A 230,686-nucleotide genomic window follows, 5' to 3' on the forward strand; every position below is an offset into this window, starting at 1 on the left:
ACGCGGCGACGCGCCTGCCTTCAGCGCCGCCGCCGCATTGTTCGACCTGATCCTGGCGGAAGCGGGCGGCGACCCGGAACAGCCGTCGCCGCTGATCGCGCGCCTGGTCGAACTGCTGTTCTTTTACCTGATCCGCCACGTGGCGCAGGGTGAACAGATGGCCGCCGGCCTGCTATCGCTGCTGCACCGCACGGAATTTGCGCCCCTGCTCGAACGCATGCTCGACGCACCTGCCGACGACTGGTCGATCGAAAACATGGCCAAGGCCGCGTGCATGTCGCGCGCCAGTTTTTGCAAGCATTTTTCCAGCGCCAGCGGCCATACGCCGGCCCAGTTCCTGCTCCTGCTGCGCATGAAACTGGCCGCCCGCCGCCTGCACGACGGCGCCTCCGTCGAACGCGCCGCAGAACTGGTCGGCTACCGCTCCCACGCCGCCTTCACCCGCGCCTTCAAAAGAGTCACCGGCGAACAGCCAGGCGCCTACCGCCGCGACCAGCGCCTGCGCCAGCTACCAAATTAATAGTAATTAACAGTAAAGCAACGCCTGTCAAAACCGTAGCGAGCGGCGATGATTTGCGGCCGAGAAGCGCAACCGTACTTTAGTACGGTGAGCATCGCAGGCCGCAAAGCACGCCGCGCAGCCGGTTTGGGCAGGCGTTGAGACGAATGAGCACAAAATGGCGACGTGCGCGGCTGTTACAGGCAAACTGACGCCGATATAATGGGACATCACTTACCAAGCTAGCAAGGTGTTACCATGTCCCGTTTGACGCTGCAGACCCTCGATACCGCTCCCCTTGACAGCCGCCCCTTCGTGGAAAAGGCCATCGCCAATAATGGCTACCTGCCCAACCTGATCGGCGTGCTGGCCAACGCCCCGGTGGCGCTGGAAACCTATCTGACTGTTTCCGGCATCAACGCCCGTACCAGCCTGTCGCTGATGGAACGCGAAGTGGTGCAGATCACGGCAGCCCGCATCCATGGCTGCGATTTTTGCATCGCCGGCCATAGCGCCATCTCCCTGAAAAAAGCGGGACAAACGCCGGAAGTGGTGCGCGCCCTGCAGCATGGCCAACTGACCGGCGACACCAAACTGGACGCCGTCGCCGCATTTGCCGCCGCCGTCATCGCCACGCGCGGCGCCGTCACCGACGCTGATTACCAAACCTTCCTGGACGCTGGCTACAATCAGCAGCAGGCGCTGGAAGTGGTGCTCGGCATCAGCCTGGCCACCCTGTGCAATTTCAGTAACAGCCTGGCCGGCACGCCCGTCAATCCGCAATTGACCCCTTATCTGCCCGGCGCCGTCTGATATGGCACAGCTCAAGGAATGGCTGCACACGCATGCCGACCAGCTGGACCAATCACAGGCACTGGCTGAAAACGTCTTGCCTGCCCTGGCGGGCGACGACCTGCTGCGCACCGGCGTACCGCAGGAACACGGTGGCGCAGGCGGCGACGTGCGCGACGCCATCCACGCGATTGCCACAGTGGCCGAACAATCGGTCACGGCCGCCTTTGTCTTCTGGGGCCAGCGCTGCTTCATCGAATTCATGCTGCAAAGCCCGAACCGCGCGCTGGCCGAACGGCGCTTGCCAGATCTCCTGGCGGGCAAACAGGCAGGCGCCAGCGGCTTGTCGAACGCCATGAAATTCTTGTCCGGCATCGAACAACTGCAAATCACGGCGACGCGCCAGGATGGCGGCTTGCTGCTCGATGGCGGCCTGGCCTGGGTCACGAATCTGCGCAAGGCGGGCTTTGTCGCCGCCGCCGCGGTAGCGCCAAATGACGGCGCGCCGCCCGCCATCGTCGCTTTCGACAGCCGCTGGGCTGGCGTACAGCGCAGTGATGACCTGGACCTGATCGCCCTGCGTGGCAGTAACACGGCCTCCGTCAAGCTGGCGCAAGTGCACGTCCCTGCTGCCGACATCATCAGTGACAATGCCACGGCCTGGCTGCCGCAAGTGCGCCCGGCTTTTCTGGGCATGCAATGCGGCCTGTCGATCGGCCTGGCGCGTGCCAGCCTGGCGCAAGCGGCACACATTTCGGCGGGTTCCCGCAACCAGCTCACGCCACGCATCAGCAGTCTGCAAGAAACGCTGGAGACGACCGTCGCTACCCTGCTGGCCGGCGTGCACGATGGACGCTTCCAGACCCAGGCGCCCGCCATGTTCCGCCTGCGCATACAGCTGGCGGAATTGCTGCAGCAAGCACTGATGCTGGAATTGCAGGCCATGGGCGGACGCGCCTACCTGAACGCCGAACAGCAGGGCTTTGCCCGCCGTTGGCGCGAATCGTCGTTCATCCCCATCGTGACGCCCAGCCTGACGCAATTACAGGCGGCGCTGCAGCAGTTCGACAGCCAGCAGGCGGCCAAGGCATGACGGTAAGCGCTGAACCTCAAGACTGGGCCCTGCAGGCGCAGGGCCTGCGCTACGCTTACCCTGGCAGCGAGCCGGTTTTTCAGGACGTGTCGATCAGTGTGCGCAAGCGCGAAATCGTTTGCCTGCTCGGTGGCAGCGGCTGCGGCAAATCGAGTTTGCTGCGCGTGCTGGCCGGCTTGCAGCCGCCATCGGCAGGCAATATCGAGTTCCTCGGTAAAGCCATGCTGGAACCCGACCCACGCAGCGCCCTGGTCTTCCAGCAAGCGAGCCTGCTGCCCTGGCTGAATGTCACGGGCAACGCCGGCTTCGGCCTCGATTTCAAGCACCAGCCCAAATTGACGCGCGAAGCCCACGCCGCACGCGTGGCGCAAGCCATCGAAGCGGTGGGACTCAAGGGACGCGAAAAACTGTATCCGTCAGCCCTGTCGGGCGGCATGGCGCAGCGCGTGGCGCTGGCCCGCGCCCTGGCGCGTGAACCGGAACTGCTGTTTGCCGACGAACCGTTTTCCGCGCTCGACGCCATCACGCGCGCCGAAATGCAGGCGCTGCTGGTCGAAGTGGTGCATCGCTGGCACACGGCCGTGCTGCTGGTCACACACGATATCGACGAAGCGATCCTGGTGGCCGACCGCATCGTGCTGATGGGCGGCAAGCCGGGTAATATCGTGCGCGAATGGACTGTCGATATCGCCCAGCCGAGGATAGGCCACAATAGCGACGTGATCGCGCTCAAACTCGATATCCTCGACGCCCTGCACACGCTACAAAAACCCACTACCAATAACTGATCACCGGGAGCCACGCATGACGTTCCAGAACGAGAATACACCGCTGCACATCTGCGCTTCGTCCGACTGCGATTGCGGCCTGACGCGGCGCGACTTCCTGCGCATGTCGGCCCTGGCCACGGCCAGCGTCGCTTCGCCGCTGCTGTTCGCAGGCGACGCCATGGCGCAGCAAGGCCCCAAGGGCGACGACCAGCCCGTCAAGATCGGCTACCTGCCCATCACCGACGCCACGCCATTGCTCGTCGCGCACGGGCGCAAGCTGTTCGAGGCGGAAGGCTTGCAGGCGGAAGCGCCGCGCCTGTTCCGCAGCTGGGCGCAAATCATCGAAGCGTTCGTGGCCGGCCAGGTCAACGTGATTCACTTGCTGTCGCCGGCCACCTTATGGGTGCGCTACGGTGCCAAATTCCCTGCCAAGGTGGTCGCCTGGAATCACGTCAATGGCTCCGCGCTGACGGTGGCCAACGAGATCAACAAGGTGTCCGACCTGGGCGGACGCACCGTCGCCATCCCGTTCTGGTATTCGATCCATAACATCCTGCTGCAGCAAATCCTAGCCGCCAATGGCTTGACGCCCGTCACGCGCGCGCGCAACGCCGCCATCAAATCGAATGAAGTCAATCTGATCGTCATGGCGCCGGCAGAAATGGTGTCGGCATTGGCCGGCAAATCTATCGCCGGCTACATCGTGGCCGAACCGTTCAACGCCGCGGCTGAAAACGCCGGCATCGGCAAGATCCTGCGCTTCTCGGGCGACGTGTGGAAAAACCATGCCTGCTGCGTTACGTTCCTGTCCGAGCGCGACATCAGCACCCGCCCCGAATGGGCGCAAAAAGTCACCAACGCCATCGTCAAGGCGCAGCTGTGGACACGTTCGAACCAGGTCGAAACGGCCAAGCTGCTGTCGAACACGGACGAACACCGCTATACGCCGCATCCGCTGCAAGTGCTGACCAAGGTACTGGCCACCACCGATTACGCCAGCTATGAAAAACAGGGCCTGATCGTGCACAAGAACTGGCAGCAGCGCCGCATCGACTTCCAGCCTTACCCGTTTGCCTCGTACACGGAAGAACTGGTGCGCGCCATCGGCCGCACCAAGGTGGAGGGCGACACACGCTTCCTGGCCAACCTCGATCCCAAGTTCGCCGCGCGCGACCTGGTCGATGACCGCTTCGTGCGCAAGGCCATCACGGCAGTCGGCGGCCCGGCCGCCTTCGGCTTGCCAGCCAATTTGCTGCGCAGCGAGATCGTGGCGGTCTGAGAATGGCAAGCAAGATATTGACGAAGCTGGGCCTGCCCCTGCTGGGGCTGGCCTGTGCCTTGTTGCTGTGGTCACTGGGGGTGACGGCGCTGGAAAAAAGCACGCCAATTGCAGCCGCTTTTTCACCGCTGCATACGGCGGTGGCCTTCGAAGAACTGCTGCGCGGGAGCGACATCTGGCTGCACGTCTGGCTTAGTCTGCAAAGGGTGGCCGTGGGCCTGGGACTGGCGATCGTCATCGGCGTGCCGCTGGGCGTGCTGGTGGCCATGTCGAAGAGTTTTTCCGGTGCCACCATGCCGCTATTCCAGCTGCTGCGCATGATTTCGCCGCTGTCGTGGATGCCGATTGCCGTGATGGTGCTGGGCGTGGGCGACGCCCCGGTGTATTTTCTGCTGGCGTTTGCGGCTGTCTGGCCGATTTTGCTCAATACCGCCGCCGGCGTGGCACGGCTTGATCCGAACTGGCTGCTGCTGGCGCGCAGCCTGTCAGCCACGCGCAGCGAAATCGTCTTCAAGGTGATTTTGCCAGGCATCACGGCCGATATATTGACCGGTGTGCGACTGGCCATCGGCATTATCTGGATCGTGCTGGTGCCCGCTGAAATGCTGGGTGTATCCGCTGGCCTGGGCTACTTCATCCTCGACACGCGCGACCGTCTCGCGTATTCGGAACTGATGGCCGCCATCGTCCTGATCGGCATCCTCGGTTTCATCCTCGACTACCTGGCCCGCGCCGCGCATGCGCGCTGGCTGCACGTCAAGAACTAGATGCTTCCAGCGGCAACGCAGCCGCCACCAAGGCTTGCGTTGCCGCCGCCAGGTCGCGCCGGTGGGCGCCGACCGTGTCTATCGGCGCCAGGCAAGTCAGGCGCGCCGTGATCGGCGGGCTCGATAAAATCGCCAGCATGCTTTGTCCAAAGTTCATATCGCCGATATAGTCGACCGCATGGTGCAACTGTCCTGCACTATTCACATACGCCACTGCCATTGCCTGCACCGGCACTTGCGCATCGATGGCTGCCTCGAACAGGTTCGCATGAAACGGCAGGATGCCGCCCTGCGCACCGGTGGTCCCTTCCGGGAAAAACGCCACCCTTTCGCCGGCCTGCAATTTATCCACCAGTCCCTGGAAGATCAGCCGCAGATCGCGCTTGCTACCACGCGAAATGAAGATGGTGCCCGCCCGCCCGGCCAGCCAACCCAGCAGCGGCCAGGCGCGGATCTCGGCCTTGGCCACGAAACGGCAGGGATGCACGGCATTGATGACAAAGATATCGAGCCACGACACGTGGTTGGCCACCACCATCGCACGGTCGAGCACCGGCACACTGCCGGCCGGCAGCTCCACCTGCACACCGCAGATGGCAAGCAGCTGCGTCGACCAGCGGCGGATGCGCTGGTTGCGTCCCTCTACATCGAGCCAGGGGAACAGCACGGCACTCTTGGCCATGCCGTAGAAAATGTGAAAGGCGATACGCGCGAAGCGGTAGGTAAGCAGAAGTTTCAAATCACACCAAATCCATGCCGGGACCAGTCATTGGAACTGCTCCCGGCAGTCACTACACACAATCAGCGCTGAAACGCCACCTGTCCAGCCACGATCGTCGCCTTAACGATACCGCTCAGTTCATAGCCGAGGAAAGGCGTGTGCTTCCCCTGGCTGGCCAGCGACGAAGACGACACCGTCCAGCGGGCCGCAGGATCGAATACACAGATGTCGGCTTCAGCACCAACGCCCAGGCTGCCGGCCGGGATGCCGGCCACGCGGGCCGCGTCGGATGTGACCTTGGCCACGGCGCGCGCTAAAGAACGGGGGCCCGCTTGCGGCTGCGAGTCGGCGTAAACAGCGGCGTAGTCATCGGCCCATTTCAAGGCCAGCGACAGCAGCAATTCCAGGCCGGTGGCGCCAGGCGACGCTTCGCCGAACGGCAGCAGTTTTTCATCATCGTCGACCGGCGTGTGGTCGGAGCACATGGCGTCCACGGTGCCGTCCAGCAGGGCGGCGCGGATCGCATCGCGGTCGCGCTGGCTGCGGAATGGCGGCGTAACGCGGGCGTTCGGATCGAAGAAGCCGATGTCGGCGTCCGTCAGGTGCACATGATGCACGCCCACGTCGCAGGTAACCGGCAAGCCTTCGGTTTTTGCAGCGCGGATCAGGTCCAGGCCAGCCGCCGAGGAAATGCGGCACAGATGGACTTTGGCGCGGCTGGCGCGCATCAGTTCAAAGATCGTGTGCAGGGCGATGGTTTCCGACATCACGGGCACGCCCGACAAGCCCAGGCGCGAAGCCAGCGGGCCGCTGTGGGCGATGCCGCCACGGCCGATATGCGGGTCTTGCGGACGCAGCCAGACAGTGTAGCCAAAGGTGTTCGCGTACTGCATCGCGCGCAGCAGCACGGTGGTGTCTTCGATCGGTTCTTCCGCCTGCGCGAAGCCGATGCAGCCCGCTTCCGTCAGTTCCGCCATTTCCGTCAGCGACTTGCCCTTCAAGCCCATGGTCAGCGCGCCCAGCGGGTGCACGTGCGCCTGGTTCAAGGTCTTGGCGCGGTATTTCAGCATTTCCACCAGGCCCGGCTCGTCAAGCACAGGGTCGGTGTCGGGCGGGCAGACCAGGCTGGTCACGCCACCCTGCATCGCCGCCTGCAATTCCGATTCCAGCGTGGCCTTGTATTCATAACCCGGTTCGCGCAGGCGGGCCGACAGGTCGACCAGGCCGGGCGCCACCACCAGGCCGGCGGCGTCAAAAATGGTGTCGGCTGTGAAGCCGGCCGGGGCACTGCCCACGGCAGCCACTTTGCCGTCCACGATAAACAGGTCTTGCAAACCATCGATGCCGTTGGCGGGATCGATCAGATGGCCGTTCTTGATGTGTAGTGTCGTCATGCTTGCTTACTCGTCCTTGGGCTATCAGCCCTGATTACCAGCCAAAATACTCATCACCGCCATGCGCACGGCGATACCGAAGGTCACCTGCGGCAGGATCACCGCCTGCGGACCGTCGGCCACGGCAGAATCGATTTCCACGCCGCGGTTCATCGGGCCCGGATGCATGACGATGGCGTCCGGCTTTGCCAGCGCCAGGCGCTCGGGCGTCAAGCCGTAGCTCTTGAAGTATTCCTGCGCCGATGGCAGCAGCGCGCCGCTCATGCGCTCGTTTTGCAGGCGCAGCATGATGATCACGTCGACGCCTTTCAAGCCTTCTTCCATATTGGTGAAGGTGCGCACGCCCAGTTGTTCCAGGCCACCCGGCAGCAAGGTATGCGGGCCGATGGCGCGCACTTCCGGCACGCCCAAAGTGGTCAGGGCGTGGATGTCGGAACGGGCCACGCGGCTATGCAGGATGTCGCCCACGATAGCTACCGTCAGGTTGGTGAAATCCTTCTTGTAGTGGCGGATCGTGTACATGTCGAGCAAGCCCTGGGTCGGATGCGCGTGGCGGCCGTCGCCGGCATTGACCACGTGGACATGCGGCTGCCTGGTGTCGATCAGGTGCTTGGCGATCAGGTAGGGCGCGCCCGACTGCGCATGGCGCACCACGAACATATCGGCGTGCATGGCCGACAGATTGTCGATGGTGTCGAGCAGGGACTCGCCCTTGCTGGCCGACGAGGCCTGGATGTTCAGGTTGATGACGTCGGCCGACAGGCGCTTCGAAGCGATCTCGAAGGTGGTGCGGGTGCGCGTGGAGTTTTCAAAGAACAGGTTGAAAACGCTTTTGCCGCGCATCAGCGGCACCTTTTTCACATCGCGGTCGGAGATGCCGACGAACGAGGAAGCGGTGTCGAGGATGTGGTTGACGATAGACTTCGGCAAGCCTTCAATCGTCAACAGATGCTGCAATTCGCCGTGTTTGTTCAGTTGCGGGTTAAGCATGGTGGGTGTCTATGGTGAGCGTGAATTTTCCATCGTCGGCTTGCTTCAGGACCAGGGCCTGGCCAGGCGGCACCGCCGTATGCGCAGCCACGAAATCGGCGGCCACTGGCAACTGGCGCTCGCCCCGGTCAACCAGGGCGGCCAGCATGATCTTGGCCGGACGGCCATAGTCGAACAACTCGTTAATGGCCGCGCGCGTGGTGCGGCCCGTGTACAGCACATCGTCGACCAGCAGGATGGTGGCGCCAGCCACGTCGAAGGCGATCTGGGTCGGCTTCACGTCGGCATGCAAGCCTTTCTGGGCAAAGTCGTCGCGGTAGAAAGACACATCGAGCACGCCCAGGCGGTCGAGCAGGTTCAGGTCGCGCGCCAGGCGTTCAGCCAGCCAGGCGCCACCCGAATGGATGCCGACGATGGCAACGTTATTGACGCCCGACAGACCGCTCTGCACCTGCTGCAGCAAGACCGCGTACAGGGCCTCGGCGTCGAGTTGGGAAGGATTCGTTGGATACGGCATAGGGTTCTTGGTGGGTCAGAAAATCGATGGAAGGGAAGCTCAATAGTTTGCGTCGAAATACTGCTGCAGGATGACGGCGGCGGCCTTGTCGTCGATGACTTCACCGCGCCTGGCCGCGATCACGGCCGAGGAATAGCGTTCATCGACCAGCTCCACCGGCAAATTGAAGCGGCCATGCACCTGGTTGGCGAAACGCCGGCAGCGTGCGCTCATCTCGTGTTCCGTACCGTCCGGGTGGCTGGGCAAGCCCACCACGATGCGGCTGGGGCCCCACTCCTTGAGTAGCGCGGCGATGGCGGCAAACTTCGGTTCATTCGCCGTGGCCGTGATCACGCTGAGCGGTTTGGCCTGGCAAATCATGCTATTGCCGATGGCCACACCGATACGTTTCAAGCCGAAATCGAAGGCGAGGATGGTGTCGATGGCGCCATCGCTCATGCGTGTCCGGCCTCCGATGCGAGCATGAGGGGATCAATGCCCAGCAATTTGATGGCGGCCACGTAGCGGTCTTCGATCGGGAAGTCGAACAAAATGTCGGCCGAAGCGCCCACCGTCAGCCAGCCGTTGCGGCCGATCTCGTCTTCCAGCTGGCCCGGGCTCCAGCCCGAATAGCCGATGGAGACCAGCATGCGCTCGGGACCATCGCCCTTGGCGACAGCTTCGAGCACATCGATGGAGGTGGTAAACGCCACTTCATCGGTCACCGTCAGCGACGAAGAATAACGTGCGCCTGGCGTGTGCAGTACGAAGCCGCGGTCATCCTGCACCGGGCCGCCAAACATGATCGGTTCGTTGACGATAGGCGCTTCGCTGCCGCCGGCCAGTTTCAGGTCGATGCGGTCGAACAGCACTTCCATCGTCATGTCGGTGGGTTTGTTGATGACGACGCCCAGCACGCCGTTTTCATTGTGTTCGCACACGTAGACGACGGTGCCGCCGAAGACCGGGTCTTGCATCGCAGGCATCGCGATCAGGAAGTGATTCGCCAAATTCAGGGTCGATGCGCCGGTCGCAGCCGGTTCGCTGACTCCCTGCATCAATCGATGTCCTGGAAGAGTGTGGTCAATTTTACTCTTTTTCATACGCGATACTCTCTCTGTGGGCTTGCTGGCAAGTCTCACTTACCCCTGCTGTATAGGCTGACGCTGCTGGCCGCGCGGAACTTTCCCCGCTTTCCAGTGTCAGCCATTATTATGGTTGTTTGTTTTTGGCTACCGGCTATAGATTATCCATACAATAATAATATGAATAACAAAACCGTTATCGCGCGCAGAACGCTGCGAAACTAGCTGCTAGTTTACACTGAATTGCCGCCACAGCGACGCCAAAGGCGCGGCGCGAACGGCCATAAAAGACCGTCTGCGGCGAAAATAAACCTTTCTTTGACCCGAAACACGCTAAATAATGACAATCAAGACTGCCCTGGTCTGGTTCCGGCGCGATTTGCGCGCCTTTGACCATGCTGCACTGCACCACGCCCTGCGCCTCGGCCAGGCCGTGCATTGTGTGTTTGTGTACGATACCGCCATCCTGAACAGCTTGCCGCGCCGCGACCGGAGGGTCGATTTCATCCATGCCAGCGTGGCCGAACTGGCGACCGAACTGCGCTCACTGGGCGGCGACCTGATCGTGCTGCATGCCGATGCGGCGCAAGCGATACCGCGCCTGGCCGCCGAACTGAACGCCGACGCCGTCTTCACCAACCACGACTATGAACCACAGGCGATGACCCGCGACGAGACAGTCGCGGCCCAATTGACGGCCGATGCGCGGCTGTGGTTCAGTTTCAAGGACCAGGTGATCTTTGAAAAAGATGAAGTGCTGACACTCTCGGGCAAACCGTACACGGTGTACACACCGTATAAAAACGCTTGGCTGAAAAAAATGCGCGCCGAACCCGCTTGCCTGGCTTCCTACGATATCGAACCGCATGCCAGCCATTTTGCGCCGCCACGCGCAGCAGCGCAGGCGCTGCCGACCCTGGCCGAACTGGGTTTCGAGCCCAGCAACCTGCACGCACTGGCGATCCCCACCGGCATGTCGGGCGCCAGCAAACTGTTCGACGATTTCCTGGGCCGTGTGGGCAAATACGATGTGGCGCGCGATTTTCCCGCCCTGAAAGGACCGTCTTATCTGTCGATGCATCTGCGCTTTGGCACTGTCTCGCTGCGCTACCTGGTGCGCACGGTGGTCGACCTGATGGACCGCGGCGGCGGTGGCGACGGCGCACCCGTGTGGCTGGCCGAACTGATCTGGCGCGACTTCTACTCCATGATTTTGTACCAGAATCCGCATGTGGAAGGCGGCGCGTTCAAACCGGCCTACGACGCCATTGCATGGGAAACGGGCGAGCAAGCCGATGAGGCGTTTGCCGCCTGGTGCGAAGGGCGCACTGGCTACCCGCTGGTGGACGCGGCCATGGCGCAGCTGAATCAGAGCGGTTATATGCACAACCGCCTGCGCATGGTCACCGCCTGCTTCCTGATCAAGGACCTGGGCATCGACTGGCGCCGTGGCGAAGCGTACTTTGCGCTGCACCTGAACGACTTCGACCTGGCGTCGAACAATGGCGGCTGGCAGTGGGCTTCCTCATCGGGCTGCGACGCCCAGCCCTATTTCCGCATCTTCAACCCGATCACGCAGTCGGAAAAATTCGATGGCTCGGGGCGCTTCATCCGCCGCTATTTACCGCAGCTGAAAGCCCTGGGCGACAAGGAAATCCACGCACCCTGGCTGGTGCCCCGCATGCTGCTCGAGCAAAAAAACATCGTGCTGGGACGCGACTACCCGGCGCCCATCGTGCAGCATGATGAGGCGCGCAAGGAGACGCTGGAGCGTTATGCGGTGGTGAAAGCGGCGGCGTAAATCAGCCGCCTGCCAGCAGGCGCTCCACTTCGGCCAGCAATTCCTGTTCCTGGAAAGGCTTGCCGAAGTAGGCGTTTACACCGAGTTCCAGCGCGTGCTGGCGGTGCTTGTCGGCGCTGCGCGAGGTGATCATGACGACGGGGATGGCCTGCGTTTTCGCATCGCTGCGCACATTGCGCGTCAAGTCAAAACCGTCCATGCGCGGCATCTCGATATCGACCAGCAGCAGCGCCGGCAGCGCGGCAGCTGGCAACTCATGCAACTGTTCCAGCGCATCGACGCCATCTTTCGCCAGCAGCACCTGGTAGCCTTCGCGCTCGAACAGACGCTGCATCACGCGGCGCACCGTCAGCGAATCGTCGACCACCATCACACAGGCGTGCGGCGCAGCCTGCACGGCCGATACGGCCCGGTGCTCGCCTGCGGCCAGCGCATACTGCGACAGCAGCTCTGGGTGGTGTTCGAGGTGCTGCGCCAGCGCCACCGGGTTCAAAATCAACACGATATCACCCGTACCCAGCACCGTGGCGCCGGCGATGCCCGGCATGCGCGCCAGCTGCGGGCCCACGTTTTTCACCACCACTTCGCGGTTGCCCAGCACCTCATCGACTTCCAGCGCCAGCCTGTCATTGCCATTGCGTAGCAACAGTACGGGCACATAACGCTGCCCTTCGGCGGTCATTGGCGTCTCGCCCAGCATGGCCGACAGATGGTGCAGGGCCAGCGACTGTTCATGCGAGTCGATGCGGCCACTAGCCCGTACCAGCGCCAGCTGCTCTCCCTTCAGGTGCAGCACCTGCTCCACCAGCACGGAGGGCAAGGCATAGGTTTTCCCGTGCGCCACCAGCAGCACGACCTGGGTCACCGCCAGGCTTAACGGCAGATGTATGGTGAAGCGCAAGCCCTGGCCCGGCGTGGACAGTGTCTCCACGCGCCCGCCCAGCGCCAGCACTTCGGAACGCACGATGTCCATGCCGAAGCCGCGCCCCGCCAGTTCCGTCAGGCTGTCGGCGGTGGAAAAGCCGGGTGCAAAAATCAGGTCGGCCGCCTGCGCATCGCTCAGCGGTGCGTCTGGCGCCACCAGGCCGGCGCTGTGCGCCTTGGCGCGGATGCGTTCCAGATCCAGACCGGCGCCATCGTCGGAAAAAGCAATCGCCACTTCATTGCCCTGCTGGCTGACCTGCAACAGCAATTCACCCGTTTCGGTCTTGCCATCCTGCAGACGCGCCTGGCGCGCCTCGATGCCATGTACGATGGCGTTGCGCAGCAAGTGTTCAAATGGCGCAGCCATGCGCTCCAGTACGCTGCGGTCGATCTCCACGCTGCCGCCACGGATATCGAGGTTGACACGCTTGTCGACTTCCTTGGCGCTTTGCCGCGCCACCCGGAACAGGCGTTCGGCAATACTGGCAAACGGCACCATGCGAACTTGCATCAGGTCGCGCTGCAGCTCGCGCGTCAAGCGCGCCTGCAGCACCAGGTCATCGCCCACGGCATCGACGCCATGGCGCAGATTTTCATGGAAGGAAGCCACATCGTTGACGCTTTCAGCCATCATGCGCGTGAGTTCCTGCAAGCGCGTAAAACGGTCGAATTCCAGCGGATCGAAATCGCGTTCGCTACCCACCGCCATGCGCGAGGCAATCTGCGATTCAGCCTGCATTTCCACTTCGCGCAACTGGCGCCGCAAGCGCGCCAGGTTATCGGAAAATTCCGCCATCGAGGCACCGAGCAAACCTATTTCATTTTCCATCTTGGAGCGCGTGATCGATACTTCGCCCGCCTGGTTCACCAGACGGTCGAGGATATCGGCGCGCACGCGTACCAAGGCGGCCTTGGGCTCTGCAGCAGGTGTCTCTTCCATGCCCGGCAGCGGCAGCAGCGGTTGCTGCAATTGTTCGAACAGGTGCAGCGCATGGTCGTAATGGGCCAGCAATTCGTCGAACGCTTGCGGCGTGGCGGTGCCCGCATGCAGCATGTTCTCGATATGCGTCTCGATTTCATGCGCATGCTGGCCCAGGCGCATCGCCCCGGCCATGCGCGCGCTGCCCTTGACCGTGTGCAGGGTACGCAGCAGCATCTGCGCCTGGCCACTGTCGTGCGGCTGCTGCTGCCAGCTGCGCAGTGCTTCACCGATGCGCGGCAGCAGGTCGGCCCCTTCTTCCAGGAAGACGGACAACAGTTCAGGATCGAGTTCGTCGCTGATACCGGCGCTGGCGGCCAGCAGCGCAATGGCATCGGCCGACACGGAAACGGGCATCTGCTCCTGTGTCTCGGGGTCCACGTGTTCCAGCATGGCCGCGTGATCGAAGCCACTGTCGAACAAGTCATCGCTGCCGACGATACTGGCATACGCTGCTTCAAACAGCGCATCGAGTTGCGGCACTTCCACTGCAGAGGCGCTCACCGGCGCTTCCTGCGCAGGCGCGCCGACGATGCTGGCGTACATGTCCGCAAACAGGGTATCGAGCTTTTGTGCGGCGCTGTCGGACGGCGGTGCCGTGAGTTCTCGCCACAATGCATTGAGCGCTGCTATCGTGTCCGGCTGCGCTGGCGCCAGATCACCCAGCGCAAACGCCTGCAGCATGTGCGCTATGACTTGCGTGGCGCGCTCCAGCACATCGTGCTGCGCATCGAGCAAACCCGTAATGGGTGGCACCGCTGTCTCGATGGCCACTTCCAGCGCATGCGCCAGATCGCGCAAGGCAGTGAAACCGACCGTACCCGAGGAACCGGCCAGGGTATGCACGGCTTGCAGCGCCTCAAAGCTGACGGCGCGCTGTTCATGGCGCCATTCGCCGAAATCACGCGTCAGCACGCGCAGCAGTTCGTCCGTCTCGGCCAGGTAAATGTTATACAGCGGCAGGCCGATGCGCAGCTCGCCCACATGCTTGAGATTATCTTCGATCGCCTGGTGCGGCGCGGGTGCGGTGGCCAAGGGCAAACCGATCACATTGCCATTGCTGACCAGCGGCACGGGCGACTTGGCAGGCGGCGTTTCCACGCTGGCCGCACGCGGTTTGCGCAATTCAAATGACCCGCCTTCGCGCACGCGGTCGGCGGCGTCCAGCAGCATGCCTGCCTCGCGCCCCTGGCCACTGCCGCCTTCCAGTTCGGCCACCCATTCGCTGAGCTGGTACCAGCCGTAATTCAAGAGGGTAAACAAATCGTCGCTGGCCGGGCGCGACTCGGCCAGCCAGGTATTCAAGACTCTTTCGATGGCGCCCGCCGCTACAGCAAACTGCGCCAGGCCTATCATGCGGCTGCTGCCCTTCAAGGTATGGAACGAGCGGCGCAGCATGGCCAGGTGCTCGCCGCTGGCAGCCTGCTCGCGCGGCAAGGCCAGGGTGGTGTCGATAAAAGCCAGCACTTCGCGCGCTTCGGCCAAAAAGATATCGAGCATCTCGGCATCGATACCATCAGGAACCGCAGGCACAGCGGACGATGATGGCGAGGCCGCCGGCAATTCCTGGTCCAGCAATGGCACCGGCACGGCACTGGCCGCCGCCACTTTCTCGAACGGCAGTGCGCGGAAGGTATTTGCAGCGGCGTCAAAATGAAAACGCCCTTTGGCGGCGGCGGCATTGCGGCCCAGCATATCGACAAAAAATCCCAGCGCACTGACGTTTTGCGCGATATCGTCCAGGACTTCGGCCTCTGTGCCCGGCGCCAGCTGGCTCACTGCAAGTGCCACCTGGCGCACGGCGTCCACGGCGTCCTCCTGCGACAAGCTGGCCAGCGTTTCCTGCATCTGCTGCAGCACGGGTTCCACGTCAGCCAGGGCTGGCAGACGCGATGCATCGGCATAGTAGTCGTTGAGCTTTTTTTCGACCTGGCGCAAGCCAGTTTTCATCGCTTCGGCTAGCGCGGCAATGCTTTGTCCCTGCTCGATCTGGCGCGTCAGTTCACCCGCGACAAAGGACGGTGGCGCCTCTCCAGCCTGCAGCGCCCGCAAGCGCGCAGCGATGGTTTCGGCATTGCCAGCAAAATCGTCGGGCAGGCGGCGCAGTTGCTCCAGGCCCGTTTCGGCGAACAGCAGCGCCGTGCCGATTTCCTGCTCCAGCGCCGCGCTGCGCCCGCTGCTGACTGCCAAACGCGCAACCGATGCACATTGGCGCAGCAGGCTGGCCAGGGCAGGTACTTTCAAGGTCTCGGCATGCTGCGCCGCCTGCTGCAGCGAAGCGTCGAACGCCGTCACCAGGGCGGGATCGAGATCAGCCTGCGCCAACCGCGTCCAGCTGGCCCGCGCCCGGGCCAGCGCCGCGCGCGCGCCCAACAAGGCTTCCTGGTCGACCTGGCCATAACGGCGCGCCTCCACATCATCTGGCAGCAAGCCATCGAGTGTGAACACGGTGCGCAACTGCGCCGCCGCAGGAGTGGGCGCATCGGCCCTGGCAATGAAGAACAGGGCTTCGCGCAGCAGCGCCTCGGGCAAAGTGCCCGTGCCTTGCGCCAGGCGTCGCAATTGCTGGTTCATCGCGCCAAACAGCTGCTTCAGGTACAGGCTGCCTGCACCCTGCCCGCTGGCTGCCAGTTCGGCGCACGCTTGCATGGCGAACCAGAAGGTGCGCGCGGGTCCATCGTGCTGCGCATCGGCCACCAGGATCAAGGTCTCATGCAGGGCGGCCGCATGCTGGCGCTGTGCCTGCGGTTCTTGCGCCTTCAGAAACGGCAACAAGGATTTTTCAAAGCGCGTGCGCCAGGCCGGGTAATCGGCGGCAATCACGGGTTCGGCCAGCGCGATGGATAAACCGGGCGGCGGTGCGGGTGGAAAAAACAGCTCGGCCGGGTGGATGCGTTGCGCACCCAGCATGGCTTGCAGCGCGCGGTAATACGGGAACAAACGCGTCGCCTGCGCCGGCGCGCCAGCCAGCAAGTCTTCCAGGTATTCAATGATGGCTTGATACAGCTCGCTCACGATGAGCGCATGATCGACCGTGTATTCCAGACTGCCGTCGCGAAAACGCGCCAGCGCCTGTTCCGCGCCCTCCGTCAGCATGCTGGCCCCAAGCACATCGACCATCACCAGCGCGCCATGCGCCTGGTGCAAGTGCGAACGGGCATGCTGCAGGGCCGTGGCGCGTTCCTCGCGTTCGCGCCCGCCCGCCTCGAACAAAGCCGTTCTGGAGCGGCCCAGCGCTTCGCGGATTTCCGCCATCACCCATGACAAGGGCTCGCTATCGAACTGCCTGGATTGTTGCGGACTATCAGCTGTGCTCATGCATGCCTCGGTTAATCAATCGTACGCGAAATCGCAACACCCTATCTTGACGGCGTCTGTCAGGCCTTACGCGGCGACGCGGAAACGCGACACCGAATTTTTCAGTTCCTGCGCCAGCATCGACAGCTTATGAATCGACTGCGCCGTTTGCTGCGTGCCATCCTGGGTCTGTTCCGTCACGCTCAGGATGTGCTGGATATTCAAGGCCACGCCGCTGGCCGAACCGGCCTGCGCGCCGGTAGCGAACGAGATACCCTGAATCAGTTCCGCCAGATGCTTCGATACCTGGCTGATGTCGCTCAAGGCCGCACCGGCCGCGTCGGACAGGCGCGCGCCTTCGACCACGCCCTGCGTCGATTTTTCCATCGCCCGGGTAGCGTCCTGGGTGTCGGCCTGGATGGTGCGCACCAGCGCGCCGATCTGCTTGGCGGCGGCGGCCGAGCGTTCGGCCAGGCGTTGCACCTCTTCGGCCACCACGGAAAAACCGCGCCCCGCCTCGCCGGCCGATGCGGCCTGGATGGCGGCGTTCAGCGCCAGTACGTTGGTCTGTTCGGTGATGTCGGAAATGAGTTCGGTGATTTCGCCGATTTCCTGCGACGATTCGCCCAGGCGCTTGATGCGCTTGGAGGTATCCTGAATCTGCTCGCGGATTTCATGCATGCCCTTGATGGCGTTTTCCACCGCCGTCGACCCCTGCAGCGCCGCCGCCACCGACTGGCGCGCCACGTCGGCCGATTCGCTGGCCGACTTCGACACGTCGGTAATCGCATTGGCCATATTGACCACGGTGGCGCTGGCGTCGAGGATTTCGCGCGACTGCTGCTGCGAGGCGATCAGCAATTTGCTCGAGATGCTTTGTGCCTGCGTCGAGGCGCGGTTCACCTGTTCGGCGGTGGCCGTCACCCTACCGACCAGGCCGCGCAATTCTTCCACCGTGTAGTTGACGGAATCGGCGATGGCGCCCGTAATGTCTTCCGATACCGTCGCTTGCACCGTCAGGTCGCCATCGGCCACCTTCTGCAATTCATTCATCAATCGCAGGATGGCGGCCTGGCTTTGCTCATTCTTGGCCTTGGCTTCTTCCTCTTTTTCCTGCGACAGCAGGCGTTGAATTTCCGCTTCATGGCGGCGCCGCTCGGCCTCGTGTGCACGGTTGACTGAGTCTTGCAGCAGCACCCGGCCAATCCCGGCTGCACCGATCAAGGTCACCAGCACGCCGGCCACCATCAGCCAGAATTCCAGGCCCAGGGTTTCCTGGTTTGCGTGGTACATCTGCTGCAGTAAAGTCAGGCGCTGGCGCAAGTCTTCATTTTCATTGAAAATCAGCTGTTCGGCGCCTTTCGCCGCACTGAATTTGTCGAGCCGGTCGAGGATGGACGACACCAGCTTTTGATAGTTGTCGAAATTGGCTTTCAGCGCCACCAGGCGGTCGCGCAATTCCGGGTCGCGCGTGGGCGCCAGCTGCAAAGAGACACTGCCATTGAGCAGGCCATCGACGGCGGAACGGAAATAGGTCGTGTCGCGGCCCAGTGAAAAAGCCGTTTCCGAACTGATGCTGCCGGAAGCGAGAAACTCGCTGGCGCTGCGGCTCATGCGCTGGGTCAGCATCATCAAGCGGCCGATAACGGCCAGGTCGTGGCCATTGCCGCCCCGTTGCAGCTTGAGCGCGGCAATTTCCTCGGTCTGGGCCAGCAAGGCAGGCGACAGCGCGTTCAACTGCTGCAAGGCCTTGTCGAAGTCGCCCAATTCGGCCTTCAGGCGCAAGATGGTGCTGGCCGCACGGTCGCTGCTGGCCCATTTTTTACGCGCGTCCGCCACCGCCGCCAGCAGGGTGGAGCGCGATTCACCGATGTCGCGGCCGTGATACGTGCCGCCGCGCGCCATCAGGCGAAAATCCTGGTTCAGCTCATTGCGGCTTTCTTCCAGCTGGCGAAACGCATCCTGGTTGCCCTGCACGGCGTTGGGGGCCGCCTTGCCGATGCGTTGCGAGTGCATCAACGCATCGCTGGCCAGCTGTGTCTGCGCCGAAGCGATATTGCCGCTGCGCGTATTCAAGCCCACGAACAGCAGGCTGGCCGCCAGGCTCAAGGCCATCACGGTCGACAGGATGCTCAACTGTTTTTGCAGCGGCAAATGGCCGATCAGGGGCAGCTTCAAATCCCTGGCCGGCGCGCTGGCCAGCGACTTGCGCCGTCCCAGCGCATCGCGCAAGCGCAGCGGCAAATCGCCGGGCAAGATCACGCCATCGGCATGCTCTGCACTGCCTGCGGCCAGGATAGGGGAATTAGCGGCCATCAGCGATGCTCTCCATACAAGCTGGTGCTGCCAAAGCCGGCGTCCAGGAAACGCGCTTCCTGCGCCAGCTGCGCCAGGTCCAGGCGCAGCCACTGCTGTCCGCCATCGCGCAGGGAATAAGGCCGGGCCCACGGCGCTGCATCAACTGCGGCGCTGCCGGCGACCATGCCGTGTTGCTGGCGTAAACCCAGCACGCGCTCGACCAGCAGCGCGCAATTGAGTCCCAGGCGCGGCGCAAACGTGATGATGCGGCTGTCGGCATGCAGCGCGCAGGCGGCGCCGCCGCGATAACGGGACAAGTCAATGATGGCCGTCAGGCGGCCGCGCATGGCGGCCAGGCCCAGATACCAGTCCTGCGCCAGCGGCACGCCCTGGATCTGCATGCCGGCCGGGATGACGATCTCGCCCAACTGCGTCAAATCGAGCAGGCAGTGCTGGCCACCCACGATCACGCCCAGCTCCTTGCGGGCCGCCACGGCGCCGGAACGCGCCGCCTGCACGCGCGCCAGCAATTGCATCTGGTACTGGCGCAAGCGTCCCCGCCGTCCGCCGGTTTCACTGGCAGGCAGATCGGAAAGCGCATGCGCGGGAACGCGAACAGCATGGGGCGTGGCATTGCCAGGCATCGTGCTCATTGTTCAGGAAAGCGCTGCGATCTTGGCCAGCAGGTCCGCTTCGACCACCGGCTTGACCAAGTAATCGCGCGCGCCCTGGCGCAAGCCCCAGATGCGGTCCGTTTCCTGGCTCTTGCTGGAACAGATAATCACCGGCACGTCCTGCAGATCAGGGTCGCGCGCGATGGCGCGGGTAATCTGAAAACCATTCGCACCCGGCATCACCACGTCCATCAGGATCAGGTCCGGCCTGGCCGTCTTCAGTTGCGCCAGCGCGTCGGCGCCATCCTGCGCCGTGCTCACGGCATAACCGGCGCGCACCAGCATTTCGCTCAGGTAGTAGCGCTCTGTCGGCGAGTCATCGACGATCAGAATTGTATGTATGGCCATCTATCTGCTTCCTTGCTGCGTTGGGTCATTCAAAAATACGGTCCGTCTACACGCTGGCGGCCAGGTGCTGCCAGGTGTTGGCCTACGGCCGCCAGCAAATCCTCGCGCACCAAAGGCTTTGCCAGGCAATCGCTGGCGCCAGCCAGGGCGCCGCGCGCGCGGTCGAACAAGCCCGCCTTCGCCGACAGCATCAGCACCGGCGTGGCGTGAAACGCGGCGCTGGCCTTGATCAGCGCACAGGTACGGTAGCCATCAAGGCGCGGCATCAGGATGTCGCACACGATCAGCGCCGGCTGGCAATCGCCGATCTTGGCCAGGGCATCGAAGCCATCCTCGGCCACCACCACCCGATAACCGGCCCCACTCAAAATTCTCTCGACCGAACTGCGTATGGTGGCGCTGTCGTCGATCACCAGAATCGTCGGGCCAGCAGACGCAGTATCGGACAATGGTGGACTCGTCATTTGATTATTCGGCAAGCTTGTATACTCTCTTGTACACCATATCATAGGCCGCCATCAAGCGCGTGGCGGAGAGTACGGTTTGCCGATCGGTTAAAATTGCTTAAATCGCCACCATTTCAAAATCATCCTTGCGCGCACCGCATTCCGGGCAGGTCCAGTTCATCGGAACATCGGCCCAACGCGTGCCGGGAGCGATGTCTTCATCGGGCAGGCCGGCCTCTTCATCATAAACCCAGCCGCAAATAAGACACATCCACGTTTGGAATTGCTGCGTTGTTTCGTTGCTACTCACGTTCTGCCACCCTTCAATCAAGTAAAATGCTGAATTAGGTATCTTAATCTACCCGCCGTGCAAAACCAAACTTCTCCCCTCATATTAAGCTTCGGCGTGTCCGATCCCGTCGGCGCGATCGGCATCCAGGCCGACCTGTTGACCTTCTCGGCCTTTGGCTGCCATGGACTGTCGGTCACCACCGGCCTCTTGATCAGCGATACGGCGCGCGTGGAAGACATGCAAGCCGTCGATCCCGACTGGGTTTCCGACCAGGCGCGCGTGCTGCTGGAAGACATGACCGTCTCCGCCATCAAGGTCGGCGCCCTGGGCAGCGTGGAAAACGTCACGGCGATCGCCGAAATCGTCTCCGACTACCCCAACGTGCCGCTGATACTCGACCCGTTCATCTCGGCGCTGCCGGAACAGGGCATGGACGATGAAGATATCCTCACCGCCGTGCGCCAGTTGCTGATCCCGCAAACCACCTTGCTGGTACTGTCGCCGGTGGAACTGGAACGCCTGGCCGAAACCTGGCGCGATGCAGATCCGGCCGACACCCTGCAAAACGATGTCGACTACCTGGTGGCGCTGGGCTGCGAATATGTGCTGGTCACCGGCATGCCGGCCGACCCGGCCAAGTCGGGCATGGGCGACGGCAAGCTGCGCGCCAATACCCTGTTTGGCGAAGACGGCGTGGTGCGCCACGATGAATGGCAGCACCTGCCCGGCATTTTCAACGGCGCGGGCAGCACCCTGTCAGCAGCGGCCACGGCCCTGCTGGCACTGGCGAACGAAGAAGACGACGTGCCGCAAGCCGTGGTAGCGGCGCAGGAATTCACGGCCGGTGCGCTGGCGCATGCGCGGCGCTACGGCATGGGCAAGCTGGTGCCCAACCGTTTGTTCCAGCGCGCCCGCTGAGCAAAACAACACATCGACAACGACATCATTCAAGGTTACCTCATGACGACGACTTCACAGAACGACATCCTGTTCGCCCGCGCGCAAAAAACCACGCCCGGCGGCGTCAACTCGCCCGTGCGCGCTTTCCGCTCGGTAGGCGGTACACCGCGCTTCATCACCCGCGCCGAAGGCCCGTATTTCTGGGACGCCGACGGCAAGCGCTATATCGACTACATCGGTTCCTGGGGCCCGGCCATCGTCGGCCACGCCCACCCGGACGTGATCAAGGCGGTGCAGGATGCGGCGGCGCTGGGCCTGTCGTTCGGTGCGCCGACCGAAGGCGAAGTGCTGATGGCCGAGGAAATCACGCGCCTGGTGCCATCGATTGAGCAGGTGCGCCTGGTCTCGTCGGGCACGGAAGCGACCATGAGCGCACTGCGCCTGGCGCGCGGCGCCACCGGCCGCGACAAGATCGTCAAGTTTGAAGGCTGCTACCACGGCCACGCCGATTCGCTGCTGGTCAAGGCGGGCAGCGGCTTGCTCACCTTCGGTAACCCGACCTCGGCCGGCGTGCCGGAAGACTTCGTCAAGCACACGCTGGTGCTTGACTATAACAACGTGGAACAGCTGAAAGACGCCTTCGACAGCTTCGGCGCGGAAATCGCCTGCGTGATCGTCGAACCGGTGGCTGGCAATATGAACCTGGTGAAAGCCACGCCGGAATTCCTGCAAGCGATGCGCGAACTGTGCACGCAGCACGGCGCCCTCTTGATTTTCGATGAAGTCATGTGCGGCTTCCGCGTGGCCCTGGGCGGCGCGCAAGCGCTATATGGCATCAAGCCCGACCTGACGGCGCTGGGCAAGGTGATCGGCGGCGGCATGCCGGTGGCGGCTTTCGGCGGCAGCGCTGCACTGATGCACAATATGGCGCCGCTGGGCGGCGTCTACCAGGCCGGCACCCTGTCGGGCAATCCGGTCGCCGTGGCAGCCGGCATGACCACATTAAAACTGATCCAGCAGCCAGGCTTTTACGAGCAGCTGGGCGCCACGGCCAAGCGCCTGGCGGAAGGCTTGACGGCAGCAGCCAAGGAAGCGGGCGTAGTCTTCTGCGCCGATTACATCGGCGGCATGTTCGGCATTTATTTCAGCGCTACCCCGCCGGCCAGCTACGCGGAAATGATGGCCGGCGACCGCAGCAAGTTCAACACCTTCTTCCACGCCATGCTCGATGAAGGCGTGTATTTTGCACCGGCCGCCTTCGAAGCAGGCTTCGTCTCGGCCCAGCATGATGACACCGTGATCGACGCCACCATCGCGGCGGCGCGCAAGGTGTTTGCCACCCTGGCGTAAAGCGTCAGACGGTCGCGCTTTCTAGCAGCGCGGCCACCAGCGCCGGCAGCTTGTCCATGTCGTTGAACACGGCAAACGCGCCGGCCGCTTTCAAGCGCGCTTCCTGGCCGGGAGCGATATGGCCGCCGCCGATAAAACCGAGCACCGTCATGCCGGCCGCTGCGGCAGCCGTCACGCCCGTGACGCTATCTTCCAATACCAGGCATTGGGCCGGCGGCACGCCAAACGCGGCGGCCGCCGCCAGGTACAGTCCCGGATGCGGCTTGGCGTGGCCCACCAAGTCAGGCGTAAACACACGTTCATCAAACAGCGGCGCCATGCCGGTGCGTTGCAGGGCAGACAAGACGCGCGCGCTGACGCTATTCGACGCCACCGCTTTTGGCAGCGGGATCGCGGCCAGCGCCTGCGCCACGCCGGGCACGGCGCGCAATTGTGTATCGCAAGCCACATCGACGGCGTGGCCTATCGCATGCACCTCATCATCTGGCAACTGTGGCAAACCCAGTTCGCTATAAATATCATGCATCAGTGGCGTGAGGCGCAAACCCAGGCGCGGTTCGATCAAGCCTTGCAGGGTTTTCCCTTCGGGCAGATGGGGCAAACGCGGCGCCAGCAAGGACAGCAGCGCTTGCAGGGCCACGGCTTCGCTGTCGATCAGCACGCCATCGCAGTCGCTGATCAGATGGGTAAAACGCGGGTGGGGTGTAGCAGTGTCAGGCATGAATTCTCCAATGGGGGCACAAACAGGGCCGAAGTCCAGCATAAAACAGCGGGGAGCGCTGCGCCACGCCTGGCCGGCCATGTTTCGATACTTTGTGGTGGCTAGCGATGGTGATAACGAGATTGTTGCTTTTTGATAAATTTCAATGCGATACTATATTGACCCTGATCGCTTGAATCGGGCACAACCGGATCGATACCATGACAAGCTACCGTTCTCTGCAATGCCGATTATCCCTGATTTCCACTATTGCCGCGTTTGCCTTCACCCTGGCTGCACCTGCTACCGCGCTGGCGGCAGACGAAGATGCCACACTCATCAGCCTGGTCCAGCAGCATGTGAAGGCGCAGGCAGATTTTAACGTCCCTGCCCTGACAGCCTTGACGACAGACAATTATGTGGAAGTCTCGCCACTGGGTGGTGTCGATACGCGCGAGAAAGTGCTGGCCTTTTATGCCCCCGACAAAAAGACTGCCGCACCTGTCATCACGGTAGAAGAACCGCTGGTGCGCGTGTCTGGCGATACGGCCGTTTTGATCGCCAAACTGTCCATGACGGTCACGGCCGGCGGCCAGCAGCGACCGGTAGCGCTGCGCGCCAGCTATGTGGCGAAAAAAGATGGCGGCGCGTGGAAACTGCTGTCGGCGCATTATTCAGGCATCGCACCGAAGAAACCGGCGCAATAGTCTGTATAGACTCAAAACAAAACGGGCCTGCACGGCCCGTTTTTATCTTGTATGTTGCCTTATTTTAACCATCCCCGGTGGCGGAAATACAGAAACGGCGCGATGGCGCTGCTGATCATCAAGCCCCAGGCCCACGGGTAGCCGAAAGTCCATTCCAGTTCGGGCATCAGCTTGAAGTTCATGCCGTACACGCTGGCGATCAGGGTTGGCGGCAGGAAAGCCACGCTGGCCACCGAGAAGATCTTGATAATCTTGTTCTGGTTAATGTTGATGAAACCCACAGTGGCATCCATCAGGAAGTTGATCTTGTCGAACAGGAACGATGTGTGGCCATCGAGCGATTCGATATCGCGCAAAATCTGGCGCGCTTCCTCGAATTGATCGCCATTGAGCAAGCGCCCACGCATCAAAAAACTGACGGCGCGGCGCGTATCCATCATATTGCGGCGGATACGGCCATTCAAATCTTCCTCATGGGCAATTGCGTTCAGCGCTTCGGCTGCGTGCGCATCGGTAAATTCCTTTTGCAGCACGCGCGTGCTGACTTCTTCCAGGTTCTGGTAGATGCCTTCGAGCACGTCGGCCGAGTATTCGGCATCGGTAGCGTACAGGTCCAGCAGCACATCCATGTAGTCGGCGATCGAACCTGGCCGCGAACGGGCGCGCATGCGCACCAGGCGGAACACGGGCAAGTCGTCCGTATGCATGGAAAACAGGATTTTACGGGCAAGAATAAAGGCGACCGTGATCACGCGCGAGGGGCCATCGTCTTCTTCGCGCAAGAAGTCTGTGCGCAAATGCAAGTCGCCGTTTTCCGCTTCGTAATAGCGGGCCGATGCTTCGATATCCTTGACTTCGTCTTCGCCAGGCAAGGTGACATTGTAGATGGCCTTGACCCAGGCCCGTTCATCATCGCTGGGATCGGTCAGGTCTACCCATACCGGTTCGGCGTTTTCGAGGTCTGCGCGGCTGTCGATCGGCACCTGGTTGAGCCGGCCATTCTGTAATATAAAGACATTGATCATGCGCGCTCTCAGCCGGATGTTGGGTTATCGATAGGTGCTGGCGCTGGCGCCAAAAATCAAAACAGCGCAAGTGTACCCGCAAGCCCTTTTCACGACCACCCCTGAACGGTGCTTTTTTGGCTAAAAAGTGCACTATCACAGTGCAACAGCCTGGAAGATGTTGCACCGAAACAATGCCATTTAGGAATGCTTAATTATTCACCACCATCAGCGTTCAAGGCAGCTCCGCCGAACCCATGCGTCGCAAGATCACGCCGGTACGGCGGGTGAGATAACCGGTGTCGCGGTGGCGGTCATAAAAACGGGGATTGGGCAGCATCACGGCCAGCTTTGCCGCCTGGCTTGCATTCAGGCTGGCGGCGCTGACCCGGTAATAATGCTGGGAAGCCGCTTCAGCGCCAAAGATGCCAGTGCCAAACTCCACCACGTTCAGATAGATTTCAAAAATGCGCTGCTTGTCCAGCAAGCTTTCCAGCATATACGTAATGATCAGCTCCTGGCCCTTGCGCACATAGCTGCGCGAACCGGACAGGAACAAATTCTTGGCCAGTTGCTGGGTGATGGTGGAACCGCCGGCCACCACCTTTTGTTTCTTGCTGTTTTTTTCATACGCCTTTTGCAAGGCATCCCAGTCGACACCATCATGTTCGGAAAAATTCGCGTCTTCCGACGCGATGATCGCGCGCTTCAGGTTATTCGAAATGCGGTTATACGGCACCCAGGTATGCTGCAAGGTCGCGTTTGGATTCTTTTCCTGCAAACTCGATAATTGCTCGCGCATGAAAGAGGTGCTGCCTGGATTGTGATCGATCCACCACCAGATTTGCAGGAAGAAATACAGCTGCACCACGATAAACGCCAGCACGGGCACAATGAACAGCCACTTGATCCAGCCCCTCCGGCTGGCCGGGCGGGCCGCTCCCTTGCGCCTGGCGTTCACAGTGCGCCCCGCAACTGGGCCAGCAAGTCTGCCGTTTGCGGGCGCACGCCACGCCACACATAAAACGCTTCGGCCGCCTGCTCCACCAGCATGCCCAGGCCATCGCGCACCTGCGCGCCATGTTGTGCGGCAAACTCCATGAAGACGGTCGGCGCCGGGCCATACATCATGTCCAGCACCAGGGTGTGGCTGCCAAAGATGCTCACCGGCACGGGCGGCAAGTCGCCTGCCAGGCTGGCCGAAGTGGCGTTGATGACGATATCGAACACACCGTCGGGTTCGCCAAAACCACCCGCACGCAACTGGCCGGGATGCGACAGGGCATCGGCAAACTGTTGCACCAGCGCTTCGGCCGTGGCCACGGTGCGGTTGGCAATGAAAATTTCCTGCGGCCCTTGCTCCAGCAAAGGCAGTACTACGCCACGCGCCGCGCCGCCCGCCCCCAGCAGCAGCACGCGTTTGCCAGCCAGCGGCACACCTGCATTGCGCACAATATCAGCCACCAGGCCCGCGCCATCGGTGTTGTCGCCGAGAATGGTTTCGCCATCGAAACGCAGGGTATTGACGGCGCCCGCCGCCTGCGCGCGCGGCGTCAGCTCGGTTGCCAAGGCGCAGGCATCGAGCTTGAAGGGCACGGTCACATTCGCACCCTTGCCTCCTTCGGCAGCAAACGTGCGCGCTGCCAGGGCAAAACCATCCAAGGGCGCCAGACGGCGCTCATACACGATGGACTCGCCCGTCTGCAGCGCAAAGGCGGCGTGGATCAGGGGCGATTTGCTATGGGCAATGGGATTGCCGAAGACACAATACTGATCAGCTTGCTTAGTATTATTTTCGTTCAATTCGTTTGCGTTCAATTGTTGCCGCCAGTCAGGTTAGCTTCCATTTTTTCTTCGCGGGTAAATTTGAATCGGGTGATGACAACCCACAGGTCGTCCTTGTCGCTCGACAACATATTCGGTGGGAAACGTCCAAACGGGGCCGCACGGCGCACGATGTTCAAGGCAGCAGCGTCCAGGGCTGGATTACCGGAGCTGCGCTCGACGCGGGCGCCGCCATCCTTCTGGTAAATCGTACCGTCCTGGAAGATCGGTATGTAGACCACCAGCTCGCCATACATCTTGCGGCCATTTTTTTGCGGGAAGTTCAAGGTGCCGATGTCCTCGATGCGCTTTTGCAGGGTCTTGTAATACATGGCATAGCCGACTTCCTGCGTGCTGGGCGTAATGAAGGTCTTGCGCGGACGCTTGTTTTGTTCTTCCACCGTCTGGCTGATCTCGGCCGCCATGCGAGCGATAGCCTTGCTGCTTTCCAGCAAATCCGAACCGGACGCCAGAGGATTGAGCTTGTCTTTTTCCGTGATCGGTGGCGCGCTGAACGTGCTTTTATTAGCCTGCGTCAGCAATTCCTTTTGCTGCTGTTCCAGCTCGGCAATGCGCCGCGCGCTGGCCTGGACGCTGTCGCCCTCTTCCACCTTGCGCATGTCGGGCAAGGGCGATTTGCTGCGGCCCTTGTCAGCCTGGCCGCCACCGTCGAGGTTAGCTTGCGCCAGCGCATCAGCCTTCAGTGGCTTGGCGGCATGCTTGGCATTGACGAGGATCACTTCCAGGCCCGGATCGGCCGCCACGGCCGACTGGGGCGCAGGGGCGACAAAATGCATCGCCAGCAAGGCGCCGTGCGCCAGCAGGGATGCCGCCACGGCAATGATCAGGAATCGGTTCTCTCGGAAAGACTTCACGCGCAACCCAGCATTGATTTCATTACATCACAGCAATGGCGCAATTCTACGACAAACCAGGACCGGGATTGCCCTCTGCGCACCCGGCCCCCGGTTTTTATTTCACCTCGGGTTCGCTAGCCACCTCATCGCTGGCCACTTCTGCTACCTCAGCTGACTCTTCCGGCGCGGCTTCAGCAGCGGTATCGCCGGCTTCTCTACCCTCTTCGACCTCTTCTTCATACTCAGGTTCGGTCTCGGCAGTGCCTTCCGGCACGGCGGCAATTTCCAGCAAGCGCGCTTCGATCGTCAAATCCACCTCATCCCAGCGCAGCAAGTCCAGTTTCACCTGTGCACCGCGCGCCACGGATGGCATGCCCGGCAACTTGATCACCAGCGGAATGTCGACCAGGCGCAAGATCTCGTCCTTGAGCACGACGGCATCGACCTGGCGCGCTTCTTCCTGGGCCAGCCAGCGCAAGCACCAGTAGCGTTCCATATTCGACTGGAAGTCGCCATACGCGGAATAAGCAGCATCAAAGGCCGAGACGATGGCGAACAAATTCGCATCGCGCGGCTTGAACGGGGCCACCAGCGGCGCCGTCACGCCATGTTCGGCGCAAGCAAGAATTTGCCACTGGTTGACCAGGTCGGTATAGCGGCGCAACGGCGAGGTGCTCCACGCATATTGATCCACGCCCAGGCCTTGATGGGGCGCTGCATGGGTGACCATGCGCACCTGCATCTTTGCCGCCCAGCTATTGCCACTGCCGCCGCCCTGGCTGCGGTAAATGCCCGGCACGCCATGGTCGTGCAGCATCTTGCCCCAGGTACTGTTGGCAAAAATCATCAGTTCGGCAACGATCTTGTCCAGCGGCGCGCCACGCTTGCGGCGGGCCACGGTGACGATATCATTTTCCACATAGAAATTGAAATCGACACGGTTGTTTTGCTCCGGCTTCAGGCCGAACGCTTCGCGTTTCTTCATGCGGCCCTGTTCCAGCTGCTGCGCCCATTGCCACAGCACCGCGAAATCGGCCTTGTGCGGATACTCGCCCTCGCCACTGGCCAGGGTTTCTTCATTGACCAGGTCGTCTAACTGGTTGTGGCGCAGATTGCTGGCGATCGGCACCAGCTCGGCGCGCGTTTCCGTGCTCACTACTTCCCACTGCGCTTGCGGATCGAGCGTGGCGTACAGCGACAGCGCCGGGCAAGTCGTGCCTTCGGCCAGCGTAAAGGCATTCACGACTTCGTCCGGCAACATGGTGATCTTGTCGCCCGGCATGTAGACGGTAGACATGCGCTGGCGCGCCATCTTGTCGATCACATCGTCCGGGCGAATGCCCAGGCCAGGCGCGGCAATGTGGATACCCACTTTGACCTTGCCGTCCGGCAAAGGCTGCACCGAGAAGGCGTCGTCGATCTCGGTGGTGGTCACATCATCGATGGAAAACGCGGCCACTTCGGCCAATGGCAGCTTGTTCGTCACCACCGGCACGGGCACGGCCGGGAAACCGGCGCCCTTGGGGAAGTTCTCGAACAGGAACTTGGACAGGTGCAAGTCTTTCGGCTTGGCAACGCCGCCCACGGCCAGCATCAAGCGGGCTGGCGTGGTGTGCAATTCCGTGCAAGCCGCTTCCAGCGCCTTGTATTCAACCGTATTCTTGTCGGGCTTGAACAGCAACTGCAGTACCATAGGCTGCATGGAAGCAGGCAAGCGGTTTTGCTTGAGTTCTTCCACATAGCCCGCTTGCACCAGCGCCTGCTGTTTTTTCTTTTCGATACCAGCCAGGGCCGCCTTCAACGACGCTTCCGGCGCAGCCTTGTAGCGGCCGCGGCCTTTCTTGTAGAAATACACGGGGGCAGAATGCAAGCTCAGCACCAGGCCGGCCGCTTCCGCTGGCAAGGGAGCATGGCCGAAATACTCGGCGCCCAGTTCGGCAAAACCAAACTCTTCTTCACCCGCCACTTCCCACAGGAAATCGAGATCGATGTCGGCGGCGATGCTTTTCGCCTGCTCCAGCAATTCGGCTGGCGCCGGTTTTTCATACTGCAGCAGCACATCCTTGGTTTTCACCTTGGTGCGCTTGCCGCTGGCCATTTCCACCTGGTACGCCTCGCCCGCTTGCGACAGGGCGGTGCCTACCTTGAAATCGCCGGATTCTTCAAAAAATAGATTCATTGTTATGCTTTGTTTATTAATGTTTCGGTTGCAACAGTACGAGTCAGCTCCAGCACTGCCGGCAAAAAAAGTTCTGTGACCAGCAGCAATCCCTGGTGGCGCTGATACAGGCAGCGCCGCGCAAAGATAAAGGCCTGGCCAGCGATGCTGCGCCCTTCCTGGGCCAGTGCTGCCTGCACGCGCTGCACCAGCGGGTGGCTGGCACGCAAGCGGGCAAACTCCAGTGTGCCACGCCGCACCATGCGGTCGCCAAACAGGGTGGTGCCCAGCGAGCGCTCGCCCAGCGCGGAAAACAAGGGCCAATCGGTGGCCGTCGCTTGCATGGGCACGACCGTGTGGCCAAACACGGCTGGCTGTCCATCGCAGCGCAACAGCACTTCGCGCTCCCAGACGCGCCCCGCGCGGTGTAGACCTATGCTGGCCGCTTCATCCGTCAAACAGCGTGACGTTTCCTGATGCAAACACTGCACACGGAAAGTGCTGCTATGCGCTTTCAGCTTGGCCGTCAGGGAACCTGGACTCAGCAGCCACTGGCGCAAGGCCGGAGGCGCATTGACGGCATTGACATGCCGGTGCCATTGGGCCTGGCGCAGCGAACCGGGCCTCACTGCGGACTGCTTTCAGCGTCAGGCGCAATGCCGCAAAAAGCCAGCACCGGCGCCAGGTAATCGGCAAACTCGCTGATGCCATGGTCGCTGCCGGCGATCACCGTCTGCTGCGCCCCCTGATAATGGGCCAGCATGTCGCGGTAGTCGAGCACTTCATCACCGGTGGCGGCGATCAGGAAATATCGTTGCGGCTGAGTAATGACCGGCACGGCAAAGCCGCGCAATTCCTCGATATATTCACGTTTGAACTCAAACGGCTTATCCGAATGGAACTCGGTCGTCACGCCCACGTGCTGTTCCAGGTCGATCAAGGGCACGATGGCGGGGTTCAGCAGCACGGCGCGGCAGCCCAGCTGTTCCGCCAGCCAGGTAGCATAATAACCGCCCAGCGATGAACCGATGATGGTCAAGTCCGCTGGCGCCACATTTTTTACCAGCTCCAGGGACAGTTCAATCGCCAGTTTCGGCGAGGCGGGCAGTTGCGGGCACAGCCATTCGCCTGCACGGCCCAGCACCTGCATTTGCGCAGCCAGCAGGCGCGACTTCATCGACAACGGCGACGAGCGGAATCCATGCAGGTACAAAATCATCGGGCCAGGGCCTCCAGCAACTTTTGGTGCACGCCGCCAAAACCGCCATTGCTCATGACGACGATCTGGTCGCCGGGACGGGCGCTTGACGCCACGCTTGCGACCAGCGCATCGATGTCGTCATAGGCGCTGGCGATATTGCCCAGCGGCGCCAGTGCGTCGCCCAGGCTCCAGCCCAGCGCCTTCTGGCTGCCGAAACCGAAGACCAGGTCGGCGTCTTTCAAGCTGCCAGGCAAGGCGTCTTTCATGGCGCCCAGTTTCATGGTGTTCGAGCGCGGTTCCAGCACGGCCAGGATGCGGGCGGTGGTGCTGATCTTTTGGCGCAAGCCGCCCACGGTGGTGGCAATCGCCGTCGGGTGGTGGGCAAAATCGTCATAGACGGTAATGCCATTGACGGTGCCGCGCACTTCCATGCGGCGCTTGACGCTCTCGAAGCTGGCCAGCGAGGCACATGCCTGGGCGATAGTCACGCCGACATGGCGCGCGGCGGCAATCGCGGCCAGCGCATTGCTGCGGTTATGCTTGCCCGTCAGCGCCCATGCCACATGGCCTTCCTTGTGGCCATTGAAATACACATCGAAGCTGCCATCGGCTTCCTCTTGCAGTTGCCAGTTGGCATCCTGGCCAAAACTTTCCTTCTCGCTCCAGCAGCCGCGTTCCAGCACGCGCTGCAAGGACGCTTCATCGCCGTTGACAATCAGGCGGCCGATGCCGGGCACGGTGCGCACCAGATGGTGGAATTGCGTTTCGATCGCATGCAGATCGGGGAAGATATCGGCGTGATCGTATTCCAGGTTATTCATGACGGCCGTCTTCGCATGGTAATGCACGAATTTGCTGCGCTTGTCGAAGAAAGCCGTGTCGTATTCGTCCGCTTCGATGACGAAGAAGTCCGAATCGGCGCTCTTGCCATCGATCTTGCCGCTGAGGCGGGCGGAAATGCCGAAGTTCATCGGCACGCCGCCGATCAAAAAGCCAGGTGCATACCCGGCGTCTTCCAGTATCCAGGCCAGCATGGCCGAGGTGGTGGTCTTGCCATGTGTGCCGGCCACGGCCAGTACCCACTTGTTGCGTAATATATGTTCACCCATCCATTGCGGGCCGGAAACATAAGGCAAGCTGCGGTTCAGGATTTCCTCGACCAGCGGATTGCCGCGCGACACAACATTACCGATCACATACAGATCCGGGTTCAATTTGGTCTGTTCAGGATCGAAACCCTGGATCAATTCGATGCCCTGCGCTTCCAGCTGGGTGCTCATCGGTGGATAAACGTTGGCATCGCAGCCCGTGACTTTATGGCCGGCTTCCTTGGCCAGGACAGCCAGGCCGCCCATGAAGGTACCGCAAATGCCGAGGATATGAATATGCATGTAATCAGTGCTTGTTAGCGTGTAATAAGCGCGTCGTTGGCGCAAAGTAAAAAGAATGAACTATGGGATTTTAACCGACACCATGACTTTTACCGCTTCAGAGTATGATCTCGTTCATGATGAACGATGCATTTGACGATAGCGCCCAGCTGCGCCTGGAAATCGCCTCCGCTGCCGCACGCCTGGTAGCGCAGGATGGCGCCGACTACGGCAGCGCCAAGCGCAAGGCGGCGCGGCAAATCCTGGGCGAGCAACAAGGGCGCCCCAATCTGCTGCCCGATGATGAACTGATCGAGCAACAGCTACGGCAATACAATGCCCTGTTCCTGGCCGACAGCCAGCCGGCGCGCTTGTTCCAGCTGCGCACGCTTGCCCTGCAAGTGATGGAAGCGCTGGAACAATTCCAACCCTTGCTCAGCGGTGCTGTGCTCAATGGTACGGCCGGGCCGCATGACGAAATCTATCTGCAACTTTTTGCCGAGAGCGCCAAGGATATCCACATCTTCCTGCTCAATAAAAATGTGCTGCTCGATATGTCGGAAAGCCCGCATTTCAAGGGAGCGCGGTATGATGCGGTCGAGACGGCCAGCTTTCTATGGAAAAATGAAGGCGTGCACGCGGCCATGTACGAGATCGACGACCGGCGCGGCGCCTTGAAAGTCCGGGCGGACGGCAAGCTCTTGCGTACCGATATCGCCGGCCTGCGCAGCCTGCTGGCCAGCGCCTCAACAGCGACCGAATAAACAAACGTACATATTAAACAACTATGACCAAAAAGAATCTGATTGCCTACACCATCGTGGCCTTGCTGTTTGGCGCGGTAGGCGCTTATGTGGGCGTCAACAAGAGCAAGCAACACGCCGATCCCATCACGACCACCGTGGCGCCCGAGGCTGCCGCCGCCAGTGCCGGCCCCGTGAACGAACTGTATGCGCTGTCCTTGCCCGACGCGGCGGGCGCCACGCAAGCGCTGGCGCAATGGAAAGGCAAGAATTTGCTGGTGAACTTCTGGGCGCCGTGGTGCCCGCCCTGCGTGGAAGAAATGCCGGAATTATCCGAATTACAAGGTGAGCATGTAGGCAAGAACCTGCAAATCATCGGTATCGGCATCGATTCGGCCAGCAATATCGCCACCTTTGCCGGCAAGTTCAAGATTGCCTACCCAGTGTATGTGTCGGGCATGAGCGGCACGGATTTATCGCGTCATTTTGGCAACACCACGGGCGGCCTGCCCTTCACGGTGCTGATTGGCGCCGATGGCCAGGTGAAGAAGACCTATCTGGGCCGCTTGAAATTTGATCAGTTGCGTGCTGATCTAGCCAATTTGTAAATTCGGAGCGTGCTTTTTTCTCTTGCCAATGCGTATCTTTGGCGGCAAAATGCGGAACTTTCGCTAAAACGGTCTTCCTTACATGGCAAAAAACCTCCTTCTGCTCAACGGCCCCAACCTGAATTTATTGGGGACGCGGGAGCCTGAGGTCTACGGCGCCAGCACCTTGGCCGATATCGAGCAGGCAGCAATGGCGCAAGCCATGGCGGCCGGCGCCGACCTGGTCTGCTTTCAGAGCAACCATGAAGGCGCGCTGATCGATCGTATCCATGCTGCGCGAGCGGAAGGGATAGACGCCATCGTCATCAATCCGGGCGGATTGACCCATACCAGCGTCGCCTTGCGCGATGCGCTGGCCGGGGTCGCCATCCCGTTTGTGGAAGTCCATATCTCGAATATTTATCAACGCGAAACGTTTCGTCATCACTCTTTTCTCAGCGCGATCGCGCAGGGGACGATCTGCGGCCTGGGTATCGACGGATATCGGTTTGCCATCGACTTTGCGCTTAAAACACGTTAATCTACGCGATCTGCATGCATTTAGCGCGGCGATAGCCTCTCGACATCACCGCATCACTCATAAAACAAACTACATTCCTAGGGGTTTTACATGGATCTACGAAAACTCAAGACCTTGATCGACCTGGTCGCCGAATCGGACATCGCAGAGCTGGAAGTTACCGAAGGCGAAAGCAAGGTACGCATCGTCAAATCGTCGGCCATGCCGCAAAACCAGATGGTCATGATGCAGCCGCAAGGCATGCAAGCCCAATACGCTCCTGCCGCGCCAGCCGCTGCAGCACCAGCCGCTGCCGTTGTCGTTGCCGCCGAGCCGACCGGCCATATCGTCAAATCGCCGATGGTTGGCACCTTCTACCGTTCCTCCGCTCCTGGCAGCGCTGCGTTCGTTGAAGTTGGTTCCACCGTCAAGGAAGGTGATACCCTGTGCATCATCGAAGCGATGAAGCTCCTGAATGAAATCGACTCGGATAAAGCCGGTGTCGTGACCCAGATCCTGGTTGAAAACGGCCAGCCGGTCGAATTCGGTCAACCCCTGTTTGTGATCGGCTAAAAGCCACTGTCCACACGGCCGGCAACGGCCGTTTGCAGTTTTAGCCCCTCATACTTGTTGTTTCGCCGGCTAGCCCGGCTCTCACAGACATACGCGAACCTACCATGTTTGAAAAAATCCTGATTGCCAACCGTGGTGAAATTGCCCTCCGTATTCAGCGCGCCTGCCGCGAAATGGGCATCAAAACGGTTGTAGTCCACTCCGAAGCCGACAAGGACGCGAAATACGTCAAGCTGGCCGACGAATCCGTTTGTATCGGGCCGGCGCCGTCGACCCTGAGCTATCTGAACATGCCGGCCATCATCAGCGCCGCTGAAGTGACGGATGCACAAGCGATCCACCCTGGCTATGGCTTCCTGTCGGAAAACGCGGACTTTGCCGAACGCGTCGAGAAATCGGGCTTCGTCTTCATCGGCCCACGCTCCGAATCGATCCGTTTGATGGGCGATAAAGTATCGGCCAAGCAAACCATGATCAAGGCTGGCGTACCGTGCGTACCCGGCTCGGAAGGCGCTTTGCCGGACGATCCGAAAGCGATCGTGCAAATTGCCCGCAAGATCGGCTACCCGGTTATCATCAAGGCCGCTGGCGGCGGCGGTGGCCGCGGCATGCGCGTGGTGCACACGGAAGCTGCCCTGATCAACGCCGTGGCGATGACCAAGACCGAAGCCGGTACGGCTTTCGGCAACCCTGAAGTGTATATGGAGAAGTACCTGGAAAATCCACGCCACGTGGAAATCCAGATTCTCGCCGATGAACACAAGAACGCCGTCTGGCTGGGCGAGCGCGACTGCTCGATGCAGCGCCGCCACCAGAAAGTGATCGAAGAAGCACCAGCGCCAGGCATCCCGCGCAAACTGATCGAAAAAATCGGCGACCGTTGCGCCGAAGCTTGCCGCAAGATCGGCTACCGCGGCGCCGGCACATTTGAATTCCTGTACGAAAACGGCGAGTTCTATTTCATTGAAATGAATACCCGCGTGCAAGTTGAACATCCGGTCACCGAGATGATCACCGGCATCGACATCGTGCAAGAACAGATCCGCATCGCCGCTGGCGAAAAACTGCGCTACCGTCAACGCGACGTGCTGCTGTCCGGCCACGCCGTCGAGTGCCGCATCAATGCAGAAGATCCGTTCAAATTTACGCCGTCGCCAGGCAAGATCGTTTCCTGGCATACACCAGGCGGCCCTGGCATCCGCGTCGATTCGCACGCTTACGCCGGCTACTATGTCCCGCCGCACTATGACTCGATGATCGGCAAAGTGATCGCTTACGGCGCCACGCGCGAGCAAGCGATCCGCCGCATGCAGATCGCCCTGTCCGAAATGGTGGTCGAAGGCATCAGCACCAATATCGCCCTGCACCGCGAATTGATGATCGACGCCCGCTTCATCGAAGGCGGCACCAATATTCACTATCTGGAACAGAAGCTGGCCGACATGCCGGACCTGGGCAAGAACCTGAATAGCGGCGCACCGAGCATCGCCAAGAAATCTGAAATCAAGGCTGACGCATGAGCTGGACTGAAATCGTCATCGAAATTGCGCGTGACAACGCCGAGGCCATGTCCGACGCCTTGATGGAAGCGGGCGCCCTGTCGGTGTCGGTGGAAGATGCCGATGAAGGCACGGATGCCGAGCAGCCATTGTTCGGCGAGCCGGGTATGGAACCGAAGGAAGCGGCGTGGGAACGCAGCCGCGTGGTGGCCCTGACCGACGTCGACGCCGACCAGGCCGCCATCGTGGCCGCAGCATCGGCAGCCATCGGCCAATCCGTTGCGCCGGCATTTACCGTGCGCGCCGTGGAAGAGCAGGACTGGGTGCGCTTGACCCAGTCGCAATTTTCGCCCATCCACATCGGCAAGAATATCTGGGTCGTGCCGAGCTGGCACGAAGCACCGGATCCTGACGGCCTGATCCTGGAACTGGACCCTGGCCTGGCCTTCGGCACGGGTAGCCACCCGACCACGCGCCTGTGCATGGAATGGCTGGAGGCCAATCCCGCGCCTGGGAAAACCGTGCTGGACTACGGTTGCGGTTCCGGCATCCTGGCCATGGTAGCCAAGAAATTGGGCGCGCAAACGGTGGCTGGCGTCGATATCGACCCGCAAGCCATCGAATCGGCGCGCGACAATGCCGAACGCAACCAGTGCGAGATCGAATATTTCTTGCCAGATACGTTTGCGACCTCGGCCCACGCCGATGCCCGCTTCGACATCGTGGTCGCCAACATCCTGTCTAGCCCATTGAAACTGATGGCGCCTATGCTCTCGGGCCGTGTTGCCGAAGGCGGCGCACTGATACTGTCGGGCGTGCTGGCACGCCAGGCCGAAGAAGTGGCGGCCGCTTACGCACCGTTCATTCAGTTGGGTGTGTGGGCTGAGCAAGACGGCTGGGTGGCCTTGCATGGCCGCCTGGGCGCCAGCGCCGCCCCTGCGCCACGCGCATCAGCCGCATAAGGAGCATCAGCACAGCAATGGCCCTCGCCACCAAATGCCCCCACTGCAACACGATATTTCGGGTCGCTGCTGACCAATTGAAATTACGTGGGGGCATCGTGCGCTGTGGCACATGCAGGGAAGTCTTTGACGGCAATGCCGCGCTGGTCGATCCAGCGGCGGCATTGCCGTTTTTACCTTCTGCTCCGGTTTCCCTGGCGCCTGCCGCGCCAGTGGTCCATGACGAACCCATCTACTCCCTCGATTTCGACACGTCGTTCGACCCGTTCGGCATTTTGCCCGATGCGGCGCAGATCGAGGACGAAGCTGAAAAGATCGAGCTGGACCTCGATATCGGCGACGAACCGCCAGTGAGTCAGCCTGTGCCGGTGGCCGAGCTCAACGCCGCAGCAGCGCCCGAACCCGAGCCACTGCCCGTGCCGATGGCGCCCTTCAAGCGCCGCCAGGTCGACGAGGCGCCCGCCTTTGCCACGTATCTGCGCAGCAGCCGTCCGCAAGTTGAGGCGGACCAGGCCGTTCCAGTGCCGTCTATCGTGGAAAGCAAGCTTGCGCTGGAAAAGCCGGTGGAAACGATAACGGCGCCAGCGGAGCCGCAGCCGGAATCAGAACCAGAGCCGGAACCGGCCCAAGAGCCTGAATCAGAACCAGAACCCATTTTCATTCCTGCCGCCAGTGCGCGCCAGGAGCCTGTCCTGGGCGAACACGCGCCGCTGGTGCTACCAGCCGAGCCTGTATTTGAGACTATCAGCATAGCGCCGATAGACACCGCCGCTGACGAGCCCGCTTTTGTCATCCAGGGACGGCGCCGCGAACAAAGCGGCAAGGCCATGCGCGTGGCGATGGCCTCGGGTAGCGTGCTGCTGTTGCTGTTGTTGCTGCTACAAGGCATGACCACCTTCCGCAATCCGCTGGCAGCGCAATTTCCTGAATTAAAACCGGTGCTGGTCGCCGTCTGCTCGCTGAGCGGCTGCAAGGTCGACTTGCCCGCGCAAATCGAAGCGCTGGCCATCGAGCAGGGCGAATTGCAAACCCTGGCGCCGAATACGTTTTCCTATGTGTCCCTGCTGCGCAACCAGAGCCGCAACGTGCAGGCCTGGCCCAGCATCGAGCTGATCCTCAATGATGGCAATGACAAGCCCGTGGTACGCCGCGTGATCGGGCCGCGCGATTATCTTCCCAATGGCAGCGATATGGCCAAGGGCTTTGCAGCGCGTTCGGAACAAACCATCAAACTGTATTTTTCATTAGACCAGCTCACGGCGGCTGGCTACCATATCGCCATCTTCTACCCCTAACAGACACTATCATGACTAAAACATCGTTGATCTGCGGCTCCCTCGCCACCGACACCATCATGCAATTCCCAGGCCGCTTCAGCGAATCCCTGCTGGCCGACCAGCTGCATAAAGTCAACGTTTCCTTCCTCGTGCCCACCATGCGCACCGAGTTCGGCGGCTGTTCGGGCAATATCGCCTACAGCCTGAAAATGCTGGGCGGCGACCCGCGCATCGTCGGCGTCATGGGCCAGGACAGCGCAGCCTACCTGGAACGCCTGCAAAAGCTGGGCATTTCCACTGCCAACATCATGATCAAGGCCGACAGCTACAATGCGCAGTGCTTCGTTACGGCCGATGCGGACAATAACCAGATCAACGCCTTCCACCCAGGCGCCATGTCCTTCGCGCATGAAAACCCGATTGCCAATGCTGGTCCCGCCAAGATCGCCATCATCTCGCCAGACGGCGACCAGGGCATGCTCAAGCACGCCGCCGACCTGGCCGAGCTGGGCATTCCCTTCATGTTTGATCCGGGCCAGCAATTGCCACGCTTCAATGGTGAGCAATTGATCGACTTCATCAACAAGGCCACTTATGTGTCGGCCAACGATTATGAAATCGAAATGATGATCGAACGCACGGGCTTGAGCCTGGAAGAGATCGCCAGCCGCCTGGAAGCGCTGATCGTCACGCGCGGTGAAAAAGGTTCTGAAATCTATACGGGCGGCAAGCGCATCGACATTCCTGCCGTGCCTGCCAAGGAAGTACTCGATCCAACCGGCTGCGGCGACGCCTACCGCGCCGGCTTGTTGTTCGGCATCACCAATGACTTGGGCTGGGAAACCAGCGGCCGCCTGGCCAGCCTGGTGGGATCCATCAAGATCGCCACCCAGGGCGCGCAAAACCATGTATTTACGCCGGACAGCATCGCCGACCAGTTTGAAGCGGCGTTTGGCTACCGCTATTAAGTAATGCCGGGGTCAGGCGGGGATGAAAAGTCCCGCGCGCCTGGCCCCATTCAGGCAAACTTGCCCGTCTTACCTCCCGCCGAAAATCATCCCCACCAGAATTTGCGCGATCTGCAACAGGATCAGCGCCACCAGCAGCGACAAATCCAGATTACCCACCAGCGGCACCACGCGGCGCAGCGGACGCAGCAGTGGCTCGTTCAGGGCCCGCACGAATGGCGCCAGCGGCGCATGCGGGTTCACCCAGCTGAAAATGGCTTCGATGATCAGCAGCGCCATGAAACCATACAAGATCCATTGCAGGAAGCGCTGCAAGGCCTTCAGCAGCACGGCCTCGAAAGGGTAGCCAGCGATAAACCAGACCGAGGTGGCCAGCAAGACGATCAAAAAGGCGCCAATCAGGCTAGCCCAGTCATATCCGCCCACGCCAGGCACGATGCGGCGCAAAGGGCGCACCAGCCAGTCGGACAATTGAAACGTGAATTGGGCCACCGACGAGGGCGGCCGCACGCGCACAGCCTGCATCCAGAAGCGCAGCAGTAAAACCCCGCCCAACAGAGTGGCAATGGTATCAACGATCAATGTAAGGATAGTGAGCACGAATAATTCTCCAAAAAAAAACCGCTGTGTGATTACGTCACACAGCGGCGTGTTGCCTCATCCAGGCACCCGAAAGACTCGAATTACGATGGGCGGGTGCTGGTTGGGAATGGCCAGGCGGCAGCCGGAGCCAACACGGTTTTTGCTACAGGTGCGATAGGCGCCGATGGCTTGGCCGCTTCTACCTTCTTCGGCGCGGCTTTTTTAGGCGCGGCCTTCTTGACGGCAGGCTTGGCTGCAACAGCGGCTGGTGCTGCAGCAGGCGCTGCCACCGGTGCGGCAGCGGCGGCCACTGGGGCAGCTGCTGGCTTGACGGCAGGCTTAGCTGCAGGTTTAGCTGCTGCTTTCGCCGCTGGCTTGGCTGCAGGCTTGGCTACAGCTTTAGCCGCTGGCTTGGCCGCAGGTTTCGCTGCGACTTTTGCTGCCGGCTTGGCTGCCACTTTGGCCGCTGGCTTGGCTGCTGCTTTCGCTGCAGGTTTAGCTGCTGCTTTCGCTGCTGGCTTGGCCGCAGGTTTCGCTGCCGCTTTGGCCGCTGGCTTGGCTGCTGCTTTTGCTGCAGGTTTCGCTACCGCTTTTGCTGCTGGCTTGGCCGCTGCCTTTGCTGCAGGTTTGGCAGCTGGCTTGGCAACCGCTTTTTTCGCCGCTGGCTTGGCAGCTGCTTTCGCTACCGGTTTGGCTGCTGCTTTCGCTGCTGGCTTGGCGGCTGCCTTGGCTGCTGGCTTGGCAACGGCTTTTTTCGCCGCTGGCTTGGCTGCTACCTTGGCTGCTGCTTTCGCTACCGGTTTGGCGGCGGCTTTTGCGGCTGGCTTGGCAGCTGCTTTTTTCGCTGCTGGCTTGGCTGCTACCTTGGTCGCTGCTTTCGCTGCTGGCTTGGCTGCTGCCTTGGCGGCAGGTTTTGCCGCCGCTTTTTTCACGGCTGGCTTGGCGACAGCTTTTGCTGCAGGTTTAGCTGCTGCTTTCGCTGCTGGCTTGGCTGCCGCTTTGGCGACAGGTTTGGCCGTTGCCTTGGCTGCAGGTTTCGCTGCTGCTTTTTTCACGGCTGGCTTGGCAGCTGGTTTCGCTGCGGCTTTTGCCACAACCTTGGCAGCTGGCTTGGCGACAGCTTTGACAGCGGCTTTCGCTGCTGGCTTGGCTGCTGCTTTTGCTACTGGCTTGGCGGCAGGTTTTGCGACGGCTTTGGCGGCCGGCTTGGCTGCTGGTTTTGCTGCGGCTTTGGCAGCTGGTTTAGCGGCAGCCGTTTTTGCTGCGGCTGCCGGCTTCTTCGCGGCAGGAGCAGCCTTGGCGGCTGGTTTCTTTACTTCTGATTTCTTAGCGGCTGTTGCCATTTGTCTCTCCTTCATCTGAGATGAGAAATTTAAGCTACAAGATTTAAACCCGTCCAACCCACCACTGGGATAGGCCAGGCGAATTATTCATCGGCACAAACGGTCGTTTGCGCTAATGAATTCGGCACCAGCTGAACTGCTGCAACTCCTCACGTTTGCAGCACTTCAGCCATCGTCGGTGCCACCCTGCTTGATCTCGCAGCTGGTGGCAAAGTCTGAATTCGGTCATATCGTTTTCGATGCCGTGCGTTTTACGCTCCTCGCATCGCGCTCGCCACAACACCATTCGTCAAATAAAAAACCGCCATGCCTGAAAAAATTCGGGCACGGCGGCAGACGAAAACGGTGTGGTTTTGTGCATATCCGTGTAAATCTGTATCCCTGATTAGCGAGGTTTTATCGTCACCGCGCTGGTTAAAAAACCCCGCATTCTAACGCTCGCATTCGCAATCTCATAAAGTACACGAAAACCTTGTCGCTGCGCAACCGGCACGACATGTTTTCACGGGCTTTTTTGCACGATACGCGCGCTATCGCACGATCGCACCGCAAATGCTGTCTCCAGCATGCGTGGAAACGATATTTTCAGCGCGCGATGCGGCGACTCCCGGCCTCCAAAAAAACGCCTCACGACATCAACCATGCGGCGAAAAAAATCTCTGCACTTTTCAGTTTTGCCGCACACCTTGCGCACATCAGTTCGAACTCGCATCCTGATTTTTTCAGCATCGCTTCACCGCTATTTTCACTATCGGCGACCGCGGCCACAAGGTCAAGCCCACCATCTCTTGCCACCACAGCGCGGCCACACCTGGTGTAAAAACTCAGTATCCAAACGCCGCATGCGACATCCCGGTTGACCACGCAAGCGAGCCTCACGATCAAGCACACGGAGCGAGCGATGATGTCTATAGCCGGCAAGACCGGCGCTCATGAAATTCGCTGGGCCGACAACATGAATCGCATCGCACTTCCTGTATCGGCCATATCATGATGATAGCGGCAGACTCGAAAAATTCAAGCTGGCGTAATTTTTCGGCGGTGATGGAGCACGAGAGCAGCGATACGGCGTCGATGAAAACGCCGATGCATCGTGCAGAAAATAGGCCGTCCGATTTCGCACAGTCCCGACAAGGACGCATGACAAATGGCGAGGCCAGATAGCAAAAGGCCCCGCATCTGCGGGGCCCTCACATAACCATCGCCAGCTGGATGACCTGGCATTCGTCTATCCATTTATTCCCAGTTCAACGCGCCACCGGTCTGGTACTCGGTCACGCGCGTCTCGAAGAAGTTACGCTCTTTCTTCATGTCGATCATTTCGCTCATCCATGGGAAGGGGTTTTCTTCCTGGGCAAACAGTGGCTCGATGCCGATTTGCTGCGCGCGGCGGTTGGCGATGAAGCGCAGGTAGCCCTTGAACATCGGTGCGTTCAGGCCCAGCACGCCGCGTGGCATGGTGTCTTCGGCGTACGCGTATTCCAGGTCGACGGCTTTCAGGAACAGCTGCTTGATCTCTTCGCGGAATTCGGCGGTCCACAGCTGCGGGTTTTCCATTTTCACGGTGTTGATCAAGTCGATACCGAAATTGCAGTGCATCGATTCGTCGCGCAGGATGTATTGATACTGTTCTGCCGCGCCCATCATCTTGTTCTGGCGGCCCAGCGCCAGGATCTGGGTAAAGCCCACGTAGAAGAACAAGCCGGGCATCAGGCGGGTGAAATCGATCTGGGAGTTGAGCTGCTTCTGGCCGTTTGCAATCGTGCCGGTGATGAAAGCCGGGTCGGTCAGGGTGTTGATGAACGGGATCAGGAACGCGTCCTTGTCACGAATCGACTTGCTCATAGTCGGCGTAGAAAAGCAGCGCTTATAAAAAAATGCGCCGTCATGATGACGGCGCATATGGAGCCAGGCAGGATAGATGGCTGCCTTATTGCATTAATGCATTATTCCCAGTTCAACGCGCCACCGGTCTGGTACTCGGTCACGCGCGTCTCGAAGAAATTACGCTCTTTCTTCATGTCGATCATTTCGCTCATCCATGGGAAGGGGTTTTCTTCCTGGGCGAACAGTGGCTCGATGCCGATTTGCTGCGCGCGGCGGTTGGCGATGAAGCGCAGGTAGCCCTTGAACATCGGTGCGTTCAGGCCCAGCACGCCGCGTGGCATGGTGTCTTCGGCGTACGCGTATTCCAGGTCGACGGCTTTCAGGAACAGCTGCTTGATCTCTTCGCGGAATTCGGCGGTCCACAGCTGTGGATTTTCCATTTTCACGGTGTTGATCAAGTCGATACCGAAATTGCAGTGCATCGATTCGTCGCGCAGGATGTATTGATACTGTTCTGCCGCGCCCATCATCTTGTTCTGGCGGCCCAGCGCCAGGATCTGGGTGAAGCCCACGTAGAAGAACAAGCCCTCCATCAGGCAGGCGAAGACGATCAGGGACTTCAGCAGCTTCTGGTCGTTTTCAATCGTGCCGGTGGTGAAAGCCGGGTCGGTCAGGGTGTTGATGAACGGGATCAGGAACTCGTCCTTGTCACGGATCGACTTGACTTCATTGTAGGCGTTGAAGATTTCAGCTTCGTCCAGGCCCAGCGATTCAACGATGTATTGATATGCATGGGTGTGGATCGCTTCCTCGAACGCCTGGCGCAGCAGGTATTGGCGGCACTCAGGGGCCGTGATGTGGCGATAAGTGCCCAGTACGATATTGTTGGCGGCCAGCGAGTCGGCGGTGACGAAAAAGCCCAGGTTGCGCTTGACCAGGCGGCGTTCATCGTCGGTCAGGCCGTTCGGGTTCTTCCACAGCTCGATATCGCGCTGCATGTTCACTTCCTGCGGCATCCAGTGGTTGGCGCAACCGGCCAGGTATTTATCCCACGCCCATTTGTACTTGAACGGCACCAGCTGGTTGACGTCGGTCTTGCCATTGATGATGCGCTTGTCATCTGCATTGACGCGGCGCGCCACTTGTTCGGCATTCGCTTCGGACGGCTCGGCGCCCGCAGCCAGGTTCAAATCGGTATTTCCCAGCGGCGCTTGCTGCGCCGAACGCGGCACAGCGGCCGGCGTGGCTTCATCATCCCATGACAACGACATAATTATTCTTCCTTTCCATGCCGGCTAGCCGGCGTCTGCAACAGGCCCGTTGAATCGGACAATACAGACATTGACAACATTGAATCAGCCCGGCCGCGCCGGGCTGACAACTTAAATTCTTTAAAAACCGTAGGTTTTTACTGGCAGGCTTCGCACTCTTCAAAGCCATCATCTCCTGGGCGCAGGTAGCAGGCTTCGCCATCGGCGTCGTCCGCTGCCGCTGTCACGGCGACCACTGGCGCCACCGCTGGAGCGGCTGCTGCAACGGCAGCTGCCGCTGCGCTATGGGCGCTGGCCGACATGCCGCCATCGACTGCCACGGCGTTCAGTGCGCCCGTCTTGGAGGTCGATTTCTCCATGTGGGTGGCGGCGATGGTACGCAGGTAGTAGGTGGTTTTCAGGCCACGCAGCCATGCCAGCTTGTAGGTTTCGTCCAGTTTCTTGCCCGAAGCGCCAGCCATGTAGATATTCAGCGACTGTGCCTGGTCGATCCATTTCTGGCGGCGCGATGCAGCTTCCACCAGCCAGCTAGGCGACACTTCAAAGGCGGTAGCGTAGATGTCGCGCAGGTCTTGCGGGATGCGGTCGATCTTCACCAGCGAGCCGTCGAAGTATTTCAGGTCCGAGATCATGACTTCATCCCACAGGTCGCGTGCCTTCAGGTCGCGCACCAGGTAGCCGTTGATTTCGGTGAATTCGCCCGACAGGTTCGATTTCACATACAGGTTCTGGAATGTCGGCTCGATACAGGCCGATACGCCGATGATGTTCGAGATCGTTGCCGTTGGCGCAATCGCCACGCAGTTCGAGTTGCGCATGCCGAATTTGGCGATACGTTCGCGCACTGGGGTCCAGTCCATGGCCGACGAGGAATCGACTTCCAGGTAGCCGCCGCGCTCTTCCGCCAGCAGCTTGACCGAATCTTGCGGCAAGATGCCACGGTCCCACAACGAACCGGCGTAGGTTTCGTAACGGCCGCGCTCTTCGGCCAGTTCGGTCGACGCCAGGTAGGCGTAGTAGCACACCGCTTCCATCGAGGTATCGGCAAACGACACCGCTTCGTTCGAGGCGAACGGTACGCGCATCATGTGCAGGCAATCCTGGAAGCCCATGATGCCCATGCCGACCGGACGGTGGCGCATGTTCGAATTACGCGCTTTATCAACTGCGTAGTAATTGATGTCGATCACGTTGTCGAGCATGCGCATCGCGGTGCGGATGGTCTTGGCCAGCTTGACGTGATCGAGCTTGCCTTCTTTCATATGGGCTGGCAGGTTCACGGAACCCAGGTTGCAGACGGCGATTTCGTCGGCGCTGGTGTTCAGGGTGATTTCCGTGCACAGGTTCGAGCTGTGGACCACGCCGACGTGCGACTGCGGGCTGCGGATGTTGCAAGGATCTTTGAACGTGATCCATGGATGGCCGGTTTCAAACAGCATCGACAGCATCTTGCGCCACAGGTCCAGCGCGGCAATCTTCTTGAACGAACGGATTTCGCCGGCGGCGGCCTTGGCTTCGTAGCCCAGGTAAGCCGTTTCAAAGGCTTTGCCGACTTTATCGTGCAGGTCTGGCGTTTCGCTCGGCGAGAACAGGGTCCACTCGCCTTTTTCCATCACGCGCTTCATGAACATGTCTGGAATCCAGTTGGCCGTGTTCATGTCGTGGGTGCGGCGGCGGTCATCGCCCGTGTTCTTGCGCAGGTCGAGGAATTCCTCGATATCCATGTGCCAGGTTTCCAGGTAGGCGCAGACGGCGCCCTTGCGTTTACCGCCCTGGTTGACGGCCACGGCCGTGTCATTGACTACTTTCAAGAAAGGCACGACGCCTTGCGATTTGCCGTTGGTGCCCTTGATGTGGGCGCCCAAGGCGCGCACTGGCGTCCAGTCATTGCCCAGGCCGCCGGCGTACTTGGCCAGCAGCGCGTTATCCTTGATCGCGTCGTAGATGCCTTCCAGGTCATCCGAGACGGTGCTCAGGTAGCACGACGACAGTTGCGAACGCAGGGTGCCCGAGTTGAACAGGGTCGGCGTCGAGCTCATGAAGTCGAACGAGGACAGCAGGCTGTAGAACTCGATGGCGCGCGCTTCGCGGTCGGTTTCATTCAATGCCAGGCCCATCGCCACGCGCATATAGAACGCTTGCGGCATTTCGATGCGCACGTCGCTGATGTGCAGGAAGTAGCGGTCATACAGGGTTTGCAGGCCGATGTAGCCAAATTGCAAGTCGCGGTCGGCCACGATGGCTTTCGCCAGGCGCTCCAGGTCGAAGCTGGCCAGTACCGGGTTCAGCAGCTCGGCAGCGATACCCTTGGCGATGTAGGCCGGGAAATACGTCAGGTATTCGGCAGCAGCGGCCGCTTGTGGCACGTCCTTGCCGAACACTTCCTTGCGTACCGTGTGCAGCAGGATGCGGGCGGTGACCTGGCTGTAGGCAGGGTCTTTTTCCATCAGCGCGCGCGCTGCCAGGATGGCCGACTTGTGCAGTTCTTCGACTGGCACGCCGTCGTACAGGTTTTTCACTGTTTCCGCCAGGATGGCGTCGGCATCGACGTGCTTTTCCAGGCCGGCGCAGGCAGCGTTGATCAGGTCGCGCACTTCCTGCATGTCCAGCAAACGGCGGACGCCATTGTCCGTGACGTTCAATTGTGGTGCAGCAACTTGTGCAGAACCGCCTTGCGCTTCCTTCTGCAGGCGGCGCTCTTCCATGTGCTTGGCACGGTACAGCACGTAGGCACGCGCAACGTCGTGTTCGCCCGAACGCATCAGCGACAGTTCTACCTGGTCTTGCACATCTTCAATATGGAAAGTGCCGCCGCCTGGGTGGCGGCGCACCAGCGCGGAAACCACGGCAGTGGTCAACTGCTCGACCAGTTCACGGATGCGCGCCGACGCTGCGCCCTGGCCACCGTTGACGGCCAGAAACGCCTTGGTCATCGCGATGGCGATCTTCGACGGCTCAAATGCCACCACCGCACCATTGCGGCGGATGATGCGATAGTCGCCCAGGGCCGCGCCCGTACTCGCAACGCTATGAGCCGCGTCAGGCGCTGGCGATACTGGCGTTGGATGGATGGAAATATCTTGAGGTGATTGCATTGAAGCTCCCGTTGTCAGCTAAAGTCAGCCTGCAGTTTTGCTGCCGCGTGTGTTGTTGAATAGAAGGTCCGATGTTCCGGATTTCTTCAGATGATATTGTTACGAAAATGCAAATATGTAATGCACAAGGCCGTACAGGATTGATACCGCCAACACCAATGTCCCGGCTGGCGTACAACACGATCAAGGGTAATAAACCGCTAGTCCCCGCATGCCAAACCGGCAATCAGGGCAGCTTTGATAATAATTCTGAAAACGTCTGTGATGGCACTACATTTAGTGAAGAGCTCTAAGTTATGTACTAATTGTAGTGCCCATCGAAAGCAGGCGCAATAGTTTTCCGGCATCGATCAGGCTAAATTTTTGTACTTTTCAGCACGATTTCGATTGACTTTTCAGACCTTGGATGGGAAGCCCAGCACCCGCGTAGTAAGCACTAACGCAGGCTGCCCGCGCAAGGCCAGCTGCCAGCTTTGCTGGTACAGATCCCAGTCAAAAAACGGCCCCGGATCGGTCTTCCTTCCCGGTGCGATATGTTCGTGCCCGCGCACATGGGCCAGCCCGTAGCGCCGGGCCAGCGCGGCCGTCAGCGCCACCAGAACGCGGTATTGCACAGGCTGGAAAGGCACGAAGTCAGAGCCTTCCATTTCGATACCGATGGAATAGGCATTGCACTGCGGGCGTCCATCAAAGGTGGACTGGCCGGCATGCCAGGCACGTTGATCAGTCGAAACATATTGCACCAGCGCACCATCACGCCGCACAAAAAAGTGCGCCGACACCTGCAAACCGCGCAGGTCAGCGAAAGAAGGATCGGCATTATAATCCAAGCGGCCGGTAAACAAGTCCGACACATGCGGCCCGCCAAAATGGCCGCCAGGCAAGCTGATGTTATGGATGACCAGCAAGTCGATTTCCATGCCCTCGGGGCGCGCATCATAATAAGGCGAGTCGTAGCGCACGGCGCCATCGCACCAGCCGCTCTCATCTATCTTCATCTATCTTCCATGCCTGCATCAAGTTCACGGCTCCTGTAGATTCAATTTCTGCATCTTGTAGCGCAACTGGCGCACGCTGATGCCCAGCTGCTGCGCCGCCCGCGCGCGGTGATAGCGGCTTTGCCGCAGCGCCAGCACAATCATCTCGCGCTCGGCCTGGCATAAATACTGGGCCAGCGGCACCACTGGCGCTTCCAGCCTGGCTGCCATGCCAGGCTGGGAAAGTTGCGGTGCCAAAGGCGCCGGCTTTAAGGGCAGCACGGCCGCCGGTGACGGCAAGCCCAGGCCATCTGGCACAATCACGCCGCCGTCGGCAAAGGCCAGCGCCCGCTCCAGCAGGTTTTCCAGTTCGCGCACATTGCCGGGAAACCCATGGCGGGCCAGCACGGCCAGCACGCCGGGCGCCAGGATCACGGCTTGCCGCGGCGCCAGGCGCAGCAGTATCGTACGACATAATACCTCCAGATCACCCAGCCGTTCACGCAGCGGCGGCACGGCCAGTTCGATCACATTGAGACGGTAATACAAGTCCTGGCGAAACGTGCCGGCCGCCACGCCACGCGCCAATCCCTGCTGGCTGGCACACAGCATGCGCACATCGACCGCCTCGTCGCGGCTGCCGCCAAGCTTGCACACGCGACGTTCCTGCAAGACGCGCAACAGTTTGACTTGCATGGCCAGCGGCAAGTCATCTACTTCATCGAGCAGCAGGCTGCCGCCATCGGCTGCCTGGAACAAACCCTGGCGCTCATGCAGCGCGCCCGTGTAGGCGCCGGCGCGGCAGCCAAAGAACTCCGCTTCCATCAGTGCTTCCGGGATCGCGCCGCAATTGACGGCGATAAACGGCCCGCCGGCGCGCGCGCCCTGTGCATGGATGGCGCGCGCCGCCAATTCCTTGCCGCTGCCCGATTCGCCGCGGATCGCCACCGGCGCGGCGCAACGGGCGATACGGCTGATCTGCGCGCGCAGCGCCTGCATGGAGGCAGAATCTCCACACAGCTGCGGCGGCGCGGCGTGTTTGCCGGCGGCCAGGGTATGCGGCTTGGACATGGCTAGCCTTTCTGCAAAAACGCGTGGAACTCGCTGTCGACAGATGCTACGCCTATGGCGTGGAAGAGATCGTTACGGTACGGATGAGCAATGAAGAATGGGGCAATGCAGCCAGCTTAGACTGTAGCGTGTGCGTGGCTGCAATAATTGTGTCCCTTGGCAGGCACGTTTTCAGAGGCAGGGTAGTACACGCCGCAATGGGCGCAGCACAGCATCTGCTCGGCGTCGGGCAATTCCTCGACGCGGCGGCCGGCTTGCGCAAATGGATGGGTAGGCTGTTGCGGCTGTTGCTGCTGCGCGCGGCGCGCACGGTCCTGCAAGCCGCGCAGCTTGCTGCGGATCGCAAACAGCACCAGGAACGCCAGCGCCAGCCAAAACAAAAAACGGGTCATGTATATCCTCGGTGTAAAACCACTTCCAGTACAAAACGGCTGCCGACATAGGCCAGCAGCAAGGTGGCGAAACCTGCCAGGGTGAAACTCAGCGCGGTCTTGCCGCGCCAGCCACGCAGGCGGCGTCCGGCCAGCAGCGCGGCGAACAGCAGCCACGACATCATGGTAAACACAGACTTGTGATCCCAGCTCAAGACTGTGCCAAATAACTGTTCAGAAAAGACGATACCGGACAAGACCGTCAGGCTCAGTAAAACAAAACCCAGGCCGATCATGCGAAACAGCAGTTTTTCCATCGTCAGCAAGGCTGGCAACTGGTCCAGCGCGCTGGAAAAGAAACCGCGGCGTTCACTGCGCGTGTGCAGGCGCGACTCTTGCAGCGCCATCAGCACGGCGTGAAAGGCGGCGATCGTCAAGGTGCTGTAGGCCAGCACGGCGATGGCGATATGCCAGCCGAACACGGCCGACTTGCCTTCCAGGCTGACCTGGCTGCCGGGAAAAGCCCATGCCAGGCCAACGGCGAGCACGGCGCATGGCATCACCAGGCGGCGCAAGCCATCAAGGCTGAAATTACGGTTCTCTACCCAGTAGGCGCCCACCGATACCCACAGCGCGGCCGACAGCATGGCGGAAAAACCAAAGCGCAAGGCGCCTGGCGCCATCAAGTCCAACCATAGCGTGTAGCCATGCGCCAGCCAGGCGACACCAGTCAATGCGGCAATCAAGCGCCCGCGTGACGAGGGTAGCGCGGCGCACACTGTATACAAGAGCGCGGCGGTCAGAAAGAAATAAGTCTGCATTTTTTAAGTTTACACCATAGCCGGCAAGCGCGATTCAGGACAGGATACGCTGGCTGCATCAAGGGCGCATCATCATGCGCCAGGTTTTATCCACGTATAGCCTGCCATGATATCGCGCCTGACGCCCGACCGGGTAGCCTCGCTTGAAGAATTACACAATCTTTACTGATGGTAAGGCGGACAACACCGGTGGCAGAAATTTGCTTAAGCGACCGATTATCGTTAGTCTGGCGCCATCACCGTCTTTTGATTGCTTAGCCATGGCCTCTCCAAGCTCTCCGCCGCCCTCCGTGCTTGACGACAAGCTGTGTTTTCAGCTGTATGCCACCTCGCTGAAAATGACCCAGTTATACAAGCCGATGTTGAGCGCTCTCAAGCTGACCTATCCGCAATACCTGGTGATGCTGGTGCTGTGGGAACAGGAGGGCCTGGGCATCAAGGACCTGGCCGCCCGTTTGCAGCAGGATTCCGGCTCCATCACGCCGCTGGTCAAGCGACTGGAGGCGGAAGGTTATCTGCTGCGCAACCGCGATCCGCAAGACGAGCGCAACCGTGTGCTGACCCTGACCGACGCCGGCCGCCGGTTGCGCAGCGAATGCGCCAGCATCGATCCCACCATCGCCGCCAATTGCAGCAGCATCGCCGCAGAATTCTCGGTCATGATGGATGGCTTGCGCAAACTGAATCACCAGCTAGGCAGCTAAGCCCGCCGATATTGCCAAAAGCAAGGGCATCAAAAAATATATTGCGCACTAATGATTAGTGCGCTATTCTTCTTTGCACGCGCTACTCATCTTGATATTGCGCGATTTTTCTTGGTATTACTTAGCGCGCTAAGTAATACCCCACTACCCGATAACACAGGAGTCACACCATGCCACGTACGCCACTCAAATCCGCCCTGCTCGCTTCCGCCATCCTCTCGACCGCCATCCTGGCGCAAGCCCAAGCCGCCACCACCGCGCCTGCCGAAGACACTACCGTGGTACTGGTACACGGCGCGTTTGCCGACGGTTCCAGCTGGGACAAAGTCATCCCCTTGCTGCAAGCCAAAGGCTTGAAAGTGGTGGCCGTGCAAAATCCGCTCACCTCGCTGGCCGATGACGTAGCCGCCGCACAGCGCGTGATCGATGCCCAGACGGGCCGCGTGATCCTGGTCGGCCACTCCTGGGGCGGCACCGTGATCACGCAAGCGGGCACCAGCGACAAGGTCAAGGCGCTGGTCTACGTGGCGGCCTTCGCACCGTCCGAAGGCGAAGCGTCCGGCGACCTGGGCAAGGATTACCCGACACCGCCAGGTATCGCCACCCTGAAAGCAGACGCATCCGGTTTCCTGTATCTGCCTGAAGAATCGGTACGCCTCAATTTCGCCCAGGATTTGCCTGCCGCCACCACCCGCTTGATGGCAGTCACGCAAGGCCCGATCCAGGCCAAGGCCTTTGCCGACAAGACCACGGTTGCAGCCTGGAAAAATAAACCGAACTATTACATCGTCTCCGCCAAGGACCGCATGATCTCGCCTGAACTGGAACAGGCGTTTGCCAAGAAATTGCATGCCGTCACCACCGTCTTGCAAACCAGCCATGTAGCGATGCTGTCTCAGCCAAAACAGGTGGCCGAAGTCATCCTGGCGGCCGCTGCCCAACGCTAAGGCATAAATAACGACGTATATAAAAAAACCTCCGCAGCTGGTGAAGGTGCGGAGGTTTTTATCGTCAAAATTCTATCGTCAAAAACTTATTTGACGTTCAGACTCTTCTTGGCCTGATCCAGCAAATCGGTTTTCACCCAATCCTTGGCCACCGGGGGTTTGCTCATGCGGCCGACGCCCGTTTTCACCATCACGTCGGTGGTGATCTGGATATGTTCGGGCGTGATGTCATAGGAATACGGCGAATTGCTGATGGCGTCATCGAAGTCCTGCTTGCTGATCTGGCCGCGGAACACCACTTCGCGCACATATTTTTCCGCCGTCGCCTGATTGTCGATAAAGGTCTTGGTGGCTTCGACGAAACAGCGCATGAATTTCTCGGCCACCGGACGACGTTCCTTGTAGAACTTTTCCGTCATCACCATGGTGCGCACGGGCTCGCCAATCGGCGTTTCATACGGTTTCAATATTTCCACGCCGAAACCCTTGTTGATCGCCTGTGACGATTGTGGCTCCGACTGCATCATGGCGTCGATATTCTTGCCCATCAGCGCCTGGTTCAAATCCGCATAGGCCAGGAACACTAGTTGCACATCCTTGCCCTTGGTTTCGGAATACGTCAAGCCATTCTGCGACAGTTCGGCCAGCAGCAGCACTTCCTGGATGCCGCCACGCGTCACGCCCACGCGCTTGCCCTTCAAGTCTTTCACGTTGGCGATCTTTTGCCCCGCGCCCGCCACCAGGCGCGCGCCGCCCTTGGCGAAGCCGGCCACCACATAAATCGGCGCACCACCGGCACGGCCGGAAATGGCCGCCTCGGACGCCGTCGCGCCCACGTCCAGTTCACCGGCGATAATCGCCTGCATCACATCGAGGCCCTTGGCAAACACGTGCTCCTCCACCTTGATGCCGCACTTGGGGGCGATTTCCTTGATATACGACACGGCGCCGTAATGGGCGAATTTCAAGTTACCCAGGCGGACAACATCTTGCGCCTGGGCGGCGCCCAGGCTAAAGGTCAGCAAAAGTGCAGCGGCAATACCGGTTTTCAAGGACATGTTTTGGCGCATCAAGTTCTCCTGTGTGGTTAAGGTCTACCCGCGAGGGCACGGCAACGAAACACTGTTTTTTTGTTATGCAACGATAGTACCGCGTGTTGAGTCAGGAGCAACCTTTTTCTACCATAAATATGTTTGACACCTTTACTGCCCGGCCAGCGCCACCACCGGATCGAGTCCCGACGCCTTGCGCGCCGGCATGAAGCCGAACACCAGGCCCGTCACCACGGCGCAGCCGAAAGCGCCACCGATCGCGCTCAGTGAAAAGATCACCGGCACTTCCCATACCAGCAGCAAGCCGGCAAACGTGATACCGACGAGGATGCCGGCCACACCGCCCACCACCGACACCAGCACCGCCTCGGTGAGGAACTGGCGCAGGATGTCGCGCCGGCGCGCGCCCGTCGCCATGCGGATGCCGATTTCACGCGTGCGCTCGCGCACCGTCATCAGCATCACGTTCATCACGCCGATGCCGCCCACCACCAGCGAGACGGCGGCGATCAGGCTGAGCATCATGGTCATATTGTCTTGCGTGCGCGCTTCAGCGGCAATCGAGGCGGCCGCATTGCTGATGCCATAGTCGCGGATGCGGTGGCGCTCGAACATGGTTTCGTCGACGGCTTTCTCGGTTTGCGCAATGCGCTTCACGTCATCGGCCGCCAGCACGATATACGTCGGCTCGCGCTGGCCAAACACGCGGATGCCGGCCGTGGAAAACGGCAGCAGCAAGACATTGTCTTCATCCTTGTCGCCCGTCAGCGCGCCCTTCTCGCTCATCACGCCGATCACCTGGAACGGTACATTGCCGATCAGGATAGTCTCGCCCACCGGGTTCGGTATATCGGGCATCAGCTTGTGCGCCAGACGCCAGCCCAGCACAGCCACGGTGGCCATTTCGCGCTCGTCCTCTTCGGTGAAGAAGCCGCCATAAGCGACCGGCCAGGTCTGGATCTGCGGCAGCGCCGCGCCGGTGCCGCGCACATAGGTTTGCACATCGAGGTTGCCATGCCGGATCACCTTGTTGCCGGTGACGTTAGGCAGCACGTGCGCAATGCCCGGCACGTCGGCGAGCGCTTCCAGGTCGGCCAGGGTAATGCTGCGCCCCGGTATGCGCGAACTTTCGCCGATCGACGACATATATAAGAGGTTGGAGCCGAAAGCGCCCAGTTGCGCCATCACTTGCTGGCGCGTGCCCAGGCCGATGGCCAGCATCACGATCACGGACGCCACGCCGATGATGATGCCCAGCAGGGTCAAGCCCGTGCGGAAGCGGTTGATCCATAATACGCGCCAGGCGGCCCGCGCCGCGTCCAGCAATTCCGTTACCAGCGAGGCGCCCGTGTCATGCGCCGCGCCCGACATATCGAGCGGCGGCAGCGCAGTCGAGGTGGCAGGAATGGTCACGGCGCCCGAATCTTCGATGATCTCGCCATCGCGGATCTCGATCACGCGGCGCGCCTGGGCCGCCACCTTGCGGTCATGGGTAATCAGGATGATGGTGTGGCCTGCGTCCGCCAATTCCCCCAGCAAGGCCATGACTTCGGCGCCGCTGGTGCTGTCCAGCGCCCCTGTCGGTTCATCGGCCAGGATGATGCGCCCGCCATTCATCAGCGCGCGCGCAATCGATACGCGCTGCTGCTGCCCGCCCGATAATTGATTGGGACGGTGATCGAGACGTTCGCCCAGGCCCAGGCGTTTCAGCAGCGCTTCCGAGCGGGCATGGCGCTCAGTTGCCGGCATGCCTGCATACAGGGCCGGCACTTCCACGTTTTCACGCGCCGACTCGGTGGCAATCAAGTGGTAGCCCTGGAACACGAAGCCGAATGCTTCGCGCCGTAGCCACGCCAGTTCATCGGGGTTCAGGCTGGCCACGTCCTGGCCAGCAAAGTGATATGTGCCGTCGCTGGGCCGGTCCAGGCATCCCAGCAAATGCATCAGGGTCGACTTGCCCGAGCCAGACGCCCCCACGATGGCGACGAATTCGCCGGCCGCGATCGACAGGCTGACGCCGCGCAGCACTTCCACGGCCGGTGCGCCATCGTGGCCGCCGTAGCGCTTGCGCAAGCCTTGCAGCTCGATCAGGGGAGGCGGTTTTTCAATGTGACTCACCCCGCTCATAGCTGGAACCTGCTGGCGCCGTTACCGGCTGGCTGCTCTCCCGTCACCAGCAATTCGCCTTCGCGCAAGCCGTCCAGCACTTCCGCATTCAGGCGGTTGCGCACGCCCACTTTTACGGTGCGTGTATCAACCTTGCCATCGGCGCCCTGCACGCGCGCCGTGAATTCGCCGGCCTTCGCGCCTTCCTGCGTGGATGGTTTCAAGGCTGGCAAGGGTACGGCCAGCACATTCCTGGCCGACGCCGTGACGAACACCACTTGTGCCGTCATTTGCGGCATCAACTCGCCATCCGCATTATCGACGTCGAACAATACGGTATATAAAATCACCTTGCTGGTCGATGGCGCCAGCGCCGTGCCGCTGCTGCTACCGCCCGGCACTGGCGGCGCCGGCAGCACTTGCCGCACCTTGCCGCTCCAGCGCCGCTGGTCGCCGCCGAGGGTCGTGAAATATACGGGCATCTCGGGGCGCACACGGCGCACGTCCGCTTCCGACACTTCCGTCCACACCGTCATGGCCGACAGGTCGGCGATGCGCAAGATATTCGGCGTCTGGTAAGTGGCGTTCAAGGTTTGCCCTTCCTTCGCATCCAGGCCCACCACCTTGCCAGCCATCGGCGCATAGATGCGCGTGTAGCCCAGGCGCGCTTCATCGGCTTTCAGGCTGGCCTGGGTCTGGTCTATCTGCGCCTTCAAATGGTCGATCTTGGCGGCAGCCGAAGCCAGCGTGGCTTCGGCCGTTTCCACATCGGCCAGCGGGGTGGAATCGAACTTGGCCATCTGCTGCTGGCGCCCATGCTGCTGGCCTGCCAGGCGGTGCTGCGCCTGCTGGTCCGCCAGCTGCGCGCGCAAACCGGCCAGGGCAGCGCGTCCCGCGTCGACCGTGGCTTGCTGCACGCTGGGGTCGATCTCGGCCAGCAGCTGGCCTTTTTCCACGCTGCTGCCAGGCTGCACATGCAAACGTGTAATCTGGCCCGACACTTGCGCGCCTACGTCGACATAGGTTTGCGGCTGCAAAGTGCCGATGGCCGTGACACTGGCCTCGATATTGCCGCGCCTGACTGGCGCCGTGTCGAACACGGTTTTCGGCGCGCGCGTGGCCCAGACGGCACCGGCGCCCAGCAGGAGAAGCAAAACGATGCTGCCGATGATGCGCAGACGGCGCCGTGGCATACGGGCCGCCATCAGGAAACCGCCTTAATTAAAGTAAAAACGTCAATCGGTGTCGCCAAACGTGAAAAAAACATCTATTTATCCTTAAAAATAGCAATCAGAATTACTGCAGGAAGGTCACCAACCCTGCCAGCGCGGCGACGGCTGCCAGCAGGGAACTACGCAACAGCAGCTTGGGCGCGTACGGCAGCAGCAAGGCCACCAGCAACGCGCCGGCCGAAATAAACCCTACCCAGGCAACAAAGCCGACGGTGGCGCTCCAGCCAGCCACGCAGGGCCAGATGGCCAGCGCCAGCAAGACGGCGCCAATCAGTTGCAAGACGCGCCGCACGTTCACGGCCGCGTCGCGGCCCCAGACCTGGCCATGGTGGCGATCCATCGCCAGGCTCAGGCTAGCCATGCCCGCATACGACAGGCCCAGCGCACATAAAATCACGTTCATCCCTCAGCTTCCTTCCATCGTTGTTTGCAGGCTGGCCGGCGCCCCGCGCTCTTTCGTGGCGGCTTTCCTGGCCGGCTTTTCCTTGCGTTTATGGACTTTCCAGGCGCCCCAGGCGGCCAGCAAGCCGAAGGCCAGACTGCACAATTCGACGCCGGCGCTTTCCCAGTCGCTGCGCGCGATCTGCGCCGCCAGGTTGTCGCCCGTGCTCAACAGGTTCAAGATAGGCAGCAGCAGGCACAGCAGGGCCAGCAGCGACAGCTGCTCGATCCATCCGCGTTTTTCCGGACGCAGGCAGGCGTGCAGCAGCATCAAGAACCACACGCCAAAGAAGGCCCGCACTTCCCAGCCCGCACGCTGTTCGATGCCGACCGGGATCAGGCGGTTGGCCCACAGATAGCCGACACAGGCCACGGCCAGGCCGGCAATCGCGGCCACGTTCAGGCATTCGATCATGCGGTACACACGTTCGGTGGCGCTGCCGAATTCGCCGCCGGCCCGCTGGCGGCGCTTGACCATGAACAAAATGGCGCCCGTGCCCATCATGGCCGTGCCGGCCAGGCCGCAAAAGAAGTACAGCCAGCGTATGGGCGTGCCGCCAAAACCCGCCATGTGCAGATTCGACATTACGATGCGCGTCAGGCCCGCAGGACCCGAGTCGGCATGACCCGGCTGGCGCACGGCAATCTGCTCGCCGGTCGCCAGCGCATAGCAAGCCATGCCCGTATTGGCGCTGATACGCTTGAGCGTGTCGCCCTCTTCATTCCAGCCATACATGCAGACGCGCATGGAAGCGTCGTTCGGATTGTCCAGCACCACGGCGCGGATTTCCTGATGGATGGTTTGCTCGGCGCGCAGCGCGTACGATTCCAGGTCAGGGATCGCCATCGCCGATCCTGTGCGAGTGGGTTTACCCACATCATTCCAGTCGCTGAGAAAGGCCTTTTTGCCGTTTTCCATGCCGTATTGGGCTACCACGGGCGCCGGCACGTAGTCATCGCTGAAAAATGCGATACCCGTATAGGCGATCATGAACTGGAAGGGCAAGGTCAAGACGGCCACCGCATTGTGTGCATCGAGCCAGGAACGCTGGCCCTTGGCCGGGCGGAAGGTAAAGAAATCCTTGAAGATGCGTTTATGCGTGATCACGCCGCTGACCAGCGCCACCAGCATGATCATGGTGGTGATACCGACGATCCACACGCCGATGCGGCCCGCATGCAGCTCATAATGGAAATCGACGAAATGGTGGCCGCCGATGGTGTCGCGCTGGTTTTCTTCGCGCACATGCTCGACCAGTGCGCCTGTCAGCGGGTTCAGCTCGGCCGAACCATAACCGCCGCTGGGCTGGAACCAGTAGGCGGACAAGCCCTGGCCGGGGCGCTGCACGGGCCAGATTTCCCACATATCGGCCTTCGGATGCTCTTTTTCCATGAAGTCGAGCGCCAGCGCCAGGCGATTGGCGCGGTCCGTCACCTTGGGCGGTGGCGGATCATTCGCGTGCGCCGCTTCTTCCAGTGCGTGCTCGGGCGTCATCCAGTGGCCGATGGGATCATCGAAGACGGCCAGGGTACCGGTCAGGAAGATGGCGAACAGCAGCCAGGAAATCCACAGGCCGCACCAGGTATGCAGCCAGGCCATGGCTTGCCGCAAGCCCCCTTGCTGTGGCGTTTTCACCACTTTGTCTACTGTCGTGCTCATGCGCCACCCCGCGACAGCAGCAGGCCCAGGCCGCCGCAAACGATAGCCGGCAGCAGCATGCCCATCCAGACCCGGCGCAAGTCTTGCACGGAAAATACCCAGATCACCGCGCAGGTATAAATAACGAAGGCGCTCAGGGTAGCCGTCAGCACGGCTTCGGCGCGCGACATGGGCAACACGGCGGCCAGCAGCACGGCCACGCCGGAAGTGAGGGCGTAGCCGCCAAAAATGGCAGCCAGCACACGCGACAACAACAGCATATGGGCGGATTTCATCACCACGGCGCCCCCGTCTGTGGTCCCCGGCGGCAAAGCTTGTACGTCAGATGCATCACACTGCGTCCTTCCATCAAAATTGTTTATGGCTGCGCTGCCGGCCCTGTAGTCATCGGACGACGCGTACCAGATATGAAAAATGTGTCTCTTAACTACAGGTGGCGCGAGAATGAAAAACGGGCAGCCGAAATGAAAAATATTTTTTGAAGGTGGACTACTGGGCCGCTTCCAGCGTGACCCAGTAGCGGGTCCGGCTGCGCACCTGCACCGGCAGGGAGTTGGGCAGCATGTTCAGGATGCGCTGCGTATCGGCCAGCGGAAAGACGCCCGACAGCCGCAGTTGGGCCACCTCGGGCGCGCAATGCAGGATGCCGGGCCGGTAGCGCGACAGTTCGGCAATAAATGCACCGAGGGTCACGTCGTCGACGATCATCTGTCCGCGCGACCAGGCGTCGGCATAAGCATCGAGCGCGTGCGGCGCATCGGCCTGCAAGCGTGAAAAGCTCACGCTGCGACCGGCCGCCAGATGCAATGGCGCGCCGGCGCTGTCGCGCGGGCGAACCTCGACGGCGCTTTCAAACACGTCGACCGTACTTTTTCCTGCATCCTGGCGCACCGAAAAACGCGTGCCCAGTGCGCGCACCAGGCCTTCACGGGTGGCCACCACCAGCGGCGCGTCGCTGCCCGCGCCATGGCCGCTGACGACGAGAATCTCGCCGGCCAGCAGTTCGATCAAGCGGCGCCGGCCATCGAAAGACACATTCATGGCCGAGCCGGTATTGAGCGTGACCACGCTACCGTCATGCAGCGCCACCTCGCGCCGCTCGCCGGTAGCCGTGCGATAGTCGGCGCGCAAGCTGCGGGCGCCTTGCCAGGCATCGGTCTGCGCGGCCAGCAAACCGGTGCCACCCGCCACACCCAGCCACAGCAGCAACTGGCGCCGCTTGCGATTGGCTGGTGCACCTGCGCTCGCCAGCGCCTGCGCGGCCGCGCCACGGTGCAAACCGTTCAGGCGCTGCGTGACGGCTTCGATATGCTGCCAGGCCTGTTCATGTTCAGGATCCAGCTCGCGCCAGCGTTGCCACGCGGCACGTTCCTGCTCACCCGCCTCGTCCGACATCAGCACGGTCAGCCACTCGGCCGCCTGCTCTTCCACGGCCTCGCTGATGGCGGCCCGCGATACAGGTTCACACAGCATGTTCATGCCGGCAAGGCAAAAAAGACGTGGCGGTTGGCCCGCGTCAGATATTGCTTGACGGAACTACTGGACACGCCCAGGCGCGCGGCGATTTCGGCATAGCTGAGGCCATCGAGTTGCGCCAGCAAGAAAGCCTGGCGCACGGGCGGCGGCAAGCCATCGAGCGCGGCATCGATTTCCTGCAAGGCTTCCAGCGCCAGCAAGCGCTCTTCCGGCGCGGGCGCCACCTCGGGCGGCAAACACGCCAGTGCGGCCAGATACGCTTCTTCCAGCACTTGCCGGCGATAACGGTGCGCCACCAGGCGGCGCGCGATGGTGGCCAGGAAAGGACGCGCTTCGCGTATCTGCGGCGCCGTGCTCGCCGTCAAGATACTGATAAAAGTGTCTTGCGCCAGATCAGACGCTTCGAAGGCATTACCCAGCTTATGCCGCAGCCAGCCCTGCAGCCAGCCGAAATGGCTGCTGTAGAGTGTGTGCAGTTCTTGTTGCTGGGTAATTTCGGTGGCCGGCATGGCATCCCTTTCAACGCAGGCGCTGTTCGCCCGATACGCCCGATGTAAATAAGAATTATTCTCATTCTAACCTTGTCGTAGCTTTCATGCAATCGTGACATTGCCAAGGACACCAAGCCGCGTAAAAAAGAGACAGCTAACGCCCCTGCGCCAGCCAGGGCCGCCACCGCAGCGCGATGGGGTAAAATGGCGGCCATCGTCCGGCTAGCGCCGTCTACTCTCCAGCTTTCCATTGCAGGTTCATCATGCTAGATAATCTTACCCAGCGGCTTGCCAAAGTCGTCAAGACCATGCGCGGCGAGGCGCGCCTGACCGAATCGAACACCGCCGAGATGCTGCGCGAAGTGCGCCTGGCATTGCTCGAGGCCGACGTCGCCCTGCCCGCCGTGCGCGAATTCATCGCCAAAGTCAAAGAAAAAGCCATGGGCGAGGATGTCATTTCCTCGCTGACCCCAGGCCAAGCCCTGGTTGGCGTGGTACAGCGCGAGCTGGCCGCCATCATGGGCGCCGACCTGGGTCCGGAAGCGTCGCAAATCAGCTTTGCCCAGCAACCGCCCGCCATCATCCTGATGGCCGGTCTGCAGGGTGTCGGTAAAACTACCACCGTCGGCAAGCTGGCGAAATACCTGAAAGAAGAAAAGAAAAAGAAAGTACTGACCGTATCGGCCGACGTGTACCGTCCAGCCGCTATTGCCCAGCTGCAATCGGTGACCGCCCAGGTTGGCGCCGACTTCTTCCCGTCCACCAGCACCGACAAGCCGGTCGATATCGCCCTGGCCGCGCTGGACTGGGCCAAGAAGCATTACCACGATGTGCTGATTATCGATACGGCCGGCCGTCTGGGTATCGATGAAGAGATGATGCGTGAAATCGCCGCCGTGCACGGCGCCGTGAAACCGATCGAAACCCTGTTCGTGGTCGACGCCATGCTGGGCCAGGACGCCATCAACACGGCCAAGGCCTTTAATGATGCGCTGCCGCTGACCGGTATCGTGCTGACCAAGCTGGACGGCGACGCGCGCGGCGGTGCGGCCCTGTCGGTACGCCATATCACGGGCAAACCGATCAAGTTTGCCGGTGTCTCGGAAAAACTCGATGGCCTGGAAGCGTTCGATCCTACCCGCATGGCCAACCGTATTCTGGGCATGGGCGACATCCTGGCGCTGGTCGAGGAAGCGCGCAAGGGCGTCGATAGCAAGGCGGCGGCCGACCTGGCGCAAAAGATCAAGGTCGGCGGCAAGTTCGACATGAACGACTTCAAGGCGCAGCTGGGCCAGATGAAGAAAATGGGCGGCATGGCCAATCTGATGGACAAGCTGCCAGCCCAGTTCCAGCAGGCGGCAGGCGGCAAGAACATGGATCAGGCCGACAAGCAGGTGCGCCGCATGTGCGGCATCATCGATTCGATGACGCCACAGGAGCGCGCCAAGCCTGAACTGATCAAGGCCACCCGCAAGCGCCGCATCGCTGCCGGCGCCGGCGTGCAAGTGCAGGAAGTGAACCGCATGCTGACGCAATTCGAGCAAATGCAGACGATGATGAAGAAATTGTCGGGCGGCGGCATGATGAAGATGATGCGATCCATGAAGGGCATGATGCCCGGCATGCGTTAAGACCTCACCCTGCTTTAAAGTAATGCCGGACTGCACTTTTTTGTGTCCGGCATCACGCCTCCCCCGCTTTTCCCTCCCCCTCCCCGCATAGCCAGCAACCATGCCATTTCACGGCAAAAACGGCCTTCAGCGCGCCCAAGCGGTGCGCCCGGGAGACAGGCGCGTCTTTTCGTTACTTTTTCCTCGTGAAAACGTGAAAAACACTTGCATACTGTCTAAATCCCCACCAATATTAGCCGTGCGATCAATTGCGCAATTTCCCATGTGTTTGTTAAGGAGGCTCGAAGATGGCAACAGCCAAAAAAACCCCAGTAGCAGCGCCAGCCAAAGCAGCAGCAGCCAAGCCTGCCGCAGCGAAAAAAGCAGCACCCGCAGCCAAAGCAGCAGCTAAACCAGCAGCGGCGAAGAAAGCGGCAGCACCGGCAACACCACGCAAACCAAACGCAGCATTCATGAAAGCCATGACGCCATCGAAAGACCTAGCGGCCGTCGTTGGCGCAGCACCGCTGCCGCGCACTGAAGTGACCAAAAAGGTATGGGATTACATTAAAAAACACGATCTGCAAGATCCGGCCAACCGCCGCATGATCAATGCAGACGACAAGCTCAAAGCCGTTTTCAGCGGCAAAGCCCAGGTCTCCATGTTTGAAATGACGAAACTCATCTCCGATCATTTGAAATAATAAGAACGACGCAGGGCTAGCAAGCCATGTGAGTGCCCCGCCGCTAAATAAGCGAGCGGGGCATTTTTTTGGATGCTACCTTTAGCTGGCTGGCTTGAATTCCCACTGCTGCCACGCCGCTCGTACCGCATTCGGATACTCGGGCCGGCCACGGCTGCCGTTGTAGCGGCCCAAGGCCAGGTAGAGATCGCCTTTTTCCATATCCAGGTACATGCGCAGGATGGAACAGCCATAGCGCAGATTCGTCTGCATGTGGAACAGCTTGCTGCGGTCGTTATCGCCGATAACGCCCGTCCAGAACGGCATCACCTGCATATAGCCGCGCGCACCGGCCAGCGAGACCGCATACTTGCGGTAAGCGGACTCCACTTGTATCAAGCCCAGCACCAGGGCCGGCTCCAGGCCCGCGCGGCGCGATTCATACCAGACGGTTTCCAGAAATTCCGTGCGCAGCTGGGTATCGGGCAGCTTGCGCTGCAAACGCTGCGACATCTGCGCCAGCCATTGCTGGTAGCGCTGCAGTTCAATGGTGGAGCTAAATCTGGCTTGCGGCGGACGTCCATCCAGAATGGCTTGCGACAGGGCAAGCCGTACGGAATCGGCCAGCGCCTCTTCCTTCTGGTTGCCTGCCTGTGCAAGGGGAGCACAGGCCAGGCAGGCGGCCAGCGCGAGGGCGCCAGCCGTTTTACTTACTTGCATGCGCTTCACTGCGCCATTTTGCCCTGGATGAAGGCAACGATCTCGTCCGGCGCCACGCCGGTCGCTTCCGTATCGCGGCGGCCCTGGTATTCCAGCTTGCCTTCTTTCAGGCCGCGCTCACCGATGACAACGCGGTGCGGCACGCCAATCAGTTCCCAGTCAGCAAACATGGCGCCAGGACGCAGGCCACGGTCGTCGACGATGACATCCACGCCAGCGCCTTGCAGGGCGGCGTACAGCTTTTCCGTCTCTTCCTTGACCAGTTCGCTGCGGTCCATGCCCATCGGGCACAGCACCACTTCAAATGGCGCGATCGAGGCTGGCCAGATAATGCCCTTGTCATCGAAGTTCTGTTCGATGGCGGCGCCCAGGATGCGCGTGATGCCGATGCCGTAGCAACCCATCTGCAGTGGCGCCGGTTTGCCGTTTTCATCGAGGAAGGTGGCTTTCATGCTTTCCGAGTACGCCGTACCCAGCTGGAACACATGGCCCACTTCGATGCCGCGCTCGATGGCCAGCAGACCCTTGCCGTCTGGCGAAGCGTCGCCGGCGACCACATTGCGCAAGTCGGCCACGATGGCAGGCTCGGCCACGTCGCGGCCCCAGTTGGCGCCTGTGTAGTGGAAACCGCCTTCATTCGCGCCGCAAACGAAGTCATTCATGTGGGCAACTGTGCGGTCAGCTACGATGGTGACGGGCGCTTTGGTGCCGATCGGGCCCAGGTAGCCAGGGATGGAACCGTAGACTTCCAGGATTTCTGCTTCCGTCGAGAAACGATGACCAGCCAGGCCGGCAACCTTGCCCACCTTGATCTCGTTCAATTCATGGTCGCCGCGCAGCAGCAGCATGAAATACTGTTTAGCCACTTTGCTGTCTTTTTCCGTTTCCACCGTCAGGGCGATGGTTTTTACGGTTTGCGTCAGGTCCAGGCCCAGCAAGGCAGCCACGGTTTCGCACTTGACGGTGTCCGGCGTGGCCGTTTTCGTCAAGGCCTGGGTGGCAGCTGGACGCTCGCCCGCCAGCGGCAGCGCTTCAGCCGCTTCCATATTGGCGGCGTAGTCGGACGTAGGGCAATACACAAGTGCATCTTCGCCCGTATTGGCGATGACGTGGAATTCATGTGAACCGGAACCGCCGATGGCGCCGTTGTCGGCCGCCACGGCGCGGAATTTCAAGCCGAAGCGCGTAAAGATGCGCGTGTAGGCGTCAAACATGACTTTATACGATGCTTGCAGGCCCGCCAGGTCGCGGTCGAACGAATAGGCGTCCTTCATGGTGAATTCGCGGCCGCGCATCAGGCCGAAACGTGGACGGCGCTCGTCGCGGAACTTGGTCTGGATGTGATAGAAGTTCAGTGGCAGCTGGCGGTAGGATTTGATTTCCGTGCGCACGACGTCGGTGATGACTTCTTCCGAGGTCGGCTGGATCGCGTATTCGCGGCCATGGCGGTCTTTTACGCGCATCAGCTCGTCACCCATCTTGGTCCAGCGGCCCGTCTCTTGCCACAGTTCAGCAGGTTGTACGAGCGGCATCAGCAGTTCGATACCGGCGGCCTTGTTCATCTCGTCACGCACGATGGCTTCCACCTTGCGGATTACGCGCAAGCCCATCGGCATGTAGGTGTAAATGCCGGAACCGAGGCGTTTGATCATGCCTGCACGCATCATTAATTGGTGGCTGACGATTTCTGCGTCAGAAGGTGCATCTTTAAGTGTGGAAATAAAAAAACGGGAGGCGCGCATAACGGTGAATTCTTTTTAAAAAGAGAGGGTTATAATCAACCTAATTTTAAAGGATTAGCTGGCTGATGCGTCCATACTTTACACAAATGCGCTCAATTGGTGCGATTCCGGCGCTTTTCGCCCTCCGAAAAGGCGGCCGGCTTGCGCAGTTGTGGGTAATTATGTAAAAAAAGACGCTCTGTCGCAGAAAGTTTGAGGTGCATTATGCTCGACCGTGAAGGGTTTCGGCCCAACGTCGGCATCATCCTGCTAAACGCCCAGAACGAGGTGTGGTGGGGCAAGCGGGTGCGCGAGCACTCATGGCAGTTTCCACAAGGCGGTATCAAATATGGCGAAACACCGGAACAAGCCATGTTTCGCGAACTTGAAGAGGAAATCGGACTCAGACAGGAACACGTCAAAATTGTCGGACGCACCCGCGACTGGCTGCGCTATGAAGTGCCAGATCACTTCATCAAGCGCGAAATTCGCGGCCATTACCGTGGCCAGAAGCAGATTTGGTTTCTGCTGAGAATGTGCGCACGCGATAACGACGTCAATCTGCGCCTGACCGACCATCCTGAGTTCGACGCCTGGCGCTGGCATGAATATTGGGTCCCGCTCGATGTCGTGATTGAATTTAAACGCGATGTATACCAGCGCGCCTTGCAGGAGTTGTCACGCTTCCTGACCTGGCCAGCGCATGGCAACGGGCAACAACGCCATACCTCGCGCTACTTGCGCCAGCCGCATGCGCCACGCGCAGCAGAAGCGGCCACGTCAGCGGAACAAGGCTGCGAGCGGAGCAGCGATGAAAGTTGCACGCCGGAACTGATACTGCCAGGCAAGGAGTAAGACCGGTCCATCATGCACGCAGCGCACCATGCAAAAGGGGCAGCCTAAACAGGCTGCCCCTTTTTTCATGCCGGAAACTAATCTTGCCGGCTGCGTCAGGACAGGGATGGCAAGCCATCCCCTCTCCTTATCGCTTATTTTGCCGCTACTGCCACTGGTGCAGGTACAGATGCCGAAGCCGAAGCGCCAGCCGCTGCTGCTGCCGGTGCACCTGGCACGTCAAGCGTGAACGCTTTCAAGCCCAGCACGCCGCTGCTGTATTGGCGGATGCGGTTGGCCAGTGCAGGGTCGCTGTTCAGCTTTTGACCATACGATGGTACCATTTCCAGCATCTTCGCTTGCCACTCTGGCGTTGCCAGGCGGTCTTTAAACGCTTTTTGCAACACTTTGATCATGATCGGTGGCGCGGTCGATGCACCTGGCGAGGCGCCCAGCAGTGCCACGATGCTGCCATCGCCTGCACCGACAACTTCGGTGCCGAACTGCAGCAAGCCACCTTTTACCGGATCATCCTTGACGATCTGTACGCGTTGACCGGCGTTTTGCAGTTTCCAGTCTTCCATTTTCGCGTTTGGCAGGTACTCACGCAGCGTTGCCAGACGGTCTTCAGGCGAATTCATCACTTGCTGGACCAGGTATTTGGTCAGTGGGATATTGTCATAGCCAGCTTGCAGCATAGGACGCACATTGCCGGTACCGATCGAGGCTGGCAAGTCGATCCACGAACCGTTTTTCAGGAACTTGGTCGAGAAGGTAGCGAATGGGCCAAACAGCAGAGCGCGCTTGCCATCGATGATACGGGTATCGAGATGCGGCACGGACATCGGTGGCGAACCAACCGAAGCTTTGCCGTAGACTTTTGCGTAATGCTGGTTGATCAGTTCAGGATTGGTGGTCACCAGCCATTGGCCGCCGACTGGCACGCCGCCGTAGCCTTTGGCTTCAGGAATGCCGGTTTTTTCCAGCAACGGCAGTGCACCGCCGCCAGCGCCGACGAAGACGAACTTGGCGCGTACGTTCTGTTCCTTGCCGTCAGCCAGGTTTTTCACTTTCACGTTCCATACGCCATCGGCGCCACGCTTGATGTCTTCCACTTGGTTGCGCAGGTGCAATTCCATACCGTGTTTTTCGGTCAGGTTCTTCACCAGGCTGCGGGTCAGCGCGCCATAGTTGACGTCAGTACCGATTTCCATGCGGGTGGCGGCAACCTTCTGGTTCTTGTCGCGGCCATTCATGACCAGCGGCGCCCATTGCTGGATCTGCGAATAATCTTCGCTATACAGCATGCCCTTGAACAGATTTTCTTTTTGCAGGGCAGCGTAGCGCTTGCGCAGGAAATTGATATTGTCGTCGCCCCACACAAAGCTCATGTGCGGTACGTTGTTGATGAAGCTGCGTGGATCGCCCAGGTTTTTATGCGCCACTTCATAGGCCCAGAATTGCTTGGAAATCTCGAATTGCTCGTTGATCTCAACGGCTTTCTTGGTTTCCACGTGGCCGTCGGCCGCTTCTGGCGTGTAGTTCAGTTCCATGAACGCGGAGTGGCCGGTACCGGCGTTGTTCATCGCGTCCGAGCTTTCAGCCGCAACCGAATCGAGGCGCTCATACATGGCCATGGTCAGCGATGGATCCAGTTCCTTGAGCATGCTGCCCAGGGTGGCGCTCATGGTGCCGGCGCCAATCAGCAACACATCGACCGGTTTTTCCGACGACGCAGGTGGCGTCTTGTCACATGCCGCCAGGATCAGGCACGACATCAAAAGTAAAAGCGATTTACGCATACGTAACTCCGTTATTGAATACAGCAGAAGGTTGTTCTTGCACGCCACTACGGCAGCAGCACCAGCAGATAAAGCAAACACTCCGCCATCCGGTGCGCCAGGGGCGGCCGGACAGGCGGATTCTGGTAATAATGAGCATGCATGCTGCCATGCTCCCGGATGTTTCAAGAGCAAATCTGGTGGCAAGGGTGCGGACAATACAAACCACGGCGCGGCCTCTGCACAGCCCGCCGGGCGGCAAAAACTGGCAACAAAATCGCGGCCAAGTCCATAGCAAATGTCAAGAACAAGAATTTTATCACCGTTAATTGACGTTGCTCGTTCGAAAGGATTGGGGATAATACTTACTGGATGGTATTAAATTAAATTAACCAAAAGATCAGAAAAAACCCATAAATGCGCTGTAACCTCGGGAATTGGGGCAACAATCGGTATGTCATCAACGTACGCGGTACAATGCTGCTTGCTTCCATTTACGTACTAATACGATGTTTAATCCATCTTCCGATGATGTGCGCCGTTTCTTTTGCGATACCCTGCGCAAGCACCGCGCACATGAAATTCTCAGTCCCATGGAAGCGATCGCGCTCGACTGGATACTGGAACACCCCGAGTATGAAAACGAGCTGAGCGACGTCGAAGCGGCGCTGGCCCGCGATTACTCCGTCGAAGGGGGACAAGCCAATCCCTTTTTGCACCTGTCCATGCATCTGTCGATCACGGAGCAAGTGCAGGTGGACCAGCCGCGCGGCATCCGCCCGGCCGTGCAGCAACTGACGCAACGCCTCGATTCCATGCATGCGGCCCAGCATGAAGTGATGGAATGCCTGGGCCAGATGATCTGGGCCTCGCAGCGTTCAGGCTTGCCGCCGGACACGGACGCGTATATCGAGAGCGTGCGCCGGCGCTGATCAGGTAGTATCATCTTGCCAAGGAACTCATCAACTGAAGGATACCTTGGCCAATCACACGATTCTTGTATTAGGCGGTTACGGTTTTTTCGGCGCGCGCATTTGCAAGGTGCTGGCCGCCAACAAGGATATCCATTTGCTGGTGGCAGGGCGCGATGCTGGCAAGGCCAGGGCATTGACGGCGCAATTGGGCCTGCCGCCACAGCAGGCGCTGGCGCTCGACGCGCATGCCCCGGATCTGGCGCAGCGCCTGGCTGAACTGCAGGTAGACACACTGATCCATACCGCAGGCCCGTTCCAGGGCCAGGACTACCGCGTCGCGTGCGCCGCGATAGACGCTGGCGCCAACTATATCGACCTGGCAGACGGCCGCGATTTTGTCGCCGGCATTGCCAGCCTCAATGACCGGGCGCTTCAGCGCGGCGTCTTCGTCACCAGCGGCGCCAGCTCGCTGCCGGCGCTATCGTCGGCGGTGGTAGAACGCTACCTGCCACGCTTTGGCCAGCTCATGTCCATCCGCCACGGCATCGCGTCCGGCGCCCGCGCACCAGGCGTCGCCACCATGGCCGGCATCTTTTCGTATGGCGGCAAACCCTTCCAGCGTCTCGTCGCCGGCCGCCAGGAAACCACGCACGGCTGGCTCGACCTGCAACGCCACCGTTTTGCAGCGCCGATTGGATCGCGCTTGCTGGGCAGTTGCGACGTGCCCGACCTGACGCTATTCCCGCAGCGCTATCCTGGCCTTGAGACCGTCACGTTTCATGCCGGTTTTGCCAGCGCCCCCGGTCACCTGTTCGTCTGGGCCGCTGCACAACTCGTGCGGCTGGGCCTGTTACGCAGCCTGCTACCGCTGGTCAGGCCGCTGCACGCGATCAGCCAGTGGCTGGAACCGCTGGTCAGCGACAAGGGCGCCATGTTCGTGACGATGGACGGCGTGGGGCGCGATGACCAGCCTTTGTCATTGACATGGCAGTTGCTGGCAGCGCAAAACCACGGCCCGCATATCCCCTGCGGCGCCGCAATCGCCCTGGCAAACAAACTGGCCACCAGCACACGCGATGACGCACAAGTGCCACATGGTGCGATGCCATGCGTCGGCCTGCTCACGGTGGAGGACTACCTGGCCGCGCTGCAAGGCCATGACGTGACCGAGGTGCCGGCATGAGCTGGTACCTGTTTATCAAATGGCTGCACATCCTCAGCGCCACGATCCTGTTCGGCACCGGCATCGGCATCGCTTTCTTCAAGTGGATCACCGATCGGGGCGGCGAAGTGCGCGCAATTCGGCTGTCGGCCGAAAAGACCGTGCTGGCCGACTGGCTGTTCACGACGCCAGCCGTCATTATCCAGCCGCTGTCCGGACTGGCGCTGGCGCACCTGGCCGGCTATCCGATACTGTCCGGCTGGGTGCTGGTTTCGATGTTGCTGTATGCGCTGGCAGGCGCCTGCTGGCTGCCCGTGCTGTGGCTGCAAATCCGCATGCGCAGCCTGGCCCGTCTGGCGGACGACACCGCTACTGCGCTGCCGGGTCTGTACTGGGTTTATGCGCGCTGCTGGTTCTGGCTGGGCGTGCCCGCATTTGTCGCGTTCATGCTGGTCTATTGGCTGATGGTTGCCAAGCCCTCGCCATGACAGCAGCGAACCTGACCCGGCTATACTGGGCCATGCGCCTCGGCATGGCCTTCATCTGGCTATGGACCGCGTATGTCTCATGGTACCTGTATCCGCAGGCCGAGTCGATCGCATGGCTGCAACGCAGCGGTATCACATCCCATACCGGGCAAGTGTTTGCCGCCTCGTGCCTGGCCGACCTGCTCATGGGCATCGGGTCACTGGTCCATGCCAGGCCATGGCTGTGGTGGATGCAATGCGCGCTGGTGGCCGGCTATTCGCTGGTGATCGCCCTCTTCCTGCCGGAATTCCTGATCCACCCTTTCGGGCCGCTCACGAAAAACATCACACTGGCCATCGGCCTGGTGTTTCTGGCGCTATATGAGAAAAGCCGCGGCTAGCGCAGCCTCCGAATACGGCGCAGCAACGATCAGCGGTGGGTCACCAAGGTGGTGGGCAAGCTGTGGAAGTAAGCGGCCAGGTCCTTGATGTCCTGGTTAGTCAGCGGCTTGACCTGGCCCGTCATGATGGCATTGTTGCGTCCGTTAGGCGCGTCGCCCCGCTTGTAGGCGGTCAGCGCGTGCTCCAGATAATCGCGGTGCTGGCCCGCCAGTTTCGGGTAAGAGGGGTCGATGGGCGTGCCGTAATCCTTGCCATGGCAGGTGGCGCAATTGTATTTTTCCGCCAGCACCTTGCCCTTGCTGATATTGCCGGCAGCGCTGGCAGAGAAGGAAACGACTGAGAAGAGCAGGATGGCGTAGGTTTTTTTCATCTGGCTGGCCCTCAGTTCGGCTTGGCTTGTTGCGAGTAATAGGCGGCGACATCGGCAATGTCCTGGTCCGACAGGCTGGTGGCAATCCCCTTCATGCTGGGATGCTTGCGGTCACCTTTTTTATACGCCTGCAGCGCGTTCTCGATATATTTTGCCGGCTGCCCACCGATCATCGGCACCTGGAACACTTCCGGAAAGGTGGCCTTGTAACCTGGAATACCGTGACAACCGATACACATTTCCACCTTGGCTGTGGCGGCCTTGGCGTTTCCTACAATGTCAGCCGCTGTGACGGCATTTGCTATGCCGGCAAGCACGAGAAGTGCAAATATTTTTTTCATAGTGGCAAAGTGAACAAAGGTAATCGGAGAAACGCCAGGACTGTTTTTTTATTCCTAAATGTTGACAAATAAGCTGTTAATTGCCGATTCTAACCAAGATATTCTTGCAAGTCCACCTACAAAAAACACAGTGTGTGCAGGCGGGCACAGAGCGCTTGCGTGGCAGGCTGGCACAGTTCTGTTTATACTCAATTTCTTTCATCTTCAGGTAGACCGCTCATGCAAGCACAGCACCCCCAGCCAGGCCAGCGCTTCGAAGGCTCCGATCAGTATGTCGCCACCGCCGACCTGAAACTGGCCGTGAATGCGGCGCTGACCCTGCAACGCCCCTTGCTGATCAAGGGCGAACCGGGCACCGGCAAGACCATGCTGGCCGAGGAAGTGGCGGGGGCGCTGAACATGCCGCTGATGCAATGGCATATCAAGTCGACCACCAAGGCGCAGCAAGGGCTGTACGAATACGACGCCGTCTCGCGCCTGCGCGATTCGCAGCTGGGCGACGAGCGCGTGCGCGACATCCAGAACTACATCGTCAAGGGCGTGCTGTGGCAGGCGTTCACCGCGCCCGAGCCGGTGGTGCTGCTGATCGACGAGATCGACAAGGCCGACATCGAATTTCCGAACGACTTGCTGCGCGAACTGGACCGCATGGAGTTTTATGTCTATGAAACGCGCGAAATGGTCACGGCACGCCACCGTCCGCTGGTCATCATCACCTCCAACAATGAAAAGGAATTGCCGGACGCCTTTCTGCGCCGCTGCTTCTTTCATTACATCAAATTCCCCGACAAGGACACGATGGAGCAAATCGTCGCCGTCCACTATCCGCACCTGAAACAAGAATTGCTGGCACAGGCGCTGCAAACCTTTTATGCCGTGCGCGATGTGCCGGGCCTGAAGAAAAAGCCGTCGACTTCGGAGTTCCTGGACTGGCTCAAGCTGCTGCTGGCCGAAGATATTCCGGCCGAGGCGCTGCGCAGCAGCGACAATAAAACCATCGTGCCGCCCCTGCATGGCGCGCTGCTGAAAAATGAACAGGATGTGCACCTGTTCGAACGCCTGATGTTCATGTCGCGTACCAACCGTTAAGGACCGCCGATGAACGAGATAGCACCCGTCACGCTGGAACTGAACGGCATCCGCCTCGAACCCTTGGCGCCGCACCACGCGGCCGGCCTGCGGGCCGCCGCCATGGATGGCGAACTGTGGAAATTGCGCGTCACTTCCGTGCCCGAACCAGACCAGATCGACCAGTACATCTTCAAGGGCATCGAAATGCGCCCCTCGCGCTTCGCCTTCGCCGTCATCGATATGGACAGCGGCGAGGTGATCGGCACGACCAGCTACCACGACGTACTGCCCGCCATAGCACGCCTGGAAATCGGCTATACCTGGTATGCCAAACGCTGCCAGCGCAGCCACGTCAACACCACCGCCAAGCTGCTATTGCTGACGCACGCCTTCGAAACGCTGGACTGCGCGCTGGTGGGGCTACGCACCGACAATTTCAACCACGCCTCGCAAGCAGCCATCGAGCGCCTGGGCGCAAAAAAAGATGGCGTACTGCGCCACCATGCCCTGCGCCGCGACGGCACCGTGCGCGACACGGTCATGTACAGCATTACGCGTGGCGAGTGGCCAGAAATCGCCGCCCATCTGCGCTACAAGCTGGCGCAACGGCCCATCGTGGCACTGCCCCGGGCAATACAGGAAACGCCATGCTGATCGATTTTTTCTTCACGCTCAAGGATGCGAAGATTCCCGTATCGATCAAGGAATTCCTGACTTTACTGGAGGCGCTGCAAAAGAATGTCATCGGCGCTTCGATGGACGATTTTTATTATTTGTCGCGCCTGGCCCTGGTCAAGGATGAAGCCCATTTCGACAAGTTCGACCGCGCCTTCGCGCAGTATTTCAAGGGCGTCAACGCAGCCTTTGAATCGAATGCGGCGATCCCGCTGGACTGGCTGCTCAAACGCATGCAGCGCGAACTCTCGGACGAGCAAAAGGCGCAGCTGGAAAAATTCGGCTACGATAAATTGATGGACCGCCTGAACGAACTGCTAAAGGAGCAAAAAGAACGCCACGAAGGCGGCAGCAAGTGGATCGGCACCGGCGGTACTTCGCCATTCGGCAATGGCGGCACTAATCCCGAAGGCATACGCATAGGCGGCAAGGGTGGCAACCGCACGGCAGTCAAAGTGTGGGAAGCGCGCAGCTACCAGGATTATGACGGCGAGCGCGAACTGGGCACGCGCAACCTGAAGGTGGCGCTGCGCCGCCTGCGCAAGTTCGCGCGCGAGGGCGCGGAAGACGAACTGGCGCTGGACGCCACCATCGCCGCCACGGCCAATAACGCGGGTTATCTCGATATCCGCATGCGCCCCGAACGCAAGAACCGCATCAAGGTGCTGATGCTGTTCGACGTGGGCGGCAGCATGGATGACCATATCGAGCGCACCGAGGAATTGTTCTCGGCGGCGAAGACGGAATTCAAGAACATGGAATTCTTTTACTTCCATAACTGCGTCTACGACACCCTGTGGAAGAACAACCGGCGCCGTCAATCCGAGCGTTTTCCCACCTGGGACGTGCTGCGCAAATACCCGCCCGACACCAAGCTGATTTTTGTCGGTGACGCCACCATGAGCCCCTATGAAATCGTGCAGCCGGGTGGCTCGGTCGAGTACAACAACGAGGAAGCTGGCTCGGTCTGGCTGTCGCGCTTCACGGCAGCCTTCCCTAAATTCATCTGGCTCAATCCCGAGCAGGAAGGCTTGTGGCAGTACCGCCAATCGATAGGCATCATGCGGCAATTGATGAACAACCGCATGTTTCCGCTATCGGTCAATGGCCTGGAACAGGGCATGCGCCTGCTCAGTAAATAAAAAGACGCAACAAAGAATCCATGGCGGCATGGCGCCGCCATGCCGTACACTGCGGTACTGATTAACTCTGCGGATCTACTCCGCTACGGGTAGCGCGCATCGGCATGGCTTATCCTGCCCCTGCTGCATCTTGTGCACGGCCGCCATGGCCGTGGCACGGTTCGATTGTGTACGCCGTGCGCGGCTTCTGCTCCGGTAGAATCAGCGCATCGCGGCCTGCGCAAAAAATGCACCATCGCTGCACCACGATGTTGCCGCGCCAGCCTGGACGCTGCCGGCCGGTGCCAGCGCCAAATCAAAGGAGTGAGCATGCAAAGTATTCTCTCGATCGCCACCGATCTGTCCTGGCCGTTCGCCATTACCCTGGCCTGGGTCATCGGTGAATTCGGCCACCGCTGGACTGGCCTGCCGCGCATCAGCTTTTATGGCGTGATCGGTTTTATCCTGGCCCAGAGCCAGGTCGGCGTGTTGCCGCAAACGGACGCCGGCCCGATGCTGGTGCTGGCCGACGTGGCCTTCGGCCTGATCCTGTTCGAAGTCGGCTACCGCATCAATCTGCGCTGGCTGAAAAACAATCCCTGGATCGCCGTCACGGGTCTGGTCGAGTCCTTGTTTACCTTTATCGTGGTGTACTTCATCGGCATCGAATTTGGCGCCACCTCGATGACGGCGCTGCTGCTGGCGTCCCTGTCGATGTCGACTTCGCCAGCGACCATCATGCGCGTGATTAACGAAGAACGCAGCTCGGGCCAGGTCACGGAACGCATCGTCCACCTGACGGCGCTGAACTGCGTGCTGGCCGTATTCACCTTCAATATCATCGTCGGCTTCTGGATGTTCCAAAGCTCGACGGACCTGATCGAAGCGACCAGCAGCAGCGCCGCCGTACTGGCCGCGTCGGTCGCCGCCGGCACCGTATTCGGCATCATCGTGCCTGCCATGCTGCGCCGCCTGGGCAATATGGCGCAGGACGCCACCGTCGCCTTTGCGCTGTCGGTGATGCTGCTGGTCGCTTTGACCTACACCACCAGCCTGTCGCCGCTGCTGGCCACCCTCACCTTCGGCCTGGTGGCGCGCCACCGCAGGGTCGCTTTCAGCCAGGCGCAGCGCAATTTCGGCCCGCTCGGTGAATTGCTGACCGTGCTGCTGTTCGTCTACGCCGCCTCGACCCTGGAATGGAGCAGCGTGACGGCCGGCGCTACACTGGCACTTGCCATCATCGGCGGACGATTGCTGACCAAGGTCATCGGCGTGGCCGCGTTCTCGCATGTCAGCGGCATTTCCTGGCGCAAGGGCATGTTGACGGGCGCCGCCCTGACCCCGATTTCCGTGTTCGTCATCCTGCTGCTCGAACACGCGCGCCAGCACGGCGTCAATTTCGGCGATGAATTGAACGCCCTGGCCGCCGTCACCCTGATGCTGGAACTGTTCGGCCCTGTGCTGGTGCAAGGCGTGCTGAAACTGGCAAAAGAAACCCACGAAATCAAGGAGCGCTAAATGCCGCTGGAACCCTTTGGCCAATCGGCCGCGCTGACATTCGGCGTCGAACTCGAACTGCAACTGGTGAACCTGTCGGATTATGATTTGACGGCTGCCAGCCCCGACCTGCTGCACCTGCTGAACAAGAAGCCTTTCCCTGGCAACGTCACGCCGGAAATCACCGAGAGCATGATCGAGATTAATTCGAGCGTGCATACCCACCACGCACCGCTACTGGCGCAGTTGCAGGAAATCCGCGACACCCTGGTGACGGCGGGCGACAAGCTCAATATCGGCATTTCCGGTGGCGGCACGCACCCGTTCCAGCAATGGTCGTCGCAAAAGATCTTTTCCAAGCCCCGCTTCCAGGAGATTTCGGAACTGTATGGCTACCTGGCCAAGCAGTTCACCATCTTCGGCCAGCACGTGCACATCGGCTGCGCCTCGGGCGATGACGCCATGTTCTTGCTGCATTCGCTGAACCGCTACATCCCCCACTTCATTGCCCTGTCGGCGTCTTCGCCGTATGTGCAGGGGCGCGACACCCTGTTCGACTCGGCGCGCCTGAACTCCGTGTTCGCCTTCCCGATGAGCGGACGCGCGCCATTCACCCTGAGCTGGGACCAGTTCTCCAACGAGTATTTTTCCAAGATGGAGAACACGGGCATCATCAAGAGCATGAAGGATTTTTACTGGGATATCCGGCCCAAGCCGGAATTTGGCACCATCGAACTGCGCGTGTGCGACACGCCGCTGACGGTGGAGCGAGCCGCCGCGCTGGCCGCGTACCTGCAGGCGCTGTGCCGCTATCTGCTCGAACGCAAGGAGACGCCGCCGGTGGAAGACGATTACCTGGTGTATAACTACAACCGCTTCCAGGCTTGCCGTTTCGGCCTGGACGGCGCCATTACGCATCCGAAAACCTATGAAACCATGTCGCTGCGCGAAGACATCATGACCACCTTGCGCAAGATGGAACCGCACTGCGAAGCGCTGGGCAGCACGCCGGCGCTGAAGCATTTGTCGGACGTGGTCAAGCAGTGGAGCGATGCGCAATACCTGCGCAAGCAGCACAGCCTGCAAGGCAGCGCCGAAGGCATGGTTGATTCAGCGATCAGGTGTTTCCGTGGTGAGCCCATGAACTACTGATGACGCCAGACAAAGCCTGCTGCGCTTCGGCATAGGCTGCCTGCGATGCTCACCGCCTCGGCGGCCCCGTACTTAGTACGGCTGCGCTTCCCGGCCACCTCTGCCTTCCGCTCGCGACGATTTTGCCTGGCGTCGTGACTTTTACCGCTCAAGCTGAAATCTAAAAACCACACCCTATCTTTGCCAGCGTTTACAGCGAGCATGGTGCTTGTTACAATATTGAGAATGATTCTTATTATTGTTTAACACTAGCCATCCCGGAAGGGCCGGCCATGCAAAGGGACGCGATGCCGCTGGCAGAGCCGCTACGACGCCAGGAAATCGCGACACTGTATGCCGACCATCATGGCTGGCTGCAGGGATGGCTGCGCAAGAAAATGGGCAGCCCCGCCTGCGCGGCCGATCTGGCGCAAGATACCTTCGTGCGTTTGCTGGACCGCGAAGAAGCTGTTGCCGCGCGCGAACCGCGGGCGTTTCTGGCCACTGTTGCCCAGCGCGTGCTGTGCAATCACTACCGGCGCCAGAAACTCGAACTGGCTTACCTCGACCTGCTGGCGCAACTGCCGGCACAGCATGCACCTTCGCCTGAAGAACGGGCATTGCTGCTCTCTACTTTGTTTGACCTGGACCATATGCTGGACGGCCTGCCGCTACCCGTCAGGCGCGCCTTTTTGCTACGCCAACTGGACGAGCTGCCGCAGCAAGACATCGCGCGCCAGTTGGGTATTTCGCTGGCTACCGTCAAGCGCCATCTGCAGCGCGCAGACTACGCCGCGCAAGCATGGCAAAATCTGCAAACACAGCATGCACACCTGCCGCTGGAGATGTGCACGAAGCTGCTGCGCGCCTGCGCCCGCCAGCAGCCGAAGCGCCGCCAAGCCATCAAATCGCTATGCCTGCTGCTGTTTTCCGGCGCCTCGCTCTACGCGCTGGAGCGCCAGACACCATGGCGCAGCTGGACGGCCGACTACCGCACGGGCGTCAACCAGCGCCGCGTGGTGATGCTGGCCGATGGCACCGAGCTCACGCTCAATACGAATAGTGCTGTCAATATCGAATACAGCGGCGAGCAACGGCGCATCGCGCTGCTGGCCGGTGAAATCTTCATCGCCACCGGCAAGGATGCGGTACGCCGCCCCTTCTTCGTAAATACGCCCTATGGCAGTCTGCAGGCGCTGGGCACGCGTTTCACCGTGCGCCTGCACGACACCTACGCCAGCGCCGGTGTGCTGGAAGGCGCCGTCGCCGTTCTCGATGGCGACGATGGCCAGCGCGTGGTGCTGCATCCGGGCGAAGGCGCCCGCTACGACCGCGTCGATGTCCATCGCCAGGCACTGCCCGCCTATGGCGGCGCCTGGCTCAATGGCATGCTGGTGGTGCGCGACATGCGCCTGGCCGATTTCCTGGCCGAGCTGTCGCGCTACAGCGCGTATCCGCTGGCCTGTGCGCCTGGCCTGGCCAATCTGCGCGTCTCCGGCTCCTACCCGCTGGCCGATGTAGACGCCATCCTCGATACCCTGTGCGCCAGCTTGCAGCTGCGGCGCGACACCGTTACCCGCTTTTGGGGCCATCAGATGATGCGCATCGAACTGGCGCAGCGCTAAAAAATATTTTCTGCACAATGAGCTGTTTGGCCGTGCTCGCGTGACTTGGAGGATAGGCAGTCCCTATCTCGCGCATCCACGAAAGGTTTTATTTCATGCATCACGTTCCTCTCCGCTTATTGAAACGCAGCGTACTCGCCTGCGCCTTGTCCCGCATCGGCGTCAGCCTGGCGCTGGTGTTACCGGCCATATCCGCCCAGGCCCAGCAAGTACGCGTCTACAGCATCCCCGCAGGCTCCCTGGGCGATGTGCTGACGCGCTTCGGCAGCGACAGCGCCATCCTGCTGTCCTTTTCCAGCGAGGCCACGCAAGGCTTGCGCAGCCCCGGCCTGCAAGGCAGCTACAGCTTGCCGGATGGTTTCCGAACGCTGCTGGCCGGCAGCGGCCTGCAAGCCGTGCCGCAGCCAAATGGCGGCTACCTGCTGCAAAAAATCGCCGCTGACAGTAGCGCAGTCTCGCCAGAGAGCCGTGGCGTGGCCGTCATGAGCGGCGTCACCGTGGTGGCGGCAGCCGAACGCAGCGCCGTCACCGGCGGCACGGGCAGCTATACGGGCGGCCCCGCCAGCGGCGCCACCGGCCTGCTCCTGAGCCAGCGCGAAACGCCGCAGGCGCTGACCATCGTCACGCGCCAGCAGATGGATGACCAGAACAGCAATGCCGTCTCCGACGTGATGAAAAACGTCAATGGGGTCAATGTGCAAAACTATGACAGCGACCGCTGGAGCTTCTGGGCGCGCGGTTTCGCCGTCACCAATTTCCAGTACGACGGCGTCTCGGCCATCTATGACGGCGTGTATGACTGGGGCACGACCAATAGCGACATGGCCATCTACGACCGCATCGAAGTGCTGAAAGGCGCGACCGGCCTGATGAGCGGTTCGGGCGACCCATCGGCCACCGTCAACATGGTACGCAAGCGCCCTACCGCCGCATTCACCGGTTCGGCCAGCGTGGGCGCCGGCTCCTGGGACAACTACCGGGGCGAGATCGACCTTTCCGGCCCCCTCAACGCCAGCGGCTCGGTGCGCGGCCGCGTGGTGGGCGCCTACCAGGACAAGCATTCCTACCTGGACCGCTACAAGCAGCAGAAATCGGTCGCCTACGGCATCGTCGAAGCGGACCTGACACCGGTCACCCTGCTGACGGCCGGCCTCACGCACCAGGACTATAAGCCGCGCGGCTCCACCTGGACCGGTTTCCCGGTGCTGTTTTCCGATGGCACCCGTACGAACTTCCCCACCTCGTGGAATCCGGCCACCGACTGGAGCCGCCGCGACATGCAGAATACGACCCTGTTCACATCGCTGGAACACAGTTTCGCCAACGATTGGAAAATCAGATTCAATGCCAACCAGCTACGCAGCAAGCATGACAGCGTGCTCGGTTCGGCCAGCGGCGGCAATCCCGACCCCGCCACCGGAGCAGGCAGCTATTTCTTCATGGGCAAATACATGGGCGACCGCCGCCAGACCACGCTCAACGTCGACGCCAGCGGCCCATTCACCGCCTTTGGCCGCCAGCATGAAGCCATGTTTGGGTACTCATCATCGACGGCGAAACAGCATGGCCCCGTCTACGAATCGGTTTATCCACCGTTGGAAGGCAGTTATTTCGACTGGCGCGGCCAGTACGCGGAACCAGCCTTCACGCGCCTGGGCAATGACAATGACAGTACGCGCCAGAGCGGCCTGTACGGCGCCGTGCGCCTGCATCCGGCCGACGCCTTCTCGCTGATCCTCGGCGCGCGCATCAGCAATTACAAGCAGGACCAGGACCGTACTTTCTTCGACCGCAGCACCGCAGACATCCAGTCGCACATCGAGGAAAGCAAGGTCGTCACGCCCTATGCAGGCGCCGTGTATGACCTCGACCAGACCTATTCGGTATTCGGCAGCTATACCAGCATCTTCGCGCCGCAAAGCAACCGCGATATCAACCGTAACTTCCTCTCACCCGTGCGCGGCAAGGGCATCGAAGCGGGTGTGAAAGCAGAATATCTCGATGGCAAGGTCAATGCCAGCGCGTCCGTATTCCAGATCCGTCAAAGCAATGTGGCCAGCTATGTGGGCAGCGTCAATGGCGAGGAAGCCTACAAGGCCGTAGACGGCGTCGCCAGCCGCGGCCTGGAAATGGAAGTGACGGGCGAAGTGGCGAAAAATGTGAAACTGAGCGCCGGCTACACCTACTCGCATGTGCGCGACGCCGATGACAAGGATGTGTTTTCCACCATGCTGCAAACTACGCAGCCTGCTCACCTGGTACGCGTGCAAGGCAGCTGGCGCCTGCCTGCAAGCCTCGACAAGATCACCGTGGGCGGTGGTGTCAACTGGCAAAGCAGCTACTACGGCAAGCTATGGAACCCGGCCGCCGAAGACTATGCCCGCATCGCCCAGGGCAGTTATGCCCTGCTCAACCTGATGGTCCGCTACGACATCAGCAAAACCGTCACGGCTAGCCTCAATGTGAATAACCTGTTCAACAAGCAGTACCTGACGGGCCTGGGCTTGTTCGAGACGGGTTTTTACGGCGAGCCGCGCAATGCCATGTTCACTTTGCGCAGCAAGTTCTGAATCAGGCAGCAAACAGCGCCTGCACCCACGCCGGCGGATGCAGTTCGCCGGCCAGCGGCGCATAACGCATATCGAAGCGGGCCGCCAGCTGGTACACCGTGGCGGCGCCATTGCGCTGCCATTCCCCCACGAAGCCCGGCACGCCGGTTGCCGCGCGCTTGCGGTCGAACGACACCGAGCTGTGGACAAATTCCTCGTGCGTCTTGCTGCCCTTGGCATATGGCTCCAGCCAGGCCAGCGCCGCACCCAGGCGTTTATTCGCGCCATACCAGTCTTCACCGTGGACCTGCGCCATCAGGGCCGCCATCAATAGCGGCTCCAGGGTGTAGACCACATAGTGCAGCGCATCGCGCTGTTCAAAGTCAAGCGGCAAGCCGTCATCGTGGATATTGTGCGGTATGTGCTCGGCAAAACGCTGCTGCGCCGTCACGATCAGCGCCGGCTCGCCACTGACATAGGCGCCCGCCGTTCCCAGCTTGATGCGGTGGCTGTGCCAGTTATTGCGCGCCGTGCCAGGTCCGCCGTTGAGCACCCGCTGCGCCAGATAACCGGTGGCCAGGGTGCGGCCAAAGCGGCGTACCTGCTCGCGCTGGCCATCGCTCAGCGCATCGGCGATCAAGTCATACGCAAACAGCAGGCTGCTCAAGTCCGTTTCATCGATGGGATTGTAGGAGGGCTGGAAATTGGCCGTCCAGCCCAGCACATAGCGCCGCGCGCTATCGAGATGCTCCTGCTTGCCCGACAAGCGCCAGGCCAGCGCCTGCAAGCGCGCCTGGCGCCAGTCTTCCTGCGCTTGCTGGCTTTGTGCACGCGTGCCTTCGCCATCGAGCAAGCCGCTGGTGCGCACCAGCGACATCAGGTGCAGCGGCCGGTCCAGCGTTTTTTGCGCCGCCTTGATCAATTCGGCCTGGGCCTGCGGCGGCGTACGCTCGCGCAAACTGGCGGCACGCTGTGGCGATGTGAGGGCAAACAGCGGCACGCTGCCTGCCTGTGGCGCCGCATGGAGACCAGCAAACGGCAGCGCCAGCAAGCCTGTCAGCAGCAAACGCCGTTGCGGACACATTTTGTCCTGATTCAAAACCGTGTCTCCCGCGCCGCGCGCAAAAAGTTATCGAGGATGGGCGTGCAATCGAGCAGTTCGACGCCGCCGGCAGAATGAAATTCGGGATGCCACTGCAAGCCCATCACAAAACGCGCGCGCTGGTAGCGGATCGCCTCGACGATATTGTCGCCCTGCGACACCGCTTCGACCGTGATATCGCGTCCCAGGTCCTTGACGGACTGGTGGTGGATGGAATTGACCAGCGCTTCGCCCGTTTTCGGAAACAGGCCCGCCAAGGATGAGCCTTTCGGGAAGACGATGGTGTGGCGGTGGCGGTCATACAAATCGTTCACGTGCGAACTTGCGCCTTCCACGTCGGAGGCGATATCCTGGTACAGGGTGCCACCAAAGCCCACGTTGATCAACTGGCAGCCACGGCAGATACCCAGCACGGGTTTGCCGGCATCGACGAATTCATGCAGCAGTTCCAGTTCATACACATCGCGTGCGCGGTCGCCGCTCCACTCGGGGCGCGTGGCCGTCTCCGAATAGGTTTGCGGCGAAACGTCGGCGCCGCCCTGCAGCACCAGGCCATCGAGGTGGCGCGCATAGTGGCGCAAGGTGATGTTACTGGGATGTAGCAAGCCACCGGTATTGACGGTCGGGATCATGAATACCAGCACGTCGCGCGACATCACCCACTGGGCGATCGACTCTTCCAGGTATTGCAGGTTTTTGCTGCGCAAGCCGGTAGCGCCCGGCTCCGGATGGAAAATCCGCGCCGAAATGCCGATGCGCAGGGTACGCCGCATGAAATCGCGGCTGGCCTTGTCGCGCATGGCGCGGTAGCGCGAAGTGATCACGCGCCAGGCCAGAGCGAAGGGCGTATCGTTTTCTTTCAAATAGCGGGGAACGGCATCGCGCGCGCGGTGTTCACGGTCATCGCCAGAAGGCGCCTTGCCCACGGTTTCGGGGTGGCGCGGTGGATTCAAATCGGCTGGGTCGGGAGGGCTTTTTTCGTCGGGCATGGCATGGCTTGTTGTAAGCGGAGACGGTTTCAATATAAACCTCCAGCCCCGGATACACGATTCAATTTTGTAACAAAAGCACATAAGTGCCCCATAAAGAGCCGGTGCGCGGCGTATAAATGCAACAACGCCCGCCTTGCGGCGCTATCGCATATGCCGCGTTTACGCCGATGCCCGCGCTTTTTACAGTATCTTTACGGCGCCGCTGCTAACCTTGGCTACATCTCAACCACAGCTGCAAAGCCACCATGGAACCCCTTTCCCGTCTGCCAGCGCGCCAGCACCAAGTCAGTCACCATTCCCATGCACGCCATCATCAGTCCCGCCTGCCCACTTTCCTCATGCATATCACGGTCGACAAAGCCTGCCTGGCCGAGCTGCGCCAGCTGGTCGTGAAAACCTGCGGCAGCATGCTGTCGTTCATGCGCGTCGAGGCGATTGAACATGCCGAGCGCATGAAGGTATGGCTGTGCGTGACGGAGCCGGCGCTGCGCCTGACGATGGACGCCGTGATGCGTTTGCTGCCAGCGGCGGAATTTGGCCGCATCAGCGAAAGGAAAGGCGCATGAGCACCCATCTGCACCAGCTGCCTGAAAAAACCATGTCATCTTCGCGCATCACTACCCACTTCCAGGGCATCTGGGTACCGATGGTGACACCGTTCCGCGATGGCGAAATCGATATCGACGCCGCCCAGCAGCTGGCCGACGAACTGGCCGGCAGCGGCATCTCGGGCCTGGTGGTCTGCGGCACCACCGGTGAAGCAGCCATGCTCGATGCAACTGAGCAGACCATGCTGCTCGACGCCGTACTCGAAGCCGTCGGTCCCCACTTCCCGGTCGTGATGGGCGTGGGTGGCAGCGATACGCGCGCCGTCACGGCCACCGTGCAGCGCTATAACGACCATCCACTGGCCGGCCTGCTCATTTCCACACCCGCCTATGTGCGCCCTTCGCAGGAAGGCATCGTGCGCCATTTCCAGACCATCGCCGACGCCACCGACCAATCGATCGTGCTGTACAACGTACCAGCGCGCACCGGTGTCAACATGACGCCGCAAACCGTCGCCCAGCTGGCGCGCGACTCGCATTTCGTCGCCATCAAGGAAGCGGGCGGCAAGCTGCAGCAACTGGGCGAACTGCTGCTGGAAACCCGGCTGGACGTCTTGTGCGGCGACGACGCGCTACTGCTGGCCAGTCTGACCATGGGTGGGCACGGCGCCATGTCGGCCGCCGCGCAAGTGCGCCCCGACCTGTATGCGCAATTGTACGACCTCGTCAAGACCGGCCGCCATGGCGCTGCCAGCGTGCTGTTCAAGGCCCTGCTGCCGGTGATCCGCCTGCTGTTCTCCGAACCGAATCCCGCGCCTGTCAAGGCAGCGCTGGCCCTGCAAGGCAAGGTGCGTGACGAATTGCGCCTGCCGATGACGCCCATGTCCTCTGATGGCCAGGCCAAACTGGCCGAGGCACTGGAACAACTGATGGAATTGCCGCGCTGGAGCGCCTGCGGCAAGGAAGCACAGGAAACACCGCGCGAAGGCTGCTTGCTGCAGCTGGTGTCGACCTCCAACATCATTCCAGCGGTACGCCACGATGATCATCGCTATCACAGCTGAACAGGGCCGGATGGAGAAATCCATCCTGGCGGCAAGGCTGGCCAGCACCCTGGCCGCCTCGCGCGCGCAAGCGGGCCGCAAAGTGCTGCTGCTCGACGCCGACCCGCGCCACGGCGCACTCGATCAGGCCCAGGCCGCGGGCGAGCATGCATTGGCACACCTGACGGCGCGCCCCATCAGCGCCAAGGGTTTGCAGCCCGAACTCGAACACCTGGTCAACTGCTACCACGACATCGTGATCGATAGCGAAGCGCGCGATTCCCTCGGTAGCCGCTCGGCCATGATCGCCGCCCGCGTACTGGTGGTGTCCGTCGACGGCCTGGCCGACGAAGCGAACCTGGTGCGCCGCATCGCCCATGCACGTACCATCAATCCCGAACTGCGCGTGCTGCTGGTGGCAGATGCCGCACCGCTCGCAGCGCGTGCGCTGGCCGCGCAAATCCCGGCTGCCAGCACCATCGCCGCTGAACAGCTGTACCACGCCGTCTTCGACTCCATCCCATCCTGAAAACCTGAAAAAGCCGGCCAGGTGCAAAACACCCAGCCGCTTTTCCCACTCAATTAAAACGTCTTGCTGACCGTCAGTTGCAGCGCCGTCTTGCCCAGGAATTTGCCATTCGCCGGCGAAGCGTAAGCCTGTTTATCCGCGTTCGTACCGATCACGGCCAGCGCGCCCGTAACGAAACCGAAATCACGCGTGAGTCCCACCTTCCAGTCCGCGTAGCTCGATGCATCGCTGTTTTTCACGTTCTGGTAACCGGCATGCAGATTGGCGGTCCAGCCATCAGCCAGGCCAATATTCGCACCCACGTCCACATAGCTGCTATTTTTGCTGTTGGCGATGCCGAACAGGTTGGAGACCGCCTGCGAATACTTGATGTAGGCAGGGCCGTACGATAGCTGGCCATAGACTTCCTGGGTATTCGCATCGGCCAGGCCGATGATGTCTTTCAAGCCATTGTCGGCGTACACATACACCAGCCCCCCCACGTCATAGCCGATATCGCTGCCCAATTGTCCACGCTTGCCGGCAGACAGATCGAGTTCCACCCCGCCGCTGCCGCCGCTATCCTTGGTCCAGCTGATGGTCGAGGCCCAGGCGCTCGCGTACAGGCCGGTCGGGTTGTTGACATAGTCGGCGCCGCCCTGCAATGCCGGATTCAAGCGCGTTTGCGAAATGCCTCGGTAGCGGTAGTCCGATACGGCAGCGGCATTGAAGCTCAGTTCATTGTCCGGCCTGGCCTCGTCGGCGTGGGCCAGGCTGCCCACAAAGGTTGTGGCGACTGCAAGTGCAACTAGTAGTTTGTTCATGCGATTCTCTTTATTATTGGTATGGGCCTTTGCCAGATGGCGCAGCTGGCCCGAAGCTGCAAAAAATTGGGTAAAGCGTCCCCCTGGCGCGCGCAGCGCCTGTTTTCAAACCAGGGAACGGTGGGATTAGAGCGGCAGCAGCAAGCGGTAACCGACTGCGGTTTCCGTCAGCAGATACTGCGGCTGGGCCGGATCGGCTTCCAGCTTCTGGCGCAAATGGCCCATGTAGATGCGCAGGTAATGGCCATTTTCGCTATTCGACGGCCCCCACACTTCACGCAGCAGTTGCGGGTTGGTGACTACCCTGCCGGCGTTTTTCACCAGCACCGACAGCAAGCGGAATTCCGTTGGCGTCATGTGCACCAGCTGCTTGTTGCGCGTGACCAGGCGGTCTTTCAAGTCGACCCGCACGTCGCCAAACTGCACCACGCCATCTTCGTTGGCGCTGGGCTGGCGCTGGCGGCGCAAGGTGGCGCGCACGCGCGCCAGCAATTCGCCCACGCCAAACGGCTTGGTCAGGTAATCGTCGGCGCCCGCATCGAGCGCACGTATCTTGTCCTGTTCATCGACTCGTGCCGAAAGCACGATGATGGGCACGGCCGACCATTTGCGGATATCGGCAATGAAGTCGATGCCGTCGCCATCGGGCAAACCGAGGTCGAGCACGATCAGATCGGGCCGGCGCGTGCCGGCGTCGATCAAGCCGCGCTGCATGGTGGCCGACTCGAAAATCTGCCAGCCCTCTTCTTCCAGCGCCGAGCGCACGAAACGGCGGATTTGCGGTTCATCTTCGACCAGCAAGGCAGTAGCAGAAGGTTCATTCATGATCATTCTCTCGTTTGGTTTTATCAGTACCAGCACTTGTCTCTACTTCGTCGAGCTCCAGCTCGGGCAAGGCTGGCGGCGTCCCCAGCGGCAGCGTAAACACCAGGGCCGCGCCCTGTCCCGGCAATTGCGCCTGCGCCCGTATCGTGCCGCCATGCGCTTCGACGATGGCGCGGCAAATGGCCAGCCCCAGTCCCACGCCCGGTTTGTTCGATTCGCGTTCGCCGCGCGTGAATTTTTCAAAAATCGCTTCCTCGCGGCCAGGCGGCAAGCCGGGGCCGTCGTCGCTGACCGTCACCTGCAGGAACTGACCATGCACCCTGGCTGCAATCGTGATCGTGCTGCCCGGCGGCGTGTACTTGGCTGCATTTTCCAGCAGGTTGCACAGCACGCGCTCGACCAGCACGGCGTCATAGCGCACCAGTGGCAAGTCCGGCGCCAGCTGCGTCTGCACATGATGGGCCAGTAGCTGGGGACGGCTGGCGCGCAATGCACTGCCGACCACTTCTTCCAGCGCTTGCCATTGCAGGTTCAGGCGCACCTGGCCGCTTTCGATGCGCGCCATGTCGAGCAGGTTGGCCACCAGGGCGCTCATGCGCACGGTTTCCGACTGCAGCGAACGCGCCATGTCCAGCTGCGCACTCGACAAGGCAGGCCTGGACAGCGCCAGCGATTCGGCCAGTCCCACCAGTGACGTCAATGGCGTGCGCAAGTCGTGCGATAGCGCCGCCAGCAGGGAATTGCGCAAGCGCTCCGATTCCATCTGCACCAGCGCGCCCTGCGCCACGTCGATGTAGTGCACGCGCTCGAGAGCGATGGCTGCCAGCGCGGCAAAGGTATCGAGGTGCTGCCGCTGTTCTGGCACCAGCAGCCAGCGGCGGTGATTCGGTTCATCGAGCGGCAGCAGCGCCAGCAAGCCGCGCGTGCGCATCGGCGCGATCAGCGGCAAATAAAAGATATTCGAGCCGGGCAAGGTGTCGGTGCCCGTGCCGGCCGCTTCGGCGCGGTCGAAAGCCCATTGCGCGATACCCAGGTCCAGTTCTGCCGCATTCGCTGGCGCCTGCAGCCGTCCCTGGTCATCGGGCAGCAGCAAGGTAGCACGCGCCCGAAACGCCCGTTCGATGGCGCTTTTCGTGATGTCGAAAATCTGCTCGGTCTGCAGCACGCCCGACAATTCACGCGAAAATTCATATAGTGCGCGGGCCCGCGATTCGCGGTGCGACGACACTCTGGCCTGGAAGCGCAAACCAGCCGTCAGATGGCCGGTGATCAGGCCCACGGCCAGCATCACGCCAAACGTGATCACGTACTGGAAATCGCCGACCGCAAACGAAAAGCGGGGCGGCACGAAAATGAAATCAAAACAGGCCACGCCCACCAGGCTGGCCAGCGCTGCCGGTCCGCGGCCCAGGCGCACGGCCACCAGCACCACCGTCAGCAAGGACAGCATGGCGATATTGGCCAGGTCCAGATACGGCTGCAGCGGCTCGGAAGCGATGGCCGTCAGCAGGCTGGCGCCAGCGGCAAAAATATAGCGCCAATGGCGCGAAGGACGGCGCGGTGCATCGGCTTCCTCATCGCCTGCCGACCGCCGCAGCGGCGCATCGCTGGCCGGCAGGCCTACTTCGATCAGGTCGACATCGGGCGCCAGGCTGGCCATGCGCTGCGCCGGCGGCGCGTTCCACAGGCGCGCCAACAGGCCCGCACGGCTACGGCCGACGATGACTTTCGAGATATTGGCGCCGCGCGCATACTCGACGACGGAGGCTGCGATATCGGCTGAAGCGACGATGGCGGTGCGCGCGCCCAGGTTTTGCGCCAGTTTCAGGGTTTTCAGGATGCGTTCGCGCTCGCGCGCCGGCAATCGCTGCAAGTTGGGCGTTTCCACATACAGCGCGTGCCATTCGGCGTTCAGCTGGCTGGCCAGGCGCGCCGCGCTGCGGATCACATGTTCGCCACCGGCACGCGGGCCCACGCAAACCAGCAGCGCCGCCCCCGTCTTCCACACGGGATTGATGGATTTTTCAACGCGGTAGGCCTGCACGTCGTCCTGCACCCGGTCAGCCGTGCGGCGCAGGGCCAGTTCGCGCAAGGCGATCAGGTTACCCTTGCGGAAAAAATTCTGCGAGGCGCGCTCGGCCTGCTGCGGCTTGTATACCTTGCCCAACTTCAGGCGGTGCAGCAATTCATCGGCCGGAATATCGACCAGCACCACTTCATCGGCGCGGTCGAATACCGTGTCGGGCAGGGTTTCCGCCACGCGGATGCCGGTGATGCCGCCTACCACATCGTTGAGGCTTTCCAGGTGCTGCACATTGACGGTCGATAGCACATCGATACCGGCGGCCAGCAACTCCTCGACATCCTGCCAGCGCTTGGGATGACGCGAGCCGGCCACGTTCGAGTGGGCCAGTTCATCCATCAAGATCAAGGGCGGCGCGCGGCGCAGCGCCTCGTCGAGATCAAATTCCTGCAGGGTCTTGCCCCGGTATTCGACCGCTTTCAACGGCAGCAGGGGCAAGCCTTCCAGCTGGGCAGCCGTATCCTGGCGCCCATGCGTCTCCACCACGCCAACCAGCAGATCCTGGCCATCGGCCAGCAATTTACGGGCTGCAGCGAGCATGGCGTAGGTCTTGCCAACGCCGGCCGACGCGCCAAAATAAATGCGCAGCCTGCCGCGCGTGGCCTTTTTTTCCTGCGCCTGTACCTGTGCCAGCAGGGCGTCAGGATCGGGACGTTGGCTGTCGTTCGGGTGCATGGGTCTCTTTAACTGTTGATTCGCCCAAAAACAAGGGCTGGGGTCAGACCCGACGGGGGTATGCGTCCAATGGGGCGCATACCGATCACGGAGTGACTGACCCTAATACTAGCAATCTTACTTCTGCGCCGCATCGAGCGCCAGATTCAGTTCCAGCACATTCACTCGCGGTTCGCCAAAAAAGCCGATATACGCGGTTTTCTGTAGCTTGGCGATGGTGTTTTCCACCTGCGCCAGGTGCAGGCCGCGCACGCGGGCCACGCGGCGCGCCTGGTACACGGCGGCGGCCAGGCTGATTTCAGGGTCCAGGCCACTGCCCGAGGCCGTCACCAGGTCGACCGGAATGGCGGTGGTATTGTCAGGATCGGCTTCTTTCAGGGCAGCGATGCGTCCCTTGACGGCGTCCACCAGGGCTGGATTACTCGGCCCCAGGTTGGAGCCGCCCGAGCCGGCGCCGTTGTTTGCCATCGGCGAGGTAGCCGATGGACGGCCCCAGAAGTACTTGGGCGAGGTGAAGGACTGGCCGATCAGGGTCGAGCCGACCGGCTTGCCATCGCGCTCGATGATGCTGCCGTCGACTTCGTGGCTGAAGGCCAGCTTGCCAATGCCAGTGGTGGCGAGAGGATAAATCACGCCGCAAATCACGGTCAGCGCGGCGAACAGGACGACTGCGGGGCGAACGATAGTGCTCATGATATTACCTTTAAACGAAATTGAGGGCGGACAAAATCATGTCGATCAGCTTGATGCCGATAAAGGGCAGGATGATGCCGCCCACGCCATACACCAGCAGGTTGCGGCGCAACAGGCTGGCCGCGCCGATAGCGCGGTACTGCACGCCCTTCAATGCCAGTGGTATCAGCACGACGATGATCAGCGCATTGAAGATCACGGCCGACATGATGGCCGACGAGGGGCTGGCCAGGTGCATGATGTCGAGCGCCTTCAGTTGTGGATACGTGCCCACGAAAGCGGCCGGGATAATGGCGAAGTACTTGGCGATATCGTTCGAAATCGAGAACGTCGTCAATGAACCGCGCGTCATCAGCATCTGCTTGCCGATTTCAACGATTTCCAGCAGCTTGGTCGGATTCGAATCGAGGTCGACCATATTGCCTGCCTCTTTCGCTGCCTGCGTGCCCGAGTTCATGGCCACGGCTACGTCGGCCTGGGCCAGCGCAGGCGCATCGTTGGTGCCGTCGCCCGTCATCGCCACCAGACGGCCTTCGGACTGGTAGCTGCGTATCAGTTTCAGCTTGTCTTCCGGCGTGGCTTCGGCCAGGAAATCATCCACACCCGCTTCAGCGGCGATGGCGGCGGCCGTCAGCTTGTTGTCACCGGTGATCATGACCGTCTTGATGCCCATGCGGCGCAATTCGGCAAAGCGCTCCTTGATGCCGCCCTTGACGATATCCTTCAGTTCCACGGCGCCCATGATGCGGCCATCATCGACCACCACCAGCGGCGTGCTGCCACGTCGCGAGATGTCATCGACGGCGCGCGCCACTTCTTCCGGATACGGCTGGCCCAGCGCTTCCACATACTTGCGCACGGAATCGGCCGCACCCTTGCGCACTTCGCGCACGGTGTGTTCATCGGCGCCAGGAATATCGACGCCGCTCATGCGGGTCTGCGCCGTGAATGGCACGAAGGTGGCGTGCAGGCTGGCCATTTCGCGTTCGCGGATATTGAAACGCTGCTTGGCCAGCACCACGATGCTGCGCCCTTCCGGCGTTTCATCGGCCAAGGACGCCAATTGCGCCGCATCGGCCAGTTGCTGTTCCGTCACGCCCGGTGCAGGCACGAAGTTCGATGCCTGGCGGTTGCCCAGGGTGATGGTGCCAGTTTTATCGAGCAGCAGCACGTCCACGTCGCCAGCTGCTTCCACCGCACGGCCGGAAGTGGCGATCACATTGGCTTGCATCATGCGGCTCATGCCGGCCACGCCAATCGCCGACAGCAGGCCGCCGATGGTGGTCGGGATCAGACACACCAGCAGCGCGATCAGCACGGTGATGGTGACGGGCGTGCCGGACTTGGCGGCCGCCACGGCGAACAGCGAGTACGGCAGCAGTGTTACGGTGACGATCAGGAAGACGATGGACAGAGCCACCAGCAAGATCGTCAGGGCGATTTCATTTGGCGTCTTCTGGCGCTTGGCGCCTTCGACCATGGCGATCATGCGGTCGATGAACGCTTCGCCAGGATTGACGGATACGCGCACCAGCAGCCAGTCCGACAGCACGCGGGTACCGCCCGTCACAGCCGAAAAGTCGCCGCCCGATTCGCGGATCACGGGCGCCGATTCGCCCGTGATGGCGCTTTCGTCGACCGAAGCTACGCCGGCGGTGACTTCACCGTCGGCAGGGATCACGTCGCCCGCTTCGACCAGCACCGTCATGCCCTTGCGCAGGTCGGTGGCTGGTGTTGGCAGCCAGGCCGTGCCGTATTTCGGCGTTTGCATCTTCTTCGCCATCACGGTTTGCTTCAGGGCCCGCAGCGAGGCTGCCTGGGCCTTGCTGCGGCCTTCTGCCAGCGCTTCGGCGAAGTTCGCGAACAGCACGGTAAACCACAGCCACACGGCGACGGCGGCGATGAAGCCGAATGGCGCCTCTCCCTTGCCGGTCAAGGCCTGGATCGCCAGCATGCTGGTGATGATGCTGCCCACATAGACCACGAACATCACGGGGCTGCGCCACTGCGTGCGGGGGTCGAGTTTTTTAAACGCATCGATGATGGCGGGGCCTATCAATGCGGAATCGAATAACGTCAGGCTTTTGCGTGACATGGTAGCCTCTTATTGGGTGAAAAGTTGCAGGTGTTCGATGACGGGGCCCAGGGCCAGCGCCGGAACATAGTTCAACACGCCGACCAGCACCACGATGCCGATCAAGAGCATGATGAACATCGGGCCATGCGTGGGCATGGTGCCCGAGTTGGCTGTCAGGCGCTGCTTGTTGGCCAGCGAGCCGGCGACGGCCAGCACCGGCACAATCACGGCAAAACGGCCGAACCACATGGCAATGGCCAGCATCACGTTATAGAACGGCGTGTTGGCAGACAAGCCGGCAAACGCGCTGCCGTTGTTATTGGCGGCCGAGGTGAAGGCGTACAGGATTTCCGAGAAACCGTGTGCACCAGGATTGGCCACGCCCGCCGTACCAGCATCGACCATCACGGCGATCGCGGTACCGGTCAGCACCAGCGCTGGCGTTACCAGAATGGCCAGCGAGACCATCTTCATTTCATAAGCCTGGATTTTCTTGCCCAGGTATTCAGGCGTGCGGCCTATCATCAGGCCGGCGATAAAGACGGCCAGGATGGCGAACATCAGCATGCCGTACAAGCCTGTGCCCACGCCGCCGAAGATCACTTCGCCGAACTGCATCAGCAGCAGCGGCACCATGCCGCCCAGTGGCATATAGGAGTCGTGCATGGAGTTGACGGCGCCGCAGGAAGCCGCTGTGGTGATGGCAGCGAACAGGGTCGACGAGCTGATGCCGAAACGCGTTTCCTTGCCTTCCATATTGCCGCCCGATTGCAGGCTGCTTTGCTGTTGGTCCACGCCCAGGGTTTGTAGCGCAGGATTGGCTTGCTGTTCCGCGCCCATCACGCCCGCCGTCAGGGCAACGAAGATCAGGGTCATGGCCGCAATCACGGCCCAGCCCTGGCGCATGTCACCGACCATGCGGCCAAAGGTGAAGCACAGGCCGGCCGGGATCAGGAAGATCGCCAGCATCTGCAGGAAATTCGACATCACGGTCGGATTTTCATACGGGTGGGCGGAGTTGGCGTTGAAGAAGCCGCCACCGTTCGTGCCCAGCATCTTGATCGACTCTTGCGAGGCCACCGGGCCCATGGCAATCGTCTGCGTCTTGGCCACTTGCGCTTCCATCACCGGTTTGCCGGCGGCGTCGAGCACAGGCTGGCCATCGGCCGTGGTTTTTGGCGTTTCATACGCCACCTGGTCAAGCAGGGTCACTTCCTTGTACGGCGAAAAATTCTGGATCACGCCTTCGCCCATGAAGACCACGGACAAGGCCAGCGACAGCGGCAGCAGGATGTACAGGGTGGAGCGCACCAGGTCGACCCATAAATTACCGATCGATTTACTCGAACGCGAAGAAAAGCCACGGATCAAGGCAAAGATCACGGCGATGCCGGTGGCCGCCGAAAAGAAATTCTGGCAGGCCAGGCCCAGCATCTGGGTCAGATAGCTCATGGCTTGTTCGCCGCTGTAACCCTGCCAGTTGGTGTTGGCGACGAAGCTGACGGCGGTATTGAACGAGGAGTCGGGCGTAATCGCGGGCAAGCCCTGTGGATTGAATGGCAGGATGGCTTGCAGACGCTGCAGGCCATACACAAATAAGGCGCCCAGGGTATTGAAGACGATCAGGGCGATGGCATAGCCTTTCCAACCCATGGCCTTGTCGTTTGACAATCCCGCCCAGCGGTACAAGAGGTTTTCACATTTCTGCAGCCAGCCCAGGCCAGGCACGGGCGCGTCGCCGGCCACCTTGGCCATGTACAGGCCCAGCGGATAGGACAGGGCCAACAGCACCACCAGGAACAGCACCAACAACAGTATCGATTGGGTCGTCATTACAGTTCCTCCGCCTTCAGCAGCGCTACCAGCAGATACACGAGCAAGCCGGCCGACACCACGGCGCCCAGTACATAAAATGCGTTCATTTCACGCTCCCTAATTTGTCGCAGGCGATGGCGAAACCCGCCACCACCACGCAAAACACGGCAATCAAGCCGATATAGACGATATCCATTCCCACCCTCACTCAGGTTTGTGTTGATAAAAGCAGGTTAACAAAAAGGGTATAAAAAATTGGTAAAGACTGGGGAGCGCCATGTAAACAACATGTAAAAATCGGGGCGGCAGCGCGTAATTGGACTTACATTAGTCCTAAAACGCCGCCATGCGGCGCACCATTGTTGCCAAGGAGTAGCGCTATTGCTCGCCGATCAAGATAGAATGCGCAAGCGTCCGCACAAGGACGCCATGCCTGCCGCCTGCCCTCCCCCAGTGACGCTGGACGGGATATACTGTATATTTATACAGCTATCGCCGCCGCTGTCATTGCGCCTGCAGTGCGCTGGCCTGGCGTTCCAACCCTTGTTTTTATTTAGCTTGAACACGTATGGCCACTAAAAAACCAGCATCCGACTACAGCGAATCATCCATCCGTGTCCTGAAGGGACTGGAACCGGTCAAGCAGCGTCCGGGGATGTACACCCGCACTGAAAATCCGCTGCATATCATCCAGGAAGTGATCGACAACGCCTCCGATGAGGCGCTGGGCGGTCATTGCACCCATATCGCCGTCACGCAAAACACGGATGGCAGCATCACCGTCGAAGACAATGGCCGCGGCATTCCTGTCGGCCTGCACCCCGAAGAAGGCGTGCCGACGGTGGAAATCGTGTTTACGCGATTGCATGCGGGCGGCAAGTTCGACAAGGGCTCGGGCGGCGCCTACGCGTTCTCGGGCGGCTTGCATGGTGTCGGCGTGTCCGTCACCAACGCGCTGTCCTCACGCCTGGAAATCACGGTCTGGCGCAAGGAAAGCGACGGCAACGGCCTGCACCACATGGTGTTTGCCGATGGCGATGTGATCGAGCCATTACATTCGAAACCGGCGCCGCGCGATGGCAAGAAGTCGGGCACGCGCGTTACCGCCTGGCCGAATCCGAAATATTTTGACTCGCCGCAGATTTCGCAAGTTGAACTGCAACGCCTGCTGCGCTCGAAAGCGGTACTGCTGCCGGGCGTCACCGTCACGCTGACCAACGCCAGGACGGGCGACACGCAAACCTGGATGTATGCGGAAGGCTTGCGCGGCTACCTGACCGAAGCGCTGGCGCAAACCTCCAGCGGCGAAACCCTGATTCCCCTGTTCGAAGGCGCGCAATACGCCAACGGCGAGAATGACGGTTTCGCCGAAGGCGAAGGCGCGGCCTGGGTGGTGGCGTGGACGGAAGAAGGCGCCATCGTGCGCGAATCGTATGTCAACCTGATTCCCACCTCGAATGGCGGCACGCATGAATCGGGCTTGCGCGAAGGCTTGTTCGGCGCCGTGAAAAACTTCGTCGAGATGCACTCGCTGCTGCCCAAGGGCGTGAAACTGCTGCCCGAAGACGTATTCGCGCGCGCTTCTTTCGTGCTGTCGGCGAAAGTGCTGGACCCGCAATTCCAAGGCCAGATCAAGGAACGCCTCAATTCGCGCGACGCCGTGAAACTGGTCTCGACCTTCAGCAAACCGCCGCTGGAACTTTGGCTGAACCAGCACGTCGAATACGGCAAGAAGCTGGCCGAGCTGGTGATCAAGCAGGCGCAGTCGCGCCAGCGTTCACTGCAAAAGGTGGAAAAGAAAAAATCCTCAGGCGTGGCTGTGTTGCCGGGCAAGCTGACCGATTGCGAATCGTCTGACATTACGCGCAACGAACTGTTCCTGGTCGAAGGTGACTCGGCGGGCGGTTCGGCCAAGATGGGCCGCGACAAGGAATTCCAGGCCATCCTGCCACTGCGCGGCAAGGTACTGAACTCCTGGGAAACGGACCGTGACCGCCTGTTTGCCAATAACGAGATCCACGATATTGCCGTGGCCATCGGCGTCGATCCGCATATGCATGGCGACACGCCCGACCTGTCCGGCCTGCGCTACGGCAAAATCTGCATCCTGTCCGATGCGGACGTCGATGGCTCGCACATCCAGGTGCTGCTGCTGACCTTGTTCTTCAAGCATTTCCCCGCGCTGATCGCCAAGGGCCATATCTGTATCGCCCGTCCGCCGCTGTACCGCGTCGATGCGCCGGCGCGCGGCAAGAAACCGATCCAGAAAATCTATGCGCTCGACGATGGCGAACTGCTGGCCATCGAAGACAAGCTGCGCAAGGAAGGCGTGAAACAGGGCGCCTGGTCCATCTCGCGCTTCAAGGGCCTGGGCGAGATGAACGCCGAACAGCTGTGGGAAACCACGATGAACCCGGACACGCGCCGCTTGCTGCCCGTGACCCTGGGCGAAGTCGACCACATGGCCTCGGCCGCCCGTTTCAATATGCTGATGGGCAAAGGCGAAGCGGCCGGACGCCGCGCCTGGATCGAAGAACACGGCAATGAGGCAGAGGCAGATATTTAAATGATCATCGGCATCGACCTCGGCACCACCAACAGCCTGGCCGCCATCTGGCGCGATGGCAAGGCAAGCATCATTCCCAACGCGCTGGGAGAGCACCTGACCCCGTCCTGCGTAAGCATCGACGAAGACGGCAGCGTGCTGGTGGGGCGTGCCGCGCGCGAGCGCCTGCAGACGCACCCGCAGTTGACGGCGTCCGTCTTCAAGCGCTATATGGGCAGCGAAAAGAAAATCTCCCTCGGCACGCAGCAATTCCGTCCCGAGGAATTGTCGTCGATGGTGCTGCGCGTGCTGAAGGAAGATGCCGAAGCCTTTCTCGGCCACCCGGTCAAGGAAGCGATCATCACCGTGCCTGCGTATTTCAGCGATGCGCAGCGCAAGGCTACGCGCATTGCCGGCCAGCTGGCGGGCTTGCGCGTGGAGCGGCTGCTGAACGAACCGACGGCCGCCGCGCTGGCCTACGGCATCCGCGACAAGGAACAGGAAAGCAAATTTCTCGTCTTCGACCTGGGCGGCGGCACCTTCGACGTCTCGATCCTGGAACTGTTTGAAGGTGTGATGGAAGTACGCGCCTCGGCCGGCGATAATTTCCTCGGTGGCGAAGACTTCGTCACCGTGCTGGTCGAGGCCTTTCTGGACGAGAGCGGCTTGCGCAGCGCCGCCGGCAGCCGTCTGTTCGACACGCGCCAGCAGCAGTTGCTGCGCGACGAAGCCGAACGGGTCAAGCGCCTGCTGTCGGAGCAGCCGACGGCGCGCATGAGCACGCGTTATCAGGAAAAAGACTATCACTGGGAAGTCAGCGAAGACAAACTGGCGCAGCTGTGCGAACCGCTGCTGGCCCGCTTGCGCGTGCCGGTGGAGCGGGCACTGCGCGACGCCACCATCCGCGCCTCGGAACTCAATGAAGTTGTGCTGGCTGGCGGCGCCACGCGCATGCCGCTGGTGCGTAAACTGGTGTCGCGCATGTTTGGCCGCTTCCCCGCCATTCACCTGGACCCGGACGAAGCCGTGGCCCTGGGCGCCGCCGTGCAGGCGGGCCTGAAGATGCGCGACGCGGCCCTCGATGAAGTCGTGATGACGGACGTGGCGCCGTATTCGCTGGGCATCGGCATTTCACGCCAGGTGGGGCCGAACCAGTATGAAGGCGGCCACTACATGCCCATCATCGAGCGCAACTCGGTGGTGCCCGTCTCGCGCACGGAAAACATCACCACCATTCACGACAACCAGAAAGAGATCAATGTAACGATCTACCAGGGCGAATCGCGCCTGGTGGCCGACAACGTTTTCCTGGGAAAAATCACCTTCCCGATACCGGCAAAAAAGGCCGGCGAAGTGGGCATCGACGTGCGTTTTACCTATGACATCAGCGGCGTGCTGGAAGCGGAGGTGACGGTGCTAGCCACGCAGGAACGCCACAAGATGGTCATCAGCGACAACGCAGGCGTGATGACGCCGGAACAGATCGAACAGCGATTTCTTGAGCTGGCCGACCTGAAAATCCACCCGCGCGAACAGATGGAAAACCGCACCCTGATTTCACGCGCCGACCGCCTGTACGAACAGTCGCTGGGCGATGTACGCAATTATCTGGCGCATCATACGGCCGCGTTCCAGGCCGCGCTGGAGACACAGGACTCGAACACCATCCGCAAATCGCGACTGGCGCTCGATGAGGCACTGCGGCAAGTTGAAAGCGAAAGTTTCCTGTAAATGAACGACGGCATGCATCAAGGACAGCGCAGCCTGTGGGATATTCTCGGTACGGAACCCACAGGCGACGAGCGCGCCATCAAGCGCGCCTATGCGAAGCAACTGAAAGTCACGCGGCCCGACGACGATCCAGCCGCCTTCCAGCAGCTGCGCGATGCGTACGAGTATGCGCTGCGCAACGCGCCCATGTTTGCCGTGCAGTGGCAGGAGCAGGAACAACAGCAAGAGCCGCAGGAAGAAACCATAGCACCTGAAACACAAGCTGCACCTGCCGAACTGTGGGGTGTGGTGGCACAGGAAACGGTGCCCGCGAACATGCCATCGCCTGCGCCCGAACTATGGGGCATCGTCGCCATCGATCCGGCCGAACAGGCAGCCGGCTTGTGGCATGAACTGATGACGCTGGCGCAGCACCACAATGCGGCCGACATGCTGCCCGGTTTCATGCAAGGCGAAGAACTGCTTAATCTGGACGTGCGCGAAGAATTCGAGCTGTGTGCGCTCCATTACTGCGCCAGCGAAGGCTATGACCTGTCGCTGCGCCAGGCCCTGTTCGACATACTCGGTTGGAATGAAGACCATGCTTATCTGGCCCGCCGCCAGCCGGAGCTGATGCACAACGCCATGGCACGCTACCGGGCCGACCGGTCCTACGCCCTGTTCCTGGACAACCGCGACCAGCATCGCGGCATCGCCTGCCTGCTGTCGCAACAACCACCATCGGCTTACGGGCGGCAGTTGTTCGACCAGGCATTTACGGAAGAAGTCAAAGATCTGCTGCGTACAGTGCGCTGGCACCATCCGGAAATGCTGGTCTACAAACTCGATGAAGATCTGTTTCAACGCTGGGAACACGCTGTCCATAGCAAGCGCTATTTCAAGGACACGGCCCTCACCTCGATAGGTCTGGGTTGCGCGCTCAATTTCATGCTGGCGACCATTGCTGGCGTAGCGCGCCTGCAGCTGCTGCAGCCGCAATGGACCAATTTACTGCTCTGCCAGGCGCTGGCTTTTACGCTGATGGCGATGCATGCCTTCAGCTGGCCTGCTCCGCTATTCGCGCGCTGGCAATCACTGAAAGAGCGCAGTGTCGAAAGCCTGCCGGTCTTGCGCGAACGTCCAGCGCTGTTGTATCTGGCCTGGATAGTACCGTTCCTGGTCGTCGGCGTACTGTACTTCATACCGTCGCCAGGCAACGCCCTGCGCATTGCGACCACCAGCGGCTTATGCTTCGCTACCTTGATCGCCGGCGCCGCAAGCCGCTCGCTACTGACTGGCAGACAATTGCTGTACATGGTAGGACTGACCTTGTTTTCCACCCTGATCATCATGGGCAAGGGAACGTCTGCCGTGAACGGCAACGAAGGCATGATGCTGTCATTCTGCGCGCTGATGCTGGCCATCCGCGCCAAGGAAGGGTTGTATGCTGCATGTGGCGGCACCGTAGTCATGCTGCCACGGTTGCGCATGGCATGGATCATCGGCTGCATCACCTTGATACTGGAACTGTATCTGCATCTTTTACCCGCCGCCCTGCTCGGTGCAGCATTGTTTGCCTGGTCTTGCATCGGCATGCTGCTCGCGCCCTGTGAGTTCAACGTGAAGGCTGGCTGGCCGGTGGCGCTGGCGCCTGCCATCACTTCTTTCATACTGGTCCATCAGCAGGACGCCACGCAAATGCAACCGCTGCTGCGCCTGGCCGTCGTCCTGGCACTGGCAGTGCTGTACTTCACCGTACGCAGTATTTATCAGTCCTACCGCATGTCTTTGTCTAAACCCGGGCTGTCATAATCAGCGCCATACGTTCAACCGCAACCATTTAAATTACTGAAACTCGCACCATGTCCACACAAACCAATTTATTTGACGATGCCCAGCCTGAGCCCATCGAGCCGGATGAACCGGTATTCGACGGCGAAGCGCTGACCCTGTCCACCTTCGCCGAACGCGCCTATCTCGACTACGCCATCTCGGTGGTCAAGGGCCGCGCCCTGCCCGACGTCTGCGATGGCCAGAAGCCGGTGCAGCGCCGCATCCTGTACGCGATGAATGAGCTGGGATTGAATGCCACGGCCAAGCCGCGCAAATCGGCGGCCGTGGTCGGCGACGTGCTGGGCAAGCTGCATCCGCACGGCGACCAGTCCGTGTACGACGCGCTGGTGCGTATGGCGCAAGACTTTTCGCTGCGTTATCCGCTGATCGATGGACAAGGTAACTTCGGCTCACGCGACGGCGACGGCGCGGCGGCGATGCGCTACACGGAAGCGCGCCTGACCCCGATCGCCAAATTGCTGATGGATGAAATCGGCATGGGCACGGTGGATTTTCAGGCCAACTATGACGGCTCGACGGAAGAGCCAAAGCTGCTGCCGGCACGCCTGCCGATGGTGCTGCTCAATGGTGCTTCCGGTATCGCCGTGGGCCTGGCGACGGAAATCCCATCGCACAACCTGACGGAAGTGGCCAAGGCGGCCGTGGCCATGATACGTGATCCAAAGATCACGCACGCCGAGCTGATGGCCATCATTCCTGGCCCGGATTTCCCGGGCGGTGGCCAGATCATCACGCCGCCATCGCAAATCCAGGACATGTATGCGAGCGGCCGTGGCAGCATGAAGGTACGCGCGCGCTGGAAGATCGAAGAGCTGGCGCGCGGCCAGTGGCAAGCCGTGGTCTCGGAACTGCCACCGGGTACTTCGTCGCAAAAAGTACTCGAAGAAATCGAAGAGCTGACCAATCCGAAGATCAAGCTGGGCAAGAAAGCGCTGTCGCCGGAACAGGTCGCGCTGAAGGCGCTGATCCTCAATTCGCTCGACACCATCCGCGATGAATCGGGCCGCGCTGCACCGGTACGCCTGGTGTTCGAGCCAAAATCGAAAAACCAGGATCAGAACGAATTCATGCTGATGCTGCTGGCGCACACGTCGCTGGAATCGTCGACCTCGATCAACCTGGTGATGATAGGCGGCGATGGCCGTCCGCGCCAGAAGGGTTTGGGCGATATCCTGCGCGAGTGGATCGATTTCCGCTTCGCCACCGTGACGCGCCGCACGGGCTACAAACTGGGCAAGGTCAGGGACCGCATCCATATCCTGGAAGGCCGTGAAGCGATCCTGCTCAATATCGACAAGGTGATCCACATCATCCGCAATTCGGATGAGCCGAAAGCGGCGCTGATCGAAGCGTTCAATTTGTCCGAACGCCAGGCTGACGATATCCTGGAAATCCGTCTGCGCCAGCTGGCGCGCCTGGAAACCATCAAGATCCAGCAAGAGCTGGCGGAACTGCGCAAGGAAGAAAAATCCCTGCAAGACTTGCTCGATAACCCGGGCTCGATGAAGCGCGCCATCATCCGTGAAATCGAAGCAGATGCGAAACAGTTTGGCGATGTGCGTCGCACCCTGATCGAAGAAGCGCAAAAAGCAGTCGCCGAACAGAAGGTAGTCGATGAACCGGTGACCGTCATCATTTCGGAAAAAGGCTGGGTACGCGCGCGTACCGGCATCGGCCACGATGCGGCCCAATTCACCTTCAAGGCCGGCGACTCCCTGCACGGCGCCTTCGAATGCCGCACCGTCGATACCCTGCTGGGCTTCGGCAATAACGGCAAGATTTATTCGGTGCCGGTAGCTGCCCTGCCCAACGCGCGTGGCGACGGTGTGCCGATCACGACCCTGGTCGACCTGAGCGGCGGCACGCCTGGTAACGCCATCCGTATCCTGCATTACTTTGCAGGCAATGGCGCCACCAATCTGCTGCTGGCGTCCAACGCCGGCTATGGTTTCATCGCAAAAGCAGGCGATATGGCCAGCCGCTTGAAAGGCGGAAAATCGTTCATCACCCTGGACGATGGCGATGTGCCACTCGAACCAAAAGTGATTCCTGACGCGGCCAGCGCCCTGGCTTGCGTCACGGACGGCGCACGCCTGCTGGTATTCGGCCTCGATGAAATGAAAACCCTGTCCAAGGGTGGTACCGGCGTCAAGCTGATCGAACTGGAAGGCAAGGACAAATTGCTGGCCGTGCAGCCGATCACGCAGCGCGGCGTGGTGGTGTCGGGCATAGGCCGGGGCGCGAAGCCGCAAGATGTCTCGCTGGGGGCTACCGCGCTGGGTGAGCACTTCGGCAAACGCGCGAAGAAAGGCAAGCCATTGGCATCCAAGCTGAAACCGCAGAAGATGACGGCGATAGGCTAGACTAGTATCGTCACTGAAAAAAGACAGGCTCGCCTGTCTTTTTTTTTCGCCTGTTGCTATCAAGAGCAGCTACTGTCAATACCGCGCCAGCCTGAGGATATCTGCCGCCGCTTCGACAATTTCTATCACCTCTTGCGGCGCAGCCGACGTACCGCCTAGCGCATAACGGTTCATGCCCAAGGGGATCAGCGCGGTAGCTGGCCTCGCGCGGGGCCTGTCATCGGGACCGGGCGCCATGCTCGTCACCATACCGGCGCCGTTGGCGGCCACGTCGAAATCAAGCACCTTGCGCCCCTTGCGGCTGGGTGGAAAGGCAAACGTGGCCGTGGGCCGGTACACTTCGATACCGGCGGCATCTTCCTCGAACGAATGCGTCCAGCTACCGCTGGGCAGTGCGCTTGTCATGCCATGCATGCCATCTCCCTCCCTTAAAAACACGATATTACGCCGGCCAGGTTTTCATAGCCGCTCACGGAGGGCGACCAGGCCGTGCCATTCCACGCCTTGTGGAATAGCGCGCCGTTGCTTCCCCTGACGAACACGTCCAGGCGGTTCGCCGCCCAGGCCGTGGCGCGGGGGCGCGAAGTGCAAATGCCGCCCAGGTTTTCAAAACCTGTCAGCGACGGTGCCCAAGCCGTGCCATTCCATGCCTTGTGATACAGCGCGCTATCCGTACCGATAACGAACAGGTCTAGCCGGTTTTCCGCCCACGACACGGCTTCCACTTCACCGACACAAATACCGCCCAGGCGCTCGTAGCCATCGATGGACGGCCCCCACTTCGCGCCATCCCACCACTTGTGGTACAGCGCGCCATCGGTGCCGGTCACAAACACGTCGAGACGGTTAGTGCCCCAGGCCACGGCCTTCGGCGACGAGCTACAGATGCCGCCCAGCCGTTCATAGCCCGTCAGCGACGGTCCCCAGGCCGTGCCATCCCACCACTTGTGGTACAGGGCGCGGTCCGTGCCGATAACAAACACGTCAAGGCGGTTCGGCCCCCACGCCACCGCTTCCGGCTGTCCCAGGCAAATGCCGCCCATCGCTTCGTAACCGGTCACCGAGGGTCCCCAGGCCGAGCCATTCCACCATTTGTGATACAGCGCGCGGTCCGTGCCGACGACAAACACATCGAGCCGGTTCGGCCCCCAGGCCACGGCGCGCGGATCGCCTACGCATAAGCCTCCCAGCGCTTCATAGCCTGTCAGCGACGGTCCCCAGGCCGAGCCATTCCACCATTTGTGGTACAAGCCGCTGTCGCTGCCGGTAACAAACACATCGAGCCGGTTCGCTCCCCACGATACCACTTGCGGCGCACTGGTAACTATGCCGCCCTGCGCTTCATAAGCGGTGACGGACGGCGCCCACGCCGTCCCATTCCAGGCTTTGTGATACAGCGCACTATCGGTGCCCACAACGAAGACGTCGAGGCGATTGGCGCCCCAGGCCACCACGGGCGAAGAACTCTGGCGTGGTGTCGTCCCACCGCCACCACCCGCCGCCGTGCCGATGCTGGCGCGCGGACCATCGAGGCAAGCCTGCATGCGCGCCACCTGGCCAGCCGTGAACATGAACATGGCGGGGTCATCCACGTAATCCATATAATTCATGAACATGTCGCCATTCGGCCCGTTATTGCACGACACATGCGGGAACGAAGGCGTGCCCGTATTCGCGCCACCCTGGTTCGGCGTATCGGCCACGTTATCGGTACCCGTGCAGCCTGTGCCATCGTCGCCCCAGATATGATTCAGGTTTAGCCAGTGCCCCACTTCATGCGTGGCCGTGCGACCCAGGTGGAAAGGCGGCGCCGCCGTGCCGATGGTACCAAAGGCCGATTGCAGTATCACCACGCCGTCGGTAGCAGCCGGGCCACCTGGAAACTGCGCATAACCGAGCAAGCCGCCACCGAGCTGGCAGATCCAGATATTGAGATAGGTATCGGCCGGCCAGGCATTCATGCCACCGGTCGCTTGCGACTTGACGGCATCGTCGGCGCCAAACGAGGTGACGCTGGTCTGGCGCCGCTCAATGCCGCTGGTGGCCGCGCCATGGGGATCGAGCGTGGCCAGCGCAAATTCCACGCGCGCGTCGGCCGTCAACGGCAAAAAGGGGGCGGGTGTATTGGCCACGTCCGTGTTGGTATGCCGATAGTCGCGGTTCAGCACATCGATCTGGCTGGCCACTTGCGCGTCCGAGATATTCTGCGCCGCCGTATTCCACACCACGTGCACCACCACCGGTATGGTGGTCACGCCCGAGCGGGCAGCAAGCCCCTGGTCGCCCTCATACAGGCCAGCCAGGTTTTCGATCTCGTCGCGCACGCGTGCATAGGAGGGATCTTCATTCAGCAGGCGGCGATACACAGTCATCGTGGCACAGGTGCGTACCTGCGGCGTGCCGCCCCCCTCGCCATTGGCGCCGCCGTTAGCACCGCCATTTCCGCCATCCATGCCTGCCCCACCACCTGCGCCGCCCATGCCACTGCCAGTCCCCGCGTTCATGCAACTGGCACTGCCCATATCGTGCTCCGCGCCAGGCATACCACCGGCATGAATGGCCGCCTGGTCGGCGTACGATACGCCCAGGCGCTCATCCACGTCGCCTTTCACGTCGCCCTCGATGGGCATATCTGGCATCGTTTGCCGGTCGCCAGAACCGCTGCTTGCTACTTTTTTCGTTCTAGTGGTGTTCATGATGTATCCCTTTCAGTCTGCCTGCCAATTCACTATGGCATGCAGAAAACATGATGAATTGAGAAACATCAAGACTGAATAGGACGGCTGACGAAAGCGGCGGGCAAAAAAAAAAGACAGCCGTAGCTGTCTTTTGCGCTGCAGGACCAAGCCTGCAGGCACACAATTACTTGGCGGCGGCCGCCTTGATGTCGGCTTCTGCCTTGGCCTTGGCCGCTTCAGTTTTAGTAGCGGCGAGGGCCTTGTCGGCATTCGCGTCCACTTTTTCCTTGGCGACCTTGGCGTCCGCTTTCACGGAAGCCTTGCCAGCTTTGGCGTCTGCATTGGCAGCGGTTTTTTCGGCTTTGGCTTCTGCCTTGGCCTGATCTTCAGGATCGGCTTTCACGACCTTGTCGTGTGCCTTGGCCTTGGTTTTAGCAGCCTTGTGGTGGGCATCAGCTTTCTTTTGATCGGCTTTGGCTTGTGCCTTGGCGACGTCTGCGTCAGCATTGGCATCGACCTTGGCTTCCGAGGCAGCAGCCTTGTTCACGTCTTTTTGTGCGGACGCCTGGGCTTTCACGACAGCTTCGGTGGCCGGCGCCGTTTGTGCAAAAGCGGCGCTGGCAAACAGGGTAGCGATAAGGGCGGCGAGTAATTTGTTCATGATGTGACCTTTCAATGTCGTTAAAATTCTTATGATTCATTCTGATAAAGGCGGGCAAAATGTTCAAAGTTTGCCTGGCACCGCCGTCGTTTTCACGTCCGGCGATGGCATGACTTCATAGTAGAGCAAGAAGTAAAACCACACTGTGCGTTAGCCCACGCAAGGAGAAATATGTTCAGTTGAGCAATTTCCCAATGCGTGGCGAAGTCATAGCGCCAGCGCCGCATGGCGCGCAGCCACCCACTCTTCATTGGCCGGCTCCACGCCCACCACGATGCGGCTGTCTGCGCTGGAAATCACGCTGGCGTTGTCTGCATTGGCGGAGCTATCGAGCACGGGGCCGACAAAACCCAGCTGCGCGCAGATGCGCTGGCGCAGTTCTGCACTGTGCTCGCCTATGCCTGCTGTAAACACCAGCAGATCCAGGCCACCGAGCACCGCCGTCAGCGCGCCGATCTCGCGCACGATGCGGCGCACATACAGGGCCAGCGCCGCGCGTATGCGTTCACCCGTGGCATCCTGGCGGTCTTGCTGCGCCAGCAGCACGGGCGGGTCGGCCGACACGCCGGAGACGCCCAGCAAGCCCGATTCGTGGTACAGCACATGCGCTACTTTTTCCAGCGACAGCTTCTCGATCTCCATCAGGTAAATCACGGCGCCCGGATCGAGCGCGCCGCAGCGCGTGCCCATCATCAGGCCATCGAGCGCAGAAAACCCCATGGTCGTGCCCACGCTGCGCAAACCGTCCATCGCACATAGGCTGGCGCCGCTGCCCAGGTGGGCCACGATGACCTTGCCGCGCGCGACAGCACCGAAGCGCTGTTCCAGCACCAGCGACTGGTATTCGTAGGACAGGCCATGAAAGCCATAGCGGCGCAAGCCCCGCTCCCACGCATCGTAGGGCAAGGCCAGCATCTGCTCCACCTGTGGCACCGTGTGATGGAAGGCCGTATCGAAACACGCCACCTGGGCGATGTCGGGACGCGATGTCAGCAGCACTTCGATCGCTTCCAGCGCGAATGGCTGGTGCAGGGGCGCCAGCGGGATAAAACTTTTCAGGTCGGCCAGCACGTCGAAATCGATGCGCACGGGAGCAAAATACTTGCTGCCGCCATGTACCACCCTGTGCGCCACGGCCTTCAAGGTACGCCCTGCCAGCTGCGCCATTACCCGTTCGCGGATAGTTTCGAGCGCCGCGTGATGCGGCAGCTGCGGGTCCAGTTGCAAGGCTTGCGGCGGCTGGCCGCCAGCGCGGAAGGTCGCGCTTTCGCGGCCTATGCCTTCCACCTTGCCGCTCCATTCCGGCTGCTGCGGCACGGTCTCGCCACTGGCATCGAACAGGGCGAACTTGATACTGGACGAGCCGCAGTTGAGCACCAGGATCAGGGAATTTTCTGTGCTAGGACTCATGGTGGCGAACTCCGGTAGTGATTGGCCAGCATCACGGCCAGCGCGCACGAAGCGATGCGGCTGGCGCGCGAATCGGCGCGGCTGGTGAGAATGACGGGCACTTTCGCGCCCAGCACGATGCCGGCGCTGTCGGCGTCACCCATGTATTCGAGCTGCTTGGCCAGCATATTGCCGCTTTCCAGATCGGGCACCAGCAAGATATCGGCGCGCCCCGCCACTTCCGACACAATGCCCTTGACGGTGGCGGCCGTGATCGAGACGGCGTTATCAAACGCCAGCGGGCCATCCAGGATCGCGCCTGTAATTTGCCCACGGTCGGCCATCTTGCACAGGGCTGCCGCATCCACCGTGGCCGGCATGGTGGGGTTCACCGTTTCCACTGCCGCCAGGATGGCCACGCGCGGCTGCGCCACGCCGATCACATGCGCCAGGTCGATGGCGTTGCGCACGATGTCGGCCTTGATTTCCAGGGTCGGCGCGATATTGACGGCGGCGTCCGTGATGATGAAAGGACGCGGATAGGCGGGCGTCTGCATCAAAAAGCAGTGGCTGACCCGGCGCTTGGTGCGCAAGCCGGCGCTGGCCGTCAGGATAGCCGACATCAATTCATCGGTATGCAGGCTGCCTTTCATCAGCGCTTCCACTTCGCCCTTGCCCGCCAGTTCGGCCCCGCGCGCGGCGGCTGCGTGGCTATGCTCGACGTCTTCGATCTGTATGCCTTCCAGCGACAGTCCTGCTGCCGCTGCCACCGCTTCCAGGCGCGCGCGCGGCGCCACCAGCACGGGCGTGATCAAGCCTGCCGCATGGGCATCGAGCGCGCCCGACAAACTCAATTCATCGCAAGGGTGGACCACGGCCACCTTGATCGGCCCCAGGGTGCGCGCATGTTCGAGCAGGCGCCGCGTGCCATCGCCGTTATGCAACCGCACTTCAGGCAAGGTGGCGCGCGCCCGTTCGATCTGTTCGGCCGGCGCAATCACCTGCGCCTCGCCATCGAGCACCACGGCACCGTGCTGGTTGACGCAGCGGCAAGCCAGGGTCACATGGCGGTTCAAAGGTTCGAGCGCCGTCACGGTGACGCCGATATCGAGCGTGTCGCCCACGCGCACGGGCTGCAGGAAGCGCAGCGTCTGGCCCGCATACACGGTGCCGGCGCCGGGCAGGCGCGTACCCAGCACGGCTGAAATCAAGGCCGCGCCCCACATACCATGCGCGATTACGCCCTGGTAGCGGCTGGATGCGGCAAATTCCGGATCCAGGTGCTGTGGATTGTCATCGCCCGACATCACCGCGAACAGGGCAATGTCGTCGGCGCTCAGGGTGCGCGTGATGCTGGCGCTGTCGCCCAGGGCGATCTGTTCAAACGTGCGGTTGCGCACGACATGCAAATCATCGTCTTTACTGTTAATCATGTGAACCTTCTAGGCTGGACTGCTATTTTTGACAGGTTTGGTTTTGGACTTGGACGCGGCCGCAGGCGCTGATGCAGGCGCAGCATGCTTCGCTTGCGCACTGGCTGCCCGCTCGAATACGTCCAGCATCTGCTGCAGGCTGGCTTCCTCATCGGGCGTCGGTGCATCGGGCACCAGCAGCACTTGCTGCAGCCACTCGGCCAGCGCGCGGATGGCGTCCGGCTTGGCGCGCGACAGCAGCAGCGGCAGGGCCGCCATGGCGCCGTCGAAATCGTGCAGCATCAAGCGCGACTGCTGGCGCACTGTACGGCGGAAAGTCTCCATGCCCAAGCCGCCCGTGTACTGCGGCTGTATCAGTTTCAGGGCCAGATTGACGCGTCGTTCATCGGCAATCATGCGGAAACGGTAGATATAAAACAGCGCGCGCACGCCCGCTTCGGCCAGCGCGCCCTGATTCACGTCATCGTCCATATGCCGGGTTTCGCAGCGCACGTATTCGAGGTGTTCGGGCGAGACGCTGGGGTGCGGGCGCGGCGTGACATCGGGGCCCTGGCCTGCCAGCGCCTGCAGCAGCGGCGAGCCGTAGATCAGGTCGAAGGTCTGCTCCTGGACCGTGTCTCGCCAGTCGCGCCAGCTGTTCAAACCGGCCGTGACGGCGCCGGAAAACGCAGCCTGCATGGCCAGCAGCGGATTGTCGGGCGACGCCGGCTGCCGGTGCTCGCGTACTTTCTCCGCTTCTTTGGCCACCAGTGCGGCCAGCGGATTGCGGTCCGTCCAGCGCTCGTACGATATGCGCAGCGGATGCATCAGTTGCAGCCAGCGCGCCGATTGCGGCGTCACCACGGCGCGCACCCAGGGCTGCACGAAACTGCGGTACAGCGACAGATTCACTTCCGATATGCGGGCGGCAGTGGCGAACTTGCGGTCGTTTTCCACCGACGGCTGCACGATGGCACGCACATCATCGAGGTTGCGGCGTTCGACCGACAAGACATAGTCGCCGCTAGCCAGGTCGGCGTTCGGCGTATCGGGCGTCTTTTCAACGATCAGCGCTTCATAGATCCCGGCCGGCAGCAGGTTGATCAGGTCGATATTGCTGGCGAATTTCTGGTGCTCCTTATGCCCCACCTTGCCGGACACGAAAATGCCCAGATGGCCCACGCTGTCATGCACCGCATACACAATAGTCTGGTCATGCAGCAGTACGTCATGATCATCGCGGTACAGATCCGTGATCCAGCCCAGCGCCTGCGGTGGCGGCGTGATGTTGTCGCCTTTCGAGCAGAATACGACGATGGGCGAGCGGATATTGCGCAAGTCCAGGCGCACGCCTTCGGAGGTGATCAGTTCGGCAGTAGCCAGGCGGTTGCCGATAAACAGATTGTCGACGATGTACTGCATTTCGACGGCGTTCAGGAATACATGGCCGCCCCAGTATTTTTCAAATTCCAGGTAGCGCGGCGCTTCCGTGTCGATGTTTGCATACAGGTTGTATTGCTTGGTCCACAGGGTATTGGCCGGGTTGAGCTTCTCGAAATTCTGCACCAGGCTGGCGCCGTCGAACAATCCATTGCCCAGGTCCCCTGCCAGCGCCGTGGCCCAGCTGCCGCCCATCAGGCCACCCGAATAACGCATCGGGTTGCGGCCATGCCAGCCGGCCCAGTACGACACGGGCGCACCGGCCACGATGATGGGGCCAAACAGTTCCGGGCGCATGGCGGCCGTCATCAATATCTGCCAGCCCGCCTGGCAATTACCGATGACGACAGGCTTGCCTTCACTGTCAGGATGCAGGGCAATGACTTTTTCCAGGAAAATCGCTTCCGCATGCATCACGTCTTCCACCGTCTGGCCTGGCACCGGATTGGGCAGGAAGCCGATGAAATAGCATGGGTGGCCAGCGCGCAGGGCCACGCCGATCTCGCTCTCGGCCTTGAAGCCGCCGATGCCGGGGCCGTGACCCGCGCGCGGATCGACGACAACGAAAGGCCGCTTCGATGGCAGGGGATCGGGCGAGTCGGGCGTCAGAATGCGCACCAGGCCATAGTTGACGGGGCGCTCCAGCTCCAGGCCCGTCATCACCACTTCGGCGGGGAAGTCGAGCACGTTCGGCACTTTTTCAGCCATATGTTCCTGGTACTGATTGCCGCGCCGGCGCATCACGTCCGCGTACAGTACGATGCGCTGCCACGAATCGCGTGCATAGTCGCCCAGCATGCCCAGGGACGGCAAGCCGCCGGTGGAAAAAGGTGCTGCGGTTTTGTTCGTCATGGCTATCCTCTTTGCAGATGTCTACTTACAGATTGCTGCGCCAGTGGGATTCAGGCACAGGATTCGAAATTACGCCATCTGGCTGATGGTCTTCCTGAAACGGGCCAGTGCGAAAGAAAACAGGGCCGTGCCAATCACCAGCAGGGCCAGGAACGGTTTCCACACCACCGCAATGCCCGCGCCCCGGTACAAAATCGCCTGGCTCAATTCGACAAAGTGCGTGGTGGGCGCGATCAGCATGATGTTTTGCACCAGTTCCGGCATGCTTTCGCGTGGCGTGCTGCCACCCGAAAGCATCTGCAGCGGCAGCAGCACCAGAATCAGCAGCATGCCAAATTGCGGCATGCTGCGCGCCAGGGTGGCCAGGAAGATGCCCATCGAAGTAGTGGCAAACAGGTGCAAGGCAGCGCCGCACAGGAACAAGGCGATCGAGCCTTCGATCGGCACATGCAGCAAGCCACGCACCACCAGGTTCAGCGACAGCGCGGCGGCGATCAGCACCACCAATCCCATCGACCAGACCTTGGCCAGCATGATTTCAGCCGGCGTGACCGGCATCACCAGCAAATGCTCGATGGTGCCGTGTTCGCGCTCGCGTATCAGGGCCGCACCCGTCAGGATGATGGACAGCATCGTCACCTGGTTGATGATTTCCATCAGCGAGCCAAACCAGGCCTGGCTCAGCGACGGATTGAAGCGCGCACGCATCACCAGGTCCACTGGCAGCTTTGTCGCGGCCCGGTAGCGTTTTGAAAATTCTGCCACTTCGCCAGCGACGATCTGCTGGATGTAGCCGCTGCCGCTGAAAGCCTGGCTCATACGGGTAGCATCCACATTCAGCTGCAATGTCGCCGGGCGCCCGGCCAGCACGTCGGCCTGCAGTTTCGACGGTATCGTCAGCACGAAAGTGTAGCGGCCCGCATCGAGGCCCGCGTCCACCTCCCCCTGGTTGATCATGGCCGGCTGCGTGAACTGCGGTGGAAAGAAGGCCGAGGCAATGCGCGCCGACAGCGGCGAGCCATCTTCATCGACGATGGCAATCGCCGCCATGTGCAGGGTTTCCGGCTTGGCCGTGGCGGCCACGTAGATCGCCAGGGTAAAGGTGTAGGCGATCAGGATCAGCATCATGGGATCGCGGATCAGGCTCCAGATTTCCTTCACGCCCAGACGGTAGATATTTTCCAGATGTCGCATAGGGTTAACCATCAGCTCTCCTGTTTCTTCAGCAATGCGACCGTCACGCCGAGGATCACGGGAATGGCGATCAAGAGCGGCAGGAACGAGGCGTGCAGGTCTGAAAAACCCAGCGCCTTGTTGAAAATGCCGCGGCTGATATTGAGCATATGCGTGGCCGGATAAATCAGGCCGATGACCTTGCCCGTGCCTTCCATCGACGAGACGGGATTGAGCAGGCCGGAAAACTGGATGGCCGGGATCATGGTGCCTATCATGGTCACGAACAGGGCCGCGATCTGGCTGCGCGTAAAGGTCGAGGCGAACAGGCCGATGCCGGTGGCGCAGATATTGAAGATGAAAGTGGCAGCGATCAGGGTCAGCAAGCTGCCCTTGATCGGCACATCAAAAGCCGTCACCGCCAGCAACGCCATCAGCACGAAGTTCAGCATCGCCAACACCACATACGGCACCTGCTTGCCGAGCAAAAATTCCAGCCGCGTGACGGGTGTCACGTATAGATTGATGATGGAACCGAGCTCCTTTTCGCGCACCACGGACAACGCCGCCAGCATGGCCGGCAGCATCAAGAGCAGCATGGGGATCACGGCCGGCACCATGGCGGGCAGGCTTTTTACGTCAGGGTTGTAGCGGAAACGCGTCTCGACGGCGACAGGGCTGCTCATCGTCACGCCATAGCGGTGCAAGGCCTGATCGGCCAGCCAGCCCTGATGCATGCCCTGCACATAGCCTTGCACGGTTTCCGCGCGCATCGGCATGGCGCCATCGATCCAGGCTCCCACTTGCGCGGGCGCGCCACGCTGCACGTCACGCGCAAAACCGGGCGGGATTTCGATGGCCAGCGCCAGCTCGCCGCTGCGCATGCGTTTATCCAGATCGGCGTAATCGCGCAGCGGCGGCTTTTCCACGAAATAGCGCGAACCGGCCAGGTTGTTCGTGTAATTCTGGCTCAAGCTCGTCTGGTCGTGATCAAGCACCGCGTAACTCAAGTCCTCCACGTCCAGGCTGATGCCGAAACCGATCACGAACAGCAGCAGCACCGAGCCGCCCAGCGCCAGGGTCAGGCGCACGGGATCGCGGCGCAGTTCCAGCGTTTCGCGCCACATATAACTGAGCATGCGGGCCAGGCTAAAACTGCTGAACCGGCTGCGTCGCCGCGGGTGTTCAGCTTCTTCCTGCGTCACTACCGGCGCCGGGGTTTCTTCCTCCTGCGCTGGCGCCGTGCCGCCGCCCGCCTCTTCCAGGTAAGCGATAAAGGCCGCTTCCAGGGAAGGCGCCCCCTTCTTGCGTACCAGTTCGGCCGGCGCATCGCTGACCAGCACTTTCCCCGCGTGCATCAGCGAAATGCGGTCGCAGCGCTCGGCCTCGTTCATGAAGTGGGTGGAAATGAAAATCGTGACGTGGTCGCGCCGCGCCAGTTCTATCATCAGGCGCCAGAAATTATCGCGCGCGATCGGGTCGACGCCCGACGTCGGTTCGTCGAGGATCAGCATTTCCGGCTTGTGCACCATCGCCACGGCCAGCGACAAACGCTGGCGTATGCCCAGCGGCAGGCTGTCGGGCAGGTTATCGAGCACCTCGGCCAGGTCGAAGCGCTGCACCATTTCATCGACGCGGGCCGCTATCTGGCTTTCCGGCACGTGGAACAGGCGCGCATGCAGCACCAGGTTCTGGCGCACCGTCAGTTCGCCATACAGCGAAAACGCCTGCGACATATAGCCGACCCGGCGGCGCGTATCGATATCGCTGGAATCGACTTCATGGCCGAATAGCCAGGCCTTGCCTTCAGTAGCGGGCAGCAAACCGGTCAGCATCTTCATGGTGGTCGATTTGCCGCAGCCGTTAGAACCCAGGAAGCCGAAAATCTCGCCACGGCCGATGCGGAAATTCACATGATCGACGGCCGTGAAATCGCCGAAACGCATGGTCAGGTCTTGCGCTTCAATGGCGATATCGGCTGCGCTGGCTGCGTCCAGCGGCGTGATCACCACCGGCTGATGGCCGGCGCGCTTGGTTTCGGGCAGCAGCTTGATAAAGGCCGCTTCCAGGTTTTCACTGTCGGTGCGCGCCAGCAGTTCGGCCGGCGTGCCCGTGTCGAGCACCTTGCCGTCATCCATGGCGACCAGCCAATCGAAGCGCTGGGCTTCATCCATATAGGCGGTAGCCACCATCACGCTCATTTGCGGGCGCTGCACGCGGATGCCGGCGATCAGGTCCCAGAACTGGGCCCGCGCCAGCGGATCGACGCCGGTAGTCGGCTCGTCGAGGATCAGCAGGTCGGGATCGTGGATCAAAGCACAGCACAGTCCCAGCTTTTGCTTCATGCCGCCCGACAGCTTGCCGGCCGGGCGTTCCAGGAACGATTGCAAGCCCGTGCTGCGCGTGAGCTGGTCGATGCGGCGGCGGCGCTCGGCCGCGTCATGGCCGAACAGGCGCGCAAAGAACTGCAGGTTTTCTTCGACCGACAAAGTCGGATACAGATTCTTGCCCAGGCCTTGCGGCATGTAGGCGATACGCGGACAGACATCGTCGCGGTGGCGGCCATCGCGCATGTCGCCGCCCAGGGCCATCACGCTGCCTTCCTGTACTGCGCGCGCACCGGCCACCAGCGACAGCAGGCTCGATTTACCCACGCCGTCGGGGCCGATCAAGCCCACCATGCAGCCGGCCGGCACGTCGAGGTCGATGGCGTCCAGCGCCAGCGTCGCGCCATAGCGCTGGCTGACGCCCTTGATGCTGGCAACGAAGGTCTTGGCGTCAAGCGTGTTTGCGACCAACGTGTTCACGGCCACGCTCACTGCGGAACCTTGGCCGTCAATTCAGCGGGCCACTCCTGTTTCGGATCGAGGCGCACCCAGGCCACGCCGGGCAAACCCACTTTCACCAGCGCCAGGTGCTTGAGCAGCAATTCGCGGCTGATCTGCGCTTTCACGCGGAACATCAGTTTCTGTCGCTCGCTGGCCGTTTCCACCGTCTTCGGCGTGAACTGGGCGCTGGCCGCCACGAAGGAGATCGTGGCAGGAATCACATAGTTGGGCGCCGCGTCGAGGATGATGCGCACCTCGCCACCCAGCGCCACCTTGCCGGCGGCCGTTTCGGGCAGGAAGAAGGTCATGTAGACGTCGGACAGGTCGACCAGGTTCAAGACCTTGCCGCCTGCGCCCAGCACTTCGCCCTGCTGCGCCACCAGGTATTGCACGCGGCCGTCACGCGGCGCCTTCAGCTGGCCATCGGCCAGGTCGGCGTCGATACGGGCGGTGGTCGCTTCAGCAGCCGTCACGGCCGAACGCGAACCGACCACTTGCGCCCTGGCTGCATCGATGGCGGACTGCGCGGCCGTGACCTGGGCCTTGGCGGCATTCAGGGCAGCGGCCACGCTGCGTACGCGGGCGCGGTCATCATCGAGCTCCTGCACCGATGATGCGCCCTCTTTCGACAGGGTTTCGGAACGGGCCAGGCGGCGCTGGGCTGCATCGAGTTCGCTTTCGCGCTGCGCCACCACCGCTAACGCAGCAGCCTTGTCGCTTTCGCGCACGGCCACTTGTGCCTGTGCGCCCACCACCGCATCGGACGCCTGCTGCTGGCGCGCGCGCGCCTCGTCGCGCTGGGCCGACAGGGAATCGACCTGCATGGTGGCCAGCGGCTGGCCCGCCTTGACGAAATCGCCTTCGCGCACAGTGATACTGTTGACGCGGCCAGCCAGCTTGGTGGCCACGTCGATTTCCGTCGCCTCGATGCGGCCATTGCCGCTGACGAAACCTTCGCCAGGGCCGGTGGGTCGCATTTTTTGCCAGGCTACATAGCCCAGCACGAGGGCCGCCACGATCAGCGCGGCGGGGATGATTTTCTTCTTCAGTTGTGGGGTCATGGTATCGGCGCGATCAAATTAGTTGGTATAAGTAGCCACATTCGCGGCATCGGCGGCGGGAGCGCCACCGCCCAGGGCCGCATACAGGCTGACCTGGCTGGACAGCAGGGCGCGGCGCGTCTGCACCAGCTGCTGTTCCACCGTCAGCAAGTCGCGCTGGGCGTCGAGGACTTCCAGATAGGGGGCGGCGCCATTGTCGTAGCGCAGCTTGGCCAGGCGCGCGCGTTCCGTCTGCGCAGCCAGGGTGGTCTTGCCGATTTCGACCTGCAGTGCCAGCCAGCGCCGGTTAGAGAGCGCGTCCGCCACTTCGCGGAAGGCGCCCTGCACGCTTTTTTCATAATTGGCCACCGCCACGTCGCGGCGCACCTCGGCCAAATCCATATTGGCGCGCAGCCGGCCCGCGTCAAAAATCGGCAAGGCCAGCTGTGGCGAGAAACTCCAGGCGCCGCTGCCTGAATCAAACAGGCCGCTCAATTGCGCGCTGGCCGTACCGTAGGAGGCAGTCAGGCTGATGCGGGGAAAAAAGGCGGCACGCGCGGCGCCGATATTGGCTTGCGCCGCGCGCAGCTGGTGTTCGGCCGCCACCAGGTCGGGCCGCTGCGTCAGCAAGGACGATGGCAAGCCCGCATGCAGCGGCAACAGCACGCTGGCGTCGTCGAAACGGCTCGTGTCCGGCGTCAGATCAAGCGGCCCGCCCACCAGCTGGGCCAGCGCATGCGCTTGCGCTGCGCGCGACTGCTCCAGCTGGGCGGACAAGGCCAGCGCCTGGCTAAGCAGGGTTTCCACCTGGGTCAGGTCCAGCTTGGAAATCGAACCCACTTCAAAACGGCGCGTAAAGATGCGCAGCGATTCGGCGCGGCTGTCGACGGTGGCCCGCGCCAGCGACACGCGTTCATCGAGTTCGCGCAACACCAGGTAGCCATTGGCCACTTGCGCCACTAGCGCCAGACCGACGGCGCGGCGCGCCTCGTCGCTGGCCAGCAGGTTTTGCAGCGCGCTGTCTTTCAGGCTGCGCACCCTGCCCCAGAAATCAAGTTCCCAGGCGCTGACATTCAAGCCCGCCTGGTACTGCGCCGACGTCATGGGCTGGCCCGTCAGGCTCAAGTCACCCGGCACGCGTGTACGGCTGCCAGCAGCACCCAGGCCGATGGTGGGAAACTGGTCGGCGCGCTGTATGCCATACACGGCGCGCGCTTCTTCCACCCGCAGGGCGGCGATACGGATATCGCGGTTGTTGGCCAGCGCCAGTTCTATGGTCTGCTGCAAACGGGGATCGGCAAAATACGCGCGCCAGCCGATATCGACGGCGTTCGCGCCAGCAGGATCGGCTTCCGGGTACTGCGCCGGCACCGGCAACGGCGGCGGCGTGTAGGGCGGCGCCATCGAGGCGCAACCGGCCAGCGCCATGGCCGCAGCCAGCATGGCCGCTGGCTTGATATGGATGCGGAAGGGGAAATCAAACACTTGCTTGCTCATCGTCTTCCAGTCAATTCAGGATGTTGTAGCCGCCGTCGACATACAGGGTGCCGCCCGTGATGGAGCGCGCACCGTCGCCAGCAAGGAAAGCGCACAGCGCGCCCACATCATCGATGCTGGCCAGGCGGCGCATCGGCGAACGCGCTTCGGCGTCCGCCAGCAAGCGGTCGAAATGGGCGATGCCGGAGGCGGCCCGCGTGGCCAGCGGCCCCGGTGAAATCGCATTGACGCGGATGCCGGCCGGTCCCAGTTCGGCGGCCAGGTAGCGCACCGATGCTTCCAGCGCCGCCTTCACTGGCCCCATCACGCCGTAATCGTTGACCACCTCTGCGGCGCCCAGATAACTCATCGTCATCAAGCTGCCGCCACCCTGCATCAGCGGCTCGGCCAGCCGGGCCATGCGCATGAAGGAGTGGCAAGAGATATCCATCGCCTGCGCAAAACCGGCTGGCGAGGTGTCCACCACGCGGCCATGCAAATCCTGCTGCGGCGCGAAAGCGATGGAATGGATGAGAAAATCGAGCCGGCCCCACTGCTGCGCAATTTGTTCAAACAGCGCTTCGCCTTGTTCAGGCAGGCTAACATCGAGCGGCAGCGCAATGGCCGCCTGCACTTGCTGCGCCAGCGGTTCGACATGGGGACGGGCCTTGTCATTCAGCCATGTCACGGCCAGTTCCGCACCGGCGTCGCGCAAGGCGCGCGCGCAGCCCCAGGCGATACTCTGGTCATTGGCGATGCCGATCACCAAGCCTTTCTTGCCATGCAGACTAGTCAAATTGCTCATATTCCCATTACTCATCTTTTCTCCATCGTGTGTGCGCTGTCGCTCTGCCACAACAGGGCAAAGCGGAAAAGCGACCGGCCATAGGCCAAGCTGGCGTCGCTGCTCCTTGTGACATCGCAACTATACGAGTCATTGCGGCAGCGCAACATTGATCTATATCAAATTTTGCAATATGAATTGATATTTAACACTAATCGCTCACAGATGCAGCGCGATACGATGAAGATAGCGTTACATCATCCACCGCAGCTGCAACATAAGAAGAGAAAAAATTGCAAATGAGCAAGCTCAGAATATAAACCAGAGCCCGCTTTTGGTGTCACACGGGAGAGCATGCGGGGTAACTGTTTGAAAGCCGCAACGGTCGCCTGACTCTTACTCTTTTTCACTTTGACTGAAAATCATTCTCATTTAGAATTAATTTTCTTTGAGATTAATTCTCATTCACAACTTTATGTACAGCAAAGGTAAACATAAAAAATGCGTATCAAAGTGATGGTGTTGGGCTTGATGAGCGTATTGGCAAGTTGGCAGGCACACGCGGATGACACAGCAGCGACAGTCCCTGGTGCCACGGCCGATGGCAACACGCAGGTCGAGCAGGTGGTGATCAGCGGCGACAAATTGAAACGCACGGAAATCGACAGCAGCGCCAGCGTGGGTTCACGCAATGGCCGCCAGATCAGCGAATCCGGTAGTACCACCCTGGAAGACGTGGCCGGACAAATGGCCAACGTGGGGACGGCCAGCGGCCTGTCCATCCGCGGCATCAATTCCTATGGCCCGGCCGGCGGTGGCGGCGGGCGCACCATCACCATGGTCGTCGACGGCGTGCAGCAAGATGGCTTTGGCCAGGACATCAGCGCGCTCAGCGTGTGGGATGCAGACCGCGTGGAAGTGCTGCGCGGGCCACAGTCGACTAACCAGGGCCGCAATTCGCTGGCCGGCGCGGTGGTGATGAAAACGCGCGACCCATCCGACATTCCCGACTTCAGCTACCGCGTCAGCACCGGCAACGAGAATGCCCAGCGCATCGCGGTGGCAGGAGGCGGCACCATCATCGATCAGGTGCTGGCCGGCCGCATCACCTTCGAAGACCGCAAGCGCGACGGCGATGTGTTTGATCCTACCCGCAACGACAAACGTTTTAACCATGACGATGGCCACACCTTGCGCGCCAAGCTGCGCATCACGCCGATCGGTAATAACTACCAGGCACTCGTCACGCTGGTGGACGACAAGCAGCAATTGGGCAGCCCTGGCGTGGAAGCCGTGACCCGCCCCATCGCAGCGCGCCAGAACCTGTCGAACGATCCGCGCAATGCCGACAACCTCACCCGTTCGGCGGCGCTGGAACAAACCTTCAAGGCAGGCGGCGCCGATATCACCCTGCTGACCACGTATTCGCACAATCTGTACTCGCGCGTGCAGGACTACGACGGCACGGAACTCAATCAGGGCTACCGCACCGGCGAAAACATCGACCGCCAGTTTTCGCAGGAAGCACGCGCCAACTTCGAGACCACGCTGTTCGGCCATTCGTTGAAGGGCGTGGCGGGCATTTATTATCAGAACGCGCATTACAGCGAGAAGGATCTGTTCAGCGTGCCGGTGTCGTATGTGCTGGGCCTGACGGGTCAATGCCAGGTGCAGGCGGCCTGCGATGCGGCCTATGGCAGCGAATTCATCAACCGCGGCAATCTGGAAGCGGACGACACCAAAACGCACGCCGTCTTTGGCGAATTCGATTATGTGATCGGCAAGCTGACGGCGACGGCTGGCATGCGCTACGACAGCGAACGCCAGACCCGCGTGCTGACGACGGCCACCAGCGGCACTTCGCCGCTGGCGACCAGGATCGTGGGCCAGTTGATCGGCGGCGGCATTTTTGCGCCCGATGGTCTGCAGAATCTGCAGTCCGACAATACCGTCTGGCTGCCCAAGCTGGGGCTGCGCTACGCTCTGACGCCAGCGTGGATCGCCGGCCTGACGGCGCAGCGCGGCTACCGCACGGGTGGCGTCAATTACAGCTATGAACGGGGCTCGAATGCCTATGGCCCGGAATTCACCAAGAACTATGAAGCCTCGCTCAAGGGCGTGGTCGGCAATGGCATGGTGGTGGCGCTCAATGCCTACCGCATCGACTGGAGCAACCAGCAAGTCGATATCGGCCGCAATACGCTCGATACTTACCTCGTCAACGCGGGCAGCTCGCGCCTGCAGGGACTGGAAGCGGAAATACGCGGCAAGGTGATGCCGCATCTGGAATTATTTGGCGCACTGGGTTTGTCGAAATCGCGCTTCATCGATTTCGATACGCCGCAGGGTAATTATGCGGGCAAGGAGTTTGCCCGCTCGCCAAGGCAAACCCAGTCGGTCGGTTTCAGCTGGACACCGGACCACTGGCTGTTCAATGCGAACCTGGTGCATAGCGGTAGCAACTACACCAGCCCGGACAACACCGACCGCAATGACGGCTCCACCGTCCTGGGCGCCAAGGCTGCCTACACCTTGTCCAATGGCGTGTCGCTATTCGCCTTTGGCAGCAACCTGACCAACCGCACCTACATCACAGCCAATCATCTGGACTCGGTGACGGGCCGCTATCTGGTCAACCTGGGCAATGCACGCCAGATCGGCTTTGGCGTGCAAGGCCATATCTGACGCAGCTAGAAGTTCAAGGAGCGGCCGGGCGCGAATACAGGTCGATGATGGTGCTGATCGCGTCCTGGCACACCGAGCAGAATTGATCGCTGCGATCGAACATGATGCACTGCATCTCGGGCCGGTAATAGCCGCTGGCCTCGTAATTGGCGCCTTCGAAGGCCCCCACCTGGTGCTGGTGCGGGGCCTTCGAAAACAGCGCCTCGCTCTGTTTCAAGTCGCGGTGAAACAACGCGCTCATTTCCGATTCGGGACGGTTTTCCTTGCGCAGCTCGGCCCGCTCTTGCTGGTAAGCGCGTGAATCTGCTTCATATTCTTCCTTGGGCCAAGGCGTCGGCATGGGCGTGCCATCCTTGACGTGCTTCTTCCACTTCACGTTGGCCGGGTCATGCAAGGCCGTGACGTTCGGCTCCCACGGCTCGCGGCGCTCGCCGCTGGACTGGTAAGCCACGGGCGAGGTGTAGTACTCGTCGGCCAGGCCGGCAAAATGGTGGCCGAATTCATGCACGAACAAATAATTGGCCCAGTCGTTATTGGCCGCCGCCGTGCTGAACTGGCCAAAGATGCCGCCACCGCCATAGGTGTCGTTATTGACCAGGATTTCAATGAATTCATACGGCGCGTACTGAGCCAGGTCGCGCAGCGCCCGGTTATCCACCGCCAGCACATAGCGTTCGCTGCCGAAGATATCGTAGCGTGTACCCAGGGGCGAGGCGTGATACACGCCCGTCGATGGACGCGATACGCCCGATTCCTGGGTCGGTACGGCCATCGCCCACACATTGAAATCCTTGGCCCGCTCGCGGAACGGAGATACGCTGAACAGGTGATCGACCATGCGGCGCACCGTCGCTTCGAACTTGCCCATCTCGGCCGCCGTATAACCATCTCCCAGTACCAGCAGATCGACTTTCTCCGACGAAGGGCCGCTGATGCGAATGGGGATAGGCTTGACGGGCGCCGGCGGCTGCTTGCGGATCACATCCTGCGCGGCCGGGTCGACATCGGTGCTCCAGACAACCGAAAACAGGCCGCGCTCATCGCGCTTGAGGATGCGCACGCGTACCGGCTGCTGCGGCTGTGGAAACCGCACCGATTCCTGGAAGGCGCGAGTGGTGGTTTTCGCTTCATCGGTGCTGCTCCACTCGCCGAACACGGTGGAAAAGCCGCGCGAATACAACAGTTTTCCCGTCTTGATATCGACCACTTCCACCATATTGTTGCCACGATTGCTATCGTCGATGGTGCGCGCCATATTGCCCGGCCACGGCAAGGGCTCGACCAGCACCCTTTCAACCGCATAGTGTTCGCCCAGCGCATTGCCGCTATGCTGGTAATCGAGGCGCATGGTGGCCGGCTGCACGGGAGTGGCGCCAGGGCTGGCCGCCTGCGCGGCCGGCAGGATGCCGATGGCCAGCGCCAGCGCGCACAGGAAGGATCGTATCGGGGTGTGCTGCATGGCGTTCCTAAGACGGTAGAAGATGAAGCTTGATTGTAGCGGCAGGACCGGCGCTTTGAAAGCGCCGGCAAGCTACAGGGTGGTGTGCTTATTTATAGCGGTACAGCGGCTGGCGCAGCTGGATAGGGCGGATATCGAGGCGCAGCTTCAGCACCGAATACGCTTCCGCTTCGGTGGAGCTATAGCCCACGCTGTTGACGGTCTTGCTGAACCTGAACTCGAAACCCAGGTCAGGATACGGGTCGCGCGGATTGCCGAAGGCGATGCCGATGGCTTCCTGCTGGGCGTTGTCGATCAGATTGCCCATCAGGTCCAGCACGGCGTTATTACCGAGGATATCGTTGGTAAACACCGGTTCGCGCATGTCGGGCTGGTTCGGATCGAGCTTGTTGTCTGCCTTGTCCGGCGAGGGGGTAAAGGCGCGTGTCACGAGGTTAAACTTGTCTCCCCGGTCCAGATAGCTGATGGCGGCATTGCTGATGTTGAAATTTTTTACGCCCCGGTCGCTGATGGCGCCCGACAGGTCGATCAGCAGCGCACCGCTATAACCGATAATTTCCACGTCTCGCCTGGCGTCGACCACCATGGCGCTGTTTTCATCGATGCCCAGGCCCAGGTGATACCCCTTTTTCAGCATCACGGGGATCATGCGGGCGAAGCGGCCCCGCACCAGCAAATGCTGGTCGACGAAGACATCGCTGCCGATGAAGCCCAGGCCAGGCGCGATCTCCTTGCCATCGGTGACGCCCATCTTCAGCATGTCGAGTACCGGCTTGGCGTCATAAAACATGGTGGTGCTCATGATGGCCGCGCCGGCGCTGGAGCCGGCGATCACGCCGCCATTACGGTAGACCGACCAGATGGCTTCCAGCGCAGCCGTGCGGCTGCCGTCCGGGCGCAGCAAGGCTTGCGTGATGCGGCCCTGGTCGCCGCCGGCAAAATAAATGCCGCTGGCCGATTTGATTTGCGCGACGATGGCGGGATCTTCGGCCGCCTTGCGGTAATCGCTATTGCGCAGCTTGACGCCCAGCGGCACGAAAAAAGCGTCGGCGCCATACTGGTTCAATTTGGTGATGATGCTCTGGCCCGATTTTTCCGGGTTGATCGAAGCCGACGCCAGCACCGCGATGCGAGCTCCCTTGCCGCCAGAAAGGGTAACGATGCGTTGCCAGACTTCGGCATTGTCGGCCCGCAGGCCGCCGCCGATAATGACCAGGGTGCCTTGCGGCGCAGTGTTGGCAGCTGGCGCCGCGTTGGCCGGCATGCCGGACCATGCCAGCACACAGCCGAGAATAACGGTGATGCAGAACTTGTAAAGCGAGATAACGTTTGGTTTCATGGTGCCTTTCAGATGCATGGAAGGCGGCGCGCGATAGAAGACACACGCGCCGCTGACGACGAATACACACTGCTCTTGCCGTTTGAAACTGACTACGGGTCTTGCCGTTCTTATTGACTTTACTTGAAGCTGTAATTAGCCGAGGCATAAAAGCGCCGGCCACGCGGATCCGTGTAGCTGGGATCATAACCAGACAGGAAGAAATACGCCTGGTTCGAATACGGCGGGCTGGTATTGAACAGATTCTGTATGCCCGCGCGCAGCTTGAACTGCTTGCTGACGGCGTACGCGCCCGACATATCCCAGATGGTGTACGCCTTTACGCGGTTGGCCGCCACCACGCTGCCATCGTCGACATTGATGGCCGAGTTCTGGTCCTGGTAGCCGCTCGAATAGGTGTTCGACAGGCTGGCCGAATACGGGCCATTATCCCAATCAAGCGTAATCGTATGGCGCCAGCGCTGCACCACGCCTTCGGTCACGAAAGTATTCAGATTGCTGATGAAGGTATCGCCCGGGCTGGTCTGGATTTTCGAATCCAGCACATAGGTGCCGCTCAAGTGGCCTCCGAAACGTCCCCACGCCGTTTTCACGCCATGCAGGTCGGCCGTAAAGTCGATGCCCGATGCTTTTTGCGCACCGCGGTTTTCCTTGCGCAGTTCGATGTAGTCGATCAGGCCATCGGCATCGCGGTGTACCAGGCTGCCGTATTTGGAGAGATTGGCCAGGATGATATCGTCGCCGATTTCGCTGATCAGGTCCGTGCGCTTGATATTCCAGTAATCAGCACTGAGAGTCCAGCGCTCGCTCGGTTCCAGTACCAGGCCGGCCGAGAACTGCCGGCTGCGCTCCGGTTTCAGCTTGTCGTTGCTGTAGCGGCGCGTATCCCAGTTGTCGGCGCATACGGAATAGTCATTGTTCTCCGCAGCGCAATACACGGGATCAGGCAAGGTCGAGGTGCTGCTGTAGACCGTGGGACGGTGCAGGTCCGACATCGACGGCGCGCGGAAACCCTTGCCGGCCGATGCGCGCATCAGCACCTGCTTGCTGGGCATATAGGTCAGGCCGACCTTGGGACTAAGGGCGCCACCCACCTGCTGGTAATGGTCGTAACGTCCCGATAATTGCGCTTGCCACTGCTTGGTAAATGGCAGCAGCAATTCGCTGTAGATGGCCTGCACATTGCGGCTGTCGCTGGTGGCCTTGCCACCTTCTGGCGCCGCATCGTTATTGATGTTATCGCTCATCAGCAGCGCGGAGGGACGAAACTCCGTGCGTTCGCGGCGCACTTCACCACCGACTGCCAGCGCCAGGTCGCCGCCGCCCAGCGCCATCAATGCACGCGACACCTTGAAGTCCAGCGAGTCCATCGTGCCGCGCGCATGGCGTACTTCATCGTTGACCTGAATGCTGTCGAGCAGCGCCCTGCCCGCAGCACTCGATGGCCCGAACGGATTGATGCGGCCATCGGCGATCCCTGCCAGCAGCTGGTCGTACAAGACATAGCCGTGCGTATCCTTGTCCTTGACGGTGTTGACGCTGTGGTTCAGGCCCACGTCATAATCCCAGCCGCCCACGGTGCCGTTGGCGCCCACCACGATACGCTGGCTCTCGCTGGTCAGTTCGCTGGTGCGCATGCCTGCTTCGTTCAGGCGCATGCGCAGTTCCAGTTCGCGCCCCGTCGGATTGCCGTCGTCATCGACGATGTTATCGAGGCCGCTATTGGCCAGCTGCGGAACCTTGCTGTAATCGATATAGCCGATCACGCGCGCCGACGAACCCACGTAATAACTGCGCGAACGGCTCAGCGCCACCTCCGCATACAACTGGTTGTCGGCATTGAGTTTCAACACGCCGCGCGTGAGCAAATTCTGCTTGTCCGTCTTCGGATACAGCTCCGTGTCGCCCATGTAGTCGTAGGTACAGGCATCGACGCCACCCGTGCCCTTGGGCAGATACAGATTGGCCGGTGGCGCGCAATTCGGAATCGACAGGTTGATCTGGCGGTTGGTGATCGGCCGGCCATTAAGCAGGAAGCCGTTATCCTGCAAATAATCGCGCTGGTCGCCCGACAGCCGGATATTGGCCGGACTGGTAAAGCTCGACAGCAAATGCCCCAGGCGCTGCGGGATCTGCAAGTTGGGAATGAACTTGCGCTGCGAGGAACTCAGGCGGTCCGTCTTTTGCAGATCGACCACGGCAAAGATGTTGTAGCCATCCGTCTCCAGGTCGCCCTTGCCCGCCGTGATACTGGCCGTGCGCTTGCCGGCGCCGCCTTCCTGCGTGCCGCTGCCATACACATTCAGTTCCACGCCCTGGTAATCCTTGCGCGTGATGAAGTTGATCACGCCGCCAATGGCGTCCGTGCCATACAGGGCGGATGCGCCGTCGAGCAGAATTTCCACGCGCTGCAGTGCGGCGGCCGGGATGTTATTCAAGTCCACCCCCGCATCATCGCCAGGCGAGGCGAAGTTGGCCATGCGCCGGCCATTGAGCAGCACCAGGGTCGATGAGGTGCCCACGCCGCGCAAATTGGCGCTGTTAAAGCCGCGCTGGTCGCCGCCCACATTGATGCTGCCGCCATCGGTCAGGCCGCCCACGTTGGCCGACACGCGCGCCATCAATTCGGACGCCGTCGTCACGCCAGCCTTTTCTATGTCGGCGCGCGTGATGACTTGCACCGGCAGTGCCGTTTCCGATTCCAGCCGCTTGATGGCCGATCCCGTGATTTCCACGCGCTGCAGCTTGGAAGGCGGCACGACCGGCGCCGCCGGATCTATGGTCTGCTCCTGCGCCAGTGCGGCGCTACCCAGCATGATGCTGATGGCTCCCAGCGCCAAGTGCACAGAGTACGCCAATACCGACTTGCGCGGCGTATTGACGGATAGCCTGCCTTCTTGTTTTTCTTGTTGCATTCAAACTCTCCCGGATGATGTTTAACCCTGATTTTTATGTGGACTGCTTTTTTTCACTGCTTTGTGCTGCCTCACTGCTGTTTTTCGGGGGCCCTGCACGCCATGCTCGCCGCCATACAGATAGGCGGCGATGACATCGCTCAAACGCGCAGCTTTTTCAACGTTATCCTTGTTGGAGACCATCAGCGCCACGGCCAGCGCTTCTATCATGGCCAGCGCCGTACTGGCGCTGCTGGGCAAGACCGGATGCGTGCTTTGCGCATACAGGGTGTGGTCGGCCAGTTCAGCCAGCGGCGAGGCGGGGGAATCGGTCAGCGCCACGATACGGGCGCCACGGTCGCGCGCGAAGCTGGCCAGGCCGATGCAATCGAGCGTATAGCGGGGAAACGAGATCACCAGCAGCACATCGTGCGCCGTGAGGTTGACCAGGTGGCCGGCCGCCACTTCCGAGCCGCCTATGCCCACCACTTCCACCACGTGTGGGCAAAACGGCTGCAGATGCTGCACCAGCATGCCGGCCAGGTTGGCCGACAGGCCAAAGCCCATCACATAGACAACCTTGGCGCGCGTGAGCCGGCGCACCACGGCCTGCATGTCGGGCAGCGACAGGGCGCCAGCTGTGGCGGCGATATTCGCGGCCGCGTATTCCAGGCTTTCGGTGACGGGCGATGTGGCGCGGGCGCGACGTTCTATGGTGTGGCGCAGCTTGTCGACAGGCTGCAACAAAGCTTGCAGGGTTTCCGCCATGGCGCCGCGCATGGCCGAGTAATTTTTCTGGCCGATGTCGCGCGCAAAGCGGCTGATGGTGGCGGTCGAGACCTGGCAGCTTTCAGCCAGTTCCTCGATGCCCAGCGCCGTCACGCGCATCGGGTTACGCAGCAAATGGTCGGCGATCTGCCGCTGCGACGCCGAGCCAGTTCCCAGCACGTGCATCAGCATCTGTCCCAGCGCCGATTGCGCAAACGCGGCATCGGGAGCGGACATCGGCGCGGCAGGGCTGACAGAATGTTCAGGTGGCTTCATGACACGGCGGGCTCTTTTTATTTTGTCTTGCTGGCAGTGGGTCGATATGCAAAAAACATGCGTCGGAATCCACTCTACGCATATCAAAAAGAAAACTCAACAACTATTTGTAAAAGGATTTTCATTGATTTACTTAGTGAAAATAATGCTACATAATCGACCGAAATCCACCAACCATGCACCATTCCTGGGCACCAGACCATGCAAGCACACCAGCATCCGATCTCCACCGAACACGCCAGCGTTGCCTATCAATTGAGCAGCTTTCACTTCGGTGTGCCTGCCGCCGGCAGCCGCAGCGGCAAGAAGGTGTATATCCAGGCGGCCCTGCATGCAGACGAAGTACCAGGCATGCTGGTGTCGCAATGCCTGCGCCGTGAACTGCTGGCACTGGAAGCGGAGGGCAAGCTGTACGGCGAAGTGATCCTGGTACCGGCAGCCAATCCCATCGGCCTGTCGCAAGCCATCCACGGCGCGCCGTTCGGCCGCTTTGATCTGTCGACCGGCATCAACTTCAACCGCGCCTACCGCCACGTGGCCGATGAACTGAAAACCACGCTGGCAGGCAAGCTGGGGCAGGATGCGCAAACCAACGTGGCCCTGATACGCAACCATGCACGCGAGGCCATCGACGCCTGGCAGCCACGCACCGATGCGGAAACCCTGAAAAAGACCTTGCTGGCGATGGCCATCGACGCCGACATCGTGCTTGACCTGCATTGCGATAATGAAGCGGCCCTGCATATTTATACGGGCACGCCGCTGGCCGAGCGCATCGCCCCCCTGTCGGCGCTGCTGGGCGCGCGCGCCGTGCTGCTGGAACTGGCGGCCGGCGAAGAACCGTTCGATGAAGCGTGCAGCCGCCTGTGGTGGGATCTCGATGCGCACTTTGGCGGCAGCTACCCGATCCCGATGGCCTGTCTGTCGACGACGGTGGAACTGCGCGGCGAAGTGGAAGTGAGCTATGCGCTGGCCGAACGCGATGCGCAGGCGCTGCTGCGCTTCCTGGCCATCGAAGGCGTGCTGGAACTCGACGGCGCGAACGAGGCGCTGCCGGCGCCCTTATGTGTACCGACGCCGCTGGCCGGCGTGGAACCGATATTGGCGCCGCATGCGGGCGTGCTGGTGTATCTGCGCGAAATGGGCGATGTGCTGGCAGCCGGCGATGCATTGGCCGACCTGATCGACCCGGTCAGCGGCGCGACGACGACTTTGCGCTGCACGGTCGCTGGTGTATTCTTCGCGCGCAGCGCCCACCGCCACGTCTTGCGCGGCATGAATGTGGGCAAAGTCGCGGGCGCCATCGCCTACCGCGGCGGCAGCCTGCTCAGCCAATAAAAATACAAGAAAACTACCCGATCGACGACATGAAAAAATTCAAGCTGCCCAATACCTTCGTCCTGCTATGCGGCATCCTGGCCATGATCGCGCTGGCGACCTGGCTGGTGCCAGGCGGGAAATTCGATACACAGCTGGTCAACGGCAAGCACCTGATCATTCCCGGCACCTTCCATTACGTCACCAACCAGCCACAAGGATTGGCGGCACTGATGATGGCGCCGATCAAGGGCTTTGTCGACGCCAGCCTGATCATCGGTTTCATATTGATCGTCGGCGGCGCCTTCGCCGTGCTGCAAAAAACGGAAGCCTTCGACTCGCTGATCAAGGCCATCGCCAAGGCCCACACCAGTTCGCGCTTCGTGCGCGCCGCCATCATCCCCGTCTTCTTCACCATGTTTTCGCTGGGCGGCGCCACCTTCGGCATGAACGAGGAAGCGATTCCCTTCATCCTGATCTTCGTGCCGCTGGCGCTGGCCCTGGGCTACGACACCATCACCGGCGTGTCGATACCGTTCATCGGCTCGCAAGTGGGGTTTTCGGCCGCCTTCCTGAATCCGTTCAACGTGGGCATCGCGCAAGGCATCGCCGGCATTCCCATTTTTTCGGGCATAGGCTATCGTTTGATCGTGTGGGCCATCGCCACAGCGGTCAGCATCGTGTTCCTGATGTGGTACGCGGCGCGCATCAAGCGCCATCCTGAAAAAAGCCCTACCTACCTGCTAGACATCGAAAAACGCCGCGAGCATTCGATGGACCTGGACAGCTTTGCCGGCATGACGCGCACGCACAGCGCCGTGCTGTGGATCTTCCTGGCCACCTTGCTGACGATGGTGGTCGGCGTGGTCAAGTACGACTGGTTCATTGATGAAATCGCCGCCCTGTTCCTGGTGATGGCCATCGTCGTCGGCCTGGTCGGCCGGCTCGACATGGATAGTCTGGTGGCCGCCTTCGTGCAGGGCGCGCGCGACATGGTGAGTGTGGCGCTGGTGATCGCCCTGGCGCGCGGCACCATGATACTGGCGCGCGACGCGCAAATCATCGACACCATGCTGCATGCCCTGACGCCGCTGGTCGCTTCATCCAGCCCGGTTTTCGCCGCGCAAAAAATGTTTTTCATGCAGTCGGTGATCAACTTCTTCATCCACTCTGGCAGCGGCCAGGCCGCACTGACCATGCCCATCATGGCGCCGCTGGCAGACCTGGTGGGCGTGACGCGCCAGACCGCCATCCTGGCTTTCCAGTTCGGCGAATTTACTACGCCGATGATCCCCACGTCGGGCATCACCGTCGGCGTACTGGCACTGGCGCGCGTGCCCTGGATCACCTGGGCCAAGTGGATGATCCCGCTGCAGCTGATTTATCTGGTGCTGGCATTGCTGCTGCTGATACCACCCTGCTTGATGCACTGGCAATAGACAATAAACCATGGCGGCGCAGTGTCCCCATGGTTTTTTTACGTACTACAGCTAAACTAAACCATGGCCTGATAAAGGTCAGGCACATAGCGCTCCATCAGCGATGCCGGCCGTAGCGGTGGCGTAAATCCATACTGCGCATACAAGCCATGCGCCGTGCTGGTGGCCAGCATGAAACGGCGCAGGCCCTGCAAGTCGGGATGCGCCATGACGGCGTCCATCAGCCGCTTGCTGTAGCCATTTCCACGGTGCTCTTCCAGCACATATACATCAACCAGGTAGGCAAACGTGGCGTAGTCGCTGACCACGCGGGCGAACGCCACCTGGTCGCCGTCGATATAGGCGCCAAAGCAAAGGGAGTTGTCGATCGCGCGCTGCACGGTTGCCAGCGGAATGCCGATAGCCCATGTCGATTGCGTGCTGAGAAAATGGTGGATTGCGGGAACGTCGAGTTCCGCCTTGTCGCTGCTGATAGTCATATGAGACATGATGCCGGTCCGCCTGTCGTTGAAAACACGATCATCGGCTATTCTGGCTGTGCTGTCACCAGGGCTGGAAAGAACCGGGGGCGCCGCCCGTCCTGACTACCTGTGAGAGTGTGGTACTGCTGCGTACTGCGTTTGCTTCTGCTGCGATTGCCATCATCAATTACAGGGCTGCTTTTTCTGCTGGGCTCAAGCGTTTTGCGCTGACGTACACGACGTGCGTGGTAACGTTATCGGCACTGGCGACGAGGGTAGCGCTAGCTGGGGCAGCGTGGAACTTCGGTACGGCAGCGGTAGCCAGGGTGGTCGCGCCGGCGATGGCGATGATGGCGACGAAGATGGCTTCCATGTTTTTAGCGATGTTCATGATGTGTTCCTTTAAATGGTTGCGTGGTTGTGCTGCAATGATGGAACTTTACAGAGCTGCTTTTTCTGCTGGGCTCAAACGCTTGGCGCTGACATGCACGGTGTGCATGGTGACGTTATCAAGGCTGGCGACAACGGTAGCGGCGGCTGGCGCGGCGTGGAACTTCGGTACGGCGGCGGTAGCCAGGGTGGTGGCGCCGGCGATGGCGATAATGGCGACGAAGATGGCTTCCATGTTTTTAGCGATGTTCATGATGTTTTCCTTTAAGTGCCTGTTTAAGTGATTGTCTTGTTGTCCTGCGATGATTGAACTGTAGACCCAAGCCCCCATCCTCACCACCGGATTGCGACCAAACGCACAATTTGCGGGACAGAATACAAAAAGGCAGGATGGAATGCGCACACCACCCGCGCGGCCCCGGTTTGTCGCCTGCCAGCCCCGTTCCACCCCCTTCATCGCCCCGGAAAGCCCCTAAAAGCCCTACCGCAAGCCAACCTTGTTTATAATCGCCCTACACTAAAGGACCTCTTTCTCATGACTGATCAATTCTCCAAAAAGGGCGAAGCCTGGTCGGCCCGGTTTTCCGAACCGGTCTCGGACCTCGTCAAGCGTTACACCGCATCTGTATTTTTTGACAAGCGCCTGGCGCTGTTCGATATCGAAGGTTCGCTGGCCCATGCGGAAATGCTGCATGCGCAAGCCATCATCAGTGCCGCCGACTACGCTGAAATCAAGCGCGGCATGGCGCAAATTTCACAGGAAATCGCCAGCGGCCAGTTCGAATGGCTGCTGGACCTGGAAGATGTCCACCTGAATATTGAAAAACGCCTGACCGAACTGGTAGGCGACGCCGGCAAGCGCCTGCACACCGGCCGTTCGCGCAACGACCAGGTCGCCACCGACATCCGCCTGTACGTGCGTTCGGCCATCGACGACATCACTGCCCTGCTGGGCACACTGCGCGGCGCACTGACGGATCTGGCGGAACAGCACGCCGACACCATCATGCCGGGCTTCACCCACATGCAGGTGGCGCAGCCGATCACCTTCGGCCACCACATGCTGGCGTATGTAGAAATGTTCGGCCGCGATGCCGAGCGCATGGCGGACACCCGCAAGCGCGTCAACCGCCTGCCGCTGGGCGCCGCTGCACTGGCCGGCACCACCTTCCCGATCGACCGCCTGCGCGTGGCCAAGACGCTGGGCTTCGACGACGTCTGCCATAACTCGCTGGACGCTGTATCCGACCGCGATTTCGCCATCGAGTTTTGTGCCGCATCGGCCGTGCTGATGATGCACGTGTCGCGCATGGCTGAAGAACTGGTGATCTGGATGAGCCCGCGCATCGGCTTTATCGATATCGCCGACCGCTTCTGCACCGGCTCGTCGATCATGCCGCAAAAGAAAAACCCGGACGTGCCGGAACTGGCGCGCGGCAAGACCGGCCGCGTCTACGGTCACCTGACCGGTCTGCTGACCCTGATGAAAGGCCAGCCGCTGGCCTACAACAAGGACAACCAGGAAGACAAGGAACCGCTGTTCGACACCGTCGATACCGTCATCGACACCCTGCGCATCTTCGCCGACATGGCGGGCGGTATCACCGTCAAGCCGGAAGCGATGCGCGCGGCGGCCCTGCAAGGTTACGCCACGGCGACCGACCTGGCCGACTACCTGGTCAAGAAAGGCTTGCCGTTCCGCGACGCCCACGAAGCGGTGGCCCTGGCAGTGCGCGCCTGCGTCGATGCCGGTTGCGACCTGGCCGACCTGTCGCTGGAACAGTTGCGCGCCTTCTCGCCACTGACGGAGGCAGACGTGTTCGAGGTGCTGACCCTGGAAGGCTCCGTGGCCGCACGCGACCACGTGGGCGGCACCGCGCCACGCCAGGTACGCGCAGCGATTGCCCGCGTGCGTACGCAGCTCGAAAAGTAAGCGAAGTCCACCCGCGCAAACGCCCCGCCGCAGCCATGTGGCGGGGCGTTTTTCATTGTTACTGCGCGACGATTTTTGACAGCACAGAAAAAGCAGCCCCCGTCTGCGATGCTTCCAGCAGCAAGGTCAGCTCCGTGTAAGTACAAATGATGTTGATCAGGTTAATACGGTCCCAGGCCAGGCGCCGCAAGATGGCGTGATACACACCTGGCGTATAACAGGTATCTGGCGTCAGATGCAGCGTCACTGCCGTCACCCGCTCAAGACGCGCCAGTTCCTGCTCACCGCCAAATACTTCCTCCACCAGCGCATGCAAGGTCCGGCTGCAAATCACCATCACCTCGTTGACGCCGCGCGTCACGGTAATGAACGTACCCCGTTGCGGTGCGGCCAGCGCCAGCAACTGGCGTTGGCAAGCATACGTCTGGTCCGAATAACGGTAGGTAAAGATCATCAATTCACTGCGCGTGCTGAGTTCACCCGCGCGGTGCGCCAGCACGATCTCGCCATTTTTTTGCTGAGGCAGCCGCTCGGCCAGACGGCGCAGCGCCATCACCACCGCAGCCTGGCCTACCGGTTTCCATAAGTCGGCCTGCAGCTGCGGCTGCAACTGGCGCGCCAACTCTGACAGATTGAGCAATCCGCGTCCCAGCCCCTCGCTGAGAAACGCCGACTCCATCACGATTTGTTCCACTTTAGTCGCTATCGAAAGCATAGTTGATGGGGCCGCTATCATCGGCGCACGCGCCAGAAAACGACATCCCTTCCCGAAAAAAAAGACGCACTACGCCAACGGCCACGCCTGCAGGCATGGCCGCACATATTGAAAATCCCCCCTTGCGGGGAAAAGCTGGACGGTGGCGGCTACGAAGGAGGATGCAGCATTAATGCCGCTCCAGAGGGGAAATGGCTGAAATCAATAGCAAAAGACAAAACTGATGTCATGTAAAACTCCCGAATTTTCCCGATGCGCTGACGGATGCGGTCATTGCCGCATACGCTTTTTTTATATTGTATGTTACTCACAAGCAAGTAACACGAGTAACTAGTGTAGATCGCAACATTTAAAAAAGGCAATAGTGTTTTACGAAAACAATTTGCTAGTGTTGCAACTAATCCAAAACAAATGTGTTGTTTGCGGCAGATCAAACTTCTATCTATTCATCACAGAACAATGTTCAATTCTTAACATAAGTCTACTCCATGACCTATTTCTTGAAAATTTTGACATAGCCATCTTGACAAGTTTAGTGTGCGCTACCCGGCATCATTACGGTGGAGTGCCATCCGCACGCCGCCAAATACTCCGGGGGTGGCCATCAAAAAATTGCGGCCAGCTCATAGACCATTTTCTAACCGATACCATGGAGCAGAAATGAATTTACGTTTGACAATAGTTGCCGCATCCATCGCCGCCCTGCCGCTGATGGCTATCACCTCGGCCGGTGCCGCCACGCCCTTGCCACAACCTCTGATGGCTGCGCCCGTCACCCTGGTTTCACCACAGGAAAACACCAGCCTGGTCAACAAACTGACAACGCAAGCGCGCAACCAGGGCTTGAACACAGAGCATGGCTTTGTCATCGGCGCCCAGCATCCCGGCGTCAGCGGCACGCGCATCAGCCGCGTGCAGCACACCTACAAGGGCTTGCCAGTGTTCGGTTCGGAAACGGTTGTCGTCAGCAACGCTGCCGGCGACATCGTCAGCGAATCCGTGTCGGACCGCGCGTCCGGCCTCGGTAGCGGCAGCGTCAACTCCGTCACCCGCAGCGCGACCACCGATATCAACACCACGCCAGCCATCAGCGCTGCGGCGGCGATTTCCATCGCCGTGAAAAGCACCGGCGTGCAAGCCATCGATCATGTGCCACCACATGCGCAACTGCTGATCTACCCGGTCATCAAGACGGTGCGTGTAGCCGGCGCCGAAAACAAGCCGGAAGCTTCCCTGAACGCGCTCGACGTCCAGGACGTCGTCGATCACTATGAACTGGCCTACCTGGTAGAAACCCGCATGATCAGCGAGAACAAGCCGATCTACTACGACACCGTCGTCAGCGCCAAGGATGGCAGCATCCTGCGCCAGTGGAAAGCCCTGAAAACCGTGGTCGGCATCGGCAATAGCCAGTACAACGGCCAGGTGCCGATCAACACCACGCTCAGCGGCAGCACCTACACGCTGAAGGATTCGTCGCGCGGCACGGGCGGCAAATTCGGCGCGATGGCCATCACGAATGCCAACCATGGCACCACCGCAGGCAACGTGTACACCAACGCCAGCAATACCTGGGGCGACGGCCAGCAATACATCAGCGGCGGCAGCACCACCAACGCCAATGGCCAGACGGCGGCCGTCAACGCCATGTGGGGCCTGATGAATACCTATGACACGCACAAGAATGTGCTGGGCTGGTCCAGCCTGGATGGCAATAACACGGCCACCTATATTGCCGCCCACGTCAACACGGCCTACGACAACGCCTATTACGACAGCAGCTGCAAGTGCATGTATATCGGTGACGGCGGCAGTTCGTTCAACAACCTCGGCTCGATCGACGTGATCGGCCATGAAATGGGCCACGGCATCACGGACGCCACTTCCCGCCTGGTCTACTCGCAGGAATCGGGCGGCTTGAACGAATCGAACTCGGACATCGCCGGCGAAATGGTCGAAGCCTATGCACGCGCAGGCGGCACCGGCAGCGTCATCCCCAACACCGGCAACGATTGGGTGATGGGCAAGGAGATCGCCAAGAATGGCCAGCCGCTGCGTTGGATGTACAAACCCAGCAAGGACAGCCGCAGCCCGGACGCGTGGAGCACCACGCTGAAAAATCTCGATGTCCATTACAGCAGCGGCCCGAATAACCGCATGTTCTACTTCCTGTCGCAAGGCTCGAAATCGACTGCTGGCGACTACTACAGCTCTTACCTGACCAAGAGCCCGCTGGCCATGACCGGTATCGGCAGCGACAAGGCTTATCGCATCTGGTTCAAGGCAGCCACCACCAAGTTCACCTCGACCACGAACTACGCCGATGCACGCAACAAGGTCCTGGCGGCGGCGGAAGAACTGTATGGCGTGGGCAGCAAGGAAGCGACAGCTGTCAAGCGCGCGTATGCAGCGATTAACGTGGGCGCAGACGTCGCTGAACAATAAATGACGGTGCAGTAGGCAGTACCCTGTGCGGGTAGCCGGTTGACGCTGACCGGCTACCCGCATGAACGAACGCACGAACGGATTGATTTTCTTGCAATTGCAGTCTACTCTAGGGCAGCGCATGAAATTTTGCCTGCTGCCGGTACCCGCGACGAATCGAACTTTTTTGGATTGTTCTCACCGATGCCTATTTCGACCTTGACCGCACACGCTTTTCCCCATTCCAGACTATCGAATTTCGTGATCACCGCCATGCACGTCTGAGCCGGCCATGCAGTTCCACCTTCAGGTACAGGGCCCGGCCGGCAGCCAGGCGCTGGCCATCGACGCCGCCAGCGAAGCCGAAGCGATCCGCGCGGCCGTGCGTGGCGGCTGGCGCGTGCTGGCTGTGGACGACAACCTGGCGCACGATGCGGGCGCTCCGGCGCGGTCAGGCAAGCAAGGCTTGAACCTGCTGCAATTCAGCCAGGAGCTATTGGCCCTGCTGGAGGCAGGCCTGAACCTGGGCGAAGCCATGGCCACCTTGCACAACAAGGAAACGCGCAGCAGCGCCAGGGCCACCCTGGCAGCCATCGTCCTGACCCTGCAGCAAGGCCAGAGCTTTTCCGATACCCTGAGCGATTTCCCCGACATCTTCCCCGACATTTACATCGCCACCGTGCATGCGGCCGAACGCTCGGGCAACCTGCCCGAAGCGCTGGCCCGCTTCGTTTCTTACCAGCTGCAGTTCGACGCCATCCGCAAAAAGCTGATTTCGGCCGCCATTTATCCCTGCATGCTGCTGGTCGTGGGCGGCCTGGTGACCCTGTTCCTGCTCGGCTATGTGGTGCCGAAATTCAGCGTCGTCTATGAAAGCTCGGGCCGCGAAATTCCCTGGATGTCGCAAATGCTGCTGGGTTTTGGCCAGACCCTGGCCGCCCATCCGCTGCTGTGCGCGGGCGCCTTGGCTGCCGCTGTCGCCGCCGTGGTGTTCGGCCTGACCAACCGCGCCATGCGCATGGCGCTGGTGCTGTGGCTGCTGCGCCTGCCCGTGCTGGCAGAAAAGGCGGCGGAATTCCGCCTGGCGCGCTTCTACCGCGCCTTGAGCCTGCTGCTGCACGCCGGTATTCCGCTGCACAAGGCGCTGGCCATGGTAGCCCCCATGCTGCTGCCGGTGCAGCAGGAACAACTGGCACAGGCGCGCCGCGCGGTCCAGGAAGGCATGCCGTTTTCCAGCGCGCTGGAGCAGGCCAACATGGCCACGCCGGTGGCGCAGTCGCTACTGAAAGTGGGCGAAAACACGGGCCGCCTGGGCGACATGCTGGAACGCTCGGCGAAATTCCATGACGAGGAATTCGCCCGCTGGGTGGACTGGGCCTCGCGCCTGCTCGAACCGCTGTTGATGACCATCATCGGCGTGGTAATCGGCGGCGTGGTCGTGCTGATGTATATGCCGATCTTTGAACTGGCCGGGAGCCTGTCGTGAAAACTAATGTGAAAGTCTCACCATGAATGCGCGCGAACCTGAACGGCCAGTGCTCGACGCGGCCATGCTGCGCCAGGCGCACGCCAGCGCGCTGGCCCAGGGCCGGCCGCAAATGGCCGTGCTGCAGGAGACAAGCAGCCTGCCGCCCGAAGTCTTTTTGCACCAGCTGGCCACCCTGTTCCGCTATCCCGCCTGGACGATGGCCGAACTGCAAGCGGGCCAGCCCGCCTTTGTCCTGCTGCCCTATACCGATTGCGCCCAGCGCGACTGCGTGCTGATGCAGGCACCAGCCATCGGCGCGCCGCCCGTGCTCGTCATCGGCAATCCGTTTGCGGACGATCTGCTGCAATGGGCCGATTTCGCCCTGCGTACACCGTTTACAGTCGCCCTGGCGCACCCGGACGACCTGGCGGCCTATTTGCAGCAGCAGGAAAGCGTGCAGCAGGCGATGCAGGAAATGCAGCATGGAGATGATGTGCCAGGGCTGGACCAGAGCATCGAGGATATCTCGCTGATACGCATCAGCGAAGACAGCAGCCCGGTCGTGAAACTGGTCAATTCAACCATCTACGACGCGCTGAAATTCCAGGCCAGCGACATCCACCTCGAATGCGACGTGGCCAGCCTGGTCATCAAATACCGGGTCGATGGCGTGCTGGTACAGGCAGGCCAGGTGCAGGGACTGGCGATGGCCGAGCAGATCATCTCTCGCATCAAGGTGATGGCCGACCTGGACATCGCCGAGCGGCGCATTCCGCAAGATGGCCGCTTCAAGGTGCGCGTAAAGGGCGCGGAGATCGATTTTCGCGTCTCCATCATGCCCAATATCTTTGGCGAAGACGCCGTGCTGCGCCTGCTGGACCGCCGTGCTCTCACAGAAGCGGCGCAGGCGCTGCGCCTGGAAAGCCTGGGCCTGAACGAAGACGCCATCGAACAGATACGCCGCCTGGCCGCCAAGCCGCACGGCATGCTGCTGGTGACAGGGCCCACGGGTTCCGGCAAGACCACCACCCTGTACGCGGCCATCACGGAAATCAATACGGGACGCGACAAGATCGTCACCATCGAAGACCCCGTCGAGTACCGCCTGCCGCGCGTGCTGCAAATCCCCGTCAATGAAAAGAAGGGATTGACGTTTGCGCGGGGCCTGCGCTCCATCCTGCGCCACGACCCCGACAAGATCATGATCGGCGAGATCCGCGACGACGAAACGGCGCAGATCGCCGTGCAGGCGGCACTGACGGGCCACCTGGTGTTTACCACCGTGCATGCGAACAACGTATTCGACGTAGTGGGCCGCTTCCTGCACATGGGGGTGGACGCCTACAGCTTTGCAGCGGCCCTGAACGGTATCGTGGCACAACGCCTGCTGCGCCTTAACTGCGTCCATTGCGCCATCGAGAACAGCACCGAAGTGCTGGCCGATGCGCAGCAGCTGCGCGACAGCGGCCTGGCCGCGCACCAGGTGCAGGACTGGCATTTCATGGCCGGCAAGGGTTGCGGCCATTGCCGCGGCACCGGCTACAAGGGCCGCAAGGCGGTCGCCGAAGTACTGATACTCAGCGACGCCATGCGCGAAATGATTTGCACGCGCGCGCCCTTGAGCCAGATGAAGGAAGAAGCGGCACGCAACGGTTTCCGGCTGGCACGCGAAGCGGGCCTGGACCTGGTGCGGCGCGGCGAAACCACCTTGACGGAGCTTAACCGTGTCACTTATTGACCATACGCTGTGCCTGCACCTGGCGCCGCAGGAACTGCGCGGCGTGATGCGGCGCGCCGGACGCCCGCTGGCCGACAGCGCCTTCCAGCTACCCATCGCCAACCCCGACACCAGCTGGGAAGTGGCTCTGGCGAGCCTGCGCCACTGGCTGGAACAAAACAGCGACGCCGCAAAAAAACTGCCGCTGGCCGTCAGCCTGGCCAGCCGCTGGTGCGCCATGCAGGTAGTGCCATGGAGTGGCGCCCTGCTAGGCCAGGCCAGCGCACAGCGTTTTTTACATAGCCAGTTCGGCGCCGTCTACGGCGACAGCGCGCGCGCCTGGTCCATGACTGCAGACGACGCGCCTTACGGCCAGCCGCGCCTGGCCTGCGGCATCGACACGGCGCTGCTGCAAGGCGTGCAGGATGCCGCCGCCGCACACGGCCGGCGCTGCATCTCGATCGAACCCATCATCGGTCCCGCCTGGCGCAGCATCGCCGCTGGCAAACCGGCCGCCTTCGCCCTGGTGGAAGCGGGACGGCTGCTGCTGGCAACCAGTGGCAAAGGGCGCATCGCCGCTATCCACAGCCAGCCCTGTGCGAGCGCGTGGGGCGATGAGCTGGAACGGGCCTGGCGGCGCTGGAGCTTGCGCGCACCGCAGCTCGATGCGATCGAACAGGTCACGCTGATCGACTTGAGCGGCATGCCGCAAGACGGCATATCGGCACGCTTCCAGCCCATCGCCGTGGCCGGGGCCGCGCACCTGATGCGGGAGGCAGCATGGGCTTGAGCCGGCTCGAATTCCTGCCGCCCGGCGCGGCGCAGACATACAAGGGCTGGCGTTTGGTCCTGTGCCTGGCTGGCATCGCCATCCTGCTGCCGGCTGCCCTGGGCTGGCTGGTACAGTTCCAGGAAACGCGGCGGCTGGAAACGCAGCTGGTCCAGCTGCAGCCGGCACGGCCTGTGCGCGCGCCGCTGTCGGCCGCCCAGCAGCGTGAACGCGACATCGAATTGAAACAGGTGGCAGCCGCCGTGCGCCAGCTCAACCTGCCCGTCACGCGCCTGATCAAGACAGTGCAGGCGCCGCGCGACGTGCGCGTCGCCTTGCTGGGCCTGGACCTGAATGCGCAGCAGAGGCAGGATGGCGCCAGTGTGCTGAAGATCGCTGCCGAAGCGGAAACGCCGCAAGACATGCTCAATTACCTGGCCTTTCTGAACCAGCAGCCCATGTTCAGTTCCGTGTACCTGCTTAAACACGAAATGAACGCGAATGCACCGGAGCATCCGTACCGTTTTCAGCTGGAGGCGCAATGGCGGCAGTAAAACCCGTGCTCAAGGCCAGCGCACCGGCATCACGCCGGCCGCAGTTGCGCATACAGTTGCGCGTGCCGCCGCGCCTGGCCTGGGAAGCGGCCCGAGCTTGGCGCAAGCTGGGCTGGCCCGGCGCCATCGGCATCGCCTGCATGGCGCTGGCGGCATTCGCCATGCAGCAAGCTGGCGAACTGGCGGCACGCCAGCAGCAGTTGACGGCGCAACTGGCGGCGGCCGCAAAACAGGCGGCGCTGCCGCAAGCGGCTATCCGGCTCGATGCCGACGCCGACAGCCTGGCCGCCTTCCACGCCTACCTGCCCGCGCACGACACCATCCCCGAACAGTTGCAGCAATTGCTGGAAGTGGCACAGAAGAGCGGCGTCATCCTGGCCAAGGCTGACTACAAACCACAGGAAGACGGCAACACTGCCTTTTTCCGCTACCAGATTTCCCTGCCCGTGAAAGCGGAATACGCACAACTGCAAGCGTTCATCGTCGATGCCCTGCAGGCCCTGCCCACCCTGACCCTCGATTCCGTGCTGTTCAAGCGCGAACAGATCGAGGCGGGCGAGATCGATGCGCGCATACAGTTCATCCTGCTGGTGAAAAAGCCGGAGGTCCGGACATGAAAAAAATCGTGCTCGGTACAGCTGCCCTGGCGACACTGCTGGCCGCCATCTTCGCTCCCGAGGACGAAGGCAGCATCGTGGGTGCCGCCACCGCCAACACGCGCCAGGTGGAGCGGGCGCCTGCGCCGGTCCTACTGGCTGCGGCAGCTGTACCGGCGGTCAATCCCGCGCTCGCCATTCATCCGCGCCGCAATCTCGATGACGACGAGGACGCAGCCACCCTGTTTGCCAGGCAAAGCTGGCAGACAGGAACACCGCAAAAAATCATGCCCGGCCAGCAGGCGGCCCAGGCAGCCGCACCAGCAGTTGCCGATACAAACGCGCCGCCGCCCTTGCCCTTCCAGTTCCTCGGACGCTTTGTCGATGAAGGCAAGGCTGCCTACTTCCTGCAGGCGGGCGAGCGCAATGTGGTGGCGCGGCCTGGCGACCTGCTGGAAGAACGCTACCGCTTCGACGGCGTGGTGCAGGGCGCACTGCAATTTACCTATCTGCCGCTTAACCAGAAACAGACACTCGCCGTAGGGGACCACAATTGAAACGACGCACACCCGGCATGATCACCCTGCTGCCTTTGTTATCCTTGCTGGCCGCCTGCGCCAGCAACTCGGCCTATGATCAAGGCCAGGCCATGCTGGGGGCGGGCCACACGGAACAAGGGCTGGCCCTGCTGGAGCAGGCCGCGCAAGCCGAACCCACCAACGCCAAATACCGCATCGCCGCTACCAACGGCAAGATGCGCGCACTGAATAATCTGAATGGCCGCGCCGACGCGCTGCGCCAGCAAGGCTTGCTGCCGGAAGCGCAGGCACTGTACCGGCAGGCGCTGGCCATCGACGCCAGCAACGACGTGGCGCAACGGGGGCTGGATAGCGTGGCGCAGGATGAACGCCACCGCAAGCTCGTGCGCGATGCGGAAACCAGCTACAAGCGGGGCGGCGAAGCAAATATCGCGCAGGCGCAGGAAGCCTTGCGCCAGGTGCTGCAGGAACGCCCTACCCAGCGCGACGCCTTGAGCCTGCAAAACCGCATCAGCGACGAGCAGGCCAGGAACCGGCCAGCCGGCGGCAAGCTTGCGGCCGCCTACCGCAAACCGGTCACGCTCGAGTTTCGCGATGCGCCCCTGCGCTCCGTGTTCGATTTCATCAGCAAGGTGTCAGGCCTGAACTTCGTCTTCGACAAGGAGGTCGATCCCGGCCTGCGCGCCACCATTTCCGTACGCGATACCAGCATCGAGGAAGCCATCGCCATGCTGCTGGGCGCAAACCAGCTGGAGCAAAGCGTCACCAGCGACAAGTCGATCACCATCTATCCCAATACACCGCAAAAAGTGAAGGATTACCAGCAACTGGTGGTGCGTACTTTTTTCCTCACCAATGCCGACGTCAAGACGGTGGCGTTTTCCATCAAGACCCTGCTCAAGGCCAAGGATGTGATCACCGACGAACGCCTGGGCATCATCATGCTGCGCGATACGCCGGAAATGGTGCGCATGGCCGAACGCATCATCAACGTGCAAGACCTGGCAGACCCGGAAGTGATGCTGGAAGTGGAGGTGCTGGAAGTGAAACGCACGCGCCTGATGGAGCTGGGCGTACGCTGGCCGGACCAGGCCAACCTGACCCTGGCAGGCATCGGCAATGGATTGGGTGGCCTCAAAGTCTCCGATCTGCGCCATATCAATGGCGACAATATCAACCTGGGCGTCGGCGGTGTGACACTCAATGCCAACAAGACCGATAGCGACAGCAATATCCTGGCCAATCCGCGCATCCGCGTGCGCAACAAGGAAAAAGCCAAGATCCTGATCGGCGACAGGGTGCCCGTGATCACTGTCACCACCAACAATGGCGTCAGTTCGGACAGCGTCAATTACCTCGATGTGGGTTTAAAACTCGACGTGGAACCGAATGTCTACCTGGACGATGAAGTGGCCATCAAGGTCAATCTGGAAGTATCGAACGTGGTCAAGGAAGTGATCAGCAAGACAGGCACGCAGGCTTACCAGATCGGCACGCGCAGCGCCTCCACCGTGCTGCGCCTGCGCGATGGCGAAACGCAGGTGCTGGCGGGCCTGATCAGTGATGAAGACCGGGGCACCGCCAACAAGGTGCCCGGCGTGGGCGAACTGCCTGTGCTGAACCGCCTGTTCGGCAGCCAGAAAGATGACGCCATGCGCAGCGAAATCGTACTGTCGATCACGCCGCGCCTGCTGCGCAGCATACGCCGCCCGGACCTGACGACGGCCGAATTCAATTCGGGCACGGAGACGTCCGTAGGTGGCCGTGCCAGCGTTGGCGGTGGGACTGACGCCGCCTCCGTGACGGAGACCCCAGCGCGCGCTGCCTCGCCAATGACGGGCGGCGACGACACGCCAGCAGCAATCCAGACCGTCACGCCGGCAGCCAGCGTCAAGGGGGGACAGTGAAACAGCGGGGCTTTACTTTTATTGAACTGATGATCACCCTGGCGATCATGGCGACCCTGGCCACGGTCGCCGTCCCGATGGCGCAGGTGGCGCTGCAAAGGGCCAAGGAACATGAACTGCGCACGGCCCTGATCGAGATACGCGAGGCGATCGACGCCTACAAGCGGGCTTCGGACAATGGCCGCATCAAGCTGTCGCTGGGTGGTTCCGGTTATCCGAAAAAACTGGAAGAACTGGTCGAGGGGGTGCCCGACCAGCGCAGCGCCGCCAAGCAAAACATCTACTTTTTGCGCCGTCTGCCACGCGACCCGTTTCAAGCCAAAGAAAACGGTAATGCGGCTGACAGCTGGAGCCGCCGCGCCTATGCCTCGCCACCCGACAATCCCAGCGAAGGCGAAGACGTGTTCGATGTCGCTTCACGCTCCACCAGGGTGGGCCTGAACGGCGTGCCGCTCAATCAATGGTGACTTCCATGCCCCCCTCCTTTTCACGCCGCCATGGCGGCTTTACCCTGGTTGAACTGCTGGTGGTGCTGGCGATCATTTCGCTGCTGCTGACGATCGCCATCCCCCGCTATTTCGGCTCGGTGGAAAAATCAAAGGAAGTCGCATTGAAGGAAAACCTGCAGGTACTCAGGAGCGGCCTCGATAAATACTATGCCGACAAGGGAGAGTATCCTGCTGCGCTGGCCGACCTGGTGACCCACCATTATTTTCGCAGCGTACCGCTCGATCCGGTCACGGAGTCCGCCACCACCTGGCAGCTGGTGACCTCGCCGAATGGCGACATCAGCGGCGTGGCCGACGTGCGCAGCGGCGCCAAGGGCAAGACACGCGAAGGCATCCCGTTTGAACAGCTCTAGCATTGCGCGCCAACTCGTGCGCCGGCGGCATGCACAGGGCTTCGCCTATATCTGGACCCTGCTGCTGGTGGCCTTCATGGGCGTGGGCCTGGTGCTGGCCAGCGATCTGTATGCCACGGCCGCGCGGCGTGAAAAGGAACGCGAACTGCTGTTCATCGGCCACGAATTCCGCAATGCGCTGGAACGTTATTATGCAAGCACGCCGAACGATGGCCGTCCACGCTATCCATTGACCTTGCAGGAATTGCTGCAAGATCCACGCTCTGCCAACGCCAAACGCCATCTGCGCCGCCTGTATGCAGATCCCGTCACGGGAAAGGCGGAATGGGGCTTGCTGCTGCAGCAAGGACGTATCGTCGGCATCCATTCCCTGTCGCCGCAACTGCCGATCAAGCAGGATAACTTTCTCGATGAAGACGCCGGCCTGCGAATGAAAGCGCATTACGCCGACTGGGTATTTACCTACCCGGCCAATTTATTCATCGCACAGAAGGATGGCGAAAAAAAATCCGGGCTTTCCTTAGGAATGAAATAAATCATTAAAAATCAGCAACTTAAAAATATTTTTGGAAATACATCCACGGATGCGTCCAACAATGAATCTTTCAGCTTACCAATAAAAATCATACATCAGCAATCAAAATTAATTATATTCACAATCCTCACACATCAAAATAATTAACCGGTAAAATATACAAATCAGAAAAAATATTAATCTAAACTTATCAAAAATTAATTATTTAATAAAAACTATGAATATTTCAAACTTCCTAGGGATTTCCGAAAACGATGCATCCAGAAGAGTTGACAGCGGAGTGGCAGAAGTCTATGAACGCACCATTGAAATCGCTGGCGATATCATAGCGCTGGAGAACATCGGAACGATCAGGATGATCGATGGAAAAAAGAATCATACATTGACCGTAATCGGAATTGCAATTTCAATAATTGGTTTTTTTGCACTTTTCTCTTCATTCCTGTTTGGCTTGCTCGTACTAGCTGCAGGGATTGGATTGACACTATGGAGTCTTTCCCAAAAAATCGAGATTTATCTTTCACTAGGCACCTGTGATGGCAGATCCACCGTAATCATCTCGAAGAATAGGCAATTCCTTAAGAACATACGTGATTTTTTACGCAAAAAAATCGACACCAAAAACCAAAGCAGTGCCACCATCAACATTTCAAACAGTACATTAGAAGGTGCTTTTGCAATCGGCGATAAAAGTTCAACTACCGCACATTATCAATAAATTGCAATAAGGATACATCATGCCTAGCGACATCAATATCTCCGGTAGTACTTTGCAAGGCACATTCGCCGTAGGTCATCAGTCCGCCAGCGTCAATAACGGCAATCAGAATTTTCAAAAAAATAACTCCATCAATTCTTTCGAAGCTTTGTCGCAGGAACTGGCACGACATGGTGTGACAGAACCGGATATCGCAGCCCTGCGCGACGCCATAGAACAGGATAAGGGTGCGCCAGAACTCCTGCAAAAGAAGAATGGTCCGAAAGTGACCCAGTGGATGCAAAACATGTTCGGCAAGGCTATCAACACAATATGGCAAGTCGAAATTGGCATAGCCGGCAGTATCCTGGCTTCTGCCATTCAACGCTACTACGGCTGGACTTGAGAAAACAAAGAGGACAGCCCCAGTTGTAGCTTTATTCGCACTTCAACGCCAGTGCGATAAAAACGCCAGTCTGCGCCACAAGCAGCGCTACGCAGACTGGCAATTCTTCTATCCGCACGACCTGGTGCTGGCCCAGCCTGACGCCGCCGGCGGCGCGCCCGGACTCCAGCCGAAAACGCCAAACTGATATCATGCCCTCCTTTCGCATAGCGCATCAGGCATAAAGGAGCAGGCATGAACATAGGTGGCACTTCCATCGAACAGGCATTGGCGTCGCTGTCGGACATGACGGCTGGCATGGTCCCCATCGGCAAGGACGAACACGGACAACGCATCAATAAAGCACAGTCGTATATGCGCGAGCAGGGCATCGCCGCCATCTACCTGAACGCGGGCGCCAACCTCACCTACTTCACGGGCACCAAATGGTATGCCAGCGAACGCATGGTGGGCGCCATCCTGCCGGCCAGCGGCCCGCTCGAATATATCGCTCCCGCCTTTGAGGAAAGCACTCTGCAAGGCTTCATGCTGGTCGAAGGCAAAGTCAATTGCTGGGAAGAGCATGAAAGCCCGTACCAGTTATTTGTCGATGTGCTGGCCCGCATGGGGATACAGCAGGATGCCGCCCATCCGCCGCGCGTGGGTATCTGCGAAAGCGCCGCCTTCTTCATCTACGATGGCATCAAGCCGCTGGCAACCGGCTATGCGCTGGAAAACGCACGTAAGGTGACGGCGTACTGCCGCAGCCGCAAGTCGCCGGCGGAAATCGCCCTGATGCAGCGCGTGATGAACATGACACTGGCCGTGCACGTGGCCACGGCCAGCATGCTGTATGAAGGCATCACAACGACCGAAGTGGAAGAATTCATCGGCCGCGCGCATCGCAAGGTGGGCGCACCCCGCTCGTATTTCTGCATCGTGCTATTCGGCGAAGCGACCGCATACCCGCATGGCGTGAACTACGTGCATACCCTGAAACCGGGCGACATGGTGCTGATCGATACGGGCTGCCAGGTGATGAACTACATTTCCGACATCACGCGCACCTATGTGTACGGCGCCATCAGCGAGCGCCAGCGCAGCGTGTGGAACAGTGAAAAGAAAGCGCAGGCAGCAGCGTTTGCCGCCGCCCAGCTGGGCGTACCCTGCGGTGACGTGGACCACGCCGCCCGCACCTCTTTGGCGTCCGATGGTTTTGGTCCAGGCTACAAACTGCCTGGCCTGCCGCACCGCACGGGCCACGGCATCGGCCTGGACATCCACGAATGGCCGTACCTGGTCGGCAGCGACACAACGCCGCTGGACGTGGGCATGTGCTTCTCGAACGAACCGATGATCTGCATCCCCGGCGAATTCGGCATCCGCCACGAAGACCATTTTTATATGACGGAAAATGGTCCCCGCTGGTTTACCCAGCCAGCGCACAGCATCGACGATCCGTTCGGCTTGAATAAATAGTTACTGGTGTTTTGATACCAGCGTCAAGATGTCGTAGCTGGCCACCAGTTCATCATTCTGGTTGGTCACCTGCACATCCCATGCAACCACGCCCTGGCCGACACCGAAGACGTCCTTGCGGTTGCGGTCGACCTTGCGCTTGCAGGTGAGGCGCGCGCGGATGGTGTCGCCGATGGCAACCGGGGCGACAAAGCGCAGGTTATCGAGGCCATAATTGGCCAGCACGGGCCCCACGCCCGGCGAGACGAACAGGCCGGCCGCGGCCGATAGCACGAAGTAGCCGTGGGCGATACGCTTGCCGAACTGCGACTCTTTCGCGGCGATTTCATCGAAATGCATATAAAAGAAATCGCCCGAGATGCCGCCGAAGGCGACGATGTCCGCTTCGCTGACGGTGCGGCGGTGCGTCAGCAGCGAGTCGCCCGTCTTCAAGTCTTCGAAATGTTTGCGGAAGGGGTGGATCGGGCTTTCATTGACTTCCGCGCCACGCACATATTCGCCCGTGATTGCGGCCAGCATGGTCGGTGAACCCTGCACCGCTGCCCGCTGCAGATAATGGCGCACGGCGCGCACGCCGCCCAGTTCTTCACCGCCGCCCGCGCGGCCAGGGCCGCCGTGTTTCAATTGCGGCAAGGGCGAGCCATGGCCGGTAGAATCGACGGACGCTACGCGTTCGAGCACATGCACGCGGCCATGCGTGGCGGCGACCACCGGCACGGCGCGCGCGGCGATTTTCGGATCACGCGTGACCAGGGTGCTGACCAGGCTCCCCTTGCCGCGCGCGGCCAGGGCCAGCGCTTCATCGAAATCGCCATAACCCATCATAGTGCTGACGGGGCCGAACGCTTCAACGTCATGCACCACATCGTTGCTGTGGGCATCACGGCACATCAGCAAAGTCGGTGCAAAGAAGCTGCCCTCTTGCGCGCCATCGCCGAGCGGATTGAAACCGTCGGCCGCACCGAACACCACCTCATTGCCCTGCGAGAGCATGGCGACTCTTTCAGCCACATCGCTTTGCTGCTCTTTCGACGCCAGCGCACCCATGCGCACGCCTTCGATCGACGGGTCGCCCACCACTACCTTGGCCAGACGCTCGCGCAAGCGCGTGCCGACCGCGTCAAGCAAATGATCGGGCACGATGATGCGGCGGATAGCCGTGCACTTCTGGCCCGACTTGCCCGTCATTTCGCGCACGACTTCCTTGACGAAGAGGTCGAATTCCACGTCGTCTGGCGTCACGTCCGGCGCCAGGATGGCGCAGTTCAGCGAGTCCGCCTCGCCATTGAATGGCACGGACTGGGCGATCAGATTCGGGTTGGTGCGCAGCTTGGCGGCCGTGGCGGCCGATCCCGTGAAAGTGACAAAATCCTGGCCGTTCAGGCGGTCCAGCAAATCGCCCGTAGAGCCTATCACCAGCTGCAAGCTGCCTTCGGGCAGCAAGCCCGATTCATGCATCATGCGCACGACAGCTTGCGTCAGATAGCTGGTAGCCGTGGCCGGCTTGGCGATGCAGGGCATGGCGGCCAGGAAGCTGGGCGCGAATTTTTCCAGCAAGCCCCAGATAGGGAAGTTGAAGGCGTTGATATGCACGGCCAGGCCGCCGCGCGGCACCAGAATGTGGGTGCCGGCAAAACCGCCCTTCTTACCAAGCGCGATGGCCGGGCCTTCGTGCAGCACGTTCGACGATGGCAGTTCGTTGCTACCCATGCTGGCGTAGGCGAACAAAGTGCCCGTGCCGCCCTCGATATCGACCCAGCTATCGGCGCGCGTGGCGCCCGACAGGTGCGAGATCACATACAGTTCTTCCTTGCGTTCGACCAGGTACAGGGCCAGCGCCTTCAGGCGCGCGGCGCGCTGCTGGAAGTCGAGGGCCATCAAACCTGGCACGCCCGTCTTGCGCGCATAGGTCACGGCTTCGTCGAAATCGATTTTTTCCGCATGCGTATGATAAATCACGCGGTTGTTCAGGGCGCTGTGCAGTGGCACGGCGGCGCTTGCGCCCAGCCAGCGGCCGGCGATCAAGCTTTGCAGGGTGGATATTTGAGCCATGTGTATTACTCCTGTATTGGTTACTGCGCGCCAGCGTTTTTATGCAGATGCAGCGGCAGCGCCGATTCGAAATTGAGGCGCTGGCGATTGACCTCGACTTCCGTCAGGGCCTCCACCTCACGCATCGTGTGCATGGAGCGCACGGCCAGTTCGTGGTACTGGCGGGTGCCCGAGCTTTTCCATTGGATTTCATCGTCGGTCAAGGATCGCATCACCTTGGCCGGCGTGCCCACCACCATGCTGCGCGGCGCGACGATCATGCCAGCCTTCACGAAGCTCATGGCAGCAACGATCGATTCCTCGCCGATGATGGCGTTGTCCATCACCACGGCGTTCATGCCGACCAGCGCATTGCGGCCGATGCGGCAGCCGTGCAGCACGGCGCCATGGCCGATATGGCCATCGGTTTCCACTACAGTGTCGCAGCCGGGAAAGCCATGCATGACGCAGGTATCCTGCAAATTGGCGCCCTCTTCCAGGATCAGCCGGCCGAAGTCGCCGCGGATCGACGCCAAGGGGCCGATATAGCAGCGCGGACCGACGATCACGTCGCCGATCAGGACAGCCGTCGGATGCACATAGGCTGATGGATGGACGACGGGAGTGACGCCATTGATTTCATAGACTTTGACCATGCTGTTCTCCTGTTGCGACTTTTTATACGCGTTCAATCACCACCGCGATGCCCTGTCCCACGCCGATGCACATGGTGCACAGCGCATAGCGCCCGCCAGTGCGTTCGAGCTGGTTCAGGGCGGCGACCACCAGGCGCGCACCGGATGCGCCCAGCGGATGGCCGATGGCAATCGCGCCGCCATTCGGATTCACGTGGGCGGCATCGTCAGCCAGGCCCAGGTCGCGCGTGACGGCCAGCGCCTGTGCGGCGAATGCTTCATTGAGTTCGATCACATCCATCTGTTCGATGGTGAGTCCCGTTTGCGCCAGCACCTTGCGCGTGGCTGGCGACGGGCCAAAACCCATGATGCGCGGCGCCAGGCCGGCAGTGGCCATACCCAGCACCTTGGCGCGCGCCTTCAATTTATACTTGTCCACCGCGGCGGCGGACGCCAGCAAAATGGCGCAGGCGCCGTCATTAAGGCCAGAGGCATTGCCTGCCGTGACGGTTCCGTCCGCTTTTACTACCCCTTTGAGCTTCGCCAGCATCTCCAGCGAGGTGTCGGGGCGCGGGTGCTCATCCGTCGTCACCATCTTTGGATCGCCCTTCTTTTGCGGCACGGCGACCGGCGCGATTTCGCGCTCGAACACGCCGGCCGCGTGGGCAGCCGCCCAGCGCTGCTGGCTGCGCAAGGCCAGGGCATCCTGGTCGGCGCGGCTGATGCCAAATTCCGCAGCCACGTTTTCCGCCGTCTCCGGCATGGTGTCGATGCCGTACTGCGCCTTCATCTTGCCGTTCACGAAGCGCCAGCCCAGGGTGGTGTCTTCGATCTTTGCCGCGCGCGAAAATGCGCTGTCAGCCTTGCCCATCACGAAAGGCGCGCGCGTCATGCTTTCCACTCCGCCGGCGATGATCAGATGCGCTTCACCAGCCTTGATGGAGCGGGCAGCCAGACCGACCGCATCCAGGCTGGAACCGCACAGGCGGTTGATGGTGTTGGCTGGGACGTCGACAGGCAGACCCGCCAGCAGCGCGGCCATGCGGCCCACGTTGCGGTTGTCTTCGCCCGCCTGGTTGGCGCAACCGTAATACACATCATCGATGGCGGCCCAGTCGACGGAGGGATTGCGCGCGATCAGCGCGGCGATCGGCAGCGCACCCAGGTCGTCGGCGCGCACGCCGGACAAGGCGCCGCCATAGCGGCCAAATGGCGTACGCACGGCGTCACAGATAAAAGCTTCGTTCATGGTCTATCCTGCAAAATCGTTTAAGAAAAATTCTTCGGACGCTGGTCGATCACGCGCTTGGCCTTGCCCGTCAGGGTGCGTTCGATGCCGGAAGCGGCCACCAGGCGCACGCGCGTGCTCACGCCCACATGCGTCTTGATGCGGTGTTCCAGTTCACGCGCCAGGCCATCCGTCTCGCTGGCTGACAGGCTTGCCGTCAGGTCGAGGCGCAGTTCGGCGATCACTTCCAGCTTGTCCAGGTGGCCGTCGCGCGTAACGATGAGCTGGTATTGCGGCGCCAGCTTCGGCATTTTCAGGATCAGTTCTTCTATCTGCGTGGGAAAGACATTCACGCCACGGATAATCAGCATGTCGTCCGAGCGGCCCGTGATCTTGCCGATGCGGCGCATCGAGCGCGAGGTGGGCGGCAGCAAGCGCGTCAAATCGCGCGTGCGGTAGCGGATGATGGGCAACGCCTCTTTCGACAGCGAGGTAAACACCAGTTCGCCTTCTTCGCCGTCTGGCAGCACCTCGCCCGTATCCGGGTCGATGATCTCGGGGTAGAAATGGTCTTCCCAAATCACCGGTCCATCCTTGCTCTCGATGCATTCGGACGCTACACCTGGGCCCATCACTTCCGACAAGCCATAGATATCGACGGCGTCGATACCGGCCCGTGCCTCGATTTCGGCGCGCATGGCGTCGGTCCACGGTTCGGCGCCAAAGATGCCCACTTTCAGCGACGATTCTGCCGGGTCCAGGCCCTGGCGCGTGAATTCCTCGATGATGTTGAGCATGTACGAAGGCGTGACCATGATGATGGATGGCTTGAAATCCTGGATCAGCTGCACCTGTTTTTCCGTCTGCCCGCCGGACATGGGGATCACCGTGCAACCCAGGCGCTCGGCGCCATAGTGCGCGCCCAAACCACCCGTAAACAAGCCATAGCCGTAGGAGATATGCACCATGTCGCCCGCGCGGCCACCACCGGCGCGGATCGAGCGCGCCACCACATTGGCCCAGGTGTCGATATCGTTTTGTGTGTAACCGACCACCGTGGCCTTGCCCGTGGTACCGCTCGATGCATGGATGCGCACCACTTGTTCGCGCGGCACGGCAAACAGGCCAAACGGGTAATTGTCGCGCAAGACCTTTTTATCGGTGAATGGAAATTTGGCCAGGTCGGCCAGCGATTTCAAGTCGTCCGGATGCACGCCCGCCGCATCGAAGGCGGCGCGGTAATGGGGCACATTATCGTAAGCGTGTTTGAGCGACCATTGCATGCGTTCGAGCTGCAGCGCCTGCAATTCATCCTTGCTGGCGCGTTCGATCGCCTCCAGTTCATTCGGCTCTGGATTACGTTGGACCATGCTTGTCTCCTCAATGGTTCTTTAATTATTTTCTGGTATGACGCTGCCGGCCACACGGATCGACTTGCCACGGAACAGGGCAATCGCGCGGCCATCCTGGTTACTCACCTTGACGTCATAGATACCGCTCTTGCCAGCCAGCGACTGCTCTACCGCTTCCGCCGCCAGCACGTCGCCTTTGTGAGCTGGCGCAAGGTAATCGATGGTGCAGGCTGCGCCCACGGTATTCATGTTGTAGCTGTTGCAGGCAAAGGCGAAAGCGCTGTCGGCCAGCGCGAAAATAAAACCGCCATGGCAGCTCAGGTGACCGTTCAACATATCGGGGCGCACCGTCATCGTCATGCGTGCATAACCGGGGCGCACCTCAGCCAGGGCCATGCCCATGGCGAGGGTGGCGCTGTCGCGCGATAGCATGGAGGCGGCGGACGCTTCGGCCAGGGCTTGCGCGCCTTGCAGGGAATCTGCCTTATGCATGGAATGGCGCTCCGCTGGCGAGTTTGCGGCGCAGCAGCGGCGAGACCCGATAACGGTCCTCCCCATAACCTGACGCCAGATTCTGCAGCACAGTGACGATGTGGCTGATGCCCACGTCATCGGCCCAGGCCAGCGGTCCGCGCGGATAATTGACGCCTTTTTGCATGGCGATATCGACGGCGGCGGCTGTGCACACGCCTTGGTTGACGGCGTCGGCGGCCTCGTTGGCCAACATGGCCACGGTGCGCATGACCGCCATGCCCGCCACGTCGTCCAGGAGGGTGACGGTGAAACCGGCTGCCTGGAACAGGCCCACGACGGCGGCATAGGCGGCGTCGCTGCACTGGTCGGCACGGGCCAGGGCGATGCGTTTGGCACTGGCGTAGTCGAGCGCCAGGTCGAACAGCACCGTATCTGCATGTTGATTGTCGTGCGCGCGCTGGGTAGCGCTGCGGCCATCGGTCAGGTAGATCGCGGCGCCATTGCAATGCAGGGCCGGCGCCGCATCATGCGCCTGGCCTTCGAGCAGCACGCGGCTGCTGACGGTAAAACCCGCTTGCTCCAGCCGCTGCACCAGGCTGTGGACGATGCCGCTATGGCTACGGCCATCGCCACCGATGGCTGCGCTCAGGGTGACCACCTCAGGTTTCGGCTGCGCCGCTTCTGCCTGCGCTACGGGAGTGGTAGCGCCTTCGCCATAGGCATAAAAGCCACGGCCCGATTTGCGGCCCAGGAATCCGGCGTTGACCATTTCCTGCTGTAGCACGGAAGGCGTAAAGCGCGGATCGTTGAAATAGGCGCCAAACACGGATTGGGTGACGGAGAAATTGACATCATGGCCGATCAGGTCCATCAACTCGAATGGGCCCATGCGGAAACCGCCCGCCTCGCGCAGCACGGCGTCGATGGTGGCAGGGTCGCCCGCCTGTTCGCTGAGCAAACGCCAGCCTTCCGCATAGAATGGACGGGCCACGCGGTTGACGATAAAGCCAGGTGTCGATTTCGCGTGCACGGGTTTCTTGCCCCAGGTAGTAGCCGTGTCATAAACGATGGCGGCGACAGTCTCGCTGGTGGCCAGGCCACTGATTACTTCCACCAGCGCCATCAAGGGCACGGGATTAAAGAAGTGCATGCCGACCAGGCGTTCCGGGCGGCGCAGTTTGGCGGCAATCGCTGTCACGGAAATCGACGAGGTATTGGTGGCCAGGATGCAGTCGTCGGCCACCAGCGCTTCCAGTTCCGCAAAAACGCTGCGCTTGACGTCGAGGTTTTCCACGATGGCTTCCACCACCAGCATAGCATCTGCCACGTCGGCCAGGCTGCCCGCCGCCTGCAGGCGGGCCGTGGCGGCTAGCGCTTCGTCTGCCGTCATGCGGCCCTTTTCAGCCAGCTTGCCATACATCTTGCCGATATCGGCCAAGGCTTTGCTGACGGCTTCTGGGCGCGTGTCGTACAACTTGACGCGATAACCTGCGGCCGCCGCGACTTGCGCGATGCCCGCGCCCATGGCGCCACTGCCGATCACGGCGACGACTGAATTTTTTTGCAATGCTGCCATAGCGACTCCTTAATGTCCTTTGAATTGCGGTGCGCGCTTTTCCATGAAGGCGGCCACGCCTTCGCGGTAATCGTCGCTGTTACCGAGTTCGCTCATCATGCCGGCTTCCAGCGCCAGCTGCTGCGGCAAAGTATTGGCGCCGCTGGCGGCCAGCGCCTGCTTGGTAAAGGCCAGGCCCTTGGTAGGCGCGGTGGAAAAGTGCACGGCCAGCTTGCGGGTTTCCTCAGCCAGCTGCGCATCGTCGACGCATTTCCAGATCAGCCCCCAGTCTTCGGCTTTTTCCGCCGTCAGTTTTTCACCGAGCATGGCCAACCCCATGGCGCGCGCCGAACCGATCAGGCGCGGCAGGAAAAAGGTGCCGCCCGTATCCGGGATCAAGCCCAGTTTGCAGAATACTTCCACGAAGCTGGCCGATTTACCGGCGATGACGATATCGCAGGCCAGCGCCAGGTTGGCGCCCGCGCCGGCCGCCACGCCATTGACGGCGCAAATCACCGGCATGGCCAAGGCTTTCAGCGCCAGCACCAGCGGCGCATAGTTTTTTTCCACCGACTCGCCCAGGTCCACGCCTTTCGAACCTGGCTCCACGGCGCGGTCGGACAAATCCTGGCCCGCGCAAAAGCCGCGGCCCGCCCCCGTCAGCACGAAGACGCGCACGGATTTGTCTGCGTTGACGCGTCCAATCGCGTCGCGCACTTCTTCGTGCATCGCTTGCGTAAAGCTGTTGAGTTTATCGGGACGATTCAGGGTCAACGTGGCGATGCCCTGCTCGATGGTGAAGAGGATGTTTTGGTAGCTCATGGCGTGTCTCGCTAAGTTGTTTTATTCAGCCTGGTCGAAATCGACGACCACTTTATCGGTCAAAGGAAAACTCTGGCAGCTCAAAACGAAGCCGCGCGCCACTTCGTAGTCTTCCAGCGCGTAGTTGACGTCCATCTCGATCTTGCCTTGCGTGACCTTGCAGCGGCAGGTGGAGCACACTCCCCCCTTGCACGAATAGCGCATGTCTATGCCTTGACGCAGGCCGGCGTCGAGGATGGATTCCTTGTCGCGGTCCATGGTAAAGCTGGTGTGGTAACCATCCATGATGACGGTCACTTCCGTCTCCTGCCGCGCGGCCGTATCAAGCTGGGCACGCGGCTTGTGGGCCTTTTTCGGGATGCTGGCGGCGAACAGCTCGATCTTGATATTCTGCTTGGGCATGCCGGCCGCCTGCAGGGCATTCGATACGCCCAGCATCATGTCTTCCGGACCGCAGATGAAGGCGTGGTCGTAGTCTTCGACCTTGATCCAGTGCTGCAAAAACTGCTCGCATTTTTCCTGCGTGATGCGGCCATTGAACAATTCGATATCCTGCTGCTCGCGGCTCATCACGTAGACCAGGTTCAAGCGCTCCAGGTACACATCCTTCAAGTCCGTCAATTCTTCCTTGAAGATGACGGAAGACGATGCGCGGTTGCCGTAAAAGAGCGTGAAGCGGCTCAAGGGTTCGGCCAGCAAAGTGGTCTTGATGATGGAGAGGATGGGCGTGATGCCGCTGCCAGCCGCAAACGCCAGGTAGTGCTTGCGATTCACGCAATCGAGCGGCACGTTGAAGTGGCCCATGGGCGGCATCACGTCGATGCGGTCGCCCGCTTTCAGGGTGTCATTCGCCCAGGTTGAGAACGCACCACCCGGCGTGCGCTTGATGGCCACGCGCAGGGTACCGTCCTGCACCGCCGAACAGATGGAATAGGAGCGGCGCACATCTTCCGCATCGATGTGGGCGCGCAGGGTCAGGTGCTGGCCCTGCTGGAAGCGGAACTGTGGCTGCAATTCGGCCGGCACGGCAAACGTGACGGCGATGGTGTCGCGCGTTTCATGGCGCACCTCGGCCACGGACAGCGGATAAAATTTACTCATGCTTCATCTCCAGTTTCTGCGCAAGGCGTGCCTGTTTTTTAGTGGCACTTGAAGTAGTCAAACGGTTCGCGGCAATCGAGGCATTTATACAGGGCCTTGCACGGCGTGGAGCCGAACTGGCTGGTCAGCTGCGTGTGGGTCGAACCACAGTTCGGGCAGATCACGTCCAGCTTCGGTATGGCGTGGCGCTTGACTCCCGCCCCTGCACCACCTCGCAAGCCGCTGATATCGATCACCTGCTGCTGCGGCGGCGCGATGCCATAGCCTTTCAGTTTGGCCCTGCCAGTCTCGCTCATCCAGTCCGTGGTCCATGCAGGCGCCAGCTGGTTCACCAGCGTGACCTTGGCCACACCATGGCTGTGCAAGGCATCGGTGACGGCGTCGGCGATCACCTGCATGGCTGGGCAGCCAGAATACGTGGGCGTGATGGTCACGATGCACTCATCCCCATCCACCGCATTGACCACATCGACGGCGCGCACGATGCCCAGGTCCACCACTGAAATGACGGGGATTTCCGGGTCCGGCACTTCGCCCAGCCATGCCCAGACCTGGGCGGCGTCCAGCGCAGCTGCACCAGCGGCGGTATGCATTACCACTCCGCCCCGGGATAGGCACGCTGCAGGAACTGCATCTCGGCCAGGATAAAACCCAGGTGCTCCGTGTGGCGGCCCTGCTTGCCGCCCTTTTGCATCCAGGCGTCGGGCGCTGGCATGACCAGGGTGGCTTCGGCGAAAATCTCGGCCACGTGTTCCAGGAAAGCTGCACGCAATACCGCGCTCGAAGGCGCGATGCCGGCGTCAAACATCGCCTGGTCGACCGCGTCATAATTGAACATCTCGCCCGTGTACATCCATAGCGCGTCGGCCGCAGCCTGCGTTTTCGCATGGCTTTCCGCCGTGCCATCGCCCAGGCGCACGATCAAGTCGCCGCTGCGGCGCAAGTGATAAGTCACTTCCTTGATCGATTTTTGCGCCACTTCCACGATGCGCGGATCGCCGCACTTGAGCAGCTCGGCCAGCTGGAAGTAATGCCAGGTATCGAAGAAAAACTGGCGCATCAGGGTGTCGGCGTAATTGCCGTTCGGCTGCTCCAGCAGCAAACAGTTCTTGAAGTCGTGGGCATCGCGCAAAAAGGCGATATCGTCTTCGTCGCGGCCCGCGCCTTCCAGTTCGGCCGCATAGCTGAACCACAGGCGCGTCTGGCCCAGCAGATCGAGCGCCACATTGGTCAGCGCCATGTCTTCTTCCAGCGCCGGCCCCTTGCCGCACAGCTGCGACAGCTGCTGGCTGAGAATCAGCGCATTGTCGCCCAGGCGCAGCAGGTAGTTGACCTTATCGTCCATCACGATCTCCGCATCACAGGTTCTTGACTTCTTCCGGCATCGGGAAGAACGTGGGGTGGCGGTAGACCTTGCTGTTCGATGGTTCAAACAGGGCGCCCTTGTCGCCAGGGCTGCTGGCGACGATATCGGCCGCGCGCACCACCCAGATGCTCACACCTTCATTGCGGCGCGTGTAGACGTCGCGCGCGTGGTTGACCGCCATGGTGGCGTCGGATGCGTGCAGGCTACCCACATGCTTGTGTGCCAGGCCGTGCTGGCTGCGGATGAATACTTCCCACAATGGCCATTCTTTGCTCATCTTGTTCTCCTCTATTCTCTGTATCAGGCTGCCGCTTTTGTATTGGCGGCTTGCTTGTCGGCGTAGGCGACCAGCGCGTCGCGGAACCACTCGCCATCGTCATACGCCTTGACGCGCGTTTGCAAACGCTCGCGGTTGCACGGGCCATTGCCCTTCAATACATTGTTGAACTCAGCCCAGTCGATTTCGCCGAATTCGTAATGGCCTGTTTCGGGATTGAATTTCAGGTCGGGATCGGGCACGGTCAAGCCCAGGTATTCGATTTGCGGCACGGTCTGGTCAACCATGCGCTGGCGCAGTTCATCGTTCGAGAACAGCTTGATGCGCCATTGCGCCGATTGCGCGCTGTTGACGGAAGCGGCGTCGGACGGACCGAACATCATCAGCGATGGCCACCACCAGCGGTTCAAGGCATCTTGCGCCATGGCTTTCTGTTCGGGAGTGCCCTTGCACAGCGACATCATGATGTCGTAGCCCTGGCGCGCATGGAACGATTCCTCCTTGCAGACGCGAATCATGGCCCGCGCATACGGACCATAGGAGCAGCGGCACAGGGGAATCTGGTTGATGATGGCCGAACCATCGACCAGCCAGCCGATGGCGCCCATATCTGCCCACGACAAGGTGGGATAGTTAAAAATGCTGGAATATTTGGCTTTGCCCGAATGCAAGGCGGCCAGCAGCTCATCGCGCGAAACACCCAGGGTTTCCGCCGCGCTATACAAATACAGGCCATGGCCCGCTTCATCCTGGATCTTGGCCAGCAGGATCGATTTGCGCTTCAGGGTCGGTGCGCGCGTGACCCAGTTGCCTTCTGGTAACTGACCGACGATTTCCGAGTGCGCGTGCTGTGAAATCTGGCGTATCAGGGTCTTGCGATAGGCGTCCGGCATCCAGTCCTTGGCCTCGATCTTGATGCCTTCGTCGATGCGCGCCTGGAAAGCAAGTTCATCCTGCCCCATATCAGCTATGGAACGGACGTTTTTCAGGCCGGTTTCAACCATTTGTGCGTACATGATCTGTCTCCCATGTTCTATGCATGCGCAGCGGCGCATGGCGATAATCAGATAATACGATACAAAAATCAGTTTGCATACACTTGATTTGAATCATTTAAATATTTCGTATCCTGTGAATATTTTTGCAATGTATGATGTGAAAAATAATTACCGCCTTTCCGCACGGCAAACGCGCGGCAAAGTAAACTGTGCATCTCATACAAACACCGCAGCAGCCAGACCAGGATCACATGAAAAACCCCGCTTGTACCGCATGGATAGCCGATTTTCTCGCCAACGACCCGCCCCGCTCCAAGTCGCTGGTGATGACCATCTTCGGCGACGCCATCGTGCCGCGCGGCGGGACGCTCTGGCTGGGCAGCCTGATCGAATTGCTGGCGCCGTTTGGCGTGAATGACCGTTTGCTGCGCACCAGCGTGTTCCGCCTGGCGCAGGAAGGCTGGCTCAGCTCGCAACGCGATGGCCGCCGCAGCGCTTATACGATACGCCCGGAAGCATCGGCCCGCTTCGAGCGCGCCTATCGCCGCATCTACGCGCCGCTGGTGGCGCACTGGGATGGCAGCTGGACCCTGGTGATCGGCCCGGCAGGCAGCATCGACGCCGCCGAACGGGGCGCCGTGCGCAAGGAATTATTATGGGCAGGTTATGGCTTGATTGCGCCGGGCATCTTCGGCCATCCGGCGGCCGACCCGGACGTGCTGGAAGATATCCTCACCCGCAACGAGGTGCTGGGCAAGCTGTATGTGTGCCACGCCACGGAATTGCCGGGCGTGAGCACCCGTCCGCTGCGCCACATGGTCGGCGAGTGCTGGGACTTGTCGGAAGTGATGGCGGGCTATGAGCAATTCATTAGCCGTTTCCAGCCGCTGCTGCACTTGCTGCAAGCACAGGCAGACGGTGCCAATATCGATGCGGAACAGGCATTTGTCATCCGCTCTCTGCTGACGCACGCCTACCGCCGCGTACAACTGCACGACCCGCAACTGCCCGTCGAACTGCTGCCCGAACCGTGGCCCGGCACGCAAGCCTATGCCCTGGCGCGCGCCCTGTACCGCCGTACCTATGCATCTGCCGAAGACTATATCCTGGCCACCTTGCGGCGCGAGGATGAGCAAACGCCTGACGTCGAGCCGTGGTTCTTTGAACGCTTCGGCGGTCTGAACGTCTGAAAAATGCTCAGGGCAAGGCGCGCTGCCGCAGGCAGTACGACTAGTACGCCAAGGCAAAGCAACGCCGCCATGGGCTTTTTCTCAGGCGTTCACTGCTTGGCGACCACCAGTTTGGCCCCTGCTACCAGATCCTGCCCCAGTTTTTCCAGCGCATTGACCTGCACCAGCATGATGTCGAGGATGGCGACATTGAAGGCGAATTCGGCTGGCGTGGTATAGCCGGGGAAACGTATGATGCGCAGCAATTCCTTCAAGCTGGTGCCTTGCCCCAGATGCGCCAGCGCGTCGCTGAGGGCGCTGATTTTCTTGTCCAGTTCCCGGATATGGTTATCTTGTGTGCCATTGCTTGCCATGATGTTCTCCCTTGTTTGAACGTCCATGTGGACTTTTTACCTTAGCAAAGCAAGGGCATTGCTCTTTGCGCCAGCACAAGGTGGCAAGTAAAACAGGTATCATCGCGCCATTGCACGCGATGCAAACCTTATTTGTTTTTTATCAGGAAACATTCATGACCATTAAAATCAGCCAGCAATTCGACGCCGGCGCGATCGAGGTGCTGCGCGCCGACGATGCGCAATCGATCGAGCTGAACATCCGTAAAGATTCCCACGCCGACATCACGCAGTGGTTTTATTTCCGCCTGCAAGGCGCGCAAGGCGAGGCGTGCACGATCCGCTTTATGAATGCCGGCAAGTCTGCTTATCCGGATGGCTGGAAAGATTATCAGGCAGTAGCCAGCTACGACCGCGAAACGTGGTTCCGCGTGCCGACCAGCTTTGACGGCACCGTGATGACCATCGAACATACGCCGGAAGAAGAAAGCGTGTATTACGCTTATTTTGAGCCGTATCCATGGGACCGCCACCTGGCCTTGATCGACAGCGCGCAAGCATCGCCACTGGTGCGCTTGATCGACCTGGGCAGCACGGTGGAAGGACGCGACATGAATCTGCTGGTGGTCGGCGATGCCGATGCCGAGAAAAAAGTCTGGGTCATCGCGCGCCAGCATCCCGGTGAAACGATGGCCGAATGGTTTGTCGAAGGCATGCTCGAAGCGCTGCTGGACCAGGCTAATCCATTTGCCCGCCAATGCCTGCAAGACGCCGTGTTCTACGTGGTGCCGAACATGAATCCGGACGGTTCCGTGCACGGCAACCTGCGCACCAACGCGGCCGGCGCTAACCTGAACCGTGAATGGATGACGCCGACGATGGAACGCAGCCCGGAAGTATTCCTGGTGAAACAGAAGATGCATGAAATCGGCTGCGATTTGTTCCTCGACGTGCATGGCGACGAAGGTTTGCCGTATGTCTTCGTGGCTGGCAGCGACTCGCTGGAAAACTTTACGCCTGCGCAAAAAGCCGAGCAAGACCGCTTCATCGCGGACTTCAAGGTGGCCAGCCCCGACTTCCAGGACGTGTATGGCTATGAAGATGGCCCATTTACGCCGGAAGTGCTGACCATGGGTTCGCCCCACATCACGCACGCCTTCGGCTGCCTGGCGCTGACGCTGGAATTGCCATTCAAGGACAATGCCAACGATCCTGACCCGCAAACGGGCTGGAGCGGTGCACGCAGCGCCGCCCTGGGTGCGGCCGTGTTGCAACCGATCCTGTCTACCCTGCGCGCTTAAGTACGCAGCTAAAAAAAGCCGGCCTCCTTGCGGATAGGCCGGTTTTTTTACGTCCATGCAATAACTTCAGCTGCGGGCTACCTGCTGCAGTGCCACGATAAAGCGCTCGATATGCGCGTCCGGCGTAAAAATGCCAGGCGTGACTCTGATGCAGCTGCCAGCCGCCAGGCCGTCGCGCGGCACGGTGAAGATGCCATGCTCGGCAACCAGGCGTTTCGACAGCGCCAAGTTATCGGCAAAGCTGGTCTTGCCTTTCAGACGGAACGAAGCGAGCGCGCTGGTCAAACGCGGGTCCGATGACGCCAGCACTTCCACGCCATCGATACCGCGCGCCGCTTCCACCCAGCGGTTGCGCAAGCGCTGCAGCCGCGCCTGCTTGTTGGCCACGCCGATCTGGCCGTGTATATCAAAGGCCAGCGGCAAGGACAGATATGCCGCAAAGTTCAACGTGCCCGTATGCACGCGCGTGCGGATATCGTCGCCCTGCTCTTCTCCCTGATAAGCATCGATATCGGCCAGCCGGCCCCGCTTGATGTACACGGCGCCCACCCCGACCGGTGCGCCTATCCACTTGTGCAGGTTGATGCCGACGAAATCGGCCTGCAGGTCGGGTATCGTCATGTCGAGCTGGCCAAAACCGTGGGCCGTATCGACGATCACATCCACGCCGCGCTGGCGCGCCATGCTGGCGATCTGCGCCACCGGCAAGACCATGCCGTTGCGGTGGTTCACATGCGTGAGCAGCATCAGTTTCAACTTCGGATGGTTTTCCAATGCCTGTGCATAGGCAGCGACTACGCTGTCATGGCTGAACGGTTCCGGCATGGCGATCGACACCACGTCCACGCCGCGCCGCTGCCTGAGCCAGCGCGTGGTGGTGATCATATTATCGTAATCGATGTCCGCGTACAGCACAGTGTCGCCGGGTTTTAAAAGGTTGTAGCTGGCGATCAGGATTTGCAGTGCCTCCGTGGCGCCCCGCGTCAACACGATCTCGTCAAGATGCACGCCCAGCGCCTGCGCGGCCCTGGCACGGGCCGCTTCAAAGGCAGCAGGAAAGCGCACTCTGCCATACCAGGAATTGCCACGATTCACCATCGCCACTTGCCGCTGGTAATCTTCCAGCACGGGCAAGGCCATAGAGCCCCAGTAGGCGTTATCGAGCAGCACCACTTCATCGGTGATGTCGTACTGGCGCGCCACCGACGCCCAATAGCCCGTATCGGACGCCAGGGCCAGCGGTTCGCTACCCTTCGGCGGCGCCAGCTGTGGCACGGTGGACGCGGCCGATGCGGCCAGTGCACTGGCAGGCAGCATGGGCAGCAAGGCGCCAAAACGCAGCATGTTGCGGCGGCTCAGGTCGGTGCTCAAAATTTCACCCGGTATTCGGCAAACAGGCTGCGGCCATCCGTATCGTAAGGTGCGTTGCGCGAATAGATCAGGCCGCGGCTGGCCTGGAAGGTCGCTTCATCTGGATATTTATTGAGCGCATTGTCGATGCCTACGCGCACCGTGTGCATGGCGTTGATCTTGTAGCTCAAAGCCAGGTCCAGGAACTGGATGGCACTGAAACGTTGGAACACGTCGCCGGTGGCGTTGCCGGTGTTGTCCGTCCAGGCGCCATAGTAGCGCCAGCGGGCCAGCGAGCTCCATTGGCCCAAATCGTAGGTCGCGCCCAAGGTTGCCTTCTGGCGCGGCAGATGCTCTTCAAACACGGTGCGCTGCGCATCGTTGGTGGCGATGCTGGAATTGCCGCCATCGACCTTGGTCGTGTTGTAGTTATACGCCAGGGTCAGATTCAAACGGCCATCGCCCAGCTTGCTCGTATGGTTACCGACGATGTCGATGCCGCGCGTGGTGGTGTCGAAATCGTTGGTGAAATAGCTGATCGAGGTGTAGTGCAGCGGATTGGCCACGCCGGCGGGCACGGCAAACGAGGCCGAAGTACTGAAACGGTCGCTGACCTTGATGTTGTACACATCCACCGAACCTGAGAAACCAGCTGGCGTCTTCCAGGTAAAGCCCAGCGACAGGTTTTTCGATTTTTCAGGCTTCAAAGGCTTGGCGCCCAGCAAGATGGCCAGCGGATCGTTATTGGCCAGGCGGCCGCTGGTAAACAACAGCAAGGTCTTGGTATCGAGGCCCTGGTTGGTGCTGTTGGTATTCGACTGGCCCGGCGTCGGTGCGCGGAAACCGGTCGAATAGGAACCGCGCACGGCGATGTCTGGCGTGACCGTGTAGCGGGCCGACAGCTTGCCATTGACGGTGCTGCCGAATTCAGAGAAATGTTCGTAGCGGGCCGCGCCCCCCAGGCTCAGGTCGCGCGTGACGGGCACTTCCACGTCCAGGTAGCCGGCGTAGCTGGTCTGGCCCCAGCTGCCTGCCTGGCGGTCGCTGAAACCGGGGGCGCCATTGGCGTTCGCATCGAGACCGACTGCCGCGCCCGGCCCCACCGTGTACGACGCCAGGTCGCCCGCCTTCACGCCGTAGGTCTCATTGCGCGCCTCGGTACCGAAAGCGATATTGACCGGCTGCGCCAGCGACGCCATGGGCAATTCATAGTTAAAGTTGGCATTGAGGATTTTTTCTTCCTGCGACAACTGGCCCAGGTAAAACGAAGTCGGGCTGGATGGTCCCATCGAGGCATTGATGGAGTTGGCCAGATTGTAATCGATATGGTTCATGCCATACGAAGCGCTGACATCCCAGCCCAGGCGTTCATTGATATGCCCGCGCAAACCGGCCACCACTTGGGCATCATTCTGCTTGTTAGAATACTGCGGGCTGAAACCAACCGGATAGAGGCTGCGCAAATCCCAGCCAGGAAATAGCGGCGTGACCTTGAAGGCGCCCGTGCTGGTGTCCGGATTGCGCCAGTTGAAGTCCGACGTGCCATCGCTGTGGCTGAACATGCCGAAGGAATACAGTTCCACGTCATCGCTCAGCGAGACGCTGCCGTTATAGCCGACGTGTTCGCCAGACAATTTCGGCTGGCCCCAACGCTGCACGGGATTCGGCACATCGAGGTTCGGATGCGCGGCCTGGAACGCGATGGCATCGGGACGCTGGCGCGTGCGCGAGGTCGGGTCCGACTGATTGATGGTGGCGTACAGCGACAGCTTGCCCGTCTCGCCGATGGCAAAACCGCTGCGGACATTCAATTCATTGGCCTTGCCATCGCCTTCGGAATACTGCGAATGGCGCACCGACATTTCCGTGCCCACGCTGTCGTCGAGAATGATATTGATCACGCCGGCAATCGCATCGGAACCGTACTGGGCCGACGCGCCGTCGCGCAGCACTTCGATGCGCTTGATGGCGGATACGGGAATCTGCGCCAGATCGGCTGCCTGCGCGCCGCGCGCGCCCAGCAAGGCGCTGCGGTGAAAACGCTTGCCGTTGACTAATACCAAAGTCTGGTCTGGCGACAGGCCGCGCAAGGTTGCCGGGCGTACAAACACCTGGCCATCGGCCATCGGCAGGCGCTGCACCACATACGACGGCACCAGTTGCGCCAACACATCGTTCAAGTCCGACGATTTCACGGCGCTGATATCGTCGCGGTTAAATACGTCGACCGGGGCCATGGTATCGAATTGCGTGCGGTTGCTTCCACGCGTGCCGGTGACGATCACGGCCTGCGGTGCGGCATCGGCCTGGGCGCCGTCAGGCGCAGGGGCAGCAGGAGCATCGCCAGATGCTTGGGCGGACGCTACAAACAAGGCGTTCATGGCGCAAAACAGCGCGACCGCGCTGGCGATGCGGGTACGGGATAAGGTCATGGGAAGGTCTCTGGGCAGTGGTCGATCAACAACGTCGCGCTTGCTGCAAGATTCACATCTTGCATGAAATATCACGAAGTTCGGCTTACTTACATTAAAAGCATCTAATTCACGCAATTAACGTCAGGCAGCGACATCTTACGAAGACAATATTTCAACAGTGTGACGATCAGACAAGTGACCGAAAAACTACAGCGGGCTGGCACATCAGGGCAGACAAGGCAACAATTCGATAGATTTCCAAATAACAACATTGCATATAATGCCGCCGCGCAACGGCACGCATCTTTGTCGATATCTTGGGTAATACACATGAAAAAACAGGTCGCGTTTTACGCTTTTTTGACCTTGCTCGCTGGCTGCGGTGGCGGTGGCGGTGGCGGTGGCAGTAGTAATGATGGTGGCGGCACACAAGTTTCACCCCCTGTCAAACCGGTATTGGCATCGATTGATGCCGCTGCTTCGCTCAAGAAATTTCTCAGCACAGAACAAACAAGCGTGGAGCTGGCTTCCAACGATGGCTACCTGGGCACAGCGACACTCAGTGTAAGCCAGGAGACAGGCCAGCCAACTCCGCTGATCGTGAATGGCGTAACGCAGCAAGCGACCTCGGTCAGAGTCATTTCACTCCTGCGTAGCGATGCCAATGGAAGATTGCGCTATCGCAATACATGGAAGCTGCACCTCGATGCGCAAATGAAACCTATCGGCATGGCAATGGGCTATGCCGATGCCGGATACAAACAATGCATGTCAATCAATAGCCAGAATGACTTGCCTGGCGCCACGAATGGCTCAGGCATTTATTTCTCAGGCATACAAACATCAAATTACGCCCAGGAATTCAGGGCTGGGAAATATGCGCATTATTGCGACCCTGGCAACACCAGCGCCTCCAGCGTGGAATGGTCGGTTGTGGCAGGTTCACCCAGTCCCTATTTCTGCCTGACGATGCCGCCAGCCATAGCGTCAGCCAAGACAAGAATGTGCATCCCGGTCGATTCGACGGGCGCGCTGAACAGTTCTGTGTGGGTACGACTCTACGATGAAGGCGGCCAAGTCTTGGTCGACTACAAAAACACAGCCTTGAACAAACCGGTGGAACAACTCAGTACAGTAGTCGATCCAAACAATTATTGGTACGGCGTCGTGTGGCGTCCTCAGGACGGGCATATCTATCAAACTTACGAAGGGACCAAATTTGCATCGCAGCAAGCATGTAGGGAGCAGACGACCATCGATTGGAAAGCAACCTGGAACGCCTCCAATATCGCGTGGACTTGCGCCAACGTGATATCAAGATAAGGCAGCCGCAGTCATCAGGGCCATCGATACGCAAGGCATTACACCGCATATCGATGGCTCGCATGGGGAGTGGCTGGCCTCAACCGCCAGCCACCACCATGCTCTCGATCAGGATGGAACCAGTTTCTTTGGTGCCGCGGCGCAACACGTCGGCGCCGACGGCGACGATGTTGCGCAGCATGTCTTTCATGTTGCCGGCGATGGTGATTTCTTCCACCGGATATTGGATCACGCCGTTTTCCACCCAGAAACCCGAGGCACCGCGCGAATAATCACCCGTCACGTAATTGGTACCTTGCCCCATCAGTTCCGTCACCAGCAAACCCGTGCCCAGCTTTTTCAGCATGGCACTAAAATCGTCAGTGGCGGCCGTCTGTGTGGAGGTCAGGTAGAGATTGTGCGAACCGCCTGCATTGCCCGTGGTCTGCAAGCCCAGCTTGCGGGCCGTGTAAGTCGACAGGAAATAGCCTTGCACCACGCCATCCCTGACCACATCGCGGCTGACGGTTTTGACGCCTTCTTCATCGAACGGTGCGGAACCGACGCCGCCGATCACATGCGGGTCTTCAAAGATCTGCACATGCGATGGCAGCACTTGCGTGCCCAGGGAATCGAGCAGGAAGGTGGACTTGCGGTATAGCGCGCCGCCCGAGGTCGCTTGCACATAGGTACCCAGCAAACCGGCCGCCAGCGGTGCTTCGAACAGCACCGGGCAAGTGCGCGTGCCCAGCTTGCGCGCATTCAGGCGCGACAGCGCGCGCTCGGCGGCGTAGCGGCCGATGGCTTCAGGACTCGACATTTTGGAGGCGTCGCGCACAGACGAATACCAGTCGTCGCGCTGCATCTTTGCGCCCTTGCCGGCGATGGGCGCCACCGACAGGGTGTGGCGCGAAAACGGGTAGCCGCCGATAAAACCGCGCGAATTGGCCGATACAAAGTGCGATTGCTGCACGTGTACGCCCGCCCCTTCGCTATTCGTGATGCGGGGATCGACATCGAAAGCGGCCGCTTCGGCACGCTGCGCCAACAGCACAGCTTCTTCGGCAGAAATATTCCATGGGTAAAACAGTTGCAGATCGCGGGGCGCCATTTCCAGCAGGTCGGCGTCGGCCAGACCTGCGCAATCGTCCTCGGCCGTAAAGCGGGCGATATTGTAGGCTGCGTCCACCGTGGCGCGCAGGGCGCTGGCTGAAAAGTCGGAAGTGCTGGCATTGCCGCGCTTCTTGCCGACAAACACGGTCACGCCCATGCCCTTGTCTTTGTTTTGCTCGATCGTCTCGATCTTGCCTTTTCGTACAGAAACGGACAGGCCGCCGCCTTCGCTGACTTCCACTGCGGCGTCGGTGCCGCCAATTTCCCGCGCAAAAGACAACACATCGCGTGCAAGTTGCTTCAATTGCTCTTGACTATGGGTAAATACGGAGTCGTTCATGCGCTGTTTTCTTCGGAGAGCCGCTAAAACAGTTATCATAGCAGTCGTTTACAGTTTACAGGAGTGGGCTACCAGCCCCCTCCCGCCTTAATATCATGCCAAATCCAAACCGGGGAGCTTGCGGCTTCCAATCCTCCGAATTCGAACAGGAATATGAACGTCCATCGAAGTCGGAACTCAAGCGCCAGATGAATGAATTGCAAAAGCTGGGCGAAGAGCTCGTCAATGAAGCACGCGACCGCGTCAAGCGCGTACCGATGCCGGAAGACGTGCGCGACGCCATTCTGGAATGCCAGCTGATCAAGGATCACGAAGGCCGCCGGCGCCAGATGCAATACGTGGGCAAGAAAATGCGCACCCTCGATGAAGAGGAAGTGGCCGCCATCCAGCGCACCATCGATAGCTGGAAAGGCTTGTCGAAAGCCGATACGGCCGCCATGCACGCGATGGAACGCCGCCGCGACAAGCTGCTGACAGACGACAAGGCCCTGACCGTCTTGCTGCAGGAAAACCCGGAACTGGACGTGCAACATATCCGCACCCTGATCCGCAATGCCCGCAAGGAACAAGCCGAGAACAAGCCGCCTAAAGCCTACCGCGAAATCTTCCAGATCCTGAAACAGATCGCCAAGAAGCAAAACGGCGGCAAGGATGATGCAGAAGAAGGTGATGTCGAGTCGGACGAAGACGAGTAATACACTGTCTTGCCCTCAGATGGGAAAAAAACCGGGATAATCCCGGTTTTATTGTTTGTACGCCACTTCAGACTTTATAGGTGACCGATGAGCAACGCTATCGAAGACGAATTGATTATCGGCCTCGTGTCGATCTCGGACCGCGCCAGCGGCGGCGTGTATGAAGACTTGGGGATTCCCGCGCTGGAAAGCTGGCTGTCGGCGGCCATCCGCACGCCTTTCCGCCTGGAAAAACGCCTGATCCCCGACGAGCGCTCGCAAATTGAACACACCCTGATCGACATGGTGGACCTGAACCGCTGCCATCTGATCCTGACGACGGGCGGCACGGGACCGGCGCGGCGCGATGTGACGCCCGACGCCACCCTGTCCGTCGGCAGCAAGGAAATGCCGGGTTTTGGCGAACAGATGCGCCAGATCAGCCTGCAATTCGTGCCCACCGCGATCTTGTCGCGCCAAGTGGCGGTGATCCGCGAGACGCCCGAGCACGCCTGCCTGATCATGAATCTGCCTGGCCAGCCCAAGGCTATCAAGGAAACGCTGGAAGGCTTGAAAGATGCCGATGGCAAGCAACTGGTGAACGGCATTTTCGCCGCCGTACCGTATTGCATCGACCTGATCGGCGGCCCCTACATGGAAACCGACCCGGCCATCTGCAAGGCTTTCCGCCCCAAATCCGCGCTGCGACCGGCGCAACCCCTACCAGAGGAAAATACATGAGCACTTTGCTGGAAACCATAGAACTCGACAGCGCAGCGAACCCGACCGTATCCATCATCTGGATGCACGGCCTGGGCGCCGACGGCAATGACTTCGTGCCGCTGGTCAAGGAACTCGATCTGCGCGGCTGCCCTGGCATCCGCTTCATCTTCCCCAGCGCCGGCACCATGCCCGTCACCATCAACAACGGTTATGTGATGCGCGCCTGGTATGACATCCTGGTAAGCGACCTGGTGCGCCGCGAAGACGAGTCCGGCTTGCGCGCTTCGCAAGCACAGATCGAAGCATTGATCGCCCGTGAAAAAGCTCGCGGTATTCCCGCTAACCGCATCATCCTGGCCGGCTTTTCGCAAGGTTGCGCCATGGCTTTGCAAACCGGCTTGCGCCACCCGGAAAAACTGGCTGGCCTGATGTGCTTGTCCGGTTACTTGCCGCTGGCAGATAAAACCGCTGCCGAACGTACACCCGCCAGCCTGGACACGCCGATCTTCATGGCCCACGGCACGGCTGATCCCGTGGTGCAAATCCCGCGTGCAGAACAGTCGCGCGACTTGCTGACCGGCCTGGGTTACAAGGTGGAGTGGCATGCCTACCGCATGCAGCACTCGCTGTGCCAGGAAGAAATCGACGATATCGGCGCCTGGCTGAAAAAAGTATTGGCCTGAGAAAACAGGCGCAGCGAAAGCCGCGCCTGTCAGTCAAACATCACGCCGGGGGCTTATTTGCCTGCCGGCGTTTTTTCATTCCAGATTTTTAACATATCGGGCGATGCTTCCGAACGGATACCATTGTCGGTCAATATCGATTCCGTCGCCGCCAGCATTTCCTTGCGGGGCACGACAATCGCTTCGGCGTCGCGCTGCTCAAAGCGGAAGGTCAGCAAGTCATCGGTCTGGTCGCGCAGCAGGGTAACCAGATGGGCCAGGCTGCGCACGGGTACGCCATTGACCGAATACAAGACCGAGAAGAAGCGCGTGCTGTAGCCATTCATCAGCTTATGCGGGAAGAATGGTGAAGCGATCACCACCAGTTCTTCGCGCTGGGCATCAGGCTTGTCGCCGCGCCGCGTCATCAGGGGATTGCCCGCAAAAGCCATGCCATACAGTATCTGCGGATTGCCATTCGGAACATTCATGAATTCCGACGTGGCGCGCGAAAATACCATCGGGCCAAAGATGAAATAAGACGGATAGTTGCCCGCCAGGCTAGGGATCAGCATCGGGTGCGACGACGAGACGGGCAGGCTGACCTTCATGCTGGCGCCATTGCGCACCACCGTCAGCGGCAGCAGACCATTTTTTGCCAGCTGCTGTACCCTGTACTGGAAACGCACACGGCTGTTGGCATTGAGCTTGACCATGCCCTGATTGTCGATCGGGAAATCGCCAATATGCGTGATGACATCGAGTTCCTTGAGCGGATAATCGGCTTCCTTGCTGAACGGCGCCAGCACCACGGCGCCCTCGACATTCTTGCCGAGCTTGAGGAAAGTGCGCAGGGCCGGGTTTTCCAGCGTTTGTATCGTATCGAACATGGCAGGCTTGCCATGGGGGGTGCCGCTGGCTTCATCGCGCAGGAACAAATCGATTTCTTCGTTGGGGATGATGTACCCGATATTTTGCATATTGAGTGCACCGGCAAAAGCCAGGCCTATCATCTTGTCGCCGGCGATCACGGGGCCGCCGCTATTGCCGGGATTAATGGCTGCATCGATCTGGATGCGCAAACCGGAAACAGGGTAGTTGTACCGCACAAACTCGATGCGCGAAACGATGCCCTTGGTGATAGACAGCGAGGTGCCGCCCGTCGGATAACCATAGGCCAGCACGGCGTCGCGTACGTCGGGCAATACGTTCGCGCGCGGCACCGGTTTGTGGCTGTCAAAAAAGCTGTCGTCATCAATCTTCAACAAAGCCAGGTCCATGCCGCGTGAGATGGCCAGCACGGTGGCCGGTATCTTGTCGCCAGCACCATTGGCCTGGATCTGCACCTGGCTGGCATAGCCGACCACATGCGCATTGGTCAGGATGCGGTGGCCATCGATGACCACGCCGGAACCCGTCACTTCCTGCGGCCCGGCCTTGCTCCATGGCTTGTACGGATCAGGGCCACGCAAGGTGGAAAATACCTTGACGACCGAGTTTTCCAGCGCCGAAGCACTGGCGGTTTCAGCAGCCACGGCTTGTACCGTGATCAATGGGCAAAAAGAAAGGGCCAACGCCAGAACGGCGCGGCCCATCAGGATGAAGCACGAACGAGTTTTCATGGAGCGTTTTCGCTGTGGAAGGGGAATTAAAGTATATATTCAGCAATGGCAAGAATATATGACATTTTATCCATGTTACTCCTTAACAACACACCTCAACACCTCGCAGCACTCCGCCTCAGTCCGGTAGCGGTTCTGCCGTCGAAACCGGCACCGCCGTCTGCGCCCCATTCATCACCATCGCCAAAAACGTGTAATAACCATTGATGCCCATCAAATCGACCACGCCATGCTCGCCAAACAGGCGCAAGGCCTGCGCATACGTCGCATCGCTGACCCGCTTGTGTTGCTGCAGCTCGATGCAAAAATCATGCACAGCTTGCTCGTCTGGCGGCAAACCACCCGGCATGCGCCGCTCGGCGATGGCGTCCACGGCCGCTGGTGCGATGCCATTCTGTATCGCCAGTGGCGCGTGGATGGCCCATTCAACTTGCTGATCCCACTGGCGCGCCGTGACCAGGATCGCCAGTTCCGACAGCCGCGTGCCGATGGCGCTGCGGTAGCGCAGGTATTCACCGAGGCGCTGGGCAGCTTCCATCAGCTCGGGGCTGCGGATCAGTGGCACGAAGGGACCGTACAGCGCCCCGCGCGGACCATCGATGATGGCTTGCGCAGCCGTTTGCTGCTCTGTACTCAATTGTTCGAAAGCAAGGGGCGGAAGGCGATCAGTCATGGCAAGGTTCTGTATAGGCTCTTGCCCGTAGTGTACATGTGCTTGCTAGTGCTGATAACAACTCTTCAACTGAGCATAACGATAGAAGTGGCTGGCCGGGGCCATCCTGGCACTATCGCAAGCGGGCTTGAAATCGGTTTCTTTTTCGTTGTACAACATGCGTACCAGCGTGCTGCCCTTGCCATCCGTGTACACATCCCATTGCATATTGGCTGCCATTGGCGCCACCGTCGCGCCGCGCCACGGATTATTGTCGTAGCTATACATGGCAGCGCGCGGCAACGCTGCCGCCATGCCGGGCAAGCCAAGCATGGCCGCCATGGGGATCACGATTTCCGCGTGGGAAAAGCGCAGCTTGGCGGCATGCGACAGGTCACCGCTGGCAACCGCGTCCACTTCCTTGAAAAAGTCGTCCAGCAAGGTGGTCGCCATACGGTAGTTGAGGTCGCCGTTTTCAGCGATACCCGGCCCTTTGGCATAAAACGATTGCGCATCGTCAATCGCGGCAAATACTGCGGCCTGCGCAGGCGGCACATAGCGCGTGAAGTCGGCCGCAACTTCTTCGCGCATATCGGCCGCCGCCGCATACAGCTCGTACAGCGCCAGCGCGGCGTCGGTAGCTGAGGCGATCACGGTATCGCCATCGCCGCTCAGGGTATTGCTGAACTTGCCGTCGGCGCTGGTGTAGCTGTAGGTGCCGGTGTTGGCGACCCGGTAGCGCCCCTGCTCCAGCGCCGCAACAAACGCTGGCGTGAACAGGCGTTCCAGCACCGCTTTTGCTGCGCTGGCCAGGCGCGGCTGCGCCAGTATCGCCGCTTCGCGGGCACGCAGCTCATCGCTCTTGAGCCAGGCCTGGTAAGACTGGCTGGCCTGGTAAGTTGCATACAGCGGATCGGCAGTGTCAGCCACTTGGTCTTGCTTGACGCTCAGTTTATGGAAATACAGCAGATAGCGGTCGGTACCCTTGGGACGGCTGGCGTGACTGGTTTCGGCGCGCGGGGCCAGCGAGTCGGGGTAGGCCAGTAGCGGCGCCAGGCTGGTTTGCTGCGCCAGCAGCGAGCGCGTGAAGAAATAGCCGCTGTCGACTGCGCGGTCCTTGCCGGAAGTGACGACGACGATCTGGCGCGACTGGCCCGCAGCGTCATTGAACAGTTGCGGCAAGCGCTGGTACAGGCGCTGCGCCAGCTGCGTGTGTTCAGCCACGCCCTGCATGGTTTCATTGCCATAGCCTGGCTTGCTGATTCCGTCCACGCCATAGCCGAGCAGAAAATTGGCCTTCATCAGTTGCCGGATATCGGGCCCCAGTTGCTGGCCCAGCGGTGTCAAAGCACCGTCCTTCTCGGCCTCTCGCCACAGATTGTAGAGCGCCAGGTCGGCCTTGAAACTGCTCAGGCCACGCGAGCCATGACGCGCCAGCAGCTGCGTATAGACAGGACGATAGCCTGGCGGCGCCGCTTCGTAGCTGGCCATATCCTGCTGCGGCGCATACGGCGTTTTGCTTTGGTAGTACTGTTCGCCGTAAGCATTGACCAGCAGCAGGGACAGCGCGGCACCGGCCGCAAGATGGTGGACTTTCATACCTTAGAAGTCTACCCGTACATTCACACTGGCGGTGCGCGGCGAGCCCACGTTCAGGTAGTTCTCCTGGTAGTAAGTCCAGTATTTGCGGTTAGCCAGGTTCGAGATATTCGCGCGCACGCTGACCATCTTGCCGAAGTAGCGGTGACGGTAGTTGAAGCCCGCGTCCAACAGCGCATACGATGGCAAGGTGTTGGCGTTGGCCGCATCCATCGCCAGCTCACCCAGGTACTGGGCGCCCGCGTGCAGGGCCAGGCCCGGCAAGACTTCGCGCCAGGTGGCTTGCACCGAAGCCTGGCGGCGCGGCGCACCGACGGCGCGCTTGCCGCTGTAGCCGGGCGCCGCATCTTGCAAGGTGGCATCGAGTAGCATGATGCCGCCTTCGATCGACACATTCTTCGCTGCCTGCAGCACCGAGTTCAATTCCAGGCCCTGGTAACGCGTCTGGCCATCTGCCACGTAGACGTTGCTGGCATTAGTGTACTGGGCGCCCCGCTCAATCTGGAACACGGCTGCGCTGGCATTCCAGAAGCTGCGTTCCGTCTTGACGCCGAACTCGGTCTGCTTGCTCTTGATCGGTGCAAAAGTCTGCAAGGCATTGGTCGCCGAAGTCGGCGCGCTGGAGGCTTGCTCCAGGGCTTCGACATAGCTGCCATACAGCGTGGTGTCGGCGGCTGGCTTGTACATCAGCGCGATGGTCGGCGTGGTTTTGTTGGCTGGATAACTGGCAATCACGGCGCCCTTGGTGGAATAAGCGGTGTCCTGGTACTGCGTGTAGCGCAGGCCGGCCAGTACAGACCAGTTATCGGTGAGCTTGAGCGTATCGCTGGCAAACACCGCATCCTGGCGCGTGGTTTCATCCTGGTACAAGCCACCGCTGTAATTGGTGTTCGTGGCGTTGAAGATGGTCGGTGCATACAGGTTGCCGGTGCCCAGGTAGGGTTTCGGCGTGACAACAGAATCGGTCGAATCCAGGTTTTGCGACATGACGCCCGCCACCACTTCATGCTGCAGGCCGAAGGTAGCGAACTTGCCGCTGAGACTGGCTTGTACCTGGTCAAAATGGTAGTCGTGGCGCTCGGACGTGACGCGGTCCTTGTAGTTGCCTGTATTGCTGGTGATGTAGTACTGGTCCTTCTTGTAGACGCGGCTCGAATCGGAGGTGCGGTACGAGAAATTGGCGGTCCAGTCCGGCGCCAAGCGGTATTCCAGGCCCGTCGTGTACAGCGAATATTCGACATCGCTGCCGGCGCCTATGCTATTGAGCTTGCTGTCGCCGGCTATCGGCGCAGGCACCTTGAAGCTCGGTGAAATGACGACGTCGGTGCCGCCGACAGTGGCGCGGCGCTGGTACAGCACATCGTAGCTCAGGGTCAGATCCCGGCTCAGGCGCCAGTCCAGGTTCAGGCTGGCGGCATTGCGGTTGATGGAGCCGCTTTCTTCCTTCACGCCGCCATCTTCATGCAGCAAATTAAAACGGTAGCCAAAGCTGCCATCGTCGCCCAGGCGGCCACCGGTATCGATATGCTCCTTGATCGCACCGCCTTCCTGGTAACCCAGCGCAGCGCTGAAACTCTTGTCGGTGGTCGGGCGCTTGCTAACATAGTTGACGATACCGCCTGGCGAGCCGAAGCCGTACATATAACCGGACAAGCCTTTCAGCGCTTCCACGCTTTCAAACATTTCCAGCGGCATTTCCGTGCCACGGTTGATATTGGCCAGGCCATCGACCTTGTAACCATTCAAGTCATCGAGGCGCAAGCCGCGCATCTGGATGGTGGCCGGGTGGGTGCTGATCGGCGGGCTGATGGCGGTGACGGAGGCATCGTATTTCAGTACTTCGGAAATGCTGGTGGCCAGGCGGTCTTCGATTTCATCGCTGCTGACGGCCTTGGTGGAAAATGGCGTATCGAGTTCCGACTTGCGGCCCAGGGCGCCGCTGCTGACGCTATCGCTGAGCTTTTTCTTTTCAACCGTGGCTTTGACTACCACGCGGGAAACCTCACCGGAATCCGCACCGGAAGCCGGGCTGGAAGCGTCAGCATCGGTGGCATTAGCGGCACTAAAGGCGGCAGTATGCAGCGCGCACAGGCCGGCGGCTACCAGGGCCAGATGCAAACGGGTGACGCGCGGGTGTTTCGTGGAAGACAAGGTGGGGAACATGAAGTGCCTAATAAGAGGAGGGAGGTTATTAGGTGCATCATGATAGTGAGTTTGTGTGACAATCGTATGACCGGATCGGGCTCATTTGATGTCATGCACAGCGCTGTGATCTTTGTGCCATGCCATGCTGACAAGAAGCTGGCGAGCGCACCGTGCAGGCCACCGATGATGGCCTGCTCAGTGCTAGTGCTGGGATCAGATTACTTGGCGGTCCAGGCCACCACGTCTTGCTGCTGCTCGCCCAGGCCGGCGATACCGAGGCGCAGGCTGTCGCCTTTTTTCAGGAAGCGCTGCGGCTTGCGGCCCTGGCCTACGCCTGGCGGCGTGCCGGTGGCGATGATGTCGCCCGCTTCCAGGGTCATGAATTGCGACAGATAGCTGACGATTTGCGCCACATTAAAAATCATGGTTTGCGTGTTGCCGGTCTGCATGCGCTTGCCATTCAATTCCAGGTACAGGTCCAGGTCTTGCACGTCATACACTTCATCGCGCGTCACCAGCCATGGGCCGACCGGGCCGAAGGTATCGCAACCCTTGCCCTTGTCCCATTGCGGACCGCGTTCCAGCTGGAACGAGCGCTCGGACAAGTCATTCACGACGCAATAGCCGGCCACGTATTTCAGCGCCTCTTCTTCGCTGACGTATTGTGCGCGCGTGCCGATCACCACGCCCAGTTCCACTTCCCAATCCGTCTTTTTCGAGCCTTTCGGCAAGATCACATTATCGTCCGGACCATTCAGGCAAGTCACCGCCTTCATGAAAACGATAGGTTCGGCCGGCAAGGGCATGCCCGCTTCGGCCGCGTGGTCGGCGTAATTCAAGCCGATGCCGATGAATTTGCCGACCTTGGCCAGCGGCACGCCGAAACGTGGGTTGCCGCGTACCAGGGGCAGCGTTTTTTCATCGATCTTGGCCAGCTTGCGCAAGGCCTTGTCGGACAGTTGTGCACCATCAATATCGGCGATCACGCCGGACAGGTCGCGCAATTTGCCTTCTTCATCGATCAGGCCTGGTTTTTCCTTGCCTGGACGTCCGTAACGAACGAGTTTCATAGTCTTCCTTGGAGTTAATCATTGCCGCTGAGCAGGCTGCCATTTTACCGGATGCACCGGCCTGCCTGATATGCTCCATGAAAAACAGCAACAGCCCCGGCAATTGCAGGGCCGCCACAATCGCGAACGCAAGGCGGTAAGCCTCGGGCGGATAATGATGCTGGGCATCGACTGGCCACAGCCCCAGGATCAGGCCAAAGCCCGCCTGCACCAGAAAAGCCCCCGTAAAAATCAGCAGGTTCAGACAGGTAGCCGCCCGCCCCGTCAAACTGGGCGGCATGCTTTGCGCGACAATCGCATATTCCAGGCCGGCCACCGTACCCAGCAAGGTAAACAACACCGATAACAAGGGCAAGCCTGGCTGGTAGTTGCTGGCCATGCCCAGTTGCACCAGCACAAACAAGACAATGCCGATAGCGGCCACTTGCATGGTCGTGATACCGTGCCGCGCCGCCCATTCCGTCAGCATACCCATGGCGATGGCGCCAAAGATGACGGCGGCCATGCCCAGGTACAAAAGATACGCCACATTATCGTCAGACAAGCCGCCCACGTCGCTGAGCCAGCGCCCTACCCACAAGCCCTGGATGCCAAAAAACACGGTATGCGGCAACAGGATCAAACGGATGGTGCGGCGAAAGGCAGGGTCGGCATACACATCGCGCAGGCGGATAGCAGGCGTAGTGGGCGCCTGACGTGCAGGCATGGCTGGAGTCAGCAGGCGGATCAACAAAACCAGAGCCAGCGCCGCAACCGCCAGCCCCAGGAACAGGCCGCGCCAATCCGTATAATGCAGGGCCAGCTTGACAGGCATGGTGGCCGTGGCCGCGCCCAGGCCACCCACTGCGATCAGATAACCATGCATGGATGGCAGCCGCGCAGGCGCGACCGCGCCGGAAATGGCTTTCACGGCAGCCATGAAACAGCCGCCCAGGCCGGCCCCCATCACGGCGCGCGCCCACATCAGTTCGGCAAAGCTATGGCCCCGGCTGAACAGGAATACGCCGAGCGCCGCCACTAGCAGCAACAGCAGTTGCACCGTACGCGGGCCATAACGGTCAAGCGCCATGCCAACTGGCAATTGCACCAGCGCAAACGCCAGGAAAAACACGCTGGTCAGCAAACCCAGCTGCGTCGCTGTCAGCGGCACGGTCGCCAGCAATTCTGAAGTCAGCACGGCATTCACGCCACGCAGCAGACAGGACAGATAGTGCCCCAGCGCATACGGTAAAAATATCAGGCAAAACACGGCCACGCCGGATCGTGGTGGCAAGCCGGCGCGGTCCATGTTCAGGCTGCCTGCACCAGGTGGATCACGCGCTGCGGTGCGTGCACTACTTCCGGCAGGCTAGCATCGAGTTCGAAGAAGAATTTCTCCTGGCCAAATGCAGGCCGTAAATCGTCGAACCAAGTCGCTTCTGCATCGAACTTCGCATAAAACGGCCGCCGTACCCAGTCCGGATTACGCGCCTGCAAGAACTGCAGTGCAAATACTTTTTCACCACCGATATTCACCACGCCATCGATCACGATCTTGCCGGGAAAAGCGCTCATGGAAGGCCCGCGCACCGTACGCGACAAACCGGATACCTGCTGGTAAGCGGCCTGGAAAATTTCGTGGGCCCTGGCAAGCGGTACTTCAAAATAACCGCGCGGGCCCGTGTCGCGCTCGACAAACATGTAATACGGAATCGCCCCCAAGCGCGTGCCCGTCTGCCACAGCTCGGCCCAGCTATTCGGATCTTCATTGATGTGGCGTATCAGTGGGCCCTGCATGCGCAAGGTGGCGCCCGTCGAGACGATGCGCTTGACGGCTTGCTGGGCTATATCCTGGCGCAATTCGACGGCATGGCTGTAATGGCCCATGATGGCCAGGTTTTTGCCCGCCTTGACGATGCGTTCAAACAGGCGCAGCAAGTCGTCCGCATCGCGGTCGGACACAAAACGCTGGGGCCAGTACGCCACCGACTTGGTGCCGATACGGATATTCTGGATATGAACCAGCGCCGGGTCCAGCAAGGGTTCCAGATAGGCGGCCAGCGAACGCGTATTCATGATCATCGGGTCGCCACCCGTGATCAGCACGTCGGTCACTTCCGTATGCAGCTTAAGGTAAGCGGCCAGTTCAGTCGATTCGCGCGCATCAAACTTCATGTCGTCCATGCCGACAAACTGGGGCCAGCGGAAACAGAAGGTGCAATACGCATGGCAAGTCTGGCCGGCGCTGGGGAAAAACAGCACGGTTTGCGCATATTTGTGCTGCAAGCCACGCACCGGTTCGCCATTCATGGTTGGGACGTTATGCGTCATCTGGCCCGCCGGATGCGGGTTCATGCCCAGGCGAATGCCGCGTACATACGCATCGATGGCGGCCTTGTCCTGCCGCACCAGCACCAGCTCGCGCAAATGGGCATATTGCTCGGGCGGCAGCATGTCGCGGTGCGGGAACACCAGGCGATAGATCGGATCGTCGGGAATATTGTTCCATTCGATCAATTGATCGAGCACGTATTCATTGGTTCGGAACGGCAAGACGTGTGATACCACTTGCACTGCTTCGCGCTGTTCGGCAGGGAGCCAGTCCCATTGCCGCGCCTGGCTAATGGTCTGCCGCGTATAGGGTTTGAATTTGACGCTGGAAAGTTCATTACTGTCATCGGACATGCTCGACTCCTGTGCGGTAGTGATAACAACTTCCATTAAAGAGCATGAAAATCAGGCCATCTCCGGCCATATTCTTTTCATGGTGCGATATCGCCATGCTGGGAAAGTCATCATAGTTCTTGCCAGAAAGAACCAATTGCCGCACATCAACAAGTCTTCTACTGCATGTATGTAATGAGACATGCAATTAGGCAAGACTTAAGTTTGTTCAATCGCAATTCCATGCAGACCAGTGCGACGTAAATTACGGTTTGGCAACACCTCTCTCGATTTCACAAGGAGTCTTCATGAAACAAATCATCAAGGGCAGTTTGCTATGCCTGGCATGTGCCAGTTTTGCCGTCAGCGCCGCTACGGAACCCACTGAAAAGGACGCCATCGCCATGGCTGAACGGGGCGCCGCCTTCATCAAGGCGCATGGCAAGGAAGAAATGATCAAGAAGCTCATCGCCAAGGATCCCGACTTCGTGCAAGGTTCGCTGTATGTGGACATGCGCGACATCAAGACGGGCATCGTGCTGGCCCATCCGATCAACCCGGCCATCGTCGGCAAGGACTTGACGGATGTGCCGGATGCCAATGGCAAGAAATATCGCCGTGAAATCATTGAACTGGCACAGAAACAGGGCAAGGGCTGGGTCGACTATCTGTACAAGAATCCCGTCAGTGGCAAGATCGAACCGAAAACTACCTACATCCTGCGTGTCAACGACGTAGTACTGGAAGCGGGCCTCTACAAAAAATAGCCAGGCGGGCCAGCATGCCCCGCTTTCAGGGCGGGGTTCCATCACGCCCGATACAGCCACAGGCAGGAGTCAAGATATGCTCGACAAACTACGCATCGGACCAAAATTATTGCTGGCCCCCGCCCTCGTCTTGCTGCTGCTGATAGTCAGTTCGGCCGGCGCCTGGTATGGCATGGTGCGGCAAAATGCTTCGCTGGAAAATATGGTGACTGTACGCATCAGCCACCTGAAGGCGGCCTCGGATGTGGCGAGCGACGCCAAATATGCGCACGGCAATATGTACCAGTTGCTGGCGTGGACCAACGGCAGTTTTGCCAAGGAGCGCCTCGATGCACTGGAACAACAAATCAAGGCACGCCACCAGGCCATCGCCGAACAATTGTCTACCTTGCGCGCCTCGGCGTCGGAGGCTGAACGGGTGTTGATCGATGCAGCGCTCGTGCCTCTGGCGGCGTATCGCAAGGCGGTGCTGGAAACCATGGAAATTGCGCAGATGGATCAATCGATCGCCACCAATTCCATGCTCAAGGCGGAAACACAGTTCACTCAGCTCAACGAGCAGCTGGCGCAATTGTCAAAGCTGGAAACAACCCTCAGCAGCCAGGCGCATGCCACGGCCAGCGCCGAGTTTCGCAGCCTGGGCTGGAGCTTGCTGCTGACCGTTATCCTCTCCATCCTTGCCTCCATCGTGGTGACGGTGCTGGTGCGGCGCGCCATGCTGGGAGAGATACGCGGCATTGCCGACGTCGTGCAAGACCTGGCTGCCGGCAAGCTGATCGCGGGCGCGCCCAATCCTGGCCGAGACGAGATCGCCGACACTTCGCGCGTGCTGGACCAGACCATCGCCAATCTGAACCATACCTTGCGCACCATTATGGAAGCCGTGCACTCGATCGACACGGCTGCCCGAGAAATTGCCACCGGCAATATGGATTTATCTGCGCGAACGGAAATGCAGGCCAGTTCGCTGGAAGAAACCTCGAGCGCCATGGAAACACTGACGGAAGCCGTCAACAACAATGCCACCAATGCCCAGCTCGCCTGTCAATTAGCAGCCCAGGCATCGACCCTGGCCGTGCAAGGAGGCGCCGCGATGCAGCAGGCTGTGACAATGATGACGACGATACGGGCTAATTCGCGCGAGATCGTGGAAATTATCGGCGTGATCGATGGCATTTCCTTCCAGACCAATATCCTGGCGCTGAACGCGGCCGTGGAAGCGGCGCGCGCCGGCGAACAGGGACGCGGCTTTGCCGTGGTGGCTTCGGAAGTGCGCACCCTGGCGCACCGCTCGGCCGCCGCCGCAAAGGAAATCAAGACCTTGATCGCCACCTCGGTGACCACCATCGATGGCGGCAGCGTGGCGGTACAGCAAGCAGGCGACAGCATGGGTGCCATCGTCGCCTCGGTGCAGCAAGTGAACGACATCATCCAGCGCGTGCAGACAGCCAGCGCGGAACAGGCTTCGGGCATCAGCGAGGTCAACACGGCCGTGGCGCAAATGGATGATGTGACGCAACAAAATGCGGCCCTGGTCGAACAGGCGGCCGCGGCCGCTGCCAGCCTGCAGGATCAGGCCGTGACCTTGTCGTCCGCCGTGGCCGTCTTCACGCTGGACCAGGCGGCGGGGTCGGCAGTGATACCGGTGCAGGAAAAGCCCGGCGAAGCCGATTCCTTTCAGCATCCGGAAGAGCATAGGGCTAGCCAGGCTGAACGACGAGCATTACAAAGTCCGCTACGCAGCAAGCGCCGCGCCTAGCTTGATTTGGTTGAACTCAGCTCCGCATCGGCTTGCTCAAATAAGGCGAACCGGCCAGCACGAAACGCCATGGCACGTCCATGGCTTTCGAAATACCGATGCGCGGCCCGGCCAGCACCGTCACCTCGTGCTCGCGCGCTAGTAACTCGAAAGGCGGCGCGTTCAAATCCAGGCGGTTCTGCAAATGCGTCACGCCCAGCGCCTGGCAGACCTTGCCCGGCCCCGAACACAGCAGCCGCACCTGGTCGACACCACGCCGCTCGCGCATGGTCTCCAGGCCCATCACCGGTTCAATCGCGCGTATCAGCACGCCAGCGCCGTGGCCAGGTTCGCGGCAGACAAAATTCAGACACCAATGGATGCCGTAGGAACGGTAGACATAAGCGTGTGCCGGCGGACCGAACATGGCCGCGTTGCGCGGCGTGATACCCGAAAACGTGTGCGAGGCAGGGTCCAGCGCATCGTAGGCTTCCGTTTCCACGATGCGCCCGCCCACGCCATCAACCAGCACGGTGACGCCGATCAGCTGCTGCGCCACGATGGAAGAATCGTCTGCAAAATCGATACCGGCAAGTATGCTTTTCATGGCGCAATTGTAGCGCGCCGCTGCATTCCATCTGTTCCACGCACGCTATCATCATTCTTAAAAATCAATAAATATTATAGATATAGCCATGAAAAGATCGCTGTAGCAAGATAAAAAGCATACTTTTTTACACAATCTATTGCATAGATGAACTATTGCCATCCATAAACAGCGATAATCTCCAGGCACTGCGCCGGACCTCCATCAGCTCCATCCGTTGCAAGGCGCGACAGACAAACCACCCAGTGATGCGAAGAGAATGATGACGATAGCAGCAACGCAAGCGAAGGCAAGTGAAGGTGATCCGGTCGATGCCTTGATGCGTTCCATCCGCATTCCACCGCGCCCCAGCCTGCTGGTCGATTTGCAGCGTGAACTGGCCGAAGCAGACCCATCGCCGCGCAAGATTGCCCGCATCATCGCCGACGATGTCGGCATGTCGGGCGCGCTATTAAAACTGGCCAATTCGCCTTTTTATGGCGCCGCGCGCAAGGCCAAGTCGGTCGAGCAAGGCATCAACTTTCTGGGCATCAACCAGTGCAGCGCCATGATGACGGGCTTGCTGGCGCGCCAGGCGGTCGAAGCGGAAGGCGTGGAACTGAACAATTTCTGGGATGTCTCGGCCAAGCGGGCACGCGCCGTGGTATTTACATCACGCAAGCTGCGCATCGCCCCGCCCGACATCGCCCACACTTTCGGCCTGTTCTGCGATATCGGCGTACCCCTGCTGATGAACCGCTTTCCCGACTACGTCAACACCTATGCGGCGGCGGCCAATGATGCCCAGCACTGTTTTACGCGCCTGGAAGATGCGCGCCACCAGACCAACCACGCCGCCATCGGCTGCTTGCTGGCTCGTAACTGGGGCTTGTCGTCGGACGTGGCCTGGGCCATCCTGCATCACCACGACTACAGCGTGCTGGCCGACCCGTCCACGGATGACGCCATCCGTTCGCTGGTCGCCCTGTCCTTGCTGGCCGAAAAAGGCATTCAGCGCTACCATGGCAACAGTAGCTCGCTGGAGTGGGACAAGGGCGGCGAACTTGCCTGCAAGCATCTCGGATTGTCGGCGGAAGAAACCACAGACCTGCTCGATGAATTGCACGAGATGTTCGATACCGATCACTGATCGCACCGTGCGGCCTCAACGGCCTGTATCATCCCTTCCGGGCGCCAGGCGGCATCGCCGCGGCGCCCGTTTGCTTTAGCTGCTGCTTTAGCTGCTGCTTTAGCTGCCTTACCTGATAACTTAACCATCACGACCACCATGCCTAAAAATAAGCGCCCTGTCCCCCGTAAATCCGCCAATAGCCCTGAAGACAAGGACGAAGCCGTCACGCGCATGCTGTGCACGATGGCCCTGAACCTGGCGGAGCAGGAAGACAGGGAGTCGCAAGGCACGGTGCTGGCCGAGCAGGCCGTCGAGTTTGGCCGCATCATCCGCAAGAATCTGAACCAGAAGAAAGATGAAGTGCTGTACGACGCCATCGAGCGGTCGAAATATGAAGACGTGGGCGCTTACCAGTATCTGCGCCAGCATATCGAGGAAGCCTCGTCGGTAGTGGTCATCCGCCGCGAGAATGCAGCGTCGATGGAAATCAACGCCTTCGTGGTGCCACTGCTGGTACAAAGCACGGGCGGCTTGAAGCAGGCGGACACATTCCTGGACCAGAGTGCATTCGAAGCGCTGGTGAAAAGTTTCCAGCAGGCTGAGCTGGAAAGCGCCAAGGCCAAGGTGGTACTGATGAGCCACGCCTACGACCTCGACGAAATCGACCGCATCACTTACAGCCATCTGCATGAAATGGTGCGCGATGCCTATACCTCGATGACGGACAAGAAAATCGTCGCCGCGCCTGGCCTGGAACGCAGCATCGTGGGCTGGAGCGAGACGGCTTTCGGTCCACAGGACACGGCCGTGGAATTGCGTTTCCTGCTGGGCTTTGCCCTCAAGCGCGTGGACGATCCGTTCTATGTGGAACCGAAAGATGAAGCGGCGCTGGACGCCTGGTTCGATGCGCGCATGGCCCGCTACCAGCAGTGGACCAGCGACATGGCCGAGCTCGTCAAACGCTGCCTGGCCCCCGCCGGTACGGCGCTGGAAGTCAGCTTCCTGTACCAGGATCTGTTCCACGGTGGTAAGGAACAAGGCATGGCCGAATATGCGATGCTGCAAATGATGTCGGGCATCAATCATGCACTGGCAGAAAATAATGCTGCCCCTGCTGATGTTTCCGTGATCGTGGGTCCTGCCGATGAGCATGGCGAAATGCTGCTGCGCGTGAATGTCCATGCGGCTGGCGGCGCATTGCTGCACAGCGCAGACAAGCCGCTGGACCTGGCGGCCGACCTGCAGGATGAAGTGGACGATATCTGCGACGCGCTGGCCACCATCGGCGTAAGCCAATTGTCGGTGGCCTTGCGCTTCGACGCCAAAGGCCAGCCGCTGGAAGTGCAGGCTTACTCGCCAGCCTGACGTTCTATTTTGAACAGGCTCACCAGTTCCGACAACTGATGCGCCTGTTCCTGCATGGCTTGCGCGGCCGCCGCGGCCTGTTCCACCAGCGCCGCATTTTGCTGCGTCACGTCATCCATGCTGATGATGGCCTGGTTCACTTGCGCGATGCCTTCGCTTTGTTCATGCGTGGCCACGCTGATGTCATGCATGAAGGCCGTCACCCTGGCGATGCCTGCGACCACCTGCTGCATGGTCTCGCCGGCCTGGCTGGCCAGCACGCCGCCCAGCTCCACCTGCGCCACAGACACGCCGATCAAGTCCTTGATTTCCTTCGCCGCGCCGGCCGCGCGCTGCGCCAGGCTGCGCACTTCGCCCGCCACCACGGCAAAGCCGCGCCCCTGCTCGCCCGCGCGCGCCGCTTCCACGGCCGCATTCAAGGCCAGGATATTCGTCTGGAAGGCGATGGCGTCGATCAGGCCCGTGATCTCGGCGATCTTGCCTGACGACTGGCCGATCGCCCCCATGGTATCGACCATGCGCGCTACCACGGCGCCGCCCTGCTGCGCCAGTTGCGCGGCGTCGCCGGCCAGTGCGCTCGCCTGCTGTGCATTGCCCGCATTCTGGCTGACGGTGCCCGTCAGTTCTTCCATCGAAGCAGCCGTCTGCTCCAGCGAACTGGCTTGTGCCTCCGTGCGCGCCGACAAATCCAGGTTGCCATTGGCGATTTCCTTGGAGGCAGCCGCAATCGCCGTCGCATTGCCGCGGATCTGGCGCACGGTCGCGGCCAGGTCTTGCTGCATGCGCGCGATGCTGTGCAGCAGGCTGCCATTGTCCCCCGTGCGCAAGGCCACCGGCGCCGATAAATCGCGTCCGGCGATGCGGCGCGTGACGTCGCCCGCATAGGCAGGTTCGCCGCCGAGCGCGCCCAGCACGCTGCGTATCACTTGCCAGCCCAGCGCCAGCATCACGGCCAGGGCGGCGATAAAGAACCACAGGAACTGCATGGCCGCATGCCAGAAAGCGTTCTCGATATCGTCATTGAAAAAGCCCGTGCCTATCCACCAGCCCCAGGGTTTAAACGCGATGATGCCATTGAGCTTGGCCACCAGTTGGCCATCGCGGCGGCTCTTGACGGAGACCAGGCCCACTTCCTCTTTCGCCAGCGCTTCGATATACGCCAAAGAGTCGGGCCGGCCATCCATGGTTTCGCCTTCGGCAATCACACCGATATTTTTCGGATTCGGATGCACCAGGTTCAAGCCATTCGGCAAGCGTGCCCAGTAATAGCTTTTGCCATCGTTATTGAGCTGGGTCAGCGCTTCCTTCGCTGCCGCCTGCGCCTGTTCGCGCGTAAGCTGGCCCGACAATTCCTGGCTGTGATAATGGGCGGCCAGGTGCTGACCCATCTTGAGCATATTGATAATTTGCGCCTGGCGGTCATGCTGCATGGCCTGGTAGAGATTGCGCAAGCTGTAGGCGCCCAGCATGGCCATGGCCAGCAGTGCGGCGCCGACCAGCAGGATCAGACGGTGGGACACTTTCATGTGTAATCCTTTATTGATGCGTATCGACAGGCGTGCCGGGTCCCTGCCCGGCTGTGGCGCGGGCAGATAATGGACGGCGGGGGAAGCTAGCGCCTGGGTTTGACGGCGAGATGCGGCATGAAGTATTCAGGCCGCAGTTTGCGGGTGATTTCCAGCACCGGCAGCACGTGATCGAGATGGCTGCGCATGGCGGCGACGGCGTGCTGCGGATCGCCTGAGGCGACCGCTTCCACCACCTTGCCATGCTCCGCCATCACGTCGCTCATGCGCCCTTCCAGAGGGAGCGTCAGCTGGCGGTAGCGGTCCATCTGGGTTTTCGCCTGCAGGATCATGGGCCAGACACCGGGATAACCGGACAATTCGGCCAGGGCTGCATGAAAGTTCTCATCGGTGCGGTGAAAGCCCCGTATATCGTTGTTCGTGATGCATTCAGCCTGCGCGGCCAAAATAGCCCTCAGCCTGGCAATGCCTTCCGGCGTGGCCCGTTGCGTGGCTTTTTCAATGATGGCCGTCTCCAGCGCGCAGCGCACCAGCATCGCTTCTTCCAGCGAATCGAGGGGAATCCGGGCGACAAACGTGCCCACGCGCGGCAGCACTTCGATCAAGCCTTCCTCGGCCAGCCGCTGCACCGCTTCATGCACGGGCGTGCGGCTGGTACCCAGTTCTTCGGCCAGTTCCTTCTCCACGATGCGGGTGCCGGGCAGCATGCTCATGTCGACAATACGCTGGCGCAGCAGGCCGTACACGCGGCGCGCGGCGCTGACGCCGGTTTCGCCATCGGCCGAAGAAAGAGTAGACGTCAGATTCATAGACTTGTTTGTAGACTTATTTTTAGCGGTATAGCAAATTAAACGGGAAAAACTGCGGTTTCGATGATACAGCTTCTACGCTCAGCCGGCAGGCATTTCCGTGCGCGCGATGATGGCGCCGCGCTGGCCTATCACGCAGGCAGCCAGGCGGTGCCCTGCCGCTGCGGCTACGGCAGGTGGCTGGCCCGCCAGGCGCGCCGCCACATAGGCTGCGCCGAAGGAATCGCCGGCCGCCGTGGTATCGACCACGCGCGCCACAGGCTGGGCAGCCACTTCTTCCTGTTCGCCATCGCGCCAGACGATGCAGGGCTGGGCGCCGCGCTTGAGCACGATTTCGGGCACGCCCAGCGCCGCCGTACGCGCCAGCACCTGTGCGATGCTGGCCGGCCCGTACAGCGCCTCTTCATCATCCAGTGTCAGCAAGGCCAGCGACGACAGGCTCAGGATGCGGTGGTAAATCGAAGCGGCGGCATCGGCGCTTTCCCATAAGCGGGGGCGGTAGTTATTGTCGAAGATGATCTGGCCGCCCTGGGCATGGCATTGCGCCAGGGTCGCCAGCAGCAATTCGCGGTCAGCTGGCGGCAGGATCGCCAGGCTGATACCGGACAAAACCACATGGCGCGCGCCAGCCAGCTCACGCAAGATGTCCGGCGCCTGCGCGCGGCGCATCCAGTGGCGTGCAGCCGAATCGCTGCGCCAGTAATGGAAGTTGCGCTCGCCCTGGCCATCGGTCTCGATCAGGTACATGCCTGGCAGCTTGTCGTCCAGGCGCTGCACGCAGCGCGTATTGATGCCCTCTTCCTGCCAGCTGGCGCACATATCATCGGACAGGCCATCGGTGCCCAGCGCCGTCACATACGCGACCTGGTGCCGGCGCGCATCGAGCAGGCGGGCCATATACAGCGCCGCATTCAGCGTGTCGCCGCCAAAGCGGTAAGCCATGGCCTGCTCCTGCTGCTGTTCCTTGCGCTGCAATTCGATCATGCATTCGCCGATCACGAATACGGTAACTGGTGCGTTCACTACGGTTTCCTCTCAAGGGAAAGCCGGCTGCCGCGCCGGCATCACGAAAGATGCGCGGCGCGGCGCCTGCCGGTATTACTTTTTATCCCAGGTCGAACCAAACAGGTTCGACTGGCCGATGGCCGGGAAGTCCACGAAAGCCTTGCTGCAATCGACGACCTTGTCCACATCGACCGCCTGCGTGGCCGTGCCATTGACCGTTACGCGTTCGGCAGCATTGGCGAAGATCGGCAGATTCGTGCCCTTGATCGTCAGATTGGCATCGGACGACGTCATCGTCGTGGCATTCGGCGAGTCGGTCACCACATTGTTCAGGCTCATCACCAGAGGATACTGCGGATTGTCGAAACCGCCCGTATTGGCCTTGAAGCCCTGCAGCTTGATGGCCGTGTTACCGAGGATGCGCACGTTATCGAGCGTGATATCGTGGAAGTTCGGGTACAGCGGACCAGCCGCCGGCAATGCCTTGGTGCTGTAGTAGGTGGTAAACAGCAGCGCGTTCTGCGCATCGCGGATGCAGATATTGCGGTAGTGGACATTGCTCACTTCGCCGCCGCGTGCATAGTCGGACTTGATGCGCAGACCCTCTTCCGAATGCGTGAACGAGTTGTCGTAGACCTCGACGTTGGTCACGCCGGCGTTGGTTTCACTGCCCACCGAAATGCCATGGCCCCAGTAGATGTGGTTATGCGCGATCACGATGCCGTGCTTGCGGTCCGAACGCACATCGCGCTTGCCATCGATGGCGAACAGGCCCGAACCGGCTGGCGACGGATTGGAACTGCCCTTCAGGGCCACATCATCGTCGCCCGTGCTGACGAAATTGTAGGCAAAGACGAAGTTTTTCAGGTAGCCGTCAAACGACATGGCGCCCGCCGACGTGGTGCTGCTGCCCGTGGCCAGCTTGCCCGAAATGGCCTTGCTGGCCGCACCCGGATCAAAGGCGTCCGTATTCTTGACGTTATCTGCATTCCAGGTTTCGCCGTTGTACAGCGGATTGCCGTTACCGGCCGGGTTGGCGAAAGCTGCCAGGGTCGGGGTCTGCACCTTGACGCCCCACACCGTCAAGCCATCGACGCCGCTCGGCACGACGTGGAAGTTGGCGCTGTTATTGAGCGAAATGCGGTACAAGGTCAGGTTTTTCGCATAGTTGAACACCATCATGCGGAAGTTCGATTGCGAACCCGTGCCCGTGACGCCGTTCTGTACCATATTGCCCAGGAAGGCCAGGTCCCACCAGCTCATATTGCGCGCCGACGATTTGGAATCAACAAAAGTACCGCCGTTATCGCACGACACGCCGTCGGCCGCCTGCTTGCCGGCCGCGTACGAGGTGTAGGTGTTCGAGCAGGTCATGTCGACCTTCATCAACGGATACAGCTTGTTGGTGGTGACGATTTCCGAATAGGCGCGGCTGTCGATCGAGCCATCGCCCATGACGGCTGAATTAACCAGGTTGGAGCCGTTGATCAGCGCCGTGCAATTGCCCGAGCTGCCAGCCTTGCTGGAACTGACGGCAGTATTGCCGCAGTATGGGCCAGCCGGATTCGGCGAATAGGTCGTCACATCGCGCGAAGCGTACAAGGTCACGCCCTTGTCGATCCACAAGGTCACGCCCGATGGCAGGGTCAATGGACCGCTGATAAAACCATCGCCCACACCGGAACGATTCACTACCAGGCGCACGGCGAACTTGCTGGCGCGGTATTCGGGCTTGGCCAGTTCCTCGCCCGAGACGCCGGCGATATTGACGTTCTTGACATTGGCCGTCTTTTGCGCGGCGGTGGCGGCGGCATCGGCGGCGGCGATCTTCGCGCCCACTTCCGCATCGACGGCGGCGCCGCAAGCGTCCAGCGCAGCCTGGATACGGGCCTGGTCAGGATTGGCGGTGGCGGTGGTGACCACGGCGCCCACGCCAGGTTTCGACGGGTCGGCTTCCGGCGGCAGCGAGCCATCGGGACGGCGCACCAGGTTGCTGGTCGCTTCCAGGGTGGCGCAGACTTGCGTGTCTTTCGGCAGGGTCGGTTCCGGCGGCAGGTCCGGATCGTAGGACGTGGTGCCAACCTGGTACACGCTGCCCGGGTTATAGCTGGTGGCGGTGTCGCCATTGGTGCTGCCACCGCCGCCGCATGCCGCCAGCATGGCGGCCAGTGGCAGGGCCACGCAGGCTTGCGCCCAGCCTGTATTGAGTTTCTTGCTACCTGACTTCATGTTTGCATCTCCTGATGTAAGCGCCGCTCTGACGTGGCCGCGCTGTAGTCGTTAAGCCGGCTATGACCGGACTTGTTCATTACGAATTTAAAAACGGGCGATAAAACCAAATCCGAAGGCGCGCGGCGAATTACCCGGTGCCAGGAAGGCATCATCCTTGCCCGAGTTATTGCTATGCAGCGGAGACTGGCCCAGGTTGACGTTCTGCTGTGCCTTGTTGTTGATGCGCGTGAAGTACACATAGGGCATGAACTGTTCGTCGATCTTGTAGGTCGCGCCCAGCGACACTTGCGTGGCGCCGAAATCGTCGGGCTTGGCAAAGGTGGTGTTATCGAGCTTGCCCAGCTTGCCGGCGGCCAGCATCACGGTCACGTCGTAGCCCACTTCCTGGCTCAAGGAGGCCATCACGGAACGCTGCTTCATGCTGCCCGTGGTCAGCGAGGTGTAGATATTGCCCGGCGTGGGCAGCGACTGCACGGCATAGCCATAGCTGCCCGATTCAAAGCCCACGCCAAGCGAGGTCTTGGTAGGGAATTTATACGTTGCCAGCAGCTTGTAGAACGAAGTGTTTACGCCACTGACCGAGGTATTGCGCATGCCGAAACCCTTGGACAGGTTTTCCACATCGACACCCGTATTTTGCTGGCGGTCGTAGCCGGCGCCGATGGAAAACGCACCGATGCTGTATTTGGCGGCCAGCGAGTAGCGCGCGCGGTCGTCGCCCGTGCTGCGCTGTTCATCGAAGCCATACGATGCGCCAGCCTGGAAACCGCGCCATTCCGGCGACAGATAATGGGCCGAGTTCTTGTAGCGCGCTTCGCCACGGCCGAACAGGCTGTCGGCGTTGCCGCTCAACTGGGCCGAGGTGTTATTCCACACGTCCACGCCCTGCACCGTCAAACCCAGGTTGCCGCCCAGGGCGCCGCCCGAGCCGACCAGGCTGCGGTAGACGGAATCGTTATTACCGACGATGAAACGGCCGAAACGCTTGCTGTCGATACCGACAAAGGTATTGCGCGATTCGATGGTGGCCGACTTGCCCTGGCCATTCACGCCGCCTTCGTCGAAGTTATTCAGGCTGCCTTCGATTTGCCAGATGCCGCTCACGTCGCCGCGCAGGCCGATCGAACCGGCAAAGCCGATACGCGAATTGCCATCCGAAATACGGCCACGGCTGGCGTAAGGCGTGGCGCCGCCGACGGCTTTCACCGATTCGATCTCGCCGTTCAGGAAACCGTAGATGCGCGTTTCCACATGGCGGTTTTCCAGGATACCGTCGGCCAGCGCGCTACCGGACAGGGCCGCCAGCAGGGCGGTTGCCAGCAGCTTGCGGGTGCAGTGGTTATTCAATGGTGTCATGTGCTTCTCCTCTTCTCGCGCCTTGGTGGACGCCTATGTATAAACATCGTAAAAAACAGCTCCCCGCTGCACCGCGCGGTGCAGGACAACAGCGGGGAAAATGGGTATGGGTCTTTATCTGCTGAAGGCGGGCTGGGCCAGCGGCACGCCAGGCGACATCTTTTCGCGTATCAGCAGGCACACCACGGCAGCGGCGACCAGATCGAACACGGCCAGCAGCATGAACAGGGGGCTGTAGCCCACCACCGTCACCAGCACGCCGAACAGCAGGGTGAAGACAGTGGCGCCCAGGTAGCCGGACATGCCGGCCAGGCCGGTGGCGGTAGCCACTTCATTCTTGCCGAAGACGTCGGAAGTGATCGAATACAGCGCGCCAGACAAGGTCTGGTGGGCGAAGCCGCCCACGCACAGCAAGGCAATCGCCGCATACGGGCTGGCCACCAGGCCGATGCAGGCCGGGCCTATCATGCAGACGGCGCCGACGATGACGACCAGCTTGCGCGAGGTGAACAGCGACACTTTCCAGTACTTGTGGAACCATGGGCTCAGATAGCCGCCCAGCACGCAGCCGATGTCGGCCGCCAGGAAAGGCAGCCAGGCGAACATGGCGATTTCCTTGATGTTCATATGGCGCTCGGTGGCCATGTAGAGGGGTATCCAGGCATTGAAGGTTTGCCAGGCCGGCTCGGACAAAAAGCGCGGCACGGCGATGGCCCAGAAATTACGGCTGCGGACGATCTGGTGCCAGCTGGCCTTCTTGACCTTGTCGCTGTGGTGGCTCGCCTCCTGGCCTTCCAGGATAAAATCGCGCTCCTTGTCGGACAATAGTTTCTGGTCGCGCGGATGCTTGTAGAACAGCAGCCACAAGCCCGTCCAGACGATACCGATGGCGCCGACGATGACGAAGGACATTTGCCAGCTGCCGTGCAAAATGGTCCACACCACCAGCGGCGGTGCGCACAGGGCGCCGATCGAAGAGCCGATATTGAACCAGCCGATGGCGATCGAGCGCTCCTTGGCGGGAAACCATTCGGTGGTGGCTTTTACGCCGGCCGGAATGCCGGCCGCTTCGGTCAAGCCCAGCATGCCGCGGAACAGGGCCATGCTTTGCCAGCCCGTCGCCAGCGCCGCGCAGGCGCAGGCCACGGACCAGGCCAGGGCGAAGATGGCGAAACCGATCTTGGTGCCGATGGCATCGATCACATAGCCGGCGATGGGCTGCATCAACGCGTAGCAGACCTGCCACGCCACCACGATATAGGAATATTCCTGGGTCGTGATATTGAGTTCGCTCATCATCGTCGGTGCCGCTACCGACAAGGTATTGCGCGCCAGGTAATTGACGATGAGTCCAGCCGTCACCAGCCCGACCATCCACCAGCGCATGCCGCGTATTGTAGTCATTGTGTCTCCCTCTATCCATCCATGGCGGCGCAGCTGCGCCGTCTCTTTTTTGGGCCGTTCAGCCTTCCTGGGGAAGTGCCTTCGGCCTCGGTTTTTTATGGGTGCTGCCTGTTACTTCTGTACTGCCTTGATGTCTTATTACGCCTGCAAGGCGCCGCGCATGCCCTGCTGTTCGATGCGCTGCAATGCGGCGGCCACCGCTTGCGCCAGACCGATCACCACATTCATGTCGCGGCCCCAGACCTTGTCGTTCGCCAGCCAGCCCTGCGCCAGTTGCAGCAAGGTTTGCCGGTCACTATCGACATCAAACCAGCCCTGGCCGAACCAGGCCAGGCTGGCCGCATCATCGGACAGCACGATCACATCGCCCCGGTACAGCCGCATGGTGGCGGCCAGCGCCAGTACCAAGCGCTGCGGCAGCCGGCCATGTAAATCGACGTAGCGCAGCATTTGCGGCGCGATGCGCGCGGCAAATTTGCTCCAGCTGTTCAAGGCAATCGCCGACAAACGATGCTGGATGTAAGGGTTACGGAAGCGCAGCAGCACGTCGCGCGCGAACTGCTGTAATTCGTCTTGCGGCAGCGGCAAGGCAGGGATGATTTCCTGCGCCAGGGTGTCGGCCAGCCAGCCGCCCACCTGCTCATCGCTGACGGCCGCGCCCACCGTATCGAGGCCCGCCAGCAGGGCCACGGGCACCAGCGCCGTATGGCCACCGTTCAGGATGCCCACCTTGCGTTTCTTGTAAGGTGTGATGTCATCGACCAGCTGGATATTCAAGCCAGCACCGGCCAGTTTCAATTCATCGGCCAGCCACTGCGGGCCTTCGATGACGAACAGGTAGTAGTGTTCGGCCGCCACCAGGAACTGGTCGCGGTAGCCCAGCACTTCTTCGATCGCCTGCGCTTCACCTTCGGGATAACCTGTAACGATGCGGTCAACCAGGGTCGAACAGAATACGCAAGTGCCATCGAGCCAGTCGGCAAAGCCCGCGTCCAGCTGCCACAAGCGGGCAAAGTGCAGCACGGCTGCTTTTAAGGCAGGGCCATTGCGCTCGATCAATTCACATGGCAGCAGCACCAGACCCTTGTTGCGGTCACCCTCGAAATGCGTGTAGCGCTCGAACAGCAAGCGCGCCAGCTTGGCGGGAAAACTCGATGGAGGGGAGTCTTCGAAGGCATCGCTGTCGTTGACGGCGATGCCCGCTTCTGTCGTGTTCGAGACGATGAAACGCAGTTCGGGCAGGCTGGCCAGCGCCAGGTAATCGCCATACATGGTCGATGGATCGATTTCGCGCTGCACGCAACGGATGGTGCGGCAGGTGCTGACGGCCTGGCCGTCTTCATCGAGGCCCCGAACGATGGTGGTAAACAAGCCATCCTGCACGTCGAGTAATGGCGATCCGCTGCCGCCGCGCGGCCGCACCACCACCACGCCGCCATTCAGACCAGTGCGTTCATTGAGCAGGTCGACCTGCCAGTCAAAAAAGCCGCGCATGAAATTACCCTGCCCGAACTGGAGGAACTTGATCGGCAGGTCGAACGGCGCGCTGCGCTGCAGTACTGATACTGATGCTTGCATGGGAGTGTGAATCACAGTGAAATGTCGCGTTTCCAGAAGATGAAATCGTATTGCTGCAGGCGGTCGGCCTTGGCCTGGTACTGGCCGCCAGCGGTGGCCACCACCATGTCGAACAAGCCGTTGGCCACGTCCGGCAAGGGCGTGCCTTCAATCACGGGGCCGCAATCATAATCGATCAGGTCCGACAGCTTTTTGGCTACCCGCGTATTGCTCGATATTTTCAGCACGGGCACGATGGGGTTGCCCGTCGGCGTGCCCAGGCCCGTGGAAAACAGCACCACGTTGGCGCCCGAGGCGACGATGCCCGTCACCGACTCCACATCACCGCCCGGCGTGCACAGCAAGGACAATCCAGGCTTGGCGCTTTGTTCGCCATAATCGAGCACGGAAACGATGGGAGAAGTGCCGCCCTTCTTGGCTGCGCCGGCCGACTTCATGGCGTCGGTAATCAAGCCATCCCGGATATTGCCAGGGCTGGGATTGTCGGCGAAATGCGTGCCCACCGCTTCGGCGCGCGCTTCGAAATCGCGCATCAGGCCCAGGAAGCGGCGCTTGTCGTCGTCGTTTTCGCAGCGCTCGATCAGGTTGGCTTCAACACCGCACAGTTCAGGAAATTCCGCCAGGATGGACGAGCCGCCCACGGCCACCACCATGTCCGATACCAGGCCCATGGCCGGGTTGGCGGAGATGCCGGAAAAACCATCCGAGCCGCCGCACTTGACGCCTATCTTCAGGTGCGACAGCGGCACCGGCTTGCGCTGCACCTTGTTCGCTTCCTTCAGCTGGACCAGGGTATCGGTCAGCACGGCCTTCATCATCGCTTCTTCGCTATCCCATTTCTGCTGTTCGTAGATCAAACAAGGCTTGTCGAAATGGGGATTCTGTTTCGCCAGCGCTTCCTGGAACATGGCGATCTGCGCGTTCTGGCAACCGAGGCTGAAGACGGTGATGCCGGCCACGTTAGGATGGTCGGCATAGGCGGACAGGATTTTGCACAGCGAGCGCGCATCGGCGCGCGTGCCGCCGCAGCCGCCGTTATGCGTAATGATCCGCACGCCATCGAGGTTCGGAAATGGCCGCACCACGGGTTTAGGCGCTTCCATCTCTTCGCCCAGCAAGGACAAGGCAAATGAGGCCAGGTCATTGCGCGTGTAGCCCAGTGGCGCTTCGAGCGCATTGCGCAAATGTTCGACATTGCGGTTTTCACAGAACACCAGCGGGAAGATCAGCCAGTAATTGGCCGTGCCCACGCGGCCATCGGCGCGCACCACGCCGGGAAAGGTGGTGCCATCCAGTCGGGTCACATCGGGCGGCGTCCAGCTATACGGCGCTTGCGCTTCCAGTTCCACGTCAGCTGCGTAATGCGCGAGGTTTTCCGTGGTGACGGCTTCGCCGCGGCGTATCTGCGCCGTCGCCTTGCCAACCGGGACGCCGTACAGACGCAATATCTCACCGGCCGCAAATGCGCGGCGGGCCAGCTTGTGCTTGGTCTTCACGGGGCTGCTGACGAGAATCGATTCATCTTCCCACTGCACCACTTCGCCAGCCGCCAGGTCAGACAGGGCGACCAGCATGTCGTCGTCGGGATGAATGCACAATACTTTTTGCATGACAGTTCCTGGCGGCGGCTTAGAGTTGGAAGTATTTGCGGGCGTTGTCGTAACAGATGCCGCGCACGATGGTGGCCAGCGCCGCGAAGTCGGCCGGGTATTCGCCACCCGCGACCCAATCGCCGATCTGGCGGCACACCAGGCGGCGGAAATAGTCGTGGCGCGGATACGAAGCGAAGCTGCGCGAATCGGTCACCATGCCGACAAACACACCCAATACACTGTGATTGCCGAAGCCGACCAGCTGCTGCAGATTGCCTTCCTTGTGATCGTTGAACCACCAGGCCGGGCCGAACTGCAGCTTGCCGGCGACGGTGCCATCCTGGAAGTTGCCAACCATGGTGGACAGCACTTCATTCATGTTTGGGTTCAGGCAAAACAGCATGGTCTTCGGCAGGCGGTCGTCCAGGTCAAGGGCGTTGAGCAGGGACGCCAGGCCGGCGCTGCAATGCATGTCCGAGATCGAGTCGTAACCCGTATCCGGGCCCAGTTTGGTCCGCATGCGGTCATTGTTATTGCGCTGGGCGCCGATGTGCAGACACATGGTCCAGCCATAGTTGGCGTACACGCGGCCTATCGCCTCTAACAAACCACGCAGGTACAGGCCATTTTCCGCGTCCGTCAACAAGGTGCCTTGCAGGCGCTTGGCAAACAGCGCTTCGAGTTCTTCGGCGCTGGCCGCCTGCACGGGAAGGGTCACGTCGACGGCATGGTCCGAAATGCGCGCGCCACGGGCATGGAAGAATTCCACGCGCACGGCCAGTGCGGCGATCATCGAGGCAAACGAGGTGACGGGGACATCGGCCACCTCACCCAGGCGTTTCAGGTAGTCGGGAAAGCGCGGCTGGTTGATGCGCATCGCCTTGTCGGGACGGTAGGCCGGCAGCACGCGCGTCTTCAAGGCCGAGGCGGCGATTTCTGCATGCTGCAGCAAGTCGTCGGCAGGATCGTCGGTGGTGCAGGCGATTTCCACGCCGGCCTGTTCCAGCAGCGACCAGGTATCCATCGTTGCCAGCTTCGCATTCGCCTGCTCCCAGATCGCATCGGCGTTGTCTTCATTGATCAGCAGGTCGATGTTGAAGATGCGGCGCAGTTCCAGGTGGCTCCAGTGGTGGATCGGGTTGCCGATGGCCAGTGGCAGCACCTTGCAAAAGGCACGGAATTTTTCCTGGTCCGAGCGCTCGCCCGTGATGAATTCCTCGGCCACGCCGGCCGTGCGCATCAAGCGCCATTTGTAATGGTCGCCGGCCAGCCACAGTTCGGCGATATTGCGGAAGGTCTTGCGGCTGGCGATCTCGCCCTGCTGCAAGTGCGAGTGGTAATCGATGATGGGCAAGTCAGCCGCCACCTCGTGATACAGCTTGCGCGCCATCTCGGTGGTGAGAAGAAAATCCTGATTCATGAACTCGGTCATCGTAGCCATCTCCTTGCTGCGCGCGATGCATCGGCTCGTCATCGCGCTATGTTTTATGGTGGCACCACATTGGCGCACTCTGATATATCAGAATATTAAATCTAATATATCAGATCAAGCAAGCGCAAAAGTGTTACCAAGGCAATTTAACGGGCGGGGAAACAACAGCTGGTTTGGTAGCCGGGAGAATCCGGGCACAAGAAGGGAATAATCAGGAAAAGAACAAAAACATCAATAACATCGCGCTTGATCGGCAAAAATCGGCCATCTCGATGGAATGACAGGGGTTGCTGTCAGCGTGCCTGCAACGCCAGCCACTGCTCCAGTTTGGCCGCGTATGCCAGTGTGTAAGCAGGACTGCTCGATGGCAGGCTGATGATGCGGTAGCGCTGCGCATGTTCACCCAACACTTTAATCCCCAGTCGCGCAGCAGTGCCGCCGTTAAAGGCGATCACCTCAAGCTTCGGCAAGCTGGCCGCCAGCGTCACCAGGTCATTGTCGTCGCGTTCGCGGATATTGCTGTCGAGGCTACCGGCGCGCTGCGCCTGCGCCACCACGTCCCACAGGCCCACGCCATGGGCCAACAAAGCGTTCAGGCGCGCTGCGTAAGGCAGGACCTTCAAGTCCACGCCCAGCACTTCCCCCATCAGCAGCCAGAATTTGTTTTGTGGATGGGCATAGTATTGGCTGTGCGCCAGCGATTTTTCGCCGGGCAGGCTGCCCAGTATCAACAGCCGCGTGTCGGAATCGACGACGGGATCGAAGCAGCGCTTGCGGGTATCGGCCAATGCTGCAGTTAAGGGGTGTAAGGGGTGGTTCAAGTGAGCATCCCTGGTAGCATAAAAATGCATGCATTTTACCCGGCGTGCTGCCCGGGGCCGACACGTGTATTCCGGTGTAGAATTTCCCTCAAATAAAACGATAACAAGAGACAACTCATGCGCACCATCGATAGCCTGCTGGCACAGTATGGCGAAAGCCACCGCAATCACGTCAATGAATGGGTGCACATCGTGTGCGTGCCCTTGATCGTGTTCAGCCTGCTGGGCTTGCTATGGAGCCTGCACGCCAGCGTGGCGCTGTTGGGCAGTATTGTTGCCTTATACTACTATTACAAATTATCGCGGCCATTTGCGGCGGGTATGCTGCTGATGCTCGCCATCATGCTGGCCGTGTTGCTGATACTGCCGGGGGCAACCATCTTGCCGCTGTCACTGGCGATTTTCGTGCTGGCGTGGATAGGCCAGTTCATCGGCCACCAGATCGAAGGCAAGAAACCCTCGTTTCTCGACGATTTGCGCTTTTTGCTGATCGGACCGCTTTTTGTGCTGGGCTTCCTGTACCGGCGCTTGCATGTAGCGTATTGACGCACTGGAGCGGGCACTAAGCGATCTATAAGCGGGAAGTAGTAAAGTAGCGCCTTACCGTAACATTTTATTACCATTCAAAACTGCTTATCTTGAGCAAATATACTTATGATAGCCAGGAATGCAGATGCTGTTCAATGCCATCAGCACTCACTATTTTTGTCCAAGGGAGTCACTCATGAAAGCACCAATTATCGCCGTCGCCTTGCTTGCCACCTTGGCCGGCTGTGCCGTCCAACCGAATTCGGCCAATGTTTATAGCGCACGCCAGACCCAGAATGAGCAATCGGTGCGCATGGGTACCGTGGAATCGGTGCGCGACGTGACCATCGACAAGGGCGAAAGCGGCACCGGCGTGCTGGCTGGCGCAGCGCTGGGCGGCGTAGCCGGTTCGGCAATCGGTGGCGGCAAGGGCGCCATCGCGACCAGCATCCTCGGTGCGGTCGCTGGCGGCATGGCCGGCCAAAGCATCGAAGCGAATGCATCGAACAAGCGCGGCTTTGAAATCACCGTACGCCTGGACAATGGCGACCTGCGCGCCATCGTGCAAGATGCGGATGAACTGTTCCGTCCTGGCGAGCGCGTGCGACTGCTGTCGGATGGCCGCAAGACCCGCGTGACGCACTGATCGTCTTAGTTTAGCCGAAGGCGCCGGCGGCCATCAGCAAGGATGATGGCGCCGTGCCTTCGTGCAGCCAGATGGAAATGAGCGTCATGACGGCAACATAGGCAATCAGGGTCCACACTTTGAGTTGCAGAGAGTTAGCCACGGTATTCTCCTTGAAATATTTACTTAATGATAATTTAAATATTTTCAAAAATTCAACATTTCTTGCAGATACTGCGCTGCCTCAATAGCTGGCTAGCTGGCAATAGCGTCTGCATCAGGCAGATCAGCCCGGCAATCACGCCGACCATGGCGCATGGCATATACTTGCGCCATGCCATCTCCTTTCCTGTTTATTATTGCCTGCCTGATCTGGGGCTCTACCTTCTGGGCCATCACCTTGCAGCTGGGCGATGTCGCCCCCGCCGTGTCCGTGGTCTACCGTTTCGGCCTCGCCTCCGCTACCCTGTTTGCCTGGTGCGCCCTGCGTGGCGACAAGCTGCGCCTGCCCTGGCGCGCGCAAAAATGGATGATGCTGCAGGGCCTGGCCTCATTCGCCATCAGCTATGTGTGCACTTACACTTCTGAACAATATCTGGTGTCGGCCCTCGTCAGCGTGCTGTTCGCCCTGATGGTGTTCTGGACGCCGCTGCTGAACCGCATCGCCTTCGGCACGCGCATCACCTGGAACACTTGCTGCGCGGCGGCGGTGGCTATCTGCGGCATCGTGCTGCTGTTCTATCAATCGATCGATGCCGCGCTGAAAGATATGCTGGGCGGCGGCACCGGCCACTTCCTGCTGGGATTTTTACTGGCCCTGGTGGCAACCCTGGCCAGTACGGTGGGCAATGCCCTTGTCATGAAGGTGCGTGAGCACTCACCCAATGTGATGCTGACCATGGCCTGGACCATGCTGTGGGGCACCTCGATGGTAGCCGTGTGGGCGATTGCCACGGGCCAGTCCTGGAACTTGCCGGCACGCGCCAGTTACTGGATGGGATTAGCTTATCTGGCCATCTTCGGTTCGGTGATCGCCTTCAGCGCCTATTTCACCTTAATCGCCCGCATCGGCACGCAAAAGACTGTGTATATCGGCGTTGTCACACCCGTTATTTCCGTGCTGCTGTCGGTACAGTTCGAACACTACCGCCCCGCCCCCATCGAGTGGCTGGGCATGGTGCTGTGCCTGTCCAGCGTGGCCTGGGCCCTGACCTCGGGTGCGCGCAAGACACAGGCTATCGACTCTATTTCCAATAAAAATACTGCAAAGGCAACATGAGCATTTCTTCACCCTCTCTCACCATCCGTCCCGCACAGGCATTTGACGTGACCGCCATCTTTGGCATGATCCATGAACTGGCCGTGTTTGAAAAACTTGAACACATGATGATCGCCACGGAGCCCATGCTGCACGACAGCCTGTTCGGCGAGCATCCTGCCTGCGAAGCGCTGGTCGGCACCGAAGATGGCGTGGTGGTCACGTTCGCCCTGTTCTTCCACAACTTTTCCACTTTCCTGTGCCGCAAAGGCTTGTACCTGGAAGACCTGTACGTCAAGCAAGCCGCGCGCGGCAAGGGTTATGGCAAGCAGATGCTGGCGGCGCTGGCGCAACTGGCCGTCGAACGCGACTGCGGCCGCTTCGAATGGTCGGTGCTGGACTGGAATGAAAATGCGATCAATTTCTACAAGGGCATGGGTGCGGACGTAATGCCCGACTGGCGCATCTGCAGGGTAACGGGCGATGCCTTGATGCAATTGTCAAAAAACGCGCAATAAGGTTTTAAATTTTCCCCAAAAAAAAGCCCCACGGGCTAGCGGCACCGTGGGGTGAACCCATTGTCAAGTGGGAGGGGGAGAATGCAATCAACGACTTCAATATAAACCTTGACTGTGCAGGCGACTCCTACCTTTACATTTGCTTACTGCCCTTTACATTTACAAGAGGGGATGCTTACTAAATGTCGCAATTTCATTTCCGTGGCTCAATCAATGTCCCGTGCAAACCGATGTGTTGTTGCGCAACACCGCTACTGTCGCGTGATTTTTTATAGATTTGGTACACTGTCAGGCAAGCGATGCAGCCAGCAATCAGGGCGGAAATGACCATGCGACAATCTCCTTAAGCGGTATGAGGACCTGCGCATCACAGTGCATTGAATCGACACTGGACTCGGTACCGACGGCACTGGACTCGATACGGAGTTATCCAGAAGAGTCGGTTGATGCTTGCAGGGAAGATTCAGTGTGGCATCTTCCATACCGACGACATTGCGGGATATCAAACACGCCAATTTTCAGGCCTCCAGCTGTTTGATACCTCGCAAAATGGCGGCATTGTGCTCACACAAAATGAACGAACCGTCACGCACTGGGAGCCATTCATGAATGTTTCTGCCAAACCGCTGGTCGTCAAACTCTACCGCGCCTATTTGCGCTCCCGCCTGGAACGCTACACGCGCGACTTGCAAGCCATCGCCGAACAGCGCGAAAACGATTTCCAGGCCGAGCGCATCTTGCACCAGGCGGTCGTTTCCGTCCGTTCGAAACTGCACTCGCTGTGAGGTTGTTAGCGCTGCCGGCCCGCCACGGCCCATCGTTCGACCAGTTCGAACAAGCCTTGCGTCAGCAGGGCCAGCACTGCCGCCGGAATGGCGCCAGCCAGCAGCATGTCGTTATCGTTCAGGGCCAGGCCGATCGTGATGCGTTCGCCGTAGCCGCCAGCGCCAATAAAGGCGGCGATGGTAGCCGTGCCCACGCTCATTACGGCCGCCGTTTTCACGCCCGCCAGTATCACCGGCAAGGCTAGCGGCAAGTCCACATACAGCAGGCGGTCACGCTTGCTCAAACCCAGCGCCAGCGCCGCCATGCGCAAACCCTCGGGCACTTGCAAGATGCCGGTACAGGTATTGCGCACGATGGGCAGCAAGGCATACACGCATAAGGCCACCAGCGCCGGCACGGTGCCTATCATGCCCAGCACCGGAATTAATATCGCCAGCAAGGCCAGCGACGGCACCGTTTGTAATACCCCCACCAGCGCCAGCACGGTTTGCCGCAGCGGTGCATAAAAAGCGGCCAGCACACCCAGCGGAATGCCGATCAGGCAAGCGACGCCCACCGACAGCAAGACTAGTGTCAGGTGCTGGCGCGTCAGGGTCCATAAATCATCGCCGAGGATTTTATCGAGCAGCGTCGTGCGCTGTACCGGCTTGTTGGCCTGCCCGCCTGCTTTCTCATGCTGCATCAGCCACTGCTGCGCCACATCGGCAAAGCGCCTGCCATCGATTTCCACCGCCGCATTCATGGCGATCATGTCGCTTTCGCTGATACGTCCCTGCAGTGTTTGCAGCGCTTTCCAGGCGGTGGGAAAACGCGGTGGCAAATCGAGCCGGTACAGCAGCATGGCGTCGTAGCGGGGAAAATACTGCTGCGTGTCGGCCAGCACGCGCAAGCCGTACTGGCGTATCTTCGCGTCCGTCGAATAGATATCGATCACATCCACCTGGCGCTGGGCCAGCGCTTCATAGGCGATGCCGTGATCGAGTCCGCGCGGGCGCTGCGGCAAGCCATAACGCGCCGCCAGGCCCGGCCAGCCATCGACCCTGCCGATGAATTCATGCGACAGGCCGAATTTCAGCGCCGGTTGCGCGGCCAGCTGATCGAGGCGGCTGATATCGGCATCGCTGCGCATGGCCAGCGCATAAGTGTTATTAAACCCCAGTGGCACGGCCACGCCCAGGCCCAGCGGCGCCAGCTCGCGCTGCATCTGATCGAGGGTAATCGGTTTGTCGTGCTTGAGGATTTCGCTGGCGATGGTGCCCATGTACTCGGCATACACATCGATGCTGCCCGCCTGCAGCGCGGCGAGCACGATGGCCGTGTTACCCAGTCCCTGGCGATGCTCTGTCCTGACGTGCGGCGCGGCGCTCTGCCTGACAATTTCACCGAGGATGTAGGATTCCGTGAAACGCTTGGAGCCCACCTTCAGGGTGCCTCCATCCATGGCGTGCGCAGGCAACGCGGCGTTAAAAAAAAGGACGAGGGGCAGCAAAAAAATAAAACTCAAACGCACGCGGCGCTCCGGGACGTATCATCAATCCGGCAAGCTTACCACCGCTGTGCGCCAGACACCGCCCTGTACCACGCCCGCACAGGGATTCAATCCCAGCGCATACGACAGGTCGGCTGGACGCGCGATGCGCCACAGGGCGAAGTCGGCCCGCTTGCCGACGACCAGGCTGCCCCTGTCATGCTGCAAACCCAGCGCGCGCGCCGCGTGGCAGGTAGTACCGGCCAGCGCTTCCTGAGGCGTCAAGCGCCACAAGGTGCACGCCATATTCATCGCCAGCAGCAAAGAGGTCATCGGCGAAGTGCCCGGATTGCAATCGGTGGACACGGCCATCGGCACGCCAGCCGCGCGCAGTGCCACCACAGGCGGTTGCTGCGTCTCACGCAAAAAATAATAGGCGCCCGGCAGCAGCACGGCCACCGTGCCGTGTGCCGCCATGGCTGCGATGCCGTCATCGGACAAAAACTCCAGGTGATCGGCCGACAAGCCATCGTAGCGCGCCACCAGCGCCGCACCGCCCAGGTCGGACAACTGCTCCGCATGCAGTTTCACAGGCAGCTTCAAGGCGCACGCCGCTTCGAACACCTGCTGCGTCTGTGCAGGCGTAAAACCGATGCGTTCGCAAAACGCGTCGACGGCGTCGACCAATCCCTGCGCGGCCAGCGCAGGCAGCATTTGCGTGCACAGCATGCTGATATAGTCATCGGCACGGCCCGCGTAGTCGGGCGGCAGCGCATGCGCGCCCAAAAACGTGGTGCGCACCGAAACCGGCAGCACGTCCTGCAGCTTGCGCGCCACGCGCAGCATCTTTGCTTCCGATTCCAGCTCCAGGCCGTAGCCCGACTTGATCTCGATGGTCGTGAGTCCTTCGGCCAGCAGCGCCAGCACGCGCGGCAGGCTTTGCGCCAGCAGTTCTTCATCGCTGGCCGCCCGCGTGGCGCGCATGGTGGACATGATGCCGCCACCGGCGCGGCTGATCTCTTCATAGCTGGCGCCATTGAGCCTCGCCTCAAATTCATCGCTGCGGCTACCCGCATGGACGATGTGCGTATGGCAGTCGATCAAACCGGGTGTGAGCCAGCAGCCCTGGCCATCGATCAGCGCTGCGGCGCTGGCCGGCAGTTCGTCGCCGGGACCGAACCAGGCGATGCGGCCATCCTTGACGGCGATGGCTGCATCAAGCAGCTCGCCGTAGCCCTGCTCCATCGTCGCCAGGTGGACGTTGTGAATCACCAGATCCCAGTCTTGCATCGCTTCCTCCTTCCTAGATAAACAGATCGACGCGGAAGATGGCGACGTCCTGTGACGCTTCCAGCTGCCACTGGGGTGCGTCACCGGCGTCCAGCAGCAAGGCATCGTAGCGTGACAGGGCGAACTGCTGGTCACCACTGCGCGCCTGCACCGTGCCTTCGCCCGCCACAAACAGCAGGGTAGTATTGCTGCGCCTGATCAACCGGCCAGGCGCAGCGATTTTTTCCAGCTGGTGGCGGCAACGGCTGCGCCGCGTCATCACATTGAAATCGGTGGTGGCGGCCGTCACCACCGCGCTGACGTCCGCCTCGCCGGGAAACCACAGCATGGGCTGGGCCGCAGTAAGCACCACTTTGCGCGTACCGTCGATTGTCAACGAGACGGATGCGCCATCGACCAGCATCAGACTGCGGTCGATGCCGGGAAAACTGGAAAACGGTCCGCTAGCCGTGATCGTCGCCAGGCTGATGCGCCAGTCGAAATCCTCAAATCCCGCCCCCTTTGGTGAGACGGCGATTTCCGTCGTGCTGCCGCCGCCATTTTTCCACGCTGCGGCGCGCAGGCTGGCGTGGGGTATCAGGATCGCCATCAGAGCGCCCTCAATTTTGCCAAGGTGCGTTTATAGGCGACGGCGATGGCGTCCTGCGCCACATGGCGCCCAGCGCGCACCTGCCACTGGCCGCCACACAGCACATCGCGCACGAGATTGTCGTTACCGCAGAATAGAAAACTGCCCAGCACATCGGCCAGCGCCACGCCAGCCAGATTGACGTGGGTGTCGTCGAGCACCAGCAGATCGGCGCGTTTGCCTGGCGCCAGCGCGCCCAGCTTGCGGCCCGCAGCCTGCGCGCCGCCCTGTAACGCTGTTTGCCACAGGTAGTCCCCTACCTGCCTTTGCTTCGGTGTAGCAGCGATATTGCGCTGCTGCCGCAACAAGCGCTGGCCATATTCCAGCCAGCGCAATTCCTCAACGGGCGACTGCGACACGTGGCTGTCGCTGCCGACGCCGAAGCGCCCACCGGCAGCGAGAAACTCGGCCAGTGGGAACAGGCCGTCGCCCAGGTTGGCTTCCGTGGTCGGGCACAGCCCCGCCACAGCGCCGCTGGCCGCCAGCTGCACCACTTCGTCGGCCTGCAAATGCGTGGCGTGCACCAGGCACCAGCGGCCATCGACATCGAGTTGATCATACAGATACTGCACCGGGCGCCGGCCGCTGAAGTCCAGGCATTGCCGCACTTCCCCTTGCTGCTCGGCGATGTGGATATGCACGGGGCGCTCAGGCGGCAACGCCGCCAGCACTTCCCTGATCTGGCCCACCGAAGCGGCGCGCAGGGAATGGGGCGCGAAACCCACTTCTGTCTGCCCATCGCGCAGCGGCGCCAAGGCCTCGACGATGGACAAGACATCATCGGCATTCGTGCGAAAACGCGCTTGCTCGGGTTTTAATGGCTGTTCGCCAAAACCGGCATGGCTGTACAGCACGGGCAGCATGGTGATGCCGATGCCGCTCAAGCGCGCCGCCTGTATTACCCGTTCCGCTGTCTCGGCCGGGCGTGCATACAGCGCACCCTGTTCGTCGCGCTGCAGATAGTGAAATTCGCACACGGCCGTGTAGCCATGGCGCAGGCATTCGGCAAACAGCTGGGCGGCGATAGTTTGGATCTGCTCCGGCGTGATGTGGCGCGCGAAACGGTACATCAAGTCGCGCCAGGTCCAGAAACTATCTTCCTGTTCTCCGGCCCTTTCCGTCATGCCTCCCAGCGCCCGCTGGAACGCATGCGAATGCAGGTTGACCATGCCAGGCAAGACGTATTCCGCCACTTCCACACCAGCAGGCGGCGCCGCGTTTTCCACCACCGTAATCAAGTCGCCAGCCACATCCCAGGCCAGCAGCACGTCGCGGCACCAGCCATGCGGCAGTAGCGCATGGCGGGCAAACAAAGTGTTCATACTACTCACCGTTGCACCCACGTCACAGCCGCTTCCATCATCTGGCGCAGCAGCGGCTGCACCTTTGCCGCCACGGCGGGACGGTAGCCAAACGGCGACGCTTCATCCATGTACAGGCACTGGCACATCTCCAGCTGGATCGCATGCACGCGGTTTTGCGGCTGGCCGTAATGGCGCGTGATATGGCCGCCCTTGAAGCGGCCATTCAGGGCCAGCGTGAAATCCTGCTGTCCATTAGCCACCTCCATCACGGCGGACGTCAATCCCGCATCGCAGCTGGCGCCATCGGCCGTACCAAAGTTCAGGTCGGGCAGCTTGCCGTCAAAAAAGCGCGGCACGTGGGAAGCGATGGAATGGGCGTCCCACAGCACCACGGCGCCATGCACGCGCAGCAAGCGGTCCAGCTCTGCACGCAGTTGCCGGTGGTACGGCGCCCAGTAGCGCTGCACCCGGCGCTGCACGTCGGCCGCATCGGGCTCCTGGCCCGCCAGGTACAGCGGTTCTCGATGAAAGGTATCGTGCGGCAGCAAGCCTGTCGTATCCTGGCCCGGATACAGATTCGTGTCTTCCTGCGGACGATTCAAGTCGATGGTGTAGCGCGACCAACGCGCCGACAGCACGGACGCATCCATCTCGGACAAAAAGCCGTACAGCTCGCGCAGATGCCAGTCCGTGTCCGCCTTCTGCAAGGCCTGCGGCGTCAAACGTGCGGCGATATCGTCGGGTATATCGGTGCCCACATGGGGCATCGACACCAGCAGCGCAATGCTGCCTTCATTGAAGCGAAAATCCATGTTGTCTCCTTGCGCCCGGCTCGCGCTGTCTTGTCGGCCGGGCTGCTGGTGTTCATGATTCAGGCGTACAGCGGGGCGAACAGGTTTTTACAAGTGAGGCTCAACTCGCCCCGCAAGACCATCTGCTTGGCCGCTTCGATGTCCGGCGCAAAGAAGCGGTCGGCGTCGAAGAACGGTACTTGCTGGCGCAGCTGGTGGTGCACATGCTCCAGGTGCGGCGAAGTTTTCAGCGGACGGTGGAAATCGATACCCTGCGCGGCGGCCAGCAATTCAATGCCGACGATGACAGCCGTATTGTGCGCCATGTCGTCCAGGCGGCGTCCGGCAAACGTGGCCATGCTGACGTGGTCTTCCTGGTTGGCGGAAGTGGGCAGGCTGTCGACGCTGGCCGGATGCGCCAGCGACTTGTTTTCCGACGCCAGCGCGGCAGCCGTCACATGGGCGATCATGAAGCCAGAATTGACACCGGGATCGCGCACCAGGAAAGGCGGCAAACCGGACAGGGTGGCGTCGATCAGCAGCGCGATGCGGCGTTCAGCCAATGCGCCTATCTCGGCGATCGCCAGCGCCAGCGTATCGGCTGCGAAGGCGACAGGCTCGGCGTGGAAATTACCGCCCGAGACGATCTCGGCCCGGCCGCCAGGGCCATCCTGGAAGATCAGCGGATTGTCGGTGACGGCGTTCGCTTCGATCAGCAGGGTACGGCCCGCATTGCTGATCAAGTCCAGGCAGGCGCCCATGACTTGCGGCTGGCAGCGCAGGCTGTACGGGTCTTGCACGCGCTCGTCGCCTTCCAGGTGCGAGGCACGGATCGCGCTGTGCGCCACCAGCTGGCGGTACATCTGCGCCGCCAGGATTTGCCCCGGCTGGCCGCGCACAGCGTGCACGCGCGCGTCGAACGGCGCATCGCTACCCTTGGCCGCGTCGAGCGACAAGGCGCCCGTGACCATGGCCGCTTCCAGCAGGCGTTCAGCCATGAACAAGCCATGCAAGGCCAGCGCGTTCGACACCTGCGTGCCATTGATCAGCGCCAGCCCTTCTTTCGCCGCCAGCACCACCGGCGCGATGCCGGCCTGCGCCAGCGCCTCGGGCGCCGACATCAATTCGCCGTTGACGCGCACATCGCCCACGCCCAGGATCGCCAGGGTCATATGCGACAGTGGCGCCAGGTCGCCCGAAGCGCCTACCGACCCCTTGGCAGGGATGGCTGGCATGATGCCCGCGTTGTACAAGGCGATCAGGGTATCGATAATCAGCGGGCGAACGCCGGAAAAACCGCGCGCCAGGCTGCCGATTTTCATCAGCATGATCAGGCGCACCACCGAGTCCGACAGCAATTCACCGGTACCGACAGAATGCGACAAGATCAGGTTGCGCTGCAACTGCTCCAGCTTTTCATCGGGGATACGCGTCTTGGCCAGCAAGCCAAAACCCGTGTTGATGCCGTAAGCTGCATCGCCCTTGGCGACGATGGCTTGCACGGCCGCGGCCGACGCTTCGATGACAGGATAAGCTTCGGCAGCGAGGGTCAATTTGCCAGGCGCAGCCCATACGGCGCGCAGATCGGCCAGGGTCATTGCGCCCGGTTTCAGGGTCCAACTGTTGGAATGCTGTGTCATATTCGTTTTCACTTCACTTCACCATAGGAAGAATCAGGCCATTGCGCTTGGCGCAGGCGGCGGCGGTTTCATAACCGGCATCGGCATGGCGCATCACGCCCGAGCCGCTGTCGTTGACCAGCACGCGCGCCAGGCGCTTTGCTGCAGCTTCCGTGCCATCGGCCACGATCACCATGCCGGCATGCTGCGAATAACCCATGCCCACCCCGCCGCCGTGGTGCAGCGAAACCCAGGTGGCGCCGCCGGCCGTGTTCAGCATGGCGTTCAGCAGCGGCCAGTCGGAGACGGCGTCGGTGCCATCCTTCATGCTTTCCGTTTCGCGGTTCGGACTGGCGACGGAACCCGTATCGAGGTGGTCGCGGCCAATCACGATCGGTGCTTTCAGTTCGCCCGTGCGCACCATCTCGTTGAAGGCCAGGCCGGCGAGATGGCGCTCACCCAGCCCCAGCCAGCAGATGCGCGCCGGCAGGCCCTGGAAGGCGATGCGTTCGCGCGCCATGTCCAGCCAGTGATGCACCTGGAGGTGGTGCGGGAACAGTTCCTTGATCTTGGCGTCGGTTTTATAGATATCTTCCGGGTCGCCCGACAAGGCCACCCAGCGGAATGGTCCCCGTCCTTCGCAAAACTGCGGGCGAATATACGCGGGCACGAAGCCGGGGAAATCGAAGGCGTTCTGCACGCCCTGGTCGAACGCCACCTGGCGGATGTTGTTGCCGTAATCGACGGTGTGCACGCCCATGGCGTGGAAGTCCAGCATGGCTTGCACATGGGCGGCGCAGGAATCGGCGGCGGCCACCGTCAGCCGCGCATGGCGCTGCGAATCCTGCTGCGCCGCCTTCCAGTCCGATACGCTCCAGCCACGCGGCAGATAACCATTGACCAGGTCATGCGCAGAAGTCTGGTCCGTCACCAGATCAGGCACCAGGCCGCCCGCCTTTGCGCGGCGCACCAGTTCCGGCAGCACTTCGGCCGCATTGCCCAGTAAACCAATCGAAATGGCTTCCTTGCGTTCGGTGTGGTATTTAACCAGTTCAAGCGCTTCATCGAGGTTGCGTGCCTGCTTATCCAGATAGCGGGTGCGCAGACGGAAATCGATGCTGCTTTGCTGGCATTCGATATTGAGCGAGACGGCGCCCGCCATGGTGGCGGCCAGCGGCTGCGCGCCGCCCATGCCGCCCAGGCCCGCCGTCAATATCCAGCGCCCGGCCCAGTCGCCGCCAAAATGCTGGCGGCCCGCTTCGGCAAAGGTTTCATACGTGCCCTGCACGATGCCCTGCGTGCCGATATAAATCCAGCTGCCGGCCGTCATCTGGCCATACATGAACAGGCCCTGGCGATCGAGTTCGTTGAAGTGTTCCCAGTTGGCCCATTTCGGCACCAGGTTGGAATTGGCGATCAGCACGCGCGGCGCGTCTGCGTGGGTCTGGAATACGCCCACCGGTTTGCCGGACTGGATCAAGAGCGTTTGATCGTCTTCCAGTTCGCGCAGCGAGGCCAGGATCTGGTCGAAACAGGCCCAGTTGCGGGCGGCGCGGCCGATGCCGCCGTAGACGACCAGGTGTTGCGGGTTTTCCGCCACTTCCGGGTCCAGGTTATTTTGCAACATGCGGTAGGCCGCCTCGGCCTGCCAGCTCTTGCAGGCCATCACCGTGCCGCGCGGCGCGCGGATGGTACGGCTGGCATCAAAGCGTGGATCGGTGTCCATTGTGCTGTTCATGCTGTCTCCTCTAGGGGTGCGAGCGGGCATGCGCGTCCCGCTCTTGTACTCCCAGCATAGGTTGTCTATACAACCAAGTCAACAGATTTCTGCTGCAGTGTTGCGTCTACTTTTTCTCATACACCCGCTTGCCCGCCAGCCAGGTCTGCAGCACCTGCGTCTTGCCGATGGCGCTGGGCGCCACCTTGAACAAGTCCTGGTCGACGACGATAAAGTCCGCCCATTTACCCTTTTCCAGGGTGCCGACGACGTTTTCCTGATGCGCCGCCCACGCCGCGTCCAAGGTAAAGCAGCGCAGCGCCTCGGTCACCGTCATCGCCTGCTGCGGATACCAGCCGCCTGCTGGCAAGCCGGCGCTATCCTGGCGCGTGACGGCCGCATGGATGCCTTCAAACGGGTTGGGCGACTCGATGGGGAAATCGGAGCCGCAGGCGATGCGCGAACCCTGTTTCAGAAAAGTGCGCCAGGCGTACGCGCCCTTGATGCGCTCATGGCCCACGCGCTGCTCGGCCATGTTCTGGTCCGAGGTAGCATGCGTAGGCTGCATCGACGGCACGATGCCCAGGGTCTTGAAGCGGGGAATGTCGGAAAGCTGCACCACCTGCGCATGCTCGATACGGTGGCGCAGCCCCACATTGTGGTATTTGGCGATCAGTGCCTGGTAGCCATCGAGGATTTGATGGTTGCCCGCGTCGCCGATGGCGTGCACATTGACCTGGTAACCAGCGCGCATGGCCTTGTCCATCTTGGCCCGCATCACATCATCCTTGTAGAACAGCAGGCCGCTGGTAGTCGGATCATCGCTATACGGCGCCAGCAAGGCCGCGCCACGGCTGCCCAGGGCGCCATCGGACAGCAGTTTCACGGCCCGCAGCGCATACAGGTCGTGCGCGTAGCTGTTCAGGGGGCCGTTCTTGGACAGCGCATCAAAATCGTCCGTCGTATCCATGATCATGCCGTACACGCGCACCGTCAGCTTGCCGTGGTCGGCGTAGTCGCGGAACAGCCTGTCCTGCAGTTGGCCTATGCCCGCGTCGTGCACGCTGGTCAGGCCCACTTGCGACAGCTGGACCAATGCGCCGTCGAGCGCAGCGCGGTTTTCCGCGTCGCCGGGCTTGGGCAGCACGGCGTCCATCAGCTCCACCGCATTATCAACCAGCACACCGGTGGCGTTACCCTCCGCATCGCGTTCTATCTTGCCGCCTACCGGATCAGGCGTGTCGCGCGTGATGCCAGCCAGCGCCAGCGCGCGGCTGTTGGCCCAACCCGCGTGGCCGTCGACCCGGCGCAGCCACACAGGCCGCGTGCTTTCCGCCGCATCGAGTTCGGCGGCCGTAGGAAAACGTCCCAGCTTCCAGATTTCCTGGTTCCAGCCATTCCCCGTGATCCAGCTGCGTTCCGGGTGCGCCCTGGCGAAATCGGCCACCGTCTGCACCGCGCCAGCCAGCGAGGTGGAACCGTACAGCAGCACGCCGCTGGCGATCGCCCCCAGGCCAAACACATGGCCGTGCGCATCGATCAGCCCCGGCAACACCGTCTTGCCCTGCGCATCGATCACCGTCGCGCCCTTGGCCGCCTTGCGCTGCACCTCAGACTGGGAGCCGACGGCGATGATCTTGCCCGCATCGTCAAAAGCCAGCGCCGTGAAGCGGGCCACCTTGCCAGCATGATTGAGCGTATAGCCATTGGCATTGGCAATCACCGTGTCGGCGTGGGCGTGGCCGATGGCGCCCAGGCAGGCAAGCGTGAGCAGGGTGCGGCGCAATGGCAGGGTGGGCATTTACATCTCCAGGTTTTTATTAAAAAGACCAGTGTATAGAAATGCACAAAATGGTCAATCAACCAGCTATTTTGACGGGCGGACCATCAGCCAGTAATCGCAGCCGGTCACCGCTTCCGCATAACGCCCCGCCACGGCAAAACCAAGCCGGCCATAAAACGGCAGGCTGCGTTCATTGTAGGTTTCAAGGAAACACGCGGCACCGGCCTGGTCGACGGCAGCCAGGCCAGGCGCCAGCACGGACGCGCCCAGTCCCCTGCCCTGCGCAGCCGGCGCCACACCGGCAATCGACAGATACCAGGCATCTTTCAGTTCGTGCTCAGACAGCACCTGTTCCATATTCCCGACGATGGCCGTGAAGTGGGCAAAGCCCTGCGGCCCCAGCAAGGTACGCAAGGCAGTCTCGCGCTGTGCATAAGCGGCCTGGCGCAAGGCAGCCGGCGTATCCGTGGTCCAGATGGCGGCGCCATTGCCATCAATATCGGCCAGGTCGACCCGCCCCGCCTGATGGCCTTCAGCCAGCGCCAGCTCAAAATACACCATCAGCATCTCCAGCCGCGCCGCTTCGTCATCACCGCAAGCCACCGTGACGGTGCGGTAAAACGGATCATCTATCAGGGCGGCAGCCAGGCTGCGGGCGGCTGGGGATTGCGGTACTGCGTTGAACATCGGTGTTCTCTTCTGAGTAAGTAAATAAAGGACAAGCATCTTAACGCAAGCATCCACTACCGCGTGGCCGCTCCGCCGTCCCCAGTCACTGCGCCTCCGGCCCTTTCGCCGGCGCCCTGAACCATTCCTCGCGCGGCAGCACCTGCGATTCTTCCGGGTCGGCGATGTAGTGCGGCGAGGTGATCTGCACTTCGAACTCATTAAAGACGTCGATGATGTTCTGGTGCAGCCGGTTCAGCACTTCGGCGCGCTGGCGGGGGACTTCGGCGCTGGCGTAGGCGACCAGGCGGTATTGCACGTAGTAGTCGTGCAGGGCCAGTTGCATCACATACGGTTTGGGCGTGGTGGACAATTCGGTGGTGCGGGCGGCCGCCAGTTCCAGCATGGCGTGCACCTGGCGCCAGGGCGTGGCGTAGCCGATGGTGACGCTGGCGTCCAGCACGAAGCCGCCGCCGGGCAAGGCGCGCGAATAATTCTTGGTCGTCTGCGACATCACCCAGGCGTTCGGCAAGGCCACTTCTTCGCCCAGGCCTGTGCGCAAGCGCGTCTCGAACATGCCCACGTCGACCACCGTGCCTTCGCTCTCGCCCACGCGCACATATTCTCCCTTGCGCAAGGCGCGCGTGTACATCAGGATCAAGCCGCTGGCACCCTGGCCGACGATGCTCGACGCGCCGATCGACACCATCAGGCCAACCAGCACCGACAGGCCCTGGAAGGCGGCCGTGTGCGAACCGGGCAAATACGGATACGCCATGGCCAGCGCAAACAGCCAGATCACGACGCTGGCGATGCGGCGCGTGGGCATGGCCGTGTCCTGGTCCAGCCAGCCTATCTGCAACTCACCGCTCTCCACGCGCTTGAACAGCGACGATGCAGTAGCCGCCACCAGGCGCGCAATGGCGAAGATCACGCACACCAGCACCAGGCCCGGCAAGGCGCCGATGACGGCGTGCAGCACGTCAGTCGCGACATCGAGCAGATAGCCGCTCAGGCGCTCGCCCCAGGCGCGCGTGTAGGGCAAGCGGCCCAGCACGAAAGCGACCCACACATACGTGGCCATCAGGCGCAGCGCCCACAGCACCACGCCCAGCAGTTGATAAGCGAAGGCGATGTAGTGTTCGGCATCGAGCACGCGCACGTTTTTCAGGCGCACATCGCGCAGGCGCGCGGCCAGCAGCACACCGCTGCGGCGCTTGGCCCAGCGGTGCAGCCGCGTCAAGCCGGCCCAGACCAGCCAGAACACCAGGGTGGCAACAGCGCACACGGCGGCGGCAATCGCCAGGTAGCGCCAGCTGCTTTGCTCGGTATAGTCGAGCAGCGACTTGCGCAATTCCCCGGCCGCCTCCTGCGCTACGCTATCGGTGGTGTCGCCGGCCAGCTGGTTGACGTCGCCGGGGATGACGACAAACAATTGCACGCCATCGAGCAGCACTTGCGTGCCTTCCGGGATGGTGCGCGTACCCGTTTGCAGCGGGCCCTTCTTTGCCAGCACGCCTTGCAGCCGGTGCCGGGCGCCCGAGGCACGCTCATCGGGTGGATAGCCGGCCAGCGCGGCGCGGAAGACGAATATCTTGCGGTTAGTAAAAGTGAATGCCGCCGTCTTTGCCGCTTCGACGCTAGCCGATGTCGCGGCCGCGCTAGCATCAGGCAATGACGAAGCCGTATCGTCGGCCGCGTGGGCGCCAGGAAAAAGGAAAATCGTCAAAATCGTCAAAAAGCACAGCAGGCGAAAAAACGCGGACATGGCAAGAAATTAAAGTGGTCAGGAGCGGCCATCATGCCATGTAATACGGGAAACTCAAGCGTTACGCATACGGCTCAGCTGGCATCATGAAAAATAATGCCCAGCGTATGGCGCAAGCCCGAGCGCAGCCGCGATACGCCATGACGCATCTGCACGCGGTAGCTGCCGCGCGTGCCGTTCACGGGGCGGTGAAACACGGGAAAGATGACCGCGTCGCCCTGCGCCAGCGGCACCACTTCCGCGCGCGACTGCATGCGCGGGCGCTGTTCCGTCAGCACAAACTCGCCGCCCGTGAAATCGTCGTGCGGGTGCGACAGCAGCACGGCCAGTTGCAGCGGAAACACGTGCTCGCCATACAGATCCTGATGCAGGCAGTTGTAATCGCCTGCGCGGTAGCGCAGCAGCAAGGGCGTGGGCCGCACCTGCCCGGCCACATGGCAGCGGGCCAGGAAATCAGCATGCTCCAGCGGAAAGCGCGTTTCCAGTCCCATCTGCTCCTGCCAGCGGTTGGCAATCGCCGCCAGCGGGAGATATAGCGCCTGGCGCAGTTGCGCCACCACGGGCGGCAGCGGATACGAAAAATACTGGTACTCGCCACGCCCGAAACCGTGGCGCGCCATCACCACCCGGCTGCGGAAATGCGCTGCTTCATCGTAATGCGCGACCAGCGCCGCACACGTTTCAGCGTCCAGCAAACCGGGCACGACGGCGCAGCCGTGCTGGTTCAACTCGTCTTCAAGCGCTTGCCAGTCCGGCGCCCTCATTTGCCAGCCTCGCGGTCGAGCAGTGCCTGTTTGCGCTCGACGCCCCAGCGGTAGCCGGACAAGGCCCCATCGTTGCGCACCACCCTGTGGCAGGGAATCGCCACGGCCAGCGCATTGGCTGCGCAGGCGCCCGCCACGGCACGTGCGCCCTTCGGTGCGCCGATGCGCTTGGCTAACTCGGCATAGCTGACGGTGCTGCCGGCAGGAATTTCACGCAAGGCTAACCAGACGCGCTGCTGGAAGGCCGTGCCGCGCACATCGAGCGGCAGGTCCAGGCCGATTTGCGGCGCTTCCACCAGGCCGATCACCTGCGCCACCGTTTGCTCATAATCAGCTTCTGCGCCGCGCAGTTCGGCGCGGGGAAAGCGGTCCTGCAAGTCGCGCAGCAATACTTCCGGGTCGTCATCGATGAGGATGGCGCAGATGCCCTTATCCGTGCTGGCGACGAGAATCGCCCCCAGCGAGCAGGCGGCAATCGCAAAACGGATCACGGCGCCGCTGCCGCCAGCCCGAAAAGCGCCCGGCGTCATGCCCAGCAAACCTGGCGTGGCGGCATAGAAACGGCCGCTGGAATTGAAGCCGGCCGCATACAAGGTATCGGTGACATTGCCATCCCCTTGCAGCCCCGCCTTGAGCCGTTCGCCGCGCCGCGCCGCCGCGTAGGCCTTGGGCGTGATGCCCGTGTGCGCCTTGAAGATGCGGTGAAAGTGGAAACGGCTCATGCCGGCAGCCAGCGCCAGGCTGTCGAGGTCAGGCAATTCTTCGCTGGCGTCGATCAAACGGCAGCTCTCGGCCACCATGGCGGCATGGCGTTCGGCCAGCGGCGGCTGGTCGGGCTTACAGCGCAGGCAGGGACGGAAACCTGCCGCCTCCGCTTCGGCGCAGCTGGCGTGGAAAGCCACGTTGTGGCGCAAGGCCGGGCGTGCCCCGCAGGATGGGCGGCAATACACGCCGGTGCTGCGCACGGAATAATAAAAGACGCCGTCAGCGTCGGGCGCGCGCCGCTGCACGGCAGCCCAGCGTTCATCGTCATTCAAATAAACGGGTAAATTAATATGTTCCATGGCGCACTCCGTGCCTGTGATTGATAAGTATCGAGCATAGCCAGCGCCGCCGGCGAGCGCACTCCGGCGCTTGCTTTTGAATTCCATCGGCGGGCAATGCTAAAATCGCAGGCACGCCTCCGGCCGGAGGTGCGCCCCGCCCGCGCTTCGGAGAAACCGCATTGGACGACCAGATTACCCAAGAAAATACGCCCATTTTCCAGCGCATCAAGGATTTTTTGCTGGCAGGCATCGCCTCTGGCCGCTGGAAGGAAGGCGATGTGATCCCTTCCGAGCAGGCGCTGGTCAAGCAATTTGGCGTCTCGCGCATGACAGTCAACCGCGCCGTGCGCGAACTGACCAGCGAGCAGATACTGACCCGGCGCCAGGGTTCCGGCACCTATGTGGCGCAGCAAAAATACCAGGCAACCTTACTGGAAATCAAGAGTATCGCCGACGAAGTGCGCGCACGCGGCCATATCCACCGCAGCAGTCTGCAGTTGCTCGAACGCAGCAAGGCCTCGGACTTGCTGGCCAAGCAGTTTGGCCTGGCGCCTGAACAGCAATTGTTTCATTCGCTGATCGTGCACTTTGAAAACGGCGTGCCGATCCAGGTGGAAGACCGCTGGGTCAACCCGGCTTGCGCGCCCGATTACATGATCCAGGATTTTTCCAGCATCACGCCGAATGAATACCTGATGGCCGCCGCGCCCCTGCAAGGGGCTACCTACAGCATCGAAGCGCTGTCTGCCCCGCGCGACATCGCCGAAATGCTGGCCATCGATACAAAACAGGCATGTCTGGTGCTGCGCCGCCAGACGCGCTCGGGCGGCAAGGTGGCATCGATCGCCACGATGTGGCATCCGGGACACCGCTATCAATTCGCCGGCAGCTTCAGCTGATGCCGGCCGACGTCTGTCACTAGCATAAATTCGGCCCCCACTTTCTCACAGATACTCACAGGGCATGCTGAAAACCGCCATTTCTGGGGCGGGAAAAAGCCGTCCTGCAGAGCAGCATCCAAGTTAGCTACTCTAGCTAAATATTCAATGCTATAGTTGCCGCCATACCGCGGTAACAGCGTTTGTGTCACCATGTCAGTCAGGTTCAATCAGGGCCCAGAAAGGGAAGCATTTGTCGTATCGCAGCCACACCCGTATCAGTGCATTGCGCCCAGCGCGCCTTGCGGTGTACCGGCACGCGCGTACGATGCTGGCGACCGGCATGGTCCTGCCCTTGCCAGCCATGGCGCAGGCGGCCACGCCTGAAGTAAGCCAGGGCCAGCCTTGGCCATATGTGGCGATGGCGGCCAGCGCCCTGGCTGTCATTGCATGCTGGCAAGCCTGGCGCCAGCGCAGTGCCACGCCGAAAACGCCGGTGCAACAGCAAGCCGTACAGGCATTGCATGGCGCCGCCATGGCCAGCTGGACCTGGCAACGCAAGAATGACGGCCTGGTGATGTCCAGCCTGTATCAGGATATCCTCGGCGACAAGAACGCCAGGCTGGAGCAACCGTTGAAAGACTGGCTGTCGCAAGTACACCGCGACGACCGCGCACGCATGAGCCAGGTATTCCGCCAGCATGTCGACGGCAAGGCGCCTGGCCCTGTCAGTTATGAGTTCCGATTGCGCCATAGCGATGGCCAATGGCGCTGGCTGCTGGCGCGCGGCTCGGTATTGAGCCGCGCTTCAGACGGCACGGCCACGCAGGCGGGCGGCATCATTTGCGACATCAGCGAACGCAAGGCGGACGAACAATGGCGCATGCGTTGCCTGCTGGAAGCCGCGCCGGAAGCCATGCTGGTGGCCGATATCGATGGCAGAGTGCACTATGCCAACCAGATCGGCGCGCGCTGCTTCGGTTATCCACTGTCCGAGCTGGTCGGCCTATCCCTGGAACAATTGGTGCCGGAAAGCGCAGGCAGCCGCACCGTGGGCGACCCGCAAGGGCGGCACAGCCTGCCTGGCAGGGTGATGATGGCGCGCCGCCGCGACGGTTCGCAATTTCCGGCCAAGGTCAGCCTGTCACCGCTGCGTATGGCGGGCCATCTGTATTCCATCGTTTCACTGCGCGACATGACCCAGCGCCAGCGCGCAGAAGAGGCGCTGCACGCCAGCTCGGAACGCTACCGCCTGATCGTGCAGACGGCTGCCGAAGGCATCTGGATGACAGATGCAAAAGGCAAGACCACCTTCGTCAATCCGAAGATGGCGCATATGCTCGGCTATACAGTGCAAGACATGCTGGGCCGGCCCCTGCTCGATTTCATGGACCGCGACAGCCAGTTGCTGATGCAGCGGCGCCTGGCCAGCCACGGCCAGAAAGCCAGCCAGCCGGACCAGGTCGATTTCCGCTTCTTCCGCAAAGACCATTCCAGCCTGTGGGGCCTGGTGTCGAGTACCAGCATCCAGTCGGAAACCGGCGAGCCCGGCGGTACCCTGGCGATGATCACCGACATCACGGAACGGCGCCAGGCCTCGATTGCGCTCTCGAACTCCAGCCAGCGCATGGCCTCGGTCTTTGGCGCCGTCACCAATGGACTGGTGGTACAGGACAGCAACGGCCTCATTCTGGAAAGCAACGCGGCCGCCGAACGCATGCTGGCCGCCAGCCTGGGCAGCCATCATAGCCACAGCCTGTGGCGCGCCATCCGCGAAGACGGTTCCAGCTTCGACCAGCGCAGCCACCCCGTGCACATTACCCTGTCGACCGGGCAAGCCATGCGCGACGTGCTGATGGGCGTGCAGCAAAGCGATGGCAGCCTGTCGTGGCTGTCCGTGAATACCGAAGCCATCCGCGACGAATACGGCAAGGTCAGCATGGTGGTGGCCAGCCTGACCGACATCACCTATCACAAGCGTAGCGAAAGCGCCCTGCGCGAACTCAATGAACACCTGGAAGAGCGGGTGGCGCAGCGCACCGAACAGCTGGACCAGGCCAAGCAGGTGGCGGAGGAAGCCAGCCAGGCCAAGGGACAATTCCTGGCCAATATGAGCCATGAAATCCGCACGCCGATGAATGGCGTGATCGGCATGGCGTATCTTGCCCTGAAGACAGAACTGGAACCGCGCCAGCGCGATTACCTGGAAAAAATCCGTTTTGCCGGGGAACACTTGCTGGGCATCATCGACGATATCCTCGACATTTCCAAGATCGAAGCGGGCAAGCTGGAAATCGAACGCGTCAATTTCAGCTTTGACCATGTGCTGCAAACCCTGAGCACAGTGGTGGCGCCGCGCGCCGCCGGTAAAAACCTGGAACTGGTGTTCGAGATCGACCCGCAATTGCCGGCCGTGCTGGTGGGTGATCCGCTGCGCCTGGGGCAAGTGTTGATCAATTACACCAATAACGCCATCAAGTTCAGCGAGCAGGGCAGCATTACCGTCAAGGTGCACAAGGTGGTCAGCGATGCGCGCAACTGCCTGGTGCGCTTCGAAGTATGCGACCACGGCATCGGCCTGTCGCAAAATGAAATGAGCAAGCTGTTCCAGTCCTTCCAGCAGGCGGACACCTCCACCACGCGCGAATATGGCGGCACTGGCCTGGGCCTGGCCATCTGCAAGCAGCTGGCCCAGCTGATGGGTGGCGACGTGGGTGTCGACAGCCAGCCCGGCGCCGGCAGCACCTTCTGGTTTACCGCCCATCTGGGCATTTCCGACCAGACCGCCCCTGCCATGCTGGACAATATGGTACAAACGGCAGCGGCCATGCGCGCCAGCGCCGACGCGGCCCTGGTGATGAGCACGCTCAAGCATGCCCGCATCCTGCTGGTGGAAGACAATCCCTTCAATCAGCAGGTGGCGCTGGAGTTGCTGGAAGAAGCAGGCGCCTCCGTCTGCCTGGCCAACAATGGCGTGGAAGCGCTCGATTTGCTGCGCCAGACACAGTTTGACTGCGTGCTGATGGATGTGCAGATGCCGCTGATGGATGGCCTGGAAGCAACGCGCCATATCCGCGCCGACCCGCAGCTGGCCAAGCTGCGCGTGCTGGCCATGACGGCCACCGCCACCAGCGAAGACCGGGTGCGCTGCCTGGAGGCGGGCATGGACGATTTCATTTCCAAGCCGATCCAGCCAGCCATGATGTACCAGACCATCGCCAGCTGGCTGCCCGAACGCGATGCGCCGCCGCCCGTGCGCAGCCGCAGCGTGCCCGCTTTCAAGACCACCTTGGCTGGCGATCCGCTGGTGATCGACTTGTCCATCCTGGCCAAGCTGCTGGGCTACAACCCGCAAAAGGTACGCAAGTTTGCCTTCAAGTTCTTGCAGACCACGCAAGACGGCTTTGCCGAAATCGATGCGGCGCTGGCGCGCGGGGACGTCAACCAGGTGCGCGAACTGGGCCACCGCATCAAGTCGTCGGCGCGCACCGTGGGCGCCCTGGGCCTGGCCGAGCTGTGCCACAGCCTGGAAGTGCTGGTGCCAGGCGAACCGGTTGACGAAGCGGAACGGGCCGGGCGCATCGTGGCCCGCTTATGGCCCTTGCTGGACCAGATTACCGAACAGATCATGAACAACACCAGCTTTGCAAATGAGGATTGATGATGCATGCAAGGCCGCACAGCACACTGAAAGACTGATGATAATGAACATACTCTCCCCCCAAGCGAGCAATGCCGGCCTGGCGCCGCTGCGCGTGCTGCTGCTCGACGATGACGTTTTCATGCTCGACGTGCTCAGCGACATGCTGGAACACCTGGGCGAATTCGACATCCGCTGCGAATCGCACAGCGAACTGGCGCTGGCCAGCTTGCGCGAGCATCAACCTGACCTGCTCATTTGCGACCTGTCCATGCCCGACGTCGATGGCATCGAATTTTTGCGCATGGCGGCCGAAAGCGGCTTCCAGGGTGGCGTGGTTTTATTGTCGGGTTTGCACTCTGCCGTGCGCCTGGCCGCCGAACGCCTGGCCGTGGCCAATGGCCTGCATATATTAGGCACCTTCCGCAAGCCGCTGGAAAGTGCGGAATTGTTGCAGATGGTCAGCTTGCAGCGCCAGCATTCTGCCCGCCTGGCGGGCCGGACGGGCGCATGATGGCAAGCGCCAGAGCCAGCATCCATGCGGCTTTGGCGCCTTCTGTCGAGGCGGCAACAGAATCTATCTCAAGTTTTTCTGCAATAATCTCCACGCTTTGAAAAAATGGGTTATTATTTCAGCCATCCCCGCCTGCATACCTCTGGTCGCACCTTCCAATAATATTGAATTCGTGCCCATTGCCCCCATCTGCTAGCTGTACTCCAGGAAGCATGGATGGCAAACCAGCGTATGGTTGTTCCAGGCATTATTGACCCCACCCTCATTTGAGGAAAATATGAGCGAAAATATCAAACACATTAGCGATGCATCTTTCGATGCAGACGTCCTGAACTCCGAATTGCCTGTCCTGGTTGATTTCTGGGCAGAGTGGTGCGGTCCATGCAAGGCCATCGCGCCTATCCTGGAAGAAGTCGCCAAGGAATACGCCGGCCGCATCCAGATCGCCAAGATGGACGTAGACGCGAACCAGGCAGTACCTGCCAAGTTCGGCATCCGTGGCATTCCGACCTTGATCCTGTTCAAAAACGGTGCTGCAGCTGCTCAAAAAGTAGGCGCCATGGCCAAAGGCCAGTTGACCGCTTTCGTCGACAGCAACATTTAATGTATGATAGGCAGCGCTGCGCCCGCAGCGCCGCCTGATTGGATACACCGGGAAGCGGCCAGACACCATTCGTGCCACCCCTTCCCTGATAATTAAGCTAGCCACGCAGTTCCCTCCCCTACCTTTACATCCCGTCTCGGGACACTCAAGACATATGCATTTATCTGAACTAAAGGCCTTACACGTATCCGCCCTGCTTGAAATGGCGATCGGTCTTGACATTGACAACGCAGCCCGCTTGCGCAAACAGGAGCTGATGTTCGCTATCCTGAAAAAACGCGCCAAGTCCGGCGAACAGATTTTTGGCGATGGCGCCCTGGAAGTGCTGCCTGACGGCTTCGGCTTCCTGCGCTCGCCCGACGCCAGCTACATGGCGTCCACCGACGACATTTACATCTCCCCTTCGCAAATCCGCCGCTTCAATCTGCACACCGGCGATTCGATCGAAGGCGAGGTACGGACCCCGAAAGATGGCGAACGCTATTTCGCTCTGGTCAAAGTAGACAAGGTCAACGGCGAATCGCCGGAAGCCTCGAAGCACCGCATCCTGTTTGAAAACCTGACGCCGCTGCACCCGAACGAGCCGCTGCGCCTGGAACGTGAAATGAATGGCCAGGAAAACATTACCGGCCGTATCATCGACCTGATCGCCCCGATCGGCAAAGGCCAGCGCGGCCTGCTGGTGGCGTCGCCGAAATCGGGTAAATCCGTGATTCTGCAGCACATCGCGCATGCGATCACCGCGAATCACCCCGACATCACCCTGATCGTGCTGCTGATCGACGAACGTCCGGAAGAAGTTACCGAGATGCAACGCTCGGTACGCGGCGAAGTGGTCGCCTCGACCTTCGACGAGCCAGCCACGCGCCACGTGCAAGTGGCTGAAATGGTGTTGGAAAAAGCCAAGCGCCTGGTCGAAATGAAAAAAGACGTGGTCATCCTGCTGGACTCGATCACCCGCCTGGCGCGCGCCTACAATACCGTAATCCCTGCCTCGGGCAAGGTGCTGACCGGTGGTGTCGATGCGAACGCGCTGCAACGTCCAAAACGCTTCTTCGGCGCCGCGCGCAATATCGAAGAAGGCGGCTCGCTGACCATCATCGCCACCGCGCTGATCGAAACCGGTTCGCGCATGGATGACGTGATCTTTGAAGAATTCAAGGGTACCGGCAACATGGAAGTGCATCTGGAACGCCGCCTGGCTGAAAAACGCGTCTACCCGGCCATCAACCTGAACAAATCGGGTACCCGCCGCGAAGAATTGCTGATCAAGCCGAACGAACTGCAAAAAATCTGGATCCTGCGCAAGTTGCTGTACTCGATGGACGAGATCGAGGCGATGGAGTTCATTCTCGACAAGATGAAAGCCACGAAAAACAACGCTGAGTTTTTCGACATGATGCGCCGCGGTGGCTGATTTTTGGGGTCAGACCCGACGGGTCTGACCCCAGCCCTCCGTTGATCATCACGCGAAAGCCGCTCACTGAGCGGCTTTTTTATTGCCGCGGGCGTGAAAGCGCTATATAATCTGCGGTTGCATTATTTTAAACCCTGGCAAGTGATCGGCAATCGGGTCAAGAAGCAAGACGACCGACGAAGTGCTGTTTGGCTACCAAACTAGAGAGAATCCCATGAAAGCCGATACCCATCCAGATTACCGCGAAGTTGTTTTCCACGACCTGTCGTGCGATTTCAAATTCGTTACCCGTTCGACCATCCAAACCCGCGAAACGATCAACCACGAAGGTAAAGACTACCCACTGGTGAAGATCGAGGTTTCGGCTGAATCGCACCCTTTCTACACGGGCAAACACAAAATCGTCGATACCGCTGGTCGCGTCGAGAAGTTCCGTCAGAAATTCGGTTCCGTCGGTTCGAAAACCGCAGTCGCAGCAGGCTAATTTTTGCCGCCTTGCGGCAAAAAGGCAGCTTCGGCTACCAGGAAAAAGGCAGCTTCGGCTGCCTTTTTTGCCTTTGGCACTGATATGCACTCCCCCGCGCTTTCCCCTGTACTTTCCCTTATACTGCCGCTTACCCCGACGCAAGTTGGAATGCGTCTTACTATTTTTTACTGATACCAATTCCCGATGAAGCCAGTCCGCCTTCCCGCTGCTGCCACACTCGCGCTGCCACGATGGGCCTTGTTTGCGCTTGGCCTGCTGTACATCCTGCCCGGCCTGATCGGCCGCGAACCGTGGAAGAACGATGACGCCGCCAGTTTCGGCATCATGTGGACCATGGCGCACGGCGGCCTCAATGACTGGCTATGGCCGAATATCGCCGGCATGTCCATGCCCGAAGAAGGCCCGCTGGCCTTCTGGCTCGGCGCTATCTTCCTGAAAATATTCAGCTGGCTCGATGGCGAAGTGTTTGGCGCGCGCATGTCCACCATCGGCATCTTCGCCATCGGCACCCTGTCTGTCTGGTACACGGCCTTCAACCTGGGCCGCCGCAGCGATGCCCAGCCACTGCGCCTGGCCTTTGGCGGCCAGCCTGAACCGAATGACTTTGGCCGCACCCTGGCCGACGCCGCCGTGCTGATTTACCTCGGTTGCCTGGGCTTGCTGCAACACAGCCACGACATCACCGCCGAAGCGCTATATGTATCGCTGCTGGCCTACCTGCTGTACCGCGCCGTACGCTACGTGGAACTGGCGTCGCTGCGCAATGCCGCCCTGCTGGGCCTGGCGCTGGGCGGCTTGACCCTCACGCGTGGCTGGGTCACGCCGGTGGCGCTTACCATCGCCCTGTTCCTGTGTACCTTATTCCTGCGCCTGCCCTTGCTGCGCACCTTGCGCCACCTGGCGCTGGCAGTACTGATTGCCGCCGCGCTCACCTTGCTCTGGCTGCTGCCGGGCGAACTGGTGCAGCCATATGGCCATTCGCCCCTGCACGCCTGGATGGAATGGAATTTTCGCCAGATCAGCCTGCCAAGCCTGAAAAGCCTGCAATTCTTCTTCCGCGTCGGCATCTGGTTCTTCTGGCCAGCCTGGCCCTTCGCCGTGTGGGCCGTGTATGCCTGGCGCCGCCAGCACCACGTGCTGCATGTCGTGGTACCGCTGACCTTTGTTGCGATGCTGGCCATCTTGTCCTTGTGCCACCCCGACCCCGACCAGAGCCAGCTGCTCCCATTGCTGCCGCCGCTGGCCGTCATGGCCGCCTTCGGCCTGTTGACCATGAAACGCGGCGCCATCAACGCCATCGACTGGTTCTCCGTGATGGTGCTGACCATCTGCGCCGCCGCACTGTGGCTATTCTGGTTTGCCATCCTGACAGGCTGGCCGCCAAAACTGGCCCATAATGCCTTGAAGCTGGTGCCCGGCTTCAAACCCGAACTGGACCTGATCGGCTTCTTCGTTGCCGCTGCCGCCACCGCAGGCTGGGTAGCCCTTGTGCACTGGCGCATTTCGCGCCAGCCAGCCGTGCTGTGGCGCGCCGTGGTGCTGTCGTCGGGCGGCCTGATCCTGATCTGGGTGCTGATGATGACGCTGTTCTTGCAGGAACTTAATTACAGCAAGAGCTACGCCGGTGTCGCGCATCAGATTTCCGTCTCCCTGCCGCCTGGCAATGCCTGCATCAATACCAATGTCGGCGCCGCACAACGGGCTTCGTTCGCCTACTATGGCCGCCTGCCCTTTGCCAGCGTGGGCCAGAAGGATTGCGACTTGCTGTTGCTGCAAGACAGCGTCAAGCTGCACGACAAGCAGGAACGCTTGCCTGATCACAATGGCGCAGAGTGGACGAAACTGTGGGAAGGCAGGCGCATTACGGATGATAGTGAGCGCTTCCGCCTTTACCAGCGAATCAAGTAATATTTCTACACAGAAAAACCGGGGCAACCCGGTTTTTTTACGTCCAGAATAATATTATCAAAAAACAATGTACAATTGCCAAAAGAAATGTTTTGTTATATTTATTGAATGAAACTTGTTTTTTATATATAATGCGTTTCTGCGTGATGGCGGTCGTTCTGCTTTCCCGCCCATCCCACTACTCTTTATCCTGAGAAACCCATGAAATCGTTTGCCGCACGCGTCTTGCCCGCCATCAGCGCCTCCCTGCTTGCCCTGTCCTTCGCCACCCCGGCCCAAGCCGCCGTGACGATGATCGACCTCGGCGCGGCCCAAGGCTATTCCGCCTTTATCTTCGGCAATGTCGGCAGCAGCACGGCCACCGGTTTCCATGATGTAGAAGGCCGTTTGGCCGTCGGCGGCGACGCCTGGCTCAGCGGTTTCTCGGTCGGACAAAAAAGCAAAGCTGGTTCCAGCGCCCCGAGCATCGTCACCGGCGGCAGCCTGAATATCGAATCGGGCGCCATCTACAATGGCGGCAGCTTGGGCAAGGCCGTGTATGGCGTCAACGACGCCAACGCCAAGCTCAGCAGCAAACAATGGTTTGAGCCAGGCACTTTCAGCAAGGGCAATGCCTCCACCCTGGACTTTGGCGCTGCCAAGCAACAACTGACGGCCTTGTCGAACGATGTGTCCAAGCTGAAACCGACGGGCACCGTCGTGTTTGAAAACAGCGGCTACACCCTGCGCGGCGACATCAATGCCGACGTGAACATTTTCAATATCGATTCGGCTTCGCTGCAAAACCTGACCCTGGACCTGTCGTCGATCAAGAGCACGGCCCACATCATCATCAATGACAGCGCCACCACGATCAACCTGTCGGGCGGCTACAGCAGCTTCAGCGGTTTCGCCGACCGCACCCTGTTCAATTTCGCCAACGCCACCAGCACCAGCCTGACCACGTATGCATGGGGCAGTATCCTGGCGCCAAACAGCGATTTCTCGGGTACCGGCCACCTGGAAGGCACGCTGGTCGCCAACTCCGTCAGCGCAAAAAACGCCTGGGGTTCACAAGTGGAAATCGGCGCCACCGGCTTTA

General features: G+C 60.8%; 201 protein-coding genes and 1 pseudogene (2 of these 202 only partly in view). 83 read left to right on the forward strand and 119 right to left on the reverse strand.

What is annotated here, in order from left to right; genetic code table 11:
- The 6 genes from HDE75_RS08520 to HDE75_RS08545 form a co-directional block, all read left to right on the forward strand.
- On the forward strand, nucleotides 1-520 hold the 3' portion of the coding sequence (locus HDE75_RS08520) for an AraC family transcriptional regulator (protein ID WP_183675037.1). Its footprint begins 401 nt before the window's first position; 520 of the gene's 921 nt are visible here — the last part of the coding sequence; its start codon lies off the left edge, out of view; the stop codon is at nucleotides 518-520.
- A gap of 237 nt (nucleotides 521-757) precedes the next feature.
- The gene (locus HDE75_RS08525) at nucleotides 758-1,312 is read left to right on the forward strand and encodes a carboxymuconolactone decarboxylase family protein (protein WP_183675032.1); all 555 of its coding nucleotides are present in this window, start codon (nucleotides 758-760) and stop codon (nucleotides 1,310-1,312) included.
- A gap of 1 nt (nucleotide 1,313) precedes the next feature.
- A complete protein-coding gene (locus tag HDE75_RS08530; protein WP_183675029.1) occupies nucleotides 1,314-2,384 on the forward strand; it encodes an acyl-CoA dehydrogenase family protein in 1,071 nt (356 codons plus the stop codon).
- The gene (locus HDE75_RS08535; protein WP_183675026.1) at nucleotides 2,381-3,172 is read left to right on the forward strand and encodes an ABC transporter ATP-binding protein; all 792 of its coding nucleotides are present in this window, start codon (nucleotides 2,381-2,383) and stop codon (nucleotides 3,170-3,172) included. The genes HDE75_RS08530 and HDE75_RS08535 overlap by 4 nt, the downstream gene beginning before the upstream one ends.
- A gap of 16 nt (nucleotides 3,173-3,188) precedes the next feature.
- Entirely contained in the window at nucleotides 3,189-4,433 is a 1,245-nt protein-coding gene (locus tag HDE75_RS08540) for an ABC transporter substrate-binding protein (RefSeq protein ID WP_183675023.1), read from the forward strand.
- Between the two features lie 2 nt (nucleotides 4,434-4,435).
- Entirely contained in the window at nucleotides 4,436-5,200 is a 765-nt protein-coding gene (locus HDE75_RS08545) for an ABC transporter permease (protein ID WP_183675020.1), read from the forward strand.
- Here HDE75_RS08545 and HDE75_RS08550 read toward each other — a convergent pair.
- The 6 genes from HDE75_RS08550 to HDE75_RS08575 form a co-directional block, all read right to left on the reverse strand.
- Nucleotides 5,190-5,939: a lysophospholipid acyltransferase family protein gene (locus tag HDE75_RS08550; RefSeq protein WP_183675017.1), complete on the reverse strand. Its 750-nt coding sequence runs from the start codon at nucleotides 5,937-5,939 to the stop codon at nucleotides 5,190-5,192. The genes HDE75_RS08545 and HDE75_RS08550 overlap by 11 nt on opposite strands.
- 62 nt (nucleotides 5,940-6,001) lie before the next feature.
- Complete coding sequence (locus HDE75_RS08555; protein WP_183675014.1) at nucleotides 6,002-7,315, reverse strand: dihydroorotase; 1,314 nt, start codon at nucleotides 7,313-7,315, stop codon at nucleotides 6,002-6,004.
- A gap of 24 nt (nucleotides 7,316-7,339) precedes the next feature.
- Nucleotides 7,340-8,305, reverse strand: coding sequence for an aspartate carbamoyltransferase catalytic subunit (locus HDE75_RS08560; RefSeq protein ID WP_183675011.1), 966 nt, complete (start codon nucleotides 8,303-8,305; stop codon nucleotides 7,340-7,342).
- Nucleotides 8,298-8,822 carry a bifunctional pyr operon transcriptional regulator/uracil phosphoribosyltransferase PyrR gene (pyrR, locus tag HDE75_RS08565; protein ID WP_183675008.1) on the reverse strand — a complete coding sequence of 175 codons (525 nt, stop codon included), beginning with the start codon at nucleotides 8,820-8,822 and terminating at the stop codon, nucleotides 8,298-8,300. Before pyrR ends, HDE75_RS08560 begins: the two co-directional genes overlap by 8 nt.
- Nucleotides 8,823-8,861: 39 nt before the next feature.
- Complete coding sequence (gene ruvX, locus HDE75_RS08570; protein ID WP_183676579.1) at nucleotides 8,862-9,245, reverse strand: Holliday junction resolvase RuvX; 384 nt, start codon at nucleotides 9,243-9,245, stop codon at nucleotides 8,862-8,864.
- Between the two features lie 11 nt (nucleotides 9,246-9,256).
- Complete coding sequence (locus tag HDE75_RS08575; RefSeq protein ID WP_183675005.1) at nucleotides 9,257-9,859, reverse strand: YqgE/AlgH family protein; 603 nt, start codon at nucleotides 9,857-9,859, stop codon at nucleotides 9,257-9,259.
- Nucleotides 9,860-10,226: 367 nt separating this feature from the next.
- On the opposite strand from HDE75_RS08575, the gene HDE75_RS08580 reads away from it, so the two are divergent.
- Complete coding sequence (locus HDE75_RS08580; protein ID WP_183675001.1) at nucleotides 10,227-11,687, forward strand: cryptochrome/photolyase family protein; 1,461 nt, start codon at nucleotides 10,227-10,229, stop codon at nucleotides 11,685-11,687.
- Nucleotide 11,688: 1 nt separating this feature from the next.
- Here the strand turns inward: HDE75_RS08580 and HDE75_RS08585 are convergent, their stop codons facing one another.
- From HDE75_RS08585 to HDE75_RS08610, 6 genes are all read right to left on the reverse strand, one after another.
- A complete protein-coding gene (locus tag HDE75_RS08585; protein ID WP_183674998.1) occupies nucleotides 11,689-16,908 on the reverse strand; it encodes an Hpt domain-containing protein in 5,220 nt (1,739 codons plus the stop codon).
- 66 nt (nucleotides 16,909-16,974) lie between these two features.
- Nucleotides 16,975-19,203 (reverse strand): methyl-accepting chemotaxis protein, encoded by a 2,229-nt coding sequence (locus tag HDE75_RS08590; protein ID WP_183674995.1) that lies wholly within the window; start codon nucleotides 19,201-19,203, stop codon nucleotides 16,975-16,977.
- Nucleotides 19,203-19,838, reverse strand: coding sequence for a chemotaxis protein CheW (locus tag HDE75_RS08595; protein ID WP_311735081.1), 636 nt, complete (start codon nucleotides 19,836-19,838; stop codon nucleotides 19,203-19,205). Before HDE75_RS08595 ends, HDE75_RS08590 begins: the two co-directional genes overlap by 1 nt.
- A gap of 3 nt (nucleotides 19,839-19,841) precedes the next feature.
- Entirely contained in the window at nucleotides 19,842-20,207 is a 366-nt protein-coding gene (locus tag HDE75_RS08600) for a response regulator transcription factor (RefSeq protein WP_183674991.1), read from the reverse strand.
- Between the two features lie 29 nt (nucleotides 20,208-20,236).
- Nucleotides 20,237-20,671 carry a response regulator gene (locus HDE75_RS08605; protein ID WP_300751440.1) on the reverse strand — a complete coding sequence of 145 codons (435 nt, stop codon included), beginning with the start codon at nucleotides 20,669-20,671 and terminating at the stop codon, nucleotides 20,237-20,239.
- Nucleotides 20,672-20,771: 100 nt separating this feature from the next.
- On the reverse strand, nucleotides 20,772-20,924 hold the full coding sequence (locus HDE75_RS08610) for a rubredoxin (RefSeq protein ID WP_131373729.1): 153 nt from the start codon (nucleotides 20,922-20,924) through the stop codon (nucleotides 20,772-20,774).
- Nucleotides 20,925-21,020: 96 nt separating this feature from the next.
- On the opposite strand from HDE75_RS08610, the gene thiD reads away from it, so the two are divergent.
- Together thiD and hemL are read left to right on the forward strand one after the other, a co-directional pair.
- On the forward strand, nucleotides 21,021-21,863 hold the full coding sequence (thiD, locus tag HDE75_RS08615) for a bifunctional hydroxymethylpyrimidine kinase/phosphomethylpyrimidine kinase (protein ID WP_183674988.1): 843 nt from the start codon (nucleotides 21,021-21,023) through the stop codon (nucleotides 21,861-21,863).
- A gap of 42 nt (nucleotides 21,864-21,905) precedes the next feature.
- Nucleotides 21,906-23,195, forward strand: coding sequence for a glutamate-1-semialdehyde 2,1-aminomutase (gene hemL, locus HDE75_RS08620; protein WP_183674985.1), 1,290 nt, complete (start codon nucleotides 21,906-21,908; stop codon nucleotides 23,193-23,195).
- Nucleotides 23,196-23,199: 4 nt separating this feature from the next.
- Here hemL and HDE75_RS08625 read toward each other — a convergent pair whose 3' ends face one another.
- The gene (locus tag HDE75_RS08625; RefSeq protein ID WP_183674981.1) at nucleotides 23,200-23,916 is read right to left on the reverse strand and encodes an HAD-IA family hydrolase; all 717 of its coding nucleotides are present in this window, start codon (nucleotides 23,914-23,916) and stop codon (nucleotides 23,200-23,202) included.
- Nucleotides 23,917-24,116: 200 nt separating this feature from the next.
- Here HDE75_RS08625 and HDE75_RS08630 point away from each other — a divergent pair, with 200 nt between their 5' ends.
- Complete coding sequence (locus HDE75_RS08630; protein ID WP_183674978.1) at nucleotides 24,117-24,602, forward strand: nuclear transport factor 2 family protein; 486 nt, start codon at nucleotides 24,117-24,119, stop codon at nucleotides 24,600-24,602.
- Between the two features lie 59 nt (nucleotides 24,603-24,661).
- Here HDE75_RS08630 and corA read toward each other — a convergent pair whose 3' ends face one another.
- The 8 genes from corA to mpl all read right to left on the reverse strand — a co-directional run bounded on the left by corA (nucleotide 24,662) and on the right by mpl (nucleotide 33,037).
- Nucleotides 24,662-25,627 carry a magnesium/cobalt transporter CorA gene (corA, locus tag HDE75_RS08635; protein ID WP_183674976.1) on the reverse strand — a complete coding sequence of 322 codons (966 nt, stop codon included), beginning with the start codon at nucleotides 25,625-25,627 and terminating at the stop codon, nucleotides 24,662-24,664.
- Nucleotides 25,628-25,841: 214 nt separating this feature from the next.
- Nucleotides 25,842-26,567, reverse strand: a complete 726-nt coding sequence (mtgA, locus tag HDE75_RS08640; protein WP_183674973.1) for a monofunctional biosynthetic peptidoglycan transglycosylase — start codon at nucleotides 26,565-26,567, stop codon at nucleotides 25,842-25,844.
- Complete coding sequence (gene aroE / locus HDE75_RS08645; RefSeq protein WP_183674970.1) at nucleotides 26,564-27,409, reverse strand: shikimate dehydrogenase; 846 nt, start codon at nucleotides 27,407-27,409, stop codon at nucleotides 26,564-26,566. Before aroE ends, mtgA begins: the two co-directional genes overlap by 4 nt.
- 11 nt (nucleotides 27,410-27,420) lie before the next feature.
- Nucleotides 27,421-28,305: an energy transducer TonB family protein gene (locus HDE75_RS08650; RefSeq protein ID WP_311735083.1), complete on the reverse strand. Its 885-nt coding sequence runs from the start codon at nucleotides 28,303-28,305 to the stop codon at nucleotides 27,421-27,423.
- Nucleotides 28,306-28,402: 97 nt separating this feature from the next.
- Complete coding sequence (locus HDE75_RS08655; RefSeq protein WP_183674967.1) at nucleotides 28,403-30,466, reverse strand: ribonuclease catalytic domain-containing protein; 2,064 nt, start codon at nucleotides 30,464-30,466, stop codon at nucleotides 28,403-28,405.
- Between the two features lie 2 nt (nucleotides 30,467-30,468).
- Nucleotides 30,469-31,074, reverse strand: coding sequence for a chorismate--pyruvate lyase family protein (locus HDE75_RS08660; RefSeq protein WP_183674964.1), 606 nt, complete (start codon nucleotides 31,072-31,074; stop codon nucleotides 30,469-30,471).
- The gene (locus HDE75_RS08665) at nucleotides 31,071-31,664 is read right to left on the reverse strand and encodes a YqiA/YcfP family alpha/beta fold hydrolase (protein WP_183674961.1); all 594 of its coding nucleotides are present in this window, start codon (nucleotides 31,662-31,664) and stop codon (nucleotides 31,071-31,073) included. Before HDE75_RS08665 ends, HDE75_RS08660 begins: the two co-directional genes overlap by 4 nt.
- Complete coding sequence (gene mpl, locus HDE75_RS08670; RefSeq protein WP_183674958.1) at nucleotides 31,661-33,037, reverse strand: UDP-N-acetylmuramate:L-alanyl-gamma-D-glutamyl-meso-diaminopimelate ligase; 1,377 nt, start codon at nucleotides 33,035-33,037, stop codon at nucleotides 31,661-31,663. The genes HDE75_RS08665 and mpl overlap by 4 nt, the downstream gene beginning before the upstream one ends.
- Nucleotides 33,038-33,153: 116 nt before the next feature.
- On the opposite strand from mpl, the gene HDE75_RS08675 reads away from it, so the two are divergent.
- The 8 genes from HDE75_RS08675 to HDE75_RS08710 all read left to right on the forward strand — a co-directional run bounded on the left by HDE75_RS08675 (nucleotide 33,154) and on the right by HDE75_RS08710 (nucleotide 40,145).
- Nucleotides 33,154-33,780, forward strand: a complete 627-nt coding sequence (locus HDE75_RS08675) for a hypothetical protein (protein ID WP_183674956.1) — start codon at nucleotides 33,154-33,156, stop codon at nucleotides 33,778-33,780.
- A gap of 23 nt (nucleotides 33,781-33,803) precedes the next feature.
- The gene (locus HDE75_RS08680; RefSeq protein ID WP_183674952.1) at nucleotides 33,804-34,367 is read left to right on the forward strand and encodes a TlpA family protein disulfide reductase; all 564 of its coding nucleotides are present in this window, start codon (nucleotides 33,804-33,806) and stop codon (nucleotides 34,365-34,367) included.
- 82 nt (nucleotides 34,368-34,449) lie between these two features.
- Nucleotides 34,450-34,887, forward strand: a complete 438-nt coding sequence (gene aroQ / locus HDE75_RS08685; protein ID WP_183674949.1) for a type II 3-dehydroquinate dehydratase — start codon at nucleotides 34,450-34,452, stop codon at nucleotides 34,885-34,887.
- A 90-nt stretch (nucleotides 34,888-34,977) separates the two neighbouring features.
- Entirely contained in the window at nucleotides 34,978-35,439 is a 462-nt protein-coding gene (accB, locus tag HDE75_RS08690; protein ID WP_183674946.1) for an acetyl-CoA carboxylase biotin carboxyl carrier protein, read from the forward strand.
- 104 nt (nucleotides 35,440-35,543) lie between these two features.
- Nucleotides 35,544-36,959: an acetyl-CoA carboxylase biotin carboxylase subunit gene (accC, locus tag HDE75_RS08695; protein WP_183674943.1), complete on the forward strand. Its 1,416-nt coding sequence runs from the start codon at nucleotides 35,544-35,546 to the stop codon at nucleotides 36,957-36,959.
- The gene (gene prmA, locus HDE75_RS08700; RefSeq protein ID WP_183674940.1) at nucleotides 36,956-37,900 is read left to right on the forward strand and encodes a 50S ribosomal protein L11 methyltransferase; all 945 of its coding nucleotides are present in this window, start codon (nucleotides 36,956-36,958) and stop codon (nucleotides 37,898-37,900) included. Before accC ends, prmA begins: the two co-directional genes overlap by 4 nt.
- 17 nt (nucleotides 37,901-37,917) lie before the next feature.
- A complete protein-coding gene (locus tag HDE75_RS08705) occupies nucleotides 37,918-39,195 on the forward strand; it encodes a DUF3426 domain-containing protein (protein ID WP_183674937.1) in 1,278 nt (425 codons plus the stop codon).
- Nucleotides 39,196-39,206: 11 nt separating this feature from the next.
- Nucleotides 39,207-40,145, forward strand: coding sequence for a carbohydrate kinase family protein (locus tag HDE75_RS08710; RefSeq protein ID WP_183674933.1), 939 nt, complete (start codon nucleotides 39,207-39,209; stop codon nucleotides 40,143-40,145).
- A 69-nt stretch (nucleotides 40,146-40,214) separates the two neighbouring features.
- On the opposite strand, the gene HDE75_RS08715 is transcribed toward HDE75_RS08710, so the two are convergent.
- The 9 genes from HDE75_RS08715 to HDE75_RS08755 all read right to left on the reverse strand — a co-directional run bounded on the left by HDE75_RS08715 (nucleotide 40,215) and on the right by HDE75_RS08755 (nucleotide 51,503).
- Complete coding sequence (locus HDE75_RS08715) at nucleotides 40,215-40,745, reverse strand: YggT family protein (protein ID WP_311735084.1); 531 nt, start codon at nucleotides 40,743-40,745, stop codon at nucleotides 40,215-40,217.
- Between the two features lie 83 nt (nucleotides 40,746-40,828).
- Nucleotides 40,829-42,070, reverse strand: a complete 1,242-nt coding sequence (locus tag HDE75_RS08720) for a transcriptional regulator (protein WP_221291774.1) — start codon at nucleotides 42,068-42,070, stop codon at nucleotides 40,829-40,831.
- A 1,236-nt stretch (nucleotides 42,071-43,306) separates the two neighbouring features.
- Nucleotides 43,307-43,972: a ribonucleotide-diphosphate reductase subunit beta gene (locus HDE75_RS08725; protein ID WP_260173808.1), complete on the reverse strand. Its 666-nt coding sequence runs from the start codon at nucleotides 43,970-43,972 to the stop codon at nucleotides 43,307-43,309.
- A gap of 44 nt (nucleotides 43,973-44,016) precedes the next feature.
- Nucleotides 44,017-45,168 (reverse strand): ribonucleotide-diphosphate reductase subunit beta, encoded by a 1,152-nt coding sequence (locus tag HDE75_RS08730; RefSeq protein ID WP_183674930.1) that lies wholly within the window; start codon nucleotides 45,166-45,168, stop codon nucleotides 44,017-44,019.
- Nucleotides 45,169-45,305: 137 nt separating this feature from the next.
- Nucleotides 45,306-48,263, reverse strand: a complete 2,958-nt coding sequence (locus HDE75_RS08735) for a ribonucleoside-diphosphate reductase subunit alpha (protein WP_183674927.1) — start codon at nucleotides 48,261-48,263, stop codon at nucleotides 45,306-45,308.
- Between the two features lie 395 nt (nucleotides 48,264-48,658).
- Nucleotides 48,659-49,261 carry a 1,6-anhydro-N-acetylmuramyl-L-alanine amidase AmpD gene (gene ampD / locus HDE75_RS08740; RefSeq protein WP_183674924.1) on the reverse strand — a complete coding sequence of 201 codons (603 nt, stop codon included), beginning with the start codon at nucleotides 49,259-49,261 and terminating at the stop codon, nucleotides 48,659-48,661.
- Between the two features lie 24 nt (nucleotides 49,262-49,285).
- Nucleotides 49,286-50,311 (reverse strand): sigma-54 interaction domain-containing protein, encoded by a 1,026-nt coding sequence (locus HDE75_RS08745; RefSeq protein ID WP_183674921.1) that lies wholly within the window; start codon nucleotides 50,309-50,311, stop codon nucleotides 49,286-49,288.
- A gap of 116 nt (nucleotides 50,312-50,427) precedes the next feature.
- Nucleotides 50,428-50,703, reverse strand: a complete 276-nt coding sequence (locus HDE75_RS08750) for a PP0621 family protein (RefSeq protein WP_183674918.1) — start codon at nucleotides 50,701-50,703, stop codon at nucleotides 50,428-50,430.
- On the reverse strand, nucleotides 50,700-51,503 hold the full coding sequence (locus HDE75_RS08755) for a cytochrome C assembly family protein (protein ID WP_183674914.1): 804 nt from the start codon (nucleotides 51,501-51,503) through the stop codon (nucleotides 50,700-50,702). Before HDE75_RS08755 ends, HDE75_RS08750 begins: the two co-directional genes overlap by 4 nt.
- Before the next feature lie 260 nt (nucleotides 51,504-51,763).
- Between HDE75_RS08755 and HDE75_RS08760 the strand changes: the two genes are divergently transcribed.
- Complete coding sequence (locus HDE75_RS08760) at nucleotides 51,764-52,207, forward strand: MarR family winged helix-turn-helix transcriptional regulator (RefSeq protein ID WP_183674910.1); 444 nt, start codon at nucleotides 51,764-51,766, stop codon at nucleotides 52,205-52,207.
- A gap of 170 nt (nucleotides 52,208-52,377) precedes the next feature.
- Nucleotides 52,378-53,154, forward strand: coding sequence for an alpha/beta fold hydrolase (locus tag HDE75_RS08765; protein WP_183674907.1), 777 nt, complete (start codon nucleotides 52,378-52,380; stop codon nucleotides 53,152-53,154).
- Between the two features lie 86 nt (nucleotides 53,155-53,240).
- On the opposite strand, the gene HDE75_RS08770 is transcribed toward HDE75_RS08765, so the two are convergent.
- The 8 genes from HDE75_RS08770 to HDE75_RS08805 all read right to left on the reverse strand — a co-directional run bounded on the left by HDE75_RS08770 (nucleotide 53,241) and on the right by HDE75_RS08805 (nucleotide 61,630).
- Nucleotides 53,241-54,212 (reverse strand): ABC transporter substrate-binding protein, encoded by a 972-nt coding sequence (locus tag HDE75_RS08770; RefSeq protein WP_183676573.1) that lies wholly within the window; start codon nucleotides 54,210-54,212, stop codon nucleotides 53,241-53,243.
- Between the two features lie 144 nt (nucleotides 54,213-54,356).
- Complete coding sequence (locus HDE75_RS08775; protein WP_183674904.1) at nucleotides 54,357-56,333, reverse strand: MacB family efflux pump subunit; 1,977 nt, start codon at nucleotides 56,331-56,333, stop codon at nucleotides 54,357-54,359.
- Nucleotides 56,330-57,517: an efflux RND transporter periplasmic adaptor subunit gene (locus tag HDE75_RS08780; RefSeq protein ID WP_260173809.1), complete on the reverse strand. Its 1,188-nt coding sequence runs from the start codon at nucleotides 57,515-57,517 to the stop codon at nucleotides 56,330-56,332. Before HDE75_RS08780 ends, HDE75_RS08775 begins: the two co-directional genes overlap by 4 nt.
- A 91-nt stretch (nucleotides 57,518-57,608) precedes the next feature.
- A complete protein-coding gene (locus HDE75_RS08785; protein WP_183674902.1) occupies nucleotides 57,609-57,947 on the reverse strand; it encodes a DUF3325 domain-containing protein in 339 nt (112 codons plus the stop codon).
- Nucleotides 57,948-57,950: 3 nt separating this feature from the next.
- Nucleotides 57,951-59,645, reverse strand: a complete 1,695-nt coding sequence (locus tag HDE75_RS08790; protein WP_260173810.1) for a PepSY-associated TM helix domain-containing protein — start codon at nucleotides 59,643-59,645, stop codon at nucleotides 57,951-57,953.
- On the reverse strand, nucleotides 59,642-59,920 hold the full coding sequence (locus HDE75_RS08795; protein WP_183674899.1) for a hypothetical protein: 279 nt from the start codon (nucleotides 59,918-59,920) through the stop codon (nucleotides 59,642-59,644). Before HDE75_RS08795 ends, HDE75_RS08790 begins: the two co-directional genes overlap by 4 nt.
- 214 nt (nucleotides 59,921-60,134) lie before the next feature.
- On the reverse strand, nucleotides 60,135-61,118 hold the full coding sequence (locus tag HDE75_RS08800) for a FecR domain-containing protein (RefSeq protein WP_183674896.1): 984 nt from the start codon (nucleotides 61,116-61,118) through the stop codon (nucleotides 60,135-60,137).
- Between the two features lie 2 nt (nucleotides 61,119-61,120).
- The gene (locus tag HDE75_RS08805) at nucleotides 61,121-61,630 is read right to left on the reverse strand and encodes a sigma-70 family RNA polymerase sigma factor (RefSeq protein WP_183674893.1); all 510 of its coding nucleotides are present in this window, start codon (nucleotides 61,628-61,630) and stop codon (nucleotides 61,121-61,123) included.
- A 245-nt stretch (nucleotides 61,631-61,875) separates the two neighbouring features.
- Between HDE75_RS08805 and ffh the strand changes: the two genes are divergently transcribed.
- Nucleotides 61,876-63,243, forward strand: a complete 1,368-nt coding sequence (gene ffh / locus HDE75_RS08810) for a signal recognition particle protein (RefSeq protein WP_183674891.1) — start codon at nucleotides 61,876-61,878, stop codon at nucleotides 63,241-63,243.
- 287 nt (nucleotides 63,244-63,530) lie between these two features.
- Complete coding sequence (locus HDE75_RS08815; RefSeq protein WP_183674888.1) at nucleotides 63,531-63,926, forward strand: SWIB/MDM2 domain-containing protein; 396 nt, start codon at nucleotides 63,531-63,533, stop codon at nucleotides 63,924-63,926.
- Nucleotides 63,927-64,007: 81 nt separating this feature from the next.
- On the opposite strand, the gene HDE75_RS08820 is transcribed toward HDE75_RS08815, so the two are convergent.
- Together HDE75_RS08820 and HDE75_RS08825 are read right to left on the reverse strand one after the other, a co-directional pair.
- A complete protein-coding gene (locus HDE75_RS08820) occupies nucleotides 64,008-64,625 on the reverse strand; it encodes a lytic transglycosylase domain-containing protein (protein WP_183674885.1) in 618 nt (205 codons plus the stop codon).
- 5 nt (nucleotides 64,626-64,630) lie between these two features.
- Nucleotides 64,631-66,367 (reverse strand): proline--tRNA ligase, encoded by a 1,737-nt coding sequence (locus HDE75_RS08825; protein WP_183674881.1) that lies wholly within the window; start codon nucleotides 66,365-66,367, stop codon nucleotides 64,631-64,633.
- A 204-nt stretch (nucleotides 66,368-66,571) separates the two neighbouring features.
- Here HDE75_RS08825 and HDE75_RS08830 point away from each other — a divergent pair, with 204 nt between their 5' ends.
- The gene (locus HDE75_RS08830) at nucleotides 66,572-67,201 is read left to right on the forward strand and encodes an RNA pyrophosphohydrolase (protein WP_183674878.1); all 630 of its coding nucleotides are present in this window, start codon (nucleotides 66,572-66,574) and stop codon (nucleotides 67,199-67,201) included.
- A gap of 134 nt (nucleotides 67,202-67,335) precedes the next feature.
- On the opposite strand, the gene mqo is transcribed toward HDE75_RS08830, so the two are convergent.
- Complete coding sequence (gene mqo / locus HDE75_RS08835; RefSeq protein WP_221291775.1) at nucleotides 67,336-68,982, reverse strand: malate dehydrogenase (quinone); 1,647 nt, start codon at nucleotides 68,980-68,982, stop codon at nucleotides 67,336-67,338.
- 488 nt (nucleotides 68,983-69,470) lie between these two features.
- On the opposite strand from mqo, the gene HDE75_RS08840 reads away from it, so the two are divergent.
- Genes HDE75_RS08840 through HDE75_RS08855 form a run of 4 tightly spaced genes read left to right on the forward strand, consistent with a single transcriptional unit; the run spans nucleotide 69,471 to nucleotide 71,905 of the window.
- Nucleotides 69,471-69,893, forward strand: coding sequence for a DUF1841 family protein (locus HDE75_RS08840; protein WP_183674875.1), 423 nt, complete (start codon nucleotides 69,471-69,473; stop codon nucleotides 69,891-69,893).
- 46 nt (nucleotides 69,894-69,939) lie between these two features.
- Nucleotides 69,940-71,058 carry a saccharopine dehydrogenase family protein gene (locus tag HDE75_RS08845; RefSeq protein ID WP_221291776.1) on the forward strand — a complete coding sequence of 373 codons (1,119 nt, stop codon included), beginning with the start codon at nucleotides 69,940-69,942 and terminating at the stop codon, nucleotides 71,056-71,058.
- Nucleotides 71,055-71,525: a DUF2269 family protein gene (locus HDE75_RS08850; protein WP_183674872.1), complete on the forward strand. Its 471-nt coding sequence runs from the start codon at nucleotides 71,055-71,057 to the stop codon at nucleotides 71,523-71,525. The genes HDE75_RS08845 and HDE75_RS08850 overlap by 4 nt, the downstream gene beginning before the upstream one ends.
- Complete coding sequence (locus HDE75_RS08855) at nucleotides 71,522-71,905, forward strand: DoxX-like family protein (protein ID WP_183674869.1); 384 nt, start codon at nucleotides 71,522-71,524, stop codon at nucleotides 71,903-71,905. Before HDE75_RS08850 ends, HDE75_RS08855 begins: the two co-directional genes overlap by 4 nt.
- A gap of 29 nt (nucleotides 71,906-71,934) precedes the next feature.
- On the opposite strand, the gene HDE75_RS08860 is transcribed toward HDE75_RS08855, so the two are convergent.
- Nucleotides 71,935-72,276 carry a c-type cytochrome gene (locus tag HDE75_RS08860; RefSeq protein WP_183674866.1) on the reverse strand — a complete coding sequence of 114 codons (342 nt, stop codon included), beginning with the start codon at nucleotides 72,274-72,276 and terminating at the stop codon, nucleotides 71,935-71,937.
- A gap of 11 nt (nucleotides 72,277-72,287) precedes the next feature.
- The gene (locus tag HDE75_RS08865) at nucleotides 72,288-72,617 is read right to left on the reverse strand and encodes a c-type cytochrome (RefSeq protein ID WP_183674863.1); all 330 of its coding nucleotides are present in this window, start codon (nucleotides 72,615-72,617) and stop codon (nucleotides 72,288-72,290) included.
- A 219-nt stretch (nucleotides 72,618-72,836) separates the two neighbouring features.
- Here HDE75_RS08865 and HDE75_RS08870 point away from each other — a divergent pair, with 219 nt between their 5' ends.
- From HDE75_RS08870 to HDE75_RS08900, 8 genes and pseudogenes are all read left to right on the forward strand, one after another.
- Nucleotides 72,837-73,706 carry an AAA family ATPase gene (locus HDE75_RS08870; protein WP_183674860.1) on the forward strand — a complete coding sequence of 290 codons (870 nt, stop codon included), beginning with the start codon at nucleotides 72,837-72,839 and terminating at the stop codon, nucleotides 73,704-73,706.
- 9 nt (nucleotides 73,707-73,715) lie between these two features.
- Nucleotides 73,716-74,342: a GNAT family N-acetyltransferase gene (locus HDE75_RS08875; RefSeq protein ID WP_183674857.1), complete on the forward strand. Its 627-nt coding sequence runs from the start codon at nucleotides 73,716-73,718 to the stop codon at nucleotides 74,340-74,342.
- Nucleotides 74,336-75,505, forward strand: coding sequence for a vWA domain-containing protein (locus HDE75_RS08880; protein WP_183674854.1), 1,170 nt, complete (start codon nucleotides 74,336-74,338; stop codon nucleotides 75,503-75,505). Before HDE75_RS08875 ends, HDE75_RS08880 begins: the two co-directional genes overlap by 7 nt.
- A 309-nt stretch (nucleotides 75,506-75,814) precedes the next feature.
- Nucleotides 75,815-77,002 carry a cation:proton antiporter gene (locus HDE75_RS08885; protein ID WP_183674851.1) on the forward strand — a complete coding sequence of 396 codons (1,188 nt, stop codon included), beginning with the start codon at nucleotides 75,815-75,817 and terminating at the stop codon, nucleotides 77,000-77,002.
- On the forward strand, nucleotides 77,003-78,133 hold the full coding sequence (locus tag HDE75_RS08890; protein ID WP_183674848.1) for a YbdK family carboxylate-amine ligase: 1,131 nt from the start codon (nucleotides 77,003-77,005) through the stop codon (nucleotides 78,131-78,133). It begins immediately after the preceding gene.
- 272 nt (nucleotides 78,134-78,405) lie between these two features.
- Nucleotides 78,406-78,897 (forward strand): annotated as a pseudogene (locus tag HDE75_RS26715) (sigma-70 family RNA polymerase sigma factor); the annotation flags it as partial.
- 60 nt (nucleotides 78,898-78,957) lie between these two features.
- Nucleotides 78,958-79,737 (forward strand): FecR family protein, encoded by a 780-nt coding sequence (locus HDE75_RS26720; protein WP_260173912.1) that lies wholly within the window; start codon nucleotides 78,958-78,960, stop codon nucleotides 79,735-79,737.
- Between the two features lie 95 nt (nucleotides 79,738-79,832).
- Nucleotides 79,833-82,307 carry a TonB-dependent siderophore receptor gene (locus HDE75_RS08900; protein ID WP_183674842.1) on the forward strand — a complete coding sequence of 825 codons (2,475 nt, stop codon included), beginning with the start codon at nucleotides 79,833-79,835 and terminating at the stop codon, nucleotides 82,305-82,307.
- 1 nt (nucleotide 82,308) lies between these two features.
- Here the strand turns inward: HDE75_RS08900 and HDE75_RS08905 are convergent, their stop codons facing one another.
- Both HDE75_RS08905 and HDE75_RS08910 read right to left on the reverse strand, forming a co-directional pair.
- Nucleotides 82,309-83,385: an alginate lyase family protein gene (locus tag HDE75_RS08905; RefSeq protein WP_183674839.1), complete on the reverse strand. Its 1,077-nt coding sequence runs from the start codon at nucleotides 83,383-83,385 to the stop codon at nucleotides 82,309-82,311.
- Nucleotides 83,382-84,377 carry a gamma-glutamyl-gamma-aminobutyrate hydrolase family protein gene (locus HDE75_RS08910; protein WP_183674836.1) on the reverse strand — a complete coding sequence of 332 codons (996 nt, stop codon included), beginning with the start codon at nucleotides 84,375-84,377 and terminating at the stop codon, nucleotides 83,382-83,384. The genes HDE75_RS08905 and HDE75_RS08910 overlap by 4 nt, the downstream gene beginning before the upstream one ends.
- 248 nt (nucleotides 84,378-84,625) lie before the next feature.
- On the opposite strand from HDE75_RS08910, the gene HDE75_RS08915 reads away from it, so the two are divergent.
- From HDE75_RS08915 to HDE75_RS08925, 3 genes are read left to right on the forward strand one after another with little or no spacing between them, the layout of a single operon-like run.
- Nucleotides 84,626-84,946, forward strand: coding sequence for a hypothetical protein (locus HDE75_RS08915; RefSeq protein WP_260173819.1), 321 nt, complete (start codon nucleotides 84,626-84,628; stop codon nucleotides 84,944-84,946).
- Entirely contained in the window at nucleotides 84,943-85,992 is a 1,050-nt protein-coding gene (dapA, locus tag HDE75_RS08920) for a 4-hydroxy-tetrahydrodipicolinate synthase (RefSeq protein ID WP_183674833.1), read from the forward strand. Before HDE75_RS08915 ends, dapA begins: the two co-directional genes overlap by 4 nt.
- A 10-nt stretch (nucleotides 85,993-86,002) precedes the next feature.
- Nucleotides 86,003-86,500, forward strand: coding sequence for a P-loop NTPase family protein (locus HDE75_RS08925; RefSeq protein WP_260173821.1), 498 nt, complete (start codon nucleotides 86,003-86,005; stop codon nucleotides 86,498-86,500).
- 53 nt (nucleotides 86,501-86,553) lie between these two features.
- Here HDE75_RS08925 and HDE75_RS08930 read toward each other — a convergent pair whose 3' ends face one another.
- The 7 genes from HDE75_RS08930 to kdpF all read right to left on the reverse strand — a co-directional run bounded on the left by HDE75_RS08930 (nucleotide 86,554) and on the right by kdpF (nucleotide 95,578).
- Nucleotides 86,554-87,303: a TorF family putative porin gene (locus tag HDE75_RS08930; protein WP_183674828.1), complete on the reverse strand. Its 750-nt coding sequence runs from the start codon at nucleotides 87,301-87,303 to the stop codon at nucleotides 86,554-86,556.
- Nucleotides 87,304-87,429: 126 nt separating this feature from the next.
- Nucleotides 87,430-88,128, reverse strand: a complete 699-nt coding sequence (gene kdpE / locus HDE75_RS08935; RefSeq protein ID WP_183674826.1) for a two-component system response regulator KdpE — start codon at nucleotides 88,126-88,128, stop codon at nucleotides 87,430-87,432.
- Complete coding sequence (locus HDE75_RS08940; protein WP_183674823.1) at nucleotides 88,121-90,886, reverse strand: DUF4118 domain-containing protein; 2,766 nt, start codon at nucleotides 90,884-90,886, stop codon at nucleotides 88,121-88,123. Before HDE75_RS08940 ends, kdpE begins: the two co-directional genes overlap by 8 nt.
- A 117-nt stretch (nucleotides 90,887-91,003) precedes the next feature.
- The gene (gene kdpC, locus HDE75_RS08945; protein WP_183674820.1) at nucleotides 91,004-91,579 is read right to left on the reverse strand and encodes a potassium-transporting ATPase subunit KdpC; all 576 of its coding nucleotides are present in this window, start codon (nucleotides 91,577-91,579) and stop codon (nucleotides 91,004-91,006) included.
- 10 nt (nucleotides 91,580-91,589) lie between these two features.
- Nucleotides 91,590-93,674, reverse strand: coding sequence for a potassium-transporting ATPase subunit KdpB (gene kdpB, locus HDE75_RS08950; protein ID WP_183674817.1), 2,085 nt, complete (start codon nucleotides 93,672-93,674; stop codon nucleotides 91,590-91,592).
- Nucleotides 93,675-93,683: 9 nt separating this feature from the next.
- A complete protein-coding gene (gene kdpA, locus HDE75_RS08955; RefSeq protein ID WP_183674814.1) occupies nucleotides 93,684-95,489 on the reverse strand; it encodes a potassium-transporting ATPase subunit KdpA in 1,806 nt (601 codons plus the stop codon).
- Nucleotides 95,489-95,578, reverse strand: a complete 90-nt coding sequence (kdpF, locus tag HDE75_RS08960) for a K(+)-transporting ATPase subunit F (protein WP_034746483.1) — start codon at nucleotides 95,576-95,578, stop codon at nucleotides 95,489-95,491. Before kdpF ends, kdpA begins: the two co-directional genes overlap by 1 nt.
- Nucleotides 95,579-96,039: 461 nt before the next feature.
- Here kdpF and HDE75_RS08965 point away from each other — a divergent pair, with 461 nt between their 5' ends.
- The 4 genes from HDE75_RS08965 to parC are packed head-to-tail and all read left to right on the forward strand — an operon-like array spanning nucleotide 96,040 to nucleotide 103,943.
- Entirely contained in the window at nucleotides 96,040-98,037 is a 1,998-nt protein-coding gene (locus HDE75_RS08965) for a DNA topoisomerase IV subunit B (RefSeq protein ID WP_183674811.1), read from the forward strand.
- A complete protein-coding gene (locus HDE75_RS08970; RefSeq protein ID WP_183674808.1) occupies nucleotides 98,038-99,747 on the forward strand; it encodes a molecular chaperone HscC in 1,710 nt (569 codons plus the stop codon).
- Between the two features lie 12 nt (nucleotides 99,748-99,759).
- A complete protein-coding gene (locus HDE75_RS08975) occupies nucleotides 99,760-101,538 on the forward strand; it encodes a J domain-containing protein (protein WP_183674805.1) in 1,779 nt (592 codons plus the stop codon).
- Between the two features lie 50 nt (nucleotides 101,539-101,588).
- Nucleotides 101,589-103,943, forward strand: a complete 2,355-nt coding sequence (gene parC, locus HDE75_RS08980; RefSeq protein ID WP_183674802.1) for a DNA topoisomerase IV subunit A — start codon at nucleotides 101,589-101,591, stop codon at nucleotides 103,941-103,943.
- Between the two features lie 75 nt (nucleotides 103,944-104,018).
- On the opposite strand, the gene HDE75_RS08985 is transcribed toward parC, so the two are convergent.
- The 11 genes from HDE75_RS08985 to fabI form a co-directional block, all read right to left on the reverse strand.
- Complete coding sequence (locus HDE75_RS08985; protein WP_183674799.1) at nucleotides 104,019-104,357, reverse strand: hypothetical protein; 339 nt, start codon at nucleotides 104,355-104,357, stop codon at nucleotides 104,019-104,021.
- 14 nt (nucleotides 104,358-104,371) lie between these two features.
- Nucleotides 104,372-106,639, reverse strand: a complete 2,268-nt coding sequence (locus HDE75_RS08990; RefSeq protein ID WP_221291777.1) for a DUF8189 domain-containing protein — start codon at nucleotides 106,637-106,639, stop codon at nucleotides 104,372-104,374.
- Between the two features lie 166 nt (nucleotides 106,640-106,805).
- Nucleotides 106,806-107,282 carry a hypothetical protein gene (locus tag HDE75_RS08995; protein ID WP_183674797.1) on the reverse strand — a complete coding sequence of 159 codons (477 nt, stop codon included), beginning with the start codon at nucleotides 107,280-107,282 and terminating at the stop codon, nucleotides 106,806-106,808.
- A gap of 207 nt (nucleotides 107,283-107,489) precedes the next feature.
- A complete protein-coding gene (locus tag HDE75_RS09000; protein WP_183674794.1) occupies nucleotides 107,490-108,692 on the reverse strand; it encodes an acetate/propionate family kinase in 1,203 nt (400 codons plus the stop codon).
- A complete protein-coding gene (locus tag HDE75_RS09005) occupies nucleotides 108,689-110,104 on the reverse strand; it encodes a bifunctional enoyl-CoA hydratase/phosphate acetyltransferase (RefSeq protein WP_183674791.1) in 1,416 nt (471 codons plus the stop codon). Before HDE75_RS09005 ends, HDE75_RS09000 begins: the two co-directional genes overlap by 4 nt.
- A gap of 9 nt (nucleotides 110,105-110,113) precedes the next feature.
- Nucleotides 110,114-112,321 (reverse strand): DUF3141 domain-containing protein, encoded by a 2,208-nt coding sequence (locus HDE75_RS09010; protein ID WP_260173913.1) that lies wholly within the window; start codon nucleotides 112,319-112,321, stop codon nucleotides 110,114-110,116.
- A gap of 123 nt (nucleotides 112,322-112,444) precedes the next feature.
- Nucleotides 112,445-113,569, reverse strand: a complete 1,125-nt coding sequence (locus tag HDE75_RS09015; RefSeq protein WP_183676566.1) for an ABC transporter permease — start codon at nucleotides 113,567-113,569, stop codon at nucleotides 112,445-112,447.
- Nucleotides 113,570-113,580: 11 nt separating this feature from the next.
- Nucleotides 113,581-116,355, reverse strand: coding sequence for a ribosome-associated ATPase/putative transporter RbbA (rbbA, locus tag HDE75_RS09020; protein WP_311735086.1), 2,775 nt, complete (start codon nucleotides 116,353-116,355; stop codon nucleotides 113,581-113,583).
- An 8-nt stretch (nucleotides 116,356-116,363) separates the two neighbouring features.
- Nucleotides 116,364-117,437: an HlyD family secretion protein gene (locus HDE75_RS09025; protein ID WP_183674786.1), complete on the reverse strand. Its 1,074-nt coding sequence runs from the start codon at nucleotides 117,435-117,437 to the stop codon at nucleotides 116,364-116,366.
- A gap of 18 nt (nucleotides 117,438-117,455) precedes the next feature.
- Nucleotides 117,456-118,913, reverse strand: coding sequence for an efflux transporter outer membrane subunit (locus tag HDE75_RS09030; RefSeq protein WP_183674783.1), 1,458 nt, complete (start codon nucleotides 118,911-118,913; stop codon nucleotides 117,456-117,458).
- 10 nt (nucleotides 118,914-118,923) lie between these two features.
- A complete protein-coding gene (fabI, locus tag HDE75_RS09035; protein ID WP_183674780.1) occupies nucleotides 118,924-119,697 on the reverse strand; it encodes an enoyl-ACP reductase FabI in 774 nt (257 codons plus the stop codon).
- Between the two features lie 480 nt (nucleotides 119,698-120,177).
- Here fabI and HDE75_RS09040 point away from each other — a divergent pair, with 480 nt between their 5' ends.
- Entirely contained in the window at nucleotides 120,178-122,361 is a 2,184-nt protein-coding gene (locus HDE75_RS09040) for a TonB-dependent receptor (RefSeq protein WP_183674777.1), read from the forward strand.
- A 13-nt stretch (nucleotides 122,362-122,374) separates the two neighbouring features.
- Here the strand turns inward: HDE75_RS09040 and HDE75_RS09045 are convergent, their stop codons facing one another.
- From HDE75_RS09045 to HDE75_RS09060, 4 genes are all read right to left on the reverse strand, one after another.
- Nucleotides 122,375-123,820, reverse strand: coding sequence for an IgA Peptidase M64 (locus tag HDE75_RS09045; RefSeq protein ID WP_183674774.1), 1,446 nt, complete (start codon nucleotides 123,818-123,820; stop codon nucleotides 122,375-122,377).
- An 88-nt stretch (nucleotides 123,821-123,908) separates the two neighbouring features.
- Complete coding sequence (locus tag HDE75_RS09050; RefSeq protein ID WP_183674771.1) at nucleotides 123,909-125,159, reverse strand: cyanophycinase; 1,251 nt, start codon at nucleotides 125,157-125,159, stop codon at nucleotides 123,909-123,911.
- A 119-nt stretch (nucleotides 125,160-125,278) separates the two neighbouring features.
- Nucleotides 125,279-127,975 (reverse strand): TonB-dependent receptor, encoded by a 2,697-nt coding sequence (locus tag HDE75_RS09055; protein ID WP_409254908.1) that lies wholly within the window; start codon nucleotides 127,973-127,975, stop codon nucleotides 125,279-125,281.
- A gap of 120 nt (nucleotides 127,976-128,095) precedes the next feature.
- The gene (locus HDE75_RS09060; RefSeq protein WP_183674766.1) at nucleotides 128,096-129,097 is read right to left on the reverse strand and encodes a MurR/RpiR family transcriptional regulator; all 1,002 of its coding nucleotides are present in this window, start codon (nucleotides 129,095-129,097) and stop codon (nucleotides 128,096-128,098) included.
- A gap of 201 nt (nucleotides 129,098-129,298) precedes the next feature.
- On the opposite strand from HDE75_RS09060, the gene HDE75_RS09065 reads away from it, so the two are divergent.
- Both HDE75_RS09065 and HDE75_RS09070 read left to right on the forward strand, forming a co-directional pair.
- On the forward strand, nucleotides 129,299-130,435 hold the full coding sequence (locus HDE75_RS09065; RefSeq protein ID WP_183674763.1) for a succinylglutamate desuccinylase/aspartoacylase family protein: 1,137 nt from the start codon (nucleotides 129,299-129,301) through the stop codon (nucleotides 130,433-130,435).
- 29 nt (nucleotides 130,436-130,464) lie between these two features.
- On the forward strand, nucleotides 130,465-131,853 hold the full coding sequence (locus HDE75_RS09070; protein WP_183674760.1) for a YfcC family protein: 1,389 nt from the start codon (nucleotides 130,465-130,467) through the stop codon (nucleotides 131,851-131,853).
- A 56-nt stretch (nucleotides 131,854-131,909) separates the two neighbouring features.
- On the opposite strand, the gene HDE75_RS09075 is transcribed toward HDE75_RS09070, so the two are convergent.
- The 3 genes from HDE75_RS09075 to HDE75_RS09085 all read right to left on the reverse strand — a co-directional run bounded on the left by HDE75_RS09075 (nucleotide 131,910) and on the right by HDE75_RS09085 (nucleotide 132,957).
- Nucleotides 131,910-132,341 carry a GNAT family N-acetyltransferase gene (locus HDE75_RS09075; protein ID WP_183674757.1) on the reverse strand — a complete coding sequence of 144 codons (432 nt, stop codon included), beginning with the start codon at nucleotides 132,339-132,341 and terminating at the stop codon, nucleotides 131,910-131,912.
- A 160-nt stretch (nucleotides 132,342-132,501) separates the two neighbouring features.
- On the reverse strand, nucleotides 132,502-132,705 hold the full coding sequence (locus tag HDE75_RS09080; RefSeq protein WP_183674754.1) for a hypothetical protein: 204 nt from the start codon (nucleotides 132,703-132,705) through the stop codon (nucleotides 132,502-132,504).
- A gap of 48 nt (nucleotides 132,706-132,753) precedes the next feature.
- Entirely contained in the window at nucleotides 132,754-132,957 is a 204-nt protein-coding gene (locus HDE75_RS09085; RefSeq protein WP_183674751.1) for a hypothetical protein, read from the reverse strand.
- 282 nt (nucleotides 132,958-133,239) lie between these two features.
- Between HDE75_RS09085 and argH the strand changes: the two genes are divergently transcribed.
- Nucleotides 133,240-134,637: an argininosuccinate lyase gene (gene argH / locus HDE75_RS09090; RefSeq protein ID WP_183674748.1), complete on the forward strand. Its 1,398-nt coding sequence runs from the start codon at nucleotides 133,240-133,242 to the stop codon at nucleotides 134,635-134,637.
- A gap of 58 nt (nucleotides 134,638-134,695) precedes the next feature.
- Here argH and HDE75_RS09095 read toward each other — a convergent pair whose 3' ends face one another.
- Nucleotides 134,696-135,331: a hypothetical protein gene (locus tag HDE75_RS09095; protein ID WP_311735087.1), complete on the reverse strand. Its 636-nt coding sequence runs from the start codon at nucleotides 135,329-135,331 to the stop codon at nucleotides 134,696-134,698.
- Nucleotides 135,332-136,012: 681 nt separating this feature from the next.
- Here HDE75_RS09095 and HDE75_RS09100 point away from each other — a divergent pair.
- The 13 genes from HDE75_RS09100 (at nucleotide 136,013) to HDE75_RS09160 (ending at nucleotide 147,826) form a co-directional block, all read left to right on the forward strand.
- Nucleotides 136,013-137,797, forward strand: a complete 1,785-nt coding sequence (locus HDE75_RS09100; RefSeq protein WP_183674742.1) for a M4 family metallopeptidase — start codon at nucleotides 136,013-136,015, stop codon at nucleotides 137,795-137,797.
- Between the two features lie 271 nt (nucleotides 137,798-138,068).
- Nucleotides 138,069-139,262 (forward strand): type II secretion system F family protein, encoded by a 1,194-nt coding sequence (locus tag HDE75_RS09105; protein WP_183674740.1) that lies wholly within the window; start codon nucleotides 138,069-138,071, stop codon nucleotides 139,260-139,262.
- A gap of 22 nt (nucleotides 139,263-139,284) precedes the next feature.
- Nucleotides 139,285-140,982: a GspE/PulE family protein gene (locus HDE75_RS09110; RefSeq protein ID WP_183674736.1), complete on the forward strand. Its 1,698-nt coding sequence runs from the start codon at nucleotides 139,285-139,287 to the stop codon at nucleotides 140,980-140,982.
- Nucleotides 140,969-141,751 carry a hypothetical protein gene (locus HDE75_RS09115; RefSeq protein WP_183674733.1) on the forward strand — a complete coding sequence of 261 codons (783 nt, stop codon included), beginning with the start codon at nucleotides 140,969-140,971 and terminating at the stop codon, nucleotides 141,749-141,751. Before HDE75_RS09110 ends, HDE75_RS09115 begins: the two co-directional genes overlap by 14 nt.
- Nucleotides 141,742-142,284, forward strand: a complete 543-nt coding sequence (locus tag HDE75_RS09120) for a hypothetical protein (protein ID WP_183674731.1) — start codon at nucleotides 141,742-141,744, stop codon at nucleotides 142,282-142,284. The genes HDE75_RS09115 and HDE75_RS09120 overlap by 10 nt, the downstream gene beginning before the upstream one ends.
- Entirely contained in the window at nucleotides 142,272-142,901 is a 630-nt protein-coding gene (gene pilO / locus HDE75_RS09125) for a type 4a pilus biogenesis protein PilO (protein ID WP_183674728.1), read from the forward strand. The genes HDE75_RS09120 and pilO overlap by 13 nt, the downstream gene beginning before the upstream one ends.
- The gene (locus tag HDE75_RS09130; protein WP_183674725.1) at nucleotides 142,898-143,437 is read left to right on the forward strand and encodes a hypothetical protein; all 540 of its coding nucleotides are present in this window, start codon (nucleotides 142,898-142,900) and stop codon (nucleotides 143,435-143,437) included. Before pilO ends, HDE75_RS09130 begins: the two co-directional genes overlap by 4 nt.
- On the forward strand, nucleotides 143,434-145,326 hold the full coding sequence (locus tag HDE75_RS09135) for a general secretion pathway protein GspD (RefSeq protein WP_260173844.1): 1,893 nt from the start codon (nucleotides 143,434-143,436) through the stop codon (nucleotides 145,324-145,326). Before HDE75_RS09130 ends, HDE75_RS09135 begins: the two co-directional genes overlap by 4 nt.
- The gene (locus HDE75_RS09140) at nucleotides 145,323-145,793 is read left to right on the forward strand and encodes a type II secretion system protein (RefSeq protein WP_300751194.1); all 471 of its coding nucleotides are present in this window, start codon (nucleotides 145,323-145,325) and stop codon (nucleotides 145,791-145,793) included. Before HDE75_RS09135 ends, HDE75_RS09140 begins: the two co-directional genes overlap by 4 nt.
- Nucleotides 145,794-145,798: 5 nt before the next feature.
- Nucleotides 145,799-146,188, forward strand: coding sequence for a type IV pilin protein (locus HDE75_RS09145; RefSeq protein ID WP_260173845.1), 390 nt, complete (start codon nucleotides 145,799-145,801; stop codon nucleotides 146,186-146,188).
- Nucleotides 146,175-146,723, forward strand: coding sequence for a type II secretion system protein (locus HDE75_RS09150; protein WP_260173846.1), 549 nt, complete (start codon nucleotides 146,175-146,177; stop codon nucleotides 146,721-146,723). The genes HDE75_RS09145 and HDE75_RS09150 overlap by 14 nt, the downstream gene beginning before the upstream one ends.
- A 217-nt stretch (nucleotides 146,724-146,940) precedes the next feature.
- On the forward strand, nucleotides 146,941-147,441 hold the full coding sequence (locus tag HDE75_RS09155) for a DUF6232 family protein (protein ID WP_183674718.1): 501 nt from the start codon (nucleotides 146,941-146,943) through the stop codon (nucleotides 147,439-147,441).
- Nucleotides 147,442-147,460: 19 nt separating this feature from the next.
- Nucleotides 147,461-147,826, forward strand: coding sequence for a hypothetical protein (locus HDE75_RS09160; RefSeq protein WP_183674715.1), 366 nt, complete (start codon nucleotides 147,461-147,463; stop codon nucleotides 147,824-147,826).
- 31 nt (nucleotides 147,827-147,857) lie between these two features.
- Here the strand turns inward: HDE75_RS09160 and HDE75_RS09165 are convergent, their stop codons facing one another.
- Entirely contained in the window at nucleotides 147,858-148,019 is a 162-nt protein-coding gene (locus HDE75_RS09165) for a hypothetical protein (RefSeq protein ID WP_183674713.1), read from the reverse strand.
- 41 nt (nucleotides 148,020-148,060) lie between these two features.
- Between HDE75_RS09165 and HDE75_RS09170 the strand changes: the two genes are divergently transcribed.
- Entirely contained in the window at nucleotides 148,061-149,284 is a 1,224-nt protein-coding gene (locus HDE75_RS09170) for a M24 family metallopeptidase (protein ID WP_183674710.1), read from the forward strand.
- On the opposite strand, the gene paaZ is transcribed toward HDE75_RS09170, so the two are convergent.
- Genes paaZ through paaA form a run of 12 tightly spaced genes read right to left on the reverse strand, consistent with a single transcriptional unit; the run spans nucleotide 149,285 to nucleotide 161,141 of the window.
- Nucleotides 149,285-151,336 (reverse strand): phenylacetic acid degradation bifunctional protein PaaZ, encoded by a 2,052-nt coding sequence (paaZ, locus tag HDE75_RS09175; protein ID WP_183674706.1) that lies wholly within the window; start codon nucleotides 151,334-151,336, stop codon nucleotides 149,285-149,287.
- 20 nt (nucleotides 151,337-151,356) lie between these two features.
- Nucleotides 151,357-151,971 carry a phenylacetic acid degradation protein PaaY gene (gene paaY / locus HDE75_RS09180; protein WP_183674703.1) on the reverse strand — a complete coding sequence of 205 codons (615 nt, stop codon included), beginning with the start codon at nucleotides 151,969-151,971 and terminating at the stop codon, nucleotides 151,357-151,359.
- A gap of 22 nt (nucleotides 151,972-151,993) precedes the next feature.
- Nucleotides 151,994-153,199 carry a 3-oxoadipyl-CoA thiolase gene (pcaF, locus tag HDE75_RS09185; protein ID WP_183674701.1) on the reverse strand — a complete coding sequence of 402 codons (1,206 nt, stop codon included), beginning with the start codon at nucleotides 153,197-153,199 and terminating at the stop codon, nucleotides 151,994-151,996.
- Between the two features lie 20 nt (nucleotides 153,200-153,219).
- The gene (gene paaK, locus HDE75_RS09190; protein ID WP_183674698.1) at nucleotides 153,220-154,548 is read right to left on the reverse strand and encodes a phenylacetate--CoA ligase PaaK; all 1,329 of its coding nucleotides are present in this window, start codon (nucleotides 154,546-154,548) and stop codon (nucleotides 153,220-153,222) included.
- A gap of 21 nt (nucleotides 154,549-154,569) precedes the next feature.
- On the reverse strand, nucleotides 154,570-155,022 hold the full coding sequence (paaI, locus tag HDE75_RS09195; protein WP_183674695.1) for a hydroxyphenylacetyl-CoA thioesterase PaaI: 453 nt from the start codon (nucleotides 155,020-155,022) through the stop codon (nucleotides 154,570-154,572).
- Nucleotides 155,015-156,580, reverse strand: coding sequence for a 3-hydroxyacyl-CoA dehydrogenase PaaH (gene paaH, locus HDE75_RS09200; protein ID WP_183674692.1), 1,566 nt, complete (start codon nucleotides 156,578-156,580; stop codon nucleotides 155,015-155,017). The genes paaI and paaH overlap by 8 nt, the downstream gene beginning before the upstream one ends.
- A 9-nt stretch (nucleotides 156,581-156,589) precedes the next feature.
- The gene (gene paaG / locus HDE75_RS09205; protein ID WP_183674689.1) at nucleotides 156,590-157,381 is read right to left on the reverse strand and encodes a 2-(1,2-epoxy-1,2-dihydrophenyl)acetyl-CoA isomerase PaaG; all 792 of its coding nucleotides are present in this window, start codon (nucleotides 157,379-157,381) and stop codon (nucleotides 156,590-156,592) included.
- A 21-nt stretch (nucleotides 157,382-157,402) separates the two neighbouring features.
- Nucleotides 157,403-158,482 (reverse strand): 1,2-phenylacetyl-CoA epoxidase subunit PaaE, encoded by a 1,080-nt coding sequence (gene paaE / locus HDE75_RS09210; RefSeq protein ID WP_183674686.1) that lies wholly within the window; start codon nucleotides 158,480-158,482, stop codon nucleotides 157,403-157,405.
- Between the two features lie 38 nt (nucleotides 158,483-158,520).
- Complete coding sequence (gene paaD / locus HDE75_RS09215) at nucleotides 158,521-159,075, reverse strand: 1,2-phenylacetyl-CoA epoxidase subunit PaaD (protein WP_183674683.1); 555 nt, start codon at nucleotides 159,073-159,075, stop codon at nucleotides 158,521-158,523.
- Nucleotides 159,075-159,827: a 1,2-phenylacetyl-CoA epoxidase subunit PaaC gene (gene paaC / locus HDE75_RS09220; protein WP_183674680.1), complete on the reverse strand. Its 753-nt coding sequence runs from the start codon at nucleotides 159,825-159,827 to the stop codon at nucleotides 159,075-159,077. Before paaC ends, paaD begins: the two co-directional genes overlap by 1 nt.
- Nucleotides 159,828-159,840: 13 nt before the next feature.
- Nucleotides 159,841-160,125 (reverse strand): 1,2-phenylacetyl-CoA epoxidase subunit PaaB, encoded by a 285-nt coding sequence (gene paaB, locus HDE75_RS09225; protein ID WP_034746356.1) that lies wholly within the window; start codon nucleotides 160,123-160,125, stop codon nucleotides 159,841-159,843.
- 23 nt (nucleotides 160,126-160,148) lie between these two features.
- Nucleotides 160,149-161,141, reverse strand: a complete 993-nt coding sequence (paaA, locus tag HDE75_RS09230) for a 1,2-phenylacetyl-CoA epoxidase subunit PaaA (protein ID WP_183674677.1) — start codon at nucleotides 161,139-161,141, stop codon at nucleotides 160,149-160,151.
- A 233-nt stretch (nucleotides 161,142-161,374) separates the two neighbouring features.
- Between paaA and paaX the strand changes: the two genes are divergently transcribed.
- A complete protein-coding gene (gene paaX / locus HDE75_RS09235; RefSeq protein WP_183674674.1) occupies nucleotides 161,375-162,313 on the forward strand; it encodes a phenylacetic acid degradation operon negative regulatory protein PaaX in 939 nt (312 codons plus the stop codon).
- A gap of 89 nt (nucleotides 162,314-162,402) precedes the next feature.
- On the opposite strand, the gene HDE75_RS09240 is transcribed toward paaX, so the two are convergent.
- A complete protein-coding gene (locus HDE75_RS09240; RefSeq protein ID WP_183674671.1) occupies nucleotides 162,403-162,666 on the reverse strand; it encodes a hypothetical protein in 264 nt (87 codons plus the stop codon).
- A 155-nt stretch (nucleotides 162,667-162,821) separates the two neighbouring features.
- On the opposite strand from HDE75_RS09240, the gene HDE75_RS09245 reads away from it, so the two are divergent.
- On the forward strand, nucleotides 162,822-163,946 hold the full coding sequence (locus HDE75_RS09245; RefSeq protein WP_183674668.1) for a M14 family metallopeptidase: 1,125 nt from the start codon (nucleotides 162,822-162,824) through the stop codon (nucleotides 163,944-163,946).
- A gap of 66 nt (nucleotides 163,947-164,012) precedes the next feature.
- On the opposite strand, the gene HDE75_RS09250 is transcribed toward HDE75_RS09245, so the two are convergent.
- Together HDE75_RS09250 and HDE75_RS09255 are read right to left on the reverse strand one after the other, a co-directional pair.
- A complete protein-coding gene (locus tag HDE75_RS09250; protein WP_221291778.1) occupies nucleotides 164,013-165,317 on the reverse strand; it encodes an aminotransferase class V-fold PLP-dependent enzyme in 1,305 nt (434 codons plus the stop codon).
- Nucleotides 165,314-167,728, reverse strand: a complete 2,415-nt coding sequence (locus tag HDE75_RS09255) for a TonB-dependent receptor plug domain-containing protein (protein WP_221291779.1) — start codon at nucleotides 167,726-167,728, stop codon at nucleotides 165,314-165,316. The genes HDE75_RS09250 and HDE75_RS09255 overlap by 4 nt, the downstream gene beginning before the upstream one ends.
- Before the next feature lie 312 nt (nucleotides 167,729-168,040).
- Between HDE75_RS09255 and HDE75_RS09260 the strand changes: the two genes are divergently transcribed.
- A complete protein-coding gene (locus tag HDE75_RS09260; RefSeq protein ID WP_183674665.1) occupies nucleotides 168,041-169,033 on the forward strand; it encodes a hypothetical protein in 993 nt (330 codons plus the stop codon).
- Nucleotides 169,034-169,112: 79 nt separating this feature from the next.
- Here HDE75_RS09260 and pmbA read toward each other — a convergent pair whose 3' ends face one another.
- A complete protein-coding gene (pmbA, locus tag HDE75_RS09265) occupies nucleotides 169,113-170,465 on the reverse strand; it encodes a metalloprotease PmbA (protein WP_183674662.1) in 1,353 nt (450 codons plus the stop codon).
- A 95-nt stretch (nucleotides 170,466-170,560) separates the two neighbouring features.
- Here pmbA and yjgA point away from each other — a divergent pair, with 95 nt between their 5' ends.
- The 3 genes from yjgA (at nucleotide 170,561) to HDE75_RS09280 (ending at nucleotide 172,545) form a co-directional block, all read left to right on the forward strand.
- Nucleotides 170,561-171,160 (forward strand): ribosome biogenesis factor YjgA, encoded by a 600-nt coding sequence (yjgA, locus tag HDE75_RS09270; RefSeq protein ID WP_183674660.1) that lies wholly within the window; start codon nucleotides 170,561-170,563, stop codon nucleotides 171,158-171,160.
- Nucleotides 171,161-171,247: 87 nt separating this feature from the next.
- Complete coding sequence (gene mog / locus HDE75_RS09275; protein WP_183674657.1) at nucleotides 171,248-171,880, forward strand: molybdopterin adenylyltransferase; 633 nt, start codon at nucleotides 171,248-171,250, stop codon at nucleotides 171,878-171,880.
- Complete coding sequence (locus HDE75_RS09280; RefSeq protein WP_183674654.1) at nucleotides 171,877-172,545, forward strand: alpha/beta hydrolase; 669 nt, start codon at nucleotides 171,877-171,879, stop codon at nucleotides 172,543-172,545. Before mog ends, HDE75_RS09280 begins: the two co-directional genes overlap by 4 nt.
- Nucleotides 172,546-172,598: 53 nt before the next feature.
- Here the strand turns inward: HDE75_RS09280 and HDE75_RS09285 are convergent, their stop codons facing one another.
- From HDE75_RS09285 to HDE75_RS09315, 7 genes are all read right to left on the reverse strand, one after another.
- Nucleotides 172,599-174,146: a S1C family serine protease gene (locus tag HDE75_RS09285; RefSeq protein WP_260173848.1), complete on the reverse strand. Its 1,548-nt coding sequence runs from the start codon at nucleotides 174,144-174,146 to the stop codon at nucleotides 172,599-172,601.
- Between the two features lie 118 nt (nucleotides 174,147-174,264).
- A complete protein-coding gene (locus HDE75_RS09290; RefSeq protein ID WP_183674651.1) occupies nucleotides 174,265-174,819 on the reverse strand; it encodes a carboxymuconolactone decarboxylase family protein in 555 nt (184 codons plus the stop codon).
- A 45-nt stretch (nucleotides 174,820-174,864) separates the two neighbouring features.
- Nucleotides 174,865-176,397 (reverse strand): histidine-type phosphatase, encoded by a 1,533-nt coding sequence (locus tag HDE75_RS09295; protein ID WP_183674648.1) that lies wholly within the window; start codon nucleotides 176,395-176,397, stop codon nucleotides 174,865-174,867.
- 3 nt (nucleotides 176,398-176,400) lie between these two features.
- Nucleotides 176,401-178,560: a TonB-dependent siderophore receptor gene (locus HDE75_RS09300; RefSeq protein ID WP_183674645.1), complete on the reverse strand. Its 2,160-nt coding sequence runs from the start codon at nucleotides 178,558-178,560 to the stop codon at nucleotides 176,401-176,403.
- Between the two features lie 200 nt (nucleotides 178,561-178,760).
- Nucleotides 178,761-179,612, reverse strand: coding sequence for a fumarylacetoacetate hydrolase family protein (locus HDE75_RS09305; RefSeq protein WP_183674643.1), 852 nt, complete (start codon nucleotides 179,610-179,612; stop codon nucleotides 178,761-178,763).
- Nucleotides 179,557-180,900 carry an MFS transporter gene (locus HDE75_RS09310; RefSeq protein WP_183674640.1) on the reverse strand — a complete coding sequence of 448 codons (1,344 nt, stop codon included), beginning with the start codon at nucleotides 180,898-180,900 and terminating at the stop codon, nucleotides 179,557-179,559. The genes HDE75_RS09305 and HDE75_RS09310 overlap by 56 nt, the downstream gene beginning before the upstream one ends.
- A gap of 2 nt (nucleotides 180,901-180,902) precedes the next feature.
- Complete coding sequence (locus HDE75_RS09315) at nucleotides 180,903-182,276, reverse strand: KamA family radical SAM protein (protein ID WP_183674637.1); 1,374 nt, start codon at nucleotides 182,274-182,276, stop codon at nucleotides 180,903-180,905.
- 287 nt (nucleotides 182,277-182,563) lie between these two features.
- On the opposite strand from HDE75_RS09315, the gene HDE75_RS09320 reads away from it, so the two are divergent.
- Both HDE75_RS09320 and HDE75_RS09325 read left to right on the forward strand, forming a co-directional pair.
- Nucleotides 182,564-183,022, forward strand: coding sequence for a cache domain-containing protein (locus HDE75_RS09320; protein WP_183674634.1), 459 nt, complete (start codon nucleotides 182,564-182,566; stop codon nucleotides 183,020-183,022).
- Between the two features lie 76 nt (nucleotides 183,023-183,098).
- Nucleotides 183,099-184,781 (forward strand): methyl-accepting chemotaxis protein, encoded by a 1,683-nt coding sequence (locus HDE75_RS09325; RefSeq protein ID WP_183674631.1) that lies wholly within the window; start codon nucleotides 183,099-183,101, stop codon nucleotides 184,779-184,781.
- Between the two features lie 16 nt (nucleotides 184,782-184,797).
- Here HDE75_RS09325 and HDE75_RS09330 read toward each other — a convergent pair whose 3' ends face one another.
- Nucleotides 184,798-185,367 (reverse strand): DNA-3-methyladenine glycosylase, encoded by a 570-nt coding sequence (locus HDE75_RS09330; protein WP_183674628.1) that lies wholly within the window; start codon nucleotides 185,365-185,367, stop codon nucleotides 184,798-184,800.
- A 262-nt stretch (nucleotides 185,368-185,629) separates the two neighbouring features.
- On the opposite strand from HDE75_RS09330, the gene HDE75_RS09335 reads away from it, so the two are divergent.
- Entirely contained in the window at nucleotides 185,630-186,496 is an 867-nt protein-coding gene (locus HDE75_RS09335; RefSeq protein ID WP_183674625.1) for an HDOD domain-containing protein, read from the forward strand.
- A gap of 138 nt (nucleotides 186,497-186,634) precedes the next feature.
- Nucleotides 186,635-187,843, forward strand: coding sequence for a hypothetical protein (locus HDE75_RS09340; RefSeq protein WP_183674622.1), 1,209 nt, complete (start codon nucleotides 186,635-186,637; stop codon nucleotides 187,841-187,843).
- Here the strand turns inward: HDE75_RS09340 and HDE75_RS09345 are convergent.
- The 10 genes from HDE75_RS09345 to HDE75_RS09390 all read right to left on the reverse strand — a co-directional run bounded on the left by HDE75_RS09345 (nucleotide 187,828) and on the right by HDE75_RS09390 (nucleotide 201,598).
- Nucleotides 187,828-189,369 (reverse strand): methyl-accepting chemotaxis protein, encoded by a 1,542-nt coding sequence (locus HDE75_RS09345; RefSeq protein WP_183674619.1) that lies wholly within the window; start codon nucleotides 189,367-189,369, stop codon nucleotides 187,828-187,830. The two genes, HDE75_RS09340 and HDE75_RS09345, sit on opposite strands and share 16 nt — an antisense overlap.
- 86 nt (nucleotides 189,370-189,455) lie before the next feature.
- Nucleotides 189,456-190,178 carry a GntR family transcriptional regulator gene (locus tag HDE75_RS09350; RefSeq protein ID WP_183674617.1) on the reverse strand — a complete coding sequence of 241 codons (723 nt, stop codon included), beginning with the start codon at nucleotides 190,176-190,178 and terminating at the stop codon, nucleotides 189,456-189,458.
- An 81-nt stretch (nucleotides 190,179-190,259) separates the two neighbouring features.
- Nucleotides 190,260-191,201, reverse strand: a complete 942-nt coding sequence (kdgK, locus tag HDE75_RS09355; RefSeq protein ID WP_183674615.1) for a 2-dehydro-3-deoxygluconokinase — start codon at nucleotides 191,199-191,201, stop codon at nucleotides 190,260-190,262.
- A gap of 75 nt (nucleotides 191,202-191,276) precedes the next feature.
- The gene (locus tag HDE75_RS09360) at nucleotides 191,277-193,412 is read right to left on the reverse strand and encodes a glycoside hydrolase family 28 protein (protein WP_183674612.1); all 2,136 of its coding nucleotides are present in this window, start codon (nucleotides 193,410-193,412) and stop codon (nucleotides 191,277-191,279) included.
- An 87-nt stretch (nucleotides 193,413-193,499) separates the two neighbouring features.
- Entirely contained in the window at nucleotides 193,500-194,771 is a 1,272-nt protein-coding gene (locus HDE75_RS09365; protein WP_183674609.1) for a porin, read from the reverse strand.
- 114 nt (nucleotides 194,772-194,885) lie between these two features.
- A complete protein-coding gene (locus HDE75_RS09370; RefSeq protein ID WP_183674606.1) occupies nucleotides 194,886-196,175 on the reverse strand; it encodes an MFS transporter in 1,290 nt (429 codons plus the stop codon).
- Nucleotides 196,176-196,313: 138 nt separating this feature from the next.
- Nucleotides 196,314-197,753 (reverse strand): tagaturonate reductase, encoded by a 1,440-nt coding sequence (locus tag HDE75_RS09375; protein ID WP_183674604.1) that lies wholly within the window; start codon nucleotides 197,751-197,753, stop codon nucleotides 196,314-196,316.
- An 11-nt stretch (nucleotides 197,754-197,764) separates the two neighbouring features.
- A complete protein-coding gene (locus HDE75_RS09380) occupies nucleotides 197,765-199,363 on the reverse strand; it encodes a UxaA family hydrolase (protein WP_183674601.1) in 1,599 nt (532 codons plus the stop codon).
- A gap of 19 nt (nucleotides 199,364-199,382) precedes the next feature.
- On the reverse strand, nucleotides 199,383-200,786 hold the full coding sequence (gene uxaC / locus HDE75_RS09385) for a glucuronate isomerase (protein WP_221291780.1): 1,404 nt from the start codon (nucleotides 200,784-200,786) through the stop codon (nucleotides 199,383-199,385).
- A 284-nt stretch (nucleotides 200,787-201,070) separates the two neighbouring features.
- The gene (locus HDE75_RS09390) at nucleotides 201,071-201,598 is read right to left on the reverse strand and encodes a DNA-deoxyinosine glycosylase (RefSeq protein WP_260173850.1); all 528 of its coding nucleotides are present in this window, start codon (nucleotides 201,596-201,598) and stop codon (nucleotides 201,071-201,073) included.
- A 117-nt stretch (nucleotides 201,599-201,715) separates the two neighbouring features.
- On the opposite strand from HDE75_RS09390, the gene HDE75_RS09395 reads away from it, so the two are divergent.
- Complete coding sequence (locus tag HDE75_RS09395) at nucleotides 201,716-202,144, forward strand: Mpo1 family 2-hydroxy fatty acid dioxygenase (RefSeq protein WP_183674595.1); 429 nt, start codon at nucleotides 201,716-201,718, stop codon at nucleotides 202,142-202,144.
- 178 nt (nucleotides 202,145-202,322) lie between these two features.
- Nucleotides 202,323-202,772, forward strand: a complete 450-nt coding sequence (locus HDE75_RS09400; RefSeq protein WP_183674592.1) for an outer membrane lipoprotein — start codon at nucleotides 202,323-202,325, stop codon at nucleotides 202,770-202,772.
- 10 nt (nucleotides 202,773-202,782) lie between these two features.
- Here the strand turns inward: HDE75_RS09400 and HDE75_RS26725 are convergent, their stop codons facing one another.
- A complete protein-coding gene (locus HDE75_RS26725; RefSeq protein WP_260173851.1) occupies nucleotides 202,783-202,914 on the reverse strand; it encodes a hypothetical protein in 132 nt (43 codons plus the stop codon).
- A gap of 171 nt (nucleotides 202,915-203,085) precedes the next feature.
- Between HDE75_RS26725 and HDE75_RS09405 the strand changes: the two genes are divergently transcribed.
- The 3 genes from HDE75_RS09405 (at nucleotide 203,086) to HDE75_RS09415 (ending at nucleotide 205,312) form a co-directional block, all read left to right on the forward strand.
- Nucleotides 203,086-204,030, forward strand: a complete 945-nt coding sequence (locus HDE75_RS09405) for a DMT family transporter (RefSeq protein ID WP_183674589.1) — start codon at nucleotides 203,086-203,088, stop codon at nucleotides 204,028-204,030.
- The gene (locus HDE75_RS09410) at nucleotides 204,027-204,527 is read left to right on the forward strand and encodes a GNAT family N-acetyltransferase (protein ID WP_183674586.1); all 501 of its coding nucleotides are present in this window, start codon (nucleotides 204,027-204,029) and stop codon (nucleotides 204,525-204,527) included. Before HDE75_RS09405 ends, HDE75_RS09410 begins: the two co-directional genes overlap by 4 nt.
- A 605-nt stretch (nucleotides 204,528-205,132) precedes the next feature.
- Nucleotides 205,133-205,312 carry a hypothetical protein gene (locus HDE75_RS09415; protein WP_183674584.1) on the forward strand — a complete coding sequence of 60 codons (180 nt, stop codon included), beginning with the start codon at nucleotides 205,133-205,135 and terminating at the stop codon, nucleotides 205,310-205,312.
- 5 nt (nucleotides 205,313-205,317) lie between these two features.
- Here HDE75_RS09415 and HDE75_RS09420 read toward each other — a convergent pair whose 3' ends face one another.
- From HDE75_RS09420 to ada, 12 genes are all read right to left on the reverse strand, one after another.
- Nucleotides 205,318-206,754: a glycine betaine ABC transporter substrate-binding protein gene (locus HDE75_RS09420; protein ID WP_183674581.1), complete on the reverse strand. Its 1,437-nt coding sequence runs from the start codon at nucleotides 206,752-206,754 to the stop codon at nucleotides 205,318-205,320.
- 90 nt (nucleotides 206,755-206,844) lie between these two features.
- Nucleotides 206,845-208,071: an imidazolonepropionase gene (hutI, locus tag HDE75_RS09425; protein WP_183674578.1), complete on the reverse strand. Its 1,227-nt coding sequence runs from the start codon at nucleotides 208,069-208,071 to the stop codon at nucleotides 206,845-206,847.
- Nucleotides 208,072-208,084: 13 nt separating this feature from the next.
- Complete coding sequence (locus HDE75_RS09430) at nucleotides 208,085-208,660, reverse strand: HutD/Ves family protein (RefSeq protein ID WP_183674574.1); 576 nt, start codon at nucleotides 208,658-208,660, stop codon at nucleotides 208,085-208,087.
- Entirely contained in the window at nucleotides 208,660-210,021 is a 1,362-nt protein-coding gene (locus HDE75_RS09435; RefSeq protein ID WP_183674571.1) for a formimidoylglutamate deiminase, read from the reverse strand. The genes HDE75_RS09430 and HDE75_RS09435 overlap by 1 nt, the downstream gene beginning before the upstream one ends.
- A gap of 5 nt (nucleotides 210,022-210,026) precedes the next feature.
- A complete protein-coding gene (hutG, locus tag HDE75_RS09440; RefSeq protein ID WP_183674568.1) occupies nucleotides 210,027-210,815 on the reverse strand; it encodes an N-formylglutamate deformylase in 789 nt (262 codons plus the stop codon).
- 59 nt (nucleotides 210,816-210,874) lie between these two features.
- Nucleotides 210,875-212,434 carry a histidine ammonia-lyase gene (hutH, locus tag HDE75_RS09445; protein WP_183674565.1) on the reverse strand — a complete coding sequence of 520 codons (1,560 nt, stop codon included), beginning with the start codon at nucleotides 212,432-212,434 and terminating at the stop codon, nucleotides 210,875-210,877.
- 13 nt (nucleotides 212,435-212,447) lie between these two features.
- Complete coding sequence (gene hutU / locus HDE75_RS09450) at nucleotides 212,448-214,151, reverse strand: urocanate hydratase (protein ID WP_183674562.1); 1,704 nt, start codon at nucleotides 214,149-214,151, stop codon at nucleotides 212,448-212,450.
- A gap of 106 nt (nucleotides 214,152-214,257) precedes the next feature.
- On the reverse strand, nucleotides 214,258-215,931 hold the full coding sequence (locus tag HDE75_RS09455) for an amidohydrolase (RefSeq protein ID WP_183674560.1): 1,674 nt from the start codon (nucleotides 215,929-215,931) through the stop codon (nucleotides 214,258-214,260).
- 66 nt (nucleotides 215,932-215,997) lie between these two features.
- On the reverse strand, nucleotides 215,998-216,600 hold the full coding sequence (locus HDE75_RS09460) for a GNAT family N-acetyltransferase (protein ID WP_183674557.1): 603 nt from the start codon (nucleotides 216,598-216,600) through the stop codon (nucleotides 215,998-216,000).
- An 85-nt stretch (nucleotides 216,601-216,685) separates the two neighbouring features.
- Nucleotides 216,686-218,347 (reverse strand): mechanosensitive ion channel family protein, encoded by a 1,662-nt coding sequence (locus tag HDE75_RS09465; RefSeq protein WP_183674554.1) that lies wholly within the window; start codon nucleotides 218,345-218,347, stop codon nucleotides 216,686-216,688.
- Between the two features lie 74 nt (nucleotides 218,348-218,421).
- A complete protein-coding gene (locus HDE75_RS09470) occupies nucleotides 218,422-219,111 on the reverse strand; it encodes a 2OG-Fe(II) oxygenase (protein WP_183674551.1) in 690 nt (229 codons plus the stop codon).
- Nucleotides 219,108-220,175, reverse strand: a complete 1,068-nt coding sequence (gene ada, locus HDE75_RS09475) for a bifunctional DNA-binding transcriptional regulator/O6-methylguanine-DNA methyltransferase Ada (protein ID WP_183674547.1) — start codon at nucleotides 220,173-220,175, stop codon at nucleotides 219,108-219,110. The genes HDE75_RS09470 and ada overlap by 4 nt, the downstream gene beginning before the upstream one ends.
- A 161-nt stretch (nucleotides 220,176-220,336) precedes the next feature.
- Between ada and hutC the strand changes: the two genes are divergently transcribed.
- The 8 genes from hutC to HDE75_RS09515 all read left to right on the forward strand — a co-directional run.
- Nucleotides 220,337-221,056: a histidine utilization repressor gene (gene hutC / locus HDE75_RS09480; protein ID WP_183674544.1), complete on the forward strand. Its 720-nt coding sequence runs from the start codon at nucleotides 220,337-220,339 to the stop codon at nucleotides 221,054-221,056.
- A 322-nt stretch (nucleotides 221,057-221,378) separates the two neighbouring features.
- Entirely contained in the window at nucleotides 221,379-224,696 is a 3,318-nt protein-coding gene (locus tag HDE75_RS09485; protein ID WP_183674542.1) for a PAS domain-containing hybrid sensor histidine kinase/response regulator, read from the forward strand.
- 43 nt (nucleotides 224,697-224,739) lie between these two features.
- Nucleotides 224,740-225,189 carry a response regulator gene (locus tag HDE75_RS09490; protein WP_260173854.1) on the forward strand — a complete coding sequence of 150 codons (450 nt, stop codon included), beginning with the start codon at nucleotides 224,740-224,742 and terminating at the stop codon, nucleotides 225,187-225,189.
- A gap of 277 nt (nucleotides 225,190-225,466) precedes the next feature.
- Complete coding sequence (gene trxA, locus HDE75_RS09495; protein WP_183674536.1) at nucleotides 225,467-225,793, forward strand: thioredoxin TrxA; 327 nt, start codon at nucleotides 225,467-225,469, stop codon at nucleotides 225,791-225,793.
- A 154-nt stretch (nucleotides 225,794-225,947) separates the two neighbouring features.
- Entirely contained in the window at nucleotides 225,948-227,210 is a 1,263-nt protein-coding gene (gene rho / locus HDE75_RS09500) for a transcription termination factor Rho (protein WP_010401543.1), read from the forward strand.
- Between the two features lie 214 nt (nucleotides 227,211-227,424).
- Complete coding sequence (locus HDE75_RS09505; protein WP_183674533.1) at nucleotides 227,425-227,694, forward strand: type B 50S ribosomal protein L31; 270 nt, start codon at nucleotides 227,425-227,427, stop codon at nucleotides 227,692-227,694.
- 186 nt (nucleotides 227,695-227,880) lie between these two features.
- Nucleotides 227,881-229,605, forward strand: coding sequence for an ArnT family glycosyltransferase (locus HDE75_RS09510; RefSeq protein WP_183674530.1), 1,725 nt, complete (start codon nucleotides 227,881-227,883; stop codon nucleotides 229,603-229,605).
- Between the two features lie 201 nt (nucleotides 229,606-229,806).
- Nucleotides 229,807-230,686 carry the 5' portion of a choice-of-anchor A family protein gene (locus tag HDE75_RS09515; RefSeq protein ID WP_183674527.1) on the forward strand. The gene runs 119 nt beyond the window's last position, so 880 of the gene's 999 nt are visible here — the first part of the coding sequence; it begins with the start codon at nucleotides 229,807-229,809; its stop codon lies off the right edge, out of view.

This window comes from Janthinobacterium silvisoli, from assembly GCF_014200725.1.
Lineage (GTDB): Bacteria > Pseudomonadota > Gammaproteobacteria > Burkholderiales > Burkholderiaceae_D > Janthinobacterium.

Coding starts and splice junctions, on each gene's coding strand:
- HDE75_RS08525 (WP_183675032.1), top strand. CDS start 758: ATGTCCCGTTTGACGCTGCAGACCCTCGATACCGCTCCCCTTGACAGC.
- HDE75_RS08530 (WP_183675029.1), top strand. CDS start 1,314: ATGGCACAGCTCAAGGAATGGCTGCACACGCATGCCGACCAGCTGGAC.
- HDE75_RS08535 (WP_183675026.1), top strand. CDS start 2,381: ATGACGGTAAGCGCTGAACCTCAAGACTGGGCCCTGCAGGCGCAGGGC.
- HDE75_RS08540 (WP_183675023.1), top strand. CDS start 3,189: ATGACGTTCCAGAACGAGAATACACCGCTGCACATCTGCGCTTCGTCC.
- HDE75_RS08545 (WP_183675020.1), top strand. CDS start 4,436: ATGGCAAGCAAGATATTGACGAAGCTGGGCCTGCCCCTGCTGGGGCTG.
- HDE75_RS08555 (WP_183675014.1), bottom strand. CDS start 7,315: ATGACGACACTACACATCAAGAACGGCCATCTGATCGATCCCGCCAAC.
- HDE75_RS08560 (WP_183675011.1), bottom strand. CDS start 8,305: ATGCTTAACCCGCAACTGAACAAACACGGCGAATTGCAGCATCTGTTG.
- pyrR (WP_183675008.1), bottom strand. CDS start 8,822: ATGCCGTATCCAACGAATCCTTCCCAACTCGACGCCGAGGCCCTGTAC.
- HDE75_RS08575 (WP_183675005.1), bottom strand. CDS start 9,859: ATGCAGGGAGTCAGCGAACCGGCTGCGACCGGCGCATCGACCCTGAAT.
- HDE75_RS08580 (WP_183675001.1), top strand. CDS start 10,227: ATGACAATCAAGACTGCCCTGGTCTGGTTCCGGCGCGATTTGCGCGCC.
- HDE75_RS08585 (WP_183674998.1), bottom strand. CDS start 16,908: ATGAGCACAGCTGATAGTCCGCAACAATCCAGGCAGTTCGATAGCGAG.
- HDE75_RS08590 (WP_183674995.1), bottom strand. CDS start 19,203: ATGGCCGCTAATTCCCCTATCCTGGCCGCAGGCAGTGCAGAGCATGCC.
- HDE75_RS08595 (WP_311735081.1), bottom strand. CDS start 19,838: ATGAGCACGATGCCTGGCAATGCCACGCCCCATGCTGTTCGCGTTCCC.
- HDE75_RS08600 (WP_183674991.1), bottom strand. CDS start 20,207: ATGGCCATACATACAATTCTGATCGTCGATGACTCGCCGACAGAGCGC.
- HDE75_RS08605 (WP_300751440.1), bottom strand. CDS start 20,671: ATGACGAGTCCACCATTGTCCGATACTGCGTCTGCTGGCCCGACGATT.
- HDE75_RS08610 (WP_131373729.1), bottom strand. CDS start 20,924: ATGTGTCTTATTTGCGGCTGGGTTTATGATGAAGAGGCCGGCCTGCCC.
- hemL (WP_183674985.1), top strand. CDS start 21,906: ATGACGACGACTTCACAGAACGACATCCTGTTCGCCCGCGCGCAAAAA.
- HDE75_RS08625 (WP_183674981.1), bottom strand. CDS start 23,916: ATGCCTGACACTGCTACACCCCACCCGCGTTTTACCCATCTGATCAGC.
- HDE75_RS08630 (WP_183674978.1), top strand. CDS start 24,117: ATGACAAGCTACCGTTCTCTGCAATGCCGATTATCCCTGATTTCCACT.
- corA (WP_183674976.1), bottom strand. CDS start 25,627: ATGATCAATGTCTTTATATTACAGAATGGCCGGCTCAACCAGGTGCCG.
- HDE75_RS08655 (WP_183674967.1), bottom strand. CDS start 30,466: ATGAATCTATTTTTTGAAGAATCCGGCGATTTCAAGGTAGGCACCGCC.
- HDE75_RS08665 (WP_183674961.1), bottom strand. CDS start 31,664: ATGATTTTGTACCTGCATGGATTCCGCTCGTCGCCGTTGTCGATGAAG.
- mpl (WP_183674958.1), bottom strand. CDS start 33,037: ATGCATATTCATATCCTCGGCATTTGCGGTACCTTCATGGGCGGCCTG.
- HDE75_RS08675 (WP_183674956.1), top strand. CDS start 33,154: ATGATGAACGATGCATTTGACGATAGCGCCCAGCTGCGCCTGGAAATC.
- HDE75_RS08680 (WP_183674952.1), top strand. CDS start 33,804: ATGACCAAAAAGAATCTGATTGCCTACACCATCGTGGCCTTGCTGTTT.
- aroQ (WP_183674949.1), top strand. CDS start 34,450: ATGGCAAAAAACCTCCTTCTGCTCAACGGCCCCAACCTGAATTTATTG.
- accB (WP_183674946.1), top strand. CDS start 34,978: ATGGATCTACGAAAACTCAAGACCTTGATCGACCTGGTCGCCGAATCG.
- accC (WP_183674943.1), top strand. CDS start 35,544: ATGTTTGAAAAAATCCTGATTGCCAACCGTGGTGAAATTGCCCTCCGT.
- prmA (WP_183674940.1), top strand. CDS start 36,956: ATGAGCTGGACTGAAATCGTCATCGAAATTGCGCGTGACAACGCCGAG.
- HDE75_RS08705 (WP_183674937.1), top strand. CDS start 37,918: ATGGCCCTCGCCACCAAATGCCCCCACTGCAACACGATATTTCGGGTC.
- HDE75_RS08710 (WP_183674933.1), top strand. CDS start 39,207: ATGACTAAAACATCGTTGATCTGCGGCTCCCTCGCCACCGACACCATC.
- HDE75_RS08720 (WP_221291774.1), bottom strand. CDS start 42,070: ATGGCAACAGCCGCTAAGAAATCAGAAGTAAAGAAACCAGCCGCCAAG.
- HDE75_RS08725 (WP_260173808.1), bottom strand. CDS start 43,972: ATGCGCCGTCATCATGACGGCGCATTTTTTTATAAGCGCTGCTTTTCT.
- HDE75_RS08730 (WP_183674930.1), bottom strand. CDS start 45,168: ATGTCGTTGTCATGGGATGATGAAGCCACGCCGGCCGCTGTGCCGCGT.
- HDE75_RS08735 (WP_183674927.1), bottom strand. CDS start 48,263: ATGCAATCACCTCAAGATATTTCCATCCATCCAACGCCAGTATCGCCA.
- ampD (WP_183674924.1), bottom strand. CDS start 49,261: ATGAAGATAGATGAGAGCGGCTGGTGCGATGGCGCCGTGCGCTACGAC.
- HDE75_RS08745 (WP_183674921.1), bottom strand. CDS start 50,311: ATGTCCAAGCCGCATACCCTGGCCGCCGGCAAACACGCCGCGCCGCCG.
- HDE75_RS08750 (WP_183674918.1), bottom strand. CDS start 50,703: ATGACCCGTTTTTTGTTTTGGCTGGCGCTGGCGTTCCTGGTGCTGTTT.
- HDE75_RS08755 (WP_183674914.1), bottom strand. CDS start 51,503: ATGCAGACTTATTTCTTTCTGACCGCCGCGCTCTTGTATACAGTGTGC.
- HDE75_RS08760 (WP_183674910.1), top strand. CDS start 51,764: ATGGCCTCTCCAAGCTCTCCGCCGCCCTCCGTGCTTGACGACAAGCTG.
- HDE75_RS08765 (WP_183674907.1), top strand. CDS start 52,378: ATGCCACGTACGCCACTCAAATCCGCCCTGCTCGCTTCCGCCATCCTC.
- HDE75_RS08770 (WP_183676573.1), bottom strand. CDS start 54,212: ATGTCCTTGAAAACCGGTATTGCCGCTGCACTTTTGCTGACCTTTAGC.
- HDE75_RS08775 (WP_183674904.1), bottom strand. CDS start 56,333: ATGAGCGGGGTGAGTCACATTGAAAAACCGCCTCCCCTGATCGAGCTG.
- HDE75_RS08780 (WP_260173809.1), bottom strand. CDS start 57,517: ATGGCGGCCCGTATGCCACGGCGCCGTCTGCGCATCATCGGCAGCATC.
- HDE75_RS08785 (WP_183674902.1), bottom strand. CDS start 57,947: ATGAACGTGATTTTATGTGCGCTGGGCCTGTCGTATGCGGGCATGGCT.
- HDE75_RS08790 (WP_260173810.1), bottom strand. CDS start 59,645: ATGAGCACGACAGTAGACAAAGTGGTGAAAACGCCACAGCAAGGGGGC.
- HDE75_RS08795 (WP_183674899.1), bottom strand. CDS start 59,920: ATGAAATCCGCCCATATGCTGTTGTTGTCGCGTGTGCTGGCTGCCATT.
- HDE75_RS08800 (WP_183674896.1), bottom strand. CDS start 61,118: ATGCTGTGTGAACCTGTATCGCGGGCCGCCATCAGCGAGGCCGTGGAA.
- HDE75_RS08805 (WP_183674893.1), bottom strand. CDS start 61,630: ATGCCGGCCACCGAAATTACCCAGCAACAAGAACTGCACACACTCTAC.
- ffh (WP_183674891.1), top strand. CDS start 61,876: ATGCTAGATAATCTTACCCAGCGGCTTGCCAAAGTCGTCAAGACCATG.
- HDE75_RS08815 (WP_183674888.1), top strand. CDS start 63,531: ATGGCAACAGCCAAAAAAACCCCAGTAGCAGCGCCAGCCAAAGCAGCA.
- HDE75_RS08820 (WP_183674885.1), bottom strand. CDS start 64,625: ATGCAAGTAAGTAAAACGGCTGGCGCCCTCGCGCTGGCCGCCTGCCTG.
- HDE75_RS08825 (WP_183674881.1), bottom strand. CDS start 66,367: ATGCGCGCCTCCCGTTTTTTTATTTCCACACTTAAAGATGCACCTTCT.
- HDE75_RS08830 (WP_183674878.1), top strand. CDS start 66,572: ATGCTCGACCGTGAAGGGTTTCGGCCCAACGTCGGCATCATCCTGCTA.
- mqo (WP_221291775.1), bottom strand. CDS start 68,982: ATGCGTAAATCGCTTTTACTTTTGATGTCGTGCCTGATCCTGGCGGCA.
- HDE75_RS08840 (WP_183674875.1), top strand. CDS start 69,471: ATGTTTAATCCATCTTCCGATGATGTGCGCCGTTTCTTTTGCGATACC.
- HDE75_RS08850 (WP_183674872.1), top strand. CDS start 71,055: ATGAGCTGGTACCTGTTTATCAAATGGCTGCACATCCTCAGCGCCACG.
- HDE75_RS08855 (WP_183674869.1), top strand. CDS start 71,522: ATGACAGCAGCGAACCTGACCCGGCTATACTGGGCCATGCGCCTCGGC.
- HDE75_RS08860 (WP_183674866.1), bottom strand. CDS start 72,276: ATGAAAAAAACCTACGCCATCCTGCTCTTCTCAGTCGTTTCCTTCTCT.
- HDE75_RS08865 (WP_183674863.1), bottom strand. CDS start 72,617: ATGAAAAAAATATTTGCACTTCTCGTGCTTGCCGGCATAGCAAATGCC.
- HDE75_RS08870 (WP_183674860.1), top strand. CDS start 72,837: ATGCAAGCACAGCACCCCCAGCCAGGCCAGCGCTTCGAAGGCTCCGAT.
- HDE75_RS08875 (WP_183674857.1), top strand. CDS start 73,716: ATGAACGAGATAGCACCCGTCACGCTGGAACTGAACGGCATCCGCCTC.
- HDE75_RS08880 (WP_183674854.1), top strand. CDS start 74,336: ATGCTGATCGATTTTTTCTTCACGCTCAAGGATGCGAAGATTCCCGTA.
- HDE75_RS08885 (WP_183674851.1), top strand. CDS start 75,815: ATGCAAAGTATTCTCTCGATCGCCACCGATCTGTCCTGGCCGTTCGCC.
- HDE75_RS08890 (WP_183674848.1), top strand. CDS start 77,003: ATGCCGCTGGAACCCTTTGGCCAATCGGCCGCGCTGACATTCGGCGTC.
- HDE75_RS26720 (WP_260173912.1), top strand. CDS start 78,958: ATGTGCACGAAGCTGCTGCGCGCCTGCGCCCGCCAGCAGCCGAAGCGC.
- HDE75_RS08900 (WP_183674842.1), top strand. CDS start 79,833: ATGCATCACGTTCCTCTCCGCTTATTGAAACGCAGCGTACTCGCCTGC.
- HDE75_RS08910 (WP_183674836.1), bottom strand. CDS start 84,377: ATGCCCGACGAAAAAAGCCCTCCCGACCCAGCCGATTTGAATCCACCG.
- HDE75_RS08915 (WP_260173819.1), top strand. CDS start 84,626: ATGGAACCCCTTTCCCGTCTGCCAGCGCGCCAGCACCAAGTCAGTCAC.
- dapA (WP_183674833.1), top strand. CDS start 84,943: ATGAGCACCCATCTGCACCAGCTGCCTGAAAAAACCATGTCATCTTCG.
- HDE75_RS08925 (WP_260173821.1), top strand. CDS start 86,003: ATGGAGAAATCCATCCTGGCGGCAAGGCTGGCCAGCACCCTGGCCGCC.
- HDE75_RS08930 (WP_183674828.1), bottom strand. CDS start 87,303: ATGAACAAACTACTAGTTGCACTTGCAGTCGCCACAACCTTTGTGGGC.
- kdpE (WP_183674826.1), bottom strand. CDS start 88,128: ATGAATGAACCTTCTGCTACTGCCTTGCTGGTCGAAGATGAACCGCAA.
- HDE75_RS08940 (WP_183674823.1), bottom strand. CDS start 90,886: ATGCACCCGAACGACAGCCAACGTCCCGATCCTGACGCCCTGCTGGCA.
- kdpC (WP_183674820.1), bottom strand. CDS start 91,579: ATGAGCACTATCGTTCGCCCCGCAGTCGTCCTGTTCGCCGCGCTGACC.
- kdpB (WP_183674817.1), bottom strand. CDS start 93,674: ATGTCACGCAAAAGCCTGACGTTATTCGATTCCGCATTGATAGGCCCC.
- kdpA (WP_183674814.1), bottom strand. CDS start 95,489: ATGACGACCCAATCGATACTGTTGTTGGTGCTGTTCCTGGTGGTGCTG.
- kdpF (WP_034746483.1), bottom strand. CDS start 95,578: ATGAACGCATTTTATGTACTGGGCGCCGTGGTGTCGGCCGGCTTGCTC.
- HDE75_RS08965 (WP_183674811.1), top strand. CDS start 96,040: ATGGCCACTAAAAAACCAGCATCCGACTACAGCGAATCATCCATCCGT.
- HDE75_RS08970 (WP_183674808.1), top strand. CDS start 98,038: ATGATCATCGGCATCGACCTCGGCACCACCAACAGCCTGGCCGCCATC.
- HDE75_RS08975 (WP_183674805.1), top strand. CDS start 99,760: ATGCATCAAGGACAGCGCAGCCTGTGGGATATTCTCGGTACGGAACCC.
- parC (WP_183674802.1), top strand. CDS start 101,589: ATGTCCACACAAACCAATTTATTTGACGATGCCCAGCCTGAGCCCATC.
- HDE75_RS08985 (WP_183674799.1), bottom strand. CDS start 104,357: ATGCATGGCATGACAAGCGCACTGCCCAGCGGTAGCTGGACGCATTCG.
- HDE75_RS08990 (WP_221291777.1), bottom strand. CDS start 106,639: ATGAACACCACTAGAACGAAAAAAGTAGCAAGCAGCGGTTCTGGCGAC.
- HDE75_RS08995 (WP_183674797.1), bottom strand. CDS start 107,282: ATGAACAAATTACTCGCCGCCCTTATCGCTACCCTGTTTGCCAGCGCC.
- HDE75_RS09000 (WP_183674794.1), bottom strand. CDS start 108,692: ATGAGTCCTAGCACAGAAAATTCCCTGATCCTGGTGCTCAACTGCGGC.
- HDE75_RS09005 (WP_183674791.1), bottom strand. CDS start 110,104: ATGATTAACAGTAAAGACGATGATTTGCATGTCGTGCGCAACCGCACG.
- HDE75_RS09010 (WP_260173913.1), bottom strand. CDS start 112,321: ATGCTGGGCGACTATGCACGCGATTCGTGGCAGCGCATCGTACTGTAC.
- HDE75_RS09015 (WP_183676566.1), bottom strand. CDS start 113,569: ATGCGACATCTGGAAAATATCTACCGTCTGGGCGTGAAGGAAATCTGG.
- HDE75_RS09025 (WP_183674786.1), bottom strand. CDS start 117,437: ATGACCCCACAACTGAAGAAGAAAATCATCCCCGCCGCGCTGATCGTG.
- HDE75_RS09030 (WP_183674783.1), bottom strand. CDS start 118,913: ATGAGCAAGCAAGTGTTTGATTTCCCCTTCCGCATCCATATCAAGCCA.
- fabI (WP_183674780.1), bottom strand. CDS start 119,697: ATGAGCAATTTGACTAGTCTGCATGGCAAGAAAGGCTTGGTGATCGGC.
- HDE75_RS09040 (WP_183674777.1), top strand. CDS start 120,178: ATGCGTATCAAAGTGATGGTGTTGGGCTTGATGAGCGTATTGGCAAGT.
- HDE75_RS09045 (WP_183674774.1), bottom strand. CDS start 123,820: ATGCAGCACACCCCGATACGATCCTTCCTGTGCGCGCTGGCGCTGGCC.
- HDE75_RS09050 (WP_183674771.1), bottom strand. CDS start 125,159: ATGAAACCAAACGTTATCTCGCTTTACAAGTTCTGCATCACCGTTATT.
- HDE75_RS09055 (WP_409254908.1), bottom strand. CDS start 127,975: ATGCTGGGTAGCGCCGCACTGGCGCAGGAGCAGACCATAGATCCGGCG.
- HDE75_RS09060 (WP_183674766.1), bottom strand. CDS start 129,097: ATGAAGCCACCTGAACATTCTGTCAGCCCTGCCGCGCCGATGTCCGCT.
- HDE75_RS09065 (WP_183674763.1), top strand. CDS start 129,299: ATGCAAGCACACCAGCATCCGATCTCCACCGAACACGCCAGCGTTGCC.
- HDE75_RS09070 (WP_183674760.1), top strand. CDS start 130,465: ATGAAAAAATTCAAGCTGCCCAATACCTTCGTCCTGCTATGCGGCATC.
- HDE75_RS09075 (WP_183674757.1), bottom strand. CDS start 132,341: ATGTCTCATATGACTATCAGCAGCGACAAGGCGGAACTCGACGTTCCC.
- HDE75_RS09080 (WP_183674754.1), bottom strand. CDS start 132,705: ATGAACATCGCTAAAAACATGGAAGCCATCTTCGTCGCCATCATCGCC.
- HDE75_RS09085 (WP_183674751.1), bottom strand. CDS start 132,957: ATGAACATCGCTAAAAACATGGAAGCCATCTTCGTCGCCATTATCGCC.
- argH (WP_183674748.1), top strand. CDS start 133,240: ATGACTGATCAATTCTCCAAAAAGGGCGAAGCCTGGTCGGCCCGGTTT.
- HDE75_RS09100 (WP_183674742.1), top strand. CDS start 136,013: ATGAATTTACGTTTGACAATAGTTGCCGCATCCATCGCCGCCCTGCCG.
- HDE75_RS09105 (WP_183674740.1), top strand. CDS start 138,069: ATGCAGTTCCACCTTCAGGTACAGGGCCCGGCCGGCAGCCAGGCGCTG.
- HDE75_RS09110 (WP_183674736.1), top strand. CDS start 139,285: ATGAATGCGCGCGAACCTGAACGGCCAGTGCTCGACGCGGCCATGCTG.
- HDE75_RS09120 (WP_183674731.1), top strand. CDS start 141,742: ATGGGCTTGAGCCGGCTCGAATTCCTGCCGCCCGGCGCGGCGCAGACA.
- pilO (WP_183674728.1), top strand. CDS start 142,272: ATGGCGGCAGTAAAACCCGTGCTCAAGGCCAGCGCACCGGCATCACGC.
- HDE75_RS09130 (WP_183674725.1), top strand. CDS start 142,898: ATGAAAAAAATCGTGCTCGGTACAGCTGCCCTGGCGACACTGCTGGCC.
- HDE75_RS09145 (WP_260173845.1), top strand. CDS start 145,799: ATGCCCCCCTCCTTTTCACGCCGCCATGGCGGCTTTACCCTGGTTGAA.
- HDE75_RS09155 (WP_183674718.1), top strand. CDS start 146,941: ATGAATATTTCAAACTTCCTAGGGATTTCCGAAAACGATGCATCCAGA.
- HDE75_RS09160 (WP_183674715.1), top strand. CDS start 147,461: ATGCCTAGCGACATCAATATCTCCGGTAGTACTTTGCAAGGCACATTC.
- HDE75_RS09165 (WP_183674713.1), bottom strand. CDS start 148,019: ATGATATCAGTTTGGCGTTTTCGGCTGGAGTCCGGGCGCGCCGCCGGC.
- HDE75_RS09170 (WP_183674710.1), top strand. CDS start 148,061: ATGAACATAGGTGGCACTTCCATCGAACAGGCATTGGCGTCGCTGTCG.
- paaZ (WP_183674706.1), bottom strand. CDS start 151,336: ATGGCTCAAATATCCACCCTGCAAAGCTTGATCGCCGGCCGCTGGCTG.
- paaY (WP_183674703.1), bottom strand. CDS start 151,971: ATGGTCAAAGTCTATGAAATCAATGGCGTCACTCCCGTCGTCCATCCA.
- pcaF (WP_183674701.1), bottom strand. CDS start 153,199: ATGAACGAAGCTTTTATCTGTGACGCCGTGCGTACGCCATTTGGCCGC.
- paaK (WP_183674698.1), bottom strand. CDS start 154,548: ATGGTCCAACGTAATCCAGAGCCGAATGAACTGGAGGCGATCGAACGC.
- paaI (WP_183674695.1), bottom strand. CDS start 155,022: ATGCATAAGGCAGATTCCCTGCAAGGCGCGCAAGCCCTGGCCGAAGCG.
- paaH (WP_183674692.1), bottom strand. CDS start 156,580: ATGGCAGCATTGCAAAAAAATTCAGTCGTCGCCGTGATCGGCAGTGGC.
- paaG (WP_183674689.1), bottom strand. CDS start 157,381: ATGAGCTACCAAAACATCCTCTTCACCATCGAGCAGGGCATCGCCACG.
- paaE (WP_183674686.1), bottom strand. CDS start 158,482: ATGAGTAAATTTTATCCGCTGTCCGTGGCCGAGGTGCGCCATGAAACG.
- paaD (WP_183674683.1), bottom strand. CDS start 159,075: ATGCATACCGCCGCTGGTGCAGCTGCGCTGGACGCCGCCCAGGTCTGG.
- paaC (WP_183674680.1), bottom strand. CDS start 159,827: ATGGACGATAAGGTCAACTACCTGCTGCGCCTGGGCGACAATGCGCTG.
- paaB (WP_034746356.1), bottom strand. CDS start 160,125: ATGAGCAAAGAATGGCCATTGTGGGAAGTATTCATCCGCAGCCAGCAC.
- paaA (WP_183674677.1), bottom strand. CDS start 161,141: ATGTACGCACAAATGGTTGAAACCGGCCTGAAAAACGTCCGTTCCATA.
- paaX (WP_183674674.1), top strand. CDS start 161,375: ATGAAAAACCCCGCTTGTACCGCATGGATAGCCGATTTTCTCGCCAAC.
- HDE75_RS09240 (WP_183674671.1), bottom strand. CDS start 162,666: ATGGCAAGCAATGGCACACAAGATAACCATATCCGGGAACTGGACAAG.
- HDE75_RS09245 (WP_183674668.1), top strand. CDS start 162,822: ATGACCATTAAAATCAGCCAGCAATTCGACGCCGGCGCGATCGAGGTG.
- HDE75_RS09255 (WP_221291779.1), bottom strand. CDS start 167,728: ATGACCTTATCCCGTACCCGCATCGCCAGCGCGGTCGCGCTGTTTTGC.
- HDE75_RS09260 (WP_183674665.1), top strand. CDS start 168,041: ATGAAAAAACAGGTCGCGTTTTACGCTTTTTTGACCTTGCTCGCTGGC.
- pmbA (WP_183674662.1), bottom strand. CDS start 170,465: ATGAACGACTCCGTATTTACCCATAGTCAAGAGCAATTGAAGCAACTT.
- yjgA (WP_183674660.1), top strand. CDS start 170,561: ATGCCAAATCCAAACCGGGGAGCTTGCGGCTTCCAATCCTCCGAATTC.
- mog (WP_183674657.1), top strand. CDS start 171,248: ATGAGCAACGCTATCGAAGACGAATTGATTATCGGCCTCGTGTCGATC.
- HDE75_RS09280 (WP_183674654.1), top strand. CDS start 171,877: ATGAGCACTTTGCTGGAAACCATAGAACTCGACAGCGCAGCGAACCCG.
- HDE75_RS09285 (WP_260173848.1), bottom strand. CDS start 174,146: ATGAAAACTCGTTCGTGCTTCATCCTGATGGGCCGCGCCGTTCTGGCG.
- HDE75_RS09290 (WP_183674651.1), bottom strand. CDS start 174,819: ATGACTGATCGCCTTCCGCCCCTTGCTTTCGAACAATTGAGTACAGAG.
- HDE75_RS09295 (WP_183674648.1), bottom strand. CDS start 176,397: ATGAAAGTCCACCATCTTGCGGCCGGTGCCGCGCTGTCCCTGCTGCTG.
- HDE75_RS09300 (WP_183674645.1), bottom strand. CDS start 178,560: ATGTTCCCCACCTTGTCTTCCACGAAACACCCGCGCGTCACCCGTTTG.
- HDE75_RS09305 (WP_183674643.1), bottom strand. CDS start 179,612: ATGAAACTCGTTCGTTACGGACGTCCAGGCAAGGAAAAACCAGGCCTG.
- HDE75_RS09310 (WP_183674640.1), bottom strand. CDS start 180,900: ATGGACCGCGCCGGCTTGCCACCACGATCCGGCGTGGCCGTGTTTTGC.
- HDE75_RS09315 (WP_183674637.1), bottom strand. CDS start 182,276: ATGTCCGATGACAGTAATGAACTTTCCAGCGTCAAATTCAAACCCTAT.
- HDE75_RS09320 (WP_183674634.1), top strand. CDS start 182,564: ATGAAACAAATCATCAAGGGCAGTTTGCTATGCCTGGCATGTGCCAGT.
- HDE75_RS09325 (WP_183674631.1), top strand. CDS start 183,099: ATGCTCGACAAACTACGCATCGGACCAAAATTATTGCTGGCCCCCGCC.
- HDE75_RS09330 (WP_183674628.1), bottom strand. CDS start 185,367: ATGAAAAGCATACTTGCCGGTATCGATTTTGCAGACGATTCTTCCATC.
- HDE75_RS09335 (WP_183674625.1), top strand. CDS start 185,630: ATGACGATAGCAGCAACGCAAGCGAAGGCAAGTGAAGGTGATCCGGTC.
- HDE75_RS09340 (WP_183674622.1), top strand. CDS start 186,635: ATGCCTAAAAATAAGCGCCCTGTCCCCCGTAAATCCGCCAATAGCCCT.
- HDE75_RS09345 (WP_183674619.1), bottom strand. CDS start 189,369: ATGAAAGTGTCCCACCGTCTGATCCTGCTGGTCGGCGCCGCACTGCTG.
- HDE75_RS09350 (WP_183674617.1), bottom strand. CDS start 190,178: ATGAATCTGACGTCTACTCTTTCTTCGGCCGATGGCGAAACCGGCGTC.
- HDE75_RS09360 (WP_183674612.1), bottom strand. CDS start 193,412: ATGAAGTCAGGTAGCAAGAAACTCAATACAGGCTGGGCGCAAGCCTGC.
- HDE75_RS09365 (WP_183674609.1), bottom strand. CDS start 194,771: ATGACACCATTGAATAACCACTGCACCCGCAAGCTGCTGGCAACCGCC.
- HDE75_RS09370 (WP_183674606.1), bottom strand. CDS start 196,175: ATGACTACAATACGCGGCATGCGCTGGTGGATGGTCGGGCTGGTGACG.
- HDE75_RS09375 (WP_183674604.1), bottom strand. CDS start 197,753: ATGCAAGCATCAGTATCAGTACTGCAGCGCAGCGCGCCGTTCGACCTG.
- HDE75_RS09380 (WP_183674601.1), bottom strand. CDS start 199,363: ATGCAAAAAGTATTGTGCATTCATCCCGACGACGACATGCTGGTCGCC.
- uxaC (WP_221291780.1), bottom strand. CDS start 200,786: ATGGCTACGATGACCGAGTTCATGAATCAGGATTTTCTTCTCACCACC.
- HDE75_RS09395 (WP_183674595.1), top strand. CDS start 201,716: ATGCGCACCATCGATAGCCTGCTGGCACAGTATGGCGAAAGCCACCGC.
- HDE75_RS09400 (WP_183674592.1), top strand. CDS start 202,323: ATGAAAGCACCAATTATCGCCGTCGCCTTGCTTGCCACCTTGGCCGGC.
- HDE75_RS09405 (WP_183674589.1), top strand. CDS start 203,086: ATGCCATCTCCTTTCCTGTTTATTATTGCCTGCCTGATCTGGGGCTCT.
- HDE75_RS09410 (WP_183674586.1), top strand. CDS start 204,027: ATGAGCATTTCTTCACCCTCTCTCACCATCCGTCCCGCACAGGCATTT.
- HDE75_RS09415 (WP_183674584.1), top strand. CDS start 205,133: ATGAATGTTTCTGCCAAACCGCTGGTCGTCAAACTCTACCGCGCCTAT.
- HDE75_RS09420 (WP_183674581.1), bottom strand. CDS start 206,754: ATGGATGGAGGCACCCTGAAGGTGGGCTCCAAGCGTTTCACGGAATCC.
- hutI (WP_183674578.1), bottom strand. CDS start 208,071: ATGCAAGACTGGGATCTGGTGATTCACAACGTCCACCTGGCGACGATG.
- HDE75_RS09430 (WP_183674574.1), bottom strand. CDS start 208,660: ATGGCGATCCTGATACCCCACGCCAGCCTGCGCGCCGCAGCGTGGAAA.
- HDE75_RS09435 (WP_183674571.1), bottom strand. CDS start 210,021: ATGAACACTTTGTTTGCCCGCCATGCGCTACTGCCGCATGGCTGGTGC.
- hutG (WP_183674568.1), bottom strand. CDS start 210,815: ATGGATTTTCGCTTCAATGAAGGCAGCATTGCGCTGCTGGTGTCGATG.
- hutH (WP_183674565.1), bottom strand. CDS start 212,434: ATGACACAGCATTCCAACAGTTGGACCCTGAAACCGGGCGCAATGACC.
- hutU (WP_183674562.1), bottom strand. CDS start 214,151: ATGAACAGCACAATGGACACCGATCCACGCTTTGATGCCAGCCGTACC.
- HDE75_RS09455 (WP_183674560.1), bottom strand. CDS start 215,931: ATGCCCACCCTGCCATTGCGCCGCACCCTGCTCACGCTTGCCTGCCTG.
- HDE75_RS09460 (WP_183674557.1), bottom strand. CDS start 216,600: ATGTTCAACGCAGTACCGCAATCCCCAGCCGCCCGCAGCCTGGCTGCC.
- HDE75_RS09465 (WP_183674554.1), bottom strand. CDS start 218,347: ATGTCCGCGTTTTTTCGCCTGCTGTGCTTTTTGACGATTTTGACGATT.
- HDE75_RS09470 (WP_183674551.1), bottom strand. CDS start 219,111: ATGAGGGCGCCGGACTGGCAAGCGCTTGAAGACGAGTTGAACCAGCAC.
- ada (WP_183674547.1), bottom strand. CDS start 220,175: ATGGAACATATTAATTTACCCGTTTATTTGAATGACGATGAACGCTGG.
- HDE75_RS09485 (WP_183674542.1), top strand. CDS start 221,379: ATGGTCCTGCCCTTGCCAGCCATGGCGCAGGCGGCCACGCCTGAAGTA.
- HDE75_RS09490 (WP_260173854.1), top strand. CDS start 224,740: ATGAACATACTCTCCCCCCAAGCGAGCAATGCCGGCCTGGCGCCGCTG.
- trxA (WP_183674536.1), top strand. CDS start 225,467: ATGAGCGAAAATATCAAACACATTAGCGATGCATCTTTCGATGCAGAC.
- rho (WP_010401543.1), top strand. CDS start 225,948: ATGCATTTATCTGAACTAAAGGCCTTACACGTATCCGCCCTGCTTGAA.
- HDE75_RS09505 (WP_183674533.1), top strand. CDS start 227,425: ATGAAAGCCGATACCCATCCAGATTACCGCGAAGTTGTTTTCCACGAC.
- HDE75_RS09510 (WP_183674530.1), top strand. CDS start 227,881: ATGAAGCCAGTCCGCCTTCCCGCTGCTGCCACACTCGCGCTGCCACGA.